The sequence below is a fragment of the Ferroplasma sp. genome (assembly GCF_031200575.1).
In the GTDB taxonomy this organism is placed as follows: Archaea; Thermoplasmatota; Thermoplasmata; order Thermoplasmatales; family Thermoplasmataceae; genus Ferroplasma.
Genome location: NZ_CP133597.1, coordinates 803,923 through 1,034,608, shown reverse-complemented (window position 1 = coordinate 1,034,608; position 230,686 = coordinate 803,923). Strand labels below are relative to the sequence as shown.

General features: G+C 38.3%; 254 protein-coding genes, 4 tRNA genes and 3 pseudogenes (2 of these 261 running past the window's edge). 125 read left to right on the top strand and 136 right to left on the bottom strand.

The window, feature by feature from the left end; genetic code table 11:
* Window positions 1–42: the 5' portion of a dihydrodipicolinate synthase family protein gene (locus RE471_RS05760; RefSeq protein WP_309213853.1), read on the bottom strand. The gene continues 831 nt to the left of window position 1, outside the view; the window shows 42 of its 873 coding nt (coding positions 1–42); the start codon lies at window positions 40–42; its stop codon lies beyond the left edge, outside the window.
* A 194-nt stretch (window positions 43–236) separates the two neighbouring features.
* On the opposite strand from RE471_RS05760, the gene acnA reads away from it, so the two are divergent.
* Window positions 237–2,750 (top strand): aconitate hydratase AcnA, encoded by a 2,514-nt coding sequence (acnA, locus tag RE471_RS05755; protein WP_309213852.1) that lies wholly within the window; start codon window positions 237–239, stop codon window positions 2,748–2,750.
* A 6-nt stretch (window positions 2,751–2,756) separates the two neighbouring features.
* Here the strand turns inward: acnA and RE471_RS05750 are convergent, their stop codons facing one another.
* Together RE471_RS05750 and RE471_RS05745 are read right to left on the bottom strand one after the other, a co-directional pair.
* On the bottom strand, window positions 2,757–3,233 hold the full coding sequence (locus tag RE471_RS05750; protein ID WP_309213851.1) for a GNAT family N-acetyltransferase: 477 nt from the start codon (window positions 3,231–3,233) through the stop codon (window positions 2,757–2,759).
* On the bottom strand, window positions 3,234–4,541 hold the full coding sequence (locus tag RE471_RS05745) for an NADP-dependent malic enzyme (protein ID WP_309213850.1): 1,308 nt from the start codon (window positions 4,539–4,541) through the stop codon (window positions 3,234–3,236).
* Between the two features lie 295 nt (window positions 4,542–4,836).
* On the opposite strand from RE471_RS05745, the gene RE471_RS05740 reads away from it, so the two are divergent.
* Together RE471_RS05740 and RE471_RS05735 are read left to right on the top strand one after the other, a co-directional pair.
* Window positions 4,837–5,727 (top strand): 2-hydroxyacid dehydrogenase, encoded by an 891-nt coding sequence (locus RE471_RS05740; protein ID WP_309213849.1) that lies wholly within the window; start codon window positions 4,837–4,839, stop codon window positions 5,725–5,727.
* A gap of 59 nt (window positions 5,728–5,786) precedes the next feature.
* On the top strand, window positions 5,787–7,100 hold the full coding sequence (locus tag RE471_RS05735) for a DEAD/DEAH box helicase (protein WP_309213848.1): 1,314 nt from the start codon (window positions 5,787–5,789) through the stop codon (window positions 7,098–7,100).
* A 20-nt stretch (window positions 7,101–7,120) separates the two neighbouring features.
* Here RE471_RS05735 and RE471_RS05730 read toward each other — a convergent pair whose 3' ends face one another.
* Window positions 7,121–7,435, bottom strand: coding sequence for a hypothetical protein (locus RE471_RS05730; RefSeq protein ID WP_309213847.1), 315 nt, complete (start codon window positions 7,433–7,435; stop codon window positions 7,121–7,123).
* 191 nt (window positions 7,436–7,626) lie between these two features.
* Entirely contained in the window at window positions 7,627–8,463 is an 837-nt protein-coding gene (locus RE471_RS05725) for an aldo/keto reductase (RefSeq protein WP_309213846.1), read from the bottom strand.
* Window positions 8,464–8,606: 143 nt separating this feature from the next.
* Here RE471_RS05725 and RE471_RS05720 point away from each other — a divergent pair, with 143 nt between their 5' ends.
* The 7 genes from RE471_RS05720 (at window position 8,607) to RE471_RS05690 (ending at window position 14,754) form a co-directional block, all read left to right on the top strand.
* Window positions 8,607–8,828 carry a hypothetical protein gene (locus RE471_RS05720; RefSeq protein ID WP_309213845.1) on the top strand — a complete coding sequence of 74 codons (222 nt, stop codon included), beginning with the start codon at window positions 8,607–8,609 and terminating at the stop codon, window positions 8,826–8,828.
* A gap of 5 nt (window positions 8,829–8,833) precedes the next feature.
* Window positions 8,834–9,292: a PadR family transcriptional regulator gene (locus tag RE471_RS05715; RefSeq protein WP_309213844.1), complete on the top strand. Its 459-nt coding sequence runs from the start codon at window positions 8,834–8,836 to the stop codon at window positions 9,290–9,292.
* Window positions 9,293–9,490: 198 nt separating this feature from the next.
* A complete protein-coding gene (gene sucC / locus RE471_RS05710; RefSeq protein WP_309213843.1) occupies window positions 9,491–10,591 on the top strand; it encodes an ADP-forming succinate--CoA ligase subunit beta in 1,101 nt (366 codons plus the stop codon).
* 1 nt (window position 10,592) lies between these two features.
* On the top strand, window positions 10,593–11,447 hold the full coding sequence (sucD, locus tag RE471_RS05705) for a succinate--CoA ligase subunit alpha (RefSeq protein ID WP_309213842.1): 855 nt from the start codon (window positions 10,593–10,595) through the stop codon (window positions 11,445–11,447).
* Between the two features lie 45 nt (window positions 11,448–11,492).
* Window positions 11,493–11,777 carry a hypothetical protein gene (locus RE471_RS05700; protein WP_309213841.1) on the top strand — a complete coding sequence of 95 codons (285 nt, stop codon included), beginning with the start codon at window positions 11,493–11,495 and terminating at the stop codon, window positions 11,775–11,777.
* A 123-nt stretch (window positions 11,778–11,900) separates the two neighbouring features.
* Complete coding sequence (locus RE471_RS05695) at window positions 11,901–13,799, top strand: 2-oxoacid:ferredoxin oxidoreductase subunit alpha (RefSeq protein ID WP_309213840.1); 1,899 nt, start codon at window positions 11,901–11,903, stop codon at window positions 13,797–13,799.
* A gap of 10 nt (window positions 13,800–13,809) precedes the next feature.
* On the top strand, window positions 13,810–14,754 hold the full coding sequence (locus RE471_RS05690; protein ID WP_309213838.1) for a 2-oxoacid:ferredoxin oxidoreductase subunit beta: 945 nt from the start codon (window positions 13,810–13,812) through the stop codon (window positions 14,752–14,754).
* Between the two features lie 38 nt (window positions 14,755–14,792).
* Here the strand turns inward: RE471_RS05690 and RE471_RS05685 are convergent, their stop codons facing one another.
* The 5 genes from RE471_RS05685 to mdh all read right to left on the bottom strand — a co-directional run bounded on the left by RE471_RS05685 (window position 14,793) and on the right by mdh (window position 19,690).
* On the bottom strand, window positions 14,793–15,140 hold the full coding sequence (locus RE471_RS05685) for a succinate dehydrogenase (RefSeq protein WP_309213837.1): 348 nt from the start codon (window positions 15,138–15,140) through the stop codon (window positions 14,793–14,795).
* A complete protein-coding gene (locus tag RE471_RS05680; RefSeq protein ID WP_309213836.1) occupies window positions 15,137–16,012 on the bottom strand; it encodes a CoB--CoM heterodisulfide reductase iron-sulfur subunit B family protein in 876 nt (291 codons plus the stop codon). Before RE471_RS05680 ends, RE471_RS05685 begins: the two co-directional genes overlap by 4 nt.
* A complete protein-coding gene (locus RE471_RS05675; protein ID WP_309213835.1) occupies window positions 16,009–16,950 on the bottom strand; it encodes a succinate dehydrogenase/fumarate reductase iron-sulfur subunit in 942 nt (313 codons plus the stop codon). Before RE471_RS05675 ends, RE471_RS05680 begins: the two co-directional genes overlap by 4 nt.
* On the bottom strand, window positions 16,951–18,645 hold the full coding sequence (locus tag RE471_RS05670) for a succinate dehydrogenase flavoprotein subunit (protein ID WP_309213834.1): 1,695 nt from the start codon (window positions 18,643–18,645) through the stop codon (window positions 16,951–16,953).
* 76 nt (window positions 18,646–18,721) lie between these two features.
* A complete protein-coding gene (gene mdh / locus RE471_RS05665) occupies window positions 18,722–19,690 on the bottom strand; it encodes a malate dehydrogenase (RefSeq protein ID WP_309213833.1) in 969 nt (322 codons plus the stop codon).
* A gap of 109 nt (window positions 19,691–19,799) precedes the next feature.
* Between mdh and pdxS the strand changes: the two genes are divergently transcribed.
* From pdxS to RE471_RS05630, 7 genes are all read left to right on the top strand, one after another.
* The gene (gene pdxS / locus RE471_RS05660; RefSeq protein ID WP_309213832.1) at window positions 19,800–20,792 is read left to right on the top strand and encodes a pyridoxal 5'-phosphate synthase lyase subunit PdxS; all 993 of its coding nucleotides are present in this window, start codon (window positions 19,800–19,802) and stop codon (window positions 20,790–20,792) included.
* Window positions 20,793–20,806: 14 nt separating this feature from the next.
* Window positions 20,807–21,391, top strand: a complete 585-nt coding sequence (gene pdxT, locus RE471_RS05655; protein ID WP_309213831.1) for a pyridoxal 5'-phosphate synthase glutaminase subunit PdxT — start codon at window positions 20,807–20,809, stop codon at window positions 21,389–21,391.
* 73 nt (window positions 21,392–21,464) lie between these two features.
* Window positions 21,465–21,665, top strand: a complete 201-nt coding sequence (locus RE471_RS05650; RefSeq protein WP_309213830.1) for a hypothetical protein — start codon at window positions 21,465–21,467, stop codon at window positions 21,663–21,665.
* A gap of 22 nt (window positions 21,666–21,687) precedes the next feature.
* Entirely contained in the window at window positions 21,688–22,104 is a 417-nt protein-coding gene (locus RE471_RS05645; protein ID WP_309213829.1) for a PCC domain-containing protein, read from the top strand.
* Between the two features lie 36 nt (window positions 22,105–22,140).
* Window positions 22,141–22,761, top strand: coding sequence for a radical SAM protein (locus tag RE471_RS05640; protein WP_309213827.1), 621 nt, complete (start codon window positions 22,141–22,143; stop codon window positions 22,759–22,761).
* The gene (gene folE / locus RE471_RS05635) at window positions 22,762–23,337 is read left to right on the top strand and encodes a GTP cyclohydrolase I FolE (protein ID WP_309213826.1); all 576 of its coding nucleotides are present in this window, start codon (window positions 22,762–22,764) and stop codon (window positions 23,335–23,337) included.
* A 1-nt stretch (window position 23,338) separates the two neighbouring features.
* Window positions 23,339–23,809, top strand: coding sequence for a 6-carboxytetrahydropterin synthase (locus RE471_RS05630; RefSeq protein ID WP_309213824.1), 471 nt, complete (start codon window positions 23,339–23,341; stop codon window positions 23,807–23,809).
* A gap of 1 nt (window position 23,810) precedes the next feature.
* On the opposite strand, the gene RE471_RS05625 is transcribed toward RE471_RS05630, so the two are convergent.
* A complete protein-coding gene (locus RE471_RS05625) occupies window positions 23,811–24,557 on the bottom strand; it encodes an XdhC family protein (protein WP_309213823.1) in 747 nt (248 codons plus the stop codon).
* Window positions 24,558–24,915: 358 nt separating this feature from the next.
* Between RE471_RS05625 and RE471_RS05620 the strand changes: the two genes are divergently transcribed.
* The 4 genes from RE471_RS05620 (at window position 24,916) to polX (ending at window position 29,682) form a co-directional block, all read left to right on the top strand.
* Window positions 24,916–25,617: a purine-nucleoside phosphorylase gene (locus RE471_RS05620; RefSeq protein WP_309213822.1), complete on the top strand. Its 702-nt coding sequence runs from the start codon at window positions 24,916–24,918 to the stop codon at window positions 25,615–25,617.
* Between the two features lie 105 nt (window positions 25,618–25,722).
* On the top strand, window positions 25,723–27,486 hold the full coding sequence (locus RE471_RS05615; protein ID WP_309213821.1) for a S9 family peptidase: 1,764 nt from the start codon (window positions 25,723–25,725) through the stop codon (window positions 27,484–27,486).
* 23 nt (window positions 27,487–27,509) lie between these two features.
* A complete protein-coding gene (locus RE471_RS05610) occupies window positions 27,510–27,896 on the top strand; it encodes a trehalose synthase (RefSeq protein ID WP_309213819.1) in 387 nt (128 codons plus the stop codon).
* A gap of 67 nt (window positions 27,897–27,963) precedes the next feature.
* Window positions 27,964–29,682 (top strand): DNA polymerase/3'-5' exonuclease PolX, encoded by a 1,719-nt coding sequence (polX, locus tag RE471_RS05605; protein ID WP_309213818.1) that lies wholly within the window; start codon window positions 27,964–27,966, stop codon window positions 29,680–29,682.
* 14 nt (window positions 29,683–29,696) lie between these two features.
* Here polX and RE471_RS05600 read toward each other — a convergent pair whose 3' ends face one another.
* Window positions 29,697–31,271 carry an APC family permease gene (locus RE471_RS05600; RefSeq protein ID WP_309213817.1) on the bottom strand — a complete coding sequence of 525 codons (1,575 nt, stop codon included), beginning with the start codon at window positions 31,269–31,271 and terminating at the stop codon, window positions 29,697–29,699.
* Between the two features lie 186 nt (window positions 31,272–31,457).
* The gene (locus RE471_RS05595) at window positions 31,458–33,464 is read right to left on the bottom strand and encodes a DUF2079 domain-containing protein (RefSeq protein WP_309213815.1); all 2,007 of its coding nucleotides are present in this window, start codon (window positions 33,462–33,464) and stop codon (window positions 31,458–31,460) included.
* A 241-nt stretch (window positions 33,465–33,705) separates the two neighbouring features.
* Between RE471_RS05595 and RE471_RS05590 the strand changes: the two genes are divergently transcribed.
* Both RE471_RS05590 and RE471_RS05585 read left to right on the top strand, forming a co-directional pair.
* Entirely contained in the window at window positions 33,706–35,277 is a 1,572-nt protein-coding gene (locus tag RE471_RS05590) for a polysaccharide biosynthesis C-terminal domain-containing protein (RefSeq protein ID WP_309213814.1), read from the top strand.
* Window positions 35,278–35,314: 37 nt separating this feature from the next.
* Window positions 35,315–36,232: a glycosyltransferase family 2 protein gene (locus RE471_RS05585; protein ID WP_309213813.1), complete on the top strand. Its 918-nt coding sequence runs from the start codon at window positions 35,315–35,317 to the stop codon at window positions 36,230–36,232.
* Between the two features lie 4 nt (window positions 36,233–36,236).
* Here RE471_RS05585 and RE471_RS05580 read toward each other — a convergent pair whose 3' ends face one another.
* A complete protein-coding gene (locus RE471_RS05580; RefSeq protein WP_309213812.1) occupies window positions 36,237–37,169 on the bottom strand; it encodes a cyclase family protein in 933 nt (310 codons plus the stop codon).
* Window positions 37,170–37,213: 44 nt separating this feature from the next.
* On the bottom strand, window positions 37,214–39,154 hold the full coding sequence (locus RE471_RS05575; protein WP_309213811.1) for an acetoacetate--CoA ligase: 1,941 nt from the start codon (window positions 39,152–39,154) through the stop codon (window positions 37,214–37,216).
* A gap of 116 nt (window positions 39,155–39,270) precedes the next feature.
* Between RE471_RS05575 and hppD the strand changes: the two genes are divergently transcribed.
* From hppD to RE471_RS05560, 3 genes are read left to right on the top strand one after another with little or no spacing between them, the layout of a single operon-like run.
* Window positions 39,271–40,350, top strand: a complete 1,080-nt coding sequence (gene hppD / locus RE471_RS05570) for a 4-hydroxyphenylpyruvate dioxygenase (protein WP_309213810.1) — start codon at window positions 39,271–39,273, stop codon at window positions 40,348–40,350.
* Complete coding sequence (locus RE471_RS05565; protein ID WP_309213809.1) at window positions 40,347–41,228, top strand: fumarylacetoacetate hydrolase family protein; 882 nt, start codon at window positions 40,347–40,349, stop codon at window positions 41,226–41,228. Before hppD ends, RE471_RS05565 begins: the two co-directional genes overlap by 4 nt.
* Entirely contained in the window at window positions 41,229–42,374 is a 1,146-nt protein-coding gene (locus tag RE471_RS05560; protein ID WP_309213807.1) for a homogentisate 1,2-dioxygenase, read from the top strand.
* A 26-nt stretch (window positions 42,375–42,400) separates the two neighbouring features.
* Here the strand turns inward: RE471_RS05560 and RE471_RS05555 are convergent, their stop codons facing one another.
* The 3 genes from RE471_RS05555 to RE471_RS05545 all read right to left on the bottom strand — a co-directional run bounded on the left by RE471_RS05555 (window position 42,401) and on the right by RE471_RS05545 (window position 45,292).
* Window positions 42,401–43,072 (bottom strand): iron-containing redox enzyme family protein, encoded by a 672-nt coding sequence (locus tag RE471_RS05555; protein WP_309213806.1) that lies wholly within the window; start codon window positions 43,070–43,072, stop codon window positions 42,401–42,403.
* A gap of 272 nt (window positions 43,073–43,344) precedes the next feature.
* A complete protein-coding gene (locus RE471_RS05550) occupies window positions 43,345–44,301 on the bottom strand; it encodes a Gfo/Idh/MocA family oxidoreductase (RefSeq protein WP_309213805.1) in 957 nt (318 codons plus the stop codon).
* A 142-nt stretch (window positions 44,302–44,443) separates the two neighbouring features.
* Entirely contained in the window at window positions 44,444–45,292 is an 849-nt protein-coding gene (locus tag RE471_RS05545) for an aldo/keto reductase (protein WP_309213804.1), read from the bottom strand.
* Between the two features lie 214 nt (window positions 45,293–45,506).
* On the opposite strand from RE471_RS05545, the gene RE471_RS05540 reads away from it, so the two are divergent.
* The 3 genes from RE471_RS05540 (at window position 45,507) to RE471_RS05530 (ending at window position 48,111) form a co-directional block, all read left to right on the top strand.
* Window positions 45,507–46,652, top strand: coding sequence for an IS256 family transposase (locus RE471_RS05540; protein ID WP_309213803.1), 1,146 nt, complete (start codon window positions 45,507–45,509; stop codon window positions 46,650–46,652).
* A gap of 99 nt (window positions 46,653–46,751) precedes the next feature.
* Window positions 46,752–47,228, top strand: a complete 477-nt coding sequence (locus RE471_RS05535; protein WP_309213802.1) for a hemerythrin domain-containing protein — start codon at window positions 46,752–46,754, stop codon at window positions 47,226–47,228.
* 124 nt (window positions 47,229–47,352) lie between these two features.
* Complete coding sequence (locus RE471_RS05530; RefSeq protein WP_309213801.1) at window positions 47,353–48,111, top strand: ribonuclease Z; 759 nt, start codon at window positions 47,353–47,355, stop codon at window positions 48,109–48,111.
* Between the two features lie 68 nt (window positions 48,112–48,179).
* Here the strand turns inward: RE471_RS05530 and RE471_RS05525 are convergent, their stop codons facing one another.
* On the bottom strand, window positions 48,180–48,632 hold the full coding sequence (locus RE471_RS05525) for a DUF234 domain-containing protein (RefSeq protein ID WP_309215742.1): 453 nt from the start codon (window positions 48,630–48,632) through the stop codon (window positions 48,180–48,182).
* Between the two features lie 11 nt (window positions 48,633–48,643).
* A complete protein-coding gene (locus tag RE471_RS05520; protein ID WP_309213800.1) occupies window positions 48,644–48,922 on the bottom strand; it encodes a hypothetical protein in 279 nt (92 codons plus the stop codon).
* A gap of 765 nt (window positions 48,923–49,687) precedes the next feature.
* On the opposite strand from RE471_RS05520, the pseudogene RE471_RS05515 reads away from it, so the two are divergent.
* A pseudogene (locus RE471_RS05515) lies at window positions 49,688–50,823 on the top strand (IS256 family transposase).
* 306 nt (window positions 50,824–51,129) lie between these two features.
* Here RE471_RS05515 and RE471_RS05510 read toward each other — a convergent pair.
* Both RE471_RS05510 and RE471_RS05505 read right to left on the bottom strand, forming a co-directional pair.
* Window positions 51,130–52,512, bottom strand: coding sequence for an MFS transporter (locus tag RE471_RS05510; protein ID WP_309213798.1), 1,383 nt, complete (start codon window positions 52,510–52,512; stop codon window positions 51,130–51,132).
* Between the two features lie 114 nt (window positions 52,513–52,626).
* Window positions 52,627–53,907 (bottom strand): annotated as a pseudogene (locus RE471_RS05505) (MFS transporter).
* A gap of 175 nt (window positions 53,908–54,082) precedes the next feature.
* On the opposite strand from RE471_RS05505, the gene RE471_RS05495 reads away from it, so the two are divergent.
* Entirely contained in the window at window positions 54,083–55,012 is a 930-nt protein-coding gene (locus RE471_RS05495; RefSeq protein ID WP_309213795.1) for a hypothetical protein, read from the top strand.
* A gap of 175 nt (window positions 55,013–55,187) precedes the next feature.
* Window positions 55,188–55,742, top strand: coding sequence for a hypothetical protein (locus tag RE471_RS05490; protein WP_309213794.1), 555 nt, complete (start codon window positions 55,188–55,190; stop codon window positions 55,740–55,742).
* Window positions 55,743–55,860: 118 nt separating this feature from the next.
* On the opposite strand, the gene RE471_RS05485 is transcribed toward RE471_RS05490, so the two are convergent.
* The 3 genes from RE471_RS05485 to RE471_RS05475 form a co-directional block, all read right to left on the bottom strand.
* Window positions 55,861–56,637: a hypothetical protein gene (locus tag RE471_RS05485; RefSeq protein ID WP_309213792.1), complete on the bottom strand. Its 777-nt coding sequence runs from the start codon at window positions 56,635–56,637 to the stop codon at window positions 55,861–55,863.
* 103 nt (window positions 56,638–56,740) lie between these two features.
* A complete protein-coding gene (gene thpR / locus RE471_RS05480; RefSeq protein ID WP_309213790.1) occupies window positions 56,741–57,256 on the bottom strand; it encodes an RNA 2',3'-cyclic phosphodiesterase in 516 nt (171 codons plus the stop codon).
* A gap of 10 nt (window positions 57,257–57,266) precedes the next feature.
* Window positions 57,267–57,422: a hypothetical protein gene (locus tag RE471_RS05475; RefSeq protein ID WP_309213789.1), complete on the bottom strand. Its 156-nt coding sequence runs from the start codon at window positions 57,420–57,422 to the stop codon at window positions 57,267–57,269.
* 242 nt (window positions 57,423–57,664) lie between these two features.
* On the opposite strand from RE471_RS05475, the gene RE471_RS05470 reads away from it, so the two are divergent.
* Entirely contained in the window at window positions 57,665–57,940 is a 276-nt protein-coding gene (locus tag RE471_RS05470) for a hypothetical protein (RefSeq protein WP_309213788.1), read from the top strand.
* A gap of 62 nt (window positions 57,941–58,002) precedes the next feature.
* Here the strand turns inward: RE471_RS05470 and RE471_RS05465 are convergent, their stop codons facing one another.
* The 3 genes from RE471_RS05465 to RE471_RS05455 are packed head-to-tail and all read right to left on the bottom strand — an operon-like array spanning window position 58,003 to window position 61,314.
* Window positions 58,003–58,497, bottom strand: coding sequence for a PadR family transcriptional regulator (locus RE471_RS05465; RefSeq protein WP_309213787.1), 495 nt, complete (start codon window positions 58,495–58,497; stop codon window positions 58,003–58,005).
* Between the two features lie 29 nt (window positions 58,498–58,526).
* On the bottom strand, window positions 58,527–59,879 hold the full coding sequence (locus RE471_RS05460; RefSeq protein ID WP_309213786.1) for a hypothetical protein: 1,353 nt from the start codon (window positions 59,877–59,879) through the stop codon (window positions 58,527–58,529).
* Window positions 59,866–61,314, bottom strand: a complete 1,449-nt coding sequence (locus RE471_RS05455) for an MFS transporter (RefSeq protein WP_309213785.1) — start codon at window positions 61,312–61,314, stop codon at window positions 59,866–59,868. The genes RE471_RS05460 and RE471_RS05455 overlap by 14 nt, the downstream gene beginning before the upstream one ends.
* A 311-nt stretch (window positions 61,315–61,625) precedes the next feature.
* Here RE471_RS05455 and RE471_RS05450 point away from each other — a divergent pair, with 311 nt between their 5' ends.
* Entirely contained in the window at window positions 61,626–62,477 is an 852-nt protein-coding gene (locus RE471_RS05450) for a carbamate kinase (RefSeq protein ID WP_309213784.1), read from the top strand.
* Window positions 62,478–62,524: 47 nt separating this feature from the next.
* Here the strand turns inward: RE471_RS05450 and RE471_RS05445 are convergent, their stop codons facing one another.
* Window positions 62,525–62,791, bottom strand: coding sequence for a hypothetical protein (locus RE471_RS05445; RefSeq protein WP_309213783.1), 267 nt, complete (start codon window positions 62,789–62,791; stop codon window positions 62,525–62,527).
* A gap of 251 nt (window positions 62,792–63,042) precedes the next feature.
* Between RE471_RS05445 and RE471_RS05440 the strand changes: the two genes are divergently transcribed.
* The 3 genes from RE471_RS05440 to RE471_RS05430 all read left to right on the top strand — a co-directional run bounded on the left by RE471_RS05440 (window position 63,043) and on the right by RE471_RS05430 (window position 65,687).
* A complete protein-coding gene (locus RE471_RS05440) occupies window positions 63,043–64,365 on the top strand; it encodes an APC family permease (protein ID WP_309213782.1) in 1,323 nt (440 codons plus the stop codon).
* A gap of 257 nt (window positions 64,366–64,622) precedes the next feature.
* Window positions 64,623–64,814 (top strand): hypothetical protein, encoded by a 192-nt coding sequence (locus tag RE471_RS05435; protein WP_309213781.1) that lies wholly within the window; start codon window positions 64,623–64,625, stop codon window positions 64,812–64,814.
* Entirely contained in the window at window positions 64,815–65,687 is an 873-nt protein-coding gene (locus RE471_RS05430) for an IS110 family transposase (RefSeq protein WP_309215741.1), read from the top strand.
* 107 nt (window positions 65,688–65,794) lie between these two features.
* Here the strand turns inward: RE471_RS05430 and RE471_RS05425 are convergent, their stop codons facing one another.
* Genes RE471_RS05425 through fabG form a run of 4 tightly spaced genes read right to left on the bottom strand, consistent with a single transcriptional unit; the run spans window position 65,795 to window position 69,539 of the window.
* Window positions 65,795–66,133 carry a zinc ribbon domain-containing protein gene (locus RE471_RS05425; RefSeq protein WP_309213780.1) on the bottom strand — a complete coding sequence of 113 codons (339 nt, stop codon included), beginning with the start codon at window positions 66,131–66,133 and terminating at the stop codon, window positions 65,795–65,797.
* On the bottom strand, window positions 66,134–67,285 hold the full coding sequence (locus RE471_RS05420) for a thiolase family protein (RefSeq protein WP_309213779.1): 1,152 nt from the start codon (window positions 67,283–67,285) through the stop codon (window positions 66,134–66,136).
* The gene (locus RE471_RS05415; RefSeq protein WP_309215740.1) at window positions 67,282–68,817 is read right to left on the bottom strand and encodes a class I adenylate-forming enzyme family protein; all 1,536 of its coding nucleotides are present in this window, start codon (window positions 68,815–68,817) and stop codon (window positions 67,282–67,284) included. The genes RE471_RS05420 and RE471_RS05415 overlap by 4 nt, the downstream gene beginning before the upstream one ends.
* A gap of 5 nt (window positions 68,818–68,822) precedes the next feature.
* Window positions 68,823–69,539, bottom strand: a complete 717-nt coding sequence (fabG, locus tag RE471_RS05410) for a 3-oxoacyl-ACP reductase FabG (protein WP_309213778.1) — start codon at window positions 69,537–69,539, stop codon at window positions 68,823–68,825.
* A gap of 361 nt (window positions 69,540–69,900) precedes the next feature.
* On the opposite strand from fabG, the gene RE471_RS05405 reads away from it, so the two are divergent.
* The 5 genes from RE471_RS05405 to RE471_RS05385 all read left to right on the top strand — a co-directional run bounded on the left by RE471_RS05405 (window position 69,901) and on the right by RE471_RS05385 (window position 75,277).
* Window positions 69,901–70,770: a nucleoside hydrolase gene (locus tag RE471_RS05405; RefSeq protein ID WP_309213777.1), complete on the top strand. Its 870-nt coding sequence runs from the start codon at window positions 69,901–69,903 to the stop codon at window positions 70,768–70,770.
* 37 nt (window positions 70,771–70,807) lie between these two features.
* Complete coding sequence (locus RE471_RS05400) at window positions 70,808–71,266, top strand: nucleoside 2-deoxyribosyltransferase (RefSeq protein ID WP_309213776.1); 459 nt, start codon at window positions 70,808–70,810, stop codon at window positions 71,264–71,266.
* Window positions 71,267–71,320: 54 nt separating this feature from the next.
* On the top strand, window positions 71,321–72,277 hold the full coding sequence (gene coaA / locus RE471_RS05395; RefSeq protein WP_309213775.1) for a type I pantothenate kinase: 957 nt from the start codon (window positions 71,321–71,323) through the stop codon (window positions 72,275–72,277).
* 144 nt (window positions 72,278–72,421) lie between these two features.
* Window positions 72,422–73,861, top strand: coding sequence for a cytosine permease (locus RE471_RS05390; RefSeq protein ID WP_309213774.1), 1,440 nt, complete (start codon window positions 72,422–72,424; stop codon window positions 73,859–73,861).
* Between the two features lie 117 nt (window positions 73,862–73,978).
* Window positions 73,979–75,277 (top strand): MFS transporter, encoded by a 1,299-nt coding sequence (locus RE471_RS05385; protein WP_309213773.1) that lies wholly within the window; start codon window positions 73,979–73,981, stop codon window positions 75,275–75,277.
* Between the two features lie 32 nt (window positions 75,278–75,309).
* Here RE471_RS05385 and RE471_RS05380 read toward each other — a convergent pair whose 3' ends face one another.
* Window positions 75,310–75,618 carry a Trm112 family protein gene (locus RE471_RS05380; RefSeq protein ID WP_309213771.1) on the bottom strand — a complete coding sequence of 103 codons (309 nt, stop codon included), beginning with the start codon at window positions 75,616–75,618 and terminating at the stop codon, window positions 75,310–75,312.
* Between the two features lie 219 nt (window positions 75,619–75,837).
* Between RE471_RS05380 and RE471_RS05375 the strand changes: the two genes are divergently transcribed.
* Entirely contained in the window at window positions 75,838–76,521 is a 684-nt protein-coding gene (locus RE471_RS05375; RefSeq protein ID WP_309213769.1) for a class I SAM-dependent methyltransferase, read from the top strand.
* 23 nt (window positions 76,522–76,544) lie between these two features.
* Here RE471_RS05375 and RE471_RS05370 read toward each other — a convergent pair whose 3' ends face one another.
* Together RE471_RS05370 and RE471_RS05365 are read right to left on the bottom strand one after the other, a co-directional pair.
* A complete protein-coding gene (locus RE471_RS05370) occupies window positions 76,545–77,228 on the bottom strand; it encodes a GNAT family N-acetyltransferase (RefSeq protein WP_309213767.1) in 684 nt (227 codons plus the stop codon).
* Window positions 77,229–77,281: 53 nt separating this feature from the next.
* The gene (locus tag RE471_RS05365; RefSeq protein ID WP_309213766.1) at window positions 77,282–78,952 is read right to left on the bottom strand and encodes an MFS transporter; all 1,671 of its coding nucleotides are present in this window, start codon (window positions 78,950–78,952) and stop codon (window positions 77,282–77,284) included.
* A 141-nt stretch (window positions 78,953–79,093) separates the two neighbouring features.
* On the opposite strand from RE471_RS05365, the gene RE471_RS05360 reads away from it, so the two are divergent.
* A complete protein-coding gene (locus tag RE471_RS05360; protein ID WP_309213764.1) occupies window positions 79,094–79,801 on the top strand; it encodes a hypothetical protein in 708 nt (235 codons plus the stop codon).
* A 79-nt stretch (window positions 79,802–79,880) separates the two neighbouring features.
* Window positions 79,881–81,140: an FAD-binding oxidoreductase gene (locus RE471_RS05355; RefSeq protein ID WP_309213763.1), complete on the top strand. Its 1,260-nt coding sequence runs from the start codon at window positions 79,881–79,883 to the stop codon at window positions 81,138–81,140.
* 73 nt (window positions 81,141–81,213) lie between these two features.
* Here the strand turns inward: RE471_RS05355 and RE471_RS05350 are convergent, their stop codons facing one another.
* The 12 genes and pseudogenes from RE471_RS05350 to trxA form a co-directional block, all read right to left on the bottom strand.
* Window positions 81,214–81,975, bottom strand: coding sequence for an SDR family NAD(P)-dependent oxidoreductase (locus RE471_RS05350; protein WP_309213762.1), 762 nt, complete (start codon window positions 81,973–81,975; stop codon window positions 81,214–81,216).
* A 184-nt stretch (window positions 81,976–82,159) separates the two neighbouring features.
* A pseudogene (locus tag RE471_RS05345) lies at window positions 82,160–82,711 on the bottom strand (RNA-guided endonuclease InsQ/TnpB family protein); the annotation flags it as partial.
* Window positions 82,712–82,838: 127 nt separating this feature from the next.
* Window positions 82,839–83,015: a hypothetical protein gene (locus RE471_RS05340; protein WP_309213761.1), complete on the bottom strand. Its 177-nt coding sequence runs from the start codon at window positions 83,013–83,015 to the stop codon at window positions 82,839–82,841.
* Between the two features lie 59 nt (window positions 83,016–83,074).
* Window positions 83,075–83,428: a helix-turn-helix domain-containing protein gene (locus RE471_RS05335; RefSeq protein ID WP_309213760.1), complete on the bottom strand. Its 354-nt coding sequence runs from the start codon at window positions 83,426–83,428 to the stop codon at window positions 83,075–83,077.
* Window positions 83,429–83,644: 216 nt separating this feature from the next.
* Window positions 83,645–83,717: transfer RNA gene (locus RE471_RS05330), tRNA-Arg, on the bottom strand.
* Window positions 83,718–84,200: an adenosine-specific kinase gene (locus RE471_RS05325; RefSeq protein WP_309213759.1), complete on the bottom strand. Its 483-nt coding sequence runs from the start codon at window positions 84,198–84,200 to the stop codon at window positions 83,718–83,720.
* A 48-nt stretch (window positions 84,201–84,248) separates the two neighbouring features.
* Window positions 84,249–84,533 (bottom strand): hypothetical protein, encoded by a 285-nt coding sequence (locus tag RE471_RS05320; protein WP_309213758.1) that lies wholly within the window; start codon window positions 84,531–84,533, stop codon window positions 84,249–84,251.
* A gap of 50 nt (window positions 84,534–84,583) precedes the next feature.
* Window positions 84,584–85,147: a hypothetical protein gene (locus RE471_RS05315; protein ID WP_309213757.1), complete on the bottom strand. Its 564-nt coding sequence runs from the start codon at window positions 85,145–85,147 to the stop codon at window positions 84,584–84,586.
* 103 nt (window positions 85,148–85,250) lie between these two features.
* On the bottom strand, window positions 85,251–85,547 hold the full coding sequence (locus tag RE471_RS05310) for a winged helix-turn-helix domain-containing protein (protein ID WP_309213756.1): 297 nt from the start codon (window positions 85,545–85,547) through the stop codon (window positions 85,251–85,253).
* Between the two features lie 73 nt (window positions 85,548–85,620).
* Entirely contained in the window at window positions 85,621–87,066 is a 1,446-nt protein-coding gene (locus RE471_RS05305) for an amino acid permease (RefSeq protein ID WP_309213755.1), read from the bottom strand.
* A gap of 250 nt (window positions 87,067–87,316) precedes the next feature.
* Window positions 87,317–88,273 (bottom strand): FAD-dependent oxidoreductase, encoded by a 957-nt coding sequence (locus RE471_RS05300; protein WP_309213754.1) that lies wholly within the window; start codon window positions 88,271–88,273, stop codon window positions 87,317–87,319.
* Window positions 88,274–88,283: 10 nt separating this feature from the next.
* Window positions 88,284–88,640 carry a thioredoxin gene (gene trxA, locus RE471_RS05295; RefSeq protein WP_309213753.1) on the bottom strand — a complete coding sequence of 119 codons (357 nt, stop codon included), beginning with the start codon at window positions 88,638–88,640 and terminating at the stop codon, window positions 88,284–88,286.
* Window positions 88,641–88,775: 135 nt separating this feature from the next.
* Here trxA and RE471_RS05290 point away from each other — a divergent pair, with 135 nt between their 5' ends.
* On the top strand, window positions 88,776–89,144 hold the full coding sequence (locus RE471_RS05290; RefSeq protein ID WP_309213752.1) for a helix-turn-helix domain-containing protein: 369 nt from the start codon (window positions 88,776–88,778) through the stop codon (window positions 89,142–89,144).
* Between the two features lie 76 nt (window positions 89,145–89,220).
* On the top strand, window positions 89,221–89,634 hold the full coding sequence (locus RE471_RS05285) for a molybdenum cofactor biosynthesis protein MoaE (protein ID WP_309213751.1): 414 nt from the start codon (window positions 89,221–89,223) through the stop codon (window positions 89,632–89,634).
* On the opposite strand, the gene RE471_RS05280 is transcribed toward RE471_RS05285, so the two are convergent.
* Window positions 89,595–90,950, bottom strand: a complete 1,356-nt coding sequence (locus tag RE471_RS05280; protein ID WP_309213749.1) for an MFS transporter — start codon at window positions 90,948–90,950, stop codon at window positions 89,595–89,597. The genes RE471_RS05285 and RE471_RS05280 overlap by 40 nt on opposite strands.
* A gap of 89 nt (window positions 90,951–91,039) precedes the next feature.
* Here RE471_RS05280 and RE471_RS05275 point away from each other — a divergent pair, with 89 nt between their 5' ends.
* From RE471_RS05275 to asd, 4 genes are all read left to right on the top strand, one after another.
* On the top strand, window positions 91,040–92,452 hold the full coding sequence (locus tag RE471_RS05275; protein ID WP_309213748.1) for an FAD-binding oxidoreductase: 1,413 nt from the start codon (window positions 91,040–91,042) through the stop codon (window positions 92,450–92,452).
* Window positions 92,439–93,641 carry a (Fe-S)-binding protein gene (locus RE471_RS05270; protein WP_309213746.1) on the top strand — a complete coding sequence of 401 codons (1,203 nt, stop codon included), beginning with the start codon at window positions 92,439–92,441 and terminating at the stop codon, window positions 93,639–93,641. The genes RE471_RS05275 and RE471_RS05270 overlap by 14 nt, the downstream gene beginning before the upstream one ends.
* Window positions 93,642–93,782: 141 nt before the next feature.
* Window positions 93,783–94,829: a hypothetical protein gene (locus RE471_RS05265; RefSeq protein WP_309213744.1), complete on the top strand. Its 1,047-nt coding sequence runs from the start codon at window positions 93,783–93,785 to the stop codon at window positions 94,827–94,829.
* Window positions 94,817–95,839: an aspartate-semialdehyde dehydrogenase gene (gene asd / locus RE471_RS05260; protein WP_309213743.1), complete on the top strand. Its 1,023-nt coding sequence runs from the start codon at window positions 94,817–94,819 to the stop codon at window positions 95,837–95,839. Before RE471_RS05265 ends, asd begins: the two co-directional genes overlap by 13 nt.
* Here asd and RE471_RS05255 read toward each other — a convergent pair.
* From RE471_RS05255 to RE471_RS05245, 3 genes are read right to left on the bottom strand one after another with little or no spacing between them, the layout of a single operon-like run.
* Complete coding sequence (locus RE471_RS05255; protein WP_309213742.1) at window positions 95,831–96,472, bottom strand: HAD-IB family phosphatase; 642 nt, start codon at window positions 96,470–96,472, stop codon at window positions 95,831–95,833. The two genes, asd and RE471_RS05255, sit on opposite strands and share 9 nt — an antisense overlap.
* Before the next feature lies 1 nt (window position 96,473).
* A complete protein-coding gene (gene proS, locus RE471_RS05250) occupies window positions 96,474–97,865 on the bottom strand; it encodes a proline--tRNA ligase (protein WP_309213740.1) in 1,392 nt (463 codons plus the stop codon).
* Window positions 97,866–97,892: 27 nt separating this feature from the next.
* Window positions 97,893–98,930 carry a hypothetical protein gene (locus RE471_RS05245; RefSeq protein WP_309213739.1) on the bottom strand — a complete coding sequence of 346 codons (1,038 nt, stop codon included), beginning with the start codon at window positions 98,928–98,930 and terminating at the stop codon, window positions 97,893–97,895.
* A 134-nt stretch (window positions 98,931–99,064) separates the two neighbouring features.
* On the opposite strand from RE471_RS05245, the gene RE471_RS05240 reads away from it, so the two are divergent.
* A complete protein-coding gene (locus RE471_RS05240) occupies window positions 99,065–99,625 on the top strand; it encodes a hypothetical protein (protein ID WP_309213738.1) in 561 nt (186 codons plus the stop codon).
* 223 nt (window positions 99,626–99,848) lie between these two features.
* Here RE471_RS05240 and RE471_RS05235 read toward each other — a convergent pair whose 3' ends face one another.
* The 7 genes from RE471_RS05235 to RE471_RS05205 form a co-directional block, all read right to left on the bottom strand.
* On the bottom strand, window positions 99,849–100,091 hold the full coding sequence (locus RE471_RS05235; protein ID WP_309213737.1) for a hypothetical protein: 243 nt from the start codon (window positions 100,089–100,091) through the stop codon (window positions 99,849–99,851).
* Window positions 100,088–100,234 (bottom strand): hypothetical protein, encoded by a 147-nt coding sequence (locus RE471_RS05230; RefSeq protein WP_309213735.1) that lies wholly within the window; start codon window positions 100,232–100,234, stop codon window positions 100,088–100,090. Before RE471_RS05230 ends, RE471_RS05235 begins: the two co-directional genes overlap by 4 nt.
* Window positions 100,235–100,432: 198 nt before the next feature.
* Entirely contained in the window at window positions 100,433–100,639 is a 207-nt protein-coding gene (locus tag RE471_RS05225) for a hypothetical protein (protein ID WP_309213734.1), read from the bottom strand.
* 81 nt (window positions 100,640–100,720) lie between these two features.
* On the bottom strand, window positions 100,721–100,849 hold the full coding sequence (locus RE471_RS05220; protein WP_309213733.1) for a hypothetical protein: 129 nt from the start codon (window positions 100,847–100,849) through the stop codon (window positions 100,721–100,723).
* 218 nt (window positions 100,850–101,067) lie between these two features.
* Window positions 101,068–102,450, bottom strand: a complete 1,383-nt coding sequence (locus RE471_RS05215; protein ID WP_309213732.1) for an APC family permease — start codon at window positions 102,448–102,450, stop codon at window positions 101,068–101,070.
* A gap of 180 nt (window positions 102,451–102,630) precedes the next feature.
* Complete coding sequence (locus RE471_RS05210; RefSeq protein WP_298279969.1) at window positions 102,631–102,789, bottom strand: hypothetical protein; 159 nt, start codon at window positions 102,787–102,789, stop codon at window positions 102,631–102,633.
* Window positions 102,790–102,884: 95 nt separating this feature from the next.
* A tRNA-Glu gene (locus RE471_RS05205) sits at window positions 102,885–102,959 on the bottom strand.
* Between the two features lie 159 nt (window positions 102,960–103,118).
* Between RE471_RS05205 and RE471_RS05200 the strand changes: the two genes are divergently transcribed.
* From RE471_RS05200 to RE471_RS05190, 3 genes are read left to right on the top strand one after another with little or no spacing between them, the layout of a single operon-like run.
* Window positions 103,119–103,982, top strand: a complete 864-nt coding sequence (locus RE471_RS05200; protein ID WP_309213730.1) for a hypothetical protein — start codon at window positions 103,119–103,121, stop codon at window positions 103,980–103,982.
* Between the two features lie 8 nt (window positions 103,983–103,990).
* Window positions 103,991–104,812 (top strand): ABC transporter permease, encoded by an 822-nt coding sequence (locus RE471_RS05195; protein WP_309213729.1) that lies wholly within the window; start codon window positions 103,991–103,993, stop codon window positions 104,810–104,812.
* Window positions 104,812–105,711 (top strand): ABC transporter ATP-binding protein, encoded by a 900-nt coding sequence (locus RE471_RS05190; protein WP_309215731.1) that lies wholly within the window; start codon window positions 104,812–104,814, stop codon window positions 105,709–105,711. Before RE471_RS05195 ends, RE471_RS05190 begins: the two co-directional genes overlap by 1 nt.
* Here the strand turns inward: RE471_RS05190 and RE471_RS05185 are convergent.
* Together RE471_RS05185 and RE471_RS05180 are read right to left on the bottom strand one after the other, a co-directional pair.
* Window positions 105,689–106,180: a hypothetical protein gene (locus RE471_RS05185; protein ID WP_309215730.1), complete on the bottom strand. Its 492-nt coding sequence runs from the start codon at window positions 106,178–106,180 to the stop codon at window positions 105,689–105,691. The genes RE471_RS05190 and RE471_RS05185 overlap by 23 nt on opposite strands.
* Window positions 106,167–106,544: a ribbon-helix-helix domain-containing protein gene (locus RE471_RS05180; protein ID WP_309215729.1), complete on the bottom strand. Its 378-nt coding sequence runs from the start codon at window positions 106,542–106,544 to the stop codon at window positions 106,167–106,169. Before RE471_RS05180 ends, RE471_RS05185 begins: the two co-directional genes overlap by 14 nt.
* A 242-nt stretch (window positions 106,545–106,786) precedes the next feature.
* Between RE471_RS05180 and RE471_RS05175 the strand changes: the two genes are divergently transcribed.
* The 4 genes from RE471_RS05175 to RE471_RS05160 all read left to right on the top strand — a co-directional run bounded on the left by RE471_RS05175 (window position 106,787) and on the right by RE471_RS05160 (window position 109,120).
* Complete coding sequence (locus RE471_RS05175; protein WP_309215728.1) at window positions 106,787–107,398, top strand: translation initiation factor IF-2 subunit beta; 612 nt, start codon at window positions 106,787–106,789, stop codon at window positions 107,396–107,398.
* On the top strand, window positions 107,398–107,754 hold the full coding sequence (locus tag RE471_RS05170) for a hypothetical protein (protein ID WP_309215727.1): 357 nt from the start codon (window positions 107,398–107,400) through the stop codon (window positions 107,752–107,754). Before RE471_RS05175 ends, RE471_RS05170 begins: the two co-directional genes overlap by 1 nt.
* 67 nt (window positions 107,755–107,821) lie before the next feature.
* Window positions 107,822–108,484 (top strand): DUF120 domain-containing protein, encoded by a 663-nt coding sequence (locus RE471_RS05165; protein ID WP_309215726.1) that lies wholly within the window; start codon window positions 107,822–107,824, stop codon window positions 108,482–108,484.
* 6 nt (window positions 108,485–108,490) lie between these two features.
* On the top strand, window positions 108,491–109,120 hold the full coding sequence (locus RE471_RS05160) for a diphthine--ammonia ligase (protein WP_309215724.1): 630 nt from the start codon (window positions 108,491–108,493) through the stop codon (window positions 109,118–109,120).
* A 30-nt stretch (window positions 109,121–109,150) separates the two neighbouring features.
* Here RE471_RS05160 and pyrI read toward each other — a convergent pair whose 3' ends face one another.
* Complete coding sequence (gene pyrI, locus RE471_RS05155) at window positions 109,151–109,606, bottom strand: aspartate carbamoyltransferase regulatory subunit (RefSeq protein WP_309215723.1); 456 nt, start codon at window positions 109,604–109,606, stop codon at window positions 109,151–109,153.
* 2 nt (window positions 109,607–109,608) lie between these two features.
* Window positions 109,609–110,526: an aspartate carbamoyltransferase gene (gene pyrB, locus RE471_RS05150; protein ID WP_309215722.1), complete on the bottom strand. Its 918-nt coding sequence runs from the start codon at window positions 110,524–110,526 to the stop codon at window positions 109,609–109,611.
* A gap of 182 nt (window positions 110,527–110,708) precedes the next feature.
* On the opposite strand from pyrB, the gene RE471_RS05145 reads away from it, so the two are divergent.
* Window positions 110,709–111,062 (top strand): nuclear transport factor 2 family protein, encoded by a 354-nt coding sequence (locus RE471_RS05145; RefSeq protein WP_309215721.1) that lies wholly within the window; start codon window positions 110,709–110,711, stop codon window positions 111,060–111,062.
* Here RE471_RS05145 and RE471_RS05140 read toward each other — a convergent pair.
* A complete protein-coding gene (locus tag RE471_RS05140) occupies window positions 111,059–111,865 on the bottom strand; it encodes a hypothetical protein (protein ID WP_309215720.1) in 807 nt (268 codons plus the stop codon). The two genes, RE471_RS05145 and RE471_RS05140, sit on opposite strands and share 4 nt — an antisense overlap.
* A gap of 172 nt (window positions 111,866–112,037) precedes the next feature.
* On the opposite strand from RE471_RS05140, the gene RE471_RS05135 reads away from it, so the two are divergent.
* Genes RE471_RS05135 through RE471_RS05125 form a run of 3 tightly spaced genes read left to right on the top strand, consistent with a single transcriptional unit; the run spans window position 112,038 to window position 114,720 of the window.
* Window positions 112,038–113,270 (top strand): hydroxymethylglutaryl-CoA reductase, degradative, encoded by a 1,233-nt coding sequence (locus tag RE471_RS05135; protein WP_309215719.1) that lies wholly within the window; start codon window positions 112,038–112,040, stop codon window positions 113,268–113,270.
* A gap of 6 nt (window positions 113,271–113,276) precedes the next feature.
* Complete coding sequence (locus RE471_RS05130; protein WP_309215718.1) at window positions 113,277–114,005, top strand: hypothetical protein; 729 nt, start codon at window positions 113,277–113,279, stop codon at window positions 114,003–114,005.
* A gap of 1 nt (window position 114,006) precedes the next feature.
* Entirely contained in the window at window positions 114,007–114,720 is a 714-nt protein-coding gene (locus tag RE471_RS05125; protein WP_309215717.1) for an alpha/beta hydrolase, read from the top strand.
* A 3-nt stretch (window positions 114,721–114,723) separates the two neighbouring features.
* On the opposite strand, the gene RE471_RS05120 is transcribed toward RE471_RS05125, so the two are convergent.
* Together RE471_RS05120 and RE471_RS05115 are read right to left on the bottom strand one after the other, a co-directional pair.
* Window positions 114,724–115,233, bottom strand: a complete 510-nt coding sequence (locus RE471_RS05120) for a hypothetical protein (protein WP_309215716.1) — start codon at window positions 115,231–115,233, stop codon at window positions 114,724–114,726.
* A gap of 45 nt (window positions 115,234–115,278) precedes the next feature.
* On the bottom strand, window positions 115,279–115,512 hold the full coding sequence (locus tag RE471_RS05115) for a hypothetical protein (protein WP_309215715.1): 234 nt from the start codon (window positions 115,510–115,512) through the stop codon (window positions 115,279–115,281).
* Between the two features lie 145 nt (window positions 115,513–115,657).
* On the opposite strand from RE471_RS05115, the gene RE471_RS05110 reads away from it, so the two are divergent.
* The gene (locus RE471_RS05110; protein WP_309215714.1) at window positions 115,658–116,335 is read left to right on the top strand and encodes a transaldolase family protein; all 678 of its coding nucleotides are present in this window, start codon (window positions 115,658–115,660) and stop codon (window positions 116,333–116,335) included.
* Window positions 116,336–116,474: 139 nt separating this feature from the next.
* The gene (locus RE471_RS05105; RefSeq protein WP_309215713.1) at window positions 116,475–116,945 is read left to right on the top strand and encodes a peroxiredoxin; all 471 of its coding nucleotides are present in this window, start codon (window positions 116,475–116,477) and stop codon (window positions 116,943–116,945) included.
* A gap of 20 nt (window positions 116,946–116,965) precedes the next feature.
* On the opposite strand, the gene RE471_RS05100 is transcribed toward RE471_RS05105, so the two are convergent.
* The 7 genes from RE471_RS05100 to RE471_RS05070 form a co-directional block, all read right to left on the bottom strand.
* The gene (locus RE471_RS05100) at window positions 116,966–117,490 is read right to left on the bottom strand and encodes a gamma carbonic anhydrase family protein (protein ID WP_309215712.1); all 525 of its coding nucleotides are present in this window, start codon (window positions 117,488–117,490) and stop codon (window positions 116,966–116,968) included.
* Between the two features lie 52 nt (window positions 117,491–117,542).
* Window positions 117,543–117,806 carry a hypothetical protein gene (locus tag RE471_RS05095; protein ID WP_309215711.1) on the bottom strand — a complete coding sequence of 88 codons (264 nt, stop codon included), beginning with the start codon at window positions 117,804–117,806 and terminating at the stop codon, window positions 117,543–117,545.
* Window positions 117,807–117,808: 2 nt separating this feature from the next.
* Complete coding sequence (locus RE471_RS05090) at window positions 117,809–118,261, bottom strand: carbon monoxide dehydrogenase subunit G (protein ID WP_309215710.1); 453 nt, start codon at window positions 118,259–118,261, stop codon at window positions 117,809–117,811.
* Window positions 118,262–118,317: 56 nt separating this feature from the next.
* Entirely contained in the window at window positions 118,318–119,124 is an 807-nt protein-coding gene (gene pheA, locus RE471_RS05085) for a prephenate dehydratase (RefSeq protein ID WP_309215709.1), read from the bottom strand.
* Between the two features lie 24 nt (window positions 119,125–119,148).
* On the bottom strand, window positions 119,149–119,820 hold the full coding sequence (locus RE471_RS05080; protein WP_309215708.1) for a stage II sporulation protein M: 672 nt from the start codon (window positions 119,818–119,820) through the stop codon (window positions 119,149–119,151).
* A 49-nt stretch (window positions 119,821–119,869) separates the two neighbouring features.
* Window positions 119,870–121,636: a chloride channel protein gene (locus RE471_RS05075; RefSeq protein ID WP_309215707.1), complete on the bottom strand. Its 1,767-nt coding sequence runs from the start codon at window positions 121,634–121,636 to the stop codon at window positions 119,870–119,872.
* 163 nt (window positions 121,637–121,799) lie between these two features.
* Window positions 121,800–122,357: a hypothetical protein gene (locus RE471_RS05070; RefSeq protein ID WP_309215706.1), complete on the bottom strand. Its 558-nt coding sequence runs from the start codon at window positions 122,355–122,357 to the stop codon at window positions 121,800–121,802.
* A 271-nt stretch (window positions 122,358–122,628) separates the two neighbouring features.
* On the opposite strand from RE471_RS05070, the gene RE471_RS05065 reads away from it, so the two are divergent.
* The 3 genes from RE471_RS05065 (at window position 122,629) to RE471_RS05055 (ending at window position 125,099) form a co-directional block, all read left to right on the top strand.
* Window positions 122,629–123,177 carry an SIS domain-containing protein gene (locus tag RE471_RS05065; RefSeq protein ID WP_309215704.1) on the top strand — a complete coding sequence of 183 codons (549 nt, stop codon included), beginning with the start codon at window positions 122,629–122,631 and terminating at the stop codon, window positions 123,175–123,177.
* A 40-nt stretch (window positions 123,178–123,217) separates the two neighbouring features.
* Window positions 123,218–124,186, top strand: coding sequence for a kinase (locus RE471_RS05060; RefSeq protein ID WP_309215703.1), 969 nt, complete (start codon window positions 123,218–123,220; stop codon window positions 124,184–124,186).
* 118 nt (window positions 124,187–124,304) lie between these two features.
* Complete coding sequence (locus tag RE471_RS05055; RefSeq protein WP_309215702.1) at window positions 124,305–125,099, top strand: hypothetical protein; 795 nt, start codon at window positions 124,305–124,307, stop codon at window positions 125,097–125,099.
* A gap of 1 nt (window position 125,100) precedes the next feature.
* Here the strand turns inward: RE471_RS05055 and RE471_RS05050 are convergent, their stop codons facing one another.
* Entirely contained in the window at window positions 125,101–125,370 is a 270-nt protein-coding gene (locus RE471_RS05050; RefSeq protein WP_309215701.1) for a hypothetical protein, read from the bottom strand.
* Window positions 125,371–125,414: 44 nt separating this feature from the next.
* Window positions 125,415–126,257 (bottom strand): bifunctional 5,10-methylenetetrahydrofolate dehydrogenase/5,10-methenyltetrahydrofolate cyclohydrolase, encoded by an 843-nt coding sequence (locus RE471_RS05045; RefSeq protein ID WP_309215700.1) that lies wholly within the window; start codon window positions 126,255–126,257, stop codon window positions 125,415–125,417.
* A gap of 185 nt (window positions 126,258–126,442) precedes the next feature.
* Here RE471_RS05045 and RE471_RS05040 point away from each other — a divergent pair, with 185 nt between their 5' ends.
* The 5 genes from RE471_RS05040 to RE471_RS05020 all read left to right on the top strand — a co-directional run bounded on the left by RE471_RS05040 (window position 126,443) and on the right by RE471_RS05020 (window position 129,052).
* Window positions 126,443–126,781: a carboxymuconolactone decarboxylase family protein gene (locus RE471_RS05040; protein ID WP_309215698.1), complete on the top strand. Its 339-nt coding sequence runs from the start codon at window positions 126,443–126,445 to the stop codon at window positions 126,779–126,781.
* Entirely contained in the window at window positions 126,778–127,938 is a 1,161-nt protein-coding gene (locus RE471_RS05035) for a hypothetical protein (RefSeq protein WP_309215697.1), read from the top strand. Before RE471_RS05040 ends, RE471_RS05035 begins: the two co-directional genes overlap by 4 nt.
* Before the next feature lie 158 nt (window positions 127,939–128,096).
* Complete coding sequence (gene ribA, locus RE471_RS05030; protein WP_309215696.1) at window positions 128,097–128,675, top strand: GTP cyclohydrolase II; 579 nt, start codon at window positions 128,097–128,099, stop codon at window positions 128,673–128,675.
* A gap of 129 nt (window positions 128,676–128,804) precedes the next feature.
* Window positions 128,805–128,966, top strand: a complete 162-nt coding sequence (locus RE471_RS05025) for a hypothetical protein (protein WP_298276568.1) — start codon at window positions 128,805–128,807, stop codon at window positions 128,964–128,966.
* A gap of 3 nt (window positions 128,967–128,969) precedes the next feature.
* Window positions 128,970–129,052 (top strand) — tRNA-Ser (locus tag RE471_RS05020).
* A 70-nt stretch (window positions 129,053–129,122) separates the two neighbouring features.
* On the opposite strand, the gene RE471_RS05015 is transcribed toward RE471_RS05020, so the two are convergent.
* Window positions 129,123–129,935: a UbiA family prenyltransferase gene (locus RE471_RS05015; RefSeq protein WP_309215695.1), complete on the bottom strand. Its 813-nt coding sequence runs from the start codon at window positions 129,933–129,935 to the stop codon at window positions 129,123–129,125.
* Between the two features lie 106 nt (window positions 129,936–130,041).
* Here RE471_RS05015 and RE471_RS05010 point away from each other — a divergent pair, with 106 nt between their 5' ends.
* Complete coding sequence (locus tag RE471_RS05010) at window positions 130,042–130,347, top strand: hypothetical protein (protein ID WP_309215694.1); 306 nt, start codon at window positions 130,042–130,044, stop codon at window positions 130,345–130,347.
* A gap of 64 nt (window positions 130,348–130,411) precedes the next feature.
* Here RE471_RS05010 and RE471_RS05005 read toward each other — a convergent pair whose 3' ends face one another.
* Complete coding sequence (locus tag RE471_RS05005) at window positions 130,412–131,353, bottom strand: alpha/beta hydrolase-fold protein (RefSeq protein ID WP_309215693.1); 942 nt, start codon at window positions 131,351–131,353, stop codon at window positions 130,412–130,414.
* Window positions 131,354–131,798: 445 nt separating this feature from the next.
* Between RE471_RS05005 and RE471_RS05000 the strand changes: the two genes are divergently transcribed.
* Complete coding sequence (locus RE471_RS05000) at window positions 131,799–133,115, top strand: FAD-dependent oxidoreductase (protein ID WP_309215692.1); 1,317 nt, start codon at window positions 131,799–131,801, stop codon at window positions 133,113–133,115.
* On the opposite strand, the gene RE471_RS04995 is transcribed toward RE471_RS05000, so the two are convergent.
* The 3 genes from RE471_RS04995 to RE471_RS04985 form a co-directional block, all read right to left on the bottom strand.
* Window positions 133,089–133,844 (bottom strand): polyprenol monophosphomannose synthase, encoded by a 756-nt coding sequence (locus RE471_RS04995; RefSeq protein WP_309215691.1) that lies wholly within the window; start codon window positions 133,842–133,844, stop codon window positions 133,089–133,091. The two genes, RE471_RS05000 and RE471_RS04995, sit on opposite strands and share 27 nt — an antisense overlap.
* Before the next feature lie 77 nt (window positions 133,845–133,921).
* On the bottom strand, window positions 133,922–134,947 hold the full coding sequence (locus RE471_RS04990) for a TrmB family transcriptional regulator (RefSeq protein WP_309215690.1): 1,026 nt from the start codon (window positions 134,945–134,947) through the stop codon (window positions 133,922–133,924).
* A 52-nt stretch (window positions 134,948–134,999) separates the two neighbouring features.
* Window positions 135,000–135,587 carry a peroxiredoxin gene (locus RE471_RS04985; protein ID WP_298276552.1) on the bottom strand — a complete coding sequence of 196 codons (588 nt, stop codon included), beginning with the start codon at window positions 135,585–135,587 and terminating at the stop codon, window positions 135,000–135,002.
* A gap of 217 nt (window positions 135,588–135,804) precedes the next feature.
* Here RE471_RS04985 and RE471_RS04980 point away from each other — a divergent pair, with 217 nt between their 5' ends.
* A complete protein-coding gene (locus tag RE471_RS04980; RefSeq protein ID WP_309215689.1) occupies window positions 135,805–136,581 on the top strand; it encodes a hypothetical protein in 777 nt (258 codons plus the stop codon).
* A 136-nt stretch (window positions 136,582–136,717) separates the two neighbouring features.
* Here the strand turns inward: RE471_RS04980 and RE471_RS04975 are convergent, their stop codons facing one another.
* Window positions 136,718–137,341: a metal-dependent transcriptional regulator gene (locus tag RE471_RS04975; protein ID WP_309215688.1), complete on the bottom strand. Its 624-nt coding sequence runs from the start codon at window positions 137,339–137,341 to the stop codon at window positions 136,718–136,720.
* Between the two features lie 125 nt (window positions 137,342–137,466).
* Between RE471_RS04975 and RE471_RS04970 the strand changes: the two genes are divergently transcribed.
* Window positions 137,467–138,429, top strand: a complete 963-nt coding sequence (locus tag RE471_RS04970) for an NAD(P)/FAD-dependent oxidoreductase (protein WP_309215687.1) — start codon at window positions 137,467–137,469, stop codon at window positions 138,427–138,429.
* Between the two features lie 24 nt (window positions 138,430–138,453).
* On the opposite strand, the gene RE471_RS04965 is transcribed toward RE471_RS04970, so the two are convergent.
* Window positions 138,454–139,044 (bottom strand): alpha/beta hydrolase, encoded by a 591-nt coding sequence (locus RE471_RS04965; protein WP_309215686.1) that lies wholly within the window; start codon window positions 139,042–139,044, stop codon window positions 138,454–138,456.
* A gap of 292 nt (window positions 139,045–139,336) precedes the next feature.
* Between RE471_RS04965 and ppsA the strand changes: the two genes are divergently transcribed.
* Window positions 139,337–141,697, top strand: a complete 2,361-nt coding sequence (ppsA, locus tag RE471_RS04960) for a phosphoenolpyruvate synthase (protein ID WP_309215685.1) — start codon at window positions 139,337–139,339, stop codon at window positions 141,695–141,697.
* Here the strand turns inward: ppsA and RE471_RS04955 are convergent.
* Window positions 141,694–142,476 carry a hypothetical protein gene (locus RE471_RS04955; protein ID WP_309215684.1) on the bottom strand — a complete coding sequence of 261 codons (783 nt, stop codon included), beginning with the start codon at window positions 142,474–142,476 and terminating at the stop codon, window positions 141,694–141,696. The two genes, ppsA and RE471_RS04955, sit on opposite strands and share 4 nt — an antisense overlap.
* Before the next feature lie 211 nt (window positions 142,477–142,687).
* Here RE471_RS04955 and RE471_RS04950 point away from each other — a divergent pair, with 211 nt between their 5' ends.
* Entirely contained in the window at window positions 142,688–143,608 is a 921-nt protein-coding gene (locus tag RE471_RS04950; protein ID WP_309215683.1) for an NAD-dependent epimerase/dehydratase family protein, read from the top strand.
* 76 nt (window positions 143,609–143,684) lie between these two features.
* Here RE471_RS04950 and RE471_RS04945 read toward each other — a convergent pair whose 3' ends face one another.
* On the bottom strand, window positions 143,685–144,830 hold the full coding sequence (locus RE471_RS04945) for an IS256 family transposase (protein WP_309215682.1): 1,146 nt from the start codon (window positions 144,828–144,830) through the stop codon (window positions 143,685–143,687).
* A 109-nt stretch (window positions 144,831–144,939) separates the two neighbouring features.
* On the opposite strand from RE471_RS04945, the gene RE471_RS04940 reads away from it, so the two are divergent.
* Window positions 144,940–145,281: a hypothetical protein gene (locus tag RE471_RS04940; RefSeq protein ID WP_309215681.1), complete on the top strand. Its 342-nt coding sequence runs from the start codon at window positions 144,940–144,942 to the stop codon at window positions 145,279–145,281.
* Between the two features lie 14 nt (window positions 145,282–145,295).
* Here the strand turns inward: RE471_RS04940 and RE471_RS04935 are convergent, their stop codons facing one another.
* Entirely contained in the window at window positions 145,296–145,961 is a 666-nt protein-coding gene (locus RE471_RS04935; RefSeq protein ID WP_309215680.1) for a uracil-DNA glycosylase, read from the bottom strand.
* Entirely contained in the window at window positions 145,958–146,665 is a 708-nt protein-coding gene (locus RE471_RS04930) for an SDR family oxidoreductase (protein WP_309215679.1), read from the bottom strand. Before RE471_RS04930 ends, RE471_RS04935 begins: the two co-directional genes overlap by 4 nt.
* Window positions 146,666–147,301: 636 nt before the next feature.
* On the opposite strand from RE471_RS04930, the gene RE471_RS04925 reads away from it, so the two are divergent.
* Entirely contained in the window at window positions 147,302–147,607 is a 306-nt protein-coding gene (locus RE471_RS04925) for an NfeD family protein (RefSeq protein ID WP_309215678.1), read from the top strand.
* A gap of 184 nt (window positions 147,608–147,791) precedes the next feature.
* Here the strand turns inward: RE471_RS04925 and RE471_RS04920 are convergent, their stop codons facing one another.
* Window positions 147,792–148,298, bottom strand: coding sequence for a hypothetical protein (locus RE471_RS04920; RefSeq protein ID WP_309215677.1), 507 nt, complete (start codon window positions 148,296–148,298; stop codon window positions 147,792–147,794).
* 157 nt (window positions 148,299–148,455) lie between these two features.
* Between RE471_RS04920 and RE471_RS04915 the strand changes: the two genes are divergently transcribed.
* Window positions 148,456–149,619: an acetyl-CoA C-acetyltransferase gene (locus RE471_RS04915; RefSeq protein ID WP_309215676.1), complete on the top strand. Its 1,164-nt coding sequence runs from the start codon at window positions 148,456–148,458 to the stop codon at window positions 149,617–149,619.
* A gap of 315 nt (window positions 149,620–149,934) precedes the next feature.
* Here RE471_RS04915 and RE471_RS04910 read toward each other — a convergent pair whose 3' ends face one another.
* Window positions 149,935–150,312 (bottom strand): DUF302 domain-containing protein, encoded by a 378-nt coding sequence (locus tag RE471_RS04910; protein WP_309215675.1) that lies wholly within the window; start codon window positions 150,310–150,312, stop codon window positions 149,935–149,937.
* Window positions 150,313–150,450: 138 nt separating this feature from the next.
* On the opposite strand from RE471_RS04910, the gene sdx reads away from it, so the two are divergent.
* Window positions 150,451–150,786, top strand: coding sequence for a sulredoxin (gene sdx / locus RE471_RS04905; protein WP_309215674.1), 336 nt, complete (start codon window positions 150,451–150,453; stop codon window positions 150,784–150,786).
* Between the two features lie 93 nt (window positions 150,787–150,879).
* On the opposite strand, the gene RE471_RS04900 is transcribed toward sdx, so the two are convergent.
* Complete coding sequence (locus RE471_RS04900) at window positions 150,880–151,629, bottom strand: enoyl-CoA hydratase/isomerase family protein (protein WP_309215672.1); 750 nt, start codon at window positions 151,627–151,629, stop codon at window positions 150,880–150,882.
* A 160-nt stretch (window positions 151,630–151,789) separates the two neighbouring features.
* On the opposite strand from RE471_RS04900, the gene RE471_RS04895 reads away from it, so the two are divergent.
* The 4 genes from RE471_RS04895 to RE471_RS04880 are packed head-to-tail and all read left to right on the top strand — an operon-like array spanning window position 151,790 to window position 154,395.
* On the top strand, window positions 151,790–151,978 hold the full coding sequence (locus tag RE471_RS04895; RefSeq protein WP_309215671.1) for a hypothetical protein: 189 nt from the start codon (window positions 151,790–151,792) through the stop codon (window positions 151,976–151,978).
* Between the two features lie 11 nt (window positions 151,979–151,989).
* Window positions 151,990–152,739, top strand: coding sequence for a precorrin-6A reductase (gene cobK, locus RE471_RS04890; protein WP_309215670.1), 750 nt, complete (start codon window positions 151,990–151,992; stop codon window positions 152,737–152,739).
* Window positions 152,740–152,741: 2 nt separating this feature from the next.
* Complete coding sequence (locus RE471_RS04885; RefSeq protein WP_309215669.1) at window positions 152,742–153,341, top strand: precorrin-8X methylmutase; 600 nt, start codon at window positions 152,742–152,744, stop codon at window positions 153,339–153,341.
* On the top strand, window positions 153,331–154,395 hold the full coding sequence (locus RE471_RS04880; RefSeq protein ID WP_309215668.1) for a cobalt-precorrin-5B (C(1))-methyltransferase: 1,065 nt from the start codon (window positions 153,331–153,333) through the stop codon (window positions 154,393–154,395). The genes RE471_RS04885 and RE471_RS04880 overlap by 11 nt, the downstream gene beginning before the upstream one ends.
* A gap of 23 nt (window positions 154,396–154,418) precedes the next feature.
* Here RE471_RS04880 and RE471_RS04875 read toward each other — a convergent pair whose 3' ends face one another.
* Window positions 154,419–156,113, bottom strand: coding sequence for an APC family permease (locus tag RE471_RS04875; protein WP_309215667.1), 1,695 nt, complete (start codon window positions 156,111–156,113; stop codon window positions 154,419–154,421).
* 246 nt (window positions 156,114–156,359) lie between these two features.
* On the opposite strand from RE471_RS04875, the gene RE471_RS04870 reads away from it, so the two are divergent.
* Entirely contained in the window at window positions 156,360–156,605 is a 246-nt protein-coding gene (locus tag RE471_RS04870) for a hypothetical protein (RefSeq protein WP_309215666.1), read from the top strand.
* A gap of 31 nt (window positions 156,606–156,636) precedes the next feature.
* Here RE471_RS04870 and RE471_RS04865 read toward each other — a convergent pair whose 3' ends face one another.
* Both RE471_RS04865 and RE471_RS04860 read right to left on the bottom strand, forming a co-directional pair.
* Window positions 156,637–157,815 (bottom strand): NADP-dependent isocitrate dehydrogenase, encoded by a 1,179-nt coding sequence (locus RE471_RS04865; RefSeq protein WP_309215665.1) that lies wholly within the window; start codon window positions 157,813–157,815, stop codon window positions 156,637–156,639.
* A gap of 91 nt (window positions 157,816–157,906) precedes the next feature.
* Complete coding sequence (locus RE471_RS04860; protein WP_309215664.1) at window positions 157,907–159,271, bottom strand: amino acid permease; 1,365 nt, start codon at window positions 159,269–159,271, stop codon at window positions 157,907–157,909.
* 99 nt (window positions 159,272–159,370) lie between these two features.
* Between RE471_RS04860 and RE471_RS04855 the strand changes: the two genes are divergently transcribed.
* Window positions 159,371–160,546 (top strand): aminotransferase class I/II-fold pyridoxal phosphate-dependent enzyme, encoded by a 1,176-nt coding sequence (locus tag RE471_RS04855; RefSeq protein ID WP_309215663.1) that lies wholly within the window; start codon window positions 159,371–159,373, stop codon window positions 160,544–160,546.
* A 132-nt stretch (window positions 160,547–160,678) separates the two neighbouring features.
* Here the strand turns inward: RE471_RS04855 and RE471_RS04850 are convergent, their stop codons facing one another.
* Window positions 160,679–161,674: a hypothetical protein gene (locus RE471_RS04850; protein WP_309215661.1), complete on the bottom strand. Its 996-nt coding sequence runs from the start codon at window positions 161,672–161,674 to the stop codon at window positions 160,679–160,681.
* 232 nt (window positions 161,675–161,906) lie between these two features.
* Here RE471_RS04850 and RE471_RS04845 point away from each other — a divergent pair, with 232 nt between their 5' ends.
* Window positions 161,907–162,524 carry a hypothetical protein gene (locus RE471_RS04845; protein WP_309215660.1) on the top strand — a complete coding sequence of 206 codons (618 nt, stop codon included), beginning with the start codon at window positions 161,907–161,909 and terminating at the stop codon, window positions 162,522–162,524.
* A 75-nt stretch (window positions 162,525–162,599) separates the two neighbouring features.
* Here the strand turns inward: RE471_RS04845 and RE471_RS04840 are convergent, their stop codons facing one another.
* Window positions 162,600–163,622 (bottom strand): hypothetical protein, encoded by a 1,023-nt coding sequence (locus RE471_RS04840; protein ID WP_309215659.1) that lies wholly within the window; start codon window positions 163,620–163,622, stop codon window positions 162,600–162,602.
* A 64-nt stretch (window positions 163,623–163,686) separates the two neighbouring features.
* On the opposite strand from RE471_RS04840, the gene RE471_RS04835 reads away from it, so the two are divergent.
* A complete protein-coding gene (locus RE471_RS04835; RefSeq protein WP_309215658.1) occupies window positions 163,687–163,920 on the top strand; it encodes a hypothetical protein in 234 nt (77 codons plus the stop codon).
* Window positions 163,917–164,057, top strand: coding sequence for a hypothetical protein (locus RE471_RS04830; protein WP_309215657.1), 141 nt, complete (start codon window positions 163,917–163,919; stop codon window positions 164,055–164,057). The genes RE471_RS04835 and RE471_RS04830 overlap by 4 nt, the downstream gene beginning before the upstream one ends.
* 4 nt (window positions 164,058–164,061) lie before the next feature.
* Here the strand turns inward: RE471_RS04830 and RE471_RS04825 are convergent, their stop codons facing one another.
* Window positions 164,062–164,229 carry a hypothetical protein gene (locus RE471_RS04825; protein ID WP_309215656.1) on the bottom strand — a complete coding sequence of 56 codons (168 nt, stop codon included), beginning with the start codon at window positions 164,227–164,229 and terminating at the stop codon, window positions 164,062–164,064.
* Between the two features lie 108 nt (window positions 164,230–164,337).
* Here RE471_RS04825 and RE471_RS04820 point away from each other — a divergent pair, with 108 nt between their 5' ends.
* From RE471_RS04820 to RE471_RS04795, 6 genes are all read left to right on the top strand, one after another.
* Entirely contained in the window at window positions 164,338–164,490 is a 153-nt protein-coding gene (locus tag RE471_RS04820; RefSeq protein WP_309215655.1) for a hypothetical protein, read from the top strand.
* A gap of 46 nt (window positions 164,491–164,536) precedes the next feature.
* Complete coding sequence (locus tag RE471_RS04815; protein ID WP_309215654.1) at window positions 164,537–164,701, top strand: hypothetical protein; 165 nt, start codon at window positions 164,537–164,539, stop codon at window positions 164,699–164,701.
* Window positions 164,698–165,675, top strand: a complete 978-nt coding sequence (locus RE471_RS04810) for a hypothetical protein (protein WP_309215653.1) — start codon at window positions 164,698–164,700, stop codon at window positions 165,673–165,675. The genes RE471_RS04815 and RE471_RS04810 overlap by 4 nt, the downstream gene beginning before the upstream one ends.
* Window positions 165,676–167,484, top strand: a complete 1,809-nt coding sequence (locus tag RE471_RS04805) for a hypothetical protein (RefSeq protein ID WP_309215652.1) — start codon at window positions 165,676–165,678, stop codon at window positions 167,482–167,484.
* Between the two features lie 73 nt (window positions 167,485–167,557).
* Entirely contained in the window at window positions 167,558–167,917 is a 360-nt protein-coding gene (locus RE471_RS04800) for a hypothetical protein (RefSeq protein WP_048074064.1), read from the top strand.
* 130 nt (window positions 167,918–168,047) lie between these two features.
* Complete coding sequence (locus RE471_RS04795) at window positions 168,048–168,431, top strand: hypothetical protein (protein WP_009887427.1); 384 nt, start codon at window positions 168,048–168,050, stop codon at window positions 168,429–168,431.
* A 391-nt stretch (window positions 168,432–168,822) separates the two neighbouring features.
* Here the strand turns inward: RE471_RS04795 and RE471_RS04790 are convergent, their stop codons facing one another.
* From RE471_RS04790 to RE471_RS04765, 6 genes are all read right to left on the bottom strand, one after another.
* Entirely contained in the window at window positions 168,823–169,788 is a 966-nt protein-coding gene (locus tag RE471_RS04790) for a hypothetical protein (protein WP_009887426.1), read from the bottom strand.
* 483 nt (window positions 169,789–170,271) lie between these two features.
* Entirely contained in the window at window positions 170,272–172,800 is a 2,529-nt protein-coding gene (locus tag RE471_RS04785; RefSeq protein WP_309215650.1) for a DEAD/DEAH box helicase family protein, read from the bottom strand.
* The gene (locus RE471_RS04780; protein WP_009887423.1) at window positions 172,797–174,656 is read right to left on the bottom strand and encodes a site-specific DNA-methyltransferase; all 1,860 of its coding nucleotides are present in this window, start codon (window positions 174,654–174,656) and stop codon (window positions 172,797–172,799) included. The genes RE471_RS04785 and RE471_RS04780 overlap by 4 nt, the downstream gene beginning before the upstream one ends.
* Window positions 174,657–175,055: 399 nt before the next feature.
* The gene (locus RE471_RS04775) at window positions 175,056–176,363 is read right to left on the bottom strand and encodes a site-specific integrase (protein WP_009887422.1); all 1,308 of its coding nucleotides are present in this window, start codon (window positions 176,361–176,363) and stop codon (window positions 175,056–175,058) included.
* A 49-nt stretch (window positions 176,364–176,412) separates the two neighbouring features.
* Window positions 176,413–176,485: transfer RNA gene (locus tag RE471_RS04770), tRNA-Pro, on the bottom strand.
* A 31-nt stretch (window positions 176,486–176,516) separates the two neighbouring features.
* A complete protein-coding gene (locus tag RE471_RS04765; RefSeq protein ID WP_309215649.1) occupies window positions 176,517–177,122 on the bottom strand; it encodes an FMN-binding negative transcriptional regulator in 606 nt (201 codons plus the stop codon).
* 110 nt (window positions 177,123–177,232) lie between these two features.
* On the opposite strand from RE471_RS04765, the gene RE471_RS04760 reads away from it, so the two are divergent.
* The 3 genes from RE471_RS04760 to ftsY are packed head-to-tail and all read left to right on the top strand — an operon-like array spanning window position 177,233 to window position 179,805.
* On the top strand, window positions 177,233–178,471 hold the full coding sequence (locus RE471_RS04760; RefSeq protein WP_309215648.1) for a phosphoglycerate kinase: 1,239 nt from the start codon (window positions 177,233–177,235) through the stop codon (window positions 178,469–178,471).
* Window positions 178,472–178,873 carry a prefoldin subunit alpha gene (pfdA, locus tag RE471_RS04755; protein WP_309215647.1) on the top strand — a complete coding sequence of 134 codons (402 nt, stop codon included), beginning with the start codon at window positions 178,472–178,474 and terminating at the stop codon, window positions 178,871–178,873.
* Window positions 178,873–179,805 carry a signal recognition particle-docking protein FtsY gene (ftsY, locus tag RE471_RS04750; RefSeq protein ID WP_309215646.1) on the top strand — a complete coding sequence of 311 codons (933 nt, stop codon included), beginning with the start codon at window positions 178,873–178,875 and terminating at the stop codon, window positions 179,803–179,805. Before pfdA ends, ftsY begins: the two co-directional genes overlap by 1 nt.
* On the opposite strand, the gene RE471_RS04745 is transcribed toward ftsY, so the two are convergent.
* Window positions 179,797–180,471 (bottom strand): helix-turn-helix domain-containing protein, encoded by a 675-nt coding sequence (locus RE471_RS04745; RefSeq protein WP_298278843.1) that lies wholly within the window; start codon window positions 180,469–180,471, stop codon window positions 179,797–179,799. The genes ftsY and RE471_RS04745 overlap by 9 nt on opposite strands.
* A gap of 59 nt (window positions 180,472–180,530) precedes the next feature.
* Window positions 180,531–181,007, bottom strand: a complete 477-nt coding sequence (locus RE471_RS04740; protein WP_309215644.1) for a hypothetical protein — start codon at window positions 181,005–181,007, stop codon at window positions 180,531–180,533.
* 196 nt (window positions 181,008–181,203) lie between these two features.
* Between RE471_RS04740 and RE471_RS04735 the strand changes: the two genes are divergently transcribed.
* Window positions 181,204–182,139, top strand: a complete 936-nt coding sequence (locus RE471_RS04735; protein ID WP_309215643.1) for a pyridoxal phosphate-dependent aminotransferase — start codon at window positions 181,204–181,206, stop codon at window positions 182,137–182,139.
* A 2-nt stretch (window positions 182,140–182,141) separates the two neighbouring features.
* Here the strand turns inward: RE471_RS04735 and RE471_RS04730 are convergent, their stop codons facing one another.
* From RE471_RS04730 to RE471_RS04715, 4 genes are all read right to left on the bottom strand, one after another.
* Window positions 182,142–182,594 carry a YbhB/YbcL family Raf kinase inhibitor-like protein gene (locus tag RE471_RS04730; RefSeq protein WP_309215642.1) on the bottom strand — a complete coding sequence of 151 codons (453 nt, stop codon included), beginning with the start codon at window positions 182,592–182,594 and terminating at the stop codon, window positions 182,142–182,144.
* A 71-nt stretch (window positions 182,595–182,665) separates the two neighbouring features.
* On the bottom strand, window positions 182,666–184,696 hold the full coding sequence (locus RE471_RS04725; RefSeq protein WP_309215641.1) for a heavy metal translocating P-type ATPase: 2,031 nt from the start codon (window positions 184,694–184,696) through the stop codon (window positions 182,666–182,668).
* A gap of 4 nt (window positions 184,697–184,700) precedes the next feature.
* A complete protein-coding gene (locus RE471_RS04720; protein ID WP_298278851.1) occupies window positions 184,701–184,835 on the bottom strand; it encodes a YHS domain-containing protein in 135 nt (44 codons plus the stop codon).
* Window positions 184,836–184,882: 47 nt separating this feature from the next.
* Window positions 184,883–185,404 (bottom strand): winged helix-turn-helix transcriptional regulator, encoded by a 522-nt coding sequence (locus tag RE471_RS04715; RefSeq protein WP_309215639.1) that lies wholly within the window; start codon window positions 185,402–185,404, stop codon window positions 184,883–184,885.
* A gap of 107 nt (window positions 185,405–185,511) precedes the next feature.
* On the opposite strand from RE471_RS04715, the gene RE471_RS04710 reads away from it, so the two are divergent.
* A complete protein-coding gene (locus RE471_RS04710; protein WP_309215638.1) occupies window positions 185,512–185,835 on the top strand; it encodes a hypothetical protein in 324 nt (107 codons plus the stop codon).
* Here the strand turns inward: RE471_RS04710 and tatC are convergent.
* Both tatC and RE471_RS04700 read right to left on the bottom strand, forming a co-directional pair.
* Window positions 185,815–186,639: a twin-arginine translocase subunit TatC gene (gene tatC, locus RE471_RS04705; protein WP_309215637.1), complete on the bottom strand. Its 825-nt coding sequence runs from the start codon at window positions 186,637–186,639 to the stop codon at window positions 185,815–185,817. The genes RE471_RS04710 and tatC overlap by 21 nt on opposite strands.
* A gap of 1 nt (window position 186,640) precedes the next feature.
* Entirely contained in the window at window positions 186,641–186,970 is a 330-nt protein-coding gene (locus tag RE471_RS04700) for a twin-arginine translocase TatA/TatE family subunit (protein ID WP_309215636.1), read from the bottom strand.
* A 108-nt stretch (window positions 186,971–187,078) separates the two neighbouring features.
* Between RE471_RS04700 and RE471_RS04695 the strand changes: the two genes are divergently transcribed.
* The 5 genes from RE471_RS04695 to RE471_RS04675 are packed head-to-tail and all read left to right on the top strand — an operon-like array spanning window position 187,079 to window position 190,112.
* Window positions 187,079–188,167, top strand: coding sequence for a ubiquinol-cytochrome c reductase iron-sulfur subunit (locus RE471_RS04695; RefSeq protein ID WP_309215635.1), 1,089 nt, complete (start codon window positions 187,079–187,081; stop codon window positions 188,165–188,167).
* Window positions 188,168–188,176: 9 nt separating this feature from the next.
* A complete protein-coding gene (locus tag RE471_RS04690; RefSeq protein ID WP_309215634.1) occupies window positions 188,177–189,370 on the top strand; it encodes a cytochrome bc complex cytochrome b subunit in 1,194 nt (397 codons plus the stop codon).
* Window positions 189,357–189,551: a hypothetical protein gene (locus tag RE471_RS04685; protein WP_298278866.1), complete on the top strand. Its 195-nt coding sequence runs from the start codon at window positions 189,357–189,359 to the stop codon at window positions 189,549–189,551. Before RE471_RS04690 ends, RE471_RS04685 begins: the two co-directional genes overlap by 14 nt.
* Window positions 189,552–189,588: 37 nt before the next feature.
* Window positions 189,589–189,891: a hypothetical protein gene (locus RE471_RS04680; RefSeq protein ID WP_309215633.1), complete on the top strand. Its 303-nt coding sequence runs from the start codon at window positions 189,589–189,591 to the stop codon at window positions 189,889–189,891.
* Window positions 189,888–190,112, top strand: coding sequence for a hypothetical protein (locus tag RE471_RS04675; protein ID WP_309215632.1), 225 nt, complete (start codon window positions 189,888–189,890; stop codon window positions 190,110–190,112). The genes RE471_RS04680 and RE471_RS04675 overlap by 4 nt, the downstream gene beginning before the upstream one ends.
* A gap of 94 nt (window positions 190,113–190,206) precedes the next feature.
* On the opposite strand, the gene proC is transcribed toward RE471_RS04675, so the two are convergent.
* Entirely contained in the window at window positions 190,207–190,986 is a 780-nt protein-coding gene (gene proC / locus RE471_RS04670) for a pyrroline-5-carboxylate reductase (protein ID WP_309215631.1), read from the bottom strand.
* 136 nt (window positions 190,987–191,122) lie between these two features.
* Between proC and RE471_RS04665 the strand changes: the two genes are divergently transcribed.
* Window positions 191,123–191,494: a hypothetical protein gene (locus RE471_RS04665; RefSeq protein WP_309215630.1), complete on the top strand. Its 372-nt coding sequence runs from the start codon at window positions 191,123–191,125 to the stop codon at window positions 191,492–191,494.
* A gap of 2 nt (window positions 191,495–191,496) precedes the next feature.
* Here the strand turns inward: RE471_RS04665 and RE471_RS04660 are convergent, their stop codons facing one another.
* The 3 genes from RE471_RS04660 to gyrB all read right to left on the bottom strand — a co-directional run bounded on the left by RE471_RS04660 (window position 191,497) and on the right by gyrB (window position 196,921).
* Window positions 191,497–192,480, bottom strand: coding sequence for a homoserine dehydrogenase (locus tag RE471_RS04660; RefSeq protein ID WP_309215628.1), 984 nt, complete (start codon window positions 192,478–192,480; stop codon window positions 191,497–191,499).
* 112 nt (window positions 192,481–192,592) lie between these two features.
* Window positions 192,593–194,968, bottom strand: a complete 2,376-nt coding sequence (gyrA, locus tag RE471_RS04655) for a DNA gyrase subunit A (RefSeq protein WP_309215627.1) — start codon at window positions 194,966–194,968, stop codon at window positions 192,593–192,595.
* 9 nt (window positions 194,969–194,977) lie between these two features.
* Complete coding sequence (gene gyrB / locus RE471_RS04650) at window positions 194,978–196,921, bottom strand: DNA topoisomerase (ATP-hydrolyzing) subunit B (protein ID WP_309215626.1); 1,944 nt, start codon at window positions 196,919–196,921, stop codon at window positions 194,978–194,980.
* Between the two features lie 118 nt (window positions 196,922–197,039).
* Here gyrB and RE471_RS04645 point away from each other — a divergent pair, with 118 nt between their 5' ends.
* On the top strand, window positions 197,040–197,732 hold the full coding sequence (locus tag RE471_RS04645) for a hypothetical protein (RefSeq protein WP_309215625.1): 693 nt from the start codon (window positions 197,040–197,042) through the stop codon (window positions 197,730–197,732).
* 1 nt (window position 197,733) lies between these two features.
* Here RE471_RS04645 and RE471_RS04640 read toward each other — a convergent pair whose 3' ends face one another.
* Entirely contained in the window at window positions 197,734–197,973 is a 240-nt protein-coding gene (locus tag RE471_RS04640; RefSeq protein ID WP_309215624.1) for a hypothetical protein, read from the bottom strand.
* 281 nt (window positions 197,974–198,254) lie between these two features.
* Here RE471_RS04640 and RE471_RS04635 point away from each other — a divergent pair, with 281 nt between their 5' ends.
* A complete protein-coding gene (locus RE471_RS04635) occupies window positions 198,255–199,700 on the top strand; it encodes an APC family permease (protein WP_309215623.1) in 1,446 nt (481 codons plus the stop codon).
* A gap of 135 nt (window positions 199,701–199,835) precedes the next feature.
* Here RE471_RS04635 and RE471_RS04630 read toward each other — a convergent pair whose 3' ends face one another.
* Both RE471_RS04630 and RE471_RS04625 read right to left on the bottom strand, forming a co-directional pair.
* Complete coding sequence (locus RE471_RS04630; RefSeq protein WP_309215622.1) at window positions 199,836–201,479, bottom strand: glutamate--tRNA ligase; 1,644 nt, start codon at window positions 201,477–201,479, stop codon at window positions 199,836–199,838.
* Window positions 201,448–202,431, bottom strand: a complete 984-nt coding sequence (locus RE471_RS04625) for a GTPase (RefSeq protein WP_309215620.1) — start codon at window positions 202,429–202,431, stop codon at window positions 201,448–201,450. Before RE471_RS04625 ends, RE471_RS04630 begins: the two co-directional genes overlap by 32 nt.
* 83 nt (window positions 202,432–202,514) lie before the next feature.
* Here RE471_RS04625 and RE471_RS04620 point away from each other — a divergent pair, with 83 nt between their 5' ends.
* The 3 genes from RE471_RS04620 to RE471_RS04610 all read left to right on the top strand — a co-directional run bounded on the left by RE471_RS04620 (window position 202,515) and on the right by RE471_RS04610 (window position 203,998).
* On the top strand, window positions 202,515–203,144 hold the full coding sequence (locus tag RE471_RS04620) for a hypothetical protein (protein WP_309215619.1): 630 nt from the start codon (window positions 202,515–202,517) through the stop codon (window positions 203,142–203,144).
* Between the two features lie 72 nt (window positions 203,145–203,216).
* Complete coding sequence (locus RE471_RS04615) at window positions 203,217–203,747, top strand: class I SAM-dependent methyltransferase (RefSeq protein ID WP_309215618.1); 531 nt, start codon at window positions 203,217–203,219, stop codon at window positions 203,745–203,747.
* Between the two features lie 14 nt (window positions 203,748–203,761).
* Complete coding sequence (locus tag RE471_RS04610; RefSeq protein ID WP_309215617.1) at window positions 203,762–203,998, top strand: hypothetical protein; 237 nt, start codon at window positions 203,762–203,764, stop codon at window positions 203,996–203,998.
* 27 nt (window positions 203,999–204,025) lie between these two features.
* Here RE471_RS04610 and RE471_RS04605 read toward each other — a convergent pair whose 3' ends face one another.
* Window positions 204,026–204,259, bottom strand: a complete 234-nt coding sequence (locus RE471_RS04605; protein ID WP_309215616.1) for a nucleotide-binding protein — start codon at window positions 204,257–204,259, stop codon at window positions 204,026–204,028.
* Window positions 204,260–204,502: 243 nt separating this feature from the next.
* On the opposite strand from RE471_RS04605, the gene RE471_RS04600 reads away from it, so the two are divergent.
* On the top strand, window positions 204,503–204,838 hold the full coding sequence (locus tag RE471_RS04600) for a TA0956 family protein (protein WP_309215615.1): 336 nt from the start codon (window positions 204,503–204,505) through the stop codon (window positions 204,836–204,838).
* On the opposite strand, the gene RE471_RS04595 is transcribed toward RE471_RS04600, so the two are convergent.
* The 17 genes from RE471_RS04595 to RE471_RS04515 all read right to left on the bottom strand — a co-directional run bounded on the left by RE471_RS04595 (window position 204,835) and on the right by RE471_RS04515 (window position 219,364).
* Entirely contained in the window at window positions 204,835–205,080 is a 246-nt protein-coding gene (locus RE471_RS04595) for a hypothetical protein (protein ID WP_309215614.1), read from the bottom strand. The two genes, RE471_RS04600 and RE471_RS04595, sit on opposite strands and share 4 nt — an antisense overlap.
* Complete coding sequence (locus RE471_RS04590; protein WP_309215613.1) at window positions 205,077–205,415, bottom strand: hypothetical protein; 339 nt, start codon at window positions 205,413–205,415, stop codon at window positions 205,077–205,079. The genes RE471_RS04595 and RE471_RS04590 overlap by 4 nt, the downstream gene beginning before the upstream one ends.
* Before the next feature lie 9 nt (window positions 205,416–205,424).
* The gene (gene nuoN, locus RE471_RS04585; RefSeq protein WP_309215612.1) at window positions 205,425–206,840 is read right to left on the bottom strand and encodes an NADH-quinone oxidoreductase subunit NuoN; all 1,416 of its coding nucleotides are present in this window, start codon (window positions 206,838–206,840) and stop codon (window positions 205,425–205,427) included.
* Entirely contained in the window at window positions 206,837–208,288 is a 1,452-nt protein-coding gene (locus RE471_RS04580) for an NADH-quinone oxidoreductase subunit M (protein ID WP_309215738.1), read from the bottom strand. The genes nuoN and RE471_RS04580 overlap by 4 nt, the downstream gene beginning before the upstream one ends.
* 45 nt (window positions 208,289–208,333) lie before the next feature.
* Window positions 208,334–210,220, bottom strand: a complete 1,887-nt coding sequence (locus RE471_RS04575) for an NADH-quinone oxidoreductase subunit L (protein WP_309215611.1) — start codon at window positions 210,218–210,220, stop codon at window positions 208,334–208,336.
* Window positions 210,214–210,513, bottom strand: a complete 300-nt coding sequence (gene nuoK / locus RE471_RS04570; RefSeq protein WP_298278933.1) for an NADH-quinone oxidoreductase subunit NuoK — start codon at window positions 210,511–210,513, stop codon at window positions 210,214–210,216. Before nuoK ends, RE471_RS04575 begins: the two co-directional genes overlap by 7 nt.
* On the bottom strand, window positions 210,510–210,731 hold the full coding sequence (locus RE471_RS04565) for an NADH-quinone oxidoreductase subunit J (protein WP_309215610.1): 222 nt from the start codon (window positions 210,729–210,731) through the stop codon (window positions 210,510–210,512). The genes nuoK and RE471_RS04565 overlap by 4 nt, the downstream gene beginning before the upstream one ends.
* Window positions 210,721–210,972, bottom strand: coding sequence for an NADH-quinone oxidoreductase subunit J (locus RE471_RS04560; RefSeq protein WP_298278937.1), 252 nt, complete (start codon window positions 210,970–210,972; stop codon window positions 210,721–210,723). The genes RE471_RS04565 and RE471_RS04560 overlap by 11 nt, the downstream gene beginning before the upstream one ends.
* Window positions 210,969–211,466: an NADH-quinone oxidoreductase subunit NuoI gene (gene nuoI, locus RE471_RS04555; protein WP_298278939.1), complete on the bottom strand. Its 498-nt coding sequence runs from the start codon at window positions 211,464–211,466 to the stop codon at window positions 210,969–210,971. The genes RE471_RS04560 and nuoI overlap by 4 nt, the downstream gene beginning before the upstream one ends.
* A gap of 5 nt (window positions 211,467–211,471) precedes the next feature.
* On the bottom strand, window positions 211,472–212,527 hold the full coding sequence (gene nuoH / locus RE471_RS04550) for an NADH-quinone oxidoreductase subunit NuoH (RefSeq protein ID WP_309215609.1): 1,056 nt from the start codon (window positions 212,525–212,527) through the stop codon (window positions 211,472–211,474).
* A complete protein-coding gene (locus RE471_RS04545) occupies window positions 212,524–213,627 on the bottom strand; it encodes an NADH-quinone oxidoreductase subunit D (protein ID WP_309215608.1) in 1,104 nt (367 codons plus the stop codon). Before RE471_RS04545 ends, nuoH begins: the two co-directional genes overlap by 4 nt.
* Entirely contained in the window at window positions 213,627–214,082 is a 456-nt protein-coding gene (locus RE471_RS04540) for an NADH-quinone oxidoreductase subunit C (RefSeq protein WP_309215607.1), read from the bottom strand. The genes RE471_RS04545 and RE471_RS04540 overlap by 1 nt, the downstream gene beginning before the upstream one ends.
* Before the next feature lie 6 nt (window positions 214,083–214,088).
* Window positions 214,089–214,553, bottom strand: coding sequence for an NADH-quinone oxidoreductase subunit B (locus RE471_RS04535; protein ID WP_309215606.1), 465 nt, complete (start codon window positions 214,551–214,553; stop codon window positions 214,089–214,091).
* Window positions 214,550–214,984 (bottom strand): NADH-quinone oxidoreductase subunit A, encoded by a 435-nt coding sequence (gene ndhC, locus RE471_RS04530; RefSeq protein WP_309215604.1) that lies wholly within the window; start codon window positions 214,982–214,984, stop codon window positions 214,550–214,552. Before ndhC ends, RE471_RS04535 begins: the two co-directional genes overlap by 4 nt.
* Before the next feature lie 141 nt (window positions 214,985–215,125).
* On the bottom strand, window positions 215,126–216,985 hold the full coding sequence (gene gatE / locus RE471_RS04525; protein ID WP_309215603.1) for a Glu-tRNA(Gln) amidotransferase subunit GatE: 1,860 nt from the start codon (window positions 216,983–216,985) through the stop codon (window positions 215,126–215,128).
* A gap of 5 nt (window positions 216,986–216,990) precedes the next feature.
* A complete protein-coding gene (gene gatD, locus RE471_RS04520) occupies window positions 216,991–218,199 on the bottom strand; it encodes a Glu-tRNA(Gln) amidotransferase subunit GatD (RefSeq protein ID WP_309215602.1) in 1,209 nt (402 codons plus the stop codon).
* Between the two features lie 31 nt (window positions 218,200–218,230).
* Window positions 218,231–219,364 (bottom strand): acyl-CoA dehydrogenase family protein, encoded by a 1,134-nt coding sequence (locus RE471_RS04515; protein WP_309215600.1) that lies wholly within the window; start codon window positions 219,362–219,364, stop codon window positions 218,231–218,233.
* Between the two features lie 245 nt (window positions 219,365–219,609).
* Here RE471_RS04515 and RE471_RS04510 point away from each other — a divergent pair, with 245 nt between their 5' ends.
* The 4 genes from RE471_RS04510 (at window position 219,610) to RE471_RS04495 (ending at window position 223,333) form a co-directional block, all read left to right on the top strand.
* On the top strand, window positions 219,610–220,182 hold the full coding sequence (locus RE471_RS04510) for a DUF981 family protein (protein WP_309215599.1): 573 nt from the start codon (window positions 219,610–219,612) through the stop codon (window positions 220,180–220,182).
* A 272-nt stretch (window positions 220,183–220,454) separates the two neighbouring features.
* A complete protein-coding gene (locus RE471_RS04505; RefSeq protein WP_309215598.1) occupies window positions 220,455–222,122 on the top strand; it encodes a TIGR04190 family B12-binding domain/radical SAM domain protein in 1,668 nt (555 codons plus the stop codon).
* Window positions 222,123–222,144: 22 nt separating this feature from the next.
* Window positions 222,145–222,696 (top strand): bifunctional precorrin-2 dehydrogenase/sirohydrochlorin ferrochelatase, encoded by a 552-nt coding sequence (locus RE471_RS04500; RefSeq protein ID WP_309215597.1) that lies wholly within the window; start codon window positions 222,145–222,147, stop codon window positions 222,694–222,696.
* A 1-nt stretch (window position 222,697) separates the two neighbouring features.
* On the top strand, window positions 222,698–223,333 hold the full coding sequence (locus tag RE471_RS04495) for an isochorismatase family cysteine hydrolase (protein WP_309215596.1): 636 nt from the start codon (window positions 222,698–222,700) through the stop codon (window positions 223,331–223,333).
* Window positions 223,334–223,336: 3 nt separating this feature from the next.
* Here the strand turns inward: RE471_RS04495 and RE471_RS04490 are convergent, their stop codons facing one another.
* Window positions 223,337–224,719: an APC family permease gene (locus RE471_RS04490; protein ID WP_309215595.1), complete on the bottom strand. Its 1,383-nt coding sequence runs from the start codon at window positions 224,717–224,719 to the stop codon at window positions 223,337–223,339.
* A 146-nt stretch (window positions 224,720–224,865) separates the two neighbouring features.
* Here RE471_RS04490 and RE471_RS04485 point away from each other — a divergent pair, with 146 nt between their 5' ends.
* The 3 genes from RE471_RS04485 to RE471_RS04475 all read left to right on the top strand — a co-directional run bounded on the left by RE471_RS04485 (window position 224,866) and on the right by RE471_RS04475 (window position 229,535).
* Window positions 224,866–225,204, top strand: coding sequence for a hypothetical protein (locus RE471_RS04485; protein WP_309215594.1), 339 nt, complete (start codon window positions 224,866–224,868; stop codon window positions 225,202–225,204).
* 215 nt (window positions 225,205–225,419) lie between these two features.
* Window positions 225,420–228,923: a hypothetical protein gene (locus RE471_RS04480; protein ID WP_309215593.1), complete on the top strand. Its 3,504-nt coding sequence runs from the start codon at window positions 225,420–225,422 to the stop codon at window positions 228,921–228,923.
* 3 nt (window positions 228,924–228,926) lie between these two features.
* Window positions 228,927–229,535, top strand: coding sequence for a site-2 protease family protein (locus RE471_RS04475; RefSeq protein ID WP_309215592.1), 609 nt, complete (start codon window positions 228,927–228,929; stop codon window positions 229,533–229,535).
* On the opposite strand, the gene RE471_RS04470 is transcribed toward RE471_RS04475, so the two are convergent.
* Window positions 229,532–229,774 carry a hypothetical protein gene (locus tag RE471_RS04470; protein WP_309215591.1) on the bottom strand — a complete coding sequence of 81 codons (243 nt, stop codon included), beginning with the start codon at window positions 229,772–229,774 and terminating at the stop codon, window positions 229,532–229,534. The genes RE471_RS04475 and RE471_RS04470 overlap by 4 nt on opposite strands.
* 118 nt (window positions 229,775–229,892) lie before the next feature.
* Between RE471_RS04470 and RE471_RS04465 the strand changes: the two genes are divergently transcribed.
* The 3 genes in view from RE471_RS04465 to RE471_RS04455 are tightly spaced (at most 40 nt apart) and all read left to right on the top strand, a layout consistent with a single transcriptional unit that may run on beyond the window.
* Window positions 229,893–230,069: a zinc finger domain-containing protein gene (locus RE471_RS04465; protein ID WP_298278983.1), complete on the top strand. Its 177-nt coding sequence runs from the start codon at window positions 229,893–229,895 to the stop codon at window positions 230,067–230,069.
* A 4-nt stretch (window positions 230,070–230,073) separates the two neighbouring features.
* A complete protein-coding gene (locus RE471_RS04460; protein ID WP_309215590.1) occupies window positions 230,074–230,340 on the top strand; it encodes an elongation factor 1-beta in 267 nt (88 codons plus the stop codon).
* 40 nt (window positions 230,341–230,380) lie between these two features.
* Window positions 230,381–230,686 carry the beginning of a glycosyltransferase family 2 protein gene (locus tag RE471_RS04455; protein WP_309215589.1) on the top strand. Its footprint extends 738 nt past the window's final position, so 306 of the gene's 1,044 nt are visible here — the first part of the coding sequence; the start codon lies at window positions 230,381–230,383; the stop codon falls past the right edge of the window.

Below are 230,686 nucleotides of genomic sequence, written 5' to 3'. Positions count from 1 at the left end.
AAACGGGGTAATCAATGGAATTATAGATTCAAGCTGTTTCATTATTAAGTAAATATTAATCTATATTTAAGTTTTGTACCGGACACGTTTAATTATATAATTGAAAGCCCCCATTCGAACGGAAGCCGAAGTTAATAATGGGTCCCGGGAAGCTCAAAGGCGTGCATAGGCATGTCAACTGCCTGTCAAATATTTCTATATAATAATGTTAAAATATTATCTTGGCTTTACAAATTATGAATGTAAAGAACAGCACCATTGAAATAAATGGCCGGAAACTCAAGTATTATCCACTATCCCAGCTTGCTGATAAGTACGACATTGACAATATGCCCTATTCTTTTAAAATTTTACTGGAAAATGTTTTAAGGAATTATGATGGGGTTGATATTGATGAAAGATCAATAGATAACATTGCAAAAATGAAAGCCGGTTCAGAAATGGCATTCAAACCATCAAGGGTTGTTTTCCAGGATTATACAGGGGTTCCCATTCTTGTGGACCTTGCAGCCATGAGGGAGTATTACCTGAAAATGAAGAGGAATCCTGAGGATGTGAACCCCGCTACAAAGTCTGACCTGGTCATTGACCACTCCATCATAGTTGATTCGTTCCGTGGCGATGAGCCGATTATTATCAACATGAAGGATGAGTTCTCAAGAAACGTGGAGAGATACGATTTCCTGAAATGGTCACAGCAATCCTTCAAAAATGTTAGGATAGTTCCCCCTGGACATGGGATAGTTCACCAGATTAATCTAGAATATTTATCATCTGTTGCAGTAGTAGACAATGGTGAGATATTCCCTGAGAGCCTTATAGGAGCTGATTCACATACAACCATGATAGGCGGCATAGGAGTACTGGGCTGGGGAGTTGGTGGTCTTGAGGCAGAAGCTTCTATGCTTAATGAGCCATATTTCATGACCGTTCCGGAAGTCATAGGAGTAAACCTTAAGGGAAAAATTCCCACAGGAGTAACCCCAACTGACGTTGTACTGTATATTACAAAAACACTCCGTGCCAGGAACGTTGTTGGGAAGTTCGTTGAATTTTACGGGAACCTCTCAGAATTGACTGCCCAGGACCGTGCAACCATTTCCAACATGGCGCCGGAATATGGGGCAACTATTGGATATTTCCCTGTAGACAGTGAGACACTGAAGTACCTGAAAGGAACAGCTAGGGATCCAGAGTCTGTTGAGAAATACTTTAAGGAACAGGGATTATTCTATAATGGCCCGAAGAAATACAGTGAAACTGTTGATATAGATCTCTCTGAAATCAAGAGTGCAGTGGCTGGCCCGAAAAATCCAGATGAACTGGTTAACATAGAGGATTTAAAGGGTAGAATAGACGAACTTATAAATGGTGGAAGTAACGGAAAGCTGGTAAAGAATGGATCTGTTGTTATGGCCGCCATAACAAGCTGTACAAATACCTCTGATCCATTTGTGCTTCTGGGAGCAGGCCTAATGGCCAAGAAGGCCGTTGAACATAACATCGTACCGGCACAGACAATAAAAACAAGCCTTGCACCTGGATCTAAGGTGGTAACAGAATATCTTGAAAAGGCAGGCCTGATGAAATACCTCAATAAGATTGGTTTTGAACTGGTAGGCTATGGATGCACCACATGCATAGGGAATGCCGGTCCACTAATACCTGAGGTTCAGGACGATATACTGAAATACGGTGTAAGAACATTCGCCGTGCTTAGTGGAAACAGGAATTTCGAGGGCAGGATAAATCCATACATTGCAGGTGCATTCCTCGCATCACCCATGCTAGTGGTGGCCTTTGCACTGGCAGGTACACTTGATATTGACCTGTCCAGAGACCCAATAGGCATGGATAAAAATAGGCCGGTATACCTAAAGGATATATGGCCCAGCACTGAGGAAATCAAGGAATATTTCCATCTGGCTATGGACCCGGATACATACAGGAAGGAGTACAGCGATGTATTCAGAGGTGATTCGAACTGGGAATCCATGAAATCCACAGGTGGGACCATATTTGATTTCAAGGATGATTCCTCCTACATAAAAATGCCCCCATGGATGTATATGGATCCTGTAAAAGACGTGAAAAATGGAAGAATACTGGCAATTTTCGGTGATAAAATTACAACAGATCATATATCGCCTGCAGGCCCCATAGCAAAAGATTCGGTAGCAGGGAAATACCTCACCTCGCTGGGTGTCACTGAACTGAATACATTCGGCGCCCGCCGTGGTAACCATGAAGTCATGCTCCGTGGAGGATTCTCCAATCCCAAGATAAGAAACCTAATGGTTGACCACACCGGTGGAGACACTGTATACTATCCTGATGGTACGGTAATGAGTTTCTACGATGCTGCCATGAAATACAAGGAAAATAATGTACCTCTTGTCATATTTGCAGGGAAACAGTACGGTTCAGGAAGTTCCAGGGACTGGGCAGCAAAGGTCACATCACTTCTGGGAGTCAAGGCCGTAATAGCAGAAAGCTTTGAGAGGATTCACAGGAGCAACCTTGTGGATATGGGCATAATTCCGATTCAGGTGGACAGCCTTCCACCACTGAAAGGAGATGAAACAGTAAACATAGAAGGAATTAGTGATATATCCATAGGAAAGGTTCTTAACATAAATATAAACGGCAAATCCATAAAGGGAAAGGCCCTGATAAATACAAATGCAGAGCTTAACTATGTTAAAACAGGAAATATCCTGAAATACATAGCCCTATCGGATAAAAAATAAAATTTTTTAGTTGATTTTAGAATAAATTTTTATTAATTCCTTGAAATCAATGCTCTCATAGAATTTTGAGGCAAGGAGGTTCAGTGACGGGAATTCTGCCGTTATCATTTTAATATTCCTTTCTGAAGCAAGTTCTCTCAACTTTTCCAGGAGCTTCATTCCGACACCCTTCCCACGGTATTCTGGTATGACATAGAATTCCCTTATCCTCGCCTCATATTTTGGATCATAATATATCCTGAAAATAACATCTGACATGATCATTCCCACCAGGCGCTTTCCGTCCTCTGCTACGAGGCCAATATGATTCTCCCTATCATCAATAATCCTTCCAAGCTTTTCTGAAATTTCCTTCTCATTTCCAATAGACACCTTTAAAAGTGGGTCAAATTCCTCATTTAAATGTTTTAATCTCAATAGCTGTTCCATTACACCGTCTATATCCTTTTTTTCCATTAATCTTATGTTAACCAAGCCGATCACCTACATGTCAAATAATTTGTTGTAAATATTTCTATTCTTTGTTATAATATCCGATGCTGTTCTATAGAATCCCTCGGTGGAATCAGATTTTCTTGCCAGGCCAGATTCTACGCATTTCCTTGCAACAACAGATGCAACCCGGGGGAAGAGGTCAAAGTCCTCCATGGATGGGACTATATGGTCCTCAGTAGGGTTTTCAACAAAATCTGCAATTGCCTGAGAGGCAGCAACCATGATCTGGAAATTCACACCCTTTGATCTTGCATCCAGTACTCCTCTAAAAACTCCGGGAAAAACCATGCTATTATTGATCTGATTCGGGAAATCTCCCCTTCCAGTTGCAACAATTTTCGCCCCTGAATTTTTGGCTTCTCCAGGCCATATCTCTGGTAATGGGTTTGCAAGTGCAAAAATTATGGCATCCCTGTTCATTGATTCTACCCATTCATTTTTGATGGTCCCGGGGATTGAAATTGAGGCAGATACAACAAGGTCCGCCCCCTTGAACGCATTTGCTGGTTCTCCCTGAACACGCTCTCCGTTGGTTTCCAGTGCAATCTTATATTTCCATGGGTTCTTGAACATTAAGGCATCGATATCCGCCCTTTCCGGCTCTATTATGCCCTTTGAATCTATTGCAATAATGTTTTCCTTTCTGAAGCCTGCAGCCTCGAACAGGTATATGGCTGCTATGTTAGCCGCGCCAGCGCCGTTGAAGACGATTTTTGCATCTTCTTTTTTCTTATTTACAAGCTTCAGTGCATTAATGGCACCTGCAAGTATTATAGAAGCGGTGCCAAGCTGATCATCATGCCATACAGGTATTTCCATAGATTTCTGCAGGCTTTCCAGAAGAAAAAAACACCTTGGCGACTGTATATCCTCCAGATTGTATCCACCAAAATAGGGCTGTATTGCCTTTGCAGTGGCTATGAATTCATCATTATTTTTTACAACCAGCGGCATGGGAATTGCATTTACGCCCCCAAGATAATTAAATAGAAGGGCCTTTCCTTCCATTACAGGTATGGCAGCCTCAGGACCAACATTTCCTATGCCAAGAACCCTTGTACCGTCGGTTAAAATTGCAACTGAGTTCCATTTGCCTGTTAGTTCATAAGCAAGTTCCTTGTCAGCCTCTATTTTCTTTGAAACTGCAGCAATGCCGGGAGTGTAAAGTGATGAAAAATCCTCAAGTCCAGTAATAGGAACCTTTGGAAGTGTCAGTATCTTGCCCTTGTATTTTTTTGAGATTTCTATTGCGTTTCTGTCGAAGTATTCTGTTCTCTCAGAATCTTTCATTATCATAAAATTATATAGAAGTTTATTATTAAAACTTTACGTATTAATTTGAATATGCATTACTGCAATCGCCGATATGCGGATCATAAATAATACTACTGTTACGCTTCAGCAGAGCCCTGTTATGTACTGCCATTATTGGTTGGGGGCTTTCTATTAAGAGCACCTTATAATATTAATGGTGCATCATTGAAGTTTTGCATTAATGGGGCCAGGAACAATTGTATAACAAATAACAGCTAGAACATGTTTATGCCTGCCCATAAAAAATCTTTTAATAGGATTTTAATATTCAACTGATATGAAAATAAGCTTGCAAGTTAACTTTTCCTCCATGTCAGTGCCGGATTCCCTTATAAAAGAACTTGAAAAGGAAACAGGATGTGAAATCACCAAAGGGTTCTCAGATGATGCTGAAATAGTGGTTTTCGCAGGAAAGCCTGAAGTGGGGAGAAACACAGTATTCATGCAGAGTGTGTCTGCCGGTGTTAACCATGTAAATTTTAAAGATATACCGGAAAACGTTACTGTATGCAGCAATGCAGATGCATGGTCAATTCCCGTAGCGGAGCATGCCTTTGCCCTTCTTTTATCCAAATACAAAAATATCTGCAAATCAAACTCATTGATTAGAAACGGCCAGTATGAAAGGGAACTTTCAGAGTCCCTTTACGGCAAGACCCTTGGAATTATGGGTTATGGCGGTATAGGCAGGGAAATGGCCAGAATAGCCAGTGTTTTCGGAATGAAATCAGTTGGATTCGGGAGAACAGAGCCCTCAGATAATAATCTAGACATCTTTACCACTGACAAACTATACATACCGGAAAATGCAGATATAATGGCAATAACACTTCCACTTAACAGGTATACAAATGGATTTATCGATTATGAACTGCTGAAAAAATTCCGGGGTAATATAATTTTGAATGTTGGAAGGGCTGAGGTTGTCAGGAGGGATGATATGCTGGATTACCTCTCTAAAAATCCTGACAAATGGTTCCTGACAGATGTGTGGTGGGGAGAACCGAAAATTGAGGGAAAGATACCGGATAACGTGATAGTCACACCACATGTCGCTGGACTGTCGAAAGATTATATGACTGTACCACTGAAGAAAGCTTTCCAGAATGTATCAGCATATTTAAACGGTAAGCCAAAAAATGTTGTCAATAGAAAGGACTACATATGAAATCTAACATAAAAAATCAGTATAATTAAGTATATATCTTAATATAATATATACTATCAGTGTTTAAATTGTCTAGTTTTGAGAATATGAATATATCAGCCAATCTGAAAAAATCATTAAGTTTAATGAAATTTACTGAGCCAACAGAAATACAGGACAAATCAATACCCGTTGTAATAAGCGGAAAAGATGTGATTATACGTTCTAAAACAGGTTCAGGGAAAACAGCAGCATATCTCCTGCCAGTATTAAATTCCATTGAATCAATGAAGGGAAGAAATGTTAAAGCCCTCATAGTTTTACCTACAAGAGAGCTTGCCCTGCAGACATACAGGGTCGCTACAAGGCTCGGAAAGATATCCGGGATAAAGTCCACAACAGTTTATGGAGGTGCCTCAATATCCAGGCAGGTGGAGCAGTTGCCGGGATCTGATATAGTTGTCGGTACACCAGGAAGGATACTTGACCTGCATAATCAGGGTTACCTTAAACTGGGCCATGTAAAATACCTGGTTCTCGATGAGGCCGACCTGATGCTGGACATGGGGTTCATAGATGATATAAAGAAAATCATATCCTTTGTTTCAGATGAACACCAGACCATACTCTTATCAGCAACTCTACCATCAGAGGTGAAAACCATAGCAAAGAATTTCATGAAGTCTCCTGAATTTGTAAGTGCCGGAGGGGAGGAGACAATACCGGATTCTATCAAGCATCTGTACACTATATCGGAAAAGTTTGATAAATTTTCAACGTTGATGTCATATATCCATAACTATGGCTCCAGGAAGGCCATAGTATTTGTCAAAACCCAGAGATCTGGAGACCTGCTGAATCTTATATTGTCAAGGTCAGGGTTCAACAATATACTGATACATGGGGGAATGAAGCAGCATGCCAGGGAGAGATCTATAAATGATTTCAGGCATATGGATTCTGGAATACTTGTAGCAACAAACGTGGCAGCACGTGGACTTGATATACCGAATATAACAGATATCATAAACTTTGATGCCCCTGACAGTACAGAGACATACGCCCATAGGGTTGGAAGATCAGGAAGAATGGGAAAGGACGGCAGGGCAATGACAATATTCGATGCCGACCAGCGTGGATTGATCCAGAGTATACAGAGAAGAAATAAAATAAAAATGGAAAAGATAGATGTTAACCTTGAAACAGAATACACGGATATAAATTACGGAAATCTTATTTCACAGTTCAGGGACAGTGAAGATAATGCGGGGGATTCAGTCTTTCATAGGAATTCAAGGCCATCTTACAATAAAAATAGGGGGTCTGGCCCACAAAACAGGAATAGAAGCAGGCCTCCAAGAAACGGAAGAAATTTCCATAGAAGAGAATATTAATCTTATTTCTATAAACAATTTTAATAAACTGATTTATCAGGTTCCTTTTCTATATTAATTTCTATTCTTTTCACCTCTCTCCATGAAAAATTTTTCTTGATTCTGGAGTTATTGGAATAATATGTGCCGGAGAAGAAGAGATTACCACGAGCGTTGTATTTAATTGAAAGTAAGGAAAGGGTCCTGTATTCTTCATTCCCGGTATATACATTTACTGGAAAATCATACAGGAATGCATATGCAAGTGTTTTTTTCATATCATCCATATCCATGGAAGAATCGTTGCTGGCCTCTGTTAGTCTTCCTCCAATAAATGATACCAATGCTATTATCATTTCTCTCTATTGTAATATCAAACCCTGTTATTTATATTTATTTTATAATTTTGTGTATATTTGCTATTGCTTCAAGACCACAAAGCTCTGTAAACGGAATAGGATATCAGGCTGTATCCAGGAAGCTTAAGTATCAACGAGATGGTAACTTCTAAGGATGTGTGTTAACATGATTAACAGAAAACATAATTTTATAACTTTTCCTCAAGATATTTTATATCCTCTTCTTTCAATATAATGTCAGCATATTTAGCATTCTGGGTAACGTGAGCCCTGTTGGAAGCTCTGGGTATCGGGAATACATTCTGATTTTTGCTGATTAGATAGGCCAGGGCTATATTTGCATTGGGTACGTCCCCCACTGTTTTTCTGACGTGGTCAAAATACTCATTGTACTGTTTCTGTGTGACCTTGCCATGGCCCAGTGGGAAATATGCCATTACTGCTATATGATTTTGTTCGCAGTATTTAATCAGGTCATTCTGGCTCTTTCTATGGAATATATTGTAATTTATCTGTATAGATGTTATTTCGTGCTTCGATAGAATTCCCTGCGCCCTTTTTAAGAGGTTAAGTGAAAAATTGCTAACCCCTATATACCTCATTTTGCCCTCATTTACCATTCTTTCCATGGCCCTCAGAGTTTTTTTAAGATCTATAGTGGGATTGAGAAAATGGATTTGATATAGATCAATATAATCTGTTTCAAGATTCTTCAGGCTTCTGTTAAGCGACTTCTCAAGAGATTTTGGGGACAGATGGGTGGGGAAAACCTTTGTTGCTATAAATAGTTCGTCGCGCCTAGACCCCTTGATTGCTGAGGCAATAATTTTTTCAGTCCTGTAAAGTTCTGCAGTATCTATGAGATTAATTCCAGAATCAATACCGGATTTTATCGCGTCTTCTTTCTGTTCTTTGCCAGCATATATCCCGAGATATGTTTTAAAAACCCACCTCATATCATAATATGTTCCCATACCGATACACGATGTTTTGAACGAAGTGTTACCGAACTCCCTGTAAATCATTACATTCCTAATATTGAATTACACTTATATAGATTGTGTTTTATAACATAGCCCTGGATAAATCCGATGAAGAATAAAGTTTAAATATCATAAAGTGATATCTATATTAGATATCAATAAGGGATATCTGGTGATTAAAATGTATGGAAGAAGGTATTCAGAAAGTAATGAATATAGTGAGAGAGATAGAAGAGGCTGCCAGAGAGGAAGGGAATATGGAGACATGGAATCCAGAAGAGGTTGCATGGGTATGGATAGATATCATGGTTCCCATGATCATATGCATGGACACTATGGATGTCATAATGAAGAACATCGCTTCAGGCATGAACAGCACCATGGATGCCATGGTGGCTATTAGGTGATTAACATGTTTGGACCAAAGGGTAGATACATGCATGGTGGAATGCATCATATGCAGGGCATGCGTGGATTCGGGCTTAAATACTGGATACTGGGGATAGCCTCTGAAAATGAAGTTACTGGAGCAGATATAGCTAACAGGATTGGTGAAATAACAAAGGGAAACTGGGTACCATCACCTGGAATAATATATCCCACTTTAACAGCATTATACAGTGAAAATTATCTAGAGCTCACTGAGAAAAATAACAAGAAATACTATAAAACTACTGAGGCTGGAAAGAAATTGCTGGATGATTCGTACTTTCCATGGGATGAAATATCTGGCAAAAAAAATGACCTTGATAATATCATAGCCCAGATGGAGAACTATTCACAGTATTTACTTGATAACCTTGAGAAACTCACTGATGCTGAAAAGGCAAAAATAAAAAATATCATAGGTAACCTCGGTAAAATAAATTAATCTAATTTATATTTTTTATTGTTTCGATCATTTAATTATTATGCCAGTAAGTTTGGCCACAATGCTTTAAATTTTTAACTGGAAACCGTGAGACTTACTATTTACCCGATACACAAATCCGCAGGGGAAATTCAAATCCAAAACTTATTCCCTAAAAAATAATATTAAATATGCTTTATTAATATATCAGGGATTGCAATGAACCTTTATGAATACATGGGGAAGGAAATATTCAGGAAGTACGGGATTCCTGTCCCTGATGGATATGTTATAGAAAATGTTGGAGAGCTGAAGAAATTTGAATACCCTGTGGCTATCAAGTCACAGATTTTGTCAGGAAAGCGCGGAAAGGCTGGAGGAATAAAATTTGCAAAGAACGCTGAGGATCTTAAGACCTATTCTGAACAGCTTTTGAACTCTACAATTAACAATCTTACTGTCAAGAAATTACTGATAGAGAGGATGCTAAACATTAAAAAGGAACTTTATCTCAGCATAACGCTGGACAGGGCAACAAAACAGCCAGTTATAATACTGTCAGCTGACGGTGGAATGGAAATAGAGAGCGTTCCTGAAGAAAATATACACAAGATATACATAGACCCTATGGTGGGATATTCAGATTATATAGCCAGGGAGGCCTTATCATACCTTCCCATTGAAAACAGGAAACAGTTCAGCAGCCTGCTTGAATCCCTATACAAAGCCTTTGTTGGAGAGGATGCACTTCTCACAGAGATTAACCCACTGGTTATAGATGGTGAAAACAATATTATAGCCGGGGATTCAAAGGTGATAATTGACGACAATGCACTTTACAGGCATAAGGATTATATGATAACCGATCCGGATAAGACGGAACTGGAAAACGAGGCAGCAACAAAGAGTTTTACATTCATAGAAATGGATGGGGATATCGGGGTAATAGCAAACGGAGCAGGATTGACCATGGCAACCATGGATGCCCTGACACTTCATAAATTGAAACCAAGAAATTTCCTCGACCTTGGTGGTACAGATAACATAGAAATTGTGGAGGATGCATTTTCATTCGTTATGAGGGCCAGGCCAAAACTTATATTTGTAAACATATTCGGCGGGGTTACAAAGGCGGATACTGTTGCCAACGGAATAGTATCATCAAAAAAGAAGTTTGACATAAAACAGCAGATTGTGGTCAGGCTCAGCGGCGTACATGAGGAGGAAGGCCAGAAGATACTGCTGGAAAGTGGCATAAAGGCATTCAACAACATGACAGATGCCGTGAAGGAATTATCAAAAATACAGGGGGTAGAATAAGATGGTTATAATTAGCAAGGAAACAAGGGTAATAGTCCAGGGAATGACAGGGCACCAGGGTACCTTCCATTCAGGAGAAATGATAAAGTTCGGTACAAATGTGGTAGCTGGGGTCTCTCCAGGCAAGGCAGGCACAAAGGTAAACGGCGTGGATGTGTACAACAATGTTATAGATACACTGCCTCTCAAACCTGATGCTTCCATGATATCTGTCCCTGCCCCATTCGTAAGGGATGCTGCCCTGGAGGCAATGGAAAATGGGATAAAACTTATATATATACTTACAGAGCACGTCCCTGTCCATGATACCATGGAACTTTATCACGAGGCAAGGAGAAAGGGAGTTTTTATGATAGGCCCTAACAGTCCAGGAATAACAGTTCCCGGACAGGCAAAGATAGGAATAATGCCCAACAACATATTCCGTGTTGGAGATGTGGCTGTGGCCTCCAGAAGTGGTACCCTTACATATGAAATAGTAAAGGCAGTCACAGATGCAGGATTCGGTGAAAGCACCGTCATAGGGTTGGGAGGAGACCCCATAGTTGGAACAACGTTTTCTGATATAATTAAAATATTCAACGATGATCCTCAGACAAAACAGATAGTGCTTGTGGGAGAAATCGGTGGAAATGAGGAGGAGAAGGCTGCGAAATATATCAAGGAGCATGTCAAAAAACCTGTCACAGGTTACATCACGGGAATAAGTGCACCACCGGGAAAGAAGATGGGGCATGCAGGAGCAATTATAGAAAAGGGGACAGGAACAGCAGAATCCAAGATAAAGGCATTCGAGGATGCAGGAATAAAGGTTGCCAGTTATCCTGATGATATTCCTGCACTTCTCAGAAAATAATTTTATAATATGTTATATTTATATATTTTGCTTTAATTTCATCTTATGAAACCTAATATAAGTCTTGAAAAATTACAGAACTATGTGGTGGAAAATTCATCATACCGGCTATATGTACATGGCAATGAATTTGACCTGCACTTCATTCCCAATACGCCTGAGGCGGAGGCACATTTCCCTGATGGAGAAAGTGTTGAGCATGTCATGTACGGATACATCAGCAATGGTGTGGCGTATTTTACTAAATTCGTAACAACATCCGCATTGGGCAAGACGGAAATAAACATAGGCGATGACGATCCTGTCATGGAATGGCTAAAATATATATAAAATATTCAATTTTTACATATGTATTACAGATTTTTGCACATAAAAATTCATGTATTTAAAATTTCATACTTATAATCCGATGGTAAAGTTTTTAAATTAAAATAGGCTTATCATACGGTAACAATGCAGGAAACTGATATCAATCTACTTGTGGGAGGTCCACAGGGCGGAGGAATAGATAGTGCTGCAAATATGATTAGCATGGCGTTTTCACTGGCCGGCTATAATATTTACGGAATAAGGGAATTCCATTCCAATATTAAGGGAAGACATAGCTATATACATTTTAGAATAATGCATGAGAGGCCAAAATCATTGAAATATCCGGTGGATATAATGGTGGCTTTGGACCCTGACACACTTTTCGAACATATGTTCGATGTGGCACAGGGATCCAAGGTTGTATATGATTCGGCTTTCAACACATTCAATCTGAAGAATGCAAGGATGATAACATCAGATACCATGACCAGGATCCAGGATGAACTTGCAGAGAGAAACCTTACATTTGATGTTAAGGGTGTTCTGGATTACTTCAAGAGTGCAGGAATCGATGTAATAGCCATACCATTTGATAAGCTTATAAATGAAAATGTGCACGATGGCCCGGCAAACCGGTATTACAATACACTGGGAGCAGGAACGACACTGGCACTTCTGGGGCTTGACGAGGATCATGCCGATGATGGAATTAAATTCGCATTCAAAAAGAAACCCAAGGTTATAGAATCCAATATAAAGGTTATAAAGGCAGCATATGACTATGTTAAAACATCACCTATCAAGGTTGCTACACTTCCGACATATCCAGCTACTCCGAGAATGCTTTTAACAGGAAATGATGCTACTGCCCTTGGAAAGCTTATGGGTGGCCTTAGATTCCAGACATACTATCCCATCACACCGGCAAGCGATGAGAGCACTCTTCTGGAAAGCCATGAAGAGATGAAATTCCTGAAAAATGCAGATGATGTAGTAAAGAAAGCAGGACTTGTGGTGGTACAGTGCGAGGATGAACTATCTGCAATAAACATGGCGAACGGAGCGGCACTTACGGGAACAAGAAGCGCAACAGCTACATCAGGACCCGGATTTTCATTAATGGCTGAGGGAATCGGTTATGCAGGCATGACAGAGATACCTGTTGTAATCACGTTCTACCAGAGAGGCGGCCCATCCACCGGCCTTCCAACCAGAAACGGCCAGGCCGATCTGCTATTCGCATTAAACACGGGCCATGGTGAATTTCCGAAGATGGTAATATCATCCGGAGATATGGAGGAATGCATATACGACGGAATGAAGTCACTTAATTACGCACAGAGATACCAGATGCCTGTAATACATCTAATAGATAAGACCCTGGCAAATACCATGGATCTTGTTCCTGAAATCGATGTGAAAAAGGTCAAGATAGTGAAATACAACGAAAATACCAATCATGAAAACTTCAAAAGGTACTCACTGGATACAGAAAATGGAATTTCCCCATACGGAGTATTCGGAAAGGATATATTCTGGATGACCGGTGACGAGCATGATGAGCTTGGGCACGTAACTGAAGACTCTGCCATGAGAGATAAAATGATGGAGAAAAGAATGCAGAAACTTGTAACGGCGGATAAGGAAATACCCTTAGAGGACAAGGCTGTACTATACGGAGATGAAAATGCAGATATAACATATGTTACATGGGGAAGCCAGAAGAGCCTGCTTCTTGATACAATAAGTGAACTGAAAAAACAGGGAATATCTGCAAATCTTCTGTATCTCAGAATGTTTGAGCCATTCCCATCTGAATATGTAGCAAAGGTTCTGAAAAACTCACATCTGATAATAGACGTTGAAAGCAATATGACCGGACAGGCAGCTAAGGTAATAAGAATGAATACAGGTGTTAATATAGAAAACTTCATCCTTAAATACAATGGAAGGCATATAACATTAGATGAGGTTTTGAGATCCACAAAGAATATAATGGAAAAGAAGACCGCCCTGGAAGTGCTCCAGGAAGGGTCATAAGGTGATAAAAATGCAAAAAGGAGTAGAAAATAAGGGCAAATACAATTTCAGGAACAATATAACAATTGACTGGTGCCCCGGATGTGGTGACTTCGGTATAGTGAGCGCAGTCACACAGGCACTTTCCAATATGAATATGGATCCTGACGATGTGGTTGCAGTATCAGGTATAGGTTGTTCAGGTAAAACCCCACATTATTTAAACATAGCAGGAGTGCATACACTTCATGGAAGGGCAATACCCTATGCAGTGGGAGTCAAACTCTCAAATCCCAATCTTAATGTACTGGTAATGGGAGGAGATGGAGATCTTCTCAGCATTGGAGCCGGTCATTTTGTGGGTGAGGGAAGAAGAAACTCCGGTGTAAAGGTAATACTTTACAATAATTCGGTTTACGGACTTACGAAGGGACAGGCGGCACCAACACTTCCACTGGGTGAGAAGGTTAAGAGCCTTGCCAGGCCCAATATAATGGGAAAGATAAATCCCATAACACTTGCAATGGCATCAGGATATTCATTTGTGGCCAGAGCTTTCTCATCTGAAATCAAGCAGCTTTCTTCCATAATAGAAAGGGCAATAAAGCACGAGGGTTCAGCAGTAATAGAAGTACTTCAGCCATGCCCCACCTATAACGATGTGAATACTCTGGATTGGTACAGGCAGCGTGTTTACAAGCTTGAGGATGACAAATCATGGGACCCTGTGGTAAATAAGAAAGAAGAGGATGAGGAAAAGTTCGACACGGGATACAGAAAATCACTGGAATGGGGAGATCATATACCGATTGGCATATTCTATGAAAACAATACAATTCCCAGTTACACAAACAGGCTTGCAGGCATAGTTCCGGACTATCTGAAATATCCTCCCGCACTGCAGGATGTATCCGACAAGGATGGGTACACAATAGTAGACCCGATTAAAACCTTTGAAGAGAAAGATATTGAATAATTTTTATTATTTTAATCTTTAAAAAATTTTTCAAAAAATTAATTTTTATTTTCCTTGTTTTTCATATCCGTGAGGTACTTTTCCAGATATGCAAGGTCATTTCCTATGGTGTTTTCATTTTCCTTAAGCCATAGAAGGCCTCCAGCAGAATCCACCACCGTGCCTGCAAACTTCATGTCTCCAACAAGCTGTTTCCAGTTGAATGGAATTTTTGAAATTACAGATAAATACATTGCACTGTTGGATTTTCTTACATGTAACTTTCCGTAGAATAGATCATCTTTCTTATAGTAAACCTCAGTGGCAAAGGGTTTATCACCGGGTCTTGGCGGTATTTCTGACTGTCCGGTAACTTCAGTCCCCTTCAAAAGGTCTGCATAGTTCATGATATCCCCCTTGACCTCAGATATTCTATGGATCCCCTTGACATTCCAAGTTGCTTTGGTGTGTACCCGAATGATAGCCCTATTAGCTGTGTTATATACAGTGCAGGAAGCCTCCAGTTCTGTTTAAACTGCCTCTGGATCTTGTCCTGGGTGACATCTAGCTGCAGATGGCAAAGCGAGCATGGATGGACCAGCATTTCAGAACCCTCATTCCTTGCACTTGATAGTATATTATTTGCCATTTTCAGAGCAACCGTGGGATTCGAACCCATCAGTGGAAAGCCGCAGCATGCTGTCTTCATTGGGAAGGCTACAGGGGTGGCACCCGTGGCGGCAACAAGGTCCATTACACTGTGCGGATTGAATGCAGATTCAAAACCCATTACATTTGATGGCCTGAGAAGCTGGCACCCATAATATGTTCCAACCTTTAGTCCTGAAAGCGGCCTTTTAACATGTTTCCTTATATTCTCAATACCAACATCCCTGATAAGTACCCATATGAAATGCTCTGATTCCACACCGTTATCATATTCCTCCATATTGGCATCCTTTAGCCTCTGATCAACATCTTCCTTCAGTACAGGATCGTTTTCATATTTGTCCGCAGCCACTTTGTGTGAGTTGAGGCATACACTGCATGGGGTTGCCATCTTATCGTATCCCATCTTCTCTACTTTTTCAAGATTTCTCAGATTAAGGGATGCGTGGACGGCTTCATTCTTATCATCCATAAAGCCACCGCCACAGCAGTTCCAGTCATCGACCTCCATAAGCTCTAAATCAAGGTCTTTTGCTATCAATTGCGTTGCTATATCCACATCCTTTGCTATTCCATGGGAAGCACATCCCGGATAATATGCTACTTTCATTTCTTTTCACCCATCATACCTTTGATCTCATTCATATTTTTAACATTGCTATCTTTCTCAAATGCGTATTTAAATTTACCAGATTTCAGCATATCTATGGCGTCTCTCATAGCCTCACCGAACCCGAATGTTTTCAGGAAAAGAGTTGATTCTTTTATTTTCCCGGTTGTTTCTATGAGGTTTTCCACTGTATCGTCATGCTTCCTGGCCATTATAGTGATCGGTGTATTTCCCTTGTACTGGTCAAGATAGTTCTTTGTTTTCTTGATTGCTATTACAGGCTGTACGTCCTGGGGGCACACTTCATAGCACATATAACATGATGTACACCTGTATGCGCTATCCATTAACAGATCAAGACGCTCCGATCTCTTTGTATCCCTAACATCGTCAACAAATCTGAATCCCTTGGCATGGGCTGCCGGGCCTAGGAACTGTTCATCCTCCTTTACTGATGGACAGGCCGACACACACAACCCGCAATATATGCATTCCTGAAATTTCCATACCTCTGTCTGGTTTTCAGGGGTCATGCGCTGTTCATTTTCTCCCATAAGCACAGATTCGTCTGCAATTAGCCTGGGCATTACCTTGTACATTTTATCGTAGAAAACATCTATATCTGTAATAAGGTCCCTGACACCGGGATAATAATCCATACTTTCAACGTTTATCTCATTCTTTTCATCCACTGCCTGCAGGGCTATGGTTCTGCATGCAAGTGAAGGGATACCATTGATCTTCATTGAACAGCTTCCACAAACCGCCATATGGCAGGATGCACGGTATGCCAGGGATGGATCCTGCTCAGATTTTATTCGCCTCAGGACCTCTGTCATCTGTGTATATTTATCTGCCTTAAGTTTGTAGGACTTCCAGAATGCACCGTCTTTATCGTTGTATTTCTTTATATTCACGGTTATTTCCTTTTCTTCCATTTAATACACCCTCACTTCTGGCTTCCACCTTGTATATGTTACAGGCTTATATGATATTTTAACTTCATCTCCTGCAAGATATGTTATAGTGTGCTTCATCCAGTTTTTATCGTCCCTCTCCGGGAAGTCATCCCTGAAATGGGCCCCCCTTGTTTCCTTTCTGTTCAGGGCTGCTGTGGCCATGGTATACGCCACATCGAGCATATTTCTGGTCTCCAGTGCATTGAATAATTCAGTATTATAGTTAGATGTTTTGTCTGTTACATACATGGATTTTGCCCTTACCCTTAAATCTTTTATTTTTGAAACAGCCTCTGCCAGTTTGTCATTGTCCCTGAATATACCTACATTATCCCACATTATATCCCTAAGTTCCTCTGTCAGGACACCGAAGTGTTCCCCTGTTTCCCTCTTGATATAAGCATAGGCAGCGTCTATAATGGGCTCCACGTTGCTGTTTGTCTCAACGTTTTTATGTGTCTTCAGAAATTCTACCATTGTGTTTCCTGTTTCCCTCCCATATACCACCGTTTCCAGGAGAGAATTGGAACCTAATCTGTTTGCGCCATGTACAGATACACAGGCTGATTCACCGGCCGAGAAGATACCATTCAGGTCATGGTTGGTTCCAGTTGTATCTACATCTATTCCTCCCATGAAATAATGCTGTGCAGGCCTTACAGGTATCATTTCCTCCGAGGCATCAACGCCTGAGAAGTTCTTTGCCGCATCATATGCCAGTGCCAGCCTTTCCATTATGTACTTTTTACCCAGATGCCTGAGATCAAGTCCGAGGTAACCACCTTCAAAACCCCTGCCCTCTCTTATTTCTATGGTCATGGATCTGGAAACTATATCCCTGGGAGCAAGGTCAAATTTATGGGGAGCGTATTTTGCCATAAACCTCTCGCCCTTGTTATTCTTTAATATAGCGCCTTCTGCCCTTGCAGCTTCACTTATGAGTATATCTGAGGGATACAGGCCTGTGGGATGGAACTGCACAAATTCAGGGTCCTTCAATGCAACTCCTGAACGTAATGCTATACCCTGCCCGTCTCCCGTATTTATGTAACTGTTTGTGGTGTGCTTGTACATCATACCTATTCCACCGGAGGCTATAAGCAGTGCCCTGGATTTGAGATATATGGGATTCAGGGTTTTCATTTCCATGGCCACAAGGCCATTAACATTGTTTCCCTCTTTTACTATGTCAAGAACATAGTATTCATTGTAATACTCTATATTCTTGAACCCGGTTGAATGCTCAAAAAGTGTATGCAGGAGTGCCATGCCGGTTTTATCTGCAATGAACCTTGTTCTTGGATATGTCTGTCCGCCAAAGTACCTTAATGCTATTCTACCATCCGGCTGTCTGTTGAAGGGAGCACCCCATGCATCTAGAAGGCTCACAATCTCCCCTGATTTTTTAGACAACAATTCGGCCGCGTCCTGATCAACAAGATAGTCTCCACCCTTTACCTCATCATAAGACATGAAATCCGGATCGTCGTTTGGATCAGAATTTCCCATCATATATGCTGCTATTCCCCCCTCTGCAGCAGCAGAGTGTGACCTTGTGGGAAACACCTTTGAAACAACAGCCACCGAAAATCCTGCCGCCGCAACTATATTGGCAGCCATCAGCCCTGCCAGACCTCCTCCTAAAATAACTGCATCATATTCTTTTTTTTCCATGAAATTACCACCAGTATATATTTTTTACGTTATGCTATAATGAAATAAAATATAAAATTTTTGATTGACACTGTTTTCAGTGAGATGCAAAGTAGTCATCAGCAAGCTTGCAGTTCTTGTTCACTGACTCAACGCTTTTCATCCATTCCTTTGCATCCTCTTCACTGAATTTCAGGTCATATATTTCTTCTACACCGTTTTTGCCGATTTTAATCGGGACACCGATGAATTTATTGCTTATTTTATAGTTTTCAGCGTGCTTGCCGGTAAGATATGCAGCGCAGGGTATTACCCTGTGCTCATCATTGATTACAGATTCCACCATGACTGATATGGATATCGAGGGGGCGTAGAATGCTGTACCTGTTTTATAGTAGTTAAGTATTTCACCGCCACCGAATCTGGTCCTCTTTATGATTTCATCAATTTTCTCCTTGCTCAGGAGGCTGGAAATTGGTATTCCAGATACACTGGAATAATGTATGAATGGTACCATGTCATCGCCGTGACCTCCTATAACGAATGCATTGACATCCCTGACAGATACATTAAGGGCCTCTGCAAGAAATGTCCTGAATCTGGAACTGTCAAGAGACCCTCCGAGACCTATTATCCTTTCAGGGCTAATGCCTGATGCCTTTTCAAGGGCATACGCCATTATATCGGCAGGATTTGTTACTGCTATGATTATTGAATCCGGTGAGTACTTCTTTATCTGCTCACCAATATCCTTCATTATTCCTATATTTTTCACAAGAAGGTCATCCCTGCTCATACCAGGCTTCCTTGCAAGTCCAGCAGTAACAACTATAACATCAGATCCCTTTAAATTCTTATATTCTTCAGGGTTCTGTGTGCAGAATCCCTCCAGTTTGCAATCGAAACCGAAATGTGGTGCACCCTCCTGTATATCAAGGGCTTTCCCCTGTGCAACACCATCCACAATATCAAATATTTTGATATCTGCAATGTCCTTAATAGCCAGAACCTGTGCCACACTTGCGCCTACTGCTCCTGCGCCGATAATAGAAATCTTTTTGTCCATGATATGGTATAGTCATTAAAATTAAATATTTTTGTATTAACCCGAAAGTATTCAAGATTTTCAGAATGCCTCATAAAGTGTATATACGGAATCATTATAATGATTTATTATGGTAGATCTGAAAAGCATGAAGTTCGGTGATGAGTTGTTAAAACGTGGTTTTGCTAAAATGACCAAGGGTGGCGTCGTTATGGATGTCACCAATGCTGAACAGGCGAAAATAGCTGAAAAGGCCGGAGCCGTTTCTGTAATGGCCCTTGAAAGAGTTCCATCCGATATAAGGGCGCAGGGTGGCGTGGCAAGAATGTCCGACCCCCTAAAGGTCAAGGAGATACTGGAATCTGTTTCAATACCTGTCATGGCAAAGGTCAGGATAGGGCACCTCAGCGAGGCATCAATACTGGAATCTCTGGGTGTTGACATGCTGGATGAAAGTGAGGTTCTGACCCCGGCCGATCCCTTTTACCATATAAACAAAAGACTCTATAAAGTACCGGTGGTGTGTGGCGCAAGGACATTTCCTGAGGCCGTCAGGAGAATATTCGAGGGTGCAGCAATGATCAGGACAAAGGGAGAGGCTGGAACAGGCAATATAATAGAGGCAGTCAGGCACATAAGAACTGTAAGCGATGGGATATACATACTTAATTCACTGACAAACGATGAAATGTTCAAAGTAGCCGAAAATATCTCTAAAAGCTACACAAATCTCAGGGATTTAACATCAGAAGACCTTTACGGGGAAAGTGAAAAGATGCCATACAACAATGTATACTACGGTATGGACTTCAGGGAGATATCCAATGAAATATTCAAGGTATTGAAGGAAATAAAGCATCTTAAAAGGCTTCCACTGGTAAACTTTGCTGCTGGAGGGATTGCAACGCCTGCCGATGCTGCATTAATGATGAAGATGGGCATGGACGGTGTATTTGTTGGCAGTGGAATATTTAAGTCAAAAGACCCGCAGAGAATGGCCGAGGCCATAGTTGATGCCACCGAAAATTATGAGGATTACAAATTACTGGGTGATGTATCATCAGGCCTTGAAGGAATGCATGGCCTCGATATTGCTGAAATTGAGAAACTCCAGAACAGGTAAAGAATGATGAGACTATGAAAATAGGAATACTGAATGTTCAGGGAGATGTATCAGAGCATTTCCAGATGGTAAGGCATCTGCATCAAAAATATGATGTATATCCGGTAAACGTAAAGGAATTGGGGGACTTGCAGGGTATTTCAGGATTAATCATACCTGGCGGGGAAAGCACTGTTATATATAAAATCCTGAAAAAATCAGGTATGAATGATAGAATTATTGAAATGGCAAAATCTGGAATGCCTGTAATGGGTACCTGTGCTGGTGCCATACTGCTTTCATCTGACACTGGGGATATTAGGGTAACCGGAATGGGCCTTATAGGTATAACCATAAAAAGAAATGCGTATGGGAGACAGATTAATTCATTCATAAAAACTGTTGATATTAAAGAAATAGGAAAATTCCAGGCTGTCTTCATAAGGGCACCGGGTATAGAATCCACAGGAAATTGCGAGGTAATGTCCCGCCTCGACGGCAGCCCTGTTATGGTAAGGGAAAATAATATACTGGCAATGACATTTCATCCAGAACTTACCGGAGATAGCAAAATCCATGAATATTTCATATCAATGGTTAGAACTGTTGAAATGGAATAACTTGGCATGGACCCAGATAATATACATTAGAAATATTTAAAAAGTTAATTATATGATTTTATAATGTACAGTTATGGAAAATCGCACTGTTAGGAATCTTATTAAGCTGAATATTACAATTGGGGTTATAACTGTTATATTTGTCTCATTTATAATTTCAGATTTTAAACTTTATCTATCCAATGTTCTCTTAATAGATACAATTGCAATAATCCTTGGCATGTCCTTTGCAGTTACCATGTTTTTATGGGTAATTGGAATAACAAAGGCTTAATACAGTCATGAAATTGCATTCCATGCAGGATAAAATGGAAGGTAACCTGGTGGCGGCAAAATTTGAAGCCGGTGAGGATGTTATAGAAAACTTGAACAATCTTGTTAGGAAGTACAGTATAACATCAGGCTTTATTGAAATGGGTATAGGAATGGTAAAAAATCTTAAAATTGGGTACTGGAATGTTAACAAATACGATGAGCTATATATAGAAGAGAGGTGCGAGCTTGTTGCATTTCACGGGTCCATAGCCGATGATAAAAACCGTTTCCATATACATATCGGTGTGGCAAGAAAGGATCATCAGCTTTATGGCGGGCATTTCTTCAGTGGGGTGGCTGATCCACTCATGGAGGTCAAGATCACTAAATTTGATGCAATTACATTTACCAGAAGGTATAATGAAAAATCCACACTGAATGAGCTTGAGATAAGATAATTTATATGACCTTTTATGAATATTAATGAAATTTTTTTGAGCATCCAGGGGGAGGGGTATTATACAGGCAAAAAGATGGTTTTTGTCAGGACTGAATACTGTAATCTCAGGTGTTCATGGTGTGATACAAAGTATTCTTTTAATGAAGGAAGAGATATGTCAGTGACAGAAATAGTTGATACTGTCAATAGCATTGCAGGAAATGGGGTCAGCTGGGTGTGCCTTACCGGCGGGGAGCCACTGCTTCAGAGGGATGTCAGCCAGCTGGTTAGAAAATTATCTGAGAAATACAGCATACTGCTGGAAACATCAGGAAGCCTTGATATAAAACGTTTCTTACCTGATTATGCTTCCGTAAGGAAGGATATTGATTTCAAGCTTCCATCCTCCGGGATGTACCGTAAATTCAACGACCTCAATTTAGAGTATATGGATGAGAATGATTATATAAAATTCGTTGTAAATGACAAGTATGATTTTTCCGTGGCGTTACAGGAAATGAAATCCATGGATAAAGGCACAGGAATTGTTATACAGCCAGTTTATGGAACAGAAATCAAATGGCTCGCTGAGGAATTCCTGGAAAAGGCTCCTGGCAATGCAAGGCTTATGCTGCAGGAGCACAAATATATATATGGTGATATAAGAGGGGTTTAGATGGAACAGAAGAACGAAAAAATATTACGGGACAGTATCAGGCAGCTAGTATATAATTTGCATGAAGAATACGGTTGGTTCAATGAGGAAGAATTGAAAAACACGCCTGGAAGAATAGAAAATTTTTACAGGGAATGGTACGGTACCAGGAATTTTACATTCACAAAATTCAGGGTTTCCGGCCAGGAGAGCATGGTAATAATGAAGAATATTTCATTTTATTCAATGTGTTCCCATCACCTGCTCCCATTTTTCGGGACAATAAATATAGCATATCTTCCAAGGCCTGGTGGATATATAGCCGGAGTTAGCAAGCTTGTCAGGGCAGTTAACAAAATTGCAAGTAAGCCACAGCTTCAGGAAAATATGACATCTGAAATAGTTGAATTGCTGTATGAAAATCTCAACCCACTTTTCGTAATGGTTACTGCAAAAGGACAGCACATGTGCATGATGATGCGTGGGGTAAAGCAGGAAGGTGCAACAATGGTTACATCCTCTGTCAAATACAGCGATATAGTTAAAAAAGAGCTGGAATCATTGAAATCAGAGGCTTTAAAAATGATGGGTGAATAAAATGTATGGCATAGAAATTACTGGAAGGCTTAAAGGGTTGACCTGGAGTGCTGGACATTATGTTCCTGATAATGATAAATGCAAGAAATTCCATGGGCATGATTATTCCATTGACATTCTTATTGATTCCGGGGGAGTTCAATCTTCCGGGATGTTGATGGATTTCACTCTGGTCAAAAAGGCGGTAAAACCGGTAATAGAAAGAATGGACCATAAATTCATTGTGCCCGAAATGGATATCAGAAACAGCACTGTTAATGGCATGATTGATATAGTGGTCAGGGGAATATACAGGGGAAGTATGCCTGAAGGCGATGTTTTCATTTTCCCATATCCTGTAGATACTGCCGAGTACATTGCAGAATACTGCTATAAAGAGATTCATAAAAAAATTCAGGGAATGATGGGGAATTTAAAGATGAAGATAATTATACATGAAGGGCCGGGCAATATGGCATCCTATACAGAATAATTTATTTTAAATTTTTATTATTTTTTTCCATTATAATTTCCGCGATGATACTCACTGCGATTTCATTAACTGTAATAGCATTTATGGATAATCCTGCCGGGCATTTTATACCATTTCTGTCGGCATCCGGATGATCTTTAAGCACAGATTCCATATCGCGATTGAATCTGTTCCTGCTTGAAACCATGGCGAGATATCTGGGTTTTTCCATTAGGAAATGTGCTATATATGGTATTTCATTTTCAGTTTTTGTAATTAGAAGCACAAAATCATCCCTGAAGTCATACTCCATGAGGTGCTTCGAATCATTTTTATCGTTGATATTATAGACTTCTGGCATAAGCCCTGTATATGGTATAAGTGTCTTCAATGCCTCAAGAAGCTTATCATTAAACGATTCAACAAGTATTACCAGGCTCCTTCGGTGCACATAAGGCTCAATAAAAAGCTCTATCATTCCACCGCATGTGGTATTCATTGCATAGTCGGAGGTTTTATTGTCTTTGTCCAGGGCTATCCTGAGGTATTTGGTTTCATTTTTTTCTATGGTGCCCTCGGCTTCCTTTAGAACAATGTTATCCAGGGAGGGACTTCCGAGAGTTCCCTTCAGTACCTGCCCATGAACTGCCAGTATTTTGAATCCGGGTTTTGCTATTGACGAACCAGATGTCCTTATAACAGTGGCAACAGCATAATCGCTTTTACTTTTTTGCAAATCTGCCTGGAGAGAAAGTATATCATCGTACATAATGTTTAAACACCTAATTGTTTAAAACTTTTTTCACAATAATGAAATTCTGGCATCTCTTTAAACGTCCCGGATATCCTTCCAGTTTGCCAGCCCGTGGCAGAATATAGCCTTCCTGCCTCACTGATTATATATTTGGACCCTGAACATCACAAATCAGTATCCTGAATATTTCCTAAGAATTCCAGGGAGTATGGCCAATGAATATAAATTGTGCATTTTCTGTGATAATGTAGAAAATATATACAATTTAACAATTTTTATCCTATTAATAGGTAAATATCTTAATATTATATTAAATTTTGCCGTTATGATTAGAACTACGCAATAGATATACGGAATGCTGTAATTAACATATATGGCAATAATAAAAGCAGATAATAAAAAAATAAGTGATAAAGTTGTTATTCTCGGAAATCTTGACAGACAGAAAACCATAAATTCATACCTGAAAAATGCAGAAAAGATTTCTGAATTTGCTGGTTACCATGCATACACAGGAGAATATAAAGGAGAAAAAATAACTACCGTTTTCCACGGAATCGGAATACCATCCATGGCCTTGATTGTAGACGACCTGATTTCAATGGGTGCCAGAAAGATTGTGAGATTCGGATCATCATTTGCCGTATCTGAAAAGGTGAAACCCGGTACAGCGGTGCTTCCCATAGGGTATTCATATTATCCTGGAGGTGTATTCAGGCAGTATCTGAAAGACGATTACTCTATTGCACTCACTCCAGATTATTCCATGCTGAGAGGCGCTGAGGAAAGGCTTAAAAGTGCTGGCATGGAGACAATGGTGGGAAATGTATTCACCAGTGATGCCCTGATGACCCATAATAAGGAATTCGCAGAGAAACTGGGGCGCGATGGACATCTTGCTGTGGAACTTGAGGGCGCCGGCCTTTACTTTATTGCAAAAATAAAGGGTGCAAGTGCACTTTCAGTGCATCTGGCATATGGCAACCTGATAACAGGCGAAAGCCTTAAGGCCGAAGAGATTACTGCAAAGGAGAAAACTATTTCAGAGAACATACTTAACCTTCTGGTAGAATAAATATCATATTTTTATATATTTATATAGATATCATAATATCTGCCTATAATTGGTACCCGGAAGCAAAAATATCAAAAATTAAATAATAAAATCCATTATCATATAATGGAAGATCATACCATTGAAGATTTTTTAAAATTTAAGAATATAGAGAATGTGGCTATAAGCAGCGACGGAACAACCATAGCTGTTCTGGTTTCAGATAATTTCAAACCTTATAAAAAAAAGTATGCAAATAAATCAATTTATATTTACGATTCTGGCCTAAAACTTCAACACAAAATAGAAGAGCCAGGAATAACCTGTATAGATTTTTCTCATGATGGAAGGTTATTATATGCAGCGGATGGAATGATTCAGATATATAACAATGATGGAACCGGACTGAAAATAAAATTCAATGGAGATATTGACCAGGCCCTCTGGAGTGGCGAAAAAATTATTTTCTCAGGAAAAGTTAGGAAAGAGAAGAAAGAGGATGATGCCTATTTCTTCGAAGAAAATGAACCGTTAAATGAACTTTATATAATCGATTTCACAACAGGAATAAAAAAAATAACCACAGATATTCACATATGGGAATTCAACACTGATGGTACCTCCATATATGCTGTAACGTCAGAAAAGCCAATGGAAAGCTGCTGGTATACTGCGAAACTATCCAGAATAAATCTGGAAGGGCAGATAGAAACCGTCTATGATCCTGAATTTAGGCAGATAGGTAAAATAGCAGTTTCCGGTGGTAAGGTTGCCATTCTTGAATCAATTATGAGCGATAGAGGGGTAATATCAGGTGATGTCATCCTTATTGAAAATGGAAAGGCCCAAAACCTAACCGCTAATTATGATTCCACTATTTCGCATATCATATTCCAGAAAGGAAAAATGTATATTCTCGAAAATAAAATGGGTAGATTCAGAATAAGGTCACTGGAAAATGACAGTACTGTATGGGAGGGATCTGGAATAGTTTACCCTGTATTTTCACCATCATTTGCCATGAGAGGTGATCTTACAGCATTTTCATACTCAAATGAGAATGAGATCGCAGAGGTAATACTGGTAAATAAAAATAGGATTATAAGGTCATCAATAAACAGTGATCTCCAGAAATTGAAGGCCTATCCATCCAAAAAGGTAGAGTGGAATTCTACTGATGGGAAAACTATTTACGGATTTCTCAGGTCTCAGAGCCCGGGGGATCCACTGGTTGTATATATACATGGAGGACCCACATCCTTTTCCTACACTGCATTTATGGATAGAACAACCCTTTATGCAGGATCCGGATTCTCTGTATTTCTACCAAATTACCGTGGAAGTATAGGCAGGGGAAGGGAGTATGCAGAATCTAACAGAGGGGATCTGGGAGGAATGGATTTTGAGGATGTTATTTCTGGAATAGAATATTTAAAAAGTTCAGGGTTGGTAAATACCGACAGAATTTACATAACTGGAGGATCATATGGGGGGTACATGTCCGCAATTGCGATCATGAAATCTGATATATTCAAGGCCTCTGTATCTTTATACGGAATTTCAGACTGGGTAAGCTTTCACGGAGTCTCAAATCTATATAACTGGGATAGAATACATATGAATGAAGACCCGTACAGGTTTAACCTTTACGATAAGTTTTCTGCCATCAGAATGGATCATGATGTTAAGACCCCAATACTCCTGATGCATGGTGTGGAGGACCCTTACGTTCCAATTGGTCAGTACTATGAGTTTTACAGATTTCTCAAGGAGAGGGGGAAACTGGTCAGGTTCCTTGTTTTTCCAAGGGAAGGGCATGGCTTCAGGGAAAAGAGCCATATGATACAGCAGTACCGGGAAACAATAGATTTCTTCAATAATTACAGGTGAGGGCAGTATTCAAAGGTGTTTATTTGGACAATATTGAAAAAATCCTGTGGGGGACATCAGCAATAACGCTTCTACAGATAATGACAGGATTCTATTTATCCCAGATATCTGATCCTATCAATTCACCGGTTTTAGTTTTTCACGTATTAACAGCAATACTCCTCCTTGTTACTGGTGTGGCATCTTTTCTCGTAGTGAAAGGAATATTGCGGTTACGGAACCTTGCATCCGTCAATATTTTTCTTATCATAATAACCATAATAACAGGTTCCGGTTTCATTATATTCAAATCCAGCGATTTATATGGTGAATTTATGCCGTATATCCAAATGCTTCTGTCCATAGGCATAATCAGCAATTATGCTGTCATGCTGGGAATTAAAAGAACTTTAAACATGATTCGGCAATAAATATAGAAATCCTGAAAACCTATCAGCCTATACAATAGTTTTTTATCATTATAACTCTTTATCAATAATGAAGAATATAGAACTATCCCTTATATTCAATGAAATGTATTATATGCTCAACACTGACGAAAAGGCGCGTTTTGAGGCACTCGCCTATCAGAGGGCAGCCAGATCCATTGAATCGATGCAGGATGACATTTCAGAAATTTATGAAAAAAGCGGGATCAATGGGCTGATGAAAATTCCCGGAATAGGAAAGGGACTCGCGGAGCATATTGAGGAATACCTAACCACCGGGAGAATAAAAAAATATGATGAATTAAAAAAGAGATTCCCCATAGATTTCAATGAATTTTCAGGAATAGAGGGATTCGGTCCCAAAAAGGCAATGATTTTATACGAAAAACTTGGAATTAAGAATATTTCTGACTTAAAAAAGGCAGCAGAGGAACATAAAATAAGGGATATTCCCGGGTTTGGAGAAAAAAGCGAGGCACTTATCCTGAAAAATATATCCATGGTTGCTGCCACAGGTTCCAGAATTTTGCTGGGAACTGGATTAAATGAGGCCAGAAAGATTGTGACATATCTTTTATCTCAAAAAAGTGTGTCCAGATGTGAGATTGCAGGTTCAACCAGAAGGATGAGGGAAACCGTGGGAGACATAGATATACTGGTTACATCCGAACAGCCCGGGAAGGTAATGGATTTATTCATAAAGTATGGAGGTGTTAAATCCACTGTTGTAAGGGGAGAAACAAAAACTACTGTTCTTCTGGACATCGGGACAACCTGTGACCTGCGTGTCATAAAACTGGAAAGCTTTGGATCTGCACTGCAATACTTTACCGGCAGTAAAGATCACAATATAAAGGTAAGAAAAATTGCAATAGACCATAATTATAAGCTGAATGAATATGGGTTATATTCCGGTGATAAAAATATAGTGGAAGGTAAGGATGAAATAGCCATATACGAAGAACTGGGCATGGATTATATCCCGCCAGAAATGCGGGAAGACCGTGGAGAGATAGACCTTGCATTATCACATAAAATCCCTTCATTGATTGAATTGCCAGATATAAAAGGTGATCTGCATCTTCATACCAGGGAAAGCGATGGAATGAACACCACAGATGAGATGATAGCAGCTGCCATGAAGAAGAACTATGAATACATGGCCATAACGAATCATTCAAAAAGCCTGAGAGTTGCTCATGGAATGAATGATGAACAGTTCATAGAATATTTTAAAAAGATAGATAGGATATCCAGTAAGTATAATATAAAAATTTTAAAGGGTGGAGAGGTCGACATATTGAAAGATGGAAGTCTGGATCTTAAGGACGATACATTGAAAGAAATGGACGTGGTTATAGCCTCTGTACATCTCGATACCAGCATGAACACTGAAGATATCACCGATAGGGTAATAAATGCAGTTAAAACAAATATGGTAAATGTTCTAGGACATCCCACCGGAAAATTGATAAACAAAAGGGAAGCTTTTCAGATTAACCTGGATGAGGTTGCAAAATACTGCAGCAAATATAAAACTGCAATGGAAATAAATGCCTCCCCTGAGCGTCTGGACCTGAACGATGAAAATATTCTCAGGACCTCCAGATACGGGATTTCTTACTCCATAAATACTGATTCTCATAATATATACGGTTATGATAATATGGAACTGGGAGTGGGCACAGCAAGAAGGGGATGGCTTACCAAAAATAATGTAATCAACACAATGAATTTAAAAGATTTAATAAAATTTCTAGAAAAATAATGTATATGTGGTGTTTACTGGCTTTCTTTCCATTCCTCTGCACCTTTCTTGGTGTAAAGCTCTTCTGTGAAATCCTTGTGTATAAATTGCTTTTTGAAACCGGAAAGTACGCCTAATGGATATACCAGTAATGTACATACCAGGAATGTTATCAGGGTCCCCTCCAGATATCCAAAGAATTGCGGGAATACGGCCGAGGTCAAACCATCGTGGCTTGTTGCCACCATGAATGTAACAAAGCCTATGAAAAAGACATACCAGAGAGCATTCTTTGCACCGATCTTTACCTTGGACCAGATGCCGAATATAACTGCTCCAGCCGCTATCAATATTACTGCATATGGTTCTGATGGCCAGCCTGTCCAGAAAACGATCAGCCCACTTGCGCCGGTTGCCAGTGGTGCAATGATATTCATTCCACGCACCATATCACCTTTTTTAGTAATGCCCTGCCTGCGGGACACGATAAGTGCTATAGGGGTGGCTATAAGTCCTATATAACCTGCAGCTGTGGCATCATCAATGAACGTATATATGCTGGGATCAGGTGCGGTAACAAATACAAGGAATGTACCCACTGCGGCAAATATGATCAGGGATACCAGGGGTATGCTATGTTTTGAATCTATTGATTTGAGGGATTTGCTTATATAACCAGACCTTCCCATGGAGAAAAGTACCCTGGTGCCACTTCCCAGATAAATATACCCGGTAACAAATGGTGCCAGGACCCCTGTGATAACTGCTGCGATAAATACATAGAGAACTCCACTCTGTTTACCCAGAATAAAGAATGGGTTATCGCCATGGAATGCCGGCGTTAGCTGGTTAAAATGCCCCGGAATAATTCCCAGCAGGCTCCAGTGAGTTCCCATTAGAACTGCAAATGCCACACTGATATATATGAGTGTTTCGAAGAGTATTACAAGGCCTATGGCCCTAGGAAGCTTATCGGTCATGTTGGTTTCCTCAGCCAGATCCGGTATTACCCTAATGGCCCCGAAATCATACATTGCATATGGCATTATGGCAAACAGCGCAGTGGGCCCGTAAGGGAAAAGTCCGTGGTACGCATAAAGATCCTTGTAGTCGAACACTATGAATATTAAACCAAGGGACATTGAAAGGTAGAAGAAGAGTTTAACCACGCCTGAGTAAAGCGATGCCTGCCCGAACTGCTTGACACCATAGTAGTTGAATGGTATCAGGGCAAGCATCAGTGCGAGCCCAATTCCTACACCGAGATATGTGGGGGCTCCTGTCACGGTAAGAAATACAGGATCAAAGTAGTTCAGGCCTGCAATAATTGCTATTACCTCAATTGGAGGTATAAATATATACCATATAATATCGGACAGCGCATTAATGATGTTTGTCCATCTTCCATGTGTATAAATAGTATATCTTGTAGGCCCTCCAGCCTCCGGATAAACCTTTGAAAGCTCCATATATGAAAATCCAATGGAGGAATATATTATGGCTCCCAGAACAAATGCCAGGATGGCCTCTGGCCCTGCCCCTGCCACCATTACCACCGTACCAAAAAGGGCACCATTGCCAAAAGACCCGACCAGTCCAATCATTAACATTTGATTAAATGTTAGATCCTTTTTTAATCGTGGTTTTCGCTTTTTAATAATATGTCTTTGAGTATTTATATCCTCAACCATGACTACATTATTTAGGTATTATATAAATATTTTGCCAGAAACCCTTTTATATCATAAGAGAGACATGAAATTTTTATTATAAAGCTTCAATCACTGATAAGAAAATCATCTGGAAACTGACATATTATAAAGAGTATAATCATTCGAATATACATCTATTCTGTAAATAACTCCAGTATAAATGTAGGGGGTGCTTAAATTGAAGGTTAGTTCATTGCCGGTAATGTTTTCCCTGGACCCTGAGATATTTGCAATTATAGTTTTCCCATAATCCCCGCATATTGTTATGTTTATCTGTTTTAGAGGATTATGGGAGGTATTATTGAAAGAGAGTTTATATGTATAATTTCCGGGCAGCAGATAGGTACTGTTTCCGGCATGTATATTGGATCCTTCAAGATCCAGTTCCTGGAAGCTGGTAAGTCCTTTATCAGGAAAAGGGCCAGTGATTATATTTCCTGTTACATTAAAGAGTGATCCACGATAATTGACAGAAAATGGACCTGTCAGTAGAGGAATGCCTCTATAATGATACTCCAGTGCGATAATTCCATAACCCTCTGCAATAATCCCATATGACCCGCTATTCATATATGCAGATGCCAGGCCTGAAAGGGATATATTGTTTCCATCATTCAAATAAGTCTGGCTATCGTTGAAATTGGCTATCAGATAGGTATAATTACTATCCATGGAAATGTTCCCATATGGGAATGCCGTGGCATTCATATCACTGTAAAAGAGTGGATAAAGGCTGTTTCCGGTAACAAGGGTTGCGTTCATATTCACATCCTTAGCAAGTGAATACATAAACTGGTTTTCACGTTCCATATACCCCCTTGAATCGTTGTATATGCTGTGTATGGCAGATGGCTCCAGGGACATGGGTGATATAGGTGATACAACTATAAATGATGCTATGGCGAATGCAGTTATGGCAATAAAAGTATTTCTGATATTCCGGAATTTAAAGCGTTTCCTACCTGTTCCATCTTGTTTCAATTCCATTAATTTTTCTATTCCAAATGATCCGGAAACAAATACTACCGGAATGAACATCATTGAATACTGGTAACCGATGAAATAATATGGTATGTACGATGACGTCATGGCATACGCTAGATAGGGGATTGCAGGCAGGAGACCTGCTGGCGAATCTATTGATGCAAAATCCACTGCCATAAAGGCCAGAAGAAGGAAGAGTATTTTAATTTCATAATTAGAGATAACATAATTTATGAACTTCACGGGATTATAAATTAGGGTTATTACCAGACCTTCGAGGCTTCTTGATGCAGCTCCAGATTCCCCACTAACAAAAAGAGAAACAGTTGTTGAATGGTTAATATCGCCCTTGACTATACCCGCTATGATATAATATATAATCAGTATGGCTATGCCCGATACTGAGAATATTGCCCATCTCCTTACATCCCGGGATTCCCTGTGGTTTTCCTTATACCACATTATAAATTCCATTATAACCATCATTATTACTATAAAGATGAAGGATGAATGAATAGAAGCTATCAATGCAAGAAATATAATATTAAGAAATAGCTTCCTCTGCAGAAAGAAATATACGGACATGAAATAAAAAAACGGAAGAAATACCATGATATGAAAATCAAAATATACAGGGCTTTCAGTGAGAGGGGAGAGCAGAAATGCAAGTGATATTATGAATGCATATAGCTCAGGTTTTTTTATTTTTCCTATTTTTTCTGCCCTTGAAAAAAGCACCAGCGAAAGATAATAAAGCGGCACCGCTGCAAAACTGATAAATATGGATTGTAGGACGAGTAGAGTATACGGGCTCGGATATAAATAAAAGAACGGGAGTATAGCAAACATGAGGGGGGAAAAATGTTCGGCCAGAAAACTTCCACCTGCAAGATTTGTATAGAACAACCTTCCATGAATTGCTGAATAAAATGCCTGTGAATATAATCCAAGATCCCATCCATAGGCATTTATTGTATATGCTTTCAAAATAGAATAATAGGAAAAGAGAATAGAAAACATACCGGAAAGTATGATAATAAGGATACTATATGTGGATCTGCCATGTGGCGGCCTGCTTATAGAATTTGATGTCTTCCCGGAATGCATTTAATTGGTCAGTATCTATTTATATATTTATTTTGCCGTATCGGCGAATATACGGGATTAAAACAGTATTGGTTAGATTCATAATATTGCTTCACAAAGCTTATTTATCTGATCCAGATTAATTTTTATAATCTAAATTCAGTAAACCGGCCTATTTTACGCATAATGAATCATGTAGATGATATGCGATATATTACATGATAATGGATAAGTTTTTATTGGGAATTTATATAACCATTTATTGAGTAGCATTACTGAATCATTCAGCTCCGGGGTAGGTTTTCAGTATTCGGCTGTGGCATCCATGTTTATATCATCGAGTCTCTTTTATTTTTTTATTGCCCATCTCTTACCGGTCAATATTGTAGGGTCTATTTCCCTGTTATACGCCATAATGAATATTATGGCCGTGGTATTCGTGTTCGGCCTTTCAAATGGAATCCAGCATTATATATCTTACCACCTGGTGCGTGAAAACCACCAGGCTATCATGAAACTAATGAAACAGACCATTGTATTTGCAGTGCTACTTGCATTATCTGCATTTATATTCATGTACATAGCCTCACCAGAAATTGCATCGTTGTTTTTCCACAGCACGGTATACATACTGTCAGTGAAACTTATAGGAATTGCCATTGCAGGATCTGTGATGATAAATATATTCGGGTCCATGCTTCTTGGCTTAAATCAGTATAAGAAGTATTCTATCATTTATATATTTATCAATATATTTACATATTTCTTCCCCTTATCCATGTTGTTTTTGACAGGTAAATCAGTATTCCTTATAGCAGGGCTGGGTGCCATTAATATCCTCAGCGCAATCTCATTCTTTGTTTTTGTATATCGGGCATATAGCAGGCTGGGCAACCTTACACGGAATGCACCAAGGGAGCCATACCGCAATCTCATTTACTACTCTGTACCATTATTCCTCTCATCCATTATGGGAACAAGTGCCACATATATAGATAGAATAGTTGTTTCATATTTTATCAATCTTTCATACCTCGGTATCTATAACTTTGCACTGATTATTGCATCAGCCGCAACTTTTCTTGTAGTTCCCGTATCAAATCTTCTTATCCCAAAGCTCTCAACATTCTTTTCACTGGATAATAAAGATGGCTTCAGGAGCAGTATCAGGATACTTTTAAACATAGTTTCTCTGATATATGTACCGGCGGCACTGGGTATAGCCGCCCTTTCGAGAATAATACTCTATGAATTCGCAGGTAGTGCATACACAGTTGCATATATACCACTTATGATTATCATGTTTATAACATCATTTTTCATAGGCACTGTTGTTCTATCTTCAGGAATTTCCAGCATTAGGAAAACTAAAATTTTTGTTTACTCTTCCGGATTATCACTCTCATCTAATATAGTGCTTTCTGTACTTTTGATTCCAGCCTTCAATATAATAGGTGCTGCCATTGCCTATTCATCCATGAATGCAGTGAATTTTGCCATAGTTTACCATTATGCAAGAAAATTTGGGGTTAATAATTATGATGTCCCAAGGATTATAAAGATATGGTTATCATCACTGATAATGTTTGGTGCCGTGTTTATAATACAGGGGATGTTTCCATACAGCATGCTAAATATATTCCTCTACATTATCCTTGGTGCCGGCATATATCTGCTGGAAATAAAGGCATTCCATCTAATCAGTTCCAGTGAAATGGACTATATACTTTCTGTAATACCGGACAGGTTCAGCACCATAAAATATATATTGAGAAATCTGGAGTACAGTGAGCATAAGGGTAGATATGATCGCCTATTCAGATTTATAAAATAATAAGGTTTATCTGTAAAAATTATTACTGTAAATAATCATGAGTAATGATGATGGCGTATATATCTCTGTGATAGTTTCAGATTATGACAGGAGGAAATATATTATAGATGCATTGGAATCTGTTCTAAATCAGTCACTTTCCCAGGAATATTATGAAATTATACTGGTCAAAAATTTTGAGGATGAAACAATAGATAGATATGCACTGGAACATGGTGTCAGGTCCATACTGAGCAGGGACAGCACATTATCAGGCAAGATATACGAGGGGACATCAAATGCAAAAGGAAATGTCATATGTTTCCTGGATGATGATGATATGTTCTATAAAAATAAGCTGGAGATTGTATATAATAAATTTAAAAACAGAAAACATTTGGTATATTTACATAATGGTTTTTCTGCAATTGATGTGGATGGTCACGGCATAGTTTATGAAAATGCAAATCCTGATTTTAATATGTCTTCAATCTCAGTAAGTTCAGGAATAATAAAAATGGATATGCTAAAAAAAGTTTCCAAAAGCATTGATACCCTGATGTATCTTTATGCCCTGGAATCTGGAAAGGATATAGAAATGGAAAGTAGGCCCCTAACCTACTACAGGGTATCGGAAAACAGTGTAACCCATTCTTTTAACAATGTTCAAACATTTACAGATTTTTCCATTAAATCTCTCAACCAGATACTGGAATCATATATGCAGATGGAACAAATGTTTAAATCCAGAAGGGCCCTTGCAATTTTAAGACACAGGAAAATATTCACCAGGGTAAGGATAAAACTTTTTGGTGGGCGTGGCCCAGGAATCGGAGATTATTTCCGGCTTATGATAACACCAACCACAGAATCCAGGGCATATGAATTCAAGGTAGTAATTTCATCAATTATGCTGAAAAATTATGCTATCAAAAAACTTTATGAAAATGAGATAAGGAAAAAGGAACTTGCCTAAACTTTCAAATTATGGCGACCGGAGAAACAGGAGATGCAGTGGCACCCATAAATGGCACCGGTGAACATATGAACATAAACTTGTAAATCCTGTCTTTCGCCAATCTGTGCAGGCTCAAATTATCTATTATGTGTATACCTGCCTTTGCTATCAGGTACTGATGGACCGGAAGCCTTGTATTTTTCGCCTCTGGTGGAACAACTTCAGATGATGGGGTATCGCTGCCTGTAAGTGAAATTCCGATTTCATCCATATATCTCGCAAGCCGGAATCCTATTCCTGGAGCCGAATCATAGAATTTATCGTATTCCTCAGGTTTGGAGAATAACACCGATGCACCGGTGTGGAAGAACATTGCATCGCCCGGTTCAGGGCTGATATTGTTATCCTTCAAAAATTTCTGAACATCAGATACCTCTATAGGGGTCCCACCATCAAGGAGGTCCGTACCTGCATATCCAGCAGCATCAATCATAATTCCCCTTGTTACAATGGGCCCGGCATTTTCTATGCCCATCTTCTTATATCCAGTATTGGTAATAACCTCCCTTACAGGGACATTATTGAAGAATTTGCCGTCGTATGCCATATGAGAAAGGGCATCAAGGTGTGTTCCAGTGTGGTCTGACATTTCAAGCCTACCAAGTGATGGGCCGTACCTGTTATCATATTTTTCAGTGAATCCACCATCGCAAGGGCGAAGTAAAATATCAAAAAAATAAGGACCATGTGTTGGCCGGTCTGCCATGCCGTTAAATAACTCATGTGACATTCTGTACACCTTCCCAGTTTGAGGGATTTTCAGTGCTTCTAACACCTTCCGGCTATCTATATAATTAAGGTTGCCCCTCTGATCATCATGCCCAAACCTGGAGGATAAATCAGAATCTGTGTTGTATAGCTTTTTATCCTGATTTTCGGATCTGTTTCTATTCATTATTATAGATATTAGGAGTGTATAAAATGGTGACGGTTTGGTACCTATACCAGGGACTTCCTTATTTGCACAAAATAATCCAGTGATGCTGGGTTTTTCAGTGATTCTCTATTGATAACAGTATTTGGGGACTCACCCTCTATTATCCTTGTAAGCGGAACCTCTATTTTCTTTCCATTCAACGTTTCCGGTATTTCAGGAACAGCCATAATAATATCCGGTACATGCCTGGGTGAGAGATCTTCCCTGATTTGTCTTCTGATTTTCTCCTCAAGTTTCTTATCCATTTTCATGTTGTCCTTGAGCTGAACAAAGAGGGCAATCCTGTAAACGTTTTTTCTGTTTCTGTATCCAATTACTATTGAATTTCTGATGCATTCCGTGCTTTCAAGGGCAGAATATATTTCGCCCGTTCCTATCCTTATGCCGTTGCGGTTCAGCACTGCATCCGACCTGCCATATATTACAATATTCCCATTTTTATGTATGGAGATAAAATCTCCATGCCTCCATACACCTGGAAAAAAACTGTAATAACTTTCATAATACCGCTTTTTCCCGGGGTCGTTCCAGAAAAAAACAGGCATATTCGGCATGGGTTTCATGATTGCCAGTTCTCCCTTTCTGCACAGTAGAGGATTTCCGTTTTCATCCAGTGATTCGACCATGGCACCCAGACCCCTGCACTGAATCATGCCGGAATAAACAGGAAGCGTTGGGGACCCAAGACAGATTGCAGAGCATAGGTCTGTTCCACCACTGAGTGAGGAGAGCCAGACTCTGTTTTTTATATGTGCATATACAAAATCAAATGCCTCTTCAGATAATGGGCTTCCTGTGGAACCTATAAATTCGAGTTTTTCAAGCTGGTGTTTTTCGCCTGGAAAATATCCCTGCTTCATTACAGATTCTATGTATGCAGCACTGACACCAAGATGGGTGATTTTAAATCTATCAGCTATTTTCCAGAGTATTGAAATGTCCGGATAATTGAGGCTCCCATCATACATAACAATTGTTGAACCCATAAGAAGGCCACTGGCCAGTACATTCCACATCATCCAGCCTGTTGTTGTTGCCCACGTAAAAATGCTATCACGGGAGATATTCATATGAAGCCCAAGAACCTTAAAATGTTCCAGTACAATACCACCATGCCCATGTACTATTGCCTTGGGTTTCCCGGTTGTACCTGACGAATACAGTATCCAGAGTGGATGTGAAAAATCAACAGGAACAGGCACAAACTCCCTGCTATTATCCGGTACATCACCCATATTTATAAAACCGCTTATTTCTTTATTTCCTGTTGAAATAGCAAGTTTCACGCCTGGAAGGGCTTTCAGGATTTCCGATGAATTTTCACCTCTTTCATATTTTTTACCGTTGTATGAATACTCCGGTGATACAATAAAAACAGATGGATCGATCTGAGTGAATCGTTCAATGACCCCTTTGACACCAAAGTCTGGTGAGCATGATGACCATATAGCACCTATGGAAGCTGACGCCAGGAAAGAGATTACAGCTTCCGGTGTATTGCCTATGTATGCACAAATCCGGTCTCCTGCACCGATTCCATGCTCCAAAAAGTAATAAGCCAGTGAAGAAACCCTTCTCCATAGTTCACTATAAGTAATCCTCAATTCCTCACCATACTCGTTATACCCTATAACTGCAATTTTATTCAGATTTCTGTTCCTGTAAACATAGTTTGCATAATTCAATCTGGACCCGGCAAACCATGTGGCATTTACATTTTCACCTCTGAGTGTGTAATCATATTTTCCAATGTTAATATCAAAAAATTCTGCCAGGAAAGCCCAGAAATTATCTATATTGTTTACAGACCATTCCCAGAGTTTGCTGTATTCCATTAAATTTTTGCCTGTTTTCTCAGTTATATACTGTGAGAAACGGTACATTATTGAATCTTCTATATATCGCTCATCTGGCCTCCAGAGAATACTATTTCTGGTATCCATAATGCTTCAACATAATTCTGTATAAATATCTTGTCCACGGGATTTTACTATGCTAGATAATATCATACATTTAAAATTAACGAAACATTAATATAAAAAGAAGCAAATAGGTTATTATGTACAGCGACAATGAACTCTTTAAGAAGATTAACCATATTGAGTTTTATGTTAGCAGTGGGAAAACGTGGTCATATTTCATGCAGAATGGTCTTGGATTGAATTTAAAGGCATATTCTGGGCTTGAAACAGGAAACAGGGAAAGATCTTCATTCCTGCTGAACCGTGGTGATATAAATCTTGTATTTACCAGTTCACTGAAGCCAGACTCTGACATAAATAAATCTGTAAGTGAGCATGGAGACGGTGTACGGGACATCTCCCTTGAGGTTGATGATCTGGATTTTACCAAAAAGCATCTTGAATCAAAGAATGTGAAGGTTTCTGCAATAAGAGAAGAAAGGGATGAAAATGGTAAAATAAGGAAGGCAGTAACAAAGACCTATGGAGATACAACACATACCCTTATAGAAAAGGGAGATTACAGGGGTTTCCTTCCAGGATACAGGGAGGTGGAATCAAATGTAAAGGATACCGGAATCTATAAAGTTGACCACGTTGTTGGCAATGTTTACGAGGGTGAGATGGACCAGTGGGTTAATTATTACATAAAAAATATGAATTTTAGCCAGCTCATCACATTTGATGACAAGATGATACGAACGGATTATTCAGCTTTGAGGTCCAAGGTTGTAAAGTATAACGATAACATAGTATTCCCCCTGAATGAACCTGCAAAGGGCTTAAAAAAATCACAGATTGAGGAATATCTTGATTATTACAATTCACAGGGAGTACAGCACATTGCACTGAAGACAGACAATATTATTGATACAGTCTCAAGGCTAAAGGACAACGGGATACAGTTCCTGGATACACCGGCATCCTATTATGACCATCTTACAGAAAGGGTTGGGGATGTCGATGAGGATATTGAAAAATTGAAAAAGCTCAATATACTGGTTGACCGGGATGAGGACGGATATTTACTCCAGATTTTCACAAAGCCACTGACAGACAGGCCGACAGTATTCTTTGAGATAATAGAAAGGAAGGGTGCAAAATCTTTTGGTGCGGGAAACTTTAAGGCTCTGTTTGAGTCTATAGAAAGGGAACAGGCACAGAGAGGGAACCTATGAAAATCTGCCTAATTGAATACATGGGTAAATATATTTACTGCATTTATAGCAATGGGAAATATTATAGCATAGCATCTATGCTTGGAGTGCTGGAGGAGGATCTTGAAAAGAATTTTTACAGCATGTACGGTGATATCATAGGAATAGTCCCACATGAGAAATCAGAAATCAAACCGGAAGTTATAAAATATGGGATTCCTATTCCAGGAATGCGATCAGTACGTGATTTCTATTCATTTGAGGATCATGTCAAGAACGCAAGAAAAAACAAGGGACTGGATATGATTCCTGAGTGGTATAAATTCCCTGTCTTTTATTTTTCATGCACGCCTAATATATACCCATCAGGGCAGGAAATTAAGTATCCTGAGAAGAGTAAGGCTTTTGATTATGAAATGGAGGTTGCAGCTGTTATAGGCAGCAGGGTTCAGGACTGCCACAGGGACTGTATGGACTCTATTTTCGGATTTATCATGATGAATGACTGGAGCCTCCGTGACATACAGAAGGAGGAAATGAAGGTTATGCTGGGTCCTGCCAAGGGAAAGGATTATGCCACATCATTCGGGCCCTTCCTGGTCACAAGAGATGAAATTCTCAGGGATAGCGAAAATGGAAAGATTAATATTGAGATGAGGGGATATGTAAATGGTAATCTGTATTCCAGCAATAATTTAAAAAACATATATTTCAGCTTTAATTCAATGCTGGAAAGAGCCTCAGAATCTGTACCATTGCTTCCAGGTGATGTAATCGGCAGCGGGACTTTCGGGACAGGCTGCCTTCTTGAGCTTGGAAAATATCCCTGGCTGAAGCCAGGCGATGAGGTAAAATTCGAATCCCCACAGCTGGGGACACTTATTAACAGGGTGGTATGAATGGTTTATTATGTAAAGAGGGGTATGGTGCCTGAACAGAGGCACACATATGATGATAGGGATCATATTCAGAAGGAGGAGCTATTCGGGCTCAATGCATTTGATGGGAGGTATTCTTTGCTTTACCATAAATTCGATCCCGCTGAAGTTGAAAGCACCGGGGTAGAATACAGGGAAAAACTATCTCCTGTGGATTTAATGGAACACAGGCATCTTCGTACCGGCGAACTCGGCAAACTGGATAACTTCTACACTGGTAGGCAGATCCTCTTCTTTAATAACTCCACAAGTACCGGGATAATAGATACAGATGCAAATACTGATGAGTATTTCAGGAATGCACTTTGTGATGAGGTATTTTTCGTACAATCCGGTTCCGGTGCAATTCAGTCGCCCTTTGGTATATTAAAATTTAGAGCAGGTGATTTTATTTACATACCGAAGGGTACAACATACAGGGCAATCATGAACGAACGATCATTTTTCTTTTTTACCATATCCACTGACCATATTGACATACCCAGGAGCTATATTAATAAATACGGACAGCTGAAAGAGGGAATGCCATATTATTCAAGGGATATACAGATACCGGAATTTGTTGAGCCAGAGGATAATAGAGGCGTATTCCGCGTAAGGGTTGATTATGGACAGTACTACCTTAATTTGATAAGGAATTATCCTGTATTCGACCTGGAGGGGTATGACGGTTATCTTTATCCTTTTTCTATAAACATAGATAAATTTGCCCCCATAGTGGGAAAACTCCACATGCCACCTCCTGTTCACACGGTATTTGAATCAGATCACTTTATGATCGGGGCATTTCTTCCCAGGCTTTTCGATTTCCATGAAAGATCGATTCCAGTGCCTTACTACCATAACAACATAGATTCTGATGAGCTTATATTCTATTCTTCCGGGAATTTCATGAGCAGGAAAGGCATAGGAGAAAAATCCATTACAATGCATGTCCATGGAATAATACACGGCCCGCAGCCAGGAGTGGTTGAAAAGAGCATCGGTGCCGAAAAAACTGACGAGGTCGCAATAATGGTTGAATCCTATAAATGGCTGCTGCCAACAGAAAAGGCTGAATCCATAAAGGACAAAAATTACCAGTATTCCTGGAAATCCGGGAAATAATTAATTATAAAAATTCTTAAATTTTGTTATTTTTTGTCTGAGAGTCCCAGCCAGAAATTCTTCTCAAGTTCAAGTATGCCCTTCGCACTCTCTATAAATTTATCCTTCTGGTCATTGCTATGCACACCGATGACGTTCTCCATGGCATCTTCATGAGTGGATTCGAGTTCCCTGTGGAATGTAAAGTACAGCATGTCCATATCCTTATATTTTCTTTCTTTCATTATTTTCAATCCAGGTAACAGTTTATCCCACATAGGTATGGCCATATTTTCAAGGGCGAATTCAGCTCCAAGGGCATTGGCATGATCAGATGAAAAATATTCACGCATCCCGTCAAGCCACGCTTTTGTGGTTGGAAGCTGTGTTCTCTTTACCAGATCTTCCGGCTTAAGCCCAATAGACCGAAGATATCTTCTGTATAAAAGTTCATGCCTCTTACCGGAATCTCCGCTTCCAAGCTCTGATACCAGTATGCCTGTTAGTTCATAGGCATCGTTTTCATTTTCCGTGCTGACAAGCAATTTGGCAAGAATTTCAGGCCATTCCCTTGTAAAGTGATAGAACTCAATTGAAAACCTGATAAACTCATCATCAGAAATTTCCCCTCTGGCGAATCTGTTTATGAAGTCATTATCAGTGGCCTCGTGTCCCTTTACAACTTTCTTTATTTCTCCATAAAAATCCGATTGCTGCATAATTACTAATATAACAAAGAATATTTAACCTTTTTGAAATTTACATATGGACAGGATAACTTAAAATAGATTGCTTATTCTATTGCATAGTAAACTATTATTTATTTGAAATAATATGCTTTATGCATTTCCATGGTATATATTTATCCAATGCGTTAAGGTTACTGTATTCTTTCCATAAATAGAGAATTCCTGGCATAAAATACGTAAGAACCAGGAATTGGAAAAAGAAATAGGTAGCTCCTGGTATAAAAATAGTGGTGATTTCTGTATTAGGACATCCCGTATATTTTCAGCACTGCTTTTAAATCCCTTAGTGCAGTTTCTGGAGGGAATGGAACTGGAGTGTCGTGCTGTACGCTTCTTGCGAATTCCCCTATTTCTTTCTCATACACATCATATTTTTTTATATTGCGTTTCTTTCCGTTAAGGATCAGGTCACCGTAGACTGTCCTGACCGGCGTATCAATTCCCCAATCTGTTCTTGATGCTGGATCTTCATATAAAGATCCATTATCTCCTATAACCTCAAAGGCCGGAACTACCGGTGGGTCCCTGTATGCCCACGTATAGAAGAACATGCCTGTACTTCCATTTTTGAATTTAAAAATTGCGGTAGTGGTGTCCTCCCCTTGAAGTGAAGAACCGCCATGCCTGCTGATTCCATCTACGCTGTCATAATCTCCTCCAAAATTCAGGAGAGTATCGATAAAATGGATTCCGCCGTCAATGAGCGACCCGCCCCCCATGTCCCCGCTTTTTGTTCTCCAGCCCCTATGTGTATAATACCTCTGATCCCTGACAACAATTGATACTGGATTGCCTATATCCCCTCTTTTGATTATTTTTACAGCTTCCCTTACAGATGGGTCAAAATAGTACTGGTCTGCAACCATAAATTTTACATTGAATTTCCTGGAAGCAGTGATCAGATCCTCAGCGTCTTTTATAGACGTGGCAATAGGTTTCTCAAGGAGAACATTGCTACCCATTTCCATGGCCTTCATTGCCATTTCCCGGTGAAGGTAATGAGGTACTATTAAATCAACAATATCGAACCTATCATTAAGCGCCTCATCATAGCTGCTGTACACTGAACTTATTTTGAATTTTTCCCGGGATTTTTCTATGACCTCGGGTTTTCTCTCAACTATGCTGATGTCCATATTTTTTATTGCAGACAGATGCATCTGTCCAAAGTTATTCACACCCACAACCAGAATTCTCATAAATAATTGAAAGGCTTTTTATTAGTTATGCTTTTCTATTGAACCAGCATTCTAACGTATATAACCTATTGGGCTACGCCTTAGGAGTTAAAATAAACCTAAAATAAGTATATCTCTGCTAATAATACTTAAAGAGAGCCTGTTAGTTTGAACTGTGCCTGGAAGCTATTGAATCCTCATAATATTTTGCCTCCATTGCATCCATTTTTTTCATGTCCTCTGGGTTTATCCTTATTTCTGTACTGGCTATATTTTCTTTCATGTGGGTCCCGTTAGTTGCCTTTGGAATCGGAAATACATTATCCTTATTCATTAACCATGCCAGTGCCATCTGCGAGGCTGTAGCGCCATAATGGGTGCCAATTTTGGACAGTTCGTCTATCATTGTCTTTTTAGAGAATATTTTTCCGTGTGATAGTGGACTGTAGGCAATCACAGCAATTTTATTACTCCTGCAGAAATCATAAATACCGGAACGTTCTATATCTCTGGTAACCATACTGTATTCAACCTGGTTGGATGCGATCTTATATTTATTCATACTTTCCATTGCTTCCTTAGTCTGATCTACAGAAAAATTACTTATACCGATATAGCGTATCTTACCCTGGTCTTTCAGCTCCTCCATGGCCTTCATGGTTTCGCCTATTGGAATGGTCCTGCTGGGCCAGTGTAACTGGTATAGATCTATATAATCGGTTTCCAGTTTTTTGAGGCTATCATTACATGATTTTATAACAGCATCATGGCTGAAATGATCTGGCCATACCTTGGTTGCAATGAAAAGTCCTGACCTGTCATATCCCTTTATAGCTCTGGCAACCACGGGCTCGGTACCATACATTTCTGCTGTGTCAATAAAATTAATTCCATTGTCTATGGCAAATTTTATTGAGTCCACATTTTCTTTTACGTTATTCCCTATATCCCATGTCCCTATTCCCAAAGCTGACAACTTTTGTTCGGTATTCCCGAATTCCTTAAAATTCATGATATAATATTATTGCCTTTACTAAATAGTTTCTGGCGTTACCAGCACTACAGAATAGTAATATTATGTGATCAATAAATTTACTGTGGGGTAAATTATATTTTTCTATTTTGCCAATATGAACAAAATACATTATGCAGGATAATGAGATAATGTAATTCTTTTGCTGTAAATTTAAAATGACTCTTTGCAATATCATAATGAGGTAAACAAAATGACAAATGCAAAGAGTCAATTAATAAGTATAGAAGAACTAATAAAGCTTTTCATAAATGATAGAAAAGAGGGAAAGAAAGAATTGATTACATGGTTTTTAAACAATGTAATGGATCAGGAGGCCATTGAACAATTAAATGCTGATAAATATGAAAGGAACAATAAAAGAACAGGATACAGGAATGGTTACAAGAAGAGAAAATTAAAGACATTAGATGGAGAACTAATATTAGACAAGCCTGATATAAGGTCAGGATCTTTTACAACTAAGGTATTTGACAAATACTCCACTGTTGAAAAGGCTTTAAACTCTGTAATAGTTGAGTCATATATTAATGGGATATCAACCAGGTCTGTTAACAGTATAATAAGTAATCTAGGTATAAATGTATCGCCTGAGTATGTATCATCACTGAATAAGGATCTTGATGCCAAGGTTAAGGAATTCTTAGAAACAGGGATAGATGATAAAATAAAATACCTGTACATAGATGCTACATACTTTAAGGTAAGGGAAAACAGCAAATATAAATCAATGGCATTATACACATCAATAGGTGTAAACAGCAATGGAATAAGGCAGCTCCTATCAATGGACATATACAATTCAGAGGACGGGATGGACTGGAATAATTTCTTCTTTAAACTCAAGGAAAGGGGATTGACAGGAGTACAACTGGTAATATCAGATGGCCATAAGGGGATAATGAATGCAGTTAAAGAGTCATTTCCAGGATCATTATGGCAGTACTGCCATTTCCATTTCCTTAAGAATTTAAGAAAGACCATGGGAAAGGAACAGTGGAAGAATATATCAAAAATAGTGTCAGAGGCATTAATGGATGAATCACTGTTTAATATAGCAATAGCTCGAATAGAGGAAATGAATCTTGATAAATCCATTGACATGTTCTATAAATGGTATGATTCATTATATTCATACATATCATTCCCTGGAGAACATAGCAGGAAACTTCATACAAACAATGTAACAGAGAGATTCAATAGGGAATTGAAGAGAAGGACAAGAAATATAGGTGCATTTCCCAATAGTGATTCATTGATGAGATTGGTTGTTTCAATAGCAATGGACATCAATGAGGAATGGCTGTTAAGGAAATACATAAATATGGAGGTTGATTAAGGATAATGGTAAAGAGTCATTTGAATTTACAGTAAACATATTACATTATCGATAATGATCTTATAATAGCTTTAATATTAGTTTACTATATTATTTTCTATGGATGCTGTAGAGTTGCTGATGATAGACCATTCTGCTCTGAGAATTAAATCTGAAGACCATGAAATTATTAATATGATGGAATTCAGGATATTTCTCATGGACATACATGTAGGCATAGAAGAAAAAATAGTATTTCCTGAACTGCTGACACTTGGAGACTATGAAACAAAAAAATCGATAGATGGCATGATCGCTGATCATAAACTCCTGGATAAACTGTACACAAATCTTATGAAATGGAAATCCGGAGAAAATCCTCTATATGAAGAAAGAGTTCCGCTTTTTTATAAAACGCTTACATTTCACAATTCCCGGGAAGAAAAGCTGGTCTTTCCTTTATGGAAAAAACTTGAACCAGAGATAGCTGAAAATGATATAAAAGCAGCCCTGGAAATTATAGAATCCTCTGGGATAGACATATATATGAGGGAAACAGGAATATCAGATGATATGATAAAATATATAAAGCAATAATTTATAAAAATAGTACATTATCATTACATTATCTGAATTTATATACAGTATATAGTTATATATTAATTATAGTGGAAATTATTAACTATTGTCATGCAATTTTTATAAAATAAATGGTGAATAAATGGAAATAAAATTTATGGGAAACTGGTCTTCGCATATAGAGGCCGGAAGAAGGAATGTATCCATAATTATTGATAGGCAGATATTACTTGATTGCGGCCCACATACAATTGAGTCTATGCTGGAATCAGGAATAGACCCGGGAAAACTTGATAAGATTTTGATAAGCCACATGCATCTGGATCATTTTGGTGGACTTCCCGAAATTCTGTGGTATAGGGGGTCAAGAAACATAAAGGATGAATTAACAATCATAGGTCCTCCTGGAATCAAAAAGAATACTCAAAGAATACTCCAGCTTTATAATACACCTGATAATGAGAAATTCAGGATAACTGCTAATTATGTGGAAATCAATGACGGTAGAGAGGTTTATGAACTAAAGGCAAAATTCATAGAGAAGAGTGAACAGGATTATATAGAAACCTTCCCTGGATATCATGCTATTCCAGATAACATGTACAGAATTGAATACCAGGGCCATATTATTGCATATACAGGAGATACTGCCTATAATGAAAATATAGCAAAAGTGGGTGAATATGCGGATCTGTTCTTCCATGAAATGACTTACCCTGATAATGATTACAAAATTGCAGAATTCTGGAAACATTCTACATACTCCTCTGCAATGAAGGGATTCAGGGAAAGCCATGCTAAAAAACTGGTGCCAATCCATCTGACAAACGAGACACTTGGAATTCTCGCAGCACGTAAAGAGGATGATATAATAATGCCTTTTCAGGACGTAGTACTATAGATTTTGAATTAAGCCACATTCAACTCATTGATCAGGAAGCAACATAAATGAAAGGAGATCACGAATTTTTATTTATCAACTTTTCGGGTAAGTTTATCCAGTTCCTGAAAATCAAGATTAATTGAATCCTCACTTCTGGTTCTGTATGACTTCGCAATTACCATATAATATTCTTTGTTGCTTCTAAAATCAACTGATATAGACTTATATTTTAAGTTGTGATAGATCTGAATACCGTCTACATTATCTGAAAATTTGCATTCTATAAAGCAAATGCCTCCGGTCTCCTCATTCACAGCAACTGCGTCTATTTCAACATCCTTTTTCCAGAATCTTTTAACACCTCTATGGATAAATAGGAGTTTTATAATGCCAGATCTTATCATCTCAATAACTATTTTTCCAAAAGCATGCCTGTAATAATTATTCAAATCATTTTTGATTACACCCATTATACTGTCTGTTTGATCTATCTCGAGCACTGATAAATTCGGATAAACAAACCTATGATAAAAGTTCAGAAAATAGTACTTTATTTCATATACCCCCTACGTTCCATGTTCATGGGGAATACATAATCAACGAGGCGTAAAGAAATAAGTGTTTCAAGGTATCCTGAAATGTTCCCCTTATCCATATGTATCGCATTTTCCCGCCTGTCATGTGTGTTATAACCCATCGATATATACATCAGAATAAGTTCATAAACACGTGGCTCTCTAAACTCTTCCTTGAGAAGTATTTTCGGTTCTTCATATAATATTTCACGTTTTGTCATTATCTTGCTTATTATATTGTCCTCAACACTCATATTATTATCAACAAGAGAAAGATAAAACGGAAAACCTCCGAATATGGAGTATAACTTTATCAGTTCCTCAAAATTGTGGTTATAAAAATGTCTGGCCTCCCCGATCCCAAATGTTGAAAGCCTAAGACTGCCGGTTATTCTTCAATATAAGGGTGATTATAACTCAATAGCTCATCCATCATGCTGATACTCGAACCTGACAGTAATATATATAGCAACGATTTATCCATCAATTCATCATATATTTTTTGAACTACTGAAACAATACCCGGCATTAATCCCAGTAAATTAGGAAATTCATCAAGTACAATAATTATTTTTTCTGATTTGATTTCGTTGATAAAATATCTAAACATGTTATAAAATCGGCTTGCAGGTCAGCGAAATAGGCTTTTCTGGTTATAGATGCAAACTCTAACTTCAATTCATCAATATTTTTATTAATACTGTCCTGTGTATATAAATGGTATATATGTCTTTTATTCTCAATAAATTTTTTTTATTAAGTCATTGTTTCCAATTCATCGCCTTCCATAAATAATTATCATCTATTTTCTGATTTCCTGGAATTTGCTTTCAAGTACTTTCAATTCCTGAGTTCCGTCAATAAATTGTTGTAACATAATTATCATAATTTGTTTACAACCTAATATTTAAAAGGTTGTGTACCATATTTTGTGTAAATATAATTCCCATGTTAATAAGAAATGATCATTAAATAACAGGGAGAAATACCTCTTTTGAACAAAAAGGAGGTAATAAAATATTGAATATGACAATATAAACATATCGAATGTAGAAGATATAATAGAACAGACAGTTAAAGAAAAGCTGGAAGCACTTATGAGAATAGAGCATGACCAATATTTAGAGGAGAATCCAGGAATAAAGAATTGCTTCTATAAAAGGAATTTAAAGACCAAACACGGTGAATTAAAGGAATTATCAGTGCCAAGGAACAGGGATAATACATTCCACAGTGCAGTAATAGATAATAACAGGGTAGGCCTTGAGGAACTGATAACCTCAATGTACTCAAATGGAGTATCCACAAGGCGAATATCTGCCATATTGAAGGATGTATTGAATAACAGGTATTCTCCATCATCAATATCCAGAATAACAGACCTGGCATCGGAAGAAGTAAATTAGTTTGTAAATAGAAAGCTTGACAAAAGGTACATAGCTGTAATGCTGGATGGATTGTTCTTCTATCTGAGAAGGGAAACTGTGGACATGGAGCCTGTAATATTTGCATTAGGTATTAAGGAATCAGGAGAGTATGAGATATTGGGATTCTATTTAACCATAAAGGAATCACATAATAACTACAAGGATGTATTAGAGGATCTGTACAGAAGGGGATTGAAGGAATCATTACTGTTCATAGCAGATGGCATTACAGATTTAGATGAGGAGGTAATGAAGATATATCCTGGAAGTGATTTCCAGCTATGCACAATACACTATGCAAGGGGATTGAAATCCAAGGTAAAGGAAAAGGATATGGAAATAATAGAGGATGCAAATAAAATGTTTAAATACGGCAATAAGCAGGAGGCAATAGCAAGATTCAATGAAATTAAGGATAAGTGGAATGGCAGATATCCCAATGTAATATACAATACTGAGAGAAAGCTGGGGCAGTTATTGAGATTCTATGATTATCCTTCCAAAATAAGGAATTCGCTTAAATCTACAAATGAGATAGAGAGATTGAATGGTGAGATAAGAAGGAGGGTAAAGGTAATATCATCATTCCCTGACGAGGACTCTGCAATGAAGATGTTTTATTTGAAGTCAATAGAGTTCAATTCAAAGCATGCATTCAGGAAGATGAGAGATGCTATAAATGCAATGATGAGATTAAGGAGATGTTCAACAAGAGGTACCCTTTATAAATACACAGAATATGGTACACGATCTTTAAAATATGCTATCAAATAAATATAATATAAAGTAGATTTCCTTATAGGTATCCATTCAGCAGATATTCTGGCACCCTCCTAAAATTATTTGAAAGTCTTATGCAGTATATTTTCCCCTCTCTGTCCCATATTCTCAACGTGGTTGCATCTTTCTCTAATATATAGCATGCTTCCCTGATTGTGCATATCTTACCTATTATAATACATAACCATGCATAATTATATATGAATATTCTTATTAGCGGTTAAAACCACATAATAAAAATTTAAAAAAATGACTTATTTTGCTCCTGTGCTCGAAGTATTCCCGGGGTGTTCCTCTTCGGTATTGATTTCTTCCAGTGTTTTTCCCTTGGTTTCTGTACCGAGGAATATGGTTGCTAGGAGACCTATCAGCGCCAGTGCAGTAAAAAAGAATAGACTGGTACTAAATCCATATGCAGAAACTATAAACGGAAATGTGGTTATACCCAGAATTGCCCCTATCCTGCTCACAGAAGTTCCGAATCCCTGTGCTGTTGCACGGTCTTCCGTTGGGAATAGCTCTACAGGATATACAAAATCTGTAGACCCTGGACCTATAGCCTCTGTAATATAGAATAAAAGGAACAATGCAAATATCAGCGCACCATCTGTTATAAATGCGGATTTATTGGGAACATAATAGGTGACTATACCAAGGGCTGCCAGTGATATAACCATTCCCAAAAATCCTATAATGGTGATACCCTTTCTGCCTATTCTGTCAATCAGTACAATGGCCGTAAGGCTACCCAGTATTGCGAATATATCGAATATACCGGATCCCAGCACTGCTAGTCTGGCCTTTAATCCTAGAAGCTCCAGTATTGTTGGGCTGAATATGCTAATCCCATAGAATGAAGCGTCAAAGGTAAACCAGAATATTCCGATGAAAAGTAGGCTTTTGATATATTTCCTGCTAACAAGGTCTTTGATAGGATTTTTATTGTCTTTTTTAATAATAGCGAGATTATCGGATGTTCCTGTAAGTTCCTTTTCTACATCCGATGCTTCCTTGGTCTTTCCCTTGTTGTTAAGCCATCTAACTGATTCTGGCACGTCTCTTCTGAGGATCAGAATTATTGCAGCAGGAACAATTCCCAGCAGAAACATGTATCTCCATGACTGCGGGCCAAGAGAAAGCAGAAGGTACCCTGTTCCCGCTGCAACAGCAGCCCCTACAAACCACGCCAGCACATTTGTAACCAGTAACTTTCCCCGGTATTTAACCGGTGAAAACTCGCTTATGATAGTTGTACCAATAGCATAATCAGCGCCCAGGCCGAGTCCCAGTATGAACCTGAATGTAAACAGAGCAGCAAAGTTCCACGAAAAGGCAGTTGCTATGGTCAGAACAATAAAAATTGCCATATCATACATATACATAGTTCTCCTGCCGTAAAGGTCTGTAATATATCCGAAGAGTATCGCACCTACAAGCATTCCGATTGTAGTAGAAGCCGCTATCATGGCCTTTCCGAAATCTGTATTCAGGTCAAAAGCCGATTTAGACATTACAATCAGTGCAACTGATATTATGGAAATATCATAACCATCAAGAAATGTTCCTCCTACAGATAGCGCTGTAATTTTTTTATGCAGAGAATTCATCTTTGCATTATCTAAAGCATTGTATGCCATATGCATCCATTGAAAGTGTATATTTAATAAAAATCCAAATAGAAAATTGTGTACAATATATCTATATATATCAATATTGATAAAGGAAAAAATTAATTTTTTAAAAAAGTATGTTTATCTTGAATGTTTAACAAATAGAACCAAAACACCTGCAAGCCCTGCAAATATAGCCATTCCATACACACCTGCAACAAAGGAATGAGTTACAACTTCCAGACCGCCCACAACTATGGGTCCAACGGCACCACCGAGATTCCCAAGACCGTTTATAAGGCCAATTGAAGCTGCTGAGCTTTCCCTTGTTAAAGATTCCTGGGGTATATTCCAGAAAACAGGCAGGAAAGTGAATATTCCTATAGCAGATATGGTAAAGAATATAAAGGATATGATAGCGTTAGATATGGTAAAGGCGCTTAAGGATAAACCTATAAATGCAGTAAAGAATATAATTGCAGTCAGGCGTTTCCTATCTCCTTTCTTATCGGAATACCTTAAAATGAATATCAGTGCAATTGCTGCAACGATATACGGTATATCAGACAGGAAACTTGCCTCCGCAGCGTGGACATGTGCGAATGATTTTATTATAGACGGAAGCCATATTGAGTAGCCGTAGAGTGCTGTAACCCCAAGGAAATAAACCACAGTTAAAATAATAACATCTGGCTGCATGAGGGCTTCCTTCCATGAAACTTTTATGGGCTTATTCTTTTCCTCAAGATCCAGATCACCCTGAAGTGCATCCCTTTCTTCCTTTGACATCCATTTTGCCTGCTCAGGGAAATCGGTTAAAACCACCCAGAGAATGGCAACAGATATTAACGCCAGTATGCCTTCTATAACGAAAAGGTACCTCCAGCCAGGATTATTTCCATATACCAGAAATATTTCCCCTGAGATAAGCCCACCGAATATTCCCGCAACCGGTATGGCGGCGTTGAAGAAACTGTTGGCAACTCCCCTTTCAGACTCAATAAACCAGATTCCCATGAAGAACATTACACCTGCATAAAATGGCGCCTCTGCAAGTCCAAGAATAAATCTTAGAGCATAAACCTCTGGAACGTTTGAAACAAAACCTGTTGCAATTGTAATTATTCCCCATGCAGTGAAAGCCACTGCAAATATCTTTCTTACTCCAACCTTATTTATCCTTAATGTAGTAAAAACCTGTGGTAGGGCGTATGCTACGAAAAACAGTGCTGAGGCAATACCTGCTATTAAATCAGCAGATGATGCCGGTGCTCCGATATCCGTGAACATCCCGGCCTAAATGGCGTAGGAAAGATTCACCCGGTCTAAAAAGTTTATAACATAAAGGAAAAACAGTATTGGTGCTATTCTTATATACCTCTTTTTAAGAGATGATGCAACACTAACCTTAGTATTTTCCATAGAGTGTCATAAAAAGGTATTATATAAAACGTTGCATGATAACATTTGTCAATATAAAATTAGGGATGGCATCCCTCCCTTATAGTTTATTATTTCATAAAACATCCCAAGTATTCTAAATATTTAACTAACAGATATGGGATAAAATTATATACTTATAAAATAATATTTATTCATGGATAAATACGTACTTTCTATTCTATCATCACTAGATTTCCCATCACGTATTTATTATAAGTTCTCTGACAGGCCAACCGCATATGTTATCTCTAAGCGGTATGGATATCCCCCAGTGTCCATATATAAGACATGGAAAAATCTGGAAACAACCGGAACACTAAATGGCCTAATATTACTTCCAGCATTTAACAGAAAATTTTATTATATTATAACAGGAATTTCATTATCAAATATACATATTATGGAATACAATCTTGGCCATCTCTATTTCCTTGAATATTTTTGCCCTATTAAAATATATAGGGGTATGCATAGGGGAGATAAAATATCGTGTTCAGATGCTATCTTTGTTTCAATACTTGCCGATTCACAAACAAGAGGTTACAGTTCCTCAATAATACTATGCAGCATGATGGGTGTTGATTTTAACAATATTATGGATATAAATGATATCGCAGGGGATGAATTATATATTCGGGAGCAGACCAAACTTTTGTCATATCTCTCATATTCGGACATCTCCACCTTAAACTTTGCCATGATATCAGAAAAGATGAATATTTCTGAGAGAAGTGCCAGAAGACAGCTTGATGTGTTATTGCAGCAGGGTAAACTGGAGCTTTTACCGGTTATAGACCAGACAAGGATACCGGGAATAAATACAGCCACAGCAGTAATTATGAAATCCTCCGTAAAAGGTAATAAAATAAATGAAATTTCAATTGCAAAGGCGCCACTAAAAATATGGGTTAAGGAGAGACATAGTTTTTACAGCATTTTTTTTATGTACAGTACACTGGAGCATCTGGATGCAATTTCTGAGGAGCTGGATAAAGATGAAATAGATTACTTTATTTTTGTTAGGTTTCGGACAATTTTTAATACAGGTATAAGAGAAAATTTATACAGCAAACGTGAACCATAAGCGGATTCTGAGATATAAATACAGAAACATGTTAACTTCTGTTCCGGCTAATTCCTCAGGCGTGCAGATAAAAATTAAAATAAACTGTGACATATAAATTAAATTTATGCACCATTTACTTCCTGGAAGTGAAATAAATGTTTTTATTTATATTCAGGTTAAATCTTTGAGTGATATGGAAAGAAAATTCAAATATGTTATAGTGGTTATTGTTGTGGTAATTGTGATAGCTGGCGGGGTCTCATATTATTTGATTGACAGCAGTCCACACTTTGGGTTTCCATCTTCCAGTTCCATATACACAGACATGGGAAACAACTCAAAACTTAATGAATCAAAGGTTATAGTTGGTGGGCCAGCATCGAATATAAGCAAAGAGGAAACACTATACTTCAATAAAACGATAAATGGCTCACCGGTTCCATTTGTAACAATAATTGAAGCCCATGCAAATTCAACAAACAAGGCTAAGGCATTATATAAAACCATATTTATTAGTGCTGACACAGGCATAAAGAATTCAAATGCTGTAAACATATCTTATCTTGGATTTTTATATACAGTCGTGAACAATAATACTGCATTTGGATACAAAGGGAATATGTTATTTGTGGTGGCATGGCACGGGACTTCCGTTAGTGTAACTGAGAAATTGGCCAAATCTGCCATGGCATCCATGTCTGGCAAAACATATTCTTCATCATCTTCGGGAACAGGTTATGGTTACTGAATTTTTACTATATAAGGAAACACAGTTTAAATAGGAAAATATAGGTAATTTTACTATAAATATCTACGAATTAGATATACACCCGCGTAGATGCAGCAGGCAGGTGGGTGAGTTCATCCTATTTTATCCCATGCGCAAGCATCATGCCAAAATAATTTTCAACATAATGATAATCCATGGTAACCTGCATTCCAGAGCTTTTCAGGAATCCATTAAGAATTACCATATTCCAGTAACTGTCTGGCTTTGCCTCCACAACCATGCCCTGTTCCATGTTTTCCAGGCCCTGCAAAGAACCACGTTCAAAATATCCTCTAATTCTGTCTTCATAGAGTTTGGCATACTCAGAAAATCCATATGGACCTGATTTGCTATGGGTGTGTGCCTGGTCTGCGCTGAATATAACACTTATTTTGATGTCCATACTATCTACAGTATTCCAGATATTTCTTCCAAGTCTCATGAGCTTCTCTGTATCTGATATTCTGGGCTGTGATATTATGCTTATTTTTTGATTGCCGAAGAAGGTTAATGGAATTATTGTTCCAAAATCCTCTGGAAATACAGATAGAGGACCCGATGATGTGGCAAAATTTACCGTAACCATCTCTTTTCCGAATTCTGCAGCTATGTTTCTGACAATTTCCTTGTCGGTTTTATGCTTACTAACCAGTTTTGCTGTTTTAGTCGAATACTCTCCGTAAAGATTTTCAGTGTTGATTATTGGTATTCCGCTTGAGAGTGTCATCCCGTGAGGGGTCAGAACTATTATTGAATCTGAATTATCGTCCCTGGTTATCTCTATTATTTTATCATGCATTTCTTTGCTTTCCCTGTCCGGCATATCTATTATCTCATCTCCATGCGGAATTACATAAAGCCTTTCTAGTACCATACTTTCAAATGGCAAAATCACTAATAAATATAACCAACGCCTACTGTATTACAAAATAAGGTTTGACATTTAAAACAATTCATTGTATTAAAATAATCCATGATTATTTGAATTTTTTACAGTAAACGCTTTGGTATACTGGCCCTTCACGGGTCAGAACGCTTTTAATCAAGCATAGATTATCTATGGTTAGCGCCCCATCAGGAACTGCAGGACTTAATATCCCTAATCCAACTCCAGATTTCCTGGCCCGTGCAATAGTTATGTGTGGAAGGAATTTTTGGTTACTGTTTTCATATTCTGGTAAAAGTCTTAAAATAGAATTATAAATTTCACTTAAAAATTCGCTTTTCAGAACAAGGACTATAACCCGTGGATGATTAATATCAGGAAATGCTGTTATGCCTGAAATTTTTACAGTGAACTTAACACCGGAAATTTTCTTTATTTCATCAGCCACACGGTCTGACTCTTTTGAACTGATGTCCCCAAGGAACAAATATGTAAGATGAAAATTATTTAGTGCAGTAACCTTCAGGTTCTTATTACTGGAAAGCGACTTTACAAGGGATTCTATTTCAGGAGTTATCCTTATATGTGATGCTATAAACATCCTCATAATTTATTAGTTATTGGTTTTCTTCAATAAACTTTTTTATCTCATCAAGATTGGCCATAATTAACTTCGCCTTTGCCACTCCGAATGTAAATGGATATTTGTCCTCCTCACTATTCATCAACGTCAATACCTTATGACCTTTGAATTCTGTTACTTTCGCTACCATAAATGTGTAATGAAATTGGAGAATAAAATTCTATTGCTTTAAAACTATAATAAGGAACGATGTTTAAGATAACATTTACTTTTGGATTAGTTGTGGATTTATGAATTACTCCTTCATCTCTGACATGGGAAATGAAGGCTGAGAGTGAGGTGTTAGAATAAATCAAGTTCGGTGTTGCACACAGATTGAGTAAAATATCATACAGTAGATAACGTATTTATAGGACACACATATTAATCTACATGGCTGAACCATATGAAACTAAGACTAAATCCGGAAAGCTTGAAGAAAGAATTTATGTTGATTCTGGAAAGTTCATAAGATATTCATATAAAGATAAAACCACGGGCAAGATCACAAAGGATAAAATTATACTTTTGGGTAACAATCAGATGGCCTACTTTCTCATACCAGCAGGAAATAAGGAACTGGCAATTAAGGCTGAATTTGACCTGAATGCATCTGTTAAGGAAGGTGATTCTATTAAAAAACTTATAGATTTATTATCAGAAATTTAAATCCAATATGTATACCATATAATCTTACTATAATGATGCGAATATGCCTGAAATCCCCTTAATTATTTTTTGTTAATATTTCTTTCTCTGGCCTCATCCAGTACATTTTGTAGCATTTTCTTTATATTGTCAATGGCTTCTTCATCTCCATTCTTTCTGAGATAGAACACCTGCCTTATTATTTCAATAATTGGATGGCCAATTTCTCTTATCAACTCTTTCAGAACATTGTAATCACCTATATCTGTAAATACATTAATATATGGGAATTCACGATCAATTGCATCAAAAATAGCCTGATCCCTGACCTCCTCATTGAGGTCAAGTACATTGCTGACAAATTTTTTACCCTTATCTGTAAGCAAGTAATACTTCTTTCCTTTACGTATATTGAATGTAATAAAATTATCCGCCATGAGGCGGTTTAGTACAGGTATCAGAGCCCCATTGGAAATATTTTTTCCTGTTGCTGAATTAAAAAGTTGCTTTGATAATCCATATCCGGTCATTTCTTTGAGGTTGAGTATGTAGAGTATACGCAGGGAGTAATCGTTCATATAAATCAATTCCTATAAAGTTAAAAAATTTATTCATTCTTTTTAGAATCACTCTTCTTTTCCTGATTTTTGGCATGCTTCTTATTTTCCATATCTCTTGATTTCCTTTTTGAGTGCACTGCAATGCCTGCGATAGAAATAAGTATTACTATTATAATGGAGGCCAGGCCTGCATACAGTGGCTCCACCATTGTGTTTTCAACCTGCTCTGTTGTGGTGGGAACAATTTTCTGATTATAGGTATACACTTTATCAAAGGTTTCGGCAGTGTTGTTGAAATGATACTCTACCAGCATCTGTACTGGATAATTTCCTGATGGGACAGATGAGGTATCTACCACATAGGTAACAGTGATGCTTTCCCCGGGTTTAATCTGGGCGAATGTTACATTATTTGCTGTCAAGGCGCCCAGTGGATTTGAAGAGGAGACGTGTATAGATATTATACTTGGGGATAACATATGAATCTGAAGATCCAGATATGTTCTGTTACCAGTATCATTGAGATAAAATATCATTATCTGTTTTTTTGTGTCTGAAACAAGTGATTTTTTCAGGACTGACACGGATAAACCGTTCTTTCCATTGCTATGTATAACGGTATTCAGGGTGTACGTGCTGTTATTAATATGTAGCTCAACCGGCGCATTTCCGGTAACATTCTTCGCATTAATGTAGAATGTAAAATTCATGAGTTTTCCTGCCGGGTAGTAGGCAATAGAATACTGTACAGGTGATACAATTTTGTAATCCTTCGAAGTTATGTTAACATTAACATTCTTCATTGCGGACGTCCCTGTGTTTTCTGTGTATGCTGTAAGTTTTATGAATTTCTCAGTCTGGTATATCACCGGTGGATTAGTAACATATGAAATAAGGCCTATCTGAGGATGCCCCACTGGGATGGCAAATGTTGTACTTCCTGAAATTGTTGTATTGCTGTATGTTATATTTTCATCATAATACTGATATTTGCTTTCTTTGCTGATATTTACAAGCTGCATGATTGTATAGGAATGTCCCTGCTCTATTTCCGGTATGATATTATATGTCCTTACATTATAATTCTGACCACTTATGTATGCATATGAGAGTGGAGATTTATATGCAGAAAGATTGAGTGACACATTCGCATCAGTTATTGTTATATAGGATGTGAATGTAACATAAAGGGGTACTCCATTACTTCCTGGAGCAGGCAGCTCTGTAGAATTAGGTGAGAACCATGATACAGACGTTACTGCCATATCATTATTGTAAGAGGTGTCTGGTGAAGCAACATCCGGGCCGTTCCCGGAGAATGTTATTCCAGATGCCCCAATAGCCAGCATTATCATAGACATTATTATTAGTCCAGTTATTATTTTTTTATATGTTTTCATTTTTATCACCATTTTTATCCTTTATCAGGAGCGTGATCAGCACGGCAAAAAGCAGAAATATGATTCCTGTTATATACGTAAAATTGTATGCAATTTGTGAGGGGAATCCGTAGGTAACGGGAATAAAAGGGAATCCGTTAAACCTGTATGGTATCAGACCTATTATTATTTTTACAGAAAATATTGTTTCATATGTACCACCGATTGCCGGTGCTACGGTCATGCCAAGTTCCCTGAATACTGTATTTAGCCCGGTAGCTTCACCTGCCTTCGATTTCGGTGTTGAAATAAGCAGCAGATTGATTATGCCTACAAGTACAAAGGAAAACCCTGAACCGAGTATTGTTGCTGCTTCGATTATATCCATGACTGAACCCCTATGCACCAAAAGCAGCAAAAATGCACCGAAACTAACCAACAGACCGATAAGTATTGACATTTTTGGCCCCTTGAAGTCGGTCACACGGGCAGCTACCGGGGCAAACAACATCGCAAGTATCGTTGCCGGCAGCATAATCAATCCTGATTCAAGAATAGACCTTCCGAAGCCACTGGGTGCAGGATCCTGCAGTAGGGTTGGAACTGTAAAGAACAGGAAGTACATACCGGCCATGGTAAAGAGTCCCACAAAATTGGCAATCAGTATATTCCTGGTTTTCAACAAACGCATATCAATGAATGTATCTTTACTGCGAAGTTCATAAATAACAAATAAATAAAAAGCCACGGCTGAAAATATAAAAAGGAATAAAATCAGGGGTGATGCCCAGCCGTACTGATTGCCCTCAGATAGTGCGAATATTAAAGACACAAGTGCTGATGCCATGATTACTACTCCTGTTATATCGATTTTCTCCTTTATAGGCGCCGCTGCATCCTTCAAAAAGAAATAGGAAAGAATGAATAGGGCAAAAGCTACCGGTGCAATAGTATGGAATGACCATTCCCAGCTGTATGCTTCGGTAATATATGCACCTAACACAAGAGCAATTCCTGCTCCTACAGCGAATGTTGCACTCATTAATCCCTGCGCCAGTGCCAGTTTAGACTTTGGAACAACATCATTGATTATAGCATACGCCAGAGGATACATCCCGAAGCCTATGCCCTGTATAACACGTATTGCTACAAGCTCATCCAGAGTTGTTGCAAAACCACCCATTGATACGGAAACTGCATAAATAAAGGACAGTATCAGAAATACCTTTCTCTTTCCGAATACATCACCGAGTTTTCCAAATATTCCAGCAGCAACAGTTCCTGTTATTAGATAGGCAGTAAGAATCCATGAAACGTTATTATATGTAGTATTGAAAAAAGTAATAAAGACAGGAATAGCAGGAACAATCATTGTTTCAACGTAGACTATCAACGTTCCTGCAAATGCCATAAGGGCAACAATCCTGTATACATCACTTTTCTTAAGCTCTTCCATATATGTCTTATTAGACATGTCTAATTAGTATAAATAAATTATCTTTGTATATGAAAAATTCATATTTCTGACCAAAGAAAAATAAACTTAAATGCTCTAAATGGCACAATAATCCTAATATCCGGCATCAATGGACAAAAAATTTAGGATATATGTAAGGTAGAGGAACATTATATAATACCAGTGAATATCGTCTTTACAGAAAAAATTAAAATCTGAAAATGATACAGCCGTATTTACGCTTTGTTCGCTCACATAATAATATAATAAAATAATAAACTGTATAATTGAAATAATAATCAGGTGGTTATTTGAGAAAAACCGTTATTGCTTTGGGAGGAAATGCGCTTGATAATGGGAAATCCTCCATCAAAGATCAGATAGAGAAGGCAACTGAAACATTTTCTCGGCTTGCATACATTCTAAATAACAACGAATCTGTAATAACATATGGTAATGGGCCACAGGTTGGGGAAATATTTGAAAAAACATCCTATTCCCTCAGCATCTGCGGGGCAATGTCACAGGGTTTTTTGCTGCATGTTATTTCGACCGCATATCAAAATCTAATAGATAGGGATGTCCTTAGTAAGCCAGCTGTGCCCATTTTATCCCATACAGTCATTAATCAAAACGTCTACACGATGAAACCTATAGGCGCATTTTACGATCATAAAATTGATGATTCATATGCAATGGAAATTGGAAAGGGATACCGGAAGATGGTTAAATCGCCTGAACCGGTGAGTATACTTGAAAAGGATTCCGTAACATATCTCATGTCGAATGGTTATATACCCATTGCAGTCGGTGGTGGCGGAATACCTGTTGAAAAGAGGTCTAATGGATATACTGAATTCGATGGCGTTGTTGATAAGGACTTGAGCTCAGCTCTCATAGGTACGCTCATAGGGGCAGAGGATTTCATCATCATTACTGATGTGAAAAATGTATATCTTGATTTTGCCAGTAAAACTGGGGCAATTAATAAAATTGGATACAGTAATATGCTCAATTATTATAATAAAATAAACTTTGAAGAAGGCACAATAAGGCCAAAAATTCTGGCCGCACTCAAATTCTTGCAGAGAGGGGGCAAGAGAGTCTGTATAACTTCCATTGACAATATAAAAACTATGGATACAGGTACTGTGATAGAGTGATGAAAACTAGACTATTCTTTAAAATCTGGCCAGACAAATAAATATAACTAAAGATTCAGTTCTTCTTTATGTTTACGTACTCCTTTCTTTCCCCGATGACCGGGCCCATGTTGCATTTCGCCTTTCATAGATCTGTTACCTTTACTGTCTTTTACTTTCTGCTTCAGTGTATCTAGCACTGCATCTGTTACATTCTGAGTTCTTATACTCTCAGCAAGCTCATGCTCGCCTATATAATCAAGCCACATAGATATGTGTCCCTCTTTAACATGATAGTCTATGGCCGGTTTATCATATAGCACCTGACATTTCATTTCATAGTACAGACTCGGGACATCACAGGCTACACCGATAGTTCTATCAAAAGATCTAAAATAGAATAATTCCATAGATAATTAATCCAATTGAGTATTTAAGTATTTTTACCAGAGGATTGGCGTTCTCCACATCATAGCGGAATAAATATATTATTGAAATATATACCATAAGAGCCGCACCATTCAGATTTAAAAACAATTAAAACTAGTATATACCATTAAAAGCAAAATGCAAATAGGGGAATATAATGGCAGAAAAAAAGTTGATAAGCCTTCCTGTAGCAACTGCAGTTGGACTCGGTGCAATTATCGGCGCTGGCATATTTGTCTTAAGTGGTACAACAATAGCACTGGCTGGAGCCAATGCACTGCTTGCGTTCGCCCTTGTGGGAGTTCTGGCAATTATTATTGCCATGGAATTCGGAGAACTTGGATCCATGATGCCACATGCTAAGGGCGCTTCATTCTCGTACATTTTCGAAGCATTCGGCAGTGAGATGGGATTTATAACAGGAATATTGCTGTATTTCAGTTTTTCCACTGCCATAGCTGCCATAGCGCTGGGATTTGGATCTTACCTCGGTAGCCTCGTGGGCCTTCACTATGGATATTTCCCCATTGTTTTTGCAATTATACTGATTTTTGTGTTATCTATTGTTAACATAGTCGGTGTTAAAAAGGCAGCAAAGGCTGATTTTTATCTGGTAATAGTAAAACTCGGAATATTGACAATCTTTGTTATTTCAGCTATTGTACTTGCATACTCCACTAAAACACTGAATATTTCAAACTTCACAGTGCCTCCTGCGAAGGATAATATCAATGCAATATTTGCTGCAAGCATAGCTGTATTTTTTGCATACTCTGGATTCCAATCAATATCAACACTCACATCAGATGTCAAGGGAGGGGCGAATAAGGCTGCAAAGGCAATAGTATTATCTGTAGCTATCAGCATGATATTCTATATACTTGTCGTTGTTGCATTAATGTTAATGGTTCCCGCTTCAAAGTTTACTATATCCGCTGACCCTCTGGCATTTGCACTGGGTTATGTTCACGCACCATATTCACTTTATATAATAGTAATTGTAGGTGCATTGATAGCCACAACCTCTGCCACACTTGCCATGATAATGACGTCATCAAGAGTACTTTACCAGATCGGTGAAAATAAACTTCTTCCTAAATTTTTCAGGAAATTCAATCCAAAAAAGGACGTTTCTGTCAACGGTGTAATAACTTCGTCCATGATAGGGATTATAATGCTTTTCTCAGGAAATATCTATATAATCGCCGCAATTAGCAATTTTGGACTTTTGCTTTCATATCTAGTAACCAGTTTCGCTTTAATACATTTCAGGAGGATAAAAAAATCCGGAACATTTACGACTCCACTGTATCCTTATACGACCATAGCAGGAATAGTTTTACTTATTTTATTTATATACGGTATGCCCAGAGAGGCTCTTGACATAGGTGTAATTATAATCCTGATACTGTTCATGCTTTATTACTTCCTGATAGAATTCAAACGGGATAAGGTAGTTAAAGAAGAATTATTCAAATAATGATCTGAATAAATAAAACCCGATAGCAATACTGGAGAATATATAAGGAAATCATGAAAAACCTTATTTTGCCTCAGCTATATGACGAGATAGCTGTGAGAATCGGAGGCGGTTGTTATATTTCCTGACCTTTAAGGCCGTCCTAAAGAATAGCCGCCCTTAGACTCGATTTCATACCTCATTAATATTTAATAAGGTGAATAGGAGTTTGTCGAGTCTACGATTTTAACTCTCACAGAATCATTAGAGGTGATTAAATGGTAATTGGCTTGGATGTACATAAACGTTCCGTATACGGGACTGTAATGGAGGATAACGGTACTATTATTGTCCAGAGGAATATGGAGAATAATATGGATGCAGTCAATGGGTTTTTATTGAATTGCAAGGATCATGATATTGTAATAGAATCATCTACATCAGGCAAATATCTCAGCAAGGAGTTATAAATTTTAGGTTATAAAATACACCTGATAAATCCTGCGAAGGTACCTGAAATAGCTAACAATTTTAAGAAGACAGACAGGGAGGATTCATTCCAGCTTGCAGATGTATTCAGAAAGGGAGGAATGAAGGAGATATATGTTCCATCGGAAGATATAGAGAATATAAGGTCTCTGGTAAGGTACAGACATTCCCTTGGTGAAGAAATAACTTTAAAAAAGAATAAAATACATGCATTATTAACATCATACGGAATAATAATAAAAGCTACAGACCCATTCGGAAAGAAAGGATTAAGGGAAAAGAAAATAGAAACAGAAATATCTTCAATAGCAAACAGCAGTGATAATATAAAATTATTGATGACAATTCCAGGAATAAACTTCTACACAGCAGCAGGAATACTATCAGAAATAGGAACAATCAACAGATTCGAGAATAAACTTAAATTTGCATCATATACGGGTTTAATACCCGGTGAGCATTCATCAGGTGAAACAATAGTAAAGGGACATATAACAAAGCATGGATCACCATTATTGAGGTTCTTTTTAGTCGAAACAGCACATTCACTTATAAGGTTTACAAAGAAGTTCAGAACCAAGTATCTGAGCATAGTAAGAAGATTGGAGAAGAAGAGACCTATAATAGTCATAGCAAGAATATTAGCAGAAACAATTTATTCAATGCTAAAGAACAATGTAAGATACATTGAAAAGGAAAGAGAGGGAACAGTCAATCCTGATGAACTGTACTTCAAGAGGCTTGAAGAACTATCATTGAAGAAAAAAAACAACATGAATAAACTTGCAGGCAATGTTAAGGTGCATGACGATTCAGCAAATTTAATATACCGAGGAGGCATAAAAGATTGTTAAGTACAGGTTTTTCATAGTAGGAAAATATAAATGATTTTGACGGTATTATACGATGTGTTTAAGAAATAATGGACAAATATTGAGGATCAGATTACTGTATAAGATCATCAATCAACATATGCATATGGAAGAATTTTTCCACCTATTTCCCGAAATTTAATGATGACATTTCTCCCAATTACAATATTATCCCCGTCAATATTCATATACGCACCGAAACCTTCCGGAAATTTTATTATGCCATAAAATCCACCTTTGAATTCTGTGCAGGAATAAATTTCTCCAGTACCTGATGATATCATTATTTCTATATTGCTGGAGCCGCAAAACGGGCACACGTTCCTTGGGTAATAATAGGCTTTATCGCATGTCTTGCATTTTATGAACGGCATCTTATTGCTGGCGAATATTTTGTCATATTCATTATATAAATCGTCTACTTTCATTCAATCACCCAGAATTAATGAAACCGAATGGTTCCTGTACCATCCACCTATCCCGTTGATAAATACCTTTCCCGGGCTTTTTACCTGGTTCCCGTCCGCCATTTCATTCATCTGCAAAAGGGCTTCATACAGAAGAACACTGCCACTCATGTATGCAGGCTGTCCGCGGTTGATACTTCCTCCACCGGTATTTAGCGGTAAATCACCGTCCACTGATATTGAATTTTTTTCAATGAATTTTCCGGATTGCCCTTTTGGTACTATGCCGGTATTTTCCAGCTGTAGCATTACAGTAATGCTGAACGAATCATAAAGTTCATAAAAGTCGCATTTTGCTATTTCCCTCCTGAAATTTTTGGTACTTTCAGCTGCAGGTGTAAGGGTTATATCATCAATTTCAGGCGGCAGGAAGCTCTGATGCGCTTCGCCGTAATTCTGTATTCTTATTCCCCTTAGTTTTCCAGGCTTATTGGATACAATGAACGCATGGAAACCATCCACCGGGTATACTATTTCCAGCAGATGCAATGGAGATGATATTACTGGTGAATTTAGAACATCTTCTAAAGATAGCTCTCCTGTAAACATTGCATATCCTGATCTGTTTGCGTTTTTCCTCTGTTTTACAATTAATTCAGCCCTCTGGGTATCGGTTGACCCATAAATTTTTTTATGCCTTTCCGCGACCAGTGCATAGTCTGAAACCGGGTTCATGCTGTTGTAAAGATTAATTAAATGCCTGTATGGTGTGTTTGTTATCTCGGGATAGAGTTTTTCAAATGAATCCACTGTCTGCTTTCTTTTCCTTACATCGGAACCCTTTCCACCGAATAACAGAAGAATATTCTCAGCCACTCCATCTTTTATTAACCGTTCGGCCCTCCATAATGCTGATAAAACAGATGGGCCACCATAATCCAGGGAATCTATGTATTTCGGTGTAATTCCAAGATAGCCGCAGATCTGATCCGGGAAAAAATGCATATATATGTTTCCATCAAATACGCCAGGCAGGAATGTCGTCATGAATCCATCAAGATCTTTTCTTTCCAGGCCTGCCATTTCCAGGGCTTTTCCCAGGGCTTCATCCATCAAATCGTATACACTCCCATTGTAATTCTTGTACACTGCCTCAGCAAATCCACTAATCATCTGTAAACAACCTCCATTGCCTTTATTCCGGATCTCTTGATTTTTCCGGATGCGTTCAATGGCATCTCACGGACAAATATAATTGATGCGGGAACCTTGTATCTTGCAAGTTCTTGTCTGCAGCTTGCCATGATATCTTCTTTGATGTTTTCATAGGATGTTATTCCCTCATTGAGCTTGATATATGCAACAGGGACCTCGCCTTTATACTCGTCAGGTTCTCCTATAACCACTGCATCTTCCACATAGGGGTTTTTCCTTATAACTCCTTCAACCTCTGCCGGCACTACTTTATAGCCGGAAACATCTATAAGATCCTTTTTCCTGTCAATTATAAACACATAACCGTCCTTATCAATGTAACATATATCTCCTGTTTTCAATCCCTTTTTGCCGAATGATTTCGCTGTATCCTCCGGATTGTTGAAATAGGAATCCACGATCTGTGGACCGGATACGTTTAATTCCCCATCCCTCGCACGGAATAATCTTGTATAATAAACAGGCTTTCCTGCTGTAAGAACACCGTTGTGGGTTATCAAATCTCCTGAGTAAGGATATTCCCACAATGCCACTGGTGATGTGCTTTCAGTCAAACCGTATGCCATATAAATCCATTTTCCTGTCATGGACCTCCAGTCATGCTGGGTTTTAAGCGGCATGGGCATTCCCCCTGCAGACCATAGCCTCATGGAGGCAACCCTGGTTTTTATATCAGGAATATCTGACCATGAATTCAACATTGCCCTGTAGGCGGTTGCCACGAACATCGTTATCGTTGGCTTTTCCGACTCTAAGGTTTCAAGAGTGTTCATGGCATCGAATCTATAGGTCATGACCATTGATGATCCTGAAATTACAGTAAGGGATATGCCGAATATTAGCCCGGTAATATGGAAAAACGGAGCAATGCAGAGGTTTTTATCTTTCACTGATACATCATACCACTCCTTATAAATATACGATGCTGCGTATATGTTCTTGTGCCTGATTACTGCGGCCTTCTGCCTGCCACTTGTGCCAGATGTGAATACCAGCATGGCAATGTCTTCAGGATCAGGATTACATGCCTGGAAGACAGCTTTTTTTCTTATGGCCAGTTCTTCAATCTGTTGCTCACGGATAAATTTCCCTTTCAGTTCCATAGGGATATTTCCAAACGTCTCCGCAGAGGTATATAGTATATGCATGCCATTCAATGATTTTATCTCTGAGAATTTCTCCCTGAACTCACTTCCTATTATGACCATATGTGTTTTTGTAAACTCGAGCTTTGAAATTATTTCAGCCTGTGAATCAATAGGGCTCAGTGGGATGAACACACATGAGTTCTTCCATGCGGCATACTGTACCATAGAAAATTGTGGTATATTTTCCGCAATTATAGCCACAGTATCACCAGGATCACAGTATACAGAAATCTGTGCAGCAATCTCATTGGTGTATTCTTCGAAATCATTGTATGTAATGACAGTGCCAAAATAATGAATGAGGGGCAGTTCACCCTTCTTTTCCTTTATAACTTCGAGCATTGTTTTCACAGAATCATTCCCCCTCCAACATCAAGCAGGATACCATTAATATAGCTACTTTCCTCTCTCATTAGGAATTCTACAGCGTTTGCAACGTCTTCTGGAGTTCCTATGCGTTTTAAGGGTATTTTTTCTATAAATTTTTCCTTGATTTTGTCAGGCATTGCATCGGTCATGGGTGTTTTGATAAACCCCGGAACCACAGCATTGGATGTTATGCCATATTTCCCCAGTTCCCTTGCAAGAGTTTTGGTGAATCCTATTACCCCTGCCTTTGCGGATGAATAATTTGCCTGGCCGATATTACCATTCCAGCTGGCTGAGGATACATTTACGATTCTTCCTGACTTGTTTTCAATCATAGAGTTGACGAATTGTTTGGTAACATTGAACATACTGTAAAGATCTGTTTTTATAACAGCATCCCACTGTTCATATGTCATATTTTTGAACATTACATCCCTGTTGATTCCGGCATTGTTTACTATGCCGTATATCTCATGCCTGCCGATTTTTGAAAATGCTTCCTCACACTTTTCGTAACTTGAAACGTCACACTGTATGCCCTGTATATTTCCGTATAATTCATTCATTTTGGCCCCGGTTTCAGTGATAGAGTTGTCATAATCAACCATTATAATTCCATAATGCTTTCTTGCAAGGTATTCAGCAATGGAATGCCCGATGCCCCGATTGGAACCTGTTACAATTATTGTTTTCATTAATATTAACACCTACGTTAACTTAAAACCATATAAGAATATAATATTTTCATAGGCATCATACGCCAGTGAAAATTAATTTTTTGTATATTCCATGAAATTCCAAAAAGTATTATTAACCCTATTAATAAGATTTATGTTTACATGTCAACGTATTTGCAGTATGCATACCGTATTTTAGAAGACCAGTTTATGCCGGGAATTAACAAATAAGAGGTTGATATTAATATTATACTAAACCTACACTAATCCACCCATGCTGATGAATTTCTCTGAAATAAGCATATGTTGATATATGATACTAATGATTAACACCTATTTTTGACAATAAACTATTTTTATCTAATGCTTATGACAGCTTATGGATAAGATAATTCTAATTGTTGATACAGGTGTTGATGATGCCATGGCAATGATACTTCTTAAAAGGCACGGAATAGTACCAGAATTTATTGTAGCACAGTCTGGAAATTCATTACTTGAAAATACATACAGAAATACCGTGGGCATAGCCAATATTCTTGAATTCGGTTGTCCTGTGTATCCCGGTTCTTACACTCCCCTAATAAAACCACACTATTATGAAGACTTCCATGGCAAGAATGGACTTGCCTGCTATAAATTTCCTGATGCCCCGTTCCAGGACAAGGAAAATGGAATTGTCCACATGTACGAGGCACTCAAACATGGAAAATACAGGATTATATGCACATCGCCACTCACATCCTTAGGTCTTCTTTTCAGGCTTGACCAGGACATCCAGAAAAATGTAATAGATATAACCATCATGGGAGGCGCATTTGGTGTAACCCCCTGGGGAAAGGGGAATATGGGAGAATCCGAATTCAATATATTCTATGACCCGGAGGCGGCGAAAATTGTTTTCGGCCTTGACGTTAAAATAACCGTTGTACCTCTTGACCTGACTATGAACCCCAACCTATCAATAAAAACTTCCTTAAATGCCCGGGTAGGCAATAGTGTGACTGATTTTACTGTAAAGGCAACAGAGTTTATGCTGGAAAAGCATGGAAGCTATGAACTCCATGATCCGATTGCGGCCTACGCTGCCGTAAATTCCGAGGCATTCAGATTCATAAGTGGCAGGATAATGGTTGACCATAATGGTGTCACTTCCATAGATGAAACTGTTAAATCAATGCATCGCATTGCCACAGAAATTGACTATGCCACATATCACAGGGATATAATAGGAGTTTTATACCTGTGAGCCGGAAAATCTTTAATATTGCTGGGTATTTATTCCTATGAAAAGATATGATATTTACATTTCTGCCCCCCTTTTCAATGAAATGGAGATCAGATTCAATGAAACTGTATCAAAATTTCTGGAAGATAGAGGATTTACAACATATCTCCCACAGCGGGATGGAGGCGAGGACGAAATGCTTCTTAAAGATCCTGAATTATGGCCGGAAACCAGCAAAAGAGTTTTTGAGCGGGATGTCAGCGCCCTTAAGGATTCCTCTGCCCTGCTTATGGTAATGGATGGAAGGGTCCCTGACGAAGGAGCATGTGTGGAACTTGGCATGGCCTATGCATACGGAAAAATTTGCATAGGTTTTCAGACTGATACCAGAACCTTTGCTACAGGGCAGAACAACCTCATGCTGGATCATTCCCTTTCCCATGGCATAGTACGCAACTGGAATGACCTCGACGTGCTTCTTGGGAAAATAAAAAATGATATCAAGCGCAATTTTTGAAAAACAATAGCTCCTTAGCTGGATGATTTAAATACTCTTTAACCATTTGAGAGTATGGATGAAACGCTGGTTTCCCAGGGGAAGATACGTTCCAGCCTCTATCTTGCGTTTAATCGCGATCAATGGGCACAGAGGCGTGGAAATCTTGATATCAAACTTTCCGCAGATGATGTGAAAAAAGTCCTTGCCCTGAATGATAAAATTACAGAATCAGAGGTAAGGGATTTTTACTTTCCCATAACAAGGTTGCTTGATATTTCTATCAATAATAATAGAAACCTGTATATGGAAAGGAACAGATTTATAGGCATTAATCCTGATAAGATGCCTTTCATCATAGGGGTTACAGGAAGCGTGGCAGTTGGCAAGAGTACTACGTCTAGATTACTTAAGACCCTTCTGGAAAGAATCAATCCAGGATACAGAATTTATATAGTTTCCACTGATAATTTTCTAAAAAGCAATGCAAGGCTCATGGAAGAGGGGCTCATGGAAAGAAAGGGATTCCCTGAAAGTTATGATATGCAGAAACTCATAGGTTTTCTGGTTGATATTAAATCTGGAAAATCCAGTATAAAGATTCCTGTGTATTCACATCTGAAATATGATATACTGGAGGAAAAACAGGAAATTGTGAATCCGGATATACTAATACTGGAGGGGCTGAATATACTGCAGATAGATCATTCTAAAACAGCGAACCAGATATATGTTTCAGATTTTCTGGATTTTTCTATATTCATCGACTCAAATGTTGAGTATATCAAGCAATGGTTCATAGAACGGTTCTTCATGCTCATGGATACTGCATTCAGGGATAAAAATTCCTATTTTCAAAAATATTCAAGGTTTACCCGTGAAGAAGCCCTTGAAACTGCATCAAATATATGGGACAGCATTAACGGTAAAAATTATGAGGAGAATATCGTTAAGACGAGATACAGGGCAGAATTGATTATTGAGAAGGGAAGGGACCACAGCATCGAGAAAATAATGATGAAGAAGCTCTAGATTTTTATAAATATAAAATTTCACTAAGGAGGGATAGGTATGGAAAGTCGCCACAGCATGGTTACTCAGGGGTTCTCCCGGGATATCAAAAGGGTAATGATCTTTTAACAGGTATATTTAAATATACATTTATTTTGCCCTTTTATGGTAGTTAAGAGTTTTGACAATGAAGTTGTGGAACACAGGCTGGAAGTTGTTGGAGTTAACCCAATACCAAATAGTGCCAGGACAATGTCCTCAAGGAAAATCCTTATATTCTGGGCAATGGCCAGTGCCTCTGCCCTTACCCCTATTGTTGGATTGGAGCTGTATAATATGGGCATTCCATTCGCAACTATTGCCATAGTGCTGGCCCTGCTTATAGGTATTATACCAGCCGGGCTTGTGGCGGAGATGGGACGTCAGATCCCGGTCCCATCCTTAGTAGTTTCAAGAAAAACATACGGGTTCATGACATCAGGGGCATATTCCCTTGTTTTTACATTTTTGAATCTTGGATTCTTCGGTTTGAACGATACTGTTGGAGCAGCAATTATAAGTGGTTTAACCCATTCAAATATAATAATCTGGTATGTGATAATGGGAATAGTCCAGGTTGTCCTTGTACTGTTTGGGGCAAAATGGCTGGAGTACTTCTTCAGGTATAGTGCTCCAGTTCTAATTGTAAGTTATATTATTCTGGCGTATTTCCTTCTCACATCATATAAAATTAATTTCTCCTTGCTGATGCATCCCATAGGGGCTTTCACCTGGGGAGGCGCCCTGAATTTTCTACTGGGTTTTTCCATACTTGCATGGTCCTATAAAATTTCGACACAGACCAGATTCGGGTATCCATATTCAGACAAGGATTCAGCATCAAAGCGGTTCAGATATTTTATCTCCAGCCCTGTGGGGATTATGATTCCAGTATTACTAATGGGGCTTATAGGCCTGGTGGGAAACAGTGTGGATCCTAACACGGGCTGGAATATAGCTGTTCTAACCTTCCCGGGGCTTCACGGACTTTTTGGCATAGTTGTATTCATTGCAGCTCTGGGGGTGTCCCTGGCCATAATTCATACAAATGCCATGAATTTATACCCTGCCACGGCAGATCTTCTGGCAGCCCTGCAACCAGTATTTAGAAAGAAAGCAAACGAGAAACTGGCCCAGCCCATAGCAACAATTCTTCTGGGGACTGGCGGAATTATACTGGCAATAGGGGGAATTCTGGCACACATAGAGACCTTTATTGATACCCTGGCGGCAATTATATTTCCATTTACATTCATATTAATATTCGACTGGTTTGTACATTTAAGGCATACCACAAAGATGGGTGATTACTACAGCATACCGAAATCAATTTTTATGAATTTTAGGGTGGATGCACTCATCCCTGCACTGATAGGAACCGTAATTGCCATATTCGGGATAGGCCCATATGATTTCATATTCAATTATTTCCCGGAGGCCCTGTTTGGATCCCTGATAGGGCTATTAATCTACATAGTGGTATACTATGGATACACTTCCAGGCATATAAACACAGGGGAATCATACAGTGAGAATATAAATTATGCCGATTTCGAAACAGATTAATTTTTAATTTGTTTTTATAAATAAATATATATAGTATATATAAATCCTTGAATGTACTTCAGTAATGTTTTTTAACATGGCTGTTTAATGCCGTGTATTTCATCAGGAGGAACTCTTATGTCTAATGGTAAATTTATGGGATTTACAGGAAATGAAATACTGCAGGTTACGGCAGCATGGGGTGGCTGGATACTGGATGGATATACATCGATTGCATATCTCCTTGTATTCTCCTATATGAGCGTTCTGATATTCCCAAAATATCTTGGCTATCTGGCACTGGTACTTACGCTGCTTCCTGTAACATTTGGGGCCGCAGCACGATCTTTCGGGTCCGCGATTCTGGGAAATTTTATTGGGGATAAAAGGGGAAGAAAGAATATGCTCAGCATTTCCATAGTTGGGTTTTCAGTACTATCTGCAGCTATCGGCCTCCTTCCAACATATTCACAGGCAGGGATTGCATCACCAATACTGCTATATGCCCTTCTGTTTCTTGATGGAATATTTGCAGGAGCCGAATACGGTGGAGGTACAGCCTTATCCATGGAGAGCGTAAGACCTGATAAAAGAGAGCAGGCTGGAGCGTTCGTACAGTCAGGCTATGGAACAGGATACTTCCTCATCGTATTTGTAGAAATACTCTTATTGAGTGCCATGGGAACAGCAGCATTTGCATCCTACGGATGGAGAATACTTATGCTTACGTCCATAATCCCTGGGATCATCACACTAATTATCAGGCGCCTTTCAAGGGAAACAAAGGTATTTGATGAAATGAAGAAAAGCAATGAGGTTGAAAAATCTCCGGTCAGAAAAATGTTTAAAAATGGAAGAAGTGTGGCATTTGGGTTGATGATTACTTCAGGGCTACTGTTTATGAATACCGCTACAGGTTCATTTTACCCTGTTATCGGCAGTAATGATTTCCTCAATCTTGGATCAGGGCTTTTATATGCTTTGCTGGTGATTAACTTCTTCTCACTGCTTGGTGTATGGAGCGGTGGAATACTGGCCAGGGGTTTCAGCGACAGGAGAATTCCCATGCTAATATTCTCCGTAATATTCACTGTGCCTACAGCACTATTTGTTATCTTCGGATATACCACAAATCTGTTTATGTTTACGCTGGTGTTCTCGGTTCAACTGTTTCTGGAAGCACTCATATTCTCTGCGCTTCCCGTTTTTCTGGCTGAATCGTTCAGCAAGAGGTTCCGTTCCACTGCCATAGGGGTAATATACAATGGCGGGGCAATATTTGGGGGGACTGCAATAGTGCTGCTTACAGCCCCAGCCCATATAATCAATATAAAAACGCTCTGGATAGTGGAGATGTACGTTGCAGGCATCATTCTTATACTCGGGCTTGTTCTTTACGGTAAGCAGGATAGAGCCACTGATCCCATAAATCAGTGACCTAGTCTGCAATTATATGCTATATTATATTTTTAAATCACCTGCAAATCCTCTGGTATGTATCTTTTATAGGTTTCTAAAAATTGTTTATCCTTATCCCTATCCCTGATTTCCTGGCGTAACATAACAGGTATGCCGTCTTTTACAGGATACCACGATCCGCAACTGCTGCACCGGATTATGCCATTTTTATTATCAAGTGGATTCTCTGTGCCCATTTTGCCATCTCCATTTTCATTCCAAACATAGCGCTGGCCTGATTTATCTGTAAATACTAAAATTTCAAAGGTAGATTTGCCACATTCCGGGCATTGTAAAACTTCAAAAAATCTACTATTCATCTGTAAGTATTCTGCAGGAATATAAATATTTGCTCTTCACAATGTATATGTTTGCAGTTTAACCTGTGATCAGGCCTGAGACTATCAGGTAACCTGTTAAAGAGATATTTTTATTGGAGAAATTCAACAACATAAATGCGCTAGTTTCCCATTAAATTGATTTTGAAGAGTACTGTTCTGCATAAGAAATATTAATATCCCTATTATTTATAAGTATGTATGGCAGAATTTGCCGGAACTGGTGTTACTGACAGGGAGCTAAATTCTATATACAATAAGATTCCGGAAGGCTATGACAGGGCAAATGCGTATATATCATTCTTTCAGGATATTAAATGGAGAACATTCATTGCCAAACATATTATTGTAAATTATAAACCTGAAAAAATACTGGACGCTGCCTGTGGAAAAGGCGAGCTCACATTTACTATCCGGCAGTTTTCAAGCGCATACACAGTTATGAGCGACTATTCTGAAAATATGCTCAGGAATTCAATAGTTAATGGGGATATGGTACTGGCATCCTTCGATAATTTGCCATTCAAGGACGGATCGTTTAACTCAGTAATGAGCACTTTTGCACTTCATGCCGCGGACAACATTGAAGATGTTGTGAGGGAATTCGCCAGGGTAACATCAAACTCAATAGGAATTATAGCCATGGGTAAATCTGATAACCGTTTTTTTCGCTTTATTTCAGGCATATATTTGAAGTATATTCAACCCTATATGGCAATACTTGGCAGTGAGAAGCCATCTGATTACAGGTTTATATATTATATTTACAAAAGGATACCGACAAATTCAGAAATAAAAGCAATTTTTGAAAAGTATTTTTTACTGGACTTTTTTGAGGAAAAAGCATTCGGCACAGTTTATATCATATCAGGTAGAAAGAAATAACCCACAGCAATTATAGACAGACTTTATTTCCTGTTCATGTGTAACTGCTTCTCAAATATGTACCCTGACGGAAATTCTGGATCTGGAGGAAGGCTGACATACCTTGCTATGCCTGCCGGTGCACATGTTGTCCCGGTACCGGTATACCTGAAGGATTTTCCAGACAATGCCGTATAGTATTCCAGTGCCCCTTTGTAAAGTGCAATCTGTGCACCCCCTTTTCTGAATACATTTTCATTGTTGCGAACAAACTTCCACTGCTTATTTATAAAACTTCCTGATTCTGTAGATTTAAAGGCATAATCTGAAATATCTATTCCACCAAGAAAGAAATAAAATTTGGCCACGGGCCTCATGCCATAGGAATCCATAAGCCTTATGGACGGATAGTTTCCTGTTTCAACCAGGCATCGCATGGGGTGCAACCCGTTGGCTGAGGCAAAATTAAGGGCAAAATCCAGAAGCTTCGTTCCCATATGTGCCCTTCTAGATTCCGGACTTACACGCAGGCCGCTGAACCATAGGGAACCGTCATCCAGCTTCTCCAGTTTAATGAATCCCCTGATGGTTTGATCTACGATCACGTAGACATCCCCGTTATCCAGATACGCCGGTCCATGGTGCGCATTAATATAATCATCGTAACCGGACCTTGCAGAAATATCACTCACAGAATCCCAGTCATCCCTGTTAGCCTGCCTGATCATGAATGTAGAACTTAAACGGGTTCATAATATTTCTCATATATTTTATGCTGTGCTTATCTCTTCTCTTCCGGTTTTTCCCTGTCTTTAACTGGCTTTCTGAGCAATGAGATAATTCCGGAAAAAAATGTAATGCCAAATCCTACATAGAATACGTCATGCATGGACGTCATGAATGCAGGAGCAATTGTTTCCGGAAACCAGTGATGGCCGGTAATTGTGCTTAATGTATTGCTGGAAATCCCTGAAAGCACACCGGTTGGTACAGTTGTTAAAACGTCCTTTACCGTATTAAGACCCAGAAATGTGGAAAATAAAATTTCAGTGGGTGGTATGGTTGAAAAATATGATGTGAGTGCTGTTGCGTGTTCTCCGGTAAGTGCCGAGGTTATAGACCCGGGATAATAAAGTGCAAGGCCCAGTATAAGTATTGAAAAGAATGCGCCTATGCTGGCAGCATAACCTGCATTTCTCATGGTATTGAGGATTCCAGAGGTTTCCCCTCTCTCACTGGGGGGCACAGATGACATGGCTACTGTAAGGTTTGGAACGTTAAATATTCCATAGCCAATTCCAAATATAGTAATCACTATTGAAAGGAAGATATATGAAAAATCATATGTTAGAAGCACAAGGGCAAGCAATGCCAATGCTGATATGAAAAGGCCTGCTGTGGTAAGAATCCTGGCATCAAAATGTAGCGATAATCTGCTGGATAGAACCCCAAAGATGCCCATGGATATTGGGAGCGGGAGCATATATATTCCAGCCCATAATGGTGTTACAGAATAACTGTATCCGTGTATGGGAAGCCATATTCCCTGAAAGATTAATGTCAGCATGTACATTAGCCCCATCATGCCCAGTGCCGATACAAATGCTGTAAATATGCTTATGCTGAAATTCCTAGATTTGAAAAGCCTTAGATCAAACATGGGGCTTCTGGCTTTTCTTTCAACAAATGGCAATAACAGTAGCATTGCTGTTCCGGTAACAAGGGCCATAATAACTAGTGGATTTGTCCAGCCCATGGGATCGCTTCTATATGGCGTTATTCCGTATGTAATTCCCAGCAAGAGTATAATCAGGCCCACTGCGTAAAGCATATTGCCTGCTATATCAATATGCCTAGCAGCTCTTTCTCTCCTATCCTTTAGTTTAGTAAATGACCAGAAAGTGCCGAATACTCCCACCGGTATGCTCACAAGGAATATATCACGCCAGTAGATGGTGGCAAGTATGCCTCCAAGGACAATTCCTATACTTACCCCTGAAACCGCGGCAACACTGTTTATGGATATGGCAAAGCCACGTTCCCTAGGTGAAAAATTATCGGTAATTATTGCAAATGTATTGGCCATTATAAAAGACCCGCCAACTGCCTGTATAATTCTAAATATTATAAGCTCCAGTGCGATGGTATAGCCCGTTCCTGGGGCGAGATAGAGTAGCAGGGACCCTACTGTAAATATCAGGAAGCCGAGATTGAATATCCTTACCCTGCCAAAAATATCAGAAAGTTTGCCTATGCTAACAAGGAGCACTGATAATACAATCATGTAGCTCATTATTAGCCAGAGGAGATATGGAAAAGAGGCGGCGTCCATGGGATTTAAATGAATTCCGTCGAAAATAGAGGGGAGGGCAACAATAATTATACTTGTATTAATAGTTGCCATTAACTGGCCAATTGTTGTATTGCTCAGGGCTATCCATTTATCCTGCATTATGGCGTAATATTGCAGTAAAATATTTAAATATTATTACTAAATAGTTTATCAATAAACTGTATTGCTAGAGTAACTGAATATATTTAGTGGATGGCTGAAAAGTGGATAAATTAATTAAATGCTCTGAAATTAGGCTTCATGGCAGCAGTGAAGCCATATTCAGATGAAGATAGTTATCTTGCCCATGAATTCCTCATGAAGGATCCTTATAAAAATACCATAATATCTGCTGTACTGGAAGAAAGCGGCAGGAACTCCCTACTTATTTATGATAATGGTGTTATAAGAGGAATTCTTGCCGTAACGCCTGATTACAGAAATCTTTGGTTTTATGGAAACAGGGCATCCTTCAGGACTGCGGCCGACAGCATTGGCTATACTGAATTCAACCTGTATATAGACCCCAAAAATCTTGACATAGCAATGAACAGGTTCAATTTTTCCAAAAGCAGAATTCTTATAATGCGGCTGAAGATCAGGGATTATACGGGTAACTCTAAGCCTGCCCGGAAAATTGAGGAGAAAGATATGCTATCATATGGCGATTCCTTTGGATCTGTACCTGAATACCTAATTACGTTGGTTGAATATAGAAACAGGACCATGGTGGCTGCAGGTGGTATAGCGTCCATAAACAGCAAATCATGTGCACTGGATTCAATTAAATGGGTGGAGGGAAATGAGGATGCAATATCCAGCATTATTTCAGGTGCTATATCATTGTATGGTTCACAGACAGAGAATATAGTAATATACCTGGACTACAGTGAGAAGATGAAAACCATTCTGGAAAGCCTTGGATTCATTTTTACTGGAGAAATCATTAAACTGCATAAAAACATCTAAACTGATAAAATATTTTATTTAACTATAAAATATGGGAGAAATCACTTAAAATAAGGTATCTAAACATAGATTTATATAAATGCGAGACTTTCCAAATCATATGAAGTATGATATCGTTGTTGTGGGTGCGGGAATAACCGGTTTAAGTTCGGCATACCATCTTAAAAAGATGGATTCGTCACTTAAAATATTGGTGGTCGACAAGGCAAAAACATTTTCACAGGGTAATACCGCAAAAAGTGCTGCTGCATTCAGAGATTTCTTTACACTGAGAGAAAATCAGGTAATGGCCCAGAGTTCAATTAACTTTTATAAACATCTACAGAATGATATGGGAGTAGACCTTGGCATGAAATTTACCGGGTATTTGTTCCTGTTTGACCATGACACCGATAAGGAATGGGTTTCAAGATATCCACATTCCAGAATTGTCGATGAGGACATGTCAGATCTTTTCAATCTGAATATTGATAAGGACACACAGGACGTTATGAAAATAGGTTCAATAAAGTCAGCTGTTATTGATGAAAATGCAGGAATTATAGAACCGGACCTCCTCTCAGGATGGTATTACAACAAGCTTCTGGAAATGGGCGTGGAATTTAAATTCAATACCATGGTCAGGCGCCTTGTCCTGGCACCCATGGAATCCCTGAATTACCCTGGAGAACCATTCAACTGGCAAAAATCCGAGATAAAATATGCAGAAACCGATAAGGGAATAATAGAATCAGATTTTTATGTTCTATGTACTGACGTATGGACGACATCACTACTTGACCCGGTGGGTATTGATTCACATTTAAGGCCCAAGAAAAGGCAGATATTCCAGATAACCTCACCTGGTATCCAGAAACTTATAAATAAGAATATATTCAACGATTCAGGTGTATTCCCATTCACAATATTCCCTACAGGTGTATATATGAGGCCGTATCCGCAGGCAAGCTCATTCTGGACCAGCCTTGCTGATGAGCTTAATAGGGACTTCTCTTTTACAGAAAACCCAGAACCGGAACCGGATTTCTATACATATAATATCAAACCCATACTGGATAATTACTTCCCGGCATCAGAAGATTCAAGAATAACATCGTCATGGGCCGGATACTATTCATACAATACCATTGACTTTATGCCATATATATTCAATGACATAAATATTATAGTGGTTTCTGGGTCAACAGGTGGCGGAATAATGAAGGGTGATTCAATAGGTAGAATAGTGGCCTCTAGATACGACAGGAAGAAGACTACAACGCTTTATGGTGGAAAGAAAATAGTAAATACATACAATGGGAAGTATAGAAAAACAAAGATAGAGGACATGGTTCTGTGACATCATCAATCTGGATATGGAACTTCCTGATTATGAGTTAAAACTAAAAATAATATCAATTTTTATTATAACTTTATTTAAAATAATCTGTAGCCATCTGCGTACTCCCTGAATCTATGGTAATTACCTGCCCTGTGATTGATTCGTTTTTTATCAGGAATATAACAGCATCTGCTACATCTTCAGGTGTAATGAGCTTTCCTGTAAGTGTAAATTTTTTCGAGAATTCGGCCTCGTCTAGATTCATTAGGTTTAGTAATCCATCACCCATCCTTGTTTTAACAACCCCAGGAGCAACGGCATTTACCCTGATTCCATAAGATGCCATTTCCAGCGACATGTATTTTGTGAGCCCTATCAATGCAGATTTAGTTGCCCCATATACCGCGAGGCCGGGGAACGGATTGATTCCTGCCAGTGATGCCATATTAATTATAACACCGCCATGCGAATCTTTCATGAATCTTTCTGAAAGTCTAAGTGGGGAAAATAAATTAGTACGGAACATAAGCTCCAGATTTTTTTCTTCTATCCCTCCCAGTGGCTCAAGGATTCCAACACCTGCATTATTAATGAGGATTTCAGGTGTTCCAAGATTCTCCTCAGTCTTTGCAAAAAGCAATTCTCTCCCAGCCTCTGTGGATACGTCTGCTGTAACTAGCATTCCAGAGGATATTCTGTCTATTTCTTTCAGTGTTTGCTCTCCCTCATTAATACTTTTCCTTACATTAACAACAATTTTGCCTCCCTCGGATGCTAGTTTCATAGCTATTGCCTTTCCTATGCCCCTGCCGGAGCCTGTAACTATGCATACTCTGTTTCTTATATCATACATCCATGCCACCACACATCAATGAAACCATAAAATATTCCTTATTCAAATAAATTGAATTTAATATTTAAGTATTTGCCAAATCAATTATAATGTCTTTATATTATTACTATAAATTTAATTACTTAATTACAAGCCCTAATGTTTCTTCTATAGTCTACAGGCTTATAAGTGACATCCTCCATATCTAAAGATAGGAGCTTCCCGCTTCCATGGAAAAGCTTGCCTTATCAGGTATAGGCTTCCCCTCCACGGGCATAAATTCCCCACAGTCCGTGGGCATCTTTCTCTTCCTATGCCTTATCTTTTTAGTTTTTACTATAATAAAGGTATTGAATATCTTCCTGAACCCTGCATGTAGAACATTGATTGCAGCATTGTCATCCCTGTCCATTGTTAATCCGCATGCTTTACAGTTATATTCCCTGTCATCAAGTGTCTGTTCCCCTATTATATTATCGCAATAAGAGCATTGCTTAGATGTATTCCTTGGGTCTACCTTCACACAGTATTTACCGGCTCTCTCAGCCTTGTACATTGTGTTATTTATAAGTTCACCCCAGGAAGCATCTGCTATGCTTTTAGCCATATTATGGTCCTTAAGCATATTAGCTATGTTAAGATCCTCATATGCTATAAAATTATGATTATCAACAAGCTTTCTTGATAGCTTCTGTGAGAAATCATTCCTCTGGTTGGATATATGGCTGCTTATTTTTGCAACCCTTACCCTTATTTCCCTTCTGCTTTCTTGATAAGCTTCTCTGTGCCCTTTTCAATTTCTTTTCTGATTTCCTTAAGTATTTATGCAGGTCTACCGGAGTGTTATCTGTAGTAGATATTAGTTTAAGAAGGCCGACATCTATTTACACGGGATTATATGGAAATTCAGAATAATTCCTGCTATCATGTTCCTCTTCAACTATGAATGTTACATAGTAGCGGTTTGCCTTATCCTTCTTTACTGTTGCCTGCTTTATTTTTCCTATTATTTTTCTATGCTGGAATATTCTTATTTTTCCTATTTTTAGAAAAGAATACATGTGTATTATCCAGTATCTTAAAGCCGAACTGCGTATATGTTATTGATCTATACTTATCCTTAGATTTGAACCTTGGAAATCCTGCCTTTATCTTCTTGCCTTTCCTCCTCCCTTATTCTCCTGAAGAAGTTGTCATATGACTTATCTAATCTATCTGCTACATCCTGCAATACCTGTGAATATATATTTTTATATTCAGGAAATTCATTCTTAAGTTTAGATAGCTCAACAGATTGTGTGTTATAGTTTACCTTTAGGTTTTCATAATAATCCCTATTCAGATGGTATGCCATATTTCTCTGCTCTAACATGGCATTATATAATATGTGGGATAAATACAGAATATCATCTATGGTCTTTATCTGAGTTTGATTAGGATATATTCTGAATCTATATGCGGTTCTATATTCCATGTATATCATTGGTATGGAATGAATATTTATAAGCATTGTCTGTTTATTACCAGAAATTCATCCACATCATAAATTCAGCGGCTTTCTTTTCTGTATATATATTTCTAAAAGTGTGATAACACTGGGTAGAAAGGTGCATTACTATAAACAACACTTAGTTTCAACAACCTGTATTCAAAAACTGTTCGGAAAATAGTAATCAAATCTGTGATAATATGAGCCCGCCGGGATTCGAACCCGGATTATAGGCTCCGGAGGCCTATATGATAATCCGTTACACCACGGGCCCTCAGGATTTATAACCGATGTCTCTAAGAAATTTTCTGCGTTTTTTCTTATCATCATCAGATTCTACGCCAGCTGGAGAATAGCCATCTGCAACTCCTATTATTGCATTTGTATTTTCTGTTTTTGCTACAATCACTTTCAAAGGATTTGCGGTAGCAGCATATATTGTGCCTACTTCCTGGCTCATCTTTAATTGCGGGAGAATACTAATTGGAAATGCATTTTTTAGCATTATAATAAAGGTGTGCCCGGCAGATATCTTTTTAATGTTATTTATTCCGGCCTCTATCAACTCTCTGCTATTGCCCTCAAATCTTATTAGCCTGTCTCCGGACGCCTCTGAAAATACCACAGCATACTCACAGCCAGGGATTACAGTTTTTATTATCTCATTTAGGTCTTCAACTGTTTTTATGAAATGTGAATAGCCAATTATTACATTTACACCCTCAGGCTTTTCTATTTCAACTGCGGAGATATCCATAATTCATTATTAAACAGAGAGATATTAATTTAATGCAATTTTTGAAGGTTATTGCCTCATAAATCTAAAAAGCATGGCTATGGCTGCGATGCCCAGTATACTTAATGCCATTAATGGTATGGCAACTGTAGCGCCCAGAAATCTGGAAAAATAATAATAAATATATATTGTAAGTGCACTCTGAACGGTAAATATGGATGTAAAGGAGATAATCTGGACGTATATTTTTGCCCTGTATTTTCTGTAGGATATGGCATATAGAATAACAAGTATAAGCAGGGCGATCAGCTCGAATAGTGCTATAACAATATCAGATATCCAAAATATTTCCATATTTTACCACGGTATTCAGGTTAACAATAAAAATATATTAATATATTTTTTTATTCCAGGCTGGAAAGTTTTCCGGACCCTGTTATATGGAATGTCTCATCTACAATTTTGTAATCCACATTATTATTTGTCGAATGGTCCATGTTATAATATACCAGGGTGTATGTTGTGTTAATATATTCAAAGTCATGTGTAGATGAACTCTGGACGACAAATTGTGTGAAATTTGCTGTTATGGTTGCCGTACTTCCATTTACTGTTACAATTGGATTGCTGGTTGTACCTGTAGACGCATAGAACCATACTGCCTGCCAGGCCGTGAAGAACTTCCCCCATGTAGTGTTTATTGCAGAGGTTCCATGATATGTCCCATTGAGGGGACCGCCTATCCAGTTCAACGTAGCATTACCCGCATACTGCTTCATGATCAGAGACTGATTTTCAATTGCGATTTGGTTCCAGTGTTCTGTTGCAAGCTCATTTGTGTCATTTACCTCCAGCTGTTTCTTCTCCTTGGCAATAGCCGAGCTATCCAGATAGTACACACCTATAAATGCACCTGCAAAGATGATTGTAAGTGCAATGAATACTGCCGATATTATTTTCCAGTTCATATTGGTCTTTTTAGGATTAACCTGCTGGAATAAAACTATATTTCAATATTATATACAATTTATATACAAATTAATTGCATAGAAGCCAGATGCTTCGTGGAAGTTATTTCCTTTTATTTTTAATCGTCTCCATGATTACCTCATAATTTTTCTGATAATAATCTGAAAGAAAATATATACACCCATATCCATGGCCCTCCCTCCGGATAATCCCATTATCCAGAAGCACTTTAATATGGTGCTCCACCGTTCTGTAATTGGTTCCCAGCTCCAGGGATATCTGGTTTATGTTTCCAGGATCGCTGTGGATGCACTCTAATATCCTGGTTCTTGTGTTTCCACCACGGGTCGCCACAAGAAGCCACCACAATATCCTGTGATATTCATCGGGAAAATTCATTAATTTTTGTTATAAAGGTTTGAATATAAATATTTTGAATTCAGGATTTCAATAAAAATAGAAAATGATATTATTATTGCTGGGTTTTCATATTGAATTCCCCGGCATCCTTAAGTATTTCAGGATGCTTATTCCTGTAATACAGTGTCACTATCAGTCCTCCTGCCAGTATCCATACTACGGTTACAATGAATGATGCAAAGTAAGCATCGTTTACAGCACTTGGCGCAGTGAAATATTTTGTGAATATATCGCTCATTGTGAAATACATCACAATAAGACCAACTATGGTCGCTGCTGTGGGTAATATTCCGTGTTTCAAAAGGCTGAATTTATTGATTCTACGTGTATATACTGTAAGTGAGCTGTTTGCCAGCATATGAACAATAATTATTGAGATACCCGTTCCAGCCTCCAGGACAAATGCAGCACTTAGGGGACCGTAGATCAAACCCATGGTTACATCCAGCACGAATGACAGCAAAGCCCATATAATTACAGCATTGGCAGGCGAGTGGTGTTTCGGATTGATTTTTCCCACAGATGAAGGGAAAACAACATTGTCCCTAGCAGCGGAGTACCACCACCTGCTGACAGCTGTTGCCTTGGAAACTCCGTTTGAGAAATAACTGTTTATGGTAAACACTATAAGAAGCACAAGCCCCACAGGACCTAGATATCTGTAAAAGACTGTCAGTCCAGCATCGTTATGTGTTGCGAATGAGCCTATACTGCTTACACCCCACCCCACAGTTAATGCATAGGCAGCCGGAATCAGAGCAACCGCTGTAAGTATCATAGCAAATACTATGGATTTTCCTATGTTCTTCTTAGGCTTTGTAATCTCCTCCGATACGGTTGTAACCACACCAGAACCCGTAAAATCCAGTATTGAAAATACAGATGCAAACATTATGGATGAAAATCCTATGCTGTATGGCCCAGATATTTCGAATGGGATTACAGAATTATGGGCACCAACCCTGATAATTATAATTATGGATCCAATAAGAAGGAACATTACCTCCAATAATCCTGTGATTGCTGTATAATTAAGGGATGGCCTTATTCCAAGGTATGTAACTATTATTATGAATCCAGTAAATATTCCGGCGAAGAGTATCCATATATAGGGAATCGATGTGACCTCCGGTGCCATAAGGAATATAAAACTTGAAAGCCCAAGGATTCCGAATGCCGCACCTGTGATATCATAGTACATAAAGCTCAGGGCTGTAACCGGCCCAAGATGGCCTTTTTCTGTAGCCCCGGCTGCATAGGCATAATAACTCCCGGCATTTGATTTTAATTTTGAAAATTCATATGGGGTTATCATCCATAATGCGTATATTATCCAGCCAATTATTACAGAAAGCACTGTCTGTGCGCCAGAGATCGAAAACGATGCTACAAGAAGTATAGCTATATCAGCTGCAGGCGCCACCTGCCCCAGAGATTGAAATGTACCCTGGAGAAGCCCGACAGAGTTTCTTTTTAATTTGGTGTGCGTAATAACCATAAATACACCTATATGTATTATCTTTAAATAGTATAAATGTTTTTTGTTTCATAAATAAAAATTTTATATAGTTATAATAGTAATATAGTTAAAAATTGTTATTGTTAGCAATTGTTGGTATTAGGCATTGTTATATGTTGATGAAAAATTTCTGGTTGCTAATGTATGCAGGATACACATGTGTAATATTATTTATATGTAACAGTAAAAAATTATAAATAAAAAAATAGAACCTGATTATGAGGCCCCTTTAATGCCTGATAAGCTTCCAGTCACTTTTTGCTGCAACTTTCCCCTTAAGATTCTGGACGTAGTTATACGCGGATAAGGCAGCTGTTGCACCCTGCCCGGCAGAAATTACCGCCTGCTTATATGGTGTATCGGTGACATCACCGCAGGCAAATACACCCTCATGTGATGTTCTGCCGAATTTATCCACTACTATTTCATTGCTTTTATTTAACTCAACAAGGTTTTTCACAAAACCCGTCTTTGCTATGTACCCCATTTCAGCAAATACAGCGGAAAGTTTTAAATCGGTTGTTTCTCCGGAGGATTTATTTCTGAACGTTACTGATTCTACGGATTTTTCGCCATTGACAGATAGAAGGGTGCTGTCAAAATATATTTCCTTATTTTTGATCCCGTTAACTGTATCAATCAATGACTCCTCCCCGGCAAGCTTTTTCGCGTTGGTAATATAGAAAACCTTACCTGCAACTGAGGATAGATACACAAGGGCTTCAAGGGCGTGGCTTCCGTTGCCGGCAACAGCAACCTCTTTCCCCCTGAATAGAGGCCCGTCACATATTGCACAGTATGAAATTCCGTGGCCTCTCAGTGTTGATTCCCCGGGAACCTTGAGGTCCCTGGGTGTCTTTCCAAAGGCAAGTATGATGGACAATGCAGTAAATTCTGATCCGGCTGTTTTAACCTTAAATCTGTCACCTTCAGCATCCACTGAAAGGGCCTCATCGTATACAAATTCAGTGCCATAGTATTCTGCCTGTTCCTTGAATTTATTCGTAAGCTCGAAGCCCCCGATCATATCAAATCCGGGATAGTTCTGAATGTCTGTGGTCAGAAGTGCCTGGCCACCTATATCTTTAGTTATTACAAGGGTTTTCATGCCCTGCCTGGCAGTGTATATGGCTGCTGTAAGCCCTGCAGAAGCGCCACCTATTATTATCGTATCATATGTTTCCATATTTGCCCTTCTATGCCAGATCTTTGATTTTCTTTACCAGCACTTCCTTGGGAACTACACCTATGGACATATCAACCGGTTTCCCGTTTTTAAAGAACATTATTGTAGGAATGCTTTCTATCCTGAGTTCTCTGGAAGTTAGTGGATTCTCATCCACGTTTACCTTTCCGAAATTCGCAACATCTGCATATTCTTTAGAGAGTTCATCAACAACAGGTGAAAGATACCTGCATGGAGCACACCATGCTGCCCAGAGGTCTATAACTGACAGCTTTGGAGATGCCACAAATGATTTGAAATTCCCATCATTCAGCTCGACTGGACCTTCACTTCCTGTACTTTTCCCGAACACATTTTTATTTTCCATTTTTAACACCCCTGAAAACACATACTGGTAATGTGCTTTCAATTAATTCCATATTTCTAAAAAGTATATAACTGTATTGTATGGTATTGTATCAACAGTGCAATATAGTTATATAGATCTTTAAAATATACCAATATGGGGTCATTTAATCAGATTCTGAATGAGAATGCCACATGCCGTGACATATTTGAATACTTCTTCGATCTTTCACCGACGGATATTAATGTGTTATACTCAATGGATGATAGAAAACCTGAAACTGCTGATGATATTGCCTTGCGATTGAAAAGAGATCGCACAACGGTTTTCAGATCACTTCAACGGCTGGCGGGATCAGGACTTATATCCAAAAGAAAGCAATGCATGGAAAAGGGTGGGTATTACTATTCATACTTAAGAATCACCCCTGAAAAAATCAGTGACCTTGTAAATAAAAAAGAGAGGGAGTTCCATCAGGTTCTTCAGTGCCTATTAAAGGATATCAGCAGGGAATTCAAAGAATAAATGCGAGCATGCCCATGACCGGTGCATTGCATAAAAATGTTAAAAATATTTATATCAATTGTGTATTGTTATTCCAATGATAAGGATACAGGCTGAAAAAATTAATCCCATGGAGATTATAGATAGCGTTAGAAATAATAGTGCAGGCGCTGTTGTCTCCTTTTTTGGAACTGTAAGGTCTGAGGACGAAACATCCAGCGATATTGTGGCACTTTTTTATGAAGCATACAATGAAATGGCATTGAAAAAAATAGGAGAAATTATTGAGGAGGCAAGGAATAAATATTCAATCATAGATGTTTCTGTTGTGCAGCGCACAGGCCGGGTTAACCTTAAGGAGGATTCAATCGGAATAGCCGTATCATCTGTACACAGGAAAGATGCTTTTCTTGCCTGCAATTACATTATAGATAAAATAAAAATAATTCCACCAATATGGAAAAAGGAGATTTATTCATCTGGAGAGGTATGGAAATCAGAAACTTTATGATTTCTGAAATATCCACTCCTTCCTGCAACCAGCGCAATTGCAGTAAATGACCCCACTATAAGGAAGAGGATAATTGTATTGAACCTCAACCCAACTATTATAAGGATGGCCCCTGCGGTCAGCCCACTAACTGCCTCTGTAATTTTGTTGAACATGTAATTCCATCCATTGCCTACGCCCCTTAAGGATGTTGGTATAAACTCATTCAGCACCGCATTATATGCCATGGGCCCGGAGTAATTCATAAATATTATTACAATAGAAAGAGGGACAACAAAATATACCGGAAGAATGTGATCAAACGTGAGAAAGAGCGCGAATATAGCTAGGGAAGCGATTATGGCAGGAATCACGGCAGATCTATATATTCCAAAATGCCTTGCCATATATGGGGATAAAAGTGCACCCATCAATCCAAAAGCGTAGATAATTGCGTCTGCTTCCAGTACCTGGTAGAAGGCCAGGAATTTTAGAGCCGTAAGCATATAGGTAATATAAAAGGCGAATCCCCATCCTATGAATCCCACAATGCCATTAAGTGAAAATGTGAATATGAGGTCTCTGTTCAATCCTTTATGGAAAAGGTTAATCAGATTTTTCACTGTTATATGATCTTTCTCAGCCTTGGTTCCTAAATCCAGGTCCTCACCGTACACTTTCTTAACCACATCCTTTGTTTCCCTGTATTTTCCATTGCCATACAGCCAGACAGGTGTTTCAGTAATTTTTGTTCTGAGCAGCAGTATGATGGCTGCAAATACACCGCCAATAACAAATATATACCTCCATACAGAATCGTTATTGATTTCCCTCGTCAGGAAAAATACGGATCCAACTGCTATAAGCGCCACAACTGAAAAGCTGTATGCCCAGAGGGAGTAATAATGGTTTCTCTGTCCCCTGCTTATATACTCATATATATAGGAAAATCCAGTCGCAACATCGCTCCCTATGGAGAATCCCATTATCAGCCTGAAGGCTATGAACTGGTATATGTTTGTTGAAACCGCGATAAGGAATGAGAAAACAACGAAGACAGCCATATTATAAATCAAAAGCCTCTTTCTTCCGAACTTATCTGTAAGATATCCGCCTAGAATAGCACCTGCGATGGCTCCAATGTTGGCCGCTGCCACAGAAACCCCAAGTATTATCCCTGCAGGCAGGAAGGTGGCCTTGAAGAAGGTAAGCACAAATCCGAATGCGGTTAAATCCCATACGTCCAGGAATACGCTGGCCGATGCAATTAAAACCATATACATTCCCTTAACGTTGTTATGCCTGTAAACATAATCAGCAACGGTATTGGTTTCCATAAATCAGTAAAACTATGGCTGTTATAAACATTTCTAAACAGGATCATGATTATGAAAATCCTTAATAATAGGGATGTTTTACATTTAGCATGCAGAAGCCAGAAACAGATGCCATAGCGGAGCTAATTTCAAAGCTGGGAAATAATAAAATACTTACCACAAAAGAGGAGCTTATTCCTTTTATGAAGGATGCCTCGTACATAACCGGTAAACTTCCTCTTGCAGTATGCCTTCCCGATAATCCCGGGGATATTTCAACAATCCTCGGTGTGTGCAATAACTACAAAATTAACGTAACAGTACGCAGTGGAGGAACATCCCTCACAGGTTCATCTGTAACAGATTTCAATGGCATTATTATTAGCACAATGAATTTAAATAGAATACTTGAAATCAACACATCTTCCAGATATGCTGTATGTGAGCCAGGGGTAAGGATAGACATACTGAATCAGGAACTCAGGAAGTACAATTTTTTCTATCCACCTGATCCGGCAAGCTCACGGGCATCAACAATAGGGGGATCGTTATCCACAAACGCAGGGGGATTACGGGCAGTTAGGTACGGTGCCACCAAGGAATGGGTCCTGGGCATGGATGTTGTGGTCCCGGACGGGCATATAATCAGAACAGGCGAATACACACTCAAGAGAAGTGCAGGGTATGACATTACGGCACTCATGATAGGCAGTGAGGGAACACTTGGCGTGATAACAAGGGCTATACTGAAAATAGAGCCATTGCCTGAGGCAACTGCAAAGCTCATAGCTTTTTATAAAGATATTGAAAGCGTGGGAAAATCCATGGATTCAATAAAAAGTAAGGGAATAACCCCACTGATAGCTGAATTCATGGACCTGGGAACAATTAATTCCATAAGAAAAAACATGGAAATAGACATACCAGAATATACACAGTTTCTTTTGATGATTGACGTGGACAGCCCGGAAGAAGGACTTGCAAGAAAGATAGAAGATGTAAAAAAGATACTGAATGAATTTACGGATGATGTTACAGTTATAACAGACCAGAACCATATGGATAAAATTTACGCAGCCAGGAAGGGTGCATATTCCGCACTTCTTGACCTTAGAGAAAATAATAATCAGCTGGTGGTAATTGGAGACGTAATAGTGCCATCAACCGAACTGGCCAGTACTATGAAGGAAATTGCAGAGTCCATAAATAATGATGGGATGAGGGCTACATTATTCGGGCACATTGGCGATGGCAATATACATGCAAACATATTCATGGATAACACCGATGAAGGCAGAAAGAAAATGGAAAAACTTCAGATGGACATTGCCAGGGCAGCCATAAGGCATAGGGGTTCGGTTTCAGCAGAACACGGGATCGGCACAGAAAAAAACAGGCTTCTTTATGAGGAATACAAGGATAGAGATTCCCTTTATACATTAGAAATTATGAAATCTATAAAAAAAGTATTTGATCCGAATGAAATATTAAATAGAGGCAAGATTTTTTATGAACCTAATTAAAGAAATAGAGAATATAACTGATAAGTGCATAAGCTGTGGATTCTGTGAAAGTGTTTGCCCTACACTTGGTGCCAACCAGTATAATTCTGTGTTCGGGGCACGTGGGCGGGTTATACTTGCCGATTTTGCACTTAAAAATCCAGACAATGACCTGGAACTGGGAGATTCATTTTATTCATGCCTTGACTGCTACGCCTGTGTAAATGTATGCCCGGCAGGCGTGAATGCCGGTGTTGTAAGTGAACTTATGAGGGAATTCATTGTAACCGGTGAGAGGGGACAAAAAAATCCTGTCGCGGCCCTTATAAGGGAAAGTATCATGAAATATGAAAGTCCACTGGGCCTAAAAAGGGAGGCTGCTGAATGGGCAGATGGCATAAGATTCCAAAAGAGCAGTACAGTTATCATTACAGGGCATATGTATCAGATGATGCCATATACGCGGTCAATCAACAGGATAAGGAAGCATATTGATGAAAGGGTTGTGAAAGATGTTGCATCCGCAATGAAAAATCACATTTCATTAATAAAACTGTCAAGGCATTTTTATGATAAAAAACTGAAGATGAAGATGGATGCGGATTTGAGGAATATAGTTGATATGCTTAAAAAATCAGGGGTTGAATTTGGGTACCTTGGAGAAAATGAGCCATATCCCGGAATGTTTCTATACGATCTTGGCTACACGGATGATTTCAGGGAATATGCTAGGAAATTTTATAATTTTTTAAGGAAAAGGGGTGTTAAGAGGATAATAACAGTGGATCCTCATACACATGACCTGCTTTTGAATGTATACCCTGAGTATGTTCCTGGATTTGATATTGATGTTATATATTATACTGACCTTCTAAACCTTAATTATAGAAAATTCGACGATGGAATTACAGTTCAGGAGCCATGCCATATGGTGTTGCATAATAACGGATTCAGGGCAGTGGACATATTGACTTCCATTACTGATGTAAGAATGCCGGAACGGAATGGAAAACTCAATATGTGCTGTGGAGGCCCGGATGAACTACTATTCCCTGATACTGCAGGGGGCGTATCCGTGCAGAGATACAGGGAGTTGAAGGAAAAATCCGATAACTTGGTTACAATATGCCCCCTCTGCTATAACAACCTGGCATATGACAGCAAAGTAAAGGACTTTTCAGAGTTTGTGAAAGAAATGGTTATAGATTAATATTATTATCTAAAACAAATATATAATTTAACGTGATATTTTATAACATGCATGTATAATAAATTACTCACCCTCATTTAGTTATATAATGGTTTCATAAAACCTTTATAGTGAAGTGTTATACAAAATGAAAGTGGTAAAATGCAAGTTGTAAAGATAGGTGGATCAATATTGAAAAATAAGGAAGATTTAATCCTTATAAAACAAAAATTGATGGACTGCCATAATTGCATTATTGTTACATCCGCCCTTAAGAATGTAACGAATATGTTGATAGAAGCCTATGAAACAAAAAACACAGGCATTATTGAAAATATTTACAACATGCATATCACAATGACTGACCTGCCTGATGAAATAAAAGGCATCCTGGGAAAATTCAGAGACGAGCTGAAAAGGCTTGTTTTGATGGATAAAAATTTGCAGTTGCGGGACCTTGTAATATCCTATGGAGAAAGAATGTCAACCGTGCTGATATACAGCTTTTTGCGGGATAATGGCTTTAAAATATCGTATATAATAGACCCATTAATTGTCACCGATAGTGTTTTCGGGAATGCAACTTTTATAGAGGATAGAACTGCTGAAAGGATAAGGAATACGGTATTTGGGGATATTACCATAGTTCCAGGATTTTATGGAATGGACGAAAATGGAAAGATAACAACTGTTGGTCGTGGTGGAAGTGATTACACTGCAATAATATTTGCATCTGTGCTGAGTTGCAGCGTAAGGATAATAACTGACGTCCCTGGAATAATGACATCAGATCCCACAATATTTTCGGATTCCAGAACACTCCCTGAGGTTTCCCTCAGTGAGGTACTCAAAATGTCTCATTTCGGTGTTAAGAATTTTAATTATAAGACATTTACGCCAGTAATAGGAAAGAATATAGATATAACAGTTGAATCACTGTATGAGAGTGGCAAAACCAGGATTACCAGAAAACCAGTAAAGTCAGTTAAATGCGTTGCCCTTGCATCCTATGGCACCACACCTGAAAGAAACCTGCTCGTTTTCATAGGGCATGGAATATCGGATCCTGATTTAAGCAAAAATATACTTTCAAGTATAGGGCATGAACATCTGTATCATATGGATGCGCTTTCACTATCACTTCTTCTGGATGAAGACCTTATAAACAACAAAAAATGCTTCCAGGAGGCAGCTTCATGGATAAAATAAGGGTATCATTACTGGGCGCCACCGGCATGGTAGGCCAGAAAATGATCAGGATTTTAGCAAATCATCCATATATAGATCTTGTTAAAATCAGTGCCTCTGGATCAAGGACGGGCAAGGAGTTCGGCAAAACAGTAAACTGGATAGAGCAGGGACCCATTCCGGACCGGTATAGAAACATGCCAATGGTCTCAACATCCCCTGAGGATCATAGGGATGTGGATTACGTCCTTTCAGCACTTCCCCCTGAGGCCGCTGAGGGCATAGAGGTAAAACTTATTAAAAATGGAATAAATGTTATCTCCAACGCATCCCCATTCAGGATGTCTGAGGATGTGCCATTGATAAACCCGGAATTGAACTTTAATCATCTTGAGATTCTTGAAGATAAAAAAACTAAATATGTAAAAAATCCAAACTGCACATCTGCCATTATGGCCATGCCGCTTGCTGAAATACTGGGAATAGACTACAGTAGAATTTCTATCGTATCAATGCAGGCGATCAGCGGCGCTGGTTATTCTGGTCTTCCCTATATGTCCATAGACGATAATATAGTGCCGTATATCCATGGAGAGGAGGAGAAGATACCTGCAGAGATATCAAAAATGTACGGTTCTGTTGAGAATGGTAAAATTAAGAACAGAAAAATGAGGATAAATGTGACATCCGTACGTGTTCCTGTGAAGGTTGGGCACATGGGTGTTATAAACGTGGAAACTGATGCTGATCCGGATCTGGAAAAGCTGAAACAGAACATGGGGAACTTCTCACCACTTAAAAGGTTCAGCGGGCTTTACAGTGCACCACCCCATCCACTTGTAGTACATGAGGAGGAGGACAGGCCACAGAATGCACTGGATACATACAATGGCATGGAGATCCACATCGGGAGGATATCTTACAGGGATGGAATCCTCAGAATGGTAGTATTGGGAAATAATCTTGTCAGGGGTGCAGCCGGGATAACAGTGCTTACAATGGAAACCATGAAACAGATGAAACTAATATGATTCCAGAAATTTTATAAGTCCGCTCAAATCATTTTCCATTCTTGCGCTGGATATTTTCAGTAATAAATCACTGTCTGAGTTAAATGCTATGAAATTGGGGACTGCCCTGTACATTGAATAATCTGATTCAGAATCTCCTACGGCAATACATTCCTCAGGACCGATTCCGTATTTCGCCATGATCTTTTCCATAATATAATCCTTGTTTGAGGGATCTACCTGAATATTTCCATCCGGGATTATACAACCATTGTCATCACAGTATATTTTATTTGCGTATGCTTCATTTATTCCATAATCACTGGCAATACGATCTGAAAGCCATGATATCCCGCCTGATACAATCACAGAAATTATATTTTTGTCTTTCAGGTATTTCATTGTTTTCCCAAGCCCCTTTACCAGCTTGATTTCATTGAGCATACTTTTAATGTAGTTGCCCTTAATGCCCGGATATTTTACCATCCATGCTTTTAAATCACACCGGAAGAAATCAGAATATGGCAGTTCTCCTTTCATGTATTTCATATAATTTTCACGGTTATTTATTCCCAGTTTGTTATTGACATAGAACCAGCTGCTTTTTTCAACAGTAAGCACGCCATCCATATCAAAAAATACAAGTTTTATCATGTCAGTATGTCCTTGAAAAGGCAGATAATTTCCCTGGTTTGCCACAAACTATGCATGGCCCGGATTTATTCATGCCACGCACAGTCCCCAGTGCAGTCTTCTCAGACAATGCCTCTATTCTATCCGAGCATTCCTTTCTGCCGCACCAGTACGCTGTTACCATTCTGTCCTCCTTTATATTATCAATGCTGTCTATAAAGACCCTGTTCTCATTATAGAATTCAAATGCATGTTTCTTTATATCCTCATTAACTCCCTGAAGGTAACTGTATATGTTATTTAATTCATCCAGGGAAATTTTTATTTTTTTCCTTCTGGTCCTCATGGATAATGTAAGTGTATTATCCTCAAATTCCCTTTTGCCAATTTCTATTCTCAGCGGAACGCCCTTCATTTCCCAGTCGTTGTACTTGTATCCAGGCGTATACTCACGTTCATCTATCTGGCATCTTATTCCCATGGATTTTAATTGTTTCATCACTGTCTCTGAATAATTTATTATGTTTTCATAATCGTCGCCAGGTATGGGAACTATGACAACCTGGACTGGAGCAAGCCTGTATGGCAGCACCAGGCCCTTATCATCACCATGAATTCCTATTACTGCAGCAAGCAGCCTCTCACTTAAACCGAACGTGGTCTGGGAAACAAGGTTCATGTTGCCCTCCTCATCAAGGTATTTTATTCCATAATTTTTTGCGAAATTCTGTCCATATTCATGTATTGTCCCTATCTGAAGTGACCTTGATCCGGGCATGGGCGTATCGAAGGCAACAGAGTACATTGCTCCTGGAAACTTATCCCAGTCCGGCCTTATATCCATTGAAAAGTTTATGCAGAGATCATCGGCAAGCCGGTCCATTATTTTTATGTAATCCTCCATCTGCCTTTCTGCATCCTCAAAATCTTTATGCGCAGTATGTGCCTCATAAAAGTGGATTTCCCGCACACGTATGAAGGACCGGGTATGTTTGGTTTCGTATCTGTAAACGCTAACAATCTGATAAATCCTGAAGGGCAAATCCGTATGTGACCTTATCCAGAGTGGGAACATGGTGTACATGGCGGCCTCGCTTGTCGGCCTCAGTGCAAGGTCTATGTCCAGAGGATTGGTTCCACCCTTTGTAACCCAGTATATTTCATTTTCAAATCCTTTAACATGCTCGAATTCCACTTCCAGCTGCTCTCTGGATATAAGAACAGGAAAACTTACCTCCTCTATGCCACTTTCTTCGGAATAATCCCTTAGCAAACTGTCAATAGAATGCATGATTTTTAATCCATATGGTAACCATACATTCATTCCCTTTATCAAATAACGCTTGTCACTGAGTTTTGCAATATCTATAATCTCATTGTACCATTCACTGAAATCGGTTTTTTTGTTTTCCATTCTGCATTTATCTTTAACCATTATATATTATTTTTTAGAGATTGCCTTATGGAGATAATAAGTGTTTATCCATGCATAAATATACAGTATTATTAAGCCCCCAGTGAAAATTATAATAGAATAGGTAAATAACTGAAGTTTTGTGTAATCCCAGAGCATGTAATCAGAAAAAGTAGAAACACCTACAGGGAATACATAAGCCCAGACAGTCATGGACTGCCGATATTTTATATGGGTAATGGCTATTGCAGCAGATACTAAAAACAGGAATAGGTCAAAACCCCAGAGCATCATAGAAAAATCCACGGTAAGATCGGCAGGAACCTGAAAAATTCCTATATAATTGAACTGGGGCATGAACATTATATTTATGATGAGCATGCTTGATGCACCCACAGGGATCATTGCAGCCGGTGATGCCTGGAGGTAATTTGGCCTGTTACTTATATGGGATATGTATGCAGATATTCCAACGAATAAAAACTGGAATAAGGATATTCCAAAGGCAACCATGGTCATTACATATACTGTTTTCAATATGTTTGCAGTGTAGTATCCTGCAATCGGGGGTGTAAGCAGTACAGAGGTTAAAATAATGTTTGCACTGAGGACAATAGATGGTACAAGTATAGCATATGTAACCTTATCAAAGCTGTATTTATTGGTATACAAATTGTAATTGAGCACAATATTTACAACTATTACGAATAAGTAGAAGAATACAAACAGATAAAGAAATAAATATGCCACAAACGAGCTTATCCCAATATAAGCGGTATAGAAAAAGGCAATGGCATAATATAGAACCCCGAGAAAGGCAAGAAAACTGAGTTTTGTCATATCATTATAGTCCTCAATTATCAACTTTTTATTTTTTATATAGCGGTATACCCATGATGCAAATACAAAGGCAAAAAATGCCAGGACTATGAAATAAATCAACTTGCCAACATCAAAAATTAGCTGGTTATGGAATACCAGATATATAATAAAGAAGGCAAGCGAGATGGAAAGTGTGCCGAGAACAACGGGAAACCATCCAGAGTCCAGTCCTTTATATGCCATGCTCCGGTATATAATAAGCATTAATAATATTACTCGTTTATCTAATGGTGACATCCTACAGCTAAACCATGTGGCTTCCCGATTGAGGGTTAAAATTTAAAAAGATATATGTGCAGTGATCTAATAAATGAAATATGAATGGCAAAGAATTCTTTGAATATGCAGTTAAAAGAGATATCAGAAAAATTACTGGCCCACCCTGTGACTGGCTAAAAACGTACAATTTGAGGTCGTGGGGATTCAGGCGATATGACAAAACTGAGAAGGCATATAGTTCTTTCAAAATTGGAGACGTTTTCGTATTTCATTCTATGAAGCAGGAATATTTGCCTGCAGATCCGGGAATTAAAACAGGCATAATCGGTGCCGGAATACTTTCTGATAAGAGAATTATTGACAGGGAGCCTCCGGATGGTGCTTTCACGCCTGAGGGATACAGGCCCATAAAGATATACTTTTCAGAAATATGGTTCTTCGGAAATACAGATAATATTAAAAATGAAAGTATTGCTGATAAAAAGCGTAAAGGCATGAATTATATGCTAAGGGATATTTATAATCTTACTAATAATATAATTTCATTTCAGGAAATGAGGGATAATAACTGTGCAATTTCAACACAGGGAGCCGTCTCAAAAATTGCTCCAGAAAAGGCTATTAGATTGATGAAGCTTGTGGATTCCAAACTGCACTGATATATACTGCATATGTTTTAAAAAATAAATAATCAAAAGGAAAAATTAAGCTGGCGGGATACCTTTAGATGTTTCCCTGACGATGCAAAGGTTTCCGGATAGGGAAACCTTATGATTATCCAGGCAAAGAAAAGATACTGTATAGTCATAGGTATACCGGGCAGGGAATCTATTAATATAAATATCGATATTACAACAGCAACAATACCAGCGGTAAGCTCTTTTATGCTCCTTTTTGCTCTCCTGGTCGCAATTTTAATCGGGGAAAATCTATAGAATAATGTATGATAAGGTTCGTCAGGCCTGTCAATGCGCCAAGGGAGAGAAATGTTGCATATAATCCCCTGAAGTGTGTCATCCAGCCCAGAACAATAACAAATATCGCATCCATGAGCAGCTCATATAACACCGGCTTACTATTATATTTTTTAGAAAATATTTTAGGAAATCTTCCATCTTCGCTCATTGTACCGAAAGTTCTTGAATTGGCCAGTATATACGCAATGCCTCCGAGAATCCCTCGTTCAATGCTATGATAGGGACTATTATTATTCCCGGTATTCCGAAATGTGTTATGAGGTAAAGTATCAAATTTCCGGTAAAATCCATTGAATCCAGTGACTAAAAGAATAATGTTGCAAGGAGGACCCCAAATATAACCACTGTAATCACAGTCCGACCTATTGCCTTGCTAGCCTTTGCACCCCCGCCAAGTGGGGCTATTGATCCATAGCCTGTTGGAATTCCCGGGCCGAATATGACTGCAACAAGAAGGTATGGCGAATATATTAGGCGGTTATAGAAATGTCAGCCTGAAATGTGTAGAAATATTATAGATAGTGCAACCATTATTGCTATCTCTATTGTTGACGTTACCATGGCATATTTTGCTGAGACCTTTATGCCGTCTATTACCATTGTAGAAGCCAGTAGAGTCACGATAAATACTGTAAGAATCTGGCTGATACCCATACCCAGGACATATGATAAAACATAGGCACAACCAGCCAGCAATGTGCCTCCATACGCAAGGGCATATAATAGATAGGACCATCCTGTTTCTAAGCCGAGTCCACCTGACAGTCCGTAAAGAGCTTATATATAATATCCCCCACTTCTATGGTATCTTCTTGAAAGGAAATATATCTCTATCCCATTGAAGAATACTACAGTTGTAGCGATCATCATGGCGAATGCTCCGGCAGTTCCTACCATGGCAATCATTACGGCCCCGAATGTTAGCAATGAAATAAATGCGCCTGACCCCTAAACTATATAAAAAATAGTTCGGGGAATGATAATTTCTTTTCCAAATTTTTTCATTTATCTGTAATGGTATCACTATTATTTTTCATGATTTTATCTTCATATCTATATTTGAACAACTCCTAAATAATTATATTGTTTATTCATTTGATTCATTCCATCAAAAATTAAAAATATTACTGGTTAACCTCTGTATGTGTTTTAACATACTGATGTGCATCCAGTATTTCAAGTATTATAAAGCCTAAAATTATAAAGCCCATGACAAGTTCTATCATATATGTATCTGATGTCAAAAGCGAGTAAATGAAAACAAATCCGGATACTATTATTCCCAGGAGGCCTACACCGAATTCCCTTATTCTTCTCTGTGCCTTAACAAGGTTTTCCTTGAATAGTGAGAAGTTTGCAGTTAGATGTACCATCAAGTTGCCTAATCCAGCAATGGAACCCAGTGCCAAGAATATTATAAATGCATTAACAAATACCAGCGTTGGAACAAGTATTATTGCTGCTGCGATTAATGTTATTAATCCGGCTATGACAGGAGTCCCTCTTTTGCTGTGCAATTTCCCTAAAGCCTTGCTGATTACTCCCCTTTCTGACATGGCATACAGATTTCGTGAGAATGCTGTTAAGAATGCCAGCGATCCGAGAATTCCATCATTTATTGCTGCGAATAAAAGTAAGGGCAATGCAATGGGCCCTGCTATCCTATCCATTATCGTAATAACGGGTACGTTGGATGATACTAACGCAGAAAATGAATGGGTTGCAATTCCGAAGTCAACCAATGAATAGAGTACCAGTGCCTCAAGCGACCCACCTATTATTATTACAAGAATTGCCGCTTTTCCCACATTTCTTTTAGCATTTTTAACCTCACCGGACACAGGGGTAATTGCACCGTATCCCGTAGGTATCCCGATAGCGAATAATATCCCGAGGAATATTATAGCCGGGGAAGGAATACTGGTAAATGGATTGTATACCAAGAAATGAGCACCATAAAAACCTGCCCCTATAATTACCACCAGAACAATTAATTCCAGGCTTGCAGAAAACACAGCATATTTGGATGAAGGCTTTAAACCCAGTAAAAGGAATGTTGCTGTGGGAATAAATACAATTAAGAATGCAACAAGTGGTGGAATCACTATATAAGGTGAAACAACGTATGTAAGAACAAATATCGAGCCGGTAATATAACCTCCAGCGTACAGTAATGAATAGAATAGGTATAACCAACCTGTTTCAAAACCGAATCTGTGTGATAATGATTTATATGCATAGTTAAAGTATCCTCCCTCCTCATCATGTTTTCTTGACAGATAATAAACTCCGGCTCCATTTATCAAAACTACTAATGTCCCTATAATAAGGACCACCGGAGAAAAGAACAGTGTAAGTATCAATGCTGCAGTAGCATATGTTAACATTGAAAGAAAAGGTGCCTGCCCTCCGAATGACATAAAAAATATATCGGCGAATCCTACACTTCTGGTTAGCTTACTCTTACTTTCTATATCTATATCCTTAAGATTTTTGACATTTTCCATTTTTACTCTTAAGGATAGAGATATCGGGAATATATAAACTTTATGGGTTACAATACCATATATATTTAATTTGACAATATAAATGTAATTTACGTGTAAATTGAATTTTTTGTTAAAGCTTATTGAAAATATTATGGAAATATATCAAAATTTATTGAAGTTAAAAATCTACAATTTTCTTTATTTCGATTTTTCAAAATTCAGGTTATTATGTAAAGCAGCCAGCACAAGATATCTAGAAACCGACACACCTTCCATAAGGGCTTTCTCCTCTATCACAGCTTTTTCATCTTTCCTGATATACACACTTATCTTATTATATTTGTTAGAGCTTATCATGATATTATTAATACTTAATACGATATAAGGTTTTTTAAATTAATTAAAACCATCAACCTAGCTGACCATCAATACTTAACAACTGCATAATTTCATGCTCCGGCCGGGATTTGGACCCGAGTCGGGGGATTGAGAGTCCCTAATGCTTGGCCTGGCTACACCACCGGAGCTTATGACCAGTATCACTTTTTTCTATTTAACTCTTAAGCGAAAAGCCTTCCCTGTAACAGGGAGTTATTATACACTTCAGGGAACATGGAGTATATAATTTGATATATTAATATTTATAATTTAGAAAAGTCTTTTTAGCCTGATTTATATATATAATTATGAAACCCCTGACAACCAAAATTGTTGTGATTATAATTGCTGCTGCAATAATTGCACCGGCAGCGTATTTTGCATATGAATATTATGGCAAATCAAATGTCCCCACATCTGTTCAACCATTTGAATATATACCTGGCAATTCAACTATGATATCTACTGTAAATTCTAATGGAACTGAATATTATATTTTCCTGGATGGCAACAGCCTGGGAATTGTTGCAAATATATCATCTGCGGCGTTGATCGATTCAAATATAACTTCTTCATCCTCCCAGAAAGCCGATTTGTCAGGGAACAGTGGACACATATTTTCCGGATCTAATGTTAAGACATCAACATATGACCATGTAACTGTTTACGAAATGGAAAACGTCAATTTAACTGGATTGCTTGGACATGTTCTGAATGGAAATGTGAGTGGGAACCTTTTAAACACTAGCATCAATATATTTGCTTATGATACTTCTGGTAATTACATAGTTCTCGGAGAAGAGAATGCAATTAATGCCTCTATTTCATCACATCTTACTTCAAAAGATGCTATGGGTTACAGGGGTTATTTCAACCAGACTGCAAATGTTTCACTGTATTATAAATTTAACAATACTGTACCCACTATTAGTTATATAACGCTTAATTCCACAGCAAACAGAACATACATCAATTTAATACCGGCAAGCCACAACGATCTGGTTCTTGACGAATCGTTTATTAAAATAGCACTTTCCAGTAATGAATTTACAAACTTAACTGGAGGAAAATATACAGTAACCACTACAAATAATATGATTCATATTGAACTTTATAGGGGCACTGGCAATATTTCTGCGCTGCTTAAAGTCTTAAATACAACAACACTATAGGTAAATATATGTCTAAAACATCTACAATTTATTTCCAGTACATAAAGAATTACTACAGATCGAGAAGTTTTTTTCTTATGCTGTTTCTGATTCTAATAATAGGCTTCATGATGTCGTATTTTTCAGTAAAATATGTTAATGATCTTCCAAAATTCCTTGGAGGGTCGGTTTTTCCCAGCTCTATAAAGGTAGAAGTGTTTTACTATCTATGGACACTTGTGTTGCTTTATGTGCCTGTATTTGCTTCAGTATTTTTCGGTTCACCGGCAATTTCCAGTGAAATAGAAAATAAAACAGCCTATTATATATTCCCACTTCCAATAAACAGATATAAACTCTTCTTTGGAAAGTATTTTGCTGCTTTTACTGTAACACTTTTCATAATTGGCATATACATTGTATTTGAACTTGCAACCTTAACTTACCTGCTCGGTACTATACCTGTTACATATTTTCTTAGCTCTTTTTTGATGCTAATACTGTTTATACTCAGCATAATGGCAGTGACATTCCTCATAAGTGCCATATTCAATAAAAATACCTATGCGTATATCACTGTATTTGTCATTTATTATATAGTATTTGAGGCGGGTGCCTTTATAATAGAGCTTCTGTATAAATACACCCCAGTTTACTTCCTAAATGAGGCTGGCAGCATAATAGAAAGAGTATATATAAACATAAATCCTGGAAATGCTTTCGTGTCACATGTTGATATTAATCCAGCACCTTTCTCAGACATAGTGTTATCCGGAATGATAATGATTATATATACTGTTGTTGCACTGGTAATAGGTATGCTCTTATTTGACAGGAAAGAGGTGTCATAATGGAAATATATATGGATGGGCTTACAAAAAACTATGGGAAAATACGTGCACTGAATTCAATCAATTTAAAGATAGAGGGGCATGGCTGCACAGGGCTGCTTGGCCCTAATGGAGCCGGAAAAACGACAATGCTTAAGCTTGTAACAAATATTATCAAACCTTCAAAGGGAAAGGTGGAGCTAAATAGCGTTGATGTATCAGTGTATCCGGAAAAGGCACTGGAAAATGTTGGAGCATTAATTGAACAGCCTGAATTTTACAGTTATTTAACTGGATACGAGATACTTGAATTCACAGCTAAAATCAAGGGATTGAACAAAGAGGAATTTGCATCAGAGGTCAAACGGCTGGAGGACCTAACTGAAATTAACAGTTTCCTGTACAGAAAAACAGGAAGTTACTCCAGAGGAATGAAACAGAGATTGGCCCTGTCTGTTGCAATGCTGGGAAACCCCGAAATTATAATACTGGACGAGCCAACCTTTGGACTGGACCCTAAGGGAATGGTGGATATAAGGAATATAATTAAATCACTGGCTAAAGACCATCTGGTGCTACTGAGCACACACCTTATTTACGAGGCAAGGGAACTTTGTGACAGAACCATTATAATAAACAGGGGAAAAATAGAATATGATTCCGCAATGGCACCGGAAAGAGACCTGATAAAGATCACTGCTGAAAATAATATAAACATATTAGGAGATAAAATTCGAGATTATACAAGAAATGGCAATGTATTCATAATTGAAAAAAATGGCAAAGTAAACAATGCAGATATTATAGCCGAATTAATGGAACAGGGATTGATAATAGATTATGTGGAAAAGTATGACAACCTTGAAGATATATATGTTTCTGTTATAAATGGGAAAATTACAGATAATAACCTTTCATAATATAATCGCCGAGGTTTTCTATTGATGGGAATATTTTATCATCCACCTTGAATTTCCCATGCCTGTATTTTACAAGTAAATTAGGTATATCCTTCTTCGAAAGATCGTATGATAGCTGTTCAAATGTATTTCCCGAGTCAATAAATACGTACATGGCAGGCACAGAAATTGCTGTTGATATTATTTCTTCAAGATTTTTAAATGCCCCCATTCTTATAAACTTATACCTTGAATTTTCTATTTCCCTCTCTATGAGTATATCATCATCCTGCTCAACCTTTTGATACTTTTTTCCAGTATATTCCTCCAGTGAAACTTTATTTACAAGTTTCTGAACCGCGAAACAACTTGAAATTCTCTTAAGATCCCCTTTCAAATTACTGTACGCCTCATGGCTGTCCGATACTATACTGAAATAACTGAAATCAGTATTTTCCAGCAATGTTTCTAACTCTTCATAATTTATCATATTTCTTTTCTCCCTCCAGTATATTTTCTATTTTGCTATATTCCTCATCTGCGTTCTTCAGCATGCCAGAAACAATATTTCTTCTCCATGCCTCCCTTATTATCTCCTCGTATGCTGCATCTATACTTTTATAAAATCCAGCGGATACCATTTTACTCACTGCCTTTTCTATTAGTGGGTCTGGATGTATACTATTATTTTTTGTTATAATTCCTACACGTTTAATTGAAATATATTCAAGAACTGCCATTCTGATGAATTCAGACCTGCTGGTATAGCTGTTATTGTATGAAAGAAAAGAATCTATTTCCTCCAGTTCATCGTTTGAGATTCTTATTGTCAATTTTTCATTCTTTTCATTCATTAATAAAGTTAACAAATAGTTATATTTAAATTTATCTAATGTAAGGACATTTTATTTAATTTGTACATATAAATTTAATTTAAATAATAAAAATATAACATCAACAAAGCCTAAATCAAAGGTTTATTATAATATATAAATTTATAGCGAATTTTTCTACTATAATTATTTATATATTGTACATTTAATTTTAAAAATATATAATAAAACAATGTTAATTAACCTCTTTACAATTATATATCATGGAATTCGATTATAATAAATTGCTAAATGATGCATCAGGGGTACTATCGTCCAAAACACATACAGAGGAAAGGCTAAAGGTTCCTGAACCAGAAATTATATTCGAGGGAAAAGCAACTATTATCAGAAATTTTCTTGATATAGCTGAAATGCTGAACAGGAACCCTGAAGACCTTGTAAAATATCTGACCAAGGAATTTGGGATTGGAGCCAGCATCAGCGGGAGAAGGCTTGTGATAAACAGAAAACTTAGGGAGGAGGATATAAAAGATAAGTTGAATGCATATATGGCAACATATGTACTGTGTTACGAATGTTCCTCGCCTGACACAACGATTGAAAAAGTTGGACGTACATATCTTCTGGTTTGTAAGGCGTGTGGAGCTGAACATCCAATCAGGGCATCCAGGGAAATTAAGGAGAATGAGGAGCAGATTTCGGAGGGCAAGATGTATAACGTTACCATAAATGAGATAGGACGTTCTGGTGAAGGGCACGCATTCTACGGCGACTTTACAATATATGTTCCCGGAACTAAAAAGGGAGAACATGTAAAGGTTCTTGTTAAAAAAATTAGAAAAAACATAGCCATAGGGGAAGTTGTAAAATAATGCAGAAAGTGCTTCTGGATACAAACTCGCTGATCTACGCAATAAGGAATAGAATAGACCTTGAATACCAGCTAAAAGCGTTTCCAGAACCCCTGTCTCCTGCCGTTCCGGAATGCGTGGTGGTAGAGTTGAAAGGCCTGGGAACAACGAAATGGTACGCAAAAGCTGCCATGGAATACAGCAGGAGGTTTGAATATGTTCATTCCAGCGGGGAGGGTGATTTCTGCATTATGATGGCCGCAGTACATATGAGTGCTGCAGTGCTTACCAATGACAGGCAATTTTTGAAAAAATTGAAAAAAAGGGGTATAAGATGCCTGACCCTTACAGGTGAACACAGAATTCAATTTTATTGAATTATTTTTATGGCTTTCATCCTTAAATGTTAAAAACAATATAAATATAATATAAACATATCCATATATGGATTATAACCTGTATAACACTGTAAAGGTGTTAAAAAAACTATCCGGTTCAGGAAATACCGTGTATTTATCATCCGGACAGCTTGCAGAAGAGCTTAATGTAAGCCAGCAGACCGCTTCAAGATTTATCATTGAATTAACAGATGGAAAGTATATAGAGAGAACACTTCAGAATAGAAAACAGAAAATAACGCTTCTGGAGCCATCGCTAGATCTGCTTTATTCAGAATTAAATGAACTCAATTCCATTCTGGAAATGAGGCAGGATTTCGAGTTAAGAGGAGAAATACAGAGTGGCCTAAGGGAGGGGAAATACTACATATCCCAGGAGGGATATATGAACCAGTTCAGGGCAAGGCTGGGAATAAAGCCATACCCTGGAACCCTGAATATAAAAATTTACCCGGAATATGAAAACGTATTGCGTAGAATAAGGAGTGCAGATGGCATTCACATTGATGGTTTTAAGGATAATGAAAGAACATTCGGTGCTGTAAAATGCTTCCAGGGAAGGATTGACGGTACTGCTGCCTGGCTCATATTCCCGGAAAGAAGCAGTTACACCGATATAGTAGAGATTATATCTGAAAAATTCCTGAGAAGGGACCTAAATCTCAATGACCACGACCGGCTAACCATAAGAGTAACACTGGATAAATGAGTTTTAATGAAGGCGATTTCCTTATTTTCAGGAGGCAAGGATTCCTTTTTATCTGCCATGATGGCTGCGGAACAGGGATATGAAATAGAATATGGCATTACTATTGTACCAGAAGAATACTCTATGATGTTCCATTACCCGAATTCCAGGGTTTCTGAATATGCTGCATCACTTCTAGGGTTTCCTGTAAAATACATAAAAGAAGAAGAATACATGGAATACATCTCCCGAGTGTGCATGGGGAAAATAGACGCAATAGTAACCGGGGCCATAGCGTCAGATTACCAGAAAACCAGAATAGAAAAGTTATGTTATAAAACACACACTATTGTTTATTCGCCCCTCTGGAGGAAAAAGCAGGACTTTATAATAGAACAGCTTATCCTCCGCAATATACGGGCAATGATAGTTTCTGTCTCTGCTGAAGGCTTCACTGAGGCGGACCTAGGTCAAACCATAAATGAAAGGTATTTTATTCATTTAAAGGAACTTGAAAGCAGGTATAGAATAAATATTGCTGGGGAAGGTGGGGAATATGAAACATTTGTTTACGGCCTTGGAAAAGAAAATATAAACATGCCAAAAGGTAAAAAAACATGGAAAAATTCTGGGGGATACCTGATCTTTAAACCGTAGTTTACACTATAAATTCTTTTAAATGATAGTTCAAATATTTCTCAGGATTTCATCCCCTGACATTTCCTTCTTGCAGTATATGCATTTAATCGTTAGAGGATTGGATTCAACTGTACTGAATTCAGATCTGACAGGCTCACCGGCGTTTGTAATGCAGTTCTGGTTATCACATTTTACTATGCCTTTGAATGTTTCAGGCATATCGAGACTGAATTTTTCTATTATTTCATAATTTTTGATAATGCTTATCGTTGCCCTGTTTGCTATCAATGCGATCTTGTCCAGTTCAATTTTTTCAAGGAATTTATTTTCAATTTTAATTACGTCCTTGTATCCTATTTTTCCGCTCATCACCCTTATCCCGATGCTTATGGAATTTGATTCGTCTATGCCCAGGATGTTAAGCACTTTCAGGGCCTTTCCTGCATCTATGTGATCTATAACTGTTCCATCCTTTATTTTGGATATTTTTAATGTTTTGTCCATCTTTATTCACCTGCTATCATGGATATAAGTGCCATTCTCACCGGCACACCATAATAAGCCTGCCTGAAATATTTTGCTGATTCCCTGTTATCAACTTCAGGTGATATTTCATCAACTCTGGGTAGGGGGTGCATTACAATTGCCCCTGAGGGCAACATATCCGCCTCTCTTCCTGTGATTTTATAGGAACCGATAAGTCTGGCGTATTCATTTTTATCGGTAAATCTTTCTTTCTGTATTCTGGTAACATATAATATGTCTGTCTGGCTCAGGAATGGCTCAAGGTCTGTGGAAACGTTAACCTTTAACTTATCCTTGATTTCATTATACACATGCCTTGGGAGGGCAAGGCTCTCCGGAGAAACAAGATTTACCTTGACCCTGTACCTGGCCAGCGCCGAAAGCAATGAATGCACTGTTCTTCCGTACTTAAGATCACCTATAATTGTGATGGTCTTTCCATCTATAGACCCAGATTCTTTGCGTATTGTATACAGGTCAATCAGTGTCTGTGTTGGATGCTCTCCTGAACCATCCCCTGCATTTATTATAGGTTTAGATGAAAATTTTGATGCAAGCAGGGCCGCGCCTTCAAGTGGATGCCTTATAACTATAATATCAGAGTATGATTCAACTATTCTAACTGTGTCTGCCAGTGTTTCCCCCTTGGATGTTGATGATGTTTTAGAATCGGCCATACTTATGACTGACCCCCCTAGCCGCTGCATTGCAGATTCAAATGACAGCCGGGTTCTCGTACTTGGCTCATAGAAAAGGGTGGCCAGTATTCGGGATTCCATATCATTCATTTTTTGCCCGGAATTGAGGTTTTCAAGCATTTTATCTGCCTCTGTGAATATTTCATTGATATCCTCATCAGACAGGTCTGCAATTGAAATAATACTTCTGTTTTTTAACATTATAAACATTATTATTAACAGTATCTTTAACTTTTTTATGGGATTTTTATAAAGCAAACTTTGTTTAAGTTCTTTATGGCATCGAAAAAAGTTATAACTATCAAGCGTATATCCTAATTCAGCACCATGAAGTATAAATATTCCAAAATAGTCAGCAAAAATTTGTGGGCGAAGTGGTAACAATGGAAGAACTTGAAGAACTTGTAAGGAAATATTATGATGCCGTGGACGGCAATGATCTTGAAACATTGTTTTCCGTATTTTCGGAAGACATAGTTTATGAAAGGCCAGGGTATAGCCCTATAAAAGGAATGAAGGATTTCAAAGATTTTTACAGGAATAACAGGATTATAAAGAATGGAAAACATACACTGTCGAATATAATAGTCCATAAACCATATGTAATTGTTGAGGGGCAATTCAAGGGAACACTGAAGGATGGGAGAGAATCCTACACAAAATTTGTAGATGTTTATACATTTGATGGGAAGAAGGCCATAAAAAGGCATACATACTTTGATGGACAGAACGTTTAAAATATTATTTTTTGAAGCTCAAGAACCAGCCTTATAAAGTCCATGCTCCATAGATTGACAAGATAATTTTCAGGGTAGTTATAAAAGCCATATGGATGGAGAACCCTTGAATATGAAGCGTAAAACTTTCCAAGGTCCGAAACATCATGTCCAGTGTATAGGGCGAGCATGCCAAGTATAGCCCCTGCCTTGGGAAGTGCAATGGTAAACCTTACTGCATCCCTACCACATTTTGCGCATTTTTCCCTTATTATAATGCCTGTTTCATTTTCTATTTCTTCTACAGTCCTTGAATATTTTACAAGGGATTTAGAATGGATACCGCAAAGTGGAACACCGCTTAGAAAAATAGATATTCCCCGGGGGATGTAATCTTTCCCTGTATAATGCCATACCCTTCCGGTAAACTGCTGGAGACCATATATTATAAATTTTTTATCTACAAGCCTGTGCCATTCCATGTGTTCCAGTGCCATTTCATATGGATTGTTTTCAGTTTCCATTTCCTGAATTTCCTTAAGCAGTGCAACACGCTCCAGAAAAAATCGCGTATTTTCAAATGCTGCACTGGCCATGCCATTCACCGCAGATGTATATGCATGTTTCATTGCTGAAATAGCACTGCCTGCAATTCTGAAATTGAAATTATTTTTTATATCATTTCCCATCAGCTCTATTAAGTCCAGGGCATGGCTTTCGTTGTTTTCCTTGATAATTGTATTGCTTCCCAGATAATCAAGAATGGAATCTTCCTTGAAATTTCGAATATATTTTCTATAGCTGCTATACGGGCTTCTGGGCATATTATATAATGCCATGATGTTTTATATGCTTTTCATTTCAATAACAGTATGAAGGTAACTTCATGATACATTCATTAAGCACATTTGGCACAGCATATTTGATTTAAGGAATTATATAGCTGAAAATAGGATTCGCTGATAAAAGTTAATAATATATAAATGATTACTCGGTATGGATTCATTGATACACGGCTTTCATAATATGAGTATCGAAGATCGGAGAAAACTCATAAAAGAATTTTCAGGATTAACAGAAGAGGATATGGAAACTATGGATTACAGAATGCCCATGGATGCAGCGGGAAATATGATAGAAAATGTATACACAGTCATGGATTATCCCGTTGGTATAGCAACAAATTTTAGGATAAATGGCAGAGATTATTTGATCCCAATGAGCCTTGAGGAGCCATCAGTTGTTGCCGCCTGCTCGAATGGTGCAAAATATGCAAGGCCCGTGGGATTTACAGCATATTCAACAGCATCTTTAATGAGGGGAGAGATCGAACTTTACAACGTGCCCGATCCCGATTATGCTATAATTAAAATATTTCAGAATAAGGAAAAAATACTGGAAATGGCAAATACAAGATCCAGAACACTTTCCAGCATGAACGCCGGTGCAAAATCCATTGAGGTCCATTATGTAAATAATGAATTGATTGTTAATCTGGTGATTGATGTTGCGGACGCAATGGGGGCAAACATAATTAACACAATGCTAGAATATGTTTCAGGTTACATCGAAGAACTGACAGGTGCAAAATCAAATTTAAGAATTATGAGCAACCTTACCACAGAGAGAGTAACATATGCCTATGCAAAATTTGATGGAAAAAAACTGGGCCAGGAAACAGTTGATAGAATCATAATGGCCAATGAATTTGCAAAACATGATATATACAGGGCCACAACACATAACAAGGGAATAATGAACGGGATAGATGCTGTACTGCTTGCCACTATGAATGATTTCAGGGCACAGGAGGCAAATGCCCATGCCTATGCATCAATAAACGGTTATGGGCCGCTCACAGATTACCGGAAAGATGCTGATGGAAATCTAATAGGATCAATAAAAATCCCTGTTGCTGTGGGCACTGTTGGAGGGGCCACAAAAACATCAAGGAAGGCAATGCTTGCCATGAAGATTATGAAAATTTCGGGGTCCACAGAATTCGCAACAGTACTTGCATCTGTAGGGCTAGCACAGAATTTTGCTGCCCTGAGGGCACTTGCAGATGAGGGTATACAGAGTGGGCATATGAAGCTGCATGCCAGAAACATTGCAATAGCTGCAGGTGCCACCGGAGACATGATTGAGAAGGTTGCCGGTGAAATGATATTAAGAAAGAATATAAGCTATACAGCAGCAAAGGAAATCATTGAAAAAATAAGAGGATGAATAAACATGGAAGATTATGAAGAAAATATAAAAAATGGAGATAACTTTGTAAAGAAGGAAAAGTATATGGATGCCATAAGGGAATACACAAAGGCCTACGACAGCATAAAGGAGGATGATATAAAAGCAGAAATTTGCTATAAACTTTCCCAGTGTTACTTTTCATTGGATCATAAAAGCACTGAAAATCCACTTAAGTATGCCAGGGAATCCCTTGATCTCCATAAAAAACTGGGTGACCGGGAGCTCGAGATCATGGACCTCCTTAACATAGGTTATATATACCTTGATAGCGGAAAGCGCGACGACGCCATAGGATACTTCGATCAGGCCATAGGTGTAGCTGATGAGATAAAGGATGTGCAGCTTTTTTCCCTGTCCAATAATGCCAAGGCAGAGGCGTTATCATCACTTAAATCCAAGCAAACGGCGGCCATGGAAATTTACGACAGGGTCATGGAATTATCAGAGAAATCTGAAGATTGGGAAAACTATTTTGAAGCACTTTACGGAAAGATAAACATACTCAGGGATAGCGATATTAATGCTGCGTTCGAACTGGGCAAAACAGCACTGAACAAAATAGACGACGTAATGGCAGGCATAAAGACAAAGAAGGATAAAAAGGAATTTAAAACCAGTATGGGGTATCTCTATGATTCGGTATCAGACATTGCAATGGAGCTTGAAAATATTGATGAGGCCATGAAGATTGCCTCCAGATCACGTGAGTGAAATGCAGAGGAAATACTGCCAGACCCCATATGGAAAACTATCATTTCTGGATAGGGATAGTGGCTACCCTGTGATTTTCCTCCACGGACTGGGTGGAACCAGCAATACCTGGCTGAAAATAGAGCCATTGCTGGATGATGGGATCAGGCCCATACTTGTGGATCTTCTGGGCCACGGTCATTCAGATAAGCCTGAAATTGATTATACAATAGGCCAGCAGGCAAATGCAGTGAAGTCCCTGGTGGACAGCCTTGGGCTGGAAAATTTTTCCATGGTTGGGAACTCATACGGCGGCTGGATATCTTTGAAATTTGCCTCCACAGTATCAAATCCTGATATGCTCTTCCTGGTAGACAGCGCCGGCATATCTCCCACACCAGGAGAGCGTGGACCTGAAGTAGTTAAGGGTTTTATTGATTCTATACTGAAGGTGAGGAATTATAAAAACAGAGACGCATTAGAACGGATTATGAAGAATAATGCCCGCAGTGTGGAAAAAATTACCATGGAAGAACTTGCCGCAATTAAATGCCCTACAACCATTATCTGGGGCAGGGAAGATAGGGTTATATCCCTCGACTATGGAGAAAAATTAAATAAGGGGATAAGAGGAAGCCAGATAATCGTTATAGATGGTGCAGGCCACACCCCCTTTATTGACTTGCCAGGCAAATTTGCCAGCATTATAAACAAGAAAGTTTCCGGCCAGAGATAAAAATTATTTAATTCCAGCACTATTTTTTATATCAAGTATTATTTTACTATATTCTTTATACCTGCTTTTATCATCATTTGAAGGATGTGTAAAGTTTTCAAAGGGCATAAGAAACCTTTCATCGTTGATTATCAGCTCGGGGAATTTATCATCAGTTAAATCGGATAAACTAATATTTTTGATATCTGTTAAATTTATTTTTTCATACTGCTGTGCTGTTTTGTTTTTTGATATTTCATCTGTTTTAGCCTGGTTTTTTTCGTAGTATTCACTGGTTATTTTCTGTACCATATTTTTTATTCTGTTAAAGAGGTCCTCCGGTTCCACGGGGTCTGTTGCTCCCGGTACTATTAAGGAATCTATATACTCCATATCTTTCTTTAATTTCAGTTCCTCCGCTATGTATTTTCCGGAAAATATACGGTAAAACTCTATACTGCTATCATTTACAACAATTCTAAATATCCCGCCGTTGGTAAGTGGAACCTTCCAGGCATTCTCTATGATTTTCATATAAGCATATGGCTAAGCACTTATTAAAATATTTCCGACTAACTGTTATTCTATTTTGGTCTTGGCAATCTGGCTGAATTTGGTAACATTACCCTCAGTGTCTATGCTAAGATAAACTGTATAGTGATATCCAGATAGATCGAATTCTGTTGACACATCGTATCTATCACTGTTATTTACTATGCTGTTGACCGTGAAATTTTCAATCGTATCAGAATACATATCCTTGATATTTTTCTCGGTTATGTTCTTGACATCCTTCATGCTTTCAATATCCATAAAAGGTTATTATAATTATATTATTAATTATTTCTTAAAGTTTTAATTTTATGTATATATCTATAACTGGTTATGATTAACCCCCTGGATTTGAACGGATAACAAATAGCTATATATATAAAAAAATAATTATAACCAGATTAAAATGAAATTCTTTCTTGACAGCTGTGATTTAAATGAGATAAAGGAGATTTCGGATTACGGATTTATAGATGGGGTTACCACCGACCCCTCTTCAATTGCACATGAGGTATGTAAGGGGAGTACAACAGAGCAGGTGATAGGGAGCATAATAAAAGCTGTTAACGGGGAAGTTCACATACAGGTTGTTGCACAGGATTATGATACAATAATGTCACAGGCATTGAAAATACATTCCCTGGGAATGAATGTAATAGTAAAAATCCCTGCAACTTTTGTGGGTTTAAAGGCAATGCTAAAACTGAACGACAAGAAAGTAAAATGTTCGGCATCCTCTGTTTATAACTCTGTACAGGCACTTATGGCAGCGCAGAACTATGCCGAATATGTTTCCATAAGAACAGGCGCAATAGAGATCAACGGGAAGGATGGCATGGAACTTGCCTATATTGCCTCTGAAACATTTAAAAACAGCAAATTTGATTCCAAAGTGCTTGTTACCAATATTACAAACCCGGAGCATATAGTCCGAGCCGGAATGATGGGCGTTGGTGCAATCTCTGTCCCATACAATTTGATAAAAATGCTCGGGAGCCATATAAACACTGAAAAAGATATTGTGGAATATATGCAGGAATGGAACAGGATACCAGAAAGTAGCAGGACGTTTTTTAACAGGTAGTGCTGTTTTTAATAGACAGACATAAAAAACATTTATTCTGACTGCCTTAAAACTCCTCAAATAGTAATTAATAAATAAGTTTTTTTAACCTCTGCCACATCATCTTTTTATATACTGATTATATATATAAAGGATTAATATGGTAAACGAAGGAGAAATGGCCCCTGATTTTGAGGCACTTGATACAGGATTGAAGAGCAGAAAGTTATCGGATTATAAGGGAAATGTGACAGTTCTGGCATTTTTCCCTGGTGCATTTACATCTGTTTGTACAAAGGAAATGTGCACATTCAGAGATTCTATGGCAAATTTCAATAAATTGAATGCAAAGGTAGTGGGAATAAGTGTGGATTCACCATTCTCTCTGAAGGAATTTGCAACAAAAAACAACCTTCAGTTTGACCTGCTCAGTGACGGAAACAGAGAAATATCAGAAAAATACGGAGTTTTATATCAAAATTTCCTTAACCTGAATAAATTAACCGCATCAAAGAGGTCTGTATTCGTCCTTGATAAAACAGGAAAGGTTGTATACAGATGGGTAAGTGAAGATGCAGGAAAAGAGCCAGATTATAAAAAGATAGAAGAAGTTGTATCGAAATATAACTAAAATTCTCTATTTTTAACAGATTACATAGGGTGATCTTTAAGATTTTTTGCGTAACGGTTGCAAAAGGTGTTATAATTCTCTTTATATTTTTTCCATAACTGCATATAATTCTCAGTTACGGTACTGACAACTTTAGCAGGTATACCAACTGCAATTGATTTTTCTGGTATTACACTATTGTTTTTGACAACAGCACCCTCCCCTATTGCGGCCCACTCACCAATAGTTGCGAAATCTGAAACCGTTGAATTCATGCCTATAACTGCATAATCACCTATCCTGCCTGTGTGGATTACTGACAGATGCCCCACGGTTACATGATCCCCAATAACGGTTTTTTCACCTGGCCTTGCATGTATTACGCAATTGTCCTCTATTGCAGAATATGATCCAACACTGATGGTGCCGTAATCTCCACGGAGAACTGCTCCAGGTCCTATCCATACATTATCGCCTATCTGTACATCTCCAATTACGGTGGCATTTTCAAAAATATACGTATTGTTTCCTATTTTGGGAACCCTCCCCTCAAATTCATATATCATGCAGGTTAAAGCAGTAATACAATTTAAATTTGACTTTCATGAAAAATATAATTTATTTCTTATTTTCTGCATTGATTTTGAAATACCGGACAAGTTTGCCCGCACTGTCATAAATATCCCGGTATTCCACCTTGCCGGCCCAGATAAGGGATGTTAGCTCCATATGTACCATCCACTCCTCATGATCCTTTCCCAGGTGATCTTTCAGTTCTTTTAATGTATATGCATTTTCCCTGTTATTCTCCAGAAAATCCAGTATATTGTTCTTAGTATCAATATTTTTAGATGAGTTGAATATCCGGCTATCAACAGGCATTTTTATTCCGCCGCTTCCCCTTCCAGGGCTTTTTTATAGCTTTTAACCAGTTTTGTTATATATTTCTGTGATGCGCTTTTCATCATTCTTGCACCCATACTGGCGGCAGTTCCTACTACATTCATATCAGCCTTCCAGTCCACCTTTGTAGTGTCACCATCACCTGTGAACCTGAAGTTGAGAGTAAAATCTACGGATGCACCTGAACCGTTGCCCCTGCCCTTAAGTGTTATTTCCTGATTTTCGGTTTTATCAGTAACATCCAGTATAAGGTCAAATTTGCCCTTGATAAATGAAACTCCGGCCTTCGCTGTAAGCTTCATTTCAGTATCACTTACCTTTTCGTGGCTTATCAGATCCGGCACCAGTTTGACAAGTTCTTCCATATCCGCTACCTGGCTGTATGCATTTTCAGGTTTTGTTTTTACTTCAAAGGAATCCTCAAAGGTTAACATAAGTTTATATTATTACATTGTAAATAAATGTTTATGCTGTAAGTATTCCATAATGGTTATTCGTTGATAGATGCCATTTCATAAACTCCAAGCACCTTGAAAGGACTGGTTATATCTTTTATTCTAGAAAGAGCTGCATCTGAATTTTTATTTCTTTCTATATCTATAAAAAATATGTAATTGAAGGGATTATACTGAACAGGCCTGGATTCAATTTTCGTCATATTAATTTCATATTCATTGAATACTTTAAGAACGCTGTAAAGTGACCCTGCTTTGTTCTCTGTTGAAAATACAATTGATATTTTTGCTCTTCCCTCTGGGGAAACAGGATTTCTAGACATGAGGAAAAACCTTGTATAATTAGAATTGTTGTTTTCTATATTCCTTGCCAGTATCTTCATTCCATATATTCCAGCTGCAAGTTCACTGGCTATGGCGGCTCGAGAACTATCAGTACCATCCTTTACGATTTTAACGCTTCCCGCTGTGTCGTACTCACTGATAGTCTTTAACCCATGACTGTATATGAAATCTGAACACTGGGCCAGAGCCTGTGGATGTGAGATCGCATATTTTATATCATTTAGCTTTGAATCCGGTTTTCCAATAAGGCAGTGCCTTACCCTTAGATAATACTCCTTCACAATATAAAAATCTGTTTTAAAGAGAAAGTCATATGTCTGGTTTACTGCACCCTCAATAGAATTTTCCACTGGGACGACACCGACATCTATACTATGATCCTGAAGTGCTCTAAATACGGTACGTACAGAGTCCAATGGTACATAGTCTCCGGATGCCATGCGCATTGCAGCCATATTGCTGTATGCACCAGGTTCACCAAAATATCCGACTTTCACTTAAAGAGTATATATTATTTATATTTAAAACTGGTTGAAATCGTACTCATCAGGCTGCTGCTCCTGCTTATGCCCGTACTCAGCCGAATTAATACGTCTGAAAAGCCATATAAGAAGGGCAATTATGAATACAGATGGAATCCACATATAGAAAGCATCAAATGGATGGGCAGATTCTTCCAGGAGAATTTCTGAAGTCTCTATTGCCCCTGCAAATGCGAGCTCTAGCACAATAAACAGGTACATGTAAATAATTTTCAGATAGTTATCCCTCAGGGTACCCTTTATCAGATAATAAAATATATAAATGTCGGTACTTACTGCAACTGCATATGCAGGAAGCTCCAGCCATGAATGTGGAAGCAGCATTAGGCTGGCAAATATAGCAAAACCATTTATATGGGTTGAAGTGCCCTCAACTGCTATTACTGAGGCTGTTGACCCTATTGAGAATAAAAACATAAAAATGCCTATTATGGGTATAAATTCTATTGATGCAATAAGCAGATTATGTGGGAAAATGCTAAGCCACATGGGGAAAAATGATTGCGATATAATGGAATTATCCTCGGACTTGAAACTGGCGTAAAGTGCCGGATCATGTATTGGCAGTGATGATATTATGGCAAATCCGGCAAGCTCTATTATAAATGATATCAGGAATATCCTTCTGAGCCGGGGCATCTTTATTTGCATATATTCCACATTTCAATCATATTATTTATATTTTGGTCAAGAGGATTTCCTATTGTTCAGATTCCTGTGCCCTTATAGTCTTTACATTTTCCTCATATCTATCCAGTATAGATTCCAGTGTAATAATGCCCATAAATTTCCCGTTTTCAACAACTGCGCACCATTTCGTTCTGTTCCTCATCATGAGCTCCCAGGCGTTTTCGGCACTATTATCAAGTTTAACATAGGAAATCCCAGGTTTGTAATAATCCTTTACATAACCGTATGATTTATTATCAATGTCATATAGATACACAGCCCCCATGAGCTTATCATGATAAACCACAGGAAGCGAGAGAAGGTCATTTTCCTTCATTATATTATCCGCCCTATATATGGTATAGTAAAGGTCAGCGTATATATCATTTCTTATTTTTAGGCTGGATACCTTCATTTCAAGAAGAAGCGGAGTATGGTATTCTCCCATATTGGCAGGGGAATCGCGCCTCTGTTCTACCTGTGACTCGTATATGGAATATTTTGTCCCTGAGACTATGTATGCAATAGAGACAGCCAGCATTGCCCCGGGGAGAAGCTGTAGACTTCCGGTCATTTCCACCACCATCAGTATAACAGCCAGGGGAACCTTGCCAGCTGCACCAAAGAATGAGAGCATCCCTATTATGACAAATGGTGCTACCACAGGAACGATGCCCGGCACAAAGAAGTGGAAGAGAACACCAAAAAGGGCCCCCAGTGATGCCCCTATGAAAATACCAGGGGCAAAAACTCCACCGCTGCCCCCAGAAGATACTGTAAATGATGTTGCTATAATTTTGACAAAGGGAAGCATAATCAATATAATAAGTACAGGCAGTCCGAATGTCACAAGTTCATTGAATTTCCCAAGTTCAAGTATTTCTACCCATCCATATCCAGTTCCCAGTATCTCCGGGAATAGAAGAGCTATAATTCCTACCACAGCACCGCCTATCATGGGTTTTACATGATTTGGCACATGCCATTTTTTGAAGACATTCCTTAGCCCATAAAACGTTCTAATGTACAGTATAGACATTACTCCAGCAACAAGACCAAGGACTGCGTAAAATGGTAACCTCAAAACATTAAACGCCTCAACGTAATCACCGAATATTGGTTCAAACCCAACCACCGAAGCAAATATGGAATAACCTATGGAAGATGCCACAAGGGATGGGAATATCACCTCCGACTCAAAGTCACGTCTGTATAGTATTTCTGCCCCAAGAACTGAACCGCCTATTGGTGCCTTGAATATTGTTCCTATACCCGCACCTATTCCAACTGCCACCGCTATTCTCCGATCCTTGGGGCTGAGCCCCAGAACATCAGCCAGAAATGATCCTATGCCCGCAGCAATCAGGGCAGTTGGTCCCTCTCTACCGGCACTTCCACCAGACCCTATGGTAATTGCCGATGCTATTGTCTTCACAACCGGTGTTCTCCGTTTTATCTTTCCGTGGTTGTTATGAAATGCTCTTATTGCAGCATCAGTGCCGTGACCCTCTGCAGAGGGGTCAAATGTATAAACTATTATACCGCTCAGAAGACCTCCTGCCGCAACTACTACGGGAATAAGATAATAACGCAGTGCAAAAAAATGGTATACGGCAGATCCACCTTCTCCCAGGGGCCGGGGAATTGGCATGCCCACAATATGTGTGAAGAAGATAATTTCAAAAAGCCTTATTGCATAATAGAATGCCAGAGCACCGAGACCAGCCACTATTCCGATAATAGCCCCTACAATGAACCATCTCTCAAAATATGGCAGTGACGAAAGTTTAAGATTCATTTTACAGAAACACCTTCATAAAAAGTGATTTTTTATAATTTAATATACTGAAACCCTTCCGAATACCACTGCAGTAGAATGGAATGAATCCCCCCATATTTAATTGGAATAACAACAGTTTATATAAATACTTGGTTACCTTTAAATGCTATGTATACCATGCTCATTCTCTGGAAAAATATTCCTTTAACTTATCAGAAACCATGCCTGCAGTGGTCTTCAGTAAGGCCACTGGAGACCATGGAATAAGCAGTTCGGGATTCATAAGCCTGAACCAGTAATTTTCCCGTATATTTTCCACCATGTATCTTGTTCTATAGGCAAGTATAAATTCATCGAATACAGACTTATAAAACCTGTATGGCTCATAAATAACCGGCTGTACATAGCTAAAATTCAGATGCTGAAAATACCTACGCGCGATCTCAATATGGGCCTGTATTCTTGAATAACCTGGAAAATAAGATTCATTGTATATCCTAAGATGAAGTTCCCAGGGTGCCTTTATTATTTTTGAAATTCCATAATCTTCTCCATGGTCAAAGCTTGGAGTTGCATTTGCAAAGCCCCTATGGGTTTTAAGGAACTGGATAATCATATCTGATTTACTTTCAGGTATAAGTAATGAAAATGATTCCTCATCCTTTACCGTATTCCTATCTATATATATACTTCTGTTATCCTTTAACTCGATATTTTTCGGAAACAGTATATATGACATTGCTAGGGTTATAGCATTATATAATTAAATTTTTTCTAATATTGAAATTAACCTCTCCATTAAGGTGTTCTGGTATGTTTAATAGCATATCCGATTTATCCCCACAGGGAATCAGTAATTATATGGTTATATGTTAATAACAATGATGTTACATTTGGCTATGATAATAAAAGTTCTTATGTATCCCAATGTTGCATTTCCTAATTTCATGGTTAAATTGATTTATAGAGGTTAAAGGATAGATTTAATAATATTTTTCCATTTACAGAACATGGATCTTGAAGCTTATAAGGAAGAGGGCATCAAAGCCAGGAAAAATATAGATAATTCTCAAATTAAGAGGATAGCCAATGATATTGTCCGTACATTCAAAAATGGTGGAAAACTGCTAGTTTTCGGCAATGGTGGATCCGCTGCAGATGCACAGCATTTTGTAGCTGAGCTTACGGGGCATTTCATAAAGGAAAGAATACCGCTTCCAGCAATTGCACTTACAACAAACACATCTGCACTTACCGCTATTGGCAATGATTATTCTTACAGGGACATATTTTCAAGGCAGGTAAAAGCCCTTTGCACCGGCGCAGATTATGTTGTGGGAATAAGTACTTCTGGCAATTCAGAAAATGTGATCACAGCTATAAAGGAGGCAAATATAATTGGGGCATACACTCTTGGATTTACCGGCAAAACTGGAGGAAAACTCACAGGAATATGCCGGGAGGTTTTTCATGCGGATACAGACACAACATCCATCATACAGGAGGTGCACATAACTGCAATACATATGATATGTGCATTGATTGATGAGAATTATTGATTAAGGATAATTTTTTATAAATATTTAAATTACCCTCATAATGATTATAACTAAAACTCCACTGAGAATAGGCCTTGTGGGAGGAAGCACTGACATACCAGAATATTATCGTAAATACGGTGGGCTGCTGGTTTCGGCTGCCATAAATAAATACATATATATTATTGTAAATAAAAAGTTCGATCACAAAATCAGGGTATCGTATTCAAAGACTGAGATAGTGGATACTGTTGAAGAGATCAGGCACCCCAGTGTTAGGGAGGCCATGAAGCTTCTTGACATAGATGGCGGGATCGAAATACTCAGCGTCTCAGATATACCATCCACTGGCACAGGTCTTGGTTCTAGCTCCACATTTCTTGTTGGCCTTCTGAACGCCTTGCATGCATATAAGTCTGAATTTGCCAGCAGGGAAAGGCTTGCAGAGGAAGCTATTGAAATTGAAAGGAATATACTCCGGGAACCTGGAGGAATGCAGGACCAGTACATGGCATCATTCGGAGGAATCAATATGCTTAAATTCAATGAGAATGATTCAGTTTATGTCAATCCGGTTACCCTTGATCATGATAAACTGGAAAAATTGAAGGACAATATGGCCCTGCTTTATACTGGAATAGACCATAATTCCGGGGAGATCCATCATAATATAAGGAAGGAGATAACTTCACACCTGGATGAATATGAAAAAATGAAGGGGTATTCACAGGATTTTTACCATTATTTATATGACATGGATATTAAAAAATTAGGTACAATTCTTGATCATAACTGGCATTCAAAGAAATTGCTATATGAGAAAATATCCACGCCTGCCATTGATGAGTATTACGCCAGGGCACTGAAGCTTGGGGCTTACGGGGGCAATCTCATAGGTGCTGGAGGAGGAGGATTCCTTGTATTCATTGTGGATAGCTGGAACAGGAAAAAACTTGATGAACTGGGTCTAAGAAACATTGATTTCGATTTCGATTTTGAAGGCTCCAGGATAATTTACTTTTCTGAATAAATATTTAAAGTTTATTTGAATATTTACTGAATATTCAAAGATACTGGGATACATATAATATAAATTCTGATTATGCTTTTCCCGTTAGGATAAAATATAATAAAAGTATAGAACTGCTATGTATGAAGAATATATCATGGATCAGGTTTTCGATTTTTTCCAGTATCCTGAAAGTTATGACAGGGCAATGATTAATGCATCGCTTCAAAAAATCAGCTGCAATGGGGGCTTTATAACATATAACAATAAGAGTTTGGAGACCGGATTAAAATGCTCCCGGGAAAACGCACTGGGATTCTTTCTTGCTAACCTGCCTGCATTAATTGTTAAGGAGGCTAATTTTACCGGCATTCTTCCACCGAAGCTGGAAAAACTCAGGAAGGATACACTGGAACTCATTGCCCTTGGAAGGTTCAACGAGCTTGCCACACTTGATCTCTACCTTCTGCTTGAAATGGCAATGCGATGTGCATATTCAAAATGGCTGGGAAGCAGGATTGTCATATCCAGATATGGAGGTGAAGACATAGTGCTAGAAAATTATGATTACAGGAGGCTTAAACTGTATATTAGGCTGAATGGCCTTGGGAGAAATGATATTTTTGTAAACGGTGAACCATTTCTTGGTTCTGAAAACTCACTGCTACGCTGGGCAACAAAATTTCTGGCCAGACCGGAGGGGCTCATGTTCAGGCTCTCCCTGAATATCAGGAATCTTCTGGCACATGGGGAAAATGAATGGGATCTTTATCCGGTTGCCGAAAGTGTTAGGGTAGCCGCCGCTTCCGCTGGAAAGCTACTGTCTGAGATACATGCAGGCAAGATGCCCGTAAATACGTTGAAACAGTACAGGACCCATAATTCAGGGCAGAGGAAATATCCGTTGTACAGAAACGGGCAAAAACCCAGATAACTTACTGCCTGGCACTTATTTTGAAATTTAGCTTTCTGTAATCCAGGAAAATTCTTAGGCGATTTATATCCCCAATATTTATTGAGCAAATTCTGGTGCTTAACCTGAAAATTATAAGCCTTTCATTCTGAATCACCATCATATTTATCCGGTAATAAATTGAATCATTAATGTTAATGTCGTAAAAACCCTTTAAAACGTATATTTCATTGACATCATTTATAAATTTTGAATATATAAATTCATCAACAGCCTGCTGGATATTGAACATAAAAAAACAGTGTTGACTGGTTTATAAATATTTGTTTAACTGATTTATTTAATATTTTTAAGCTGAAATTTAAGTCCGTTAAGAAAATTTTCGAATATGTCTGTTGCTGTAACAATCCCAACCCCGCCTGGGACAGGTGTAATATTCTTCACAATACCCTCCAGGGCAGGGAAATCAGCATCGCCTGATATCTTTTCACCGGAATAGTTAATACCCACATCTACAACAGTGGATTCCTCTGTTACGTAAGTTTTATCCAGAAATTCAGGAATCCCCACGGCTACTATAACAACATTGTTCTCCATGCAAACTGCCCTAAGATCAGGTGTTTTACTGTGGCATACAGTAACTGTATAATCCCTATTAAGAAGAAGCATTGAAAGGGGGCGCCCCACAACAGGGGACCTGTTGATTATGCATGCACGTTTTTCCTCTATATTATAATATTCAAGTATATCAACCACCGCCCTGGCGGTGGCAGGTGCTATCATTTCATTTTTCATTGCAAGGTTTCCCTGATTATAAGCTGTCATTCCATCAGAGTCCTTGTAAAAACTTATATTGTTCACGGCGTCATAAAAATTCATTCCGTCAGGTAATGGCGATTCAATCATAATACCATTTATATCATCCCTGGCATTAATAGATTTTATATGATCTACAAAATCAGACTGGTTTATTGTATCAAATCTTTCAAGTTCTACCTCAATGCCCAGCCTTTTTCCCCTTTTAATCTTTGAATTGGCATAAATAGTACTTGCAGGGTCATTGCCCACCTGAAGTAGGCGCAATGCTGGATTAATCTTATACTTATCCTTTATAGCATCAATTTCGGTTCTGATCCTGGACATTTTCTCATTTGCAACGTTTTTCCCATCAAGCAACATATTCAATACATGCAGGTTATTGCATTATATGAGATTATTGTTTCTCTTCTTATTTCTGTGGGAGTACTGTATCGATAGCCCATTCTATCAAATTAGAAAGTTTAGAGCCCCTCAGATGCAATGAAATAGTTCCAGTATCCCATAAACATCTTAATATACGGAGATATGATTAATAAAGGATATATATGGACGCAAACAAAAAATTACAGGAAGTTAACAGGGTTATAATGGAAGCAGATAAGGATAACAAAGATTTCACCAGCTCCTTTATGAATTTTATGGGGGCAACAATGAAAAATGGGTCCCTGGATACAAAAACAAAGGAATTCCTGGCACTTGCACTGGGAATAGCTGCAAGATGCGAATGGTGCATTTCATATCATGTGAATGAGGCATTAAAGGCAGGAGCCACCAGAAAGGAGTTAATGGAAGTGGGCTATGTAACAGTACTGATGTATGGCTCACAGGCACTAATGGAAATGAATAGTTTAATTGATGCAATAAACCAGTTTGAAAAAAAATGAACCTGGAAAAGTTTCTGGAGAGAGTTTACCAGTCCAGGAAATTCTATGAATACGTTAACGGCGAGATTGATAACATTGTTCAAATGATCAGGGATGGCTATGGGCCAGAAACAATTAATAAATCCAGAAATCCTGATTTCAAACTTTTATTGGAATTTGCCAGATCCAGAATAAGGGTCTCCAGGAAATTTTCACATTCTGAACAGCTGTTCCTTGACCATTATTCCTCTATGTATTCCACGCCGGAAATTGTGGGGAAATACAGGTCAGAGAGATTGAAGGGGAACAGCATAATAGATGCGGGAAGCGGGGCAGGAATGCAGGATATAATGTTCTCATCTAATTCTAAAATTACCGGCATAGAAATGGACAGAAGCAGGTATTTCATGTCCATGCTTAACAGGATTCCCTATGATTCCAGTGCGGATTTTATAAATGAGGATTTTTTTAGGTATAAAGGTGATTTCACCGGTAAAATAATATTCAGCGACCCGTTAAGGCCGCAGAATTCACGTGAAAAATATTTTTCACAGCTCTCTCCAAATCCCATGGATATCATAGATAACGCCCATGGAATTACGGGATATGCAATAGACCTCCCACCACATATTAAATGGGAAAACATACCATTAAAGGGCGAAAAGGAGTATATATCAATAAACGGAAACCTGAACAGACTAACACTTTATTCAACATCATTATCAACAGCAGAATCTACTGCAGTTATTCTTCCGCAAAATATTAAGATATCCGGTATTCCGGCAGAATTAAATAAAAAGCCAGAACCTGAATATACAGGTATGGATTATCTTATCCTGCCAGATATATCTGTAATATACGCCAGGCTGCTGAATAATATAGTAGACCCTGACTGGCCACTTTTGTATTCTGACAGCCGCAGGTATATTTTTGCCGGAAATTCTTATAACAGTTCTTTTCCGGGAAGGCAGTATTCCATAATTGATTATTCAGAAAATCTTGAAATTGAAAGAATACTGGAAAGAATAGATGCAGGTAAAGTATTTTTTAGGTTAAGTATGGATCCTGATGAAACATATCTGTATAAGAATAGGCTGGAAAAGAATCTTTCTGGAAATAAAAACGTGTATATATTTAAGGTTGGCCGCAGGTATATAATAACAGAAGAAGCGCTATGAGGATAGAGGATTATATTCAGCATTATTAATTACACACATGGATGGACCGTTTATTATATATAAATAATGAAATAACTTTCAGCGTAGTTTGATTTAACTACCATAAAAAAAATTTTCAAATATCTTTTTATAGAATTTAGCAATTTCTTTTGACAAACATGTTAGAATTTTATTCTAAGGCTAAATTACCCACCAGATTCGGTGAATTTGAAATATACGTTTTCAAAAATGATGAAAATAAGGATCATGCAGTTTTGGTACACGGAGATGTAAAAGGCAAGGAAAATGTACCGGTAAGAATACACTCAGAATGCCTGACTGGGGATGTGTTCGGATCAATGAGATGTGATTGCAGGGATCAGCTTTTGACATCATTGAAATATATAGGAAAACAGGATTATGGCATGCTCATATATCTCAGACAGGAAGGGCGCGGCATTGGGCTGCTAAATAAAATCAGGGCATATCACCTGGAAGATAGTGGACTGGATACTGTGGAGGCAAATATAGAACAGGGTCTTCCTGCCGATAACAGAACGTACACTTTTGCAACCGATGTTATCAAATATTTCAAAATAAAATCTGTCCAGCTAATGACCAATAACCCTGAAAAAATTAAATTCCTGGAGGACAACGGAATAAAAATTGTAAAGAGGATTCCACTCATAATAGAGCCCACAGAATTCGATAAGTTTTATTTAGAAACAAAGAAGGATAAGATGGGCCATCTGCTCTAATAATTTGGATAAAATTTAAAATTTTTTGTTACTGTGGTCACCTTTTAGACTGATAATAAGCATGAAATTACTATATAAATAGGACCAGGATATTGAAAAACATAATATACGGCTAATAATTATAGGTGTATGGGAGATAGTCTCGCCGATATTGAAATATCCAAGGATGGTGAAATTTACTATGTACGTATGACACTTCCCAGCGGGGAGGTTGTCAGCATGGAAAATGAAAACTTTGAGGAAATACTGGAAGAAATAGCTAATGATCTGCAGGATAGATATCCTGCTTGAAATGCGGGGATGGCCCAGTGGTACGGCGGCAGCCTGCTAAGCTGTTTCTCGAAATGAGAGCATGGGTTCAAATCCCATTCCCCGCGCTTATTATGACTGGTGCTTTAAAATGTTTTTAAGCAGTTCAGTGGGAATATTTTATGTAATAATTTTTATTTAAAAACCACCTAGCAGGAAGCATGCCATGCCCCATATCATGGCAACTTTCGATATCTGCTGCCCCTTTGATACATTTTTATACAGGTAAATCAGGGTGAGGGCAAAGAGCATGTCGTCTAATAGAACAGCATAAAGATAGTATATAGAGAGTATGTGAAAATAATAGGGAAGAAATGATACAACAATAGTAAGGACAATAAATGACCCGGAAACTATCTTGGCCCTGGGTATGCCAATTCTCTTCGGGAGAGTATTTCTATCAATGTCTCCATTTATATCCTCTATATCCTTCATAATTTCACGGGACATGTTGGAAAAAAATGCCAGAAAGAATAATAAAATCATCTTGGAAAGCGTATCTGTTATGAATCCGCCATAGAGAAATATCATACCTATAAGGAGGCTTATTGTGATGTTCCCAGGCAAACCCATTTTTTTAGTTTTAAACTCATAGCTAACCAGTAATACCTCTACCAGTACCACAATAGAACTGATAAACAATGATACAAATAAAGAAACAATAAATCCTGCAATGAAGAATGAAACTGCCATATAGTATGCAGCCTTTCGAGAAATTGTACCGGACGGAAGGGGCCTGTCAGGATGATTGGAACGGTCTGTTTCAAGGTCACTTATATCATTTATAATATTCCCGCCAGCAGTGACCAGAAATACACTTATGGCACCCAGGGAAATTGGAAGTAAGAATCTGGCTATATGTATGTTCACAGCTATGAAGCCTACTATGTATATTGAGAAAAATCCCATAAAACCATTTACTGGTCTTGTGATTTTTAGCCATTTATTCATTTAGACTGTAATAATTGCATTAATAATATATTTTTGTTAATGTCTATTTTAGATCGGATTAAAAATGTATACAAAGATTTAAATATAAAATTTTGTTTTTATATTTATGGAGATATCAGGGTATATATTATTATTAATCACGTTTATAGATGGATTGCTGTTTGGACTGGCAATTAAAAAAGGCATAGTTTCTGCCGTATTGCTGATTATAGCATTTGTGCTTGCCAGTTATGCTGGACTGTCGTTTATTCCAAAAATATCCTTTAGCAAGGTATCTTCCTATGTGGTAAAATTTATTTCAAATAACATAGACAAGGCACCCGGCCTTGTCAGTCTTGGCCATGTTGGTGCCATAACTATTGTAACAGTACTTTTCCTTATAGGACTTGGAATAGGTATATGGAAGGGATAAATCCAAAACTTATTTTTAAAAACGTTTAATAATTATGGCATAGCCTTTTTACATATAATATAGTTCATTTATAATTTTTGAGAATTTCTGGGAAAGAGTCAAGATAGAAGTAATTGGTGTTAAAATGGCCTGCAGGATATTCTTTGTATACATGTTCCATATTGCTTTTTTCTAATTTATTGTGTATAATATTCATGCCGATATTTATTCTAAATTCATCATGATTGCCTGTTTGCAGTATAATCTTTTTTCCCTTTAACCTGTCTATTTCGTTTACAAGCCTGTTTACAGGATCGAATTTAAGCCATCTTTCCCAGATTTCATGATTAAGTTCACCGGTTTCAATGGAAAAGGGAAGTCTTATGGTTGTGTTCTCAGGAGAGTAAAATGCTGCCATTGCAATAACATTGTAAGCTGTTATCTGGTTCTGCGTGTGGGTGTAGCTTTTTCTGTATGAATCAATAAATCCGTCAATGCCCGATTCCCTTATTTCCATATAGGCAGTAGAAAAATCTGGCATATAACAATAAGAAAAATATGAATCACCAGATATGTCTATGAAACCTGCGTAGAGGTCTGGGCGATCAAGCACCAGAGATATAGATCCGAAGCCTCCAGATGATTTCCCAAAGAGGAATATGTCCCTACTACCATATTTTGATTTTATATGTTTCGTAAGATCCCTGGTAATGTATGTTTCATAGTCCCCAACTGCACTGGAATCAACAAACTGGTTTCCACCGAACTTAGTCATGGTATCAGGAAGAACTATTATAAAGCTAAAATCATTTTGCAATCTGGTCAATACATCCATAAAATCCAGATTGGTATAATTTTTATTGAGGAAACTGTTCCCTGAACCGAAGAATCCTGGGAGTCCTATAAAAACCGGTGTACGGTTATTAACATTATTTTCCAAAGTTATTATCTTTCTAACATATGGGTCTCCAGGCGGATTGTTTTTTAAGGCATCAATTGCCAGTTCTTCCTCTTTTATTGTATACATGGTACTTCATAACTTCAGCATATAAAGATTTCACCGGTACTATAAATAGAACCTCATTGTAATATATCAGTATGAAACCACAACATTTATTAATATGTATATTGATTATGCCCTGAGGAGGTGCATCAATGGTCAGTTTCATAATGCATTACGATGAAGACGACGATGATGATGAAGAAGAAGACGAAGACGATGAATAAGCCCTAAAATATAATTATATGGTATTATTTTTTAATTTATAATTAAATTGAATTTAATCCATTTTTAAGTTCAGGGAAATCCTCCTTTAATTCCCTGAATGTTGCTGTGCTCACTGCATTGATCTATTGGTAATTCTAAATCATGATACAACGCCTTAATATACTGGAAACTTCACCCTATTATCTCCTTCCCAGAAAGGAGTCTTCACGCTCAAGAGTTAAATAAACATTCATGATTTACTTTTATGAATATAGTAGTAATAGGAGGCGGCGCAGCCGGTATGTCAGCAGCCTCAAAGGCCAGGCGTATGGATAAGAATGCAAAAATAACAGTGCTTGAAAAAACAGGCTATGTTTCATATGCAGAATGTGGCATGCCATATTACCTATCAGGTTACTTTGATAATTTTAAGGATCTGCTTCATTATCCGGTAACGGAATTCACGGAGCACAGGGATATAAATGTACTTACGGGAATATCTGTAACTGCAATAGATACAGCCAAAAAATATGTTGAGGCTGGTGGCAAAATATATAATTATGATAAGCTCGTGCTTGCAACTGGCGCATCACCGAGAATACCTGAAGAATTCAGGGGAATGGGTATATCACTGAGGAATATGGAAAGCGCTATTGCCATAAAGGATAAGCTGCCAGGTGTAGAGAACATTACAGTTATTGGGGCAGGTGTTCTTGGCACTGAATTATTCTCACTGCTTTCAAGGAAGTACAGGGTTAAATTGATATCGAAGCATGAATACCTGCTTCCATATCTTGACCCTGACATGGGAGAGATTTTAAATAAAATTGCAATAGGAAACAATAGCAATATTGAATACAATTCTGTACCGGAATCCATATCAGAATCAGCAGGCAAATACATAGTTAAAACTACCATGGACTCATTCACCACAGATTATATTATCTTTGCCACAGGAATTAAGCCCTCAGTAGAACTGGCAGAAAAGGCCGGAATAGAATTGACAGGTAATGGACTGATAAAGGTAAACGAGTATTTACAGACATCTGATGACGATATATATGCAGGTGGGGACAATGTGGCAACCCGGGACCCAGTTACAGGCAGTTACGGATACTATCCGCTCGCACAGGTAGCCAACAAAATGGGAAGAACAATAGGAATAAATTTGTTCGGAAACAGGAGAATATTTCCCGGGGCTCTCGGTACAACCATTATAAATGTCTTTGGATACCAGGTGGGATATACCGGCATCAATAGCAACGCAGCCGGCATGTCAGGAATTGAGAGTGACAGCGTGCTCATAAAGGCAAAGGATAAATCTAATTACCTTCATGGTTCAGATGTATATGTAAAGATTGTGTATGAAAAGAAATCAGGGAAGCTTGTGGGAGCCCAGATAATAGGAATGGAAAACTCAGCATGGAGATTAAATGTTCTTGCAAACGCAATTTCCGGGCATATGACACTTTATGACCTTTTATACAGTGATCTTGGTTATGAGCCAGAATACGGGCCTGTCTGGGACCCTATTATCATAGCGGCAAGTCTGGGATTAGATAAAACGGATAATCAGGTATGAAATAATTACCATGACAATTACCAGGCCGGCAAGGCTCATAAGGAATCTGAACATCTTTTTATTATATACAACGAAAAGGAAGAAATTCACTATTTCACGCATCTTCAATTTTGATTTTCCCTCTGTTCTTTTCACAAAAACAACCGGGTATTCGGTAATTTTGAAGCCTTCATGCCGCAACCTGCTCACTATATCTACCTGCCCAACATAGCCATTTTCAATATCTATCTGTTTCCCGAGATAATTGCATGCCCTTCTGCTATATACCCTGAAGCCTGAGGTGCAATCATGCAGATCCACATCAAATGATATCCTGAAAAGCATATTGGCGATTTTGCTGATTACCTGCCTGATGAATTCATCGTTGGTAATCCCGCTTTCCATATATCTTGACCCAATTACAAGGTCGGATGATGTCTTAATTGCCTGTTCAATCATTCCCGGTACATCCTCAGGCCTGTGTGAAAGATCTGCATCCATGACAACAACATAGTCTGTATCGGTCAGCCTCATTCCATCTATTTCTGCACTTATAAGCCCGAGCCGCCCGCTACGGATCAGAAAATGCACATCGGGGTATTTCTTCTTCAATTCCTCTGTACCGTCAGAGGAACTATCATCTATGACATATATTGAACTAACATTACCATGCTTAAGTGCTGGAATAAGTCTGTTCAGGTTATCTTTTTCGTTAAGAGCAGGTATTACAACTGATGCACTGGATATCATAAACCAACGTACATAATATTATCCAATTTAAAATATTTGAATTTTATTATTTGAATGGATGGGATAAATTTCTATTTTTACTGCTGGATTTTTTCTGCATGAAGCTCGAGCAGGTCCATTCTTATATCCTCTATACGGGTAAGCCTTCCCCCAACTGTAAAAACCCTTTCATCTGTCTCTATAAGATAGGAGTTTTTGTATCCGGGAATGACATCAGTCCCCTTTATGTTACCGCTTATATCTACCTCGCCATTCTGTGTGTCTCCTATAACATGCCCGGTGAGGCGGTATCCATTATTCATGAACACATTGATAGCCTCGCATGATATCCATGAGGTCTTAAAGTCCCATGAGTCCTTAATCTGAAATTTAGAAATGTATATGGAAGGTTTCCAGACCACATTATAGTAATAATAATTTATGATATGAATCATTTCCTGTTCCTGGAAATCTATGGCATATTTGGTTTTCGTGCTTATATTATCAACGTATACTATTGCCTCATCCCTGTCCATTATCATAATCTCCGGTGAAATGCCAGGCCTCCTCTTTATCACTGCCTTTGTGACCAGCTGGCTAATATCATATCTGTCAGAATCTGGAAATACTGTTATAATTACAGAGAGCCCACGATCAGCTGCCTCAAGAAGATATTTATCCAGGTACCGTAGAAGCGGAAGGCGCAATGACACTATAATTTCTGATTGGGCATTCATAACCATATTTTTCATTTGCTCTCTTATTAGGTTAATATTGTCCATATACCACAGGTAAGGATTGTATTTGGTTGTTTCTGGTTCAGAACTTTTGATAAACTCTGAGAGTTCATCCCTGTATGATGTCATCTCTCCTATTATCCTTGTCAGGGCCACATCAACAGGCACTGCACGGTATATCTTTTTCTTCCCTGGACTAATTTCTATTAGCCCTTTTGTGAGCAAATTGTTGAAAAGATCATAAACTCTGGGCTGTGGAACTCCAGCAGTAGACACAATGGATGTAGACGTTTGAGGTCCGTTCAACAACAATGTTTTATAAACTTTAATTTCGTAGGGTGATAATCCAAACTTTGATAATTTTTCAAATAGTTCTTCACCGGTCATATAGGTTTATTGTAAAGATATAAATAAATATTTATATTGATTAATAAAAAAATTAAAGTTTTCCTATGTCTCTTACTATATTTATATCCAGTGGTGATTCTCCCGGTGTCCAGTCAGCAGGTATGGCACACATATGGCCTGCTTCTTCTGGAGCATCATGCAAGGTTTTCAGTCCCATAAATGCACCATAGATATGCCTGACATCCTTTCCCAGACCATCATTGAACATGGCTTCGTACTGTATTTTCCCCTCGGGATCAATTATTACGAGGCCTCTCTGTGCCTGATATCCCTTTGTGTCAAGGAACCCGTAATTCTTTGCTATTTCCTTTGTATAATCGTCTATCAGAGGAATTTTGCTCTTGCTTACCCTTGGAGATGTGTCACACCACGCCTTGTGTGAGAACACTGAATCCTCACTGATGCCGAATACCTGGGCACCTTCTTTCAAAAACTTGTCGTATGAACCCATGAGCGCCTCTATATCGGTGGCGCAGACAAAGGTAAAGTCCCCCGGGTAGAATGTAAGAATTACCCATTTACCTCTGTAATCTGATAATTTAATAGTCTTTATCTCCTTCTTTTCTGGAAAATATGTGTCTGTTTCAAAATCCGGTGCTAATTCTCCTATCTGTAACATAGTTATCTATAATAAATAATTATATCTTATATTAATTTAACTGATTAACCTGTGAATTTTATTTGAAATGTAATCAAATCAATCAATATAGAAATTTATGCTCTGTATTCTTATAATTTATTTATTAAGATTTTGTAGCTTGTTATCATAATATTTACCGGGCTAATTTTTAAATTCATATACAAAGAATTATATACACTTTAATATATATTCCAGTATGGCAAGCGCTAAAAAACAGCTGGAAGAATTTCAGGATCAGATACAGAAAATGCACTCCGATATGGAGAATCTGGAGGCAGATAATGAAAAATTAAAATCCCACATTAATGAACTTGAGGGCAGAATTGATGATGCTGATAGGGAGAAGGCAGAACTTCAAAAGGAAAATGAATCGCTAAAACAATCGCTTCTAAACACCAATGAGGCCCTGGAATCTTCTAAAAAACAGATGCAGAATATGCAGCTTGAACTGGAGGATAGAAATGCAGAACTGGAAAAAAATAGGAATATTATCACTGAAAATGCCTCTACCATAGAAAAACTGGAGCAGGAAAACGGCCAGCTCAGGGATGACCTTGAAAATATTACAGAATCGAATCAGAATGCTATAATGAAGCTCAAACAGGAACTGGATGAGAAAAATAAATCTGTGCTTGACATGCAGGCCAAGATTCAGGAAGTTGAAAAGGTTAATTCAGATCTTACATCCATGTCAAAAAAACAGGAATCAGCAATAAAAGACCTTGAAAACACACTGGCAGGCAGAAACGGGTTCATAGAGGAATTAAAGACGAAGAATTATGGGCTTGAACAGAAGCTTCAGATGCATGAAATTAAGGAAAGGACACTTGATGATACTATACAGCTCCTGAATTCAGCCAATGATAATTTTAAATCCTTACTTGAGAAATACCGTTTCCTTCTGGAGAATAATATGACGGTCAGGAAGCGATCTATATCAACCAAGAGGTCAGTTAAGACCGCCAAGAAATAATTCTATCCTATTAAATGAGAAATAAAAATTGTTATAACTAACAAACCAAACAAACAGGATATTGATTCAGGTTATACTCTATATCCAATGTTACAGTGCTTTTATTCCATTTAAAACATAGAGAAGGTATGCCACCTTATTTAACTAACATTATAGTTCTGGACATTACAGGTGATAGTTTCAGCTCCCCGTTGTTATTTGAGAGAGTAACTAAATCTCCCTGTATGATCTCCACAATTGTGTCAGGATACATCCCCAGATCTGCCATTTTTTTTAGCATTGATGTGTCCTCATAAACAATACGGCTTATCCTGTATTTTCCATCACCTGCAAGAAGTGCTTTTATGTCATCTATTTTGGTCATATTGTATATGGAGTTTCCATGGGGGCATTTTAAAGGATTGCCGAGGTTTTTAATAAAATTGTCAAAGTATCTATCCTCAATGGTATGTTCAATATCCATTACAGCAGAGTGCGAATATTCCCAGGGAACTTCCAGCATTTTGACAGCGAATACCTCTGATATCCTGTGTTTTTTAATCACTGGTATGGCCATGGCATAGCCTTCCCGTGTAAGGGTTATATTCCTGCCATCCCTTCTGATAATTTTCTTTCTTTCAAGTTTATTAAGGTATTCTGAAACTGTGGCCATTGACACATTTAAATCCCGGCTTATCTGATTTTCGTTGGCCACCTCGAATGCCTCTGATAAAGAAAAGATTGTTTTAACATAATCCTCTTCATTGTTCTTGAAATTCATAAAACATAATTAGGTATACCTAATTAAATCTTTTCGTTAATAAAATTCTATAAAAATTTTATGTATAGTTTCCTTTGTATGCATAAGCATAATAAAAATCTTTATACAAACACAAATATCAGGGTGTGGAAGAAAGGATAAGAATAGCCGGATTGGGCATTTCAGGATTATACCTGTACTGGCGTTTAAAAAACGATGGATTTGATGTTACCGGATTTGATATAAAGAAGGAAAAATTCTACATACCCTGCGGATACGCAACAAACGAAAACATAATGCAGAAGTATATGTCACTGATAAATATTGACTTCGAAAAATACGTATTTTCACGTGCAAATCAAATAACATTTGCAGGGAATAAGTTTGATGACAGGATACTTGACCCGTCCGGGCTCTGTACATTTGATAAAAATAAACTGGAAGAGGATGGCAGAAATAGTATTGAAATATCAAAAATCAATAGAAATAAGGGAGGATTAATTATCGATGCAACAGGCATTTCTAGATCCTATCTTGGCAAATCCCCGGGAGACTCACAGTATTTTACTCTGGAATATTTAACAGATAGCTCTGATCACAGGGATTTTTATTTTTATTTTTTCGAAGGTGGTAGGGGGTACTTCTGGAGTTTTCCTCTTGGAAACAGATACCATATAGGTGCCGGGTCGCTCTCTAAGGCTGACCTGGATACGGTTAGAAAATACATACCTGTAAGAATAACCTCCAGAAATATTAGAATGTCCCCGCAATTCAGTTACATTCAAAATGGAAATGTTATAGGAGTGGGAGAGGCCATAGGAACGGTTTCACCGATCACTGGGGAGGGGATTGTTCCATCATTGAGAAGTGCTGAAATACTGTATGAATGTATAAAAAAGTATGGCATTGAAGATGCAGGAAATGCATACAGGCATCGTATTATGGATGAATTTGGTTATTATTACAGGCTTTCCAGGCTGGTGTCAAATATACAGGCAGGAAGGATATTAAACCTCAGCAATATAGCCGCCATAAAATATGTTAAAAAAACTGTAAACGAGTTTGGGATCCGGCTGGAGATACTTTCATTTATAAGGCATTTCATTTAAAAATCTGGATATAAAGTATATAATCTATTTACCTTTTATTTCCTCAAGAAAGGCTTTTATTCTGTCATTGAATCCCTTAGGGTCGTCGAGATAGCAGGCGTGCTGCCTTCCTATGTTAGAGAATTCTGCAGCCGTATTATAACGCATTATGATTTCATAATTTGAAGGAGCTGATATGGCATCATTTTTACCCCAGATTAGGAGGGTGGGCTTATCTGCAATCATACTGAGGCCAGATTCCATGTCTGTTACTCCCACAGCCCCAACAAGTATAAGGGCCCGGGTCTTTTCTGGATATTTTGTTGCAAATCCAACCGCAGCCTCCCCGCCCATGGATGCGCCGAGAACGACGGCCTGTTCAAGTTTCATGGCCCCCATAAACTCCGATATGAATGTAAAAAGGTCGGTAGAAAGATTTTCTGATTTTCCATAGCCCGGAAAATCTACAGAAATTGCATGATAACCGGCATCCACTGCCGTCTGTATTGTTCCTGTTTCTTCATAGGTTCTGGCATTGAATCTTGCGCCATGGCAAAAAATAATTGGTGTTCCATTTCCGTCCTCTATATAGTGTATTTTTGAATCCTGCACTGTAATGAATTTGTCTTCCAACATAATTGATTATGTTTCCCTATTAGTTAAAATTTGTGCATTAGAAAAAGTTTAAAATGTTGTAGGTAAGTCAATTTATATATTTAAATATATTGTTTTAATGTCGCTTATAATAATCTTATTCATAATATGCTTGAAACAGTTAAAAATATTGGCTCATGATACATATTATGTTCATTTTATGTTTTTTCAATTTAACTTTATGAAACTTTTACTATATATTATACACGTGAATTGCCGAAAAATTGTTATCATTATAGGTAGTAGTTAAATATCAAAAACGAATTTTTACTTGATGACAGATAGAACCAGTGCGAGAATACTGTGGTTTAGTGAAATTTCAAAAGAAGATGTGCCAATAGTTGGAGGCAAGTCAGCCAATCTGGGTGAGATGGTAAAATTGAAATCGGTCCCGGTTCCAAACGGATTTTCCACCACCAGCCTTGCATACAGAGAATTCATAAAAGAAAATAACCTGGACGAAAAAATTCTTAGTATAATAAAAGGCACGGACATTGATAACTCAAAAAAGCTTAAGGACGCAAGTGAAAAAATCAGGGAGCTATTCCTCAGTTCACATTTTAATCACACCCTGGGGCAGGAAATAAGGGAATACTACAGGAAGCTCATAGAAAAAGAAAAAAATATTTATGTCGCTGTCAGGTCTTCGGCAACATCTGAGGATCTCCCTGATGCAAGCTTCGCCGGGGAACAGGATACATATCTCAACATACATGGAGAGGACGATGTGGTTCAGAATATAAAGGAATGTTTTGCCAGTCTCTTCTCTCCCAGGGCCATATATTACAGGGAAAAGAAACATTTCGACCATTTCAACGTTGCACTTGCCGTTGCAGTTCAGAAACAGTTATTTTCTGAGGTCTCCGGTGTGATGTTTACCGTGGATGTTTCAAACGGGGACAGTTCCAGAATAATTATTGAATCCAGCTATGGCCTTGGGGAATATATTGTGGGTGGTGTTGTTACGCCTGATACATTCTACGTGGACAAAAACACAATGAAAATAGAAGAGAGAATTATAACAAACAAGAGCAAAATGCTTAAATGCCTTGAAACAGGAGGTACAGAGGAACTGATAGTTGATTCGGAAATGGCAGAAAGGCAGTCCATTTCAGACAGTGAAATAATGGAACTGGCTAATTATGGAATACAGCTTGAGAAACACTATGGAAATAGCATGGACATAGAATGGGCCAGAGATTCTTTTGACCATAAAATATATGTTTTGCAGGCAAGATTTGAGACTGTGTGGAAAAATAATAACGGTGAAAAAAAGATGGAACAGGAAAAGGAAGCAGATGAGAATGATGTAATTTTAAAGGGGTTGCCGGCATCGCCAGGGAAAATATCAGGTACTGCCAGGGTACTTCTGAATGTGGACGAGATGGAGAAATTCAGGGAGGGAGACATACTTGTTACAAAGATGACGGCTCCTGACTGGGTACCGATAATGGGAAAGGCCCGTGCGATTATAACAGATGAGGGAGGGTTAACTTGCCATGCCGCTATAATTTCCAGGGAACTTGGGGTTCCCTGTATAGTGGGAACATCCTCATTCGGTCAGAAGGCAACAGAGAGCCTAAGGGATGGAGAGACAATCACTGTGGATGCCAAGAATGGTCTTGTATATCTGGGTGGAATTACGGAATTCAGTGCACCTGCTGAGACAACTGCACCTGTTTCCTATGAAAGCGATATAATAACCGGCACAAAGGTTCTGGTTAATATGGGTGAACCACAGCTATCAGAGAGGGTATCGAAGTTGCCATCCGATGGAATAGGCCTTATGAGGGAGGAATTCATATGGGCTGAAATAGGAGAGCATCCACTTTCACTTATCAAGAGTGGAAGGGGTGACTATTTCGTTGATAAGCTGTCCTCTGAACTGGCAAGAGTATGCAGGGACTTTGCACCAAGGCCAGTGGTCCTTCGTTTCTCAGATTTCAAGTCAGATGAATATAAAAGCCTGAAGGGTGGGTCGGAATTCGAGCCAGAGGAGGATAATCCTCTCCTGGGATGGAGGGGTGCCTCAAGGTATTATGACGAAAGGTACAGGGAGGCCTTTAAACTGGAATTGAAGGCCATCAAGAAGGCCAGGGATGAATACCTTCTAAAGAATCTATGGGTAATGATACCTTTTACCAGAACCGTGGAGGAATTAAAGAAGGTAGTAAAAATAATGGAGGATAATGGCCTGGAAAGAACCAAGGATTTCAAGCTGTTTCTAATGTCAGAAATACCAAGCAATATTGTTCTCGCGGATAAATTTAACCAGTATGTGGACGGATATTCAATAGGTTCAAATGACCTTACAATGCTTCTTCTTGGATCTGACAGAAACAACGGAAAAATGAGCTCCATGTTCGACGAACGTGACCTTGCAGTGAAAAGGGCGATCCGGTATCTAATAAAAATTGCACACAGGGATGGAAAAATAGTATCAATATGTGGCCAGGCGCCTTCACAGTACGATGAAATAGTTGATTTCCTTGTGAGATCTGGTATAGATGATATTTCTGTTAATCCCGATGCAGTTGTCCATGTAAGAAAGATGGTTGCATCTGTAGAAAAGAGAATACAGCTGGAAGCTGCATTGGGAAAGGTGCAGACAGACCCTGATTGGGATCTACCCTAATCAGAAAAAATATTATCTCTATTTAATTTAAAATTTCTCTTAAATATATATGCATTGTTCTCCCTATCAAAATTTACAATTGTGTAATCTTTTGAAAAAAGCATGTGGAATTTTTCCCGTAAAAGAAGTTTTACCCTGATTGCATCTTCAATGTTGGATAACTTGAAGTCCAGGAAATTCCGTATCATTCTCACACCTACTGTTTCACCAAGAGGAATATCCAGAAATTCCATGCTATATTCATGGACATGGTTAATAAACTGGACATTTTTATACGATACATCATAATTTTCGCCCATATGCCATTCTGCCACCAGCCTATCAGTGGGTAATCCAGCGTTGATGCCATCTTTCATGGAACCATAAAAATTATCAAGATAATTTCTTGCTACTGCACCAAGCTTTCCTATATTAAAATAACCGTTCAGGCTCATAACCGGATCGAATGTCCATGCTATCATTTTATATCCGTATTTAATGGCAAGCTCTTTTTGCTTCATTTTCATCATATAGCCAGCTCCGGAGTACTTTTTCTGATCAAGAACCCCGGTCATATGGGAATAAAGATATACCTCCCCATGCCTGTAACCTGGATACGAAAAGCTCATGCCTATAAGTCTCCCATCATCGTATGCCCCTAAAACAAAACCACCGTGGAATGCCATGGAATGTATTGTATCTTTAAATCCAGATAATGCACTGTCTGATCTCCATGCAGATTTAATAACATCCATAAAATCCGTTATCTCAGATGAATCCTCTACTGTACGAACATCCATATAATGTGATTGCAAATTAAACTTAAAGATTGAGTATTGTATAAACAGTTCAGCAGACTTTCAAACTCCAGATGAGTGTATTATTTATTCCATATGGCTCTATCATTATTTCCAACAAATTAATGGTTCTTTTCAGCCAGTTATAGCGGTAAAGGTAAAGACCAGTATCAATCTTAATAAACTTATTTATACAAACATTGGATTACCCTCCATGTCAATTAAGAATAAGGAAATTTTAGTCACAGGAGGTGCAGGATTCATTGGATCCAATTTAGTAAACACATTAGCAAGGGAAAACCATGTATATGCTCTTGATGACCTACAGACAGGGTCAATTCATAATTTAGATAATTCAATAGGGAAGGTGGAATTCATAAAGGACAGGGTAAAGAACATAAATGACTATGAGATAAATCCTGACTATATCTTCCATATTGGAATATACTCATCATCACCAATGTACAAAAACAATCCACATCTAATGGCAAATGCCATAGATGACTTGATAACAGTGCTGGAGTATGCAAAGCCTAAGAGAATACCCATAGTATACGCATCAACATCATCCATATACAATGGGATAGAGGAGCAGAAGGAGGATGTTATACCTAAAGTATCAGATTACTACACAGAGGCAAGGATAGCAATGGAGAGGATAGCAAACCTTTACTGCAACCTCTATGACATGAGCGTATCAGGAATGAGGTTCTTCTCTGTGTATGGATACAATGAGAGGTCAAAGAAAATATATGCAAACTTGGTATCCCAGTTCCTCTGGGCAATGCATGACAATATTAGCCCTGTCCTCTACGGTGATGGAGAGCAGAAGAGGGACTTTGTCTTCATAGAGGATTTAGTCAATGCACTAATCCTTGCAGCAGAGAACAACAGGAAGTTCAATGTTTACAACGTTGGGACAGGAAAGAACTACACACTGAATGAACTGGTAAAGATACTCAATAGGCACCTTAACAAGGATATAAAGCCTGAATACATTGAGAACCCCATGAAGGATACATATGTCTACTACACAAAGGCAGACATAAGGAAGACTGAGGAGAAGATAGGCTTCAAGGCAAGGATATCCCTGGACGAGGGAATTGATAAATTGATAAAGTATTATAATTACTGAAATTTTATAGAAAACTCGTATTAAACGATAATGTAATATGGTTACTGTAAATTCAAATGACCCTTTACCATTATCCTTAATCTACCTCCATATTTATGTATTTCCTTAACAGCCATTCTTCATTGATGTTCATTGCTATTGAAACAACCAATCTCATCAATGAATCACTATTGGGAAATGCACCTATCTTCCTTGTCCTTCTCTTCAACTCCTTATTGAATCTCTCTGTCACATTGTTAGTATGCAGCTTCCTGCTATGTTCTCCAGGGAATGATATGTATGAATATAATGAATCATACCATTTATAGAACATGTCAATGGACTTGTCAAGCTTCATTTCCTCCATCCTGTCTATTGCTATCTTGAACAGTGATTCATCCATTAGAGCCTCTGACACTATCTTTGATATATCCTTCCACTGTTCCTTTCCCATGGTCTTTCTTAAATTCTTAAGGAAATGGAAATGGCAGTACTGCCACAGTGAACCGGGGAATGATTCTGTTACTGCCTTCCTTATTCCTGCATGGCCATCTGATATTACCAATTGTACTCCTGTTAATCCCCTTTCCTGAAGCTTGAAGAAGAAGTTATTCCAGTCCATCTCATCCTCTGAATTGTATATGTCCATTGATAGGAGCTGCCTTATTCCATTGCTGTTTACACCTATTGATGTGTATAATGCCATTGACCTGTATTTACTATTTTCCCTGACTTTAAAGTATGTTGCATCTATGTACAGGTATCTTATCTGTTCCTCTATCCTTGTTTCTAAGAACTCTTTAACCTTGGCATCAAGGTCCTTATTCAAGGATGATACATACTCAGGAGATACATTTACTCCTAGATTATTTATTATATTGTTTACTGACCTGGTTGATACCCCGTTAATATATGACTCAACTATTACAGAGTCTAAAGCCTTTTCTACAGTTGAATACTTGTCAAATACAGTGGTTGTGAATGAACCTGACCTTATATCAGGCTTATCCAGGATCAGCTCACCATCCACAGTCTTTAATTTCCTCTTCTTGGTTCCATTCCTGTATCCTGTCCTTTTATTGTTCCTTTCATATTTATCAGCATTCAGCTGTTCAATGGCCTCCTGATCCATTACATTGTTTAAAAACCATGTAATCAATTCCTTCTTTCCCTCTTTTCTATCATTTATGAAAAGCTTTATTAATTCCTGTATACTTATTAATTGACTCTTTGCATTTGTCATTTTGTTTACCTCATTATGATATTGCAAAGAGTCATTTTAAATTTACAGCAAGATAATTACATTATCTATTAAACATAGGTTTTAATATTATTTTTCAATTGATAAAAATATGGCAGTATCGCCTAGAAAAGGAATGTATATACCCAAAAGGGCCACATTTGTCCGTAGGAGAAAGCATTCATCCCGGGAAAGATTTGAACCAGGATATATAACAAAAGAAAAGCAAAAATTAAAAAACGAAAAAGATAATATAACCAATTTAAAAAAGGGACTGAATAAATGTGGAGCCAGAATGGAATGTGTAAGAAAAATCATAAAGAGAAGCAGGATTTGCAGACATAACTATGAAGAGATAAATACAGGATCAAGGAAGATAATCAGGGTATATCTAAGAAATGGTGGCTACCTGCATCTGGAAGACGATAGATGGATTTATCATAAAAAGGAATAGGTTTATTAAGGATATTAGGACTCCGCATATTCTCTAACTGATCTGAAGAGCGATATAAAATCATCCTTTTTCAGCAGTCCTGTATTGACGTTCCGTGGACTGGGATGGTAGCACCCATATAATCGAATCCCTGAAATATCATAATATACTCCATGCCCGAATTTGATGTTTTTTGTATTAGTCCCTCTACTTTTATAATATTTAATGACGGCATCGAAAGCAATTTTTCCCAGGCATATAATTGCCCTTACGTTTTTCATCTGATCTATTTCCTGATGCATGTAACTGCTGCAGTTATTAAGTTCAACATTTAATGGTTTATTATCAGGTGGGGCACATTTCAATGCTAAGGTAATGTACATATCATTGTATTTTAGGCCATCATTCCTGTTTTCAGAGGTTGGTATACTGGTCAGTCCCACCTCATAAAGCGAAGATATAAGAAAGTCTGAACTATGATCTCCGGTGAAAATTCTTCCTGTTCTGTTGCCCCCATTGAAAGCTGGGGCCAAACCTATTACCAGTATTTTACCATTTATATCACCATACCCTGTTATCGGTTTATTCCAGTATTCTTCTCCAGAATACCTGGCCGGGATCTCCCGGGTATTTCTGTAATCAACGAGTCTCTTGCATTTTCTGCAATTGACTATGCATTTATTCAATTCATCGTAATTCATTTCAGGCTATGGCCCCCATCCACAGGTATTACGGCTCCATTGATCCATGAAGATTTTCCGTCAATTAAGAAAGTAATAACGTTGGAAATGTCCTCAGGAGGCGTTTCAACATCTCCGTATTTTCTCATTTTTGTATAATCCCTGCCAATTTGAAAATTCTGAATAATATATTCAGGGGCAACAACATTTACCCTGATCCCCTTCCCCTGAAGTTCAAGGGCGATTATCCTGGCGGCCTTTTCCAGGGCGTATTTCGATATGGAATATGAAAGCAGGTTTGGCTTATTCTTTACAGAACTTGCTGAATTACTTACAAATATAATTGAAGAACCATAATTCATATGTTTTATTGCATGCTTTGCCAGATACATGGGGATTTTTAAATGATTCAAAATCATTGTATCCAGTCCATCGAGGTTTTCTACGCTATCTTCCACAAATCCACCAACCATTACTACGAGGGAATCTATTGACTTTAATGTTTTAAGTGAATTCACTATTAATTCTTCACAGCTCTTTTCGTCATTTAATTCCTTTGCTATATAATTTATTTTTCCATAAACTGAGTATTCTGAAACAATTTGCTCCAGTTTTTTATTGTTGCGGGAGTTAATTATGACCCGGTTTCCATTTAAAAGAAGTTCATAGGCAAGTGCCTTGCCTAGCTCCCCTGTACCGGCTAAAAGAATGTTCTTTCCTGACATAATATCAAATGTGGCACGGTTTAAAATAGATTTCCATTAAAATACAGAACAACTAAAAGTTTACCATTCAATTACTAACCTGGCTTCTCAGGCGGTTAAGCATTTGAATTGTATTATACCTATCTGGGGCTTTTAGTCTTAGAATTCTATTTCCATGTTTTATAATAATTAGTTTTTGAGACCTGATAACAATTGTAGAAGCAATAAAATATATACCAAACGCCAAAAAAAATATTAAAGTAATGGAATAGAAATCGTTCAGATAGAACATAAAAAATAGAGAGAAAGATATATATGCTATTCCCACTAAAAAATAAATATATACAATTCGTGAAACGCCTTCATGGATACTTCTAATATCACTGTAATTAAATGATTCATAATATTTATGGAATAACCTGGAAAAAATTATTCTTCTATTAGTCAAATAAATTAATGTATACTGTGCCAGGACACTCTCACCTGGTAACAGGACATTATCGACACTGTAATATTTATTTAACGGGTACTTATCCATGAGAATAAATATAGCTGAAATATAAATTTATTTCTCTATAATGGCTCCAGTAGAACGTTATAATATGGTTATAAAAATTTAATATGAAATTTAATATATGAAGATTGCATTGAATTTCTATGAGCCAAATAGTAATAATAGGATACATAATTGATACAATAGTAGCATTCTTTATCGGAGCATGGTTTTCAAGATTCTGGCTCAGGCATCCATTCAGAAGGAAACCGGCAACTGGCAAGGATTCGTTGATCGGAAAAACTGGGGAAATTAAGAGTATACTGAAAAATAATTCCTATGAGATTTCAGTTGACTCACAGCTGTGGAAAGCTGTACCTGATGACCCCCAGGAAACATTTGCAAAGGGGGAAATTGCATATGTTAAGTCAATCAGAGACCTTACATTATACATCTCAAAAATTAAATAAGTAACTTTCCCCATTAATACAGAATTTTTCGATTTTAGGTTAAATATAAAGGGCCACTTATATGAAATTCTTAGCATTAATTGGAAAACCAGTATAAGGATAGAAAGAAATGATGAAAATTATTATTTGATAACAATTAGAAAAATATAGAGAATTAATTATAAATGAAGCAAAAAAATATTTATTATCGGTTTCCTAACTTATTATTTTTAATCAGATGCACCTTTGTCATATGGGACACCATGAAAATCAGGAGAAATACACCTATAAGATATTCTACTATCACATCCCCGAGCAATCCAAAATGAACTGTAAACATCTTATATGGTACAAGAAGGATGTACATGATGAGAATCCCAACCAGCATGATAATGATCACTGCAATAGCAGGTTTCATTGCCCTTAATTTTTTGAAGTACAGAACGGCCGGAGAAACTATGAATATGATGCTTAGAGGAAAGGCAATTTCTGAAAACCCATTCCACTTAACATGCCCTATACTCTTAACCTGTATTGAGGCAACTGCTATAAGTACGATACCTATCAATATTATGACTATTTCTATATAAAGTTTAATATTAGATTTATTTTTAGGCTCTTTTCGTGGAACAGTATTCTGTTCTGGCGGTGTTTCATGATCTGCCTGTGGTTCTGTTCCATTCTCGAAATCTCCATTATTTTGATCTGACATCCAGTTAAGATAATTCTGTCATTATTAAATTTATCTATCCCATATAGTGAATATACCGGATTTGAAATTTATGGTTACGTAGATAGTATTACATAATATGCGGTTGACGGTTATTGTCGATAATAAAATACATAAAGATATAGAATATACTGAACACATGGAAGATGTATATATCGTTTCAGCAAAACGTACACCCATAGGGAAATTCGGGAAATCACTTTCAAAAGTAAAAGCTACCGAGCTGGGTGCGGCTGCAATTAAGGCGGTTATTAGGGATTCCGGAATTGACAGTAACCTCATCGAGGAGGTGATAATGGGAAATGTCATCCAGGCTAATGTTGGTCAGAATCCGGCCGGACAGGCAGCATTCCATGCAGGGCTAAAACCAGAGGTAACAAAGAACACAGTCAATGTTGTGTGTGCCTCTGGCATGCTTGCAACAGAAAATGCAGCCAGAGAGATTATGCTTGGGGAACATGATATAATTATTTCAGGTGGATTTGAGAATATGAGCAATTCGCCATTAATACTGCCTGCTGAATTCAGGTGGGGGCCGAAGCAGTTGCTCTATAAAAATCTAAAAATTGAGGATTCGATGCTGAACGATGGACTGGTTGATGCTATGTATGGTGAGCATATGGGAGTGTCAGCAGAACATTCAGCCAGGAAATATGGGCTAACAAGGGAACGGGCTGATGAATTCTCTGTAGAAAGCCAGAACAGGGCCATCAGAGCAACAGAATCCGGAGAATTTGCAAAGGAAATTGTGAAACTGGAAAATCTGGAAAAGGATGAGGGTATGAGAAAAACATCCATGGAAGACCTGGCAAAACTTAATTCGGCATTTGACCGTAACGGGATACTGACCGCAGGCAATTCATCACAGTTATCGGATGGTGCATCCGCACTTCTGCTTTCATCTGAAAAAGGATTAAAGGAGTATGGTTTAAAACCTATTGCCAAAATTACCGGTTTCAGTTCTGCATCTCTTGATACCAGGGACTTTGTTGAGGCTCCAATACCAGCAACAAAAAAATTGCTTGAAAAACAGCATAAAAAAATAGACTATTATGACCTGGTAGAACATAATGAGGCATTTTCGGTTGCATCACTGATAGTCAGGGATCAGCTCGGCGTAGAAAATGATAGGTTTAATGTAAATGGTGGTGCAATAGCCATCGGCCATCCACTGGGCAACAGTGGTTCAAGGATAATAGTAACACTGATCAATGCACTCCAGAGCAGGAAAATGAAAACTGGACTTGCCACAATATGCCACGGTGGAGGGGGTGGACACACGCTGACACTGGAGCTTGTATAAATTTTTACAAATTCATTTGCGGCATTAATGAAAGATTTAAAAGCAATGCATTAATTATCATACGTCTTATTAATAGTATATACGATTCATGAATATATATGACGACGTAAGACTATAAGCTACCTGGCCTTCAATGGGCTTCAGATACAGCATATTGCGAGTCACATTGCAATGACCATCTGATCAGGGGCCGGGCTGAGAATTCCCCGTGGGTCAGGAAATTATGAAACGTGATTAATATCCGTTAAACCGGGGAAAAGTTAAATATAAACCGTTTTTTATTAAACCCGATAAAACATGTTTTATATGATGTGTTTATGAAACAGTGTTGATGATATTATCAAAAAGTACTTTGAGTTTTTTCAGCACATCCTTTTGATCTCTTATTTTATATGTATCTATTAGCTCCTCAGGATTTTTGTAAAGAAGGTAAACATCGTTATTCGTTGAATATATAAGCAATTTCGCAGGCAGTTCAATGCCTATTTCGGGATTTTCTTCCATTAGAAGGGTTCCTGAAGAGGGGGAACCGAAGATAAGCACGGTTTCATTCTGCATGTCCATTCCGGCGTTTATGGCATTTTTTCTGTGGTCTATTTCTGCAAATATTTCGAAATTCCTACTCTTCAGAAAATCCTTAACAATTTTAACAGTGTCCTGGAACCCGTATTTACTTTTGTCCTTGATAAACATAAGTATGAATAAGTACAGGATATAAATTATTTATCATGGATTATCATTCACATTGTCCAGTTTCATATTGGTTTGAAATTTATATTAATAGAAACCATTTGTCAAAAAGTTATAAATCGAATGATGAAATTGGATGTTATGTCGTGGAGAAAAATATTAGGTATGAAAGCACTGGAAAATTCTGGAAACCATGTATCTATAAATCTTGGAAATGGTGAAGTGGTGTTTATAACAAAGCAAAATGGAAAGTTGTTCGGAATAAATGGCATATGTTCCCATCTAAAATGCATACTGGGAAATGTAGCAGGTGATGGAAAGCATGTTGTTTGCCCATGCCATAATGCATCCTTTGAGCTGGATACAGGAAAAATGGTAAAGCCCCCTTTCATTGCCCCAGATTTACCTATGGAAAAATATACTCTTAAAACTTACAACCTCAGAGAGCAGGCAGGCTTTATAGAAATAGAGGAATAACTTAAAGATTATTCAATGCTAACACTATAAAAATTAACAATATAAAATAATTCTTCTGGAACGTATATTTATAATTTTAATAAAAATGAATTATTACTTTCTTTTTTTCTGCATAAACCCATCTATCCTCTCCCTTGTATATTTTTCTGATTGAAGTATGCCAAAGAGTGCCGCTTCGTAATCCAGTTTCATTTCGAGGCCCTTACTTGTTACATTATTTACTGTCCGCTTTGCAATGGATACTGTATCCTCCGGCATCCTATTTATCAGGGTTGCTATCCTTCTGGCCTCTAACTCGGAATTGTCAGAAAGTAGATCCACAAGGCCAAAATCATATGCCTGGGCGGCAGTTATCTTTTCCCCAGTAAGTATCATATACAGGGCCCTGTTGCGCCCTATAACAGAGGGAAGTATAACATTGCCACCCGCACCGGCGTTTATGCCAAGGTTTATTTCCGGCTGGCCCAGTACAGCATTTTCAGAACATACTCTTATATCTGTAGAAAGTGATAGCTCCAGACCACCCCCAAGCACATATCCATTCAGAAATGATATTACAGGCCTCGGATAGCTCCTGAAAAACAGCGCCAGTTCATTGAGTTTTATATGAAATTCATATGCACTGCGTGTGTCCATATTCTGAAACTGGGCAACGTCCGCACCTGCAGAAAAATTATTCCTTCCGCCGATTATGATTGACCTGCAACTATTACTTACACTTTTCATTGCGTGGATTATTTCGCCAACCATATGTACTGTTATTGTATTAAGCTGCTTTTCCCTGTTGAAATATATAACAATTGTGCCATTCTCCTCAACCAGATTTATGTCAGTATACTCCATGCACATATATTCATAATTCGATTAAATACTTACCACCCCAGATATTTTAAACTCTTACGCAAGAAATCCCCTGGGTTAGCCAAGAAGGATGCCGGCTTAGTGTAATAATACCAAATCACGCCTGAAAATAGTTAAATACGGTTTCAATATGTGTTCATATATGGATGAGTACAGGAACGTAAGAATATGCCCCCAATGTGGTTCACTAAAGCTTAACTGGGTTGCCGGTGGAATTGCAGGGCCTGTATATAAATGTGATGATTGCAATTACGTCGGGGCCTTTGTTCTTGAGGTCAGGTTAAAGGACATTGAAAAGTTTCAGAAAGAATTAAGAGAGGCAAAAAAATAGTGGCAGTAAATATGATTATGCTTTTCGACGGAACCTCAGATTCGAAAAAACTTGCAATGGAGCTTTCGGGCTCTGGCTTTGATATACTTGCAACTGCCACCACATCCGACGGAGTTTTAAAATTGTGGGAGGCCGGTATAAATAGCAAAATGGGAAAGCTCGACTATAATTCCATTATAGCAATATGCAGAAAAGATTCCATTAAAGCGCTTATAGATGGGTCGCATCCATACGCTGATTCCCTTCATGAAACATGCATAAGGGTATCCCAGGAGCTCGACATTCCACTTATCAGGTACGAGCGCAGGGGCATTAGGATTAAGAATAAAAGGATATTCTATGCGGAAAACTATGAGTCTGCAGAAGAAAGAGCAATGAAAGGCAATAACGTCCTTATTACCACAGGAATTAATTACATAGAGAAATTAAAAGGCCTTATTAATAACAGGAATGCCTACGTGCGCATAATACCTGACCCTGAAAATATTGCCTTGCTTATAAAACTCGGGGTCAGAAAGGACCATATAATTGCAATGGAGGGGAACTTTGATGAAAACCTCAATAAGGCATTAATGCAATATTACAGAATAGATACCCTAATTACAAAGGATAGCGGATTCAATGCAGAACCGAAAGTTAATGCTGCCCTCTCCCTGGGGATAGATGTCATAATTATATCCAGAAAAAACTTCAACTGGAAGATAGTATGTGAAAATACCGCGGAAATAAAAAAGATTTTAAATGATATGGAAATAAAATAATTATGGATGGTACCCTCAGTCCTTCAGAGATTTATTCTAGAAGCTTCTCTTATATCAGGAGTGAAATGGGACTTGACAGATCATTGAAATCGGATATTATAGTAAGGACCGTACATGCTACGGCAGACTTCGATATTGGAAGATCCCTTGTTTTCTCAAGGTATTTTGAAAGTTCCCTTGAATATATCAGGAATGGAGGAATGGTAATAACAGATATCAACATGGTATATGCAGGAATCCCACGGCATGCAAGGAGGAAATGTTTTATTAATGACCATGATGTAATAGAAAATGCAAAAAATAGGGGGCTATCAAGATCTTACCTGTCAATTAAAAAGGCATGCAGGGAATACCCGGATGCTTTATATATAATTGGAGATGCCCCAACTGCCCTCTTATCGCTTCTGGAAACCGTACATGAAGGATCATGCAAACCTGAATTAATAATCGGTGTTCCTGTGGGATTCGTATCAGCACTGGAGTCCAAATCAAAACTGCTTTCATTTAATGGAAATTTTATAACAAATCTAAGCATGAAGGGTGGATCTGCAGTTGCTGCAGCAATATTCAATGCAATGGAAGCGTACAAAAATGTATATTGAAAATCCTGACAGGACAAATTTAAGGTACGGGTATACAACTGGGGCATGTGCCACTGCTGCCACAAAAGCCGCTCTTATTATGCTTCTTACAGGGGAAATTGTGAATAGGGTGGAAATTAATCTGCCTGTAAAACAAACCGCGAATTTTACAATAGAAAATCAGAGTATAGAAAAAGGATACTGCATAGCCTCTGTTAAAAAAGATGGAGGCGATGATCCTGATGTAACAACAGGGTTATACATATATTCAAAGGTGGAACTCACAGAAGAGGGCGGGATAATAATAGCAGGCGGTGAGGGAATAGGAACGGTCACAAAGGAGGGCCTGCCCATAAAGCCAGGAAATCCTGCAATAAATCCGGTTCCCCTAAAGATGATGCGGAATGCTGTTGGGGAAATCATGGAGTCTTATGCCATTCATAAGGGCGTGAAAGTTACAATTTATGCTCCTGGAGGGTCAGAGGTAGCAAAAAAAACATGCAACCCAAAGCTTGGGATTATAGGGGGGATATCCATACTTGGAACCAGGGGGATAGTAATACCATTTTCAGATTCCTCCTGGAAGGCTTCTATTGTGCTGGGGATACGGGTGGCATCCAGAATGGGCATGAATTTTCTGGTTTTTAGCACTGGAGGAAGGAGCGATGCTGCAGTTAAGAAGTTATTTCCATATCTGCATGATGAGCAGTTTATTGAAATAGGTGATTTCCTTGGGTTCTCCTTAAAAAGGGCAGTGGATGCTGGAATCAAAAAAATCGTTGTTGCAGGCATGCCTGGAAAAATGTCCAAACTGGCTGATAATAATATGGATCTGCATTCCTCAAACAGCAGCGTAAATTTCGATTTCCTGGCATCAGTTGCCATAGATAGTGGATTGGGAAACGATATGGCATCAAAAATCAGTGGTGCCAATACTGTTCTTCAGGTAATGCAGATTACTGGATATGATAAAAACTTCCTGGAAGCTATAAAAAAGAGATGTGTAGAGAATATTAAAAGGTATACAGAAAATAAAATAGATGTTTCTATAGAAATTATAAAAAATGAATATTAATTATAAAAAATATATATGGTCGTTCAGTACTCTGCTTCTGCGTCCACTTCCTTTGCTGGATCCAGCAATGCCTCCGCAGACATAAGTGGCTCTTTGGGTGCACTGTTAAGTCCTATAAAGAAGAATATTGCAGCATATATACCAAGAACCACGTAGTCGAATGGGTATGCTATGAGATTTATTCCACCTGTAGGCGATCCTCCGAGGTATGATAGAAGTATCATGCCGGCTATGTATACAGGTATCCATGCTGAATTCTTTAGGTTGAGCCCCATGAAGTGCTTCCTGCTGGCCTGGTATATGAAAATCACAGAACCTGCAAGTACTGCGCCCAGTGCATAAAGTGTTGTTGGGAATGTGGACCAGTATATAAGGTATGTTGCGACCTCGAAAGCCACAAAACTCCATAACATTGGGTATGGTATTTTGAATGGCCTTTCCACGTTAGGATAAAGCCTTCTCAATACAGGCAGGGATATGGAGGCAACGGCAAAGTTTGCCACTGCAGCAACCACGACAAAATCAACAAGGGCATACCATGATGGCAGCGGTAACAGGAATATAATTGCCAGCACCAGTGCCAGTATTAATGCGAAGTAAGGAGCACCATGCTTGGTTGTTTTTCTAAAGGCTCCAGGAAGTGCATCCTCCTCTGAATACCCGAATATAATTCTGCTGGCACCGGTCAGGTATACTCCAAGGGTCCCACCTGGCGAAAATATTGCAAACAGGAAGAACACTATAACCATACCTCCAAGTAGATCTGCTTCACCCACTGTCATACCGGGAACTATATTTGCATGAATTATGGACGATAATGGAGAGCCAAGAGCCCCGACAAAGCTCCAGTCTCCGGTCTGTATGCCGAATCCTGCCCAGCTGACTGTACCGACTATCACCACAGCCATTCCTATATACAGCAGGGATTGAACCAGCAGAACCGTGCCGATAATTTTTGGCATGGTCTTTCCTGGATTTTTAACCTCTCCTGCCATATCAGCAACCTGTCTGTATCCACCGAAGGAGAATAGTATACCTGAAGCTGGTATTGCTATGAATAATCCTCCCACTGATGGAAGGAATCCTGAAAATCCTCCCGCACTGCTTGCACCTGTAAGGCCTGAGGTAAAATTACCCCAGTGCCATATAAACATTGGGAGTATTACTATAAACGCAACAACCACCCCTATTTTTACCCAGGTCAGGAACTTATTAAATTTCCCGAATCTTGAAATTCCAACCATATTTAGTGCGAAGAATCCCAGCAGTAGTAATATAGCCAAAAATATGCCATAGCCCGTTAAAACTCCGGTAGTCGCATTGTACAGAAAAGGGAAATACAGTGATGCATAGGTTGATACTGCCACCGCCTCGATAGCAGGTATGGTTGCAGCCCATATTAGCAATCCCCATCCGGACATAAATCCGCCGTATGAACCATAGGAATAATATGCAACCCTGGCACTGATTCCAGATCTTGGAAACATTGCAGAGTATTCTGCGAATGGGAGTGTAACAAGAACTATAAATACAGCTGCAAGGATCCATGATATTATAACTGCTGGCCCGGCGTATGATGTCCCACCGGCAGCTGCAAACAGAATACCTGATCCCACTGCCCCACCTATTCCAAACATTATTGCCTCGTGGGTGCTCATTCCTCGTCTCATTCCAGTTTTGGTCCTCTTTCCCAAAACTTTATTATCTAAATCTTCCATAAATATGGATAAGGAAAGCATATATAATACTTCCCTTCAAAAATGTGAATTTACACTTTATTTCCGGTATTAACACCACCAACATTGAAAATGTATAACAAGAATTTAAACAAGAATTTAAATATTCATATTAACAAATGAGAGATAATTATGAAATTTTATATCTGCATATAGTATTGAATATCATGGACACATTATATTTGAATCCAGCAATGATATTTTATACAGCCAGGTAATATAAATTAAATGACTGTACTTAGCCAGAACGATTATGAAAGATTTACATGGAAACATAGAAAGGTTTTGCTCCCATTCGGAATTATAACCGTGGCACTCAGGATCAGTACATCCTATCTTAACCTTAAAACGGGAATAGTAATCAATGGTATTTTAACAGTTTTAGCCATAGGCGGGTTTCTGGTACTAGCTGAATTGCTTATATTAAAAAACTATGAAAAATCTATTGAAAAGATGGAAAATAATAATAGATAAGATTTGCCTGGTAGGAATTTCTCCAGGAATATCATATATTTTCTATTATGGTTACCAGGCTTTCTCCAAATTCCTTTGTTCCCATTGGTTTTACATTGAAGAATTTTGCAAGGTCCTGTGTAACTTTTTTTGTTTCTATGGCTGTCCCTATTGCCCTTTCTATAACATCGTGAGCTTCATGCCAGTTCATGTACTTGAGCATGAGCTGTGCTCCCCTTATGAGACCAAGAGGATCAGCGACATCCATTCCTGTATATTTCGGTGCCGTTCCGTGGACTGCCTCGAACATTCCACCGTTATCGCCTACGTTTGCACCGCCAAGTGTGCCTATATTTCCTATCAGGGCTCCTGCTGCATCGGATATGTAGTCTCCGTCAATATTGGGAGCGATTATAACCTCATAGTTTTCAGGCCTGGTTATAATCTGCTGGAACATGTTATCGGCTATCATGTCATTTACCAGTATTTTGCTGGAATCGTCCTTTGAAACATAGTCCCCGAATTCGTTTTCCAGGGTTTCATACGCCCATTCCCTGAATGCGCCCTCCGTGTATTTCATTACATTCCCCTTGTGCATTATGGTTATTTTCTTTTTATTGTTCTCTATGGCAAATTTGGCAGCTGCCCTGGTAATTCTCTGTGTTTTCGCCCTGCTCATGGGCTTGATGCCTATTCCAGAGTCGTCACTTATATGGATCTGGAATTTATCCATGAGGAATTTTCTTATCTCGGCAGCTTCAGGGCTGTCATATTTCCATTCTATGCCCATGTAAAGGTCATCTGTATTTTCCCTGAATATGGTTAGATTTACATTTTCTGGGTGCTTGAGCGGGCTTTCCAGTCCTTTCATATAATTTACAGGCCTTATATTTGAATAGAGGTCTAGCATGAGCCTGATTCTAACGTTTATTGATTTAAAACCGGTGCCTATGGGTGTTCCCAGTGGGGCTTTTAACAGTACACGGTATTCGTTTATGGCATCCTGTGATTCCTGGGGAAACCTATCATTTTTTTCTTTAAGGGCTTTATCTCCCACAAGGATTTCCTTCCATTCTATTTTTTTATTTTTATATGCCTTTTTAACGGCTGCATCAACAACTTTCCTTGTTGCATCCATTATCTCAGGACCTATACCATCTCCATCGGTATAAAGAATTGTAGGGCTATCAGGTACTTTCCACTTTCCATTTTCGAATGTTATTTTCCCCATATAAATCCTGTAGACATCGGTATATGAATTATTAATATTTCTCTTATTACAAATAATTTGTAAAATCAACTTACTGGATACTGTGCTTACCTTATTTTTTAATTCTGTAGCGGGTCCTGCCGAATACCCTGACCTCACTTATGCGTGGAATTATCTTTTTTGCCGATTTAATAACATTTCTTGATTCAAGTATATATTTTAATCCGTAAATAACAGAAACAATCAATAATACAGAAAGGCTGATTTCTATAGCGTGGGAACCCAGGTATGCAATGGTAATAAAAATTGTTACAATTCCAAGCAAAGGTATTATGAAGAAATATTTTTGTTCTCTAAGATGTACTGGATTGTCCCTTTTAACCTTCTTCCAGAGAACTATAGCTGAAAAGTCTATTATTGAATATGCTATTAATACAGAAACATTGGATGCCTCAATGATTGTTGAAAATCCCACAAAATATACAAATAACAGGCTTATTGCCATTGAAAGAAGGATAGAGTAGAATGGGGTTCCGAATTTATCTATTTTGCCAAAGCTTTGCGGTATTTCCCTATCCCTGCCCATGGCAAAAAGAACCCTGCTGGTTCCAAGTATCCCTGTTAAAACAACGCCGGCAGTAGCGGTTATTCCTCCTACAGCTATGATTACAATCAGATATGGATTATGCAGAACATTGATAGCAGCTGATAATGGTGCCGATGCTGATGCCAGATTTGATGCAGGTATCAATCCTATGGCAACCACCGCTACAGCTGAATAGAGTGCTGAGGAAATAACTATAGAAAGAATAATAGCTTTCGGTATATTTTTTTCAGGATTCTTAACCTCATCCCCCACGGTTGTGATTCTGGAAAATCCGGTAAAGGCGAAGAATATAAGGGCAGAACCCTCCATGATGCCGGTAAAACCTCCTGGAGCGAAATTAGTGAAATTCTGAACTTTAAAATAGAATAATCCAGAAATAATAAATATTATTAAAATTATTACATTTACTACTACTAGAATTGACAGTGTTCTGGCGGAATTCTTTATTCCAAGTAGATTTAGAACGGCAAAGAAGATTATTACCGGAATTCCATAAAAAATTAAATTAAGATGAAGGTGAAATAATGAGTTTATGTAACTGCCCATGCTCAATGATACTGCAGAGATGGCAATCATATTAGAAAAGGTCCACATGGTTCCACCAATAAAGCCTGCAGAGGGAGCAAAAGATTCTTTTGCATATTCATATACTCCCCCTTCCTTGGAAATATGCTGCGCAATTTCTGAAAAGCTTAATCCCGTAAATATGGCTATAATAGCAGATATGAAAATAGAAAGTATTATGGCAGGTCCAGCCTTTCCTGCGGCTATTCCTATTATAACGAATATTCCAGCGCCGATTATGGCCCCAAGGTTTATTATAACAGCAGATCTCAGGCCAAGAATTCTTTTCAATTCGTAGGATGCCATTTATTGCATATAATGATTTGATAAATCAAAGTACCGATATCCTCTCAAATGTTTATGACTGTATAAATAAATTATTATATATGGTAATAATATATTACCATGAGTGTTAAAGGTTTTAACTCCAGAGCAGTACATGCAGGAGAACTGTATATACCAGAAATAGGAAATGTAACAACGCCAATTTTTGAGGATTCCACATACAGATACCCCAATAACTCAAAAAATATAATTGCTGATAATACAAGCAGATCATCATTTCTTTATTCAAGATGGGGAAATCCAACTGTCCAATCCTTTGAGGGGAAATACAAATCACTGGAAAAAACTGAGTATGCAGTTGCCTTCTCCACCGGCATGGGTGCAATTACTGCAACAGTGCTATCAGTAATGAAGAGCGGGGATAGGATGCTGGCAATAAATGTACTTTATGGGCAGACATATTACTTCTTTGCCAGAACCCTCAAATCATATGGCATAAATGTGGATATGGTTTCAGTGGAAGACATGAATAGCCTTAATATAGAAAAGAAAGATTATAAAATGATATATATAGAATCTATCCCGAACCCCCTGATGGATGTTCTGGATATAAAGAAAATAGGTGCTTATTGCAGAAAAAACAGTATAACACTTGTTGTCGATGCAACCTTTGCCTCTCCCTTTAACCAGACGCCAGTGGATTTCGGTGCGGATATTATAATACACAGTGGAACAAAATATATTGGCGGTCATTCAGATGTACTCATAGGTGTGGTGGGATGCAATGATGAAAAATATTACAGCGGGATAGTTGATATGAGAAAGACTTTAGGAGCCTCTCCTGATGCTTTCCAGGCTTATCTGGCATATCGTGGACTTAAAACGCTGGGGCTCAGGATGGAGAAACATAACTCAAACGGCCTGAAAATTGCCGAATTCTTGGAAGGTTCTGATAAGATAGAGGAGGTGTACTATCCTGGATTGATATCCGGGAATTACTATGAAATCGCGAAAGACAACCTAAGAGGATTTGGCGGTATGATTTCTTTCAAGCTTAAAGGGGGAATTGAAGAATCACACAAATTTATTCAAAACCTTGAAATACCCATGCCAGCAGTGAGTCTTGGAGGTGTAGAAAGCCTTATTACCATTCCTGCTGAAACAACACACAGCGAAATGACCGAGGAGGAAAGAAAAAAATCCGGCATTACAGACAATCTAATAAGACTCTCAGTGGGAATCGAAGATTATGAAGACCTGGTAAATGACCTTGCACAGGCACTGAATAAAATTTAATACTAACTTTATGGGTCTGTCCGTATTCCATTATGAACATAATCAAGTCCCTTATTATACTATGAAAGTGTATTTAAAGAAAATATGCGTTTATTAATATATTAATGGAATTTATAAGAAAATAAAAGTTCACTATAGATCATCTCTACCAGTGCGTCTCAAAATAATTTTGTTCTCTGTACTCTGAATGACCTCATAGCTTAATGGTGTCTTCCCCTGCATCTCCTTAACCAGTACATTCTGTATCTCCTCTAGGTCTTCAATATTGTATGCTTCGATATTCCTTCTCCCTTCTATATAGTTAAACAAGACACGCTCGGAGGAAGGTACTTTACTATCAAATAGACTGAACGGGCGATACGGGAAGACCCCTGCCTCCTCAGGGTTAGTAACTTCTATCATGCCATTCCTTATTACCCGCCTTAGTAAATCATTGAATGACTCTATGTCATTCTTTAAAAAGAGTTCCACCCAGCTATACATTAGATGATTGGGTACTTGGGATAGCGTTAGTTGCTCTGCACATAGTTTTTTAGGCGATATAGTTCCCAACTTGGTATGGAGGAATAGGGCATACTCGGCATACAAGAACATGAAACCTGCGTCGTTTTTTCCTCTCCTTATTTCAAGCAGCTTCTTTGCAATATCTATCTCTTTGTATCCAATCCTTAGACGTTTTTGTTCTTCCATTTCTTGGAGAGCTTTTTCGTTAAGGTCATTGTACAAATCCCAATATTCCGGGGATAATTGCTCCAAGTCATACATATCACAATGAAAGAACTCGCCGTATACTGAAATAAAAGCCTCAGCGAAATATGCCTCTATGGCCTCCCTTATTGCTTTCCGCGTAGCTATGTAATTTACTGCTTTCACTACGCTTTCAGTATCCCGGAAGTTCAGGGTGAGTATACCAAGGCGCTCTTTTACTATACCATTGGGTACCAACCCTGTTTGTCGATCCATGAGATGAAACTTGAGGTTCTCTCTAGTTAAGCCGATCGTTTCCCTTAATTCATCCTTGGATATCGGTTCAGGATATTTCTTTAGGGGCTGTATGAGTTCCATAATGATTCTTCCTTTTACCTTGCCCGGGGCGGCTATGTTTGCATGTTTTTTTATTTCTGACATAATTTAGTAAGCGTAAGGTTGTGATTAAATTTTTCGTTTTAAAGTAGGAATACGCTGTGTAGGTAACAAACACCCGGTAAGCGTTTTTTAAAACTCCTTAACATATATTCCTGATACGAATAGGGTTATTATGAGTGTAACAAAATATGAATGGTATGTGATTTGGAAGAATGATAGTTTATACGTGGCTATCCAGAATCCATGGACTAAAGCCAACGGATTGTGCCTGTACATGACGGTAGATGTTCGGATAGAATCGGAAGGAAAGAACTTCATACTCATAAAGTCAGGAATAGTTAAAATTGAGGGTTGTAAAATAATGTTAGAAGACTTTGGAATAGAGAAAATCAAAGGATTGAATAAGAGAAATATAGAGTCAGTCAAGAAGTATGCCATAGGCTTGGTAAAGTCAAAACATGGACCGGAAAATGGCAGTTGCCCCTTATACCAGAAAGGTTGCAATAACATGCTGTGCCCTATGCTTTCAAACCTTGGTATATGGTATTCCGAAGAGGATGTTTGCCGTAATCCGAGATACAAAGATGATATAGTAGTTATCAACCAGAAGAAGCTTAAGAAAAGAAATCCGGGGGGCTACTTTACCAGGGATATGCTTTCTAAAAAGTTTATAATCAGATCGGGAATATCAGGAATAGATCCAGACGTCCCCCCTTCTATAGATGCGAGAGGCCAAGCTGCAGTGGATGGGCTATACATTAAACGCGAAAAGCTGTGGAATACAGCACACCAAAAGATTTCAAAGAGAACAATGAAAAAGCAAAAAACTATTGTGATAAAATTGGCAAATAACCTGAGAAAAATACAGGTTGTTATTGAGATTTGGAGGTAAAAAGATAAGGTCATATAAATGCTTTTAGACTATACCTTTACTAATATATTAATTAAATTTGCAAGAAAATAGAAGTCAATCCAATTTACCGGTCCATCTTGTTATGACTTCTCTGTTATCCTTATAAATCACTTCATACCCCAGCGGCACTTTATCTTTTAACGCGTTGAAAATATCAGTTTGTGTTTTGTCCAGTTCGGTTATGGGCAACGACCTCAATTGTAAATCAATTTGCAGATACCGGAACATGACCTGTTCTGTTAAACAGATATCTTTGAAAGCCCCAAAAGAATGTTCTACTTTTACACCGGGTGAAATCCAATAACCTTCGTCAAGCAAACCTCTTCTTATCGCCTGTCTAAGTTCAGTATCGAAGAATCCTTTATCCTTTTTAAGTTCCATGTTAACCAGTTCGTACATCTTGAAATCTGGCATCCCATCGAGGCTCAGGCTTTCGGCGGTCATTTTTTCCGGTTTCCCATAGTAAGCAATCCCATAGAAATGAAAAGCTAATCTCCAGTAGATGAACATGAACCCTGGTTTTTTCTCCCCTCTTCTGATTCTTAACAGCTCCTTAGCTAGATGAAGAGCTTTATAGTCTATATCCGGTCTTTTCCATTCGTCCATGATTGCCCTTGATTTTTGCATGAAGCGGTTATAATCTTCAAACTCATCAGGACTTAACTGTTCAAGATCGTGCATTTTGCAATGATAGATTTCTCCGAACACGGACATGAAAGACTCTGCAAAGTACTGTTCCACAGATTCCCTTACCTTATCCCATTTGCAGAGGTAGTTAACGGCCTTTTCTACACTTTCGGCATTTCTGAACCCGATTGAGAATTTTCCCCGTTCTTCCCGAACTATCCCATTAGGAATGAGCCCGGTTTTCGGATCCTTCAAATGATATTTTAGCCCCTCTCTTGACAAACCTGTTCTTTCCCTGAGTTCTTCTCTGCTCATTGATTTCGGTTCTGGGAAATGGGATCGGATCAGTGGTGCAGGTTCGTCTTCCAAAGGCTGTATTAGCTCCATCAGGATTCTGCCTTTAATTTTTCCAGGTTTATCCAAATTTGAATGTTTCTTTTCCCTTATCATATTTGAGCAAGCATACGCTTAGACTTAAACATTTCGTTTTAATAGTAATAAACGTTTTTATTAAATGATAGCGGTAAGCGTTTTTGTAAACTCCTTAACTTATGCTCACGCTATGCATAGGGTTATTATGAGTGTAACAAAATATGAATGGTATTTGATTTGGCAGAATGATAGTTTATACGTGGCTATCCAGAATACATGGACTAAAGCTAATGCACTGGAGCAGTACATGACGGTAGATATTAACATAGAACCGGATGGAACTCTGCGGATATCTAAACAGGAGGGCCAGCAATGAGCTCAATTTCAATTATCTCCTTGAAACAGAAAGCGCTAGAGTTGCCGGAACCTGTCACATCCCTTGATATTGGCAGGTATAACAGGGGCATGCTTGAGAAAAATGTAAAAAAATATAGCTTCAGGAGGGAAGAATAATGAATTATTCGTTACGTTTTCTGTCTTCTATACGTTCCATCTCAATCCTGGAAGCAGAATTGACAAATTCTGAAACAGACCTGAAGCCTAATTCTGAATACTTTTCGATAAAATTCTTAATGTTAAAATACAGATCTGATGGAATTTTCACATCTTTATACGTTTTCGCCATGCATGTCTTATATTATGAGAGTATAAAAAAGATATTAGACATATATGGCGAAATATTTATAAGCAAAAAATGTATTTAGACATATATGTCTAACAAGAGGTACATGATATGAAAATCTGGAAGGATGTTAAAATTCCTGATTCTTTATTTCAACAGATAAAAGTTGTCATAGCTAACAACGAGAACTACAACTCTGTTTCGGACTTTACAAGGATTGCGGCCATGAAAGAACTTGAACGGTTAAGGGGCGATAAAAAATGAAATCACTGCTATTGATAGGTATCACAATAGAGCCAAGGGGGTCCAAATGACCAGGGTATCCATTGTACAATTGAAACAAAAGGCGATGAAGCTACCAGAGCCTGTAAAATCATTGATTTTATCAGAACCGGATAGCATGGACAGTGCTGAGTTCATAACAAAACTAGGGACATGGGACAAACTGCTAGCAATGGAGGCGAATAACAAATGATAAATAGAAACAGGGAAAGACACCAACCAATTAATTCTGGCTATTCTAATACAAATAACACATCTAACAATATTAACCTTTCTATTGACAGAATTGAAATTGCAAAGGAGACAATGAATTTTTTAATGCCATTTCCCCGGATACATGCGATTTTAGTAAAACCTAATGAGAAGATCCCCTTAGAGCCGGACTGGCAACATAAAAACAATTATCCGGTTACATCTACATATGTTTTAAATCACTTAATAAGCGGCGGCAACTGGGGTTTAATACATCCTGCTGGAATGTCAGTTGGAATAGATGATGACAATTCTCACATAAGGAAAGCTGTTTTATCTTTAGGAAATACATTTAGCTACAATACCGGTAAGCCAGGACATTATTGTGATATTTTTATAATAAAGGATGAACCGGTAGGCAATATTCCATTGATTGACGGAGCTTATATAAGAGGGAAAGGCGGGCAGAACTTGGGACCAGGATCAATTCATCCAAACGGCAATATTTATGGTTCTACATATTTTAATTTAGTTCCACCATTAAAAATAAAAAAATCGGAATTACTGGAAAAATTTGCACCGGTTATTAATGGTAAGGAAAAGTTGGGTAAAAACGGATCAAAGGCGGAATATAAAAAGCCAATAAATCCAGAATCCCTTGAAATGAAGGATCTTGTTGATCTTTCAAATTTTAAGCAGAACGGGCAGAAATTCCAAGGCCCGCATCCTATACATGGCTCCAGTACCGGTAGCAATTTTCTTGTGGACTTAGATTTAAATTCCTGGCACTGCTTCAGGCATGGCACAGGGGGTGGCCCATTGCAGTGGATAGCTGTTTCTACCGGTGTTATTGGATGTGAAGAGAGCATTCCGGGAAAGATTCAAGGAGAGCTATTCTGGAAGGTGATAGCGGCAGCACATAATAATTTTGGATTAAGTTATGAAAAACTGGTTGAAGCTTTAGGAGGAGAATAAATGACAAGCAAGGATAACAAAGATACAGCAGAGGATGCCAAAAAGAAATTCAAAGAAGCTGAAATGAGGGAAAATCCTATTGCGAGGGGCTTAAAGCTTCTTGCGGGCATGGATACGGATCACGCTTTCGAGGAAAACGGAAAGGGCTTCAACAAAATCGACACGGAACTGGGGCATGCACTAGCCAACAAAGAGACCTTGACCTATGAAGAATTGAAAACCGCGAAAACTATTCTAAGGAAATACAAGGCACAACTGGGTGCGAACCTCTATCTTGAGGTTATCAACTTCACACCAAGCAAGAAAAGTGATAAGGAAAAACAGGAAAACATGAGTGCCATTTATAAAACACGCTTTAACCTTGACGGTTTCCATTATGCCGAGTTTTCAGACGATGGGCAGTTCAGGTTCCTGAAGTATAGATATAGTTCCTTCGAGGTTGTGGATAGTGTTGAGGTTCCGGATCCTGAAGATCCTGAAAAGGAGTACACTGTAGTGCCGGCTCCGCAGATAGCTCAAACAAAAAAGGATAGAATACTTCAGGAAGAGGAAACAGAACCAGTCAAATTTCCAGGAAAACCCCAAAGATACGATTCGGAATACGGGCTCTTCAATGAGATAAGAGGGTTCATTCACACTTACGTAGAACTAAGGCCAGATGACGAGATTGTTCTCTCCCTTTACACGCTCAAAGCTATCCTTTTTGATGCTCTCAAGGATTCCTCCTTCCCGTTCGTGCACATGATTGCCCCATACGGCAAAGGGAAATCCCGCCTGCTGACTGTCCTGTGTGAGTTAACCCCATACGGCTTTTATGCCATAGATATTAAGTCAGCGCCTTTGAAGCGTGTTTCCGAACTCTACAAAGTAATATTGTTTGTTGATGAGAAGGGACAGATGGACCAGGAAACTTCAGCAATAATCAACGCGAAATACAACAGAAATTCTATAGTGCTCAACGCAAGCACCGAGATACAGTCGGGGTTCAGCTCCATCATTGGTTACTCTATCTACGGCCCTATGTTACTTGCAGGAAGAGAGCCATTCAAGGACGATGCAATAGAATCAAAAAGCTTGCAGATCAACATGGATTATCCATTGAACCGTGAGGACATACCACGCAAAATCAAAGGGAAAATATACGAGGCATACATAGCAAAGGCCCGGGAACTCAGAAGCAAGTTGCTGCAATTCCGTATAAACTGGCACGATAAAATAAATAATGTGCAGCCAAGTGAATTCCTTAAGAAATATGAAGACAAGACAGAGCCCCGGCTTTTCGAAGTTATATCATTTTTCGAAGATCTAATCGAGATAATTCCGGAAATCAAACCCGAAATCACGAAGGTTCTGGAAGATCAGATCATAAGAAATGTTGAGGTTGCGAGGGGGACTCCCAACGGCATTATAGCTGAAACAGTCCTCAGCAAGATTGATTCAGGCGAGGATCAGTGCGAATATACAATAAATGGGAAAGCACATACGGGGATATATCTTACTTCAATCTATGAGGATATTGGAGAGAACTATAAACAGAGAGCAGGGAGAATCCTGTCAGCACTGGGCATCAAGACAGACAGGCCAAGGGTAGAATTCACACGCAAAACACAGGACCGGATGGAAACGTACAAGAAGAAAATATCCGTTGTTAGGATTCCAGATGACAAAAAGCTCAATGAATTGAAATCCAGATATGACCCAGAATACATGAAAGCAATTTTATCCAGTATTTTTAAGGCTCAGCAAGCAATCGTGGACGAACAGGACGAACAGGACGAACAACGGGGAACTCCACATAAAAAAAAATGAAGAGAAAGAAAATAATGAAAAAAAAGAGGGCACCTTCCATAATAATCGTCCTAATAGTCCTAATCGTCCAGCATTGGATGGTAAAACCGCGATTTCCGATGTCCAGAGTGATTTTTCTACTAGCAAGGAAATGAGAGGAGACGCAGAACCCGTTAATGTTCTTCCAGAAAAATTCAATGCTGAGATAACTAAAGAACTTATCGATGCAATAAGGAGGAAATTATCTACTGAGAAATTTATACTGGATGGCAATACTGGCTCCTCATTTGACAAGAAATATTTCCAGCTATATATCCACCCAACTAAACTTTCACTGGAGCGCTTTATCCATTTAAAAGAGATAATGAAAGGTTTCGGCTTTGACTATTCTTCTATCCAGGAACCATACGGAATAAGATTTATTCGTAAAATAGGGGGTGTGAGCAATGATTAATACCGTATTTTTAAAAAATTAAAATACCAGAATTTTAATGGTTTTCAGGGCTTAGATTGGTATATGTGTATGCAAGAATGGTTTAAAAAAATAGGGATAGGCGGCAATACGGAAAATCAAGGTGCTATGAATGACACTGAATCAATTGGAAAAATTTAAAATTAAGAGGAAAGATGACTCATACCTATCGTATTATACATTGATAAGGGTTAGAGGATCTAAACCGGTGCCATGTTTTGCAGTGCCATCCCACCTTTACAAATATTCAGAACATGAACTGGGATTATACCTGAAATACCATAAGAATTACTGGGGAAAACTGGGCAAATTCATGAATACAAAAGATAACCAGTATATGGAAATATTAGACCGTGAAATGGAAGAACAGAAACGGAATATCTGGGAAGAACTCAAAAAAACCATAGTTTCAGATATATCAGAAATTCGGTATGAAATACTGACCGGTTTTGATTTTAGCCACCTGGGAAAACAGAAGATTAAGAATACCTTTTAAAATCGCTGTTTTAAATTGAGTTCCCAAGAGGCAAGAATAACATTCCCTGAAGATGATGGGGATGAAGGACCGGGTGAACTTTAACGATAAATATTTTCCAAACCACGTGTTATATTACCTTTAAGACATTTTAACTCACTTATTTCTTTTATATAAAGCCGTATTATAAAATTAAATCCCTGTAAAATTGCCTTATTTCGCATTTTCCTTATAATTTTTAATTGGTCTTACCCCGGTATAATAAACCATAACCATGCGTCAAAACTATGTTGTGATTACCTCGGAGATAGAGAGAGAAGCTTTGCGTGGTGTGCTGTTATAGACTTTTATTAAAGATGGGAATTCAAAGGCATTTAAGTCTCAAAAAAGCTAGCGTAGAGAGACCTTATGATTATTCATGACTTACTTCAATAATCTCTGCGAATTTATTTAGGACAATCTTGTCGACAATATATAATTCTCCATCTTGCACCTCAATAGGTTCCATTTCTGACTTCTTTTCAACCCATTCCCAGTACGAAGGAGCCATTTTGACGTATTTGAATATTATATAAGGATTTCCTTTTTCTTCCTGATCTACTAGTTCTACCTTGAATAAATATACATTTTTGATATCTTCATTCATAAGTGCAATCTGTATGTAAGACCGAATCATTAAACCAGTACCAAAAATGATTAGGGATACTATAACGATTTCTGGCGACCTATATAGAGAGTATACCCAATATAGATAAACTGGTATAATAGATATCAACAGTATAACGCCTATGAGGCGAACCAAATCCCATTTGCTACCTTTTATTTCTTCGCTGTTCCTCAAGTCAGATTCACCTTGAACGGCAAACTCACGATCAGAGTTTTTATCAATCCTATTACGCCTACTAATAACTGAAATTCTCAAAAACCATGGTCTATAGTTAAAATTTTCGTATTTAATCAAAATCTGGTTATCCTTCAATGTGTGGTCTGGGTGCGAGACTATGTGAAGGTTTGAATAGAATTCAGAATAAGATGTAAAATCACAGCTCATACACTTATATAACCTCAGATAAACACCCTTTCCGTTGTGATAAGACTTTCTCATAGCATGAGTGAGCCCATAATAAAGCTCTATTAGGGCAATAATAAAGATAATGCTCAATTCAAACACAAGGGAGTGGGAATATGCCAGATAACCAAAACCGCGAAAACTATTTATTATAACGATGATGAATTGAAAGGTAAATGTCAGGACAGCAAAAAATGCAGTATACTTGAAAATGTTAAATTCCGGATTATTGCTTGAGAAGAAATTCCGATCTTTATACAGTAACTCCTCTATTATTTCTTTTTTTGTTATATATCCGTTTTCACTCACAAAATAATAAGATAGCCATTACTATTAATTTTTACTATCAACAATTTAAGGCTCAAAAGAAATCTTTCATAATAGACTTCGTTGTTTATATCAAAGATCTAGGATCACAAATCATTTTTGTGTAATTCCGGTAGCTGATACAGCTACAATTAGAGAAATGTTCCAAGTGGTGTGTCCTTTGTAAGTACACAAGATACTATGAGCATATAGTCGAGTCATTGAAAGACAACAGAACGTATAAAGAGTAGATGAAAAGTGGTATGTAAAGAATTATGTCAAATACAAGAAACACTATGTCAGAATGTATGAATTCGTAATTTCTTTAACTATAAAAATCAAGAAAAGGAATAATATAAACAAAGTTGCAAATGACGGCCTTTTTCTCACGTTGGTGAAAATCAAGGTCAATAAAGCAAAGTATCAAAATTAGCCAATAACCTGAAAGTAATAATAGGTTTTATAGCGAATGTGCATATTTTCTCATTAACCAACTAAAGCCTTAATCAAATCTTTCAAATTATCGAAATGGTACTTGTTAAAGTCTTCTTCATTAATTCTTACATATTTCCAGGATTTGCCCGTAATATTGGAAGCATCTCTACACCATGCAACTATTCTCTTATCTTTGAATTTGACATCCACATCTTCCCTTCCTTTTGTTTCTAGCACAAAATTTGTATCTTTGGTGATAGCTATAAAGTCTGGATTGTAAACTCTAAGATCGCCAGCTGAATCTCTGTATTCAACAAAAAAATGTATTTGTCGAACAATTTTACAGAAAGAAATTACATCATTGGCAGAATGTAAAAATTTTGAAAAATTCACCTCTAAATCATTATCGCATGGAACATAGTTAAAAATACACTTAGATGAAGAATAAACCTGCTTTGTCCAAGTAAATGGTTGTGTGCTGGATATCTTTATGTAATCATAAATATTAGGCTCTCTTTCAGTAAATGATAAGTCTTTCAAGCTGCTTACAAACAAATCTACAAGTTTTTGCTGTATTTCGGGAGTGCTTAATTGATATAATACACGGGGATCGTTTAAATCGACTTGCTGGTCAAAGAGTTTTGTTTCAACATATGATTTTATAAATGGATAGAAGTCTGAGAACATATTTGGCAGTTTAAGTTGTTTCAGTATTATATCAGTATAGTAAGCAATAACGCTCTTAGTATCTTTAGGGACTGGAAGGTCCCAAACTCTTTCTACCGCCACTACATTTGTAATCATATCATAAGCTTTGTATGTTGTCTTAAGTACCTTGTTTTCTAGGGGTAGTGATAGAGCCTTAATTTTGTCAATAACAGCTTCATCAATTTGAAATTCCCTTATTATAATTCTGTTAGTCAAGACCGGTATTTCTATATCTTGGGATATTTTGTCCATGTCAACATAAATTGTAGTTATGTTTAGGGGAGTATCAACGTTAACCTTTCCAAAGTTCATGTTTTCCTCTTTTTCAAGTTCCTCTATTATCTGCATCAACCCAGGTGGACCAATAACCTCTAGAACGTCAAGTGATTGGTTTACATCTGCATTCTGATCCGGAAACATCTTTCTGAGTCCTCTTCCAATAACCTGTTCAGGAAGCACATTCCTTTCGGAAGTATAGGATCTCAATCCTACAATAACGTTGACGTTCCTGACATCCCATCCTTCATTTAACATCATAGTGCTAACAATTACTTCGAATCTATTTGCATTACTATCTATATTCTGGGCTGATTTTCTTGCATTTTCTATATCAGATTTAACAACCTCCCCTGTACTGTCTGTATGTATAAGCAGAATTTTATCCTTTAAACCGGGAAGCGAACTAAGGTAACCCTTTAACTCATCCGCTTCTTTATTGCTTGGGCATTGGAAAAATATTATAGGTTTCTTTGATAACTTAGATAAAGCATTCTTATACTCCTGCCATCTTCTTATTCCCGCTTCTATCCAGGCTTTGTATCTCTCTACTATATTTTCCGATGAGATTTCTGTTGCATTATCAACAATACCCTTTAGCGGTCTTTTAACGATATTCATATCTATGGCTTCTTTTAGTGTAAAATCAACAATTAACCATGGGAAAAGGGCACCATTTTCTGATTTTGGTGTGGCGGAAAAGTCTAATTCAGTTATTATTCCTTTTCCAAAGGTGGATTCTAAATGCCTATGGAGTTCAACTAAAATGTTCTTCCACTTTTTTTCATAGTTGTATATGTGATGTGCTTCATCCTTAAGTATCATTATATTCGGTATTTTTTCAAGGACTTCTAGTATTCTGTTTTCCTGCGATATATTTGTACGGTCAACTTCTTTCAGGTCTAATACATCGTCCACAAATTTCTCAGATTCTTTTTTTCTATTAGATTTTTCTTGAAGTTGCTGTATATTAGTCAGGAACAACACAGAATCAGGTACTGTGTAGAATGGGTCCTCCTTAAGTATAACTTTAAGATTGAAAGAATCATACAATTCAGGTGGAATTAAGGGGATTGCTGTGAATATTTTACCATCCTGATAATCTCTTTTCAGCCTATCATATATTATATTTTTTTCACCTGCTATAATAAGAAATTTAGAAGTGTAATTATTTCTGTCTTCTAACTGATAATTTAAATACTGCCATATTATTGTTAAAGCCATAACATAGGTTTTACCGGAGCCAGTAGCCATTTTAAAGCCATACAAGGGATACAGGTCTGTCTCAGGATCATAAAATCTTATGGGACCATCTCCAAATTCTCTAGCTAAATCTATGAAAGATTTCTTTTTCATAACTTCATAGATGTAGATTAAGGTCTCAATAGATTCCCTTTGCGCATACCAGAATTCAAATTTTTCGTTGTTGATAATATGATCTTCGTTGAACCAATAGTTTAGAAGCCTCTTAGTAGTATTTGTTGTGCCTGGATAACCCGTGGTTCTCCACTGGTGAATAGCCAGTCTTAATTTGTTAACCAAATAACACTTACTTTTATCCCTATCTTCAGGTATTAAAATATCTGCTGGATTCATATCTCCACCTTCAGCACCTTATTGGTATCGTTTCCAAAAACATCAACAACTTTTACCATTATTGTATATTCTCCATTATTTTCGTAATTATGTTTGGCTTCGTACTCTACTTTTAAATCTTTTTTAGTTCTATAGCTCTGCCATTGATTATGAAAAGTATCGCTTTTATAATCCCAATCGATAGCCCAATAATCAATTAACTGCCTTGAGTCCTTTATCGTTTCAATTATATCAGAAATGTCAGGCGTTTCTGAAATTTGAAAATCCTCAATTTTCAAAATTATTTCTTTCCCCTTTATTTTCTTAGAGACCTCGAGATATGCAAGCGGGTTAAATTTAACTGTTGGAATCAGATTTTTCTCTATCACTTGGTCTGGAATTTTTAACAATTTTAAATCTATTTTTGTATCTGCAAGTGCAGACTTTAGCTCATTTACGTTTGGTATTTGAATTAGGTTAAGTTCCACACCATCTCCTTCTGCAACCTTTTTTGCAAGTTCATTTACTTCGTAATTCCACTCCCATCCAAGAACATCTGCCTTGTTAAATCCACTGGAGATGCATTCAGATACAAAATTTCCAATCTCATCCATGGAAACGGGTGCGTTGATTGGACCTATGTGCACTGCTCTGTTACCAATTGATGCATGTATATATTTGTACCCATTTTCCCGTTTGGATTTATATAATTTAATCATAAATTCGATGTAGTCTGTTGGGTTTTCCTTCCAATACGCCATTTCGTAATTTCCTATATTATGTATTTCAAATGGTCTTGCAGGTTTTCCATATTTATTAACTTCTTCATTAGTTAAATTCTTGGAGTTATGGATATCTAGCAATCTCTTCCTACTAACTTGAATTGCATATTTGGACAAATCAGAACCGATCCATCTTCTACCTAATTTCTCTGCCACGGCCAATGTTGTACCGGAACCGCAGAAGAAGTCGGCAACAATGTCTCCTTTATTGCTTGATGCCTTTATTACGCGCTCAAGCAGTGCTTCAGGTTTCTGAGTGGGGTATCCTATAAATTGGCTTGATACGTTTAGCACGGCAGGGATATCCCACACATCATCAGGATGTGCCATGACGTATATTTTTCCATTCTCATCTGTTTGGTATCCCTCTGTGGAGTTAAAAAAGGGTTTTTCATAATATCGCTTCTCCTTAATTAGGTTAAATGTGAAGTCGGAATCCTTATTCTTTACATAAAACAGTATGGTATCATGTTTTCTTCCCCAATTTAGCTTGCTTACACCACCAGTATGATAATGCCATACTATATCAGCCATAAAGTTGATACCAAAAATTTCGTCACATATAATTTTTACATAATGGCTCACACGCCAATCCAAATGAATGTAAATCGAGCCATTATCGGCTAATAGATCTCTCATTATTGATAATCTCTCATACATATACTTAAGATATGAAGATATACCACCACTCCAAGTATCTCTATAGGCTCTCTGCTCTATTACTGATGGTTCCTTCTCTACTTCTGTATCGTCATTAACCTGTGTGGTATATGAAAAGTCGGCTCCGGTATAAAATGGAGGGTCAATGTATATTAGATTTATTTTCCCTGCCCAACCCTGTTTTAAAAGCGATGACATTACCAGTTTGTTATCGCCCCAAATAAGCTTATTCTTCCAATCAATTGGATATCTATCTGGCCATTTATCTTCCGGGAAAAGGGAATTGTTTAAACCGCCTTTGGGACGAGGCTTATTAACGGTCTCTATGACCTGAAACGGTAAGTTGGGATAATCAATAGGTAACCTATTACTTAAATTCATTTTTTTATATTTATCGTACCAAAGGAGTTCCACATATTTTTCATCTTTTTCCATAATAAAGCCTCTTTTTTTAATTTTCTATTTACAATATCAACATCAGATAATAATGTTTGTGCTTCTATCTATGCCGGATATTGAGTGTCTGTGTTGTATGTAGTATTTTTACTAATAATGAACATAATAAACTTCAAAATAATTAATCAAAAATTCCGGTTTTAAAAATGAAGCAAATGAGGGCAAATTTAAAAGAAAGTATGCTTACAGTAGAATAACCATTAACATACTTTAGAAGCGAATTAGGGGTATTTTAACCTATTTTTTAATCGCAAGATAAGAGGGTGTAAAAACAATTCTAAACTGAAAATAAATTAACCGTTATCTCAATGATTTTACAGTGTAAGAGGCATGGGTGGTGTAATTCTACCCTTAATATGATTTTACCTGTCCACATGCCTATTGGGGGAGCTTCACTATAGCCTTGCTTCCCGGAAAGTCCCTCACATATTCCCATCCCCGTTCAATGTATGTTTCCACGTCCTTGAAAGGTATCACTTTTTGAGAATTCCCATTGTTCAGGATGTCAGCCTTCTTGGTTTTGAATATTTCCCCAAGCCTTTTCTGATATTCAGCACTGTCAAGATTCCGGAGCTCCTCTTTCTGGTCTTCATCCAGGGTAACGCCTAATGCACCGGTAAGTGTATCGATGGCAGCATCCCTTAGTATTTTTTGATAGTCCTCTTCTTTTATGCCCTTCTCCTCAGTCTCAAAGAACTTGGAACACTTCAGGTATGCGGATCTCATTTCTTCAATCATATCCGGCGGAAGCCTCTTATTGGTAGAATAACGGGCCTCAATATCACCGGTATGACCCATTAGAAACATTCTCCAGGGATGGGAAATAATTCCCTTATTTTCAGCATTATCGAGAGCGGTGGCAAAATAAGCCCTCAAAACGTAAGGTCTCCATGAAAAACCGGATTCGGTGATAGCTTTTCTGATATCCCTTGTTGCGAGTAGCGTTCTTATGTATTCATGGCTAATACGTCCCTGTGAGTCTAATTTGAATAGAGGAGTGTCTGCTTTCAGGTTATCTCCTTCCCTTATCCTTACTTCAAGGTATTCTTTCAGGTATTTCGTTCCTTCTTGCCCCAGAAATGAAAAATAGGTATGCCTTGCCTTGCTCAGTGTGTATCTCACATTAACCATAGTGGGAATTTTTTCAAATTCCACTTTGCCATTTTCTATCTTCATTTCCGGGAAGTCTGATAGTTTCAAACCATCTTTGCCTTCTGCATTTCCAAGGGTTTCGGGCCTCAAACCACTGAATGCTAACAATGAAATTGCCACTTTTGCCCTTCCTGAACCTTTCCTCAGCATTTTTGCAAGTTCAGACTTTTCCGGTATCCTCTCCCCTTCCACTCTCGGAGATCTGTTCTCATAGGCAATGTTGACATTAAGCTTGAAGTCCAGTCCGTTGAATCCTAACCAAGAACGTAAAACCTTTTTGTATCGGGAAATATATGAACCTGCCTTTCCTTCACTTTCCATTTTCCTGACAAAATCCATAAAGTCATTTCTCAATTTCCCGGACTTCGCATCCTGAATAATAGTATCTGGAGTAGCCCCTGTAAGCTCACAATAATAGCCAAGCCCTCTGAGGTAAACAGTTGCCGTAAGATATGATTTAGCATTGAGGTTCCCAAACCACCGGCTTATTTCCTCATTCTCTAACAAATGCTTGTATTTCGCTACGAAAGTCATAAACGAATATACACTAGAAATATATAAGGTATTCGATTATGAACATCTATGGGTCTGTCCGGATTTGGACCGGAGTTTCCAACTCCCGAAGCTGGAAGGATACCAGGCTACCCCACAAACCCTAGGGTCTTAATTGATTTACCGTATAAAAAGTTATTTTTTAATTTCCTCCCTGATAAATCTTGCCACTGAAACAGCGTCAGCATCTCCCAGATTATCAAGGTTTATTGCTATATTTTCCATGTCCTCAGGGCGATTCTGGCTGAGCTTGAATTTTGCATTAATTGCCGAGACCCGTATTTTAAAACCCACAATCTGCAGCACCATCTTGCTATAATATTCCCTCTTATCGTTTCTTTCCTCTGCCCATTTCTCATCATAAAAACGTGACATTTCCAGTAAGAATTTTCTTGTTTCTGCCTCATCCATTAATTCCAGTTTTCCATCCATCCTGACGGTCATATAATCCCATGTGGGCACTGAGTCTTTATCTTTATAATATAAAGGTGAAATGTAATGATGTGGGCCCGTAAATAATGCAGTGACAGCCTGACCCTTGGATCTATACCATTGCATATTTGCCCTTGCCATATGACCTTTTAATACAAATTTTTCATCTTCTTTGCCCAGCATGAGGGGGATCTGGGTATTGTATATTTCATTGTTATATATGCTCAGAAGAATGCCGAAATTGTTATCTTCAACAAATCTGACGATCTTTTTAAGGTCATCGATTTTGAATTCACGTGGGATGTACATGCCATAAAATATTGTTTCCATATAAAAATATTCGCAACAACAATTCCATTGTCAGTAAACACATACAGAATCTTGAAAAATAATATTATATAATGTATTCATTACTATTCATGGATACTTTTCCTTTTTATACCATGAACGATTTTGACTTTACCGGCAAAAGAGTTTACCTGAGGATAGATATAAATTCTCCCATTAACCCAATTAATGGAGAGATACTTGATGACACCAGATTCAGGCACCACATACAGACAATAAATGAACTGAAAAATTCAAAGCTGGTCATTGTGGCACATCAGGGAAGGCCGGGAGACAGCGATTTCGTCAGCTTGCATAACCATGCAAGGCATCTTGAAAAACTTATAGGCAGGGATGTGATATTTGTGGATTCCCTTATAGGATCTGCGGCTGAGGACAGAATCAGGCGTATGAAGACAGGGGATATCATAATGCTGGAGAATTCAAGGTTTTACAGTGAGGAGGTGGTTGTGAAGGATGAGGAAAATTCTCTGGAAAATACCCATATTATTAAAACCCTATCACAGTTTTTTGACTACTATGTCATAGATGCATTTGCCGCCATACACAGGGCCCAGGCAACACTCACAGGGTTCAGGAATGCCGGGCCAAATATTGCCGGGCGGCTTATGGAGAACGAGGTAAGGAATATAGAAACGTTCAAAACATCAAATGTGCACCCCAAACTGGCAATACTTGGCGGTTCAAAAATAACAGACGCAATACAGGTAGCAAGGCCGTTCCTGGAAAACCATATTGTGGATGACATAATACTCGGTGGTGTTGTTGCAAATATATTCCTCTGGGCGTCCGGAGTTGATATTGGCCTTAGAAATAAGGAATTCATAATGAAGCACAGCAAGAATTATGAAACGCTGATAGAGGATTGTAAATATCTTCTATCAAAATATAGAAAAAGCATACATATGCCTGTTGACTTTGTCCTGAATCCATCAGGAGATAGAATAAATTCCGGAGACCATGTTCCGGAGGGGGAATTAATAGCAGATATAGGCATGGAATCTGTTGCAAATTTCAGTAAAATAATTGGAAACGCAAAAAATATCTTTCTGAATGGCCCAATGGGAATGTACGAAATAAATGAATATTCACTTGGCACGAGGGAATTGTTCAACGACGTTGCACAATCAAATGCCTCCAAGATAGTGGGGGGTGGGCATACCATTAATGCAATAAATGAGTTTTCACTGACAAGGTCAATGGGATATATATCAACAGGTGGTGGGGCCCTGATAAATTATTTATCCGGTGAGTCCATACCAGTTATAGAATCACTTATCAAAAACAGGGAGATATTTGGAGGTAATTAAATGGCGGGAGAAAATGAATTAATGGAACAGATAGAATATTTAAAGAATTTAATAGAGAATATAGATTCAAGGTTGAATCTTTTAATGAAGACACTAGAGGAATCTGCTGATACGCTGGCGCTCTTAAAGGATAATAATTATAAAAATTCCAAGGACGTTAAAATATCCATAGGTTCAGGGCTTTTTTCAAAGGCAACCCTGGATACTGACAAGATTGTGGTTCCCATCGGGTCCAGCATATACATAGAGGAGGAAAGAGAAAAAACCGTACAGAGGATGGAGGAGAATATCAAAAGCCTTCAGGATACATACAACAACCTGATCAAACAGAAACAAACAGCCCAGAATAATTACGATGCCCTGATGTATTCAATACAGAGATCACAGGAAGGAAGAAGCTGATGTTTGATAAACTCAAGAGGAAATTTTCAGAGGTTTTCTCCGGGCACGGTGAAAAAGAGGTCAATCAGGACCGCCAGTCCACCGGCAGCAAAACAGTGGAACAGGACAGGGTTATTCGCAGGGTGGATCTTGAAGATACTATTCAGGAGACATTGCTGGAATCCGATGTAAGCTTTGATGCGACTGAGGAGATTATAGGGCAGCTGAAGGCAAATCTAGGAAAAATAAAGAGAAAGGTAGATTATTCAACAGTTCAAAACGAACTCAAAAATGTTATCAGGGATCTGGTTAACAGGAATAATAATCAGGCCGTAGACCTCTTAAACATTGACAAAAAACCCTATGTTATTTTGTTCCTGGGCATAAACGGTACAGGCAAGACAACAACAATTGGCAAACTGGCATATTACCTAAAAGAGCATAATAAGAGCGTTGTGCTTTCAGCCTCTGATACATTCAGGGCAGGTGCCATAGACCAGCTGGGAATACTTGCCAGAAATGTGGGCGTTGAGATAATAAAACACGAGTTTAAAAGCGACCCGGCCTCGGTTGCCTTTGATGCAATAGACCATGCAAGGGCAAGGAAAATGGATTTTGTGCTTATAGATTCAGCTGGAAGGATGCAGACAAATAAAAACCTCCTGGACGAGATGAAAAAAATAAAGCGTGTGGCAAAGCCGGATATGACACTCCTTGTTCTGGATGCCATGATAGGGCAGGACGTAATAGAACAGGCTACAACATTTTCAAGGGAAATAAGTTATGATGGAATAATTGTAACAAAGCTGGATACAGATGCCAAGGGTGGTTCAATCATAAGCATTTCTGCAGGAATTAAAAAACCCATACTGTTTGTAGGAATTGGCCAGAATATGGGAGACCTGATACCATTTGACGTGGAATGGTATCTCAATAAAATATTTTCATCTTAACAGGTTCATAACAGAGGATATTGTTTTGTAATCCATATCTGTTTTAATTAGGGGTATATTTTCAATTTCAGATAGTTTTATTGCCAGCTCATCCACATTTCCGGGCTTAATGTATACAACTGCGGCAGGCTTCAGTGGGTGGGCCCGGATTGCAATCATGGGGCTCCTTCCATATGATACATCCGTTATAAAAATAATGCGCTGGCTTGACCATCCATATAGTTTGCTGTATTCTGCATATGAAAATTTAAGGATGGCTTTTATTCCGTCTATCATTGTATATCCCCTGATATTTCTCTTTAAATCGGCCCTGGAGCAGGCTGTGCCACGAATTTTAGTCATTATATACCTGAGTTCTATATCATGGTCATAGTCCTTTATATCCAGAAGTGCATCGGATGGTATTCCACTGTTGTACCTGCGTAAAAGTGTACCACCCCTTGATTCGTCTATTTTTATAAGTGCATCCACTATTTTTTTGATTGAATTGGCCCCGGGTGATTTTCTTCTTCCGGACTCATAATCACTGATTACAGATGGGGATACATCCATAAATTTTGATAATTCCATTTGGGAAATGCCGAATTCCTCACGCCACTTTTTTATGGTTATTCCAGGAGTTTCAGATATTGTTATTTCCCCTGCAATCTTTTCACTGATGTCCATGGCATATAATGACAGTATAGGATAAAAATATATTGATTCGATTATAATAGAATTTCACTTCACTTTTTAATGATATGCCTGCTGGAGAAGAATCCAAGGAAGATCCCCCATACAGCCCCGTAAAATATGTGCATGGTGTAATAGAAGAATGTTGATGGAATATAGTATTTTTCATACACATATAGGTGAAGCAGGAATATATTCACCGGCAGGCTGAAAACAAGCAGTATGAGAAACCCGGCCAGTATTCCTCTGCCGAGTCCGGCCATGGTGGCATTTATCCTAAGATGCGGTATATAATATGATATTAAGGCCGCAAACAATCCAACAACCGTCCCCACCAGAAAATGCAGCAAAAGCCCGTAAAGTTCTCCATATATTCCGGAAATTTTGAGCAGCCTCATGCCTATTGCTGTAAACTGGTATCCAGGTGAAAGTGTGGATGCAACGTCATACAGGTAAAACATTATGGCCTCAAATATTGCTGAAATGAATCCTGAAATCAATCCAAAAAACAGATATGTTTTAATTTTCATGGTATATTATTACGGCAACTTACAAATACATTCTTGGTAGAAGTTTTTGGCCCTAAGTCTGGAATGCCATATGGCCTGGCATAAATAAAGAATTATAAAGCAGGTAACTGATAGTTATCGTGATTTCTACAATATGAATTTTTAAAACTTCCATTTGTGGCAATATATTAAAATAACCCTTATGGAATACACTTATATGGAGTGTGAAACAATCAGCTGGCTTAACCAGCATCACGGGAAATATGAACTCAGCCACAGTGGGATGTCAAATGTTTTTAATTTAAAGGAGTATTTAAGTAATTCCCCTGAAAAGAGTGATATAGATTTAAAGGAAGAAATAGCCGGGCTGCATGGCTGTAGCCCAAAACAGGTTGTCATAACTCATGGTGCTACAGAGGCATTTTCCATGGTTCTTTTCCATCTGGCGGGGAAGTACAGGTCATTCAGTGTAAACCGGCCTGAATACGAGATGATATATAAAACACCGGGGATATTAGGTTTCAGGAATGGAGAGGAGGTATTTACCGCCAGCAATCCAAACAACCCCACAGGGACAATGGCAAAACTGCCAGAAAAATATGAATCTGCAGTAATAGATGAAACGTTCATGGAATTCATTGATACACTGGATCATTACACATACAGAAACGGATTTATCGTTAACACTTTTACAAAGGTCTACGGTGGAGGAGACCTGAGGCTTGGGTATATCGTGGCGCCCATGGAGGAAGATGCAGTGGCACTGGAAGGATTCAAGGGATTAATAACAGAGGATGTTTCTGTGCTGAATATTTCTGCCGGTTATCATGTACTAAAAAAACATGATGAATTATTACAGCAGGTAAGGAGCATCATAGGGGAAAATCACCGTGTCCTTGTGAAAAATAAGGGAAAATTAAAATTTTTCCAGGGAAAAACGCCACTTCCACTGCCTGTTTCATTTATGGATTACTCTGAATATACGGAAAGGGATTCAGATACAATAAGTGAGAAACTTGCAGAAAAAGGCATTATAGCATTACCAGCACGCTATTTCGGAATATCCGGAACATATTTACGGATATGCATAACAGGAAAAGATTTTCCGGAGGCATACAGCCAGTTAATCGGTGCACTGGAAAATATGGAATAAACCTATTCCCTGCTGTAAATTGCATAGAATTCTGCTTCAGGTGTTAGTTTATCCAGAATTTTATACGAATTTTCAGCGTCAATTTTTTTTCTACTCACGGCTTCTTTCGTTCTGTAAATTTTTATAAAATATCTGTGGTCACCATCCCCTCTGGGAGGGCACGGCCCCCTGTATCCCAGTTCACCAAAATCGTTCACCCCCTGATAGTACCCCTCTCCGGTTATCTCCCTGTTTCCAATATTTTCTTCCAGTGTAACGATACCAGCAGGTATGTTATATATAAGCCAGTGGGTGAACAGTCCTGAAGGTGCGTCCGGATCGTTCATAACAATAAAATAATAGCCCTCTTCGTTTCTGTCATGTATCTCTATCTTCGGGGAATAATCCTTTCCGCCACAGGTAAATTTATCAGGTATTCTGCGGCCCTCTGACATCCCTATAACCCTCAATTCCATACATATCAATTAAGAGAATACTTATAAATTTATCTAATTTCTAAACATAGCCTAGGGAAATAATAAAGGCTTTAAAGTACCGCATCTTCAACATTTCTGGATAGCCTTGTCCGTAGCCTGAGGGAGTTTAATACAACAGTAGTAGAACTAAGGCCCATTGCCAGGGCAGCGAATATGGGAAGCACATAATATATCCCGAGACCCAGCAGTGGAACCAGGACTCCGGCTGCAACAGGTATAAGTGCAGAATTGTATCCAATTGCCCAGCCAACATTCTGCTTTATCTTTTTTATTGTGTATTTCCCTATGTATATGCTTCTCAGAATATTTTTTAAATCGTTGTTCAAAAGTATAATGTCTCCGGCTGCACCTGCTATGTCTGACCCTGAAGCCATTGCAACACCTACATCAGCTGTTTTCATTGCCACAGTGTCATTTATCCCATCACCCACGAACATAACGTATCTTCCGGCTTCCTGCTCCTTTTTTACAATGTCTGCCTTCATATCCGGCTTCATGGAGCAGTAATACTCACTTATTCCAAGTTTACTGGCAATCCCGGAGGTGTTTTCTTCAGTATCACCTGTAACTATCATGACCCTAATATGGTTCCTGATGAGGTTTTTCACATCCTGTTCTATCCCCTTTCTCATTGAATGTTCTATTTCCAGTGTTGCCAGCTCTTTACTGTCAAGGAATAATGATATATGTCCCCCCGATCTCCTTGCCTCCACGTGTAAACCGTTATAAACCCCGGTTACTCCCGTGCCTGGAATCTCCCTGAACTCCTTTATTTCAGTCTTTTCTGGGTTTCTATCCTTAAGATAGGAACATATTGCCACGGCTACTGGATGGTTGGACAGGGATTCCATTGAGTAGAGAAGTGAAACTGCAAGATGTTCATCGCCATGAATATCTAACCTAGTAACTTTTGGTGTATTGTCTGTAATCGTTCCTGTTTTATCAAATATAACCGTATCGATTTTTGAAAGTCTGTCCATGGAGCTGGAATTTTTTATCAGTATGCCATTCCTGGAGGACGCATTGGATGAAATAAGAAGGGTAATGGGGGCAGCCAGACCAATTGCGCAGGGGCAGGCTATTACAACAACAGAAACAAAAACAAGCACCGCAATTATGGAATATAGTGGATTTCCAAGAGAGCTTAAATAGAAGTACCAGAAAATGGATGACGATCCCGCTGCAACAAGTACAACTGGTACAAAGTAAGATGAAAATATATCTGATATTTTTTGTATTTTTGCCCTGCCCATTGATGCCATCTGTATCATGGAGTAAATTTTCTTCACAGTAGAATTGTTTCCAGTTTCTTTTACGGAAATAGTAATGAGACCGTTCAGGTTAACTGTTCCTGAGATTACACTGGAACCGCTATTTTTCAGTACAGGATCACCCTCTCCTGTAACCATGGACTCATCCACCTCTGAAGAACCATCTATTACTATTCCATCTGCCGGGATATTCTCGCCTGGCCTTACCTGTATTGTATCACCAACAGCCATAGATTCTATGGGCAAATCAACAGTTTCACCGTTCTTCAGTATATGTACCTTATCTGGCAGAAGTGATAAAAGAGTGGTTGCTGAGGAATTGGCTTTTTTCTTTGTAAGTGATTCTATATAGCTTCCTGTAAGAATCAGTGTAATTATAAAAACAGATGCGTCATAATAGGTATAGCTGACAGGAAATATATGTGGATCAACGGTCACCGTCAGGGAAAAGAAAAATGCAGTAAGGGTTCCCAGTGTAATAAGCAGATCCATGTTACCCATTTTATCCTTTATGGCCTCATAAGCACCACGGTAAAAATCAAATCCCACATAAAATTGAACAGGAAGAGCAAGTATAAGCAAAACAAAATTTTTGAATGGAAAAACTAAAAGATAATCAATAAAAATAACAGCCAGAGAAAATGGCCATGCAATAAGGAGCTTGGTTTTTAATGCACCACTTTCCTCATCTGGCCTGTCAAATTTATCCTTGCAGCCCTGAGAGCAGAAATAATACCTGACCCCGTCTCTATCTGAGTATATAGTGGAATCCTCAGATACATACATTCCACAAACAGGGTCAACAGCCATTTATTCACCTTGTATATTTTACTGGGTTTTTATTAAATTCTTCCCTGCACTCTTCCCTGCAGAAGTAATATGTTTTTCCGCCATACTCACTGGATATTTCCTTTTTTCCTTTCATTCCACAAACTGGATCTGTTGCCATAATTTAGAATTGATAAAGCCTATTTATATGTTTACAGGGCAGAATGCCTATTTTTTTACGTGTTTTTCTGTGTTTTCGCTATTTATATAATCATCCCTGCAGGTGTTGCAGCAGAAGTATAATGTTCCCTCCAAAGTGTCATATTTCATAGGTTTTCCAGCTATTATACCTCCACAGTAATCGCAGTAAAGATCAATTGTTGGCGGAATTTTGTTGATAACTCTGCGATGCGCTAAATCAACCCGATTATAGCTTATACCAGCTCCAATGGCTTCCCTGTTCATTATAACAGTATAGTGGCCGTTGGCCAGCTCGAAATATTCTATAACTTTATCACTATCCACGGAATTTATGTCATCTGTCTCCATAATTATGTAGAGGCTATCCTCAGGTTCCTTTGTCTCAAGTGTATATCTTTCTATGATGCTACTGTTCAATTTTTTAATAATGTTTGATACAGTATTCCTGTTGAGCCCGAGTTTTCTGGAAATATCAAGAACTGACATCCGTGAGTCATTCATTAAAAGCCTCAGAACTTTTGATTCGTTGTAGGTTATTTTATCTTGCATATTCCATTATTATTAAATAATATAAAATCATATTGCTATATTTTGTTAATTAAAATTTAACATAATGCACATAATAACACTTTAATAATACATATGGATAATCTCTTATGAAAGTACAGGTGGGCAATGGCTCAATTGAAATCGGAGACAAGGAGGTTAAGCTAATAGGGACCAGAATTTTATCAATATCTGTTACCACAGTACAGGGCCCATGCAACGATGAAATGTGCCCGCTAATCAAAAAACCTGTATGCACCATAGTCGATCATTTTAGTCAAAGCGAGGATTATAGAATAGAGAACCCATTACAGATTGAGATGCAACAGGAGGTATATAATTCCATTAACCGGGAAAGGCAGGCAGTAAAAATAAAATATAAAATTGGAGGAAAATTTGAAATTAAAGGTTTATCACTGATCGGCACTGCTTGAATATGTATTTTCTTCCTCGAATTTTTTCTCCGCTTTAATGGAGAAATGGATTCCTGCAAAGTACAGTGCAATCATGGGTATGGCTATTACAACCATGGTGAATCCAGTAACGCCCGGCGAGAATATCATGCCATAGACCAATGCGCCTATAACTGCATATCTCCAGTTCTTTTTCCATGTATCCGCTGTGACTATGCCGAACCTGCTCAGGCCAACCATAAACACAGGTATTTCGAAGGAAAGCCCGAAAGCTATGGTATACATGAATATGAAGGAAACAAAGCTGGAGATTCCCATAGTTACATCTGCACCCACACCTATATCAAAATCTGCAAAAATTCTGAACAGGACAGGCGCAATGAAATATATGCCCACAAATGCCCCTGCAAAGAAGAGCAGGGATGCAGGTATTATTATCGACCTTAAAAGTTCCTTTTCACTGTTTTTAAGTGCCGGATCAATAAACTTTGAAACTTCATAGATTATAACAGGCATGGAAATTATAAGGGAAATAGCCATACATGTATAAAAATCAGCCATTACCCCATCAACAGGCTTCAATACCAGGAGCGTTGTATTTGATGTAAGGTCATGGGATTTTAAAAGATATAATACCTGAGCTCCAACATTATCCAGTGGATCCGGATATAGAAAAAGGAATCTCTGACCGAATATAGAAATATACTGTATCCTGAAAATTACGAAAATACCAAAAAAAACAGCAAAAACTGCAAGTATCCTGATTGCCCTGTACCTAATTTCATCCGAATATTTAACCAGATAGTTCAATAATTCGTTTTCCATATTAGTTTTGCTTGGTTTCTACTGCCCCTTCTACAGGCTTTGCGGAGCTACCCAGTTTTTCGTTGATTTCACTTATTATCTGATCTATTGTCTTGTCTTTTATATCTATATTCAGATCTTCGGCAATTTTCATGTAATTTATCTGGCCCTTGTTTGTCTGTGCAGTGCTTGTCCCGTTTTTCAATTCATTTTCAATTTCCATCTGGCCCCTCTTGAATTCTCCAGTTGCCTTTCCCAAATTTCTCGCCATTTCCGGTATCTTCTTTGTTCCGCCGAAGATAATCAGCGCAACAACAGCAATTATCAGTATGTCCATATACGAATCAAACATTAACTATCACTTATTCATAATTATCTTGGAATTAAAAATATGTTTTGTTTTTATTGAACATATTCAGGAAATTAAGTAAACATTTAGATATCTTATAAATCAACATTCATGGCCAATGATAAAAACTATATTCCTGAGCCCGAGAAAAGGGCTTTTCTAAAGGGAGCAGGCCTTTCAATCGCAGCCCTGATGGTGGGGGGTCTATCTATGGAACGCTACGTTGTACCAAGTGACCGGAGCGTTCCTGTAATGGATAACTTCCCTCTGGCTGTTCTGGAGGATCCCAGTGGAAGCAGGATTACAATATCTGATGTTATAGAATATGCGGCAGCAAGCCCTTCATCAACAAGTACGCCCATACTTGTTTTTAATTATCCCTTGCAGGACGAGCCGACATTTTTAATTGTTCTGAAGAATGTTAGGGTTACAACGCCCAATACATCCCCTTCATCCGGGTTTAATCCTGTGGCTCCATCTTCAACTGCGCCTATGGACGGTATAATTTATGTAAATAACTACAATGGTACAGGCAACAACTATTCGATCCTTGCCCTGAGTGGCATATGCCAGCATCTTGGGTGTGTTCCGCCATTTCTGGATTACCATCCAGGAAAGAGCATACCATTTGAGTCAAAGCTGATTGGATACAAGGCTGACGCACCAGGTACACCGGCACAGTGGCCGGAGTACGGCTTAATTTACTGCAAGTGCCACGGAAGCCAGTACAACCCGGTTTGGGGAGGGAGAAACCTTTACAATAACGGCCCCGCATCCAGCCCTGCAAATCATTCCCTGCCACAGATTATGCTGGCAACCGACAGTAATGGATCCAATGGAGGCGGAAATATATACGCCTATGGTATTAATTCAAGCAATGCTGTTATTAGAACACATCTGAAATTCCCTGGAGGTGAAACTTATGGTTCGCAGGTTAAAATAGAAGACCTAACAGGCGGCACTGCAATAAGGACCTCAAGAACTCCCACTAATTATCCATCAACAATGTATACAGGGGAAGTTAACAACACCAGTTCTTCTAATTATAAAAGCCTGGGCACTTCATCCTTAGAATTGAATAGCAACAGCAGTGGGATCATACTGTATAGGACTACAGTAGTCAGTAACCAAAACGATAGTGCTAATAATTTAAACTGGAAAGGAAGCTTTTCAGGAAATAGCTCCAGCGGGAGCTCGTAGGTGAATTAGATGGAAAAGGCAGAAACAAATAATTATAACTTAACAGATCTGATGAAGGAAGAGAAGGATCTTCCAGATGGTTCCTATACTTTAGGATTTAAATCAGTAACAAAAAGAGGTTACAAGATCGATGAATGGACCGGTGCGTGGGTTGCAACAGCACTTATTTACCAGATAGTTTCTGGAATAGTCCTGTTCTTTTACTACAGCCAGGTAGATCCGTATCAATCCACACAGTATATCATATCAGACGTTCCGTTTGGCCATATAATACTGACATCGCATCTATATATGGCATACGCCATGATCGGACTTGTTTACTTCCATATGATGAGACAGTGGTTTGTTGGTTCATATAAGGGAAAATGGAGATGGCTACAGTGGATTCTTGGAGTTGTTTTATTCCTGCTCACAATATTTACGGCCATACTGGGGTATATGCTTGCAAACACTGCAATAGCAATGGCAGCTGTGCATATCGGCTTACTGTTTATGCAGAGAAGCGTACTGGGCAGAATACTCCCTGGAGCATTTATAAACTGGCTTGAGGCAATACTGATAGGAAATGGAACAACAACAGCCACTTTTTCCCATCTGTTAGCGCTTCACGTTGCGGTGTTTTCAACCTTGATGCTTGCGCTGTTCGCAGTACATTTTATGCTATTCGAGAGATCCGGGCTTGCAAGTGAGAAACCGAAAAAGGGAGAGATGATCCCATGGTTCCCCACTAACCTACTATATGCAATGTTTTCTGGGATCGTAATGGTTGGAATTATACTGCTAATTTCAGCTGCATTCCCGCAGCAGTTAACACTTGCATACGGTTCTCTTGCATACGGGACTTTCCCGGTTCCTGACTGGTACATCACACCTGTTTACAAATTAATGGATGTGGCAGGTTACGGTTTGAGCACAGGAGGAGTTCCTCTGATAATAGGCATGCTGGTATTCATACTGATACTACCGTTTATAGACAGATACCATAATAAGGGAGTACTGGAAAGGCCATGGATCACTGCATTCGGGATATTTATGCTAATCGGCCTGGCTGTCATGACGGTATGGGGCTATTCACAACCAGGGCTTAGCCAGACAAGGCTGATGACAATGTATCTATGGTGGTCTATAACCTTCATTTCCTTCATAACAGTATATGCCATGAGATTCGCAAAAAGGGATGGTGAAACAAATGAAAGTAACTAATATTGTTTATCTGATAGGCATACTGCAACTTGTTGTGGTGGACCCTATCATGTGGTATATTACCCAGGAATATCCATTTAAATATGAAAGTCTCTGGGCAGTAGTGCTTGTAATTAATTTATTCATGTTCGCAGCTATCATATTTTTAATGCTGCAGAGAACAATAAAGGCGAGGGTTTAAAATGGATAAAAAATCTATATATTTATATTATTATTCGATGATAATTTACCTCTTTGGAAGTGTGCCGTTTATTCTGTATGCGGTATTAATCAAACCTATAGGAGCGATGTACCACGAAGTTCCATCAAAAATGGTATCACCAGTATTCGGAAACTTTGCCATCTATGAGGAAGGCTTGCTTGTAATAACACTGGTGCTTGTTATAATATCAATTATACTTTATGCAGTTTCTCTGGGGCACAATAGATCCAGAAATGGAAAAATATCGACGAGAACAGTAATAGCTCCAATACTTCTGTATGTATTTACATTTGCTGTTATAGGGGTGGCTTTAATATGATGAGAGAAAAATTTGATAAAATGAGAAAAAGTTCAAAGTATATGATGGTAACAGGAATTATATTTCTGATAATTTCAATACCAACATTTCTAGATTACAGTGCTTTCCCTACCATCAACCCACAGATAGGCCCACATCAGATTGCCAGCTGGATATCTTTCTTCTTTACTTTCGTTGGATTTGTACTTCTGGTAATGGCTTTCGGTCAGGAGGATATGTAAAAATTTTATTTTTTTAAATTTAAAAATTATTTACCAAAAATTTTATAATTTTAAGCAGAGTGAATGGACAAAGGGAGAACGCACTCATCTAGTTTCAGTTTTTCCTGCCAATTTCCTGAGCCTTTCTATATGAACCCAGTACCGCATTTGCAATAGCAGTTCTGACATTTGCCTTCTCCATTTCGTATATGCCTGTTACAGTAGTTCCGCCAGGAGTCATGACTTCATCACGGAGATCAGATGCAGATATGCCTTTCTCCCTCATGAGCTGCATTGTATTTATAAAGGTATCAATTACAAGATCTGTTGCCTGCTGTCTGGGTATTCCTGCCAGTATTCCTGCATTTATCATGGAATCGGCCATGATTGCAACGAAGGCTGGGCCACTGCCACTTAATCCTGTAACAGCATCCATATTGGACTCGTCAACCTTCACATAGGATCCAAATCCTGCAAGAATCTTTTTCAACAGTTCGATCTCCGCATCATGGAGATTTTTGTAACTGTATGCAGTAACAGACTTCTGCACGATCATGGGTATACTGGGCATTGCCCTGGCAATATGTGATTCCTTTAACTTTTCCTGCATATGATCCAGTGTCACGCCGGCCATGAATGATATTACAAGTTTATTTTTGCACGCTGTGCGGATTTCCTCCATTACAGAGTCCGATATACCCGGTTTTATGGTTAGAAGAATTATATCTGCATTCTTTGCGTTGTCAACATTATTATCAAAAATTTGAAACCTTTCGTTGTTCCATTTTTTTAATTTCTCAAATGAACCTGAACTCAGGGATATGCTGAAATCATTCTTTATGCCCTCTGCTATGGATTTTCCAACTGTGCCTGCACCTATTATTCCAACTTTCATAATTTATAATTGCAGTATATTATATTATTGTTTATACATTGGTTTCCTTCCAAAGTTAAGATACTAAGGCTCCAGCAGTATTTCAGATAGTGGAATATATGAAAAATATTAATAACTTCATTTCCCATTAAAATTTATGTCATTACTGTTTGATTTAATTGCTCTGCTGATAGCTATTGTGATAATTTCATTGCCTGCCTACGCAGCCTCACTTATTGTTGTTCATAAATCTACTGCAAACTTTGGGAATGCCATTGTCGTAACACTGCTTACACCAATAATTATCATATTCTTCTCACTGGGGCTCCACTTCGTTTTTGCACCACTGGCAGCCCTAGGTAGCCTGCTTGCCTTTATAATAACGCTGGTTATCCTTCTATATGTATACAGCATTATTTATGATATCAGCGTAGGCAGAAGCTTTGTTCTTGCAATAGTTGAAATAATAATATGGTTTATATTCTTCTTCATAACAGGAATCCTGGTTGCACTCCCAGGAATAATATAAAATTATGAAAGAAGGAGAATATCATTGACGACCTGGGCTGCTGTTTCCAGCGGGCCATCGTGCTTTTCAAAAACGGTCAAATCATCATTATTGTCGGTTCTCTCCAGGTATCCCATGGAGAGGGAATCCATAGAAGCTACTGGATCTTCCTGCTTTATGGTGAATATTTTAGATTCTATAACTGGATCTGTACCACCGGTTATATGTGAAAGTACCCGGTAAACTTCTCCAGAATTTTTCATATAGTTGATATCCTTTATATCATCAATGCCCTCATATGCCACATCTTTCAGGGTATAATCCTTCCCAAGAAGTGCGTTGGCAATGATCACCGTTTTTCTGGCACCATCAAGGCCATTTGTGTCATCACGATAATCGGTCTCAGCTATTCCCATGTTCTGTGCTGTTTTTATAGCCTCATGGAAATCAACTCCGGCAATCATCTGATTTAATACAAAATTTATTGTGGAACTTACCTGCCCCCTGAATTCCAGAAGTTTTGATGATTTTAATGAATATTTATTCAGATTAAAAAGGGGGACACCCCCACCAACAGAGGATTCGTAAAGTATTTTTTTCCTGTTTTTCACTGAAGATTCCATAATCTCCTTCCAGTGGAGCGCCAGTGGTGCCTTATTGGATGTTACAACGTGCTTTCCAGCCTCAAATGCGCCGGTATACATTTTCATTCCTGCTATTCCATCCTTTGTTGCCGGTGACATGTCCACTATTATATCTGAATGCAGGGAGTAAATTTCATCCTGATTGATAACCTCAGCAACCTCATCAAGTTCTTTTCTCTCCTTGTACATGAGAACCTTATCCAGATTTAACCCATTCCTGTCATAAACTGTATTTCTGGAATCTGAAACAGATATCACCCTTATATCTGCATTAAATTTAGATTTGAAATATTCATGATTTTCATTTAGAATGCCAACTACTGCCTTTCCTATGTGACCCAACCCCACAAGAGAAATATCCATGGTTGCTGATTATTACTTATTTTATAAAACTTATTATACAATTTTATAAAAAACTCAGATAAATTTTATATTCCATGCAGGTTCAAAAAAAATTATTTAAAATACTAAAAATTCACAGGACGGATGCCGTAACCACCTGGTCATTGTCATCAACATTAATGAGCTTAACCCCTGAGGTTACCCTTGACTGAATCCTGATTTCATCAGAGTTGAGCCTTATTGTTTTATTGTTTCTTGTTACAATAAGAACTTCCTGACCATCCTGAACTGGTATGGCAGTAACCAGAGAACCGGTTCTCTCACTTTCCTTGAATATTAGATTGCCAGATGTGCCCCTGTGGTGGATTGAGAAATCAGTTATCGATGTCCTCTTGCCAAGACCATTCTCTGTTATGCTCATAACCGTATCGTTATCGTTCACCAGGAATGAATTAATTACCTCTGCACCGTTTAACTTCATTGATTTTACACCACGTGAAGCACGGCCAGTTACAGATACCTCATCGCTGAGGAATACAGCAGCCTTATTATTTGAAGCGGCCACAAATATTTTTGATGGCATTTCCAGATCCATTACAGAAACAACTTCATCCTGGTCATCCAGCTTTATTATTTTAAGCCCCGACTCACGCATATCCAGTATCTCCTTTACAGGAGTTTTTTTGATGAACCCTTTCTTGGTTACTATAATAAGATGATTTTTGGAACTTTCCGGAGACTTCATTATCTGTCTAATTTTTTCGTTTTCCCCCATTTTCAGGAAAGTCCCACCGATGCTTCCAAGGGATGTACGGGATTTCTTTTCTATTGTGTATGCCTTGGCCTTCAGTACCCTGCCAGTGTTGGTAAAGAAGTAGATCATATCATGGGACATGCATGAAAGTATGCTTCTTACAGTATCTTCCTTTCTGGTGGCAGTTATTGTGCCCTTGCCCCCTCTTCTCTGGACATTATATTCCTCGGTGGAAACCCTTTTGATCAGTCCGTTTTCGCTAAGTATCATTATTGATTCTTCATTGGGTATGAGGTCCTCGTCATTCCTTGAATTGATATCCCTGTTGAGTATGCCGGTTCTCCTTTCATCCCCGAACTGCTTTTTGATCTCCAGCGTTTCCTGCTTTAATACGTCACGCCTTGCGGAATCGTTATTTATAATCTGATTCAGTCTGGCTATGTTTTCCTTAATGCTTACCAGTTCCTCATTTATCTTCCTTATTTCCAGCCCTGTTAATCTCTGTAGCCTCATGTCCAGTATCGCAACAGCCTGCTTTTCAGAAAGATTTAGCTGGGTCATCAATGATGTTCTGGCTATCTCAGTATTATCAGATGATTTTATTATTTTTATTACGAGATCAATATTCTGTAGGGCTATGGCAAGGCCCGAAAGTATATGCTCCCTGTCCAGCAGCCTGTTAACATCGTAAATTGAACGCTTCTTTATTATATCTAACCTGAAATTAATGAACCCAAGAATCATTTCATCCAGTGTCATTACCTTGGGCTCATTGTTGAGCAGGACAAGGTTGTTTACGCCTATTGTAGTTTCAAGCGGAGTGTGCTCATATAGCTGGTTGATTGTAAGCCCCTTGCTATCTTCATTTTTAACCTTTATGACAACTCTTATACCATTTCTGTCACTTTCATCCCTTATATCGGAGATGTTGTTGATTACGCCATTCTTAACCTGTTCCGCCACGTTCTGTATATACAATGCCTTATTGACACCATATGGCAGTGTTTTTATGATTATTTTTTTCTTTTCTGTATCGTCTATCTCGCCCTGGCAGAAAACCTTGCCGTGGCCTGTCCTGTATATATTCAAAAGGTCAGAATTACGGTAAATGACCCCACCGCCCGGGAAATCAGGGCCCTTAACAAATTTCAGCAAATCTTCGACATTGCAATCTGGATGATCTATGGCATGCATGATTGCGTCAGAAACCTCTGTGAGATTGTGCGGCACCATATTTGTAGCCATTCCAACAGCAATGCCAGATGTCCCATTTATAAGCAGCTGGGGAATTCTGGAGGGAAAATACACGGGCTCATCCAGGGAACCATCAAAGTTGGGGCTAAATGGCACTGTTTCCTTTTCAATATCCCTTACCATTTCCTCAGCCATCCTCCCCAGTCTGGCCTCTGTATACCTCATTGCTGCAGGTGCATCCCCGTCAATTGACCCGAAGTTCCCCTGGCCATCTATCAATGTATATCTCAGTGAAAAATCCTGGGCCATTCTTGCCAGCGCCTCGTATATTGATGAATCCCCATGTGGATGGTATTTACCCATGGTTTCTCCTATAATACGGGCTGATTTTTTGTATGGTTTATCGTGGGTAACGCCGAGCTCAAACATGGAATATATTATCCTTCTCTGAACTGGCTTTAATCCATCACGAAAATCCGGTATGGCCCTGCTGACAATTACACTCATTGCATAATCGAGATATGATGTTTTGATTTCTTCTTCAATCGGTCTAAGTAACATTTATTTCACCTATATGTCAAGATTCTGGACGTACCTCGCGTTGTCCTCTATGAATTTTCTCCTGGGCTCAACCTTCTCCCCCATGAGTATATTGAAAAGCTGGTCAGCGTACAGTGCATCCTCTATGCTCACCTGTACAAGTTTTCTGGTTTCTGGGTTCATTGTGGTTTCCCATAACTGTTCAGGATTCATCTCTCCCAGACCCTTGAATCTCTGTATAACCACATTCTTTCCCATTCTGGCCACCTCTTTATCCTTTTCGTCCTCACTGAAAACATATACTATTTCGTTTCCCTTCTGGACACGGAATAACGGCGGCTGGGCAAAGTATACATGCCCTCCCTGTATTAGCTCATTCATAAATCTGTAGAAGAATGTCAGGAGCAGTGTCCTTATATGTGCACCGTCAACATCCGCATCGGTCATTATGATAATTTTGCCATAACGGAGGTTCTTTATATCAAACTTATCCTTGATGTTTGTCCCTATGGCTGTTATAAGATTTTTTATTTCCTCATTTTCCAGGGCCTTGTTATCATTGGATTTTTCAACATTTAATATTTTGCCTCTAAGTGGAAGTATTGCCTGATATTCCCTGTTTCTCGCCTGCTTTGCAGAACCTCCCGCAGAATCCCCCTCAACAATGTAAACTTCTGTTTTATCAGAATCGTTTGATGAGCAATCCGCGAGTTTTCCCGGCAGTGTCCCGCTCTCCAGTGCTGTTTTCCTCCTGACAAGCTCCTTTGCCTTTCTGGATGCCTCCCTTGCCGCGGCGGCAGCAAGCACCCTCTTGATTATTGCATCTGCAACAGGTGGATATGATTCGAAGTAGTCCTTCAGATATTTTTCAGTTATGGAGGACACAATGCTTTTGACAACAGAGTTGCCAAGCTTTTCCTTGGTCTGTCCCTCGAACTGTGGATTGAACATCTTAACATGGATTACTGCAGTGAGCCCCTCTCTGGTATCGTCCCCGGTGAGTGCTGTTACGCCTTTTATTAAATTCTTTGATTTAGCGTAGTCAAGAACAGCCCTGGAAAGGCCGGTATGGAAACCTGTCATATGTGTTCCACCCTCTGGCGTTTTAATATTATTGACAAAACTTTCTTCCACCCCACTGATTCCGTCGGTGTACTGGAGTGCAAATTCAACAACATAGTCCTTATATGCCTCATGGCAGTATATGGGCTCCTTATTGACTGCCTCCTTGCCCTGGTTCAGGAACTGGACATACTCAACCAGCCCACCCTCAAAGTGGAATTTTTCGTGTTTGCCGGACCTCTGGTCAGTGAGTTCTATAGTTATATTTGGATTCAGGAACGCAAGATCCATTATTCTCTGTGAAATTGTTTGATATGAAAAATCTATGCTATCGAATATTGTTGCGTCCGGGAAAAATTTTATCACAGTGCCATGTTCAGGATATTTCAGCTCAATATTGCTGATTTCCGGGTCCTCAGATTGTTCTAACCTGCCAATAACCTTCAATCCAGATACAGGCACTCCCTGCTTGAATTTTTCGTAATAAATCTTACCTTCCTTCTTTACAAGGGCTATAAGATAATCAGAAAGTGCATTCACAACATGGACACCAACACCATGAAGCCCACCTGTAACCTTATAGACTTTCTTGTCAAATTTTGCACCGCTGTGGAGCTCTGTCATGACTATTTCCAGTCCCGGTCTCTTGTACTTTGGATGTATATCTACCGGAATTCCCCTGCCATCATCTTCTACTGATAATGAGCCATCCCTGTATATTACTATATTAATATCAGAGCCATAGCCTGCCATAGCCTCGTCTATACAGTTGTCAACAACTTCGTATACCATATGGTGAAGCCCTTCTGGCCCCGTAGACCCTATATACATTCCGGGAACTTTTCTAACCGCCTTGAGTCCCTCGAGAATCTGTATCTGTGATGCATCATAATTGTCCATTGCTTTATCCATAGTATCTAAGTATAATACAACATATAATTATAAGGTTTATGTCCGGATCATGACATCCAGCAAAATTATTGATTTTTCTGGATAGAAAAATGTTTTATCAGGTAATCAATGGTGATAAATGGATTATATTATTTCAAACGGCTGGAATATAGAAACTGGAATTTTCACCGGAGAAAATCCTGATGAATATGTAAAAAAAATCAGTGAAGTAAGTAGCAGGAATAACATGCATGGGAGCCGGAACGTGAAGCTGAAATTCAGGCATAAATTTCATGGAGTTAAATATTTTCCATTACTGCATGATTCAATTAATAATGTAGATTACCTGTCCCTGGGATTCGTATATGATAGTTACGGGCACCTGGGCTTCAATAGAATAGAGGTAAGAAACAGAAAAGCCTATATTTTTATTGCTGATAAAAACTATTTTTCTGATAAAGAGGGAAATGTAAGGGTCAGGATATTCAACACATGCTCGATCAAGCACATTCTTGCAGCTTCAGTCCACATGGAGGATAAGATAAAGTTTCTTATGAATTATGATGATAATAACATCTATTATGACAGAATTATTCCTGAGGACTGTGCTTTTATTATAGATGCCGAAATATCAAGGGTAACTGAATCATTCATGGAAACTATTTCGTTTGGGAAGGAGGTTATTAAGAGAACAATGGTTTACAATAGATTGAAAATTTTCAGATTCAGTTTTAATGAAAAACGCTGCTGCGGGATTATTCAGGGTGGTGATGACCATTTATTTCTTTATAAGGTTGCTGTAAAACTTGGAACGGACGTCGGAAAAGTCTAAATCATTTTTTAATAATCAGTTCTTTCTCGTTACCCTCATCTTTGTAATCTGAAAGTTTTAATTTTGCCGCACTTACCAGTTGCCCAAATTTTTCAGCATCAAATGGAAACTTTTCAGATAGGAATATTACCCTGATTTCCTCTCCATCATCAAGATCAAAATAAAGTCCCTTTAAATATGCTTTTAGATAGTTTTCCGGGTCACCCCCGCATATAACGTTCCTCTGATCGTCTGTTTTCATAATTTAGATATTACAACTTAGAACTTATGATTTTTTGTTTTATAAAATACATGTTAATATCCATATCGCCATTCCGAGTAGCATAGCAACACACTTATTATACATCATTTTCAGAATATTTTATTCATTTAATTTAAAACCAAATTTTTCTATGTATAACGTGCTACTGTATTTCAATGTATAAAATTATTTTCGATAAATATAATACATACTTTAGCAATTTAAAATTTATAACAACATGTTTATACATATATTTATATATTAAAATTACTTATAAATTTATGGAAACAGAAAATCTTAATAAAAATTCCATACCACTGAGGCGTTTTATAACATTGACCATGTCGGGCATATTTGTTTACGGATTTGCAATTTCAGTGGCCGGGGGTTATATTGATTACGCTGGGGATGCTGCAATTTATGTCGGCATTTTAGGTTTAGTTGTAGTTCTTCTCATGTCTATTCCAATTATGGAATATACCAGATTGGCACCATTTGCAGGTGGGTACTATGGCCTTGCTGAGATGGGATTCGGCAAAGCAGTCGGAAAGTTTACGGCCATTCTGAACTATGCATACTATTCATTTTTACAGGTTGGAAATGGTTTGATAACTGCAGAAATAATGCTGGTGGCTATATATATTGTATATGGAATATTACTTCCATTTGTGCTTGTACCTGTTATAGCCCTGATCACAGTTTTTGTAATGTACATAGGCGCAAAATATCAGGTTAGAAACCTGGCAAGAATCATAGAGATAAGCGTATGGGCGCAGGTTGGAGTTATGCTTGTAGCTGCCGTTTATGTTATATTAACGACGCATAACAACTCCCTGACTTATTTAAACCCTTCATCTTCTCCCACAGGATTTGCCGGTATAGGACTGGGTGCTGCTGTTTCTGGGTTTTTAACATTCGAGGCATATGGAAATGGTTTATTCTTCTCTGAGGAAGGAATAAAGCCGAAAAAAGTAGTATGGCGTTCAATTATAGTTGGAGTCCTTCTTGCCACAGTTATCGGATCTGTAAGCATATATTCAGAACTCGCAGCATATCCAAACATTACAGCCCTATCGGCATCACCCCTACCATTAATTACATCGTATCTTTCATTTATAGGAAAGATCGGGGTTTTATTCCTCGCCTTTATATACGTGCCGTTTTATTTTAGCAGTAACATAATAGGTGCTTCTGGGGCCCAGGCAAGGTTGCTTTATTCATTATCCAGAGATAATTTCATTAATAGTAAATGGCTTGCAAAACTATCACCAACAAAAACTCCTGCTAATGCTGCCCTTGTGAATTTTGTAATTGCAACTGCAATGACATTGATAGTTCTGGCAGTGATGATACCTGTATATGGATATAATGAAACCTCACTGTTTTACGTGGCTTTTGCACCATACACTGCTGCAACAATACTATGGTATTTCCATCACGGAATCCCTGATGTTTCGCTGTATTTCTATTACAGAAGGTCAGGAATAAAAGTATCGTTCATGAGAAAACTTTTTGCCAGTATACTGGCACCTGCATTCGGCCTTGGGATTTTCGCGTATGCATTTTACGATGGGGTTATCAGCAATTTTGTTGAGCCATATTTTGCATTTGTCCTCATTGCCATTATCATAGTTGTTTTCTCTGCTGGATATGTGGTATACAGGGGCTACAAAAATAGCCTGGGAGGTAGCGTTATTGAAAGGATGATGAATGAGGCGGAAAAATGATTATAATTAATTTTTGATTATGTGTGCGGTCAAAATAATCAAAAATTTATGCTGATTTTATATACAGGTCAGTAGTTTTTTCTTCATTCAATATGTGTGCTTCAAGGTTTCCATCTAAATGTATATATATTTAATTTATTTATGAAGGAAATAGCCTTTATTCCCGCTTAGATTAACGTATCCATAGCGCTCCAGCTGTACCACGCTATTTTTCCCGGCAGCAAGCGGCTCCAGCATTCCTGTATCAACGCTGCCATCAGGATGGAATATAGTCATTTCACTGGAGTTTTCAGGGGCCCACTGAATAATTTTAACCCTTTCCCTGGGAACATAGTCTGAATAAACTATTCTACCATTCTCCTTCCTGGCAACGCACAGATCCTTCAGTCTTATGGTTTCTCCCTCGGCTATTTCCAGCATATCCCTGGCCGGAAAATATATGCTCGCATCAGGCTTCAATCTGTATTCCCTGAACCCCCTTTCTGGATTCTGTGGGTGCAGCATTGCATGGCTTTTTAATTCAACAGGGTTTTTTATATGCTGTATCACAGGTTCAGGGACGAAGGAATATCTTTCAGTGTCATTGTCTATTATTTCACGATCCATAGAATTGAAAATATCCCATGAAAATGTGGCATTGTTTTTATTCATACCGGAGCTTATCCAGTAATTTCTGAAGGTTTCAGGGTTATATCCCCTCTTTTTCAATGCCATCAGTGTGCCCAGGCGTATATCATCCCATCCAGAATATTTGCCAGATCTTATTCCTTCCTTTATTATGGTAGTTTTCAGGATGGTATCAGGAATTGTTATAAACCCATAATGGAAATATTCCGGGATTTCCCATTTATTGTACTTAAATACATATTTCTGCTTTTCAGTGTTTACGAGATGGTCTATACCCCTTATAACATGTGTGAGGCCGAGATAATGGTCATCAATAGAAACAGAGAAGTTCATAGTAGGGTATGCCACATATCTGCTTCCGGTACGGGGATGATCGTGTGTATTGATTCTGAAAGCTATCCAGTCCCTGACGGAGGGATTGGGATGATCTATCTCTGTCTTCATAACAAGCGCTGCCTGCCCGTCTGAGTAATAACCCGAAATCATTCTGTCAAACTTTTCAAGACTGTCTGATGGATCTGCGTCTCTTTCCTTAACCGGAACCTTCTTCAGTTTAAGATCGTGAAATTCCTGCTGGTTCTCCTCTATTGCGTACATATACCCATCTGATATCATCCTTTTTGCTTCTGAATAATAAAATTCCATTCTTTCAGACTGTATAACTGTCTCTCCCACATTTACCCCCAGCCATTTTAGGTCTTCCGGTATTAGTTCATATGCGTCTGGGTCTATATTTGAGGGATTTGTATCCTCTATTCTCAGTATGAGCTTTCCACCATAACGTTTAACGTACTCGTCATTAAGAATTGCCATTCGGGAGTGGCCAATATGCAGTGGGCCTGATGGCGATGGGGCCATCCTCATTACAACACTGCCCTTAACGTTTGGGAGATCTGGAAGCCTGTGTTTTTCCTCTTTCTTTTCCCGTATAAGTATGTCGGGATATTCGGTATTAACAATCTCTTCAATCTGGTCATGTGTCATTGAATTTACTTCACTGACATATTCCTGGATAGATTTCATTACGTTCTTCATATCCTTTCTTATTTCAGGGTTTGCGGATATTAATTTTCCCACTACCGAGGAGACATCTGCCTTTCCACCATGCAAATATGCGTTTTTAATAACCTGCTTCCTTATTTCTTGTTGCATAAAAATTTTCCACCTCTGCTATGATTACATTATCCAGCTCTTTCAATCCCGGGGCTGTTACCGAGGAGATACAGATATCCTCGCGCCTTTCACTTATATCTATTTTGGTCTGTATTCTGATAATCCTGTTGGGAAATGTTTCAGATATTTCACTGTAAAGATTGTTCTGTTCTTCTTCAGTGTATTTAGAAGTGTTTGAGTAATCGAATAGAAATAATATTGTTCCTTCAATTTTGGAAAGGGCGATTATAGCCTTTTTTTCTATATCATTTCTTTTATCCATTGGCCTATCCAGAATTCCCGGTGTATCTATAAACTGTACACGCCAGTTTCCAATATTTTTATAACCTATAAGGATGTCCTTGGTGGTAAATGGATAGCTTGCAATTTCTGGTGAGGTTCCAGTCATTTTCTGTATCAAGGAGCTCTTTCCTGAGTTTGGAATTCCGGCTATTATGAATGTGGGTATGTCTGTAATGATTCCCGGGAGCCTTCTAAGGTAATTCCTGCACTCGCCCAGGTATAATAGATCGGGGTTGATATTTTTTATTAGAGAGGAAAATCGTCCATAATATGTTTTCATGATGCTGTTCATATCATTGATGGTTTTTGCACCCTTCAATTTTTTGATGTAAATTGTGCTGAAGTCCTTTATCTTGTCAGTGGTCCACTGTACGTTGCCAAGGCTCAGCTTGTATTTATCCACATCGAACATTAGGTCTATCAAATCAAAATAAAATGGATGCAATGTTTCTATGGTGGGAAATTTTCTTATTATTTTATCAAGATGGCCTGTTGAGATGCTTTCGATAGTGGATATCCTATCAGTAATTTCCTTTCTAATTTTTGTTTCCTTCTTTGGGAAGTATGGTTCCACAATGTTTGATGCCTTATGAAATGATTTGTCTATGATTTCCTGTGATCTAAGCACTGTGGGTATATAATCAAACATATAACCCCATTTCAAGGTGGTTAATATCCTTTTCATTATATAGATTAATAAATTATTTTAACAATCTATTGATACACCATAAAATGGTTAATACGGCGGAGATTGTCAGATCTTACATGAATGAAAACCCGGAGATCAAAGATTATATGGCAAGGGGGCTGATTAATATTTCAGCACTTGCAAGGGAGATTGTCGATAAAACGCCAGTAGATGATTTTGATGCCGCTGTGGCTGCCCTAAAAAGGTATAGAAATAACGATTTGCCATCGTATACATCAGAAATCCTGGATAGGTCAAATCTGGAAATGTCCTCAAATATTTCTATTATAGTCATAAAAAAGAACTATAATACCCTGAAAATAATTACCGGGATTATAGGAAACCTGAAAAAATTGAATTTGGTAAATCTGGTAGAAACAATAAACTGTTTTTCCATTATAGGAGACAATCAGACAGTATCAGGTTTCTCTAATTTCTTCTCGGATGATCAGATAATAGAGTACAGAAAGGATTTGGGGCAGTTAACCATAATTAGCCCTGATGAAATAGAAATTACAAAGGGCTATGTTAACTTCATAACATCCCTGTTATACAGGGCAGGAATTAATATTATACATATAATTTCTTTTTACCGTGATACAATAATAATACTGGATGAAAAAGACCTTACAGATGCATTTAAAATTATTTCTGCCAAGATGATCGACAGGTAGCGGCATCTAAAATCCAGCGATGTCTTCAACAAACGGGAAATATTAAAATACAGAATCCTGATTTCTAAATATATGAGATATGAGAGAATACATGAATTCAGAGAAAAATATATTCCATATACAAAGATAATTAAGGAGATGAAGCTGGACCCGGAAGATGTTATCGTAGATATGGGTGCCGGGGATGGATTTTACAGCAAAATATTTGCAGATAAGGTCAATAAAGGTATGGTATATGTTGTTGAGCAGAATCCAGATGTTATAAAGTATATTGAAAATAATATGGATGGAAGGAATAATTATAGAATCATCAATGAGGATATGTGCAACCTTGACATCAAGGGCTTCAATAAAATATTTTTCTCAACTGTTTTCCATGACATAGACTGCCATGATGATATCCTAAAATTTATAAAGGAAAATTCAAAAAAACCCGTGTATGTATATTTGATAGAATTCAATAAGAAAGGCAAGATGGGCCCCCCTATGGATATCAGGATAACACATGATAGATTAAATCAAATTTTTACTGATGCGGGCTTTAAGCCTGGCATACATATGGATTTTGAGTATAATTATTTTGATATATACTCATTTGAATAAAAGAGGTGATAGAGATGAGCGAGGATAATAACGGGAACAGGAACTCAATAAAACCGATCAGGAGCAATGTTAAACTGAAGAATGTAAAGCCCGCCACAATAGAAACCGGGAAACAGAAAATAACCGGGGCACCGGAAAATTCAATATCGGAGGCAAAAACCATTATTGACCCATTCGGAATTAAAAGATCATCAGTGAGTGTAAGGGAAAAGAAGGAAAACACAGAGAAAAAAAATTATTTTAAACATTGAAAAATTATTTAAATTTTATCTTTAACTTTACAGGAAATGGTGTTTTTTCTCTCCATTATTGTCCTGTACTGGCTGCGGTTCATAAAGTTCTACCTTTCCGCAGGTATTGCACTTATAAAGCGTGAAGGTTTGTGTTGTTTCAGCAAGGTCATTCCAGCCGCCGAGAAACATTCCTCCAATTCCAGTATATCCGCCAACCCTAAAATTCATATTACCGGCAGGTTCCATCTCCCCAGGACAATCAGGTGTTGAGCATTTCATAGCCTTTACATTTAACCTTTATATTTAAATCTTGCAGTTAAAATATAGACCGTATAACTATTTGGATATGAAAATTCATTAAAATATGATCGGGGGAAATATGCTAATAAGATTCAATTATTTATTATCATTAAGGTAGCATAACAGCTGGAATAATAACAATTTTCAAATATTTCCCGTGTAAAATTTCAATTTACAAAACAAAATTCAAATATAAAATAACGTAATAAGCCATAGATAATAATGGTAACATGTGTTATGTACAATTTAAAAATGAGTGAAACACATCCCTCAACAATATGCGTACTTGCTTCAAGGTTTAAGGATTCATTTAAAGACCTGCTTGAGGTACTCACATCCCCCCTGCCAGATGAAAGCCTTGAGGAATACATAGAGGAATATGCAAGAACAGATGAAATCATGCCAGAAGACAAGACAATAGGATTCGTAATCATAAATAAGGACAAGAAGGTAGCATCACTGAATTTCAATGAAAAAGGTTCTGATGATTCAGAAATACAGAAAATTCTGGAAAAATATAAAGAAATGGGATATAAAACTGAACTGGTATACAGTTAATACATTGTTAAATTGTATAATTTATCTGCGGCCTCATAGCTTTCCTGTGAGTTTATTTCCAGCAACTTACTGATTTTTATCATATGCTCTTCCGGGCTTTTATCGTATATTTCCCTCCAAAGTATTAACCTTTTCTCATCCTTATCATACAGTACAGTTTCACCGCATTTCTGAACACAGTGTATGGCCTCCGCAGCCTCCTGCGCATCGGATATATCCTTGAAGCAGTCAAGATAATTCATAGGTCATCGCACCTCTTGGCATCAAAATCAGGATATTTTATATTGTAACGGTTTATCGAATACCTCATGGTGTCAACAAGGGCGAGAATATATCCCTTATAATCCCTGATATATGGAAATATATTGTATTTATCCTGCGATAGAGCATGGTAAATATCATCATAGGATATTTCTCCCTTCAGGCCCCTGATGAGGTATTCCATGAATTCTTTCTTCTCCGCATTCCCCTTCTTTTCATATTTTCTCATATTTCTTTCTACAATATTATACGCATTATTAACATCCCCGTTGACAATGGCCATTTTAAATATTTCTATTACATCCTCAGTATTCATTTATATCACCTATATGATTGCTATCCCGGCCAGGTATGTGTACAGTGCAAATGATACTCCAAGAGCAAGTGTGATTAATCCCATTATAATTACACTGTATTTTATTCCCGGTGCCATGTTGAAATCATTTTCACCTTCCTTTCTGTACGAATATATGATAATCCTGAAATAATAGAAAATGGAAATGGCGCTGTTGATAATTGCTATAACGGCAAGCCACCAAAGATTCCCTATAATCAGTGAAAAGAACAGAAAATACTTTGCTATGAATCCACCTGTAAGCGGAACGCCTGCCAGTGATAGAAGCATTACAGCCAGGAACAGGGCAGTCCATCTGGATTTTTTGCTCAGCCCCACTATATCATCTATCATGACCTTATCACTTTTTACCAGGCTCATGGCTATGAATGGGCCTGCCTTCATGAAAATATATGCTATGGCATAAAACATTGCCGATGCTATGGCAAATCTGACGAAAACTTCTCTGGATACAAGGACTGCAGGATAGTATGAGTATCCGATCAGTGCAAAAACCAGTATCATATAGCCCGCCTGGGCAATGCTTGAATAACCGAGTATCCTTTTCAGGTTGTTCTCCATCAATGCCGCAAGGTTTCCATATGTCATTGTTAGTATTGCAAGTATTGCAAAGAAGAAGAAAACGTAGTTATAGTCCGGTATAAATCCAAGAAACAGGAATTTTAACAGTATCATATATGCTACAAGCTTTCCACCTGTTGACAGGAATGCCGATACAGAATTTGGGGCACCGTCATACGTGTCTATTGCCCACTGCTGCATTGGGAATATTGCTATCTTGAACCCGAATCCTATGGTTATGAATGCCAGTGCAAGCAGAAGGGATCTGTTAAAGCCTAAACCGATATCAGCTGCGGCAACGTTTAAATTGAAGGTTCGGGTAGATAGATAGAAGAATGCTATACCCATTATATTGAATGAAGTTCCTATAGTGCTGATCATGAAATATTTCAGGGATGCCTCCAGGTTACGCTTTGTCTTATTGTATGCCGTAAGTACATATGTCCCTATACTGACACCCTCGAAGGATACAAACAGTACAATTAGGTTATATGTAAATGCTGCAATAACCATGGAAAGTGCTATAAATAATAGTAGTGCATAGTAGACATCAAATCTTTTCTTTATATCGTTCATTGACGGTATTATAACCACCATTATGGAAATAAGGAATATCAGTGCCCAGTAGGTATCAAAGGACGAAATGTTAAGCGACAGTATGCTGTAATTTTTTTCCTGGAAAAGCAGAATGAAAAATGCTGCTATCAGAACGACAAAGGTAAATCCCCCCAGTATTCTCTTACTGTCTGTTTTAATTCCTGCTGCCAGTGTTATAAATCCTGCCAGACCCAATAATATCAGTGCGTAAAGGTATTCATAAATCATATTAATCCCCCCAGATGCGATGCATATGCAGTTAGTAGCTTAAATAGCAATGTTGGGTAAACTCCCAGAAAAATTGTTCCGGCCAAAATGAAGAATAATATAAGGAATTCCTGTTTATTTATGTCCTTCAATCTTCCGAGGCGCTCGTTGAAATATCCGAACAGGAACCTCTGTGCAGCCCATATGTAAAAAGCAGCGGTAATTATGAGCCCGAGTACTATGAACAGGGTATATAATCCGATGCTCTGGAATGCAGATATTGTTACAGAGAATTCACCTATGAATCCGGCCAGGGAGGGTAATCCCAGTGATGCCAGCATTCCAATAAGAAGGAAAGAGGAAAGCACTGGAAGCTCCCTGTTTAGTCCTCCGAGGTCATATATCTTTGATGTCTGTGTTCTTCTGTAAAGCATGGAAAGCGATGCAAAGATAAGTGCTGCAACAAAGGTGTGTGCTATTATCTGATACATACCACCAGAAAGGTCAAGTGTTCTGACGTAACCTGTGGATAAAAGTGCAGTACCAAATGCAATTGTAATGAAAGCCATTTCAGCTGCACTACCATAGGCAGCCATCCTTTTGAGATCGGTCTGGAATAAGGCTGAAAATGAGAAGTATATAATGCTGATCAAGCCCAGGAGTATAATGAAATATGCAAGTGCCCTTGGAAATAGCCCTGCAATTGGGTATAATATGCCAAGCAGACCGTAGCCACCCATAGCCACAAGGCCCCCGGAGAGCATTATTGTTCCGGAATAAGGTGCATCATTATATGCGTCCGGAAGCCATGAATGCAGCGGGAATGATGGAAGTTTTATAAGGAATGCAAGCAGGAACCCGAATATAATGAAATAGAAACCTGCAGTTGGCACCGTTTCCAGGAATGAAAGTGCGGTTAGGTCACCTATCTGAAATGTAAATATCCCTGTATTTAGGAAGTAATATGTTGAGAGAGTGAATATTGATAAGAGCAGGAATAAGGATCCTATATGTGTATATATGAAGAACTTCAGTGAACTCCTCTCCCTGTTTCCTGTTCCGTACTTTCCTATTATGAAAAATACTGGAATAAGGACAACTTCCCAGAAAATATAGAAGAACAGGAAATTTCTTACCATAAATAATCCAGCCAGCCCGAAGCCTGCGGCCATGAATAATCCGTAGAAATATGCTCCATGGGATTTACTTCCCATTAACACTGCAAACATTGTAATAAACAGTGAAATTATCACGAGAAGATCGGTGAATCCTGTCAATCCCAGTGAAAAGTCTATGTTTATTGTAATTCCACTGGCATGGAATTGCGCAAGCAGGGTATTATAATACGCTATTACCCCGCCTGTGTAATTCCTGAATTCGAATGCTGAGTATGCAATAAAAAACACAGTAAGTATTGCAAGAGAGACCAGTGATACTGTTTTTGATTGATTTCCAGCGAAAAAGCTCAGTGCTGTAAGAATAAAAAATAGGATAAAGAAGTACAGTAAAATCGTTTAGATCACCCCAATTAATTCAATGATTGCAAATATGACAACCATACCAATTATAAGAAAAGCCACATAGAACGGTATGTTTCCGGTTTCGATTTTCCTTAGACCTGATCCAAGGTCTGAGATATCCCTGCCAGTGGCGTCCACACCATTATCGATCTCCCTTTCTCCGGCGCCGAATATGTATGAAATTGGAAGTATTATGCGCTCAGCTATTATTTCTGTGTAAAGCCAGTCAAAGTAAAATTTATTCTTGATAACCCTGTAAAGTGGGTTTTTCGATATGGAGGTATGCCCGTTGATATTGTAACGGTAGATAGCGTAGGCTATTCCTATTCCAATAAGAGAGAATAAGACAGGCAGAATTTCTATTGCCAGTGGCGGGGTATAAACAGATACAGAGGCATCTATGAATTTATAGAATGGCTTCTGAATTATGCCAAGAGTCAATGAAAGGAATGCCAGCACTATAAGCGGTGATAGGTATATGAGTTTCGGGTCGCGTGCCTTTTCTGCCAGCTTAGATCTCGGTTTCCCCAGGAATACAAGAAAATACATCCTGAATGTGTATGTTGCAGTAAGTATCTCTCCAAATACCAGGAGAAGCCAGGGAATTATGTTGCCTGAATTTACGAAATATTCGTATGCCCCTGATATTATCTGCCCCTTGGAGAAATAACCCGCCGTAGGTGGTATTGCGGCCAGAGTAAGAGCGCCTATTAGCATCAGTATGGCAGTTGCCGGCATTCTTCTGAAAAGGCCTCCCATGTCCTTTATATTTCTAAGCTCCATGAGTGTCATTAATATTACGGCTGCGGCCATGAATAGAAGCGCCTTGAATACCGCATGGACAACCAAATGATACATACCAAATGCAACACCGGAATAACCTATTACACCTCCAAGGCCTATGGCTGCCATCATGTAACCCAGCTGGCTAATCGTGGAATAAGCCAGAACCCTTTTTATATCGTTTACAACAATTCCAAGGATTCCAGCATAGAAGGCGGTAAACGCGCCTATTATTACCACAGCATAAAGAGAGTATGAGGATGCGTAGTAAAATAACGGAAACAGCCTCGCTACCAGATAAACACCTGCTGTAACCATTGTGGCTGCATGGATAAGTGCCGAGACTGTGGTGGGACCCTCCATTGAATCTGGCAACCATACATGCAGTGGGAATTGCGCAGATTTCGCAACTGCACCTCCGAGGAACAGTATGGTTGCAAGGGCAAGCACATTGGGCCCAATGGCTACTGAGATGCTTTTTGCATTGTCAATAAGGTATGGTATGCTCAGGGGACTTATGCCTGATGGAATAACACTTATCAGTTTTGTGTACAGGACGCCCATTCCTATTATAAATAATAAATCCCCTATACGTGTTACTATAAATGCCTTCTTTGCGGCTGCAGCCGCATTTGGCTTGAAAAACCAGAAGCCTATAAGCAGGTATGAACACAGGCCCACTATTTCCCAGAATAGGAAAAATAAGACCAGATTTGATGAAACCACAAGGCCCAGCATTGCCCCAATGAACAGGGATGTCTCAGAAAAATAGATATTTTTCCTCGGGTCTTTTTTCATGTAAAACATTGCAAACAGGTTGATCATAAGTGACATGAAGGCAACCATCATGGCCATTATAACAGTAAGGTGGCTGATATATATCCCAACATTTATGTTGTAGAACCATGTATAATGAGAATATATATAACTATGATTTAGAAGATACAGATAGGCAAGTATCACCAGTACCAGCGACCCTAGAATCATAAGGCTGCTGAAAATACCTGAATATTTTATTTTATACCTGCCAATTACGTATTCCATTGGAAATGCAATGAGCGGAAGCAGAAATATGAAGTAGTATAATATTGTCACCATTTAATATCCCTCAGTAATGAAATATTTGTCTTGCCGTATTTTTTGGATATCAGTGTGAATATTGCTATCCCTGTTGCTGTTTCAATAACTCCTATGGCTATGACAAAGAGTGCAAACACAATAACAGACGTGGAGTAATAGAACGCCGCCACACCTACAACATCCAGCAGGGCAGCGTTAATAGTTATTTCCAGGGAAATTATAACCTTCATTCCAACCTTTGATGTTGTTACCCCGTATATTCCTATTGTAAACAGTATCATTGAAAGAAACAGTATGTAAATTATATTCATTTTTCATCATCTCCCACTATGTACATAACACCTATTATAGCGGCAACCAGAAGCACTGATAGGAGTTCAAAAGGTACCACGTAGGTTGAAAATAATAGATGCCCGATCCTTGCTATATCCTGTGAGTGCCTGGTAAACGTTCCACTAATTGTCAGTAAATTTGCACCTATGACTATAAAGAATACTATAGCTGCAATTTTCTGTGCCTTATTCTTCAACGTCCTTACCTCCTGTTAGCATCAGTACGAAAACTATGAGTATCACAATAGATCCAGTATATACAAGTAGCTCAATACTCCCAACAAAACTCAGGCCAAGCAGTATGAATATTGTTGAAAATACCAGCATAAGAATGAATAAGAATATGGAGGAATGTATGAGATTTTTAGAACTTATAGCAGCAAGTGCCATGATTACTGCTATGGCTGCGAATACCAGAAAAAGTATGGTGTATATCATTTTATGACATCCTCCTCCTGCATGGTTAATTCCTGTGGAGAATAGGTAAAACTATTCCTTGTTCTGGCATTTTCAAACTGGTGGGTAAGATAGATAGCATCTGTGGGGCATATCTCTTCACACTGCCTGCAGACTGTACAGGTTCCGAAATTAACATCCGGATATATGTTCCTTTTATTCTGCAGGTTTTTTCTATCTCCTCTTGCAGTCTGTACAACATTGTTCTCTAGCCCACTTCTATCAAGGTCCCAGTGCTCCATTTTTATACTGTGGTTTGGGCAAATTTTTGAGCATAGGGTACATCCAACGCAGGCCTCCGGAACGAGGAATATCCTAAATCTGAATCTTTCAGGTATTTCCCCCTTGTCCTCTGGATACTGTGTGGTTACCGGTTTTTTAAACATATATTTTCCCATGCTGTACATTAATTTCAGAGACCCTACAACAGGTACCGGTTTTTTCGGCATTTTAATTTCTTTAACTGTAGCTACCATTTTTATCACCTTATATATAATACAAATAATCCTGCGTACACCAGATTAGCCATGGAAAGCGGAAGCATATACTTCCATCCAAGATCAACAAACTTGTCTATCCTTATTCTTGGAATTGCAACCCATATCAGGAATGATATGAGCACAAGGATATCCGTTTTAATGAACAGGTAAATGAAGCCAACATAGTTATCATAGGGACCGTTTGCGCCTCCGAGATATAGCACAGATATCAGGAAAGAGCTCAGGTAAACCATTCCAAATAAACCAATATAGAAGAAACCGAACCTCATACCTGAATATTCGGTTGTATATCCTGAAATAAGCTCACTGTCACTCTCCCCTAGATCGAAGGGAGAATATGAGGCCCTTGCAACCATTGATATGAAAAATATTAGAAGCCCCAGTGGCTCTATTATACCATATGGTATAATTTCATTGGCAACAATTCCTGACAGGCTGAGCCCTCCTGTTATGGCATCACCGGTAACATATGACCTTGAAGATACCATTACAATTGCAAGAACGCTTATCATCATGGGAATTTCAAATGATATATCCTTGGCTACTGCCCTCATTGTGCCCAGAAGTGCATAGTTGCTCTTGGTGCTTATACCACCAAGTATTTCTCCTATGGGTATTATTGAAAGGATTCCGAACATCAATACCAGCGTGACCTTCGAATGCGTTACTGCTAGGGAACCAAAGTATGCCAGATCACCGAAGGGTAAAAGCACAAATGCAAGTATGGTTGCTATCATTACAATTACTGGCGCTATTTTATATGCCATGTCGTCTCTTCCTTCAGGCAGTATTGATTCTTTACCCACGAGCTTGAGAGCATCTGCAATTAACTGAAGAAGCCCGAATTTCCCTACCCTGTTTGGTCCGATTCTTCTCTGAATCCTTGCCATGTACTTTCTGAAAATGTAAATTAAAGCTATAAATGAAAGTGCAACGAAGACCAGAACCACTATGGATTGCAGGAAATAGGCAACACCGAAGGATGCAAAACTGCCCAGAAAAGAAAACCATTGATGAATTCTGAGCAGAATACTCATCTATCCACCTCCCCTGCCACGGCATCAACAGATGCAATAGTGATGATAAGGTCTGCTATAAGCGACCCCCTTGTCATGATGGGAACAACTGCAAGATTTTTAAAAGAGGGGCTTCTGGCATGAACTCTATATGGTTTTACCCCGCCGTCTCCACGTATGAACACTCCGAATTCCCCACTCTCTGACTCCACCCTTGTAAATACATCCCCCTGTCCCTTGAGAAGTAGCATGGCAGATTTCTTAGTTTTAGGATTGAAATATGGGCCATCAGGCAATTTGGCAAGGCACTGCTCTATTATCCTTATTGATTGCCTTAGTTCTTCCACTTTTACGAGGAATCTGCCCATATTATCCTTTGTCCTCGCAATAGGAACATCAAAGTTAACTTTATCATAAAACAAATATGGAGAATCCTTCCTTACATCGTAGGGAATTCCAGATGCCCTAAGCATGGGGCCGGTTACTCCATAATCAAGTGCTATGTCCGGCTCCAGTATACCTGTTCCAACATTCCTCTGCCAGAATATTTCACTGTCAGTAAACATCTTTACTATTTCTTCCAGTTTCCCTTTAAATTCAGAAATAAATTCCCTGATTTCCTCAATAATTTTATCATTAAAATCCTGATAAACACCGCCAATGCTCATGTAATTAACTTCCTGCCTTCCACCGGAGGCTTCAACAAATATCCTCTGTATTTTTTCCCGCTCATGGAATGTGTGGAAAAATGGTGTGAGCATGCCAACATCCAGCCCCAGGGCCCCTATACCGACCATTCTTGCGGCAATCCTGCTTAATTCGGCCATGATCATTCTTATCCACTGGGCGCGCTCAGGAACCTCCATATCAGTGAGTGCTTCCACAGCCCTCAGGTAACCCAGTTCCATGTTCATGGCGTCAATATAATCCATTCGATCGAAGTAAATTGTGTTGTTTACAAAATAATTCAATTCACATATTTTCTCTGCGTTTCTGTGCAGGTATCCTATTGTTATATCAACATCCTCCACGGTTTCTTCGTTCAGTTTGACCCTGAATCTATAAATCCCGTGCGTGGACGGGTGAACAGGCCCTATATTCAGTTCTATCCAGTGGGACATTACCAACCCTCTTTATCATCGAAGCTTACATGCTCATTTCCATCTCTGTCCATGCTTATATATTGTACCTTGTTCAAATCGTAATCCTTTCTAAGAGGATGGCCAACCCATTCATCTGGAAGCAGTATACGCCTGAGATTCTCATGTCCTTCAAATATAATTCCCATAAGATCATACTGTTCCCTTTCATCTACCACTGCAGCCTTCCAGATATTTGCTATGGATGGTACCTTTTCATCACTAGTAGATATTTTCACGCATATGTAATCGTTTTTGTCAAAATTATGAATATGATAGATAACATCAATGTGGTCTTTCATGTCTACACCGGTTATTGATGAGAGGTAATATCTCCTGTTCCTGTAATCTTCCATGAGTTCTATTAAGTCAGCTTTATCTATGTTTAAGACTTTCATCCCTGATTTATCGGTTTCCTCAGATATAATTTTATACATCTTTTATCACCTATCTGTCTCATTTCTGATTTTCTTCTGAAGGGTAATCAGCCCATAAGTAAGTGCCTGAGGTGATGGAGGGCATCCAGGTACATAAACATCAACTGGGATAACCTTATCAACACCCATGACTACAGAATATCCATCAACGTATGGACCGCCCTGAATTACACAAACTCCCATCGCGATAACATATTTGGGATAGGGCATCTCTTCGTATATTCTCTTAACCCTAGGTGCCATTCTTTTTGTAGTAGTTCCAGCTACGATCATGAGATCTGATTGCCTTGGAGAATTTCTAAATATCTCACTACCAAATCTTGCAACATCAACGTCAGCGGCCTGTGTAGCCATCATTTCAATGGCACAGCATGCAAGACCCATAGTAAGTGGCCACAGGGAATTGGACCTGCCCCATTCAAGGGCTTTCTCCAGTGTGGTTGTTTTTACACCCATATCACCAGTTTTCATTTCATCCACCTCATATAGCCTTTTCTATATGCATAAAATACAGCAAATAGGGGCATGGCAAGGAAAACAATAGTTTCCATGAATGGTATAACCCCAAGTGCATAGAAATCAAAGGCCCATGGAAGCAATAATAACATGTCTATATCAAACAGTATGAAAAGGAATATTATGACATAATACTGTACGGTAATATGACCTTCTGCATATTCTTTTGCAACCTCTCCACTCTCATATGGCTTGAGATAAGAATCATCCTTTGCAGGCGGATTATTTTCCAGTGAAAGATTTTTTAATATTTCTTCCCTGTTAAATTTTATACCACCATTTTTATAACGGCCAGCACCCACAGTCGGAAGTATCTTGAATACAAGGTATAACGCAAGAACCAGAATAGTTATCGTAATTGCCATCGAAGCGTATCCTAATATCATTGTTCTTATATTTTTCAAGCCTATTTAATTATATCGAATGGTAAGAAAATAAGAATTTTCCTGAATTTCCAGAGGGATATTTTGCCTCATACAACAGTAAAAAATTTTACAATTCGAGCGACAAAAACGGGAGTTTCACTTCTACATTTTATCATACCTTTTCATTTCCCCGTATATTTTCATTACAAGTCTTGGATCAAAGGAATGGTCTGTTTTTTTTCTAAACATAACTATAAGGTTTTTTTCATTTAATTGCCCTTCTTCCCTTAGTTCATTTATAATTCCCCTGATATCGTCTTCATTCAGCGGTACAAGCTCAGGACGTTTCTCCAGCTCTGAGACAGGAATGCTATTAAGAATGTATAAAGAAAGGGCGAGTTCCAGTGTATTCCTATCCCAGCCCCTGCTCCTCGCAATCCCAATTATACTCTTTATAGCATCATCCCTCCTGTATGTATTGCCACCGGAAATTGAAACACCAAGGATCTCACGCATCTCTTCCTGGGTAAGTTTTTTACCACGTTTTTTTTCATATTCCGGTATAACCTGAAGCAGTATTCTGGAAAGAAGAGACGGATTTTTGAATCCTTCTGAAATGGACGTGAAAAGGGATAGAAGATTATTATTAATTATTGATTCTGCCTCCACAGAGGAGAGTTTGAATTTTTCTATAAGTTCCTTCTTAATCTCATCCAGTGATTTTGGCACCCTGCCTTTAATGCTATCCAGCATATCCTCTGTAATCCGTATTAAGGGTATATCTGTTTCAGGGTACATTCTCTCTTTGCCAGCAAGTGGCCTCAAATACCGGGTTTCACCGTTGGCTGTTGCTGCACGTGTCTCTGCCAGGTCTAATTTTATAATTTTATTCATGCGTTCCCTCAAGAGTGGACTGAGAGATTCAATTGAACCCCTGTCTGCAATAACAACTATCACAGCGTCTTCATCCCTTTTTACAGCGGCCGAATAGATTTTATTCAATTCTTCCTCCGAAAGTCCATAGGCCGGAAATTCATCAGAATGCATTAATCCCCCAATACCCATGTTTTTAGCCACGTCAGCTAGTTCTCTACCCAGTCTGTAATTGCCATATTTCATCAGATGGTTGCATCCAGGCAACCTTGCACACATAACGGATTTGCCAGCAATTATGGCCTTTTTAACCATTGAGGATTCTGTGTTTTTAAATATATCCGTTATATCTATAAAATTCCCAATTTCAGGTGGTTCCCCGTGGAATATACCTGAGATTTCCCCGAGGGACTCCTGCCTTTTGATTTCATAATCCAGCGTCTCCTTTATAAAAGAAAGCTTTGATACTCCCTTGATTTCCACCCTGCCGAATCCCATTGAAAAGTTAACATCCTGCCTTATTGAATCAACCTCACCACGAAAGTTGTTCATGGACATGACGAAATGCCCTATTGCCTTGGCAGTTTCAAGAGCGTGGTCTGGATCAACTATATCCGGCTCAGTGGAGATTTCTATAAGAGGTATGCCAAGCCTGTCCAGGGAGTATTCGGCACGCCCATGCTTTTCTGATATCTTTCTGCACGCGTCCTCTTCCAGGGTTATGGTGGATATCCTAACTGGACCCCTTGATGTCTGGATATAACCGTCCATTCCTATGATCCCGGTCCTCTGGAACCCAGATGTGTTGGACCCGTCTATAACAATTTTCCTCATGAATGAGGCGTAATCAAGAATTTTGCAATTCAAAGCCTTTGATATGGCCATAGCAGTATTGAGCGCATCAGTGTTAACTGCATGTGGAGGTTCCTCATCCCTCTCCACCAGGCAGGAATTGGAGCTGATCCGGTACAGGAATTCCCTGTTTCTTATATTTTCGTATTCAACCGCATTATCAACCACCCCCATCTCGCCCATAACAGGGGTGAGTTTTCTCTGGAATGTAGAGCTGGAATCGGTTCCCTCGGTGCTGCATGAACAGAACAGTTTATTTCCCTTAAGTTGAAAATGTATTTCTAAGCCTATCTTCATAATAATCACCTAATAATTTCCTCAAGTTCTCCTCTCATATTCGTTTTCATCAATTTATTGAGGTCATCAGGATAATTGCCCAGTATGAACATTGCCTTCACCAGTGCAGTCTCTGCCAGCATGTTGCCAAGTGGAATTACACCGGCATGAAGGAGGTCACGCCCGGTTGAATAAACATTCATATTAACATTCCCGTATATGCACTGTGAGGTCATAAAAAAGGCAGTTTCCCTCGATAATTTTTTTATTACATCCAGAATCTCTGACGATACATGGCCCAGGCCTGTCCCCATTATTATTACCGCTTTCTTATTATATGATAGATTGTAAAAATCCTCACCTCTCATACCGGGATAGAAATATACCAGGCCAGCGTTTTCATCAAGCCGGTCCTTTAAAACAATATTTTCCGATGGTTTTTTTATATTACTTTCCTGCGAAACTTTTCCATTTGAATATATGGCCATTGGGGATTCGCCTATGGATATAAAAGCATCCCTGCTACTTGTGTGCATTTTCCTTGTGCGGGTTCCACGGTAAAGCGAGACCGAATCGTCAGATGTTCCACTGTGCATTGATATGCCAATCTCACCCATCTCCATGGAGGCAAAGTGGATGGACCCCTCTATGTTAAGGAAGGCATCACTGCTTGGGCGGTCAGAGCTTCTCTGACTCCCGGTAAATATTATCGGGCTTGTCTGTTCCTCAAACATGAAGGACAGTGCTGAAGCAGAATACTGCATTGTGTCGGTTCCATGGAATATTATTACAGAATTGCCTTTTTTCATGGCATCCCTGGCCTTCCTTGCAAAGGTTAACCATTTGCCTGCATCTACATTTTCGCTAAGCATATTTTCAATGTTTTCATGGTAAAGTTTAAATGTATCTATATTGTTAACAAAATTATACAGGTATGATATATCCTTGACGGGCTTAACAGCTCCTGTTTTATAGTCCACTGAGCTGCCTATTGTCCCACCTGTTGTAAGTATACATATGCCATCTTTGCCACATTTGCTGTTTATTTCTCTCTCGGAATTATTTTCCCGGAATTCAGGCGGGTATTCCTTTATGACTTTAAATGAATCTATATTCAGTGTTATATTATAGCCGCTGCCCAGTTTTACTGTTATTGCTTCATCAGAGGAGCTTATGAAAGTTCCAGTGTATTCTGCCCCTTTATAAGAAAAATCTACTTTCTGGCCTGTTAACATTGTCCTTCAATCGATAAAGGATATAAAAACCTTATAGGTTTTTCATAATTTCACGGGATATTATAATTTTCTGGATTTCATTGGTTCCCTCATAAATCTGTGTAATTTTTGCATCCCGCATATGCCTTTCAGCGTTGAAGTCTGTGGTATAGCCGTATCCACCAAAGAGCTGCAACGATCTCTCTGTTACGTATACTGCCGTATCTGATGCAAACATCTTAGCGATTGATGATAGCTCAACTGTGTCTTCATGCCTCTGCCATTTTTCTGCTGCTTCCCTTATAAGTAGTTCTGAAGCTTTTATTCTGGATTCTATTTCCGCTATCATAAACTGGATTCCCTGAAAATCTATAATTTTTCTGTTGAACTGCTTTCTTGTATTTATGTATTCAAGGGCCTCCCGGAAAGCAGATTTTGCAATTCCAAGTGCCTGTGCCGCTATTCCTATCCTTCCAGCATCCAGTGTGTCCATTATTACTGAAAAACCTTTATTGTATTCACCAACAATATTTGACTCTGGAACAACAACATCGTGAAAATTCAATTCAACCGTACTGGATCCCCTTATTCCCATTTTATGTATATCCCTGCTTATTTCAAGACCAGGAGCATTGGCGTCAACAACGAATGTGGTGATTCCCTTATAACCCTTAGATTTGTCTGTTGATGCGTCCATTACAAAAAATTTTGCCAGCCTGCCGTTTGAAATAAAAGTTTTCGTCCCGTTGATTTTATAACCGCCCGAACATTTTTCGGCGTGTGCTGAAATAGAGGCAGCATCACTGCCTGATCCAGGTTCGGTAATGGCAAGTCCTCCTACGGCCCCTTTTGCAATCTCTGTAAGATATTTATTGTTCAGTGATTCACTGCCGAACATTATAAGTGGTTCGGCAAAAAGTGTAAGTGCGCCATCAAGTACGAGAGCGGTGCTGGGACACGCCTCTGATATTGTTTCTATTGCCTCAACAAGGAATGGAAAGCTTAAACCGTAACCACCGTATTTTTCAGGTATATATGAGGCGAAGAGACCCATATCCCTCATTGCCTGTATAATATCCTCAGGCACTTCCATCTTTTCGTCTATTTCCCGGGCCCTTGGTTTTATTTTGTTCTCTGCAAGTTCCCTGACATATTTTAAAACATCCATTTCATTCTCGCTTAGCATAGAAGTAAATAATGACAAATAATAATAGTTTTCTTATGGCAACTTATCATACCGTCTCTGGGATGTGGAACATAAGAGATAAATTTAATTTATTAATAAAGCAATTTAGGCCAGTTTCAGGCAAGGTAGAATGCGGTGGCATTTTTCGCCATCACCTTGCAGCTTATAGGAATTTTTAATGAATATATTCATAAAAAAACAAGTATATTAATATGTTATAAAAATAATATTTAAGAGGTAAATTTATGGGATTTGTTGATCCATTGGCTGCAATGCTATTAAGTTTAGGAATCAGTGCCGCCCTGATTGCTGCCTATTTCTATATGGCCGCACAGGGAAAAGATTTAAAGGAGCTTGTCATCCCGAGTTTCGCTTTCGGATTTTTTGATTTCGCATCCGGTTTCAGGATGTCACAGTTCTGGCCTTTTCCAGGTCCGCTAAGTGCGTACAACATGCTTTTCGGGGACCCATTAATGATACTCGGATTATTATTGATGGCTGGTTCACTTATGATATACAAGCAGCAAAACCTCAGATCGATATCTATTCCTGGAGCAATGCTGGGGATTTATCTGTTTATTGAGGCTGCCGCAATGGTTAATTTCAAGCTTGAAACAGGAGATCAGCTCATAAGCGCACTGGGATTATATGTTATTAGCGGAATATCTGCAGTGTATTCATTGATATTATTTGCGAAACCGGATAATGGAAAGAAGTATCTTTATTATATAGCATTCATACTTCTGGCACTTACAGCCCTGATAGCGCTGTTTATAGGTTATGTTGCAATATACCAGCACTTACAGGCTCCACCATAATATTTATAATTTTATTTTTTATTTTTCCGTAAACCGATATGTTTTTAAAGATATATATTATATAATTATATTAAAGGCCACAATAACAATTGGCAGGGAATATTCTACGCCATAAATGAGGGGCATGGCATAATAGAGTAAGCAGAAACGAGATTATCATTGTTCCCTGGAGGCATGATATGGGTGCTTAAATTGCCCCGCCCCAGGCGGTTTAACCTTAAAAATGAAGAATTCTATTCCATAAAGTGATAAGATATCAAGGAAATGAGATTATGAAAACAGAAGTTGCACTGGTACATGCTCCGAGCATATACGATTTCAGGACCAGGGATATTAAACTCGGGCCAATAAGCGATGTTATCCCATCAACACCAGTATTTGAAATGTACCCTATCGGATTCGTAAGCATGCTCAGTTCGTTAATAAAGGAGGGCTACAATGCCAGGATATGCAATGTTGCCGCCATGATGGTATCATCAGACAAATTTGATCCTGTGAAATATTTAAAGGATGTGGAATCTGATATTTTTGGCATTGACCTTCACTGGCTTCCCCACGTTAACGGGGCTCTGAAGATTGCCCGGATTATAAAAGACCTGCACCAGAATTCAAAGGTATTGCTAGGCGGATTTTCTGCCACCTATTTTGCTGAAGATATAATGAAGAATTATGAATATATAGATTTCATACTTTCAGGAGATTTGCAGGAGAACAATATAGTTAAACTGGCTGAGACAATGGAAAATTCACATGATATCAATAATGTCCCAAATTTGATCCACAGGGACGGAGGTAGAATAGTACATAATCAGCGTGGAAAATCATCCATTGATGATGTATTTCTAAACTACGGGGTACTGATGAAAAATGCATTAAAATATCATGATATTAAGGGCCATTTACCATATGCTTCATGGCTTGAAAATACTGAGGCGATGACTGTGATAGAGCATGGCTGCAGTTTCAACTGCGCGTTCTGCGGGGGTTCAAATTTTGCCTATAGAAATAATTACAATGATACATCCCCTGTATATAGAAAACCAGAAATTATAGCGGAAGAGATATCTCTTGTCCAGGATATACTGGGCAGCCCTGTATTTATTACAGGAGATATAAACCGTGCCGGAGAAAAATTTTATTCCTCTCTGTTCCGGGAAATGAAAAACAGAAAAATAGACCTGCCACTATTAACCGAATTTTTTGTACCGCCAGAAAAACATTATCTGGATGAACTGGGAAGGAATTTTCCAGATTTTACTGTGGAAATTTCACCAGAATCCTCCAATGAGACAATAAGGAATAAGAATGGGAGACCTTACGATAATAAAAGCCTGGAAAATTTTGTAGAAAACTCCATTACAGCTGGATCCAAGAAGATAGATGTTTATTTCACCATAGGATTGAGTGGGCAAACCGCCGAGGATGTGAATGTAGACCTGGATTACAGCGAGGGGCTTATGAAGAGATTCACAAATAATAAGGAGAAACTTTACACATTTATATCCCCGCTTACCCCTTTCATAGACCCCGGTTCTTTGATATATGAGCATCCAGAGGATTATGGCTTTACAATTACCGCAAGAACAATTAGCGATTATTTCAACCTTCTTGAAAATGGGAAGATATGGACTGATTTTTTGAATTATTATACAAAGTGGATGAATGTAGAACAGATTGCAAAGGCAACTTATGAATCTGAAATACGCATGATCAGGATAAGGCAGTCATTAGGCTTACTGGCAGGACAGGATGCAGAAGAGATAGTAAAGAACATAACCGGGTATATGCATGGAGATAATTATATTTCTAATGAAAACAGAAGTAGTCATCTATCATATATTGAAAAAGATGTTGAATGGTCTTATAAACATAAGCTCACAAAGAAATCGTTTTTGATATCCCTCTACAGATCATACAATGACGTGAAGAAAAAACTTTAAGCCGGTTTTTTTAAGGCCTGAAATGATAAAGGATGAGGAATTTATTAATATCCCTGATAAGAATAATGCAGACAGTATGATTTTTAACATAAACCTGGAAAACAAAAAAATCCTGATAGCCGGAGGAGGAAGGATAGCCGAGAGAAAAATAAAAGTGCTCCTTTCTGAAAATACATTAATTCATGTAATTTCCCCGGAAGTAACAGAATTTATAAAAAAGCTCTCGGATAACGGTATTATACGTCTTACCTGGAGAAATATAGAAGCCAGTGATATTAATAATAGTTATTTCATGGTATTATGCGCTACAGATAAACGGGATGTAAACGATATGATTTCCCGTATATGCAGGGACAGGAATATTCTGCACGACAATTCAGGGAACCATAATAATTCTGATATAATGATGGTGGCAAATACAGCTATCGGGGACATAATAATTGCAATAAGCACCGGTGGCAGTTCGCCCAGGACCTCTAAAATGCTGAAAGACTTACTTATACATGACATGAAATCATCAGGGTACAGCTTCGAAGACACCATAAAAGCAATATATAATGATAAAATGAGATAATATGAAAGTTATTGGGAATAAAACAATATTTGAGAATATGGATGAGATACTGGATCCGAAGCACACTGTACTGGTAAACTGGGATGTCCAGAATGGCCTGGTAAATAATATTTTCAATAAAGATGAATTTGTTGGTAACGTAAAAAAATTAACCCAGCTTTCCAGAAAAAAGAGCATGCCGGTACTGTATACCAGGATAACTCCCTTGCCTTTCCAGTACATGGCACCATCAGGAATATACAGCTATATGAAAAGATTTGGAGTAAACGATCCTGCTAAATTACCTGTTTTCATGGCACCAGGTTCAAAGGAGGCAGAAATTTATCCAGAACTGGCACCTGAAAAGGACGATTACGTTCTCAATAAGAATACCGCAAGCCTTTTCATAGGAACGAACGTTGACAACATGTTTAAGGCAGCCGGGATTAAGACGGTCATTTTTACAGGCATTGCAACTGAAATAGGAGTTGAGTCCAGCGCTAGAGATTCAGGCAATCTTGGTTATTATACAGTGGTAGCATCTGATGCCTGTTCATCCCACAGCAGGGAAATGCATGAAGCATCACTTAAATCAATGTCCGCAGTATCCATGGTTATGGACACAAAATCCATTATGGATATACTTGAAAAAAAATAATTATTATTTATTCCGTTGAATCATAGCTTTTCCATAAATATCCTTTATTTTTGTTCTCATAATTACACTAAAACTGGCAATAATTATAATGTATAATAACATTATAACCACAGAATAGATAAATGGAAATGCAAGGCTGGATACAGCATAATATAGGGCAATTAGTATTATAATTGTGGATATTGTTGGAATAACTATATCGGATAATTTATTTTTATATACCCTTGAAAGGCCGGTATTTACGATCATGTGTATTATCAATGTGGATAGGGTGCTTATAGTTGCATAAAATATAAACTGGTCCAAAAACCCCCCTGCGCTGAATGATGCATAGAATATTACGGTAGAAACTATGGCCACTGATATGAATATTCCAAGCAATAAAAGTAGTGCATTTTCTGGTGCACCGTACCTATTCAATTTCATAAATGTTCCTGGAAGAAATCCATCCCTGGCCATTGAATAAATGTTTCTGGTTATTGCAGTTCCAATTGTATTGAATAGTGTATAAATTATAAAAAAATTGAAGGCAAGGAAGAATATTGAAACAAAGCTGCCCACATGTGTTTTTATCACTATGAAAGCAGGAATCACGGTATCTGTAAAGCTGCCCATTTTACTAACACCGAATCCCACAACAAGTGAATATGAAATCAGGAGATCCAGAATTCCTATAATCAGGAGCATGGCAACTATGGAAAGCCCAATATTTTTCCTGGGTGCCCTGGCCTCCTCCCCCAGAGAAACAACCGAGCCGTAACCAGTATAGGCAAGAAAACTGCCGGTGATGAATCCCAAAAACAGGTTTTTATATCCTGAGATAGGAGTAAAGACAGAAAGTGTGTTGTCTTTTGATGTAAATATTATTATTATGGAAATAACAACAACGAATATTATTTCAATGACATTGATGGTTATTTGAGATTTGAACGATGGGACGATTCCGCGGTAAACAGTGTAAAAAGCAGGAATGCTTATGACCGCTACAAGTATTATACCATAATAGAAAGGTATATTGAAACCTGTAAGGTAAAGAATTGCAGGATTGAATATCATTATAAAAAAAGAAAGAATAAATATTAAATTCGCCAGTTGATAAATTAAATAAAGATAGGAGGTTATAAATGCCGCATGCTTTCCAAGAGAATAACCTGAATACCCATAATATCCCCTTGCGCTGGCTGTTCTTTTTGAAAACTGGTAGAGCGTATTTCCGGTAAGCAGAGATGCGACCAGGCCAATTAGAAATGCCAGTGGACTTGCTCCCGCTGCGAATGCCGCAACGCTTATTATACCATCAAATGTAAAAAGGGGTGATAGCTGTCCCATTCCCTGGAATATTAAGCCGGGTAGTGATATAGAATTTGACCTTAACTGATTTTCCATGGTACATAATTGCTTTTGAATATATAATAGTAATTTAAAATGTACATTACAGTTTAATATATATGAATATTAATAATTAATGAACTGATGCAACAAGGAACCAGTAGAGGGAAAAATTTAATACATAATTTTATTTATATACCTAAATGGACATCAAAAAGTACATTAAATTAAAAAATGACATCGAAACCGTTGCAGGAATAATTATAGGATTTGTGTTTGGTGCACGGTTTATCACATTCTTATTTCCATATCTTGTTCATTACTCCTCTTCCGGTATAGGCATATCAACAAGCGTATATGCCCCAGTTATTGCCATTGTAACAGGCGTTCTGGTATTTTTTGGAATAAGAACCCTTGCGTATTTGATATCCTCTATGTTTCTGGGTGCTGGTATCGGAATTGCGCTATATGAGCTGACCGGCTTTAATGTCCTTGTAGAGGTTGTCAGGTTAGCGCATATATTCATGATAATGCTGTTCTAACCCATAGCTGTTAGCCTCTTTCTGCAGGAGAGGTGGGCAGAGGTTATTTGCGTCAGGCAAAAGGATTGCCAATTTTCCATGCCACCAGCATTTTAACCTGGAGAGGCGGAGTCTGAAGGCAATCTGGAAGATGATGACCGGTGGTGCCAATCGTGTTTAGATTAGATACAAATAATAGCACCATAAACTATTATAATGAGTGATAAAATATCCCCATGATGATTGCCGTAGAGCATCTAATGCTGAAAAAAAAGTTAAAGTCCCTACTGAAAAAGGCTAGGGAAAGTGGTTCTATAGAATCTTTCAGCAATTTTGTCATAAAGGAGAGTGAAGAAATTAAAAATGTTTATGATAGCCAGATTTCAGAGATACTTGAGGAGGCTTTCAGAAATCAGAAAATTACAGAGGATTTATTTGAGGCATTAAACAGCATCGATAGTAAACTTATGCCAGTTCTAAAATACAGGGCATTAAAATATTATAGCACAGAGGATGTAGATGGATTTCTTGACATAATTAATACTTATAAAGAGCTCCTCGGCATAGAGGAGATAAAGGAGGCATTCAATAGAACAATAGGTTCTGTAAGTATAGATATTGCCCTGCAATATCTGTGTAAAACCGGCATATATGATAAGGAGAAATTCAATCAGTATTTGACGGATTCATTTCGTGAAAGTGATTTTCAGGACTATATAAAAATATTCAAAGAAAATGGAAGCCCGGATGATCTTGAAAAAATACTGTTGAGGTGCATATCAGTATCCGGATCAAAATATTGTTATAAGGAACTTGCAGATATATATATGAAGACGGGAAGGAAAACAGATTTGAAAAATCTTGTTATTGCAATGGAATCTATATTTCATAACAATGATGAGCTTACCGGTTACTATTTATATCTACAGGATTACGATTCCGTGATGAAATATTCAGAAAAAACCGACCAGGGCAACGCTGAACTTGCAGAGGCTTATTATCGAACAGGTAGTTATGAAAGTGCGCTCAAAATTTATAAATTTATATATTACAACCGGGATCAGAATGTCCTTGACAGAATAATAGAAATAGAACATTCCATTCAGGATTACTATTCACTTTTAGGCTACATATCCATAATGGAGAGAAATGCCAGGCTTCCCAGAAATTTTCTTCAGTATAAAATAGAAGCAGAAATCAGCCTAGAGATGTATAGTGAGGCTGAATCAGATATTTCCAGGTACAGGTCGGAATTTGACGAGGACAGGGAAATTATGAAACTTCTTATTCAGTATTATCTAAATACAGATAGTCAGGAATATGCATACAGGATAGCCCTTAGCCTTATAGAAAAGGGAATCCATGATGTTAATACCTATAGAATTGCCGTAAATTATCTATATGAAAACCATAAATATGAAGAACTTGTAAAATTGCTTGAGGAAGAGGAAAAGAAACGTGAGTTTATGCCCGAGTACTGTTCTTCCCTGATATCTATGGGTGAAATTGACAGGGCCGTTGAATACCTATCTGCCGACAGGATGCTGTTAGACTCTGGTCCGGTTGTTGACACATTGTTTGGATTTCTAAAATCTGAGGCAAATATCAGAAAATTTGACAATTTAAATATTTCAGGTACGCTCCTTGAAATGGTCATATTATTTATCAGGGGGAGGGAAAATATTGATTATAATATATACATGCAGAAAGCTTACAGACATAAATCTGTGGCATGCATATACATAATTTCATTAATGGCTAGCAGGAAAAAATTACCGGTACAGAAAAATTATATAAGGGGCCTTCTGGGAGTTGATAAATACCAGGCAGTTGGGACAATTATGGCAGAGGCATATTCCATTCAAACTGGAAAAGTGCCAAGGGATCTAAATGATTCCAGTTACTTTCTTTATCCGGTTACCATGTCCCTGATCGACTATGGATTTTATAAGCAGGCCGAATCTTATATAGAATCCATAAAAAATAAGACCCCCGATCCTTTTTACTATTATGCACGGGCACTTATTGAACAGCATGGGTCAAATTATGGTGATGCCATAAAACATATAGACGAGGCTGTTGAAATTCTCCTCAATGTAAATTTCCTTGCATCAAGGATCAATATCGGACTGCAGCATAATGAAAAGGTTGATAGCTACGTCAAATTATGCACTGACCTGGGATTTGATGAGGTCTTCTATAAAATTGATGCTTTCATGGAAGAAAATAAAATAGAGGTTAAAGATTCCCTAAGGGAGTTGCTTGGTACAATAGATGTAAGGAATGCTGGCATGTATAGATTGAAGGCATACTGCATGGAAGCTTACAGGGACAAACTTAAATTCTCGGCTCTATCAGTCCTCCATGGAGGAACATCAGAGGATATAGTTAAACACTATTTACTATTAAAATCCAGGAATGAGAAAATAGCAATAAGCTTCCTGGAGAGTTATCCAGGAAAAAAGTATTCTTCATACATAATACTGTCCAGTTACTATTACAGCAGGAGAATCTATAAAAAGGCACTGGAATACTTCAACCGGGCGTATATAAGAAACAGGAAAGCCTTAGATAACCCGGTATTCCAGGAAATTTCCACAGGAAATATAATTTCTACAAAGATAATAGAGGATATGAAATCGAGAAATGAATGGTTCGATCTGTTTCTTTATTACTATTTCAGGAATGAATACAGCAATGTCAAAGATATTATTGTGAAACATTACACCAACACAAAAATCATTGAATTTGCAATAAATCAGGCCTGGGATACAATGTCACTTAAACAGCCAATGCTGGATCTATTCCATGGTACCGGGGATAAAATACTTGGTGAACTTCTGGCAGAAAAATTTCATGATTTGGAACTTTATGGTCTGGAGATAGATATTCTTAAAAAATTAGCCGGTTCCAATCCGGAGGAGACGGGGATTCAGGATAAACTGACCAGTGCGCTAATAATGAATAACGAGGACGGAGAGGCTTTAAGGCTTTCATTTGAAAATTACCATAGGCTTAAATCGGTATCTTCCTTCAATAAAATGACAAAGACAGCATATAATTTGAAGGATTATGCATCCCTGTCAAACATTTTTAAGAATAACCCCGACTTTATAAATAAAGACAATATAGAATACTATATTTATGCTCAGATAAAACTATTTAATTATGTGGGTGTCAGAGTCATTTTAAAGGAGTATTCTGATATAATTCCAGAAAGCCTGAAATCTAAAATTGAAAATAAAATCAGGGCTTCTTATAGAACACGGACTGTCATACGTTTAACGGGCGACCTGTTCAGAGTTGAGAACGACCAAAACAGGGTATTAAATTTTCATGAAATGCAGAAATATATTCCCTGTTATGTTGCCAGTGACGTATATGGCTTTATAACAAATAATATTCCATATTCTTATATAGACAGGGATGAATTTAACATTCAATCAAAAAATATCATGGAAAGGCTGTATGAAAAGGGTATACGCTCACTAAATAAAATTAAAATCCATGATATATACAGTGTAACCGGTGACGTAATAAAATCTAAAAATTTCTATATATTTATTGGAAGGGCAATGGAAGGTTATTACAGGCCCTCACAGGATCTTGGTGAGTGGAATTTTACTTCAGGAATAAATCAAAACGATATACCCGGCATTATGGAAATCATGGTAAAATATGATATAGGGCTTCTTGATTCCATAGCAATATCTGAAAAAATTAAGAAGGGATTAATATAAATGATGTACAGCAGGAATAACGAATCGAACGACATAATAATAGCGGTCATAGTGCTTACCATAGCATTTACACTGATGATTAATGGTGGACTAAGGGCGGTGAACCCGAAAACATTTGAGGTAGATGTTCTAATAGGTTTTTCAGTAACAGTAACTGCATTTCTATTACATGAAATGGCACACAGAACAGTTGCCAGAAGGCTTGGTGCTGTTGCATTCTTCAAATTGTGGCCAGTTGGAGTGCTCATGGCATTAATAACATCTGTATTTGGATTCATATTTGCAGCCCCGGGAGCGGTTCAGTTCGCTGGGCTATATGATAGAGAAAGCGAAGGTAAAATTGCTCTGGCCGGCCCTGCCACAAATATATTCATAGGCATAATTGTATTCCTGGCCTTTATATTTTTACCACTGAGTGCTGTTGCTTCCAGGATACTCCTATGGGTGGCGTGGTTAAATCTATGGTTTGCACTTTTTAATTTGATACCTTTTCCTCCATTAGATGGGAGCAAAGTATTCTACTGGAACAGCAAGCTTTTTGCTGCAGTGTTCATTATAGCGATAATTCTGAACTTTCTGGATGGTTTTCTGTTACAAATATTTGGGATCTAATCCCATTCTCCCGGTTTAATAAAAAATATGCTGTTTTCTCCCACGTCAATTCTATAGGGAATAGTGTAATCCTGAAGATCACCATTTATATCACTTTTTATACTGTGATTCTCTACCATATAGCCCCATAATTCCGACGATGGGTTAACTATAATCCCATAATATAGTGGGTTTGCAGACGCAATAAAATATTTTCCTTCAGTTAATTTCTCATGTTTATTTCCGAACAGGATTTCCATGCATGATAATAATAAAGTATTAAATTAGTTTATGCAATTTTTAACACGTTCTTTCTGTAGAATCCTGAATATATAATATATAAAAGTTAAATAGGTTTATTTAATAAAGAGCCAGAGAGTGGTTAAAATAAACACAAAAGAAACATGTACTTCCTGCGGCATAGGCCTCGTGGAAGTAGGATATTCAATATTTGAGTGCCCCAATTGCGGGGAGGAAATGATAGGCAGATGCAAGCAGTGCAGAGAACATTCAACAAAGTATGAATGCCCGAAATGTGGATTTATAGGACCGTGATATTATGGGAGATGTAATGGTTCAGTTGAGGGTACTGCCAGAGTCTGTAGAAATAGACCTGGGCAGGCTTAAAAATGAAATAACAAACGTCATAGATAAGCTGTGCAAGATTAATGAGGTCAAGGAAGAGGAAATAGGATTCGGACTCAGTGCTTTGATGTTTTCCGTCATAGTACCTGATGAAGAGGGTAAAATAGATTCAGTGGAGAATGCTATATCCTCTGTAGAGGGAGTCAGCCAGGTAGATACAAGAGACGTTACACTAATATAAAATGTTTATTTTTTATATTTTGCTTGTTTTTTATACAGTTTTGTTACTGCTAATCTCTGCAGGCTTTCTTTATATAGAATCAAGCAAATACCATAGTGAGCACATTGTAAATGATTACAGACCTAAAACACTTGTAATAATGCCAGTACGTGGTGTTGATTATTCTCTTGAGGCAAATTTAAAATCCGTTAGGAACCAGAAATATGAAAATTTTAAACTGGTATGTGTTGTGGATTCAGAGGAAGACGATTCAGTGAATGTAATAAAAAAGTTGGGCATTGAATACATAATAAGTTCTTACAGTTGCAGTAAATGTAGTGGCAAAGTAAGGGCAATAAGCACTGCT

Excerpts from the sequence above, each read along its gene's own strand:
- RE471_RS05140 (WP_309215720.1), bottom strand. The coding sequence starts at position 111,865 with ATGCCCAGAAGCCCGTATAGCAGCTATAGAAAATATATTCGAAATTTC.
- RE471_RS04810 (WP_309215653.1), top strand. The coding sequence starts at position 164,698 with ATGATAAATAGAAACAGGGAAAGACACCAACCAATTAATTCTGGCTAT.
- RE471_RS05130 (WP_309215718.1), top strand. The coding sequence starts at position 113,277 with ATGGAAGATTATGAAGAAAATATAAAAAATGGAGATAACTTTGTAAAG.
- RE471_RS05365 (WP_309213766.1), bottom strand. The coding sequence starts at position 78,952 with ATGCAGGATAAATGGATAGCCCTGAGCAATACAACAATTGGCCAGTTA.
- RE471_RS05115 (WP_309215715.1), bottom strand. The coding sequence starts at position 115,512 with ATGGATATTGAAAGCATGAAGGATGTCAAGAACATAACCGAGAAAAAT.
- RE471_RS04645 (WP_309215625.1), top strand. The coding sequence starts at position 197,040 with ATGGATTATATTATTTCAAACGGCTGGAATATAGAAACTGGAATTTTC.
- RE471_RS05615 (WP_309213821.1), top strand. The coding sequence starts at position 25,723 with ATGGAAGATCATACCATTGAAGATTTTTTAAAATTTAAGAATATAGAG.
- RE471_RS05745 (WP_309213850.1), bottom strand. The coding sequence starts at position 4,541 with ATGATAATGAAAGATTCTGAGAGAACAGAATACTTCGACAGAAACGCA.
- RE471_RS05575 (WP_309213811.1), bottom strand. The coding sequence starts at position 39,154 with ATGGATACCAGAAATAGTATTCTCTGGAGGCCAGATGAGCGATATATA.
- RE471_RS05580 (WP_309213812.1), bottom strand. The coding sequence starts at position 37,169 with ATGAATAGAAACAGATCCGAAAATCAGGATAAAAAGCTATACAACACA.
- RE471_RS04515 (WP_309215600.1), bottom strand. The coding sequence starts at position 219,364 with ATGCTAAGCGAGAATGAAATGGATGTTTTAAAATATGTCAGGGAACTT.
- RE471_RS05285 (WP_309213751.1), top strand. The coding sequence starts at position 89,221 with ATGATAAGGATACAGGCTGAAAAAATTAATCCCATGGAGATTATAGAT.
- RE471_RS05315 (WP_309213757.1), bottom strand. The coding sequence starts at position 85,147 with ATGAACTGGAAAATAATATCGGCAGTATTCATTGCACTTACAATCATC.
- RE471_RS05715 (WP_309213844.1), top strand. The coding sequence starts at position 8,834 with ATGTTTGGACCAAAGGGTAGATACATGCATGGTGGAATGCATCATATG.
- RE471_RS05005 (WP_309215693.1), bottom strand. The coding sequence starts at position 131,353 with ATGTATACAATAAAAGAGGAAGAACTGGCAATTGATGCCTTAAAAAAC.
- sucC (WP_309213843.1), top strand. The coding sequence starts at position 9,491 with ATGAACCTTTATGAATACATGGGGAAGGAAATATTCAGGAAGTACGGG.
- RE471_RS05060 (WP_309215703.1), top strand. The coding sequence starts at position 123,218 with ATGATTATAACTAAAACTCCACTGAGAATAGGCCTTGTGGGAGGAAGC.
- RE471_RS05390 (WP_309213774.1), top strand. The coding sequence starts at position 72,422 with ATGGTAGTTAAGAGTTTTGACAATGAAGTTGTGGAACACAGGCTGGAA.
- RE471_RS04500 (WP_309215597.1), top strand. The coding sequence starts at position 222,145 with ATGATAAAGGATGAGGAATTTATTAATATCCCTGATAAGAATAATGCA.
- RE471_RS05440 (WP_309213782.1), top strand. The coding sequence starts at position 63,043 with ATGGCAGAAAAAAAGTTGATAAGCCTTCCTGTAGCAACTGCAGTTGGA.
- RE471_RS05555 (WP_309213806.1), bottom strand. The coding sequence starts at position 43,072 with ATGCAGCAATCGGATTTTTATGGAGAAATAAAGAAAGTTGTAAAGGGA.
- RE471_RS04765 (WP_309215649.1), bottom strand. The coding sequence starts at position 177,122 with ATGTACATCCCACGTGAATTCAAAATCGATGACCTTAAAAAGATCGTC.
- RE471_RS04595 (WP_309215614.1), bottom strand. The coding sequence starts at position 205,080 with ATGAATTATCTTGACTGCTTCAAGGATATATCCGATGCGCAGGAGGCT.
- RE471_RS05105 (WP_309215713.1), top strand. The coding sequence starts at position 116,475 with ATGGTAAACGAAGGAGAAATGGCCCCTGATTTTGAGGCACTTGATACA.
- RE471_RS05220 (WP_309213733.1), bottom strand. The coding sequence starts at position 100,849 with ATGATTGCCATGGTAGGAACTGCCGGAGCATTCGCCATGATGATCGCT.
- RE471_RS05040 (WP_309215698.1), top strand. The coding sequence starts at position 126,443 with ATGGACGCAAACAAAAAATTACAGGAAGTTAACAGGGTTATAATGGAA.
- sucD (WP_309213842.1), top strand. The coding sequence starts at position 10,593 with ATGGTTATAATTAGCAAGGAAACAAGGGTAATAGTCCAGGGAATGACA.
- RE471_RS04780 (WP_009887423.1), bottom strand. The coding sequence starts at position 174,656 with ATGGAAAAAGATGAAAAATATGTGGAACTCCTTTGGTACGATAAATAT.
- RE471_RS04785 (WP_309215650.1), bottom strand. The coding sequence starts at position 172,800 with ATGAATCCAGCAGATATTTTAATACCTGAAGATAGGGATAAAAGTAAG.
- pyrB (WP_309215722.1), bottom strand. The coding sequence starts at position 110,526 with ATGTTAAAAAACAGAAGTATTATTTCAATTGCAGACCTGTCTGATGAG.
- RE471_RS05335 (WP_309213760.1), bottom strand. The coding sequence starts at position 83,428 with ATGGAATATAGAACCGCATATAGATTCAGAATATATCCTAATCAAACT.
- RE471_RS04460 (WP_309215590.1), top strand. The coding sequence starts at position 230,074 with ATGGGAGATGTAATGGTTCAGTTGAGGGTACTGCCAGAGTCTGTAGAA.
- RE471_RS04720 (WP_298278851.1), bottom strand. The coding sequence starts at position 184,835 with ATGGCAACAGATCCAGTTTGTGGAATGAAAGGAAAAAAGGAAATATCC.
- RE471_RS05215 (WP_309213732.1), bottom strand. The coding sequence starts at position 102,450 with ATGGAAAATGTCAAAAATCTTAAGGATATAGATATAGAAAGTAAGAGT.
- ftsY (WP_309215646.1), top strand. The coding sequence starts at position 178,873 with ATGTTTGATAAACTCAAGAGGAAATTTTCAGAGGTTTTCTCCGGGCAC.
- RE471_RS04485 (WP_309215594.1), top strand. The coding sequence starts at position 224,866 with ATGGACATCAAAAAGTACATTAAATTAAAAAATGACATCGAAACCGTT.
- RE471_RS05670 (WP_309213834.1), bottom strand. The coding sequence starts at position 18,645 with ATGGAAAAAAAAGAATATGATGCAGTTATTTTAGGAGGAGGTCTGGCA.
- RE471_RS04635 (WP_309215623.1), top strand. The coding sequence starts at position 198,255 with ATGGAAACAGAAAATCTTAATAAAAATTCCATACCACTGAGGCGTTTT.
- RE471_RS04925 (WP_309215678.1), top strand. The coding sequence starts at position 147,302 with ATGAGCCAAATAGTAATAATAGGATACATAATTGATACAATAGTAGCA.
- RE471_RS05560 (WP_309213807.1), top strand. The coding sequence starts at position 41,229 with ATGGTTTATTATGTAAAGAGGGGTATGGTGCCTGAACAGAGGCACACA.
- RE471_RS05680 (WP_309213836.1), bottom strand. The coding sequence starts at position 16,012 with ATGAAAGTAGCATATTATCCGGGATGTGCTTCCCATGGAATAGCAAAG.
- RE471_RS04980 (WP_309215689.1), top strand. The coding sequence starts at position 135,805 with ATGGCAAGCGCTAAAAAACAGCTGGAAGAATTTCAGGATCAGATACAG.
- RE471_RS05230 (WP_309213735.1), bottom strand. The coding sequence starts at position 100,234 with ATGGATTTTACCGGAAATTTGATACTTTACCTCATAACACATTTCGGA.
- RE471_RS05485 (WP_309213792.1), bottom strand. The coding sequence starts at position 56,637 with ATGGTACTAGAAAGGCTTTATGTAATTCCGCATGGAGATGAGATAATA.
- RE471_RS05455 (WP_309213785.1), bottom strand. The coding sequence starts at position 61,314 with ATGGAAGAGCTTAAGAAAAGTGATGTATACAGGATTGTTGCCCTTATG.
- pyrI (WP_309215723.1), bottom strand. The coding sequence starts at position 109,606 with ATGGACAAAACATTAAAAATATCCAAAATAAAGGATGGAACAGTTATA.
- RE471_RS05290 (WP_309213752.1), top strand. The coding sequence starts at position 88,776 with ATGGGGTCATTTAATCAGATTCTGAATGAGAATGCCACATGCCGTGAC.
- RE471_RS05170 (WP_309215727.1), top strand. The coding sequence starts at position 107,398 with ATGCAGAAAGTGCTTCTGGATACAAACTCGCTGATCTACGCAATAAGG.
- RE471_RS04930 (WP_309215679.1), bottom strand. The coding sequence starts at position 146,665 with ATGTCAGGAAAGAACATTCTTTTAGCCGGTACAGGGGAGCTAGGCAAG.
- RE471_RS04575 (WP_309215611.1), bottom strand. The coding sequence starts at position 210,220 with ATGGTGACAATATTATACTACTTCATATTTCTGCTTCCGCTCATTGCA.
- RE471_RS05730 (WP_309213847.1), bottom strand. The coding sequence starts at position 7,435 with ATGATAATAGCATTGGTATCATTTATTGGAGGAAGACTAACAGAGGCC.
- RE471_RS04510 (WP_309215599.1), top strand. The coding sequence starts at position 219,610 with ATGGGATTTGTTGATCCATTGGCTGCAATGCTATTAAGTTTAGGAATC.
- RE471_RS05385 (WP_309213773.1), top strand. The coding sequence starts at position 73,979 with ATGTCTAATGGTAAATTTATGGGATTTACAGGAAATGAAATACTGCAG.
- RE471_RS04725 (WP_309215641.1), bottom strand. The coding sequence starts at position 184,696 with ATGGCTGTTGACCCTGTTTGTGGAATGTATGTATCTGAGGATTCCACT.
- RE471_RS04715 (WP_309215639.1), bottom strand. The coding sequence starts at position 185,404 with ATGCAAGATAAAATAACCTACAACGAATCAAAAGTTCTGAGGCTTTTA.
- nuoI (WP_298278939.1), bottom strand. The coding sequence starts at position 211,466 with ATGGTAGCTACAGTTAAAGAAATTAAAATGCCGAAAAAACCGGTACCT.
- RE471_RS04915 (WP_309215676.1), top strand. The coding sequence starts at position 148,456 with ATGGAAGATGTATATATCGTTTCAGCAAAACGTACACCCATAGGGAAA.
- coaA (WP_309213775.1), top strand. The coding sequence starts at position 71,321 with ATGGATGAAACGCTGGTTTCCCAGGGGAAGATACGTTCCAGCCTCTAT.
- gyrB (WP_309215626.1), bottom strand. The coding sequence starts at position 196,921 with ATGGATAAAGCAATGGACAATTATGATGCATCACAGATACAGATTCTC.
- RE471_RS05075 (WP_309215707.1), bottom strand. The coding sequence starts at position 121,636 with ATGAATCTTAAACTTTCGTCACTGCCATATTTTGAGAGATGGTTCATT.
- trxA (WP_309213753.1), bottom strand. The coding sequence starts at position 88,640 with ATGGAAAATAAAAATGTGTTCGGGAAAAGTACAGGAAGTGAAGGTCCA.
- mdh (WP_309213833.1), bottom strand. The coding sequence starts at position 19,690 with ATGGACAAAAAGATTTCTATTATCGGCGCAGGAGCAGTAGGCGCAAGT.
- RE471_RS05325 (WP_309213759.1), bottom strand. The coding sequence starts at position 84,200 with ATGGATATCTCCGCAGTTGAAATAGAAAAGCCTGAGGGTGTAAATGTA.
- RE471_RS05305 (WP_309213755.1), bottom strand. The coding sequence starts at position 87,066 with ATGGTTATTACGCACACCAAATTAAAAAGAAACTCTGTCGGGCTTCTC.
- RE471_RS04620 (WP_309215619.1), top strand. The coding sequence starts at position 202,515 with ATGGTTAATACGGCGGAGATTGTCAGATCTTACATGAATGAAAACCCG.
- RE471_RS04665 (WP_309215630.1), top strand. The coding sequence starts at position 191,123 with ATGTCATTACTGTTTGATTTAATTGCTCTGCTGATAGCTATTGTGATA.
- RE471_RS04910 (WP_309215675.1), bottom strand. The coding sequence starts at position 150,312 with ATGTTTATCAAGGACAAAAGTAAATACGGGTTCCAGGACACTGTTAAA.
- RE471_RS04880 (WP_309215668.1), top strand. The coding sequence starts at position 153,331 with ATGTATATTGAAAATCCTGACAGGACAAATTTAAGGTACGGGTATACA.
- RE471_RS05185 (WP_309215730.1), bottom strand. The coding sequence starts at position 106,180 with ATGATAAATTATGAAGAGTTAGAAACATTGCTGGAAAATACTGATTTC.
- RE471_RS04935 (WP_309215680.1), bottom strand. The coding sequence starts at position 145,961 with ATGAATTACGATGAATTGAATAAATGCATAGTCAATTGCAGAAAATGC.
- RE471_RS05650 (WP_309213830.1), top strand. The coding sequence starts at position 21,465 with ATGGAAAATCGCACTGTTAGGAATCTTATTAAGCTGAATATTACAATT.
- RE471_RS05675 (WP_309213835.1), bottom strand. The coding sequence starts at position 16,950 with ATGGAAGAAAAGGAAATAACCGTGAATATAAAGAAATACAACGATAAA.
- RE471_RS04470 (WP_309215591.1), bottom strand. The coding sequence starts at position 229,774 with ATGGAAATCCTGTTCGGAAATAAACATGAGAAATTAACTGAAGGAAAA.
- RE471_RS04820 (WP_309215655.1), top strand. The coding sequence starts at position 164,338 with ATGAAAATCTGGAAGGATGTTAAAATTCCTGATTCTTTATTTCAACAG.
- RE471_RS04480 (WP_309215593.1), top strand. The coding sequence starts at position 225,420 with ATGATGATTGCCGTAGAGCATCTAATGCTGAAAAAAAAGTTAAAGTCC.
- RE471_RS04545 (WP_309215608.1), bottom strand. The coding sequence starts at position 213,627 with ATGTCCCACTGGATAGAACTGAATATAGGGCCTGTTCACCCGTCCACG.
- RE471_RS05180 (WP_309215729.1), bottom strand. The coding sequence starts at position 106,544 with ATGAATGAAAAGAATGAAAAATTGACAATAAGAATCTCAAACGATGAA.
- RE471_RS04805 (WP_309215652.1), top strand. The coding sequence starts at position 165,676 with ATGACAAGCAAGGATAACAAAGATACAGCAGAGGATGCCAAAAAGAAA.
- RE471_RS05530 (WP_309213801.1), top strand. The coding sequence starts at position 47,353 with ATGGAAATAAAATTTATGGGAAACTGGTCTTCGCATATAGAGGCCGGA.
- RE471_RS05720 (WP_309213845.1), top strand. The coding sequence starts at position 8,607 with ATGGAAGAAGGTATTCAGAAAGTAATGAATATAGTGAGAGAGATAGAA.
- RE471_RS05565 (WP_309213809.1), top strand. The coding sequence starts at position 40,347 with ATGAAAATCTGCCTAATTGAATACATGGGTAAATATATTTACTGCATT.
- asd (WP_309213743.1), top strand. The coding sequence starts at position 94,817 with ATGGATAAAATAAGGGTATCATTACTGGGCGCCACCGGCATGGTAGGC.
- RE471_RS05495 (WP_309213795.1), top strand. The coding sequence starts at position 54,083 with ATGGATAAATACGTACTTTCTATTCTATCATCACTAGATTTCCCATCA.
- RE471_RS05200 (WP_309213730.1), top strand. The coding sequence starts at position 103,119 with ATGAAACCCCTGACAACCAAAATTGTTGTGATTATAATTGCTGCTGCA.
- RE471_RS04920 (WP_309215677.1), bottom strand. The coding sequence starts at position 148,298 with ATGTCAGATCAAAATAATGGAGATTTCGAGAATGGAACAGAACCACAG.
- RE471_RS04625 (WP_309215620.1), bottom strand. The coding sequence starts at position 202,431 with ATGTTTGATTATATACCCACAGTGCTTAGATCACAGGAAATCATAGAC.
- RE471_RS05280 (WP_309213749.1), bottom strand. The coding sequence starts at position 90,950 with ATGGAAACCAATACCGTTGCTGATTATGTTTACAGGCATAACAACGTT.
- RE471_RS04735 (WP_309215643.1), top strand. The coding sequence starts at position 181,204 with ATGGAGTGTGAAACAATCAGCTGGCTTAACCAGCATCACGGGAAATAT.
- RE471_RS05625 (WP_309213823.1), bottom strand. The coding sequence starts at position 24,557 with ATGTACGATGATATACTTTCTCTCCAGGCAGATTTGCAAAAAAGTAAA.
- RE471_RS05695 (WP_309213840.1), top strand. The coding sequence starts at position 11,901 with ATGCAGGAAACTGATATCAATCTACTTGTGGGAGGTCCACAGGGCGGA.
- RE471_RS04855 (WP_309215663.1), top strand. The coding sequence starts at position 159,371 with ATGAGTGTTAAAGGTTTTAACTCCAGAGCAGTACATGCAGGAGAACTG.
- RE471_RS04640 (WP_309215624.1), bottom strand. The coding sequence starts at position 197,973 with ATGAAAACAGACGATCAGAGGAACGTTATATGCGGGGGTGACCCGGAA.
- RE471_RS05445 (WP_309213783.1), bottom strand. The coding sequence starts at position 62,791 with ATGAAATGTCAGGTGCTATATGATAAACCGGCCATAGACTATCATGTT.
- RE471_RS05310 (WP_309213756.1), bottom strand. The coding sequence starts at position 85,547 with ATGAATTTTCCCGATGAATATCACAGGATATTGTGGTGGCTTCTTGTG.
- RE471_RS05415 (WP_309215740.1), bottom strand. The coding sequence starts at position 68,817 with ATGCTCGAAGTTATAAAGGAAAAGAAGGGTGAACTGCCCCTCATTCAT.
- RE471_RS04475 (WP_309215592.1), top strand. The coding sequence starts at position 228,927 with ATGTACAGCAGGAATAACGAATCGAACGACATAATAATAGCGGTCATA.
- RE471_RS05355 (WP_309213763.1), top strand. The coding sequence starts at position 79,881 with ATGCGAGACTTTCCAAATCATATGAAGTATGATATCGTTGTTGTGGGT.
- RE471_RS05090 (WP_309215710.1), bottom strand. The coding sequence starts at position 118,261 with ATGTTAACCTTTGAGGATTCCTTTGAAGTAAAAACAAAACCTGAAAAT.
- folE (WP_309213826.1), top strand. The coding sequence starts at position 22,762 with ATGGAACAGAAGAACGAAAAAATATTACGGGACAGTATCAGGCAGCTA.
- pfdA (WP_309215647.1), top strand. The coding sequence starts at position 178,472 with ATGGCGGGAGAAAATGAATTAATGGAACAGATAGAATATTTAAAGAAT.
- RE471_RS04840 (WP_309215659.1), bottom strand. The coding sequence starts at position 163,622 with ATGATAAGGGAAAAGAAACATTCAAATTTGGATAAACCTGGAAAAATT.
- RE471_RS05100 (WP_309215712.1), bottom strand. The coding sequence starts at position 117,490 with ATGATATATGAATTTGAGGGGAGGGTTCCCAAAATAGGAAACAATACG.
- RE471_RS04995 (WP_309215691.1), bottom strand. The coding sequence starts at position 133,844 with ATGATATCCAGTGCATCAGTTGTAATACCTGCTCTTAACGAAAAAGAT.
- RE471_RS04540 (WP_309215607.1), bottom strand. The coding sequence starts at position 214,082 with ATGTATAAAATTATATCTGAGGAAACCGATAAATCAGGGATGAAAGTC.
- RE471_RS05095 (WP_309215711.1), bottom strand. The coding sequence starts at position 117,806 with ATGCCTGTTGATAGCCGGATATTCAACTCATCTAAAAATATTGATACT.
- RE471_RS05405 (WP_309213777.1), top strand. The coding sequence starts at position 69,901 with ATGGATAAGATAATTCTAATTGTTGATACAGGTGTTGATGATGCCATG.
- RE471_RS05475 (WP_309213789.1), bottom strand. The coding sequence starts at position 57,422 with ATGGTAGCGAAAGTAACAGAATTCAAAGGTCATAAGGTATTGACGTTG.
- nuoN (WP_309215612.1), bottom strand. The coding sequence starts at position 206,840 with ATGATTTATGAATACCTTTACGCACTGATATTATTGGGTCTGGCAGGA.
- RE471_RS05265 (WP_309213744.1), top strand. The coding sequence starts at position 93,783 with ATGCAAGTTGTAAAGATAGGTGGATCAATATTGAAAAATAAGGAAGAT.
- RE471_RS04745 (WP_298278843.1), bottom strand. The coding sequence starts at position 180,471 with ATGGACATCAGTGAAAAGATTGCAGGGGAAATAACAATATCTGAAACT.
- RE471_RS04885 (WP_309215669.1), top strand. The coding sequence starts at position 152,742 with ATGGATGGTACCCTCAGTCCTTCAGAGATTTATTCTAGAAGCTTCTCT.
- RE471_RS05645 (WP_309213829.1), top strand. The coding sequence starts at position 21,688 with ATGCAGGATAAAATGGAAGGTAACCTGGTGGCGGCAAAATTTGAAGCC.
- RE471_RS04660 (WP_309215628.1), bottom strand. The coding sequence starts at position 192,480 with ATGGATATTTCTCTTGTGGGGTTGGGTCACATAGGAAAGGCAGTAGTT.
- RE471_RS05160 (WP_309215724.1), top strand. The coding sequence starts at position 108,491 with ATGAAGGCGATTTCCTTATTTTCAGGAGGCAAGGATTCCTTTTTATCT.
- RE471_RS05175 (WP_309215728.1), top strand. The coding sequence starts at position 106,787 with ATGGAATTCGATTATAATAAATTGCTAAATGATGCATCAGGGGTACTA.
- RE471_RS05520 (WP_309213800.1), bottom strand. The coding sequence starts at position 48,922 with ATGAGTGTTGAGGACAATATAATAAGCAAGATAATGACAAAACGTGAA.
- RE471_RS05360 (WP_309213764.1), top strand. The coding sequence starts at position 79,094 with ATGGCAGCAGTGAAGCCATATTCAGATGAAGATAGTTATCTTGCCCAT.
- RE471_RS05025 (WP_298276568.1), top strand. The coding sequence starts at position 128,805 with ATGGGAGATAGTCTCGCCGATATTGAAATATCCAAGGATGGTGAAATT.
- RE471_RS04695 (WP_309215635.1), top strand. The coding sequence starts at position 187,079 with ATGGCCAATGATAAAAACTATATTCCTGAGCCCGAGAAAAGGGCTTTT.
- RE471_RS04825 (WP_309215656.1), bottom strand. The coding sequence starts at position 164,229 with ATGGCGAAAACGTATAAAGATGTGAAAATTCCATCAGATCTGTATTTT.
- RE471_RS04560 (WP_298278937.1), bottom strand. The coding sequence starts at position 210,972 with ATGATATACACCATACTTTTTCTGGTATTCGCAGCCATAGCAGTAATC.
- RE471_RS05255 (WP_309213742.1), bottom strand. The coding sequence starts at position 96,472 with ATGATAAAACTTGTATTTTTTGATATGGATGGCGTGCTTACTGTTGAA.
- thpR (WP_309213790.1), bottom strand. The coding sequence starts at position 57,256 with ATGAGGATGTTTATAGCATCACATATAAGGATAACTCCTGAAATAGAA.
- polX (WP_309213818.1), top strand. The coding sequence starts at position 27,964 with ATGAAGAATATAGAACTATCCCTTATATTCAATGAAATGTATTATATG.
- RE471_RS04490 (WP_309215595.1), bottom strand. The coding sequence starts at position 224,719 with ATGGAAAATCAGTTAAGGTCAAATTCTATATCACTACCCGGCTTAATA.
- RE471_RS05010 (WP_309215694.1), top strand. The coding sequence starts at position 130,042 with ATGGAGATATCAGGGTATATATTATTATTAATCACGTTTATAGATGGA.
- RE471_RS04870 (WP_309215666.1), top strand. The coding sequence starts at position 156,360 with ATGACTGTACTTAGCCAGAACGATTATGAAAGATTTACATGGAAACAT.
- RE471_RS04495 (WP_309215596.1), top strand. The coding sequence starts at position 222,698 with ATGAAAGTTATTGGGAATAAAACAATATTTGAGAATATGGATGAGATA.
- RE471_RS04775 (WP_009887422.1), bottom strand. The coding sequence starts at position 176,363 with ATGACTTTCGTAGCGAAATACAAGCATTTGTTAGAGAATGAGGAAATA.
- cobK (WP_309215670.1), top strand. The coding sequence starts at position 151,990 with ATGATTATGCTTTTCGACGGAACCTCAGATTCGAAAAAACTTGCAATG.
- tatC (WP_309215637.1), bottom strand. The coding sequence starts at position 186,639 with ATGGAAAACGAATTATTGAACTATCTGGTTAAATATTCGGATGAAATT.
- RE471_RS04900 (WP_309215672.1), bottom strand. The coding sequence starts at position 151,629 with ATGGAGTATACTGACATAAATCTGGTTGAGGAGAATGGCACAATTGTT.
- gatE (WP_309215603.1), bottom strand. The coding sequence starts at position 216,985 with ATGAAGATAGGCTTAGAAATACATTTTCAACTTAAGGGAAATAAACTG.
- RE471_RS05535 (WP_309213802.1), top strand. The coding sequence starts at position 46,752 with ATGGATGCTGTAGAGTTGCTGATGATAGACCATTCTGCTCTGAGAATT.
- gatD (WP_309215602.1), bottom strand. The coding sequence starts at position 218,199 with ATGTTAACAGGCCAGAAAGTAGATTTTTCTTATAAAGGGGCAGAATAC.
- RE471_RS04590 (WP_309215613.1), bottom strand. The coding sequence starts at position 205,415 with ATGAATACTGAGGATGTAATAGAAATATTTAAAATGGCCATTGTCAAC.
- pdxS (WP_309213832.1), top strand. The coding sequence starts at position 19,800 with ATGGTAGATCTGAAAAGCATGAAGTTCGGTGATGAGTTGTTAAAACGT.
- RE471_RS04605 (WP_309215616.1), bottom strand. The coding sequence starts at position 204,259 with ATGAAATGCTCAACACCTGATTGTCCTGGGGAGATGGAACCTGCCGGT.
- RE471_RS05195 (WP_309213729.1), top strand. The coding sequence starts at position 103,991 with ATGTCTAAAACATCTACAATTTATTTCCAGTACATAAAGAATTACTAC.
- RE471_RS05270 (WP_309213746.1), top strand. The coding sequence starts at position 92,439 with ATGAACCTAATTAAAGAAATAGAGAATATAACTGATAAGTGCATAAGC.
- RE471_RS04985 (WP_298276552.1), bottom strand. The coding sequence starts at position 135,587 with ATGTTACAGATAGGAGAATTAGCACCGGATTTTGAAACAGACACATAT.
- RE471_RS05595 (WP_309213815.1), bottom strand. The coding sequence starts at position 33,464 with ATGCATTCCGGGAAGACATCAAATTCTATAAGCAGGCCGCCACATGGC.
- ribA (WP_309215696.1), top strand. The coding sequence starts at position 128,097 with ATGTTAGAATTTTATTCTAAGGCTAAATTACCCACCAGATTCGGTGAA.
- RE471_RS04975 (WP_309215688.1), bottom strand. The coding sequence starts at position 137,341 with ATGAATTTCAAGAACAATGAAGAGGATTATGTTAAAACAATCTTTTCT.
- RE471_RS05600 (WP_309213817.1), bottom strand. The coding sequence starts at position 31,271 with ATGTTAATGATTGGACTGGTCGGGTCTTTTGGCAATGGTGCCCTTTTT.
- RE471_RS05110 (WP_309215714.1), top strand. The coding sequence starts at position 115,658 with ATGAAATTCTTTCTTGACAGCTGTGATTTAAATGAGATAAAGGAGATT.
- RE471_RS04600 (WP_309215615.1), top strand. The coding sequence starts at position 204,503 with ATGGTAACATGTGTTATGTACAATTTAAAAATGAGTGAAACACATCCC.
- nuoK (WP_298278933.1), bottom strand. The coding sequence starts at position 210,513 with ATGAATATAATTTACATACTGTTTCTTTCAATGATACTGTTTACAATA.
- hppD (WP_309213810.1), top strand. The coding sequence starts at position 39,271 with ATGTACAGCGACAATGAACTCTTTAAGAAGATTAACCATATTGAGTTT.
- RE471_RS05080 (WP_309215708.1), bottom strand. The coding sequence starts at position 119,820 with ATGCAAATAAAGATGCCCCGGCTCAGAAGGATATTCCTGATATCATTT.
- RE471_RS04895 (WP_309215671.1), top strand. The coding sequence starts at position 151,790 with ATGGATGAGTACAGGAACGTAAGAATATGCCCCCAATGTGGTTCACTA.
- RE471_RS04680 (WP_309215633.1), top strand. The coding sequence starts at position 189,589 with ATGATAATTTACCTCTTTGGAAGTGTGCCGTTTATTCTGTATGCGGTA.
- RE471_RS05375 (WP_309213769.1), top strand. The coding sequence starts at position 75,838 with ATGGCAGAATTTGCCGGAACTGGTGTTACTGACAGGGAGCTAAATTCT.
- RE471_RS04535 (WP_309215606.1), bottom strand. The coding sequence starts at position 214,553 with ATGAAAACTGGTGATATGGGTGTAAAAACAACCACACTGGAGAAAGCC.
- RE471_RS05725 (WP_309213846.1), bottom strand. The coding sequence starts at position 8,463 with ATGATTTACAGGGAGTTCGGTAACACTTCGTTCAAAACATCGTGTATC.
- RE471_RS05470 (WP_309213788.1), top strand. The coding sequence starts at position 57,665 with ATGGCTGAACCATATGAAACTAAGACTAAATCCGGAAAGCTTGAAGAA.
- RE471_RS04630 (WP_309215622.1), bottom strand. The coding sequence starts at position 201,479 with ATGCAACAAGAAATAAGGAAGCAGGTTATTAAAAACGCATATTTGCAT.
- RE471_RS05135 (WP_309215719.1), top strand. The coding sequence starts at position 112,038 with ATGGATTCATTGATACACGGCTTTCATAATATGAGTATCGAAGATCGG.
- RE471_RS05125 (WP_309215717.1), top strand. The coding sequence starts at position 114,007 with ATGCAGAGGAAATACTGCCAGACCCCATATGGAAAACTATCATTTCTG.
- RE471_RS05245 (WP_309213739.1), bottom strand. The coding sequence starts at position 98,930 with ATGGCATATAAAGGACTGGACTCTGGATGGTTTCCCGTTGTTCTCGGC.
- RE471_RS05070 (WP_309215706.1), bottom strand. The coding sequence starts at position 122,357 with ATGTCATATATACTGTTTCCGAAAAATATCGAGTTAAAGGATAACAGA.
- proC (WP_309215631.1), bottom strand. The coding sequence starts at position 190,986 with ATGAAAGTTGGAATAATAGGTGCAGGCACAGTTGGAAAATCCATAGCA.
- RE471_RS05690 (WP_309213838.1), top strand. The coding sequence starts at position 13,810 with ATGCAAAAAGGAGTAGAAAATAAGGGCAAATACAATTTCAGGAACAAT.
- ppsA (WP_309215685.1), top strand. The coding sequence starts at position 139,337 with ATGACAGATAGAACCAGTGCGAGAATACTGTGGTTTAGTGAAATTTCA.
- RE471_RS05065 (WP_309215704.1), top strand. The coding sequence starts at position 122,629 with ATGGATCTTGAAGCTTATAAGGAAGAGGGCATCAAAGCCAGGAAAAAT.
- RE471_RS05320 (WP_309213758.1), bottom strand. The coding sequence starts at position 84,533 with ATGGAAATATTTTGGATATCTGATATTGTTATAGCACTATTCGAGCTG.
- RE471_RS05000 (WP_309215692.1), top strand. The coding sequence starts at position 131,799 with ATGAATATAGTAGTAATAGGAGGCGGCGCAGCCGGTATGTCAGCAGCC.
- nuoH (WP_309215609.1), bottom strand. The coding sequence starts at position 212,527 with ATGAGTATTCTGCTCAGAATTCATCAATGGTTTTCTTTTCTGGGCAGT.
- ndhC (WP_309215604.1), bottom strand. The coding sequence starts at position 214,984 with ATGATATTAGGATACGCTTCGATGGCAATTACGATAACTATTCTGGTT.
- proS (WP_309213740.1), bottom strand. The coding sequence starts at position 97,865 with ATGGAAAACAAAAAAACCGATTTCAGTGAATGGTACAATGAGATTATA.
- RE471_RS05235 (WP_309213737.1), bottom strand. The coding sequence starts at position 100,091 with ATGAGCGAAGATGGAAGATTTCCTAAAATATTTTCTAAAAAATATAAT.
- RE471_RS05145 (WP_309215721.1), top strand. The coding sequence starts at position 110,709 with ATGGAAGAACTTGAAGAACTTGTAAGGAAATATTATGATGCCGTGGAC.
- RE471_RS05370 (WP_309213767.1), bottom strand. The coding sequence starts at position 77,228 with ATGATCAGGCAGGCTAACAGGGATGACTGGGATTCTGTGAGTGATATT.
- RE471_RS05435 (WP_309213781.1), top strand. The coding sequence starts at position 64,623 with ATGGTAATTGGCTTGGATGTACATAAACGTTCCGTATACGGGACTGTA.
- RE471_RS05015 (WP_309215695.1), bottom strand. The coding sequence starts at position 129,935 with ATGAATAAATGGCTAAAAATCACAAGACCAGTAAATGGTTTTATGGGA.
- RE471_RS05425 (WP_309213780.1), bottom strand. The coding sequence starts at position 66,133 with ATGAAAGTAGACGATTTATATAATGAATATGACAAAATATTCGCCAGC.
- gyrA (WP_309215627.1), bottom strand. The coding sequence starts at position 194,968 with ATGTTACTTAGACCGATTGAAGAAGAAATCAAAACATCATATCTCGAT.
- RE471_RS05240 (WP_309213738.1), top strand. The coding sequence starts at position 99,065 with ATGAATGGCAAAGAATTCTTTGAATATGCAGTTAAAAGAGATATCAGA.
- RE471_RS05460 (WP_309213786.1), bottom strand. The coding sequence starts at position 59,879 with ATGAAAACATATAAAAAAATAATAACTGGACTAATAATAATGTCTATG.
- RE471_RS04615 (WP_309215618.1), top strand. The coding sequence starts at position 203,217 with ATGAGATATGAGAGAATACATGAATTCAGAGAAAAATATATTCCATAT.
- RE471_RS04950 (WP_309215683.1), top strand. The coding sequence starts at position 142,688 with ATGTCAATTAAGAATAAGGAAATTTTAGTCACAGGAGGTGCAGGATTC.
- RE471_RS04865 (WP_309215665.1), bottom strand. The coding sequence starts at position 157,815 with ATGGGGAAAATAACATTCGAAAATGGAAAGTGGAAAGTACCTGATAGC.
- RE471_RS05165 (WP_309215726.1), top strand. The coding sequence starts at position 107,822 with ATGGATTATAACCTGTATAACACTGTAAAGGTGTTAAAAAAACTATCC.
- pdxT (WP_309213831.1), top strand. The coding sequence starts at position 20,807 with ATGAAAATAGGAATACTGAATGTTCAGGGAGATGTATCAGAGCATTTC.
- RE471_RS04740 (WP_309215644.1), bottom strand. The coding sequence starts at position 181,007 with ATGAAAATTAAAACATATCTGTTTTTTGGATTGATTTCAGGATTCATT.
- RE471_RS04850 (WP_309215661.1), bottom strand. The coding sequence starts at position 161,674 with ATGTCAGAAATAAAAAAACATGCAAACATAGCCGCCCCGGGCAAGGTA.
- RE471_RS04690 (WP_309215634.1), top strand. The coding sequence starts at position 188,177 with ATGGAAAAGGCAGAAACAAATAATTATAACTTAACAGATCTGATGAAG.
- RE471_RS05550 (WP_309213805.1), bottom strand. The coding sequence starts at position 44,301 with ATGAGAATTCTGGTTGTGGGTGTGAATAACTTTGGACAGATGCATCTG.
- RE471_RS04675 (WP_309215632.1), top strand. The coding sequence starts at position 189,888 with ATGATGAGAGAAAAATTTGATAAAATGAGAAAAAGTTCAAAGTATATG.
- RE471_RS04505 (WP_309215598.1), top strand. The coding sequence starts at position 220,455 with ATGAAAACAGAAGTTGCACTGGTACATGCTCCGAGCATATACGATTTC.
- RE471_RS04760 (WP_309215648.1), top strand. The coding sequence starts at position 177,233 with ATGGATACTTTTCCTTTTTATACCATGAACGATTTTGACTTTACCGGC.
- RE471_RS05740 (WP_309213849.1), top strand. The coding sequence starts at position 4,837 with ATGAAAATAAGCTTGCAAGTTAACTTTTCCTCCATGTCAGTGCCGGAT.
- RE471_RS04685 (WP_298278866.1), top strand. The coding sequence starts at position 189,357 with ATGAAAGTAACTAATATTGTTTATCTGATAGGCATACTGCAACTTGTT.
- RE471_RS05190 (WP_309215731.1), top strand. The coding sequence starts at position 104,812 with ATGGAAATATATATGGATGGGCTTACAAAAAACTATGGGAAAATACGT.
- RE471_RS05045 (WP_309215700.1), bottom strand. The coding sequence starts at position 126,257 with ATGTTGCTTGATGGGAAAAACGTTGCAAATGAGAAAATGTCCAGGATC.
- RE471_RS05210 (WP_298279969.1), bottom strand. The coding sequence starts at position 102,789 with ATGATAAGCTCTAACAAATATAATAAGATAAGTGTGTATATCAGGAAA.
- RE471_RS04875 (WP_309215667.1), bottom strand. The coding sequence starts at position 156,113 with ATGGAAGATTTAGATAATAAAGTTTTGGGAAAGAGGACCAAAACTGGA.
- RE471_RS04940 (WP_309215681.1), top strand. The coding sequence starts at position 144,940 with ATGGCAGTATCGCCTAGAAAAGGAATGTATATACCCAAAAGGGCCACA.
- RE471_RS05120 (WP_309215716.1), bottom strand. The coding sequence starts at position 115,233 with ATGAAAATCATAGAGAATGCCTGGAAGGTTCCACTTACCAACGGCGGG.
- RE471_RS04955 (WP_309215684.1), bottom strand. The coding sequence starts at position 142,476 with ATGGATGTTCGTACAGTAGAGGATTCATCTGAGATAACGGATTTTATG.
- RE471_RS04730 (WP_309215642.1), bottom strand. The coding sequence starts at position 182,594 with ATGGAATTGAGGGTTATAGGGATGTCAGAGGGCCGCAGAATACCTGAT.
- RE471_RS05035 (WP_309215697.1), top strand. The coding sequence starts at position 126,778 with ATGAACCTGGAAAAGTTTCTGGAGAGAGTTTACCAGTCCAGGAAATTC.
- RE471_RS05620 (WP_309213822.1), top strand. The coding sequence starts at position 24,916 with ATGGCAATAATAAAAGCAGATAATAAAAAAATAAGTGATAAAGTTGTT.
- RE471_RS05350 (WP_309213762.1), bottom strand. The coding sequence starts at position 81,975 with ATGTATGATATAAGAAACAGAGTATGCATAGTTACAGGCTCCGGCAGG.
- RE471_RS05490 (WP_309213794.1), top strand. The coding sequence starts at position 55,188 with ATGGAAAGAAAATTCAAATATGTTATAGTGGTTATTGTTGTGGTAATT.
- RE471_RS04965 (WP_309215686.1), bottom strand. The coding sequence starts at position 139,044 with ATGTTGGAAGACAAATTCATTACAGTGCAGGATTCAAAAATACACTAT.
- RE471_RS05630 (WP_309213824.1), top strand. The coding sequence starts at position 23,339 with ATGTATGGCATAGAAATTACTGGAAGGCTTAAAGGGTTGACCTGGAGT.
- acnA (WP_309213852.1), top strand. The coding sequence starts at position 237 with ATGAATGTAAAGAACAGCACCATTGAAATAAATGGCCGGAAACTCAAG.
- RE471_RS04830 (WP_309215657.1), top strand. The coding sequence starts at position 163,917 with ATGAGCTCAATTTCAATTATCTCCTTGAAACAGAAAGCGCTAGAGTTG.
- RE471_RS04710 (WP_309215638.1), top strand. The coding sequence starts at position 185,512 with ATGAAAGTACAGGTGGGCAATGGCTCAATTGAAATCGGAGACAAGGAG.
- RE471_RS05540 (WP_309213803.1), top strand. The coding sequence starts at position 45,507 with ATGACAAATGCAAAGAGTCAATTAATAAGTATAGAAGAACTAATAAAG.
- RE471_RS04795 (WP_009887427.1), top strand. The coding sequence starts at position 168,048 with ATGACACTGAATCAATTGGAAAAATTTAAAATTAAGAGGAAAGATGAC.
- RE471_RS05700 (WP_309213841.1), top strand. The coding sequence starts at position 11,493 with ATGAAACCTAATATAAGTCTTGAAAAATTACAGAACTATGTGGTGGAA.
- RE471_RS05300 (WP_309213754.1), bottom strand. The coding sequence starts at position 88,273 with ATGGAAACATATGATACGATAATAATAGGTGGCGCTTCTGCAGGGCTT.
- RE471_RS05465 (WP_309213787.1), bottom strand. The coding sequence starts at position 58,497 with ATGAACGATTACTCCCTGCGTATACTCTACATACTCAACCTCAAAGAA.
- RE471_RS05545 (WP_309213804.1), bottom strand. The coding sequence starts at position 45,292 with ATGAATTTTAAGGAATTCGGGAATACCGAACAAAAGTTGTCAGCTTTG.
- RE471_RS04610 (WP_309215617.1), top strand. The coding sequence starts at position 203,762 with ATGAGCGAGGATAATAACGGGAACAGGAACTCAATAAAACCGATCAGG.
- RE471_RS05055 (WP_309215702.1), top strand. The coding sequence starts at position 124,305 with ATGTATGAAGAATATATCATGGATCAGGTTTTCGATTTTTTCCAGTAT.
- RE471_RS05685 (WP_309213837.1), bottom strand. The coding sequence starts at position 15,140 with ATGAACTATGCAGACCTTTTGAAGGGGACTGAAGTTACCGGACAGTCA.
- RE471_RS04700 (WP_309215636.1), bottom strand. The coding sequence starts at position 186,970 with ATGTTTGATTCGTATATGGACATACTGATAATTGCTGTTGTTGCGCTG.
- RE471_RS04860 (WP_309215664.1), bottom strand. The coding sequence starts at position 159,271 with ATGGCATCCTACGAATTGAAAAGAATTCTTGGCCTGAGATCTGCTGTT.
- fabG (WP_309213778.1), bottom strand. The coding sequence starts at position 69,539 with ATGAAAACAATAATTGTAACAGGTTCCAATCGGGGCATCGGGCATTCC.
- RE471_RS04835 (WP_309215658.1), top strand. The coding sequence starts at position 163,687 with ATGATAGCGGTAAGCGTTTTTGTAAACTCCTTAACTTATGCTCACGCT.
- RE471_RS04990 (WP_309215690.1), bottom strand. The coding sequence starts at position 134,947 with ATGACCGGTGAAGAACTATTTGAAAAATTATCAAAGTTTGGATTATCA.
- RE471_RS05510 (WP_309213798.1), bottom strand. The coding sequence starts at position 52,512 with ATGGCATACAATGCTTTAGATAATGCAAAGATGAATTCTCTGCATAAA.
- RE471_RS05340 (WP_309213761.1), bottom strand. The coding sequence starts at position 83,015 with ATGTATTCTTTTCTAAAAATAGGAAAAATAAGAATATTCCAGCATAGA.
- RE471_RS04845 (WP_309215660.1), top strand. The coding sequence starts at position 161,907 with ATGACGGTAGATGTTCGGATAGAATCGGAAGGAAAGAACTTCATACTC.
- RE471_RS04945 (WP_309215682.1), bottom strand. The coding sequence starts at position 144,830 with ATGACAAATGCAAAGAGTCAATTAATAAGTATACAGGAATTAATAAAG.
- RE471_RS05585 (WP_309213813.1), top strand. The coding sequence starts at position 35,315 with ATGAGTAATGATGATGGCGTATATATCTCTGTGATAGTTTCAGATTAT.
- RE471_RS05050 (WP_309215701.1), bottom strand. The coding sequence starts at position 125,370 with ATGTTCAATATCCAGCAGGCTGTTGATGAATTTATATATTCAAAATTT.
- RE471_RS05275 (WP_309213748.1), top strand. The coding sequence starts at position 91,040 with ATGCAGAAGCCAGAAACAGATGCCATAGCGGAGCTAATTTCAAAGCTG.
- RE471_RS05400 (WP_309213776.1), top strand. The coding sequence starts at position 70,808 with ATGAAAAGATATGATATTTACATTTCTGCCCCCCTTTTCAATGAAATG.
- RE471_RS05420 (WP_309213779.1), bottom strand. The coding sequence starts at position 67,285 with ATGATTAGTGGATTTGCTGAGGCAGTGTACAAGAATTACAATGGGAGT.
- RE471_RS05380 (WP_309213771.1), bottom strand. The coding sequence starts at position 75,618 with ATGAATAGTAGATTTTTTGAAGTTTTACAATGCCCGGAATGTGGCAAA.
- sdx (WP_309215674.1), top strand. The coding sequence starts at position 150,451 with ATGTCGTGGAGAAAAATATTAGGTATGAAAGCACTGGAAAATTCTGGA.
- RE471_RS04815 (WP_309215654.1), top strand. The coding sequence starts at position 164,537 with ATGACCAGGGTATCCATTGTACAATTGAAACAAAAGGCGATGAAGCTA.